The 230,001-nt window shown below is 58.8% G+C and carries 202 protein-coding genes and 5 pseudogenes (2 of these 207 only partly in view); 111 read left to right on the top strand and 96 right to left on the bottom strand.

The window, feature by feature from the left end:
• From AACY44_RS06330 to AACY44_RS06345, 4 genes are all read left to right on the top strand, one after another.
• Window positions 1-664, top strand: partial view of a hypothetical protein gene (locus AACY44_RS06330; RefSeq protein WP_339418648.1) — the end only. It extends 3,923 nt beyond the left edge of the window; 664 of the gene's 4,587 nt are visible here — the last part of the coding sequence; its start codon lies off the left edge, out of view; its stop codon occupies window positions 662-664.
• 73 nt (window positions 665-737) lie between these two features.
• Window positions 738-1,730, top strand: coding sequence for an AraC family transcriptional regulator (locus AACY44_RS06335; RefSeq protein ID WP_339427703.1), 993 nt, complete (start codon window positions 738-740; stop codon window positions 1,728-1,730).
• A 285-nt stretch (window positions 1,731-2,015) separates the two neighbouring features.
• The gene (locus AACY44_RS06340; protein ID WP_339529948.1) at window positions 2,016-3,053 is read left to right on the top strand and encodes a histone deacetylase family protein; all 1,038 of its coding nucleotides are present in this window, start codon (window positions 2,016-2,018) and stop codon (window positions 3,051-3,053) included.
• The gene (locus tag AACY44_RS06345) at window positions 3,050-4,141 is read left to right on the top strand and encodes a polyamine ABC transporter substrate-binding protein (RefSeq protein ID WP_339418645.1); all 1,092 of its coding nucleotides are present in this window, start codon (window positions 3,050-3,052) and stop codon (window positions 4,139-4,141) included. The genes AACY44_RS06340 and AACY44_RS06345 overlap by 4 nt, the downstream gene beginning before the upstream one ends.
• Here AACY44_RS06345 and pdxR read toward each other — a convergent pair whose 3' ends face one another.
• A complete protein-coding gene (gene pdxR / locus AACY44_RS06350; RefSeq protein WP_339418644.1) occupies window positions 4,142-5,680 on the bottom strand; it encodes a MocR-like pyridoxine biosynthesis transcription factor PdxR in 1,539 nt (512 codons plus the stop codon). It abuts the gene before it with no gap.
• A gap of 87 nt (window positions 5,681-5,767) precedes the next feature.
• Here pdxR and AACY44_RS06355 point away from each other — a divergent pair, with 87 nt between their 5' ends.
• From AACY44_RS06355 to AACY44_RS06365, 3 genes are read left to right on the top strand one after another with little or no spacing between them, the layout of a single operon-like run.
• A complete protein-coding gene (locus tag AACY44_RS06355; protein ID WP_339418643.1) occupies window positions 5,768-6,406 on the top strand; it encodes an FMN-binding negative transcriptional regulator in 639 nt (212 codons plus the stop codon).
• Window positions 6,403-6,849 (top strand): GNAT family N-acetyltransferase, encoded by a 447-nt coding sequence (locus AACY44_RS06360; protein ID WP_339418642.1) that lies wholly within the window; start codon window positions 6,403-6,405, stop codon window positions 6,847-6,849. Before AACY44_RS06355 ends, AACY44_RS06360 begins: the two co-directional genes overlap by 4 nt.
• A 10-nt stretch (window positions 6,850-6,859) precedes the next feature.
• A complete protein-coding gene (locus AACY44_RS06365; RefSeq protein ID WP_339507035.1) occupies window positions 6,860-7,531 on the top strand; it encodes a GNAT family N-acetyltransferase in 672 nt (223 codons plus the stop codon).
• 135 nt (window positions 7,532-7,666) lie between these two features.
• Here AACY44_RS06365 and AACY44_RS06370 read toward each other — a convergent pair whose 3' ends face one another.
• Entirely contained in the window at window positions 7,667-8,563 is an 897-nt protein-coding gene (locus AACY44_RS06370) for a homocysteine S-methyltransferase family protein (protein ID WP_339418639.1), read from the bottom strand.
• 114 nt (window positions 8,564-8,677) lie between these two features.
• On the opposite strand from AACY44_RS06370, the gene AACY44_RS06375 reads away from it, so the two are divergent.
• The 3 genes from AACY44_RS06375 to AACY44_RS06385 all read left to right on the top strand — a co-directional run bounded on the left by AACY44_RS06375 (window position 8,678) and on the right by AACY44_RS06385 (window position 11,798).
• On the top strand, window positions 8,678-9,499 hold the full coding sequence (locus AACY44_RS06375) for an ABC transporter substrate-binding protein (RefSeq protein WP_339418637.1): 822 nt from the start codon (window positions 8,678-8,680) through the stop codon (window positions 9,497-9,499).
• Window positions 9,496-10,326 (top strand): amino acid ABC transporter permease, encoded by an 831-nt coding sequence (locus tag AACY44_RS06380; RefSeq protein ID WP_339472145.1) that lies wholly within the window; start codon window positions 9,496-9,498, stop codon window positions 10,324-10,326. The genes AACY44_RS06375 and AACY44_RS06380 overlap by 4 nt, the downstream gene beginning before the upstream one ends.
• 188 nt (window positions 10,327-10,514) lie before the next feature.
• Window positions 10,515-11,798 carry an autotransporter outer membrane beta-barrel domain-containing protein gene (locus AACY44_RS06385; protein ID WP_339457148.1) on the top strand — a complete coding sequence of 428 codons (1,284 nt, stop codon included), beginning with the start codon at window positions 10,515-10,517 and terminating at the stop codon, window positions 11,796-11,798.
• A 70-nt stretch (window positions 11,799-11,868) separates the two neighbouring features.
• On the opposite strand, the gene oadA is transcribed toward AACY44_RS06385, so the two are convergent.
• Complete coding sequence (gene oadA, locus AACY44_RS06390) at window positions 11,869-13,677, bottom strand: sodium-extruding oxaloacetate decarboxylase subunit alpha (RefSeq protein WP_339418632.1); 1,809 nt, start codon at window positions 13,675-13,677, stop codon at window positions 11,869-11,871.
• Window positions 13,678-13,779: 102 nt separating this feature from the next.
• Entirely contained in the window at window positions 13,780-15,195 is a 1,416-nt protein-coding gene (locus tag AACY44_RS06395) for an acetyl-CoA carboxylase biotin carboxylase subunit (protein WP_339436621.1), read from the bottom strand.
• A 195-nt stretch (window positions 15,196-15,390) separates the two neighbouring features.
• Between AACY44_RS06395 and AACY44_RS06400 the strand changes: the two genes are divergently transcribed.
• Window positions 15,391-16,365, top strand: a complete 975-nt coding sequence (locus tag AACY44_RS06400) for a LysR family transcriptional regulator (protein ID WP_339418629.1) — start codon at window positions 15,391-15,393, stop codon at window positions 16,363-16,365.
• On the opposite strand, the gene AACY44_RS06405 is transcribed toward AACY44_RS06400, so the two are convergent.
• From AACY44_RS06405 to AACY44_RS06415, 3 genes are all read right to left on the bottom strand, one after another.
• Entirely contained in the window at window positions 16,295-16,492 is a 198-nt protein-coding gene (locus AACY44_RS06405; RefSeq protein ID WP_339418627.1) for a PA3496 family putative envelope integrity protein, read from the bottom strand. The two genes, AACY44_RS06400 and AACY44_RS06405, sit on opposite strands and share 71 nt — an antisense overlap.
• Window positions 16,493-16,647: 155 nt before the next feature.
• The gene (gene hexR, locus AACY44_RS06410) at window positions 16,648-17,514 is read right to left on the bottom strand and encodes a transcriptional regulator HexR (RefSeq protein WP_010168370.1); all 867 of its coding nucleotides are present in this window, start codon (window positions 17,512-17,514) and stop codon (window positions 16,648-16,650) included.
• Between the two features lie 158 nt (window positions 17,515-17,672).
• Window positions 17,673-20,549, bottom strand: coding sequence for an EAL domain-containing protein (locus AACY44_RS06415; RefSeq protein ID WP_339418625.1), 2,877 nt, complete (start codon window positions 20,547-20,549; stop codon window positions 17,673-17,675).
• A 247-nt stretch (window positions 20,550-20,796) separates the two neighbouring features.
• Between AACY44_RS06415 and uvrD the strand changes: the two genes are divergently transcribed.
• The 3 genes from uvrD (at window position 20,797) to AACY44_RS06430 (ending at window position 24,574) form a co-directional block, all read left to right on the top strand.
• Window positions 20,797-22,980, top strand: a complete 2,184-nt coding sequence (uvrD, locus tag AACY44_RS06420; protein WP_339418624.1) for a DNA helicase II — start codon at window positions 20,797-20,799, stop codon at window positions 22,978-22,980.
• A gap of 189 nt (window positions 22,981-23,169) precedes the next feature.
• Complete coding sequence (locus tag AACY44_RS06425) at window positions 23,170-24,030, top strand: Tim44 domain-containing protein (RefSeq protein WP_339418622.1); 861 nt, start codon at window positions 23,170-23,172, stop codon at window positions 24,028-24,030.
• A gap of 136 nt (window positions 24,031-24,166) precedes the next feature.
• Complete coding sequence (locus AACY44_RS06430) at window positions 24,167-24,574, top strand: SMI1/KNR4 family protein (protein WP_017135771.1); 408 nt, start codon at window positions 24,167-24,169, stop codon at window positions 24,572-24,574.
• A gap of 22 nt (window positions 24,575-24,596) precedes the next feature.
• Here AACY44_RS06430 and AACY44_RS06435 read toward each other — a convergent pair.
• Window positions 24,597-25,028 (bottom strand): annotated as a pseudogene (locus tag AACY44_RS06435) (cation:proton antiporter); the annotation flags it as partial.
• 168 nt (window positions 25,029-25,196) lie between these two features.
• Here AACY44_RS06435 and AACY44_RS06440 point away from each other — a divergent pair.
• Window positions 25,197-25,682, top strand: a complete 486-nt coding sequence (locus AACY44_RS06440) for an acyl-CoA thioesterase (protein ID WP_339418621.1) — start codon at window positions 25,197-25,199, stop codon at window positions 25,680-25,682.
• Between the two features lie 36 nt (window positions 25,683-25,718).
• Here AACY44_RS06440 and AACY44_RS06445 read toward each other — a convergent pair whose 3' ends face one another.
• Together AACY44_RS06445 and pdxY are read right to left on the bottom strand one after the other, a co-directional pair.
• The gene (locus AACY44_RS06445; RefSeq protein WP_339436618.1) at window positions 25,719-26,747 is read right to left on the bottom strand and encodes a hypothetical protein; all 1,029 of its coding nucleotides are present in this window, start codon (window positions 26,745-26,747) and stop codon (window positions 25,719-25,721) included.
• A gap of 82 nt (window positions 26,748-26,829) precedes the next feature.
• Window positions 26,830-27,702: a pyridoxal kinase PdxY gene (gene pdxY / locus AACY44_RS06450; RefSeq protein ID WP_339418618.1), complete on the bottom strand. Its 873-nt coding sequence runs from the start codon at window positions 27,700-27,702 to the stop codon at window positions 26,830-26,832.
• A 116-nt stretch (window positions 27,703-27,818) separates the two neighbouring features.
• Between pdxY and AACY44_RS06455 the strand changes: the two genes are divergently transcribed.
• On the top strand, window positions 27,819-28,214 hold the full coding sequence (locus AACY44_RS06455; RefSeq protein ID WP_339418616.1) for a DUF3301 domain-containing protein: 396 nt from the start codon (window positions 27,819-27,821) through the stop codon (window positions 28,212-28,214).
• Here AACY44_RS06455 and AACY44_RS06460 read toward each other — a convergent pair.
• The 3 genes from AACY44_RS06460 to zigA are packed head-to-tail and all read right to left on the bottom strand — an operon-like array spanning window position 28,208 to window position 31,067.
• Complete coding sequence (locus tag AACY44_RS06460) at window positions 28,208-29,170, bottom strand: CobW family GTP-binding protein (protein ID WP_339427760.1); 963 nt, start codon at window positions 29,168-29,170, stop codon at window positions 28,208-28,210. The two genes, AACY44_RS06455 and AACY44_RS06460, sit on opposite strands and share 7 nt — an antisense overlap.
• A 44-nt stretch (window positions 29,171-29,214) precedes the next feature.
• Entirely contained in the window at window positions 29,215-29,859 is a 645-nt protein-coding gene (locus AACY44_RS06465; RefSeq protein WP_339418614.1) for a DUF1826 domain-containing protein, read from the bottom strand.
• Window positions 29,859-31,067: a zinc metallochaperone GTPase ZigA gene (gene zigA / locus AACY44_RS06470; protein WP_339418612.1), complete on the bottom strand. Its 1,209-nt coding sequence runs from the start codon at window positions 31,065-31,067 to the stop codon at window positions 29,859-29,861. Before zigA ends, AACY44_RS06465 begins: the two co-directional genes overlap by 1 nt.
• Window positions 31,068-31,209: 142 nt before the next feature.
• Here zigA and AACY44_RS06475 point away from each other — a divergent pair, with 142 nt between their 5' ends.
• Window positions 31,210-31,578 (top strand): glutamine synthetase, encoded by a 369-nt coding sequence (locus tag AACY44_RS06475; protein ID WP_339427711.1) that lies wholly within the window; start codon window positions 31,210-31,212, stop codon window positions 31,576-31,578.
• Here the strand turns inward: AACY44_RS06475 and AACY44_RS06480 are convergent.
• Window positions 31,575-32,777: an N-acetylmuramoyl-L-alanine amidase gene (locus AACY44_RS06480; RefSeq protein ID WP_339418610.1), complete on the bottom strand. Its 1,203-nt coding sequence runs from the start codon at window positions 32,775-32,777 to the stop codon at window positions 31,575-31,577. The genes AACY44_RS06475 and AACY44_RS06480 overlap by 4 nt on opposite strands.
• Before the next feature lie 128 nt (window positions 32,778-32,905).
• On the opposite strand from AACY44_RS06480, the gene folE2 reads away from it, so the two are divergent.
• The 6 genes from folE2 to AACY44_RS06510 are packed head-to-tail and all read left to right on the top strand — an operon-like array spanning window position 32,906 to window position 38,115.
• Entirely contained in the window at window positions 32,906-33,796 is an 891-nt protein-coding gene (gene folE2 / locus AACY44_RS06485) for a GTP cyclohydrolase FolE2 (protein ID WP_339418608.1), read from the top strand.
• Window positions 33,793-34,461: a metal ABC transporter ATP-binding protein gene (locus AACY44_RS06490; protein ID WP_339418606.1), complete on the top strand. Its 669-nt coding sequence runs from the start codon at window positions 33,793-33,795 to the stop codon at window positions 34,459-34,461. Before folE2 ends, AACY44_RS06490 begins: the two co-directional genes overlap by 4 nt.
• Window positions 34,461-35,327, top strand: a complete 867-nt coding sequence (locus AACY44_RS06495) for a metal ABC transporter permease (RefSeq protein ID WP_339418604.1) — start codon at window positions 34,461-34,463, stop codon at window positions 35,325-35,327. The genes AACY44_RS06490 and AACY44_RS06495 overlap by 1 nt, the downstream gene beginning before the upstream one ends.
• Before the next feature lie 11 nt (window positions 35,328-35,338).
• Window positions 35,339-36,217, top strand: a complete 879-nt coding sequence (locus AACY44_RS06500; RefSeq protein ID WP_339418603.1) for a metal ABC transporter substrate-binding protein — start codon at window positions 35,339-35,341, stop codon at window positions 36,215-36,217.
• Window positions 36,214-36,774: a gamma carbonic anhydrase family protein gene (locus tag AACY44_RS06505; protein WP_339418602.1), complete on the top strand. Its 561-nt coding sequence runs from the start codon at window positions 36,214-36,216 to the stop codon at window positions 36,772-36,774. The genes AACY44_RS06500 and AACY44_RS06505 overlap by 4 nt, the downstream gene beginning before the upstream one ends.
• Window positions 36,775-36,777: 3 nt before the next feature.
• A complete protein-coding gene (locus AACY44_RS06510) occupies window positions 36,778-38,115 on the top strand; it encodes a dihydroorotase (protein WP_339418600.1) in 1,338 nt (445 codons plus the stop codon).
• Here the strand turns inward: AACY44_RS06510 and AACY44_RS06515 are convergent.
• Window positions 38,112-38,633, bottom strand: a complete 522-nt coding sequence (locus AACY44_RS06515) for a DUF3617 domain-containing protein (RefSeq protein ID WP_339418598.1) — start codon at window positions 38,631-38,633, stop codon at window positions 38,112-38,114. The genes AACY44_RS06510 and AACY44_RS06515 overlap by 4 nt on opposite strands.
• Before the next feature lie 130 nt (window positions 38,634-38,763).
• Here AACY44_RS06515 and cls point away from each other — a divergent pair, with 130 nt between their 5' ends.
• Window positions 38,764-40,203 (top strand): cardiolipin synthase, encoded by a 1,440-nt coding sequence (gene cls, locus AACY44_RS06520; RefSeq protein WP_339418596.1) that lies wholly within the window; start codon window positions 38,764-38,766, stop codon window positions 40,201-40,203.
• 36 nt (window positions 40,204-40,239) lie between these two features.
• Here cls and cfaB read toward each other — a convergent pair whose 3' ends face one another.
• The 8 genes from cfaB to hflK (AACY44_RS06560) all read right to left on the bottom strand — a co-directional run bounded on the left by cfaB (window position 40,240) and on the right by hflK (AACY44_RS06560) (window position 49,377).
• The gene (gene cfaB / locus AACY44_RS06525; protein WP_339418595.1) at window positions 40,240-41,421 is read right to left on the bottom strand and encodes a C17 cyclopropane fatty acid synthase CfaB; all 1,182 of its coding nucleotides are present in this window, start codon (window positions 41,419-41,421) and stop codon (window positions 40,240-40,242) included.
• 87 nt (window positions 41,422-41,508) lie between these two features.
• Entirely contained in the window at window positions 41,509-42,297 is a 789-nt protein-coding gene (locus tag AACY44_RS06530) for a DNA-binding domain-containing protein (RefSeq protein WP_339418594.1), read from the bottom strand.
• Window positions 42,288-43,133 carry an MNIO family bufferin maturase gene (bufB, locus tag AACY44_RS06535; protein ID WP_339418592.1) on the bottom strand — a complete coding sequence of 282 codons (846 nt, stop codon included), beginning with the start codon at window positions 43,131-43,133 and terminating at the stop codon, window positions 42,288-42,290. Before bufB ends, AACY44_RS06530 begins: the two co-directional genes overlap by 10 nt.
• 63 nt (window positions 43,134-43,196) lie before the next feature.
• On the bottom strand, window positions 43,197-43,448 hold the full coding sequence (gene bufA2 / locus AACY44_RS06540) for a BufA2 family periplasmic bufferin-type metallophore (protein ID WP_339418590.1): 252 nt from the start codon (window positions 43,446-43,448) through the stop codon (window positions 43,197-43,199).
• 117 nt (window positions 43,449-43,565) lie between these two features.
• On the bottom strand, window positions 43,566-45,452 hold the full coding sequence (locus AACY44_RS06545) for a cation-translocating P-type ATPase (RefSeq protein ID WP_339427713.1): 1,887 nt from the start codon (window positions 45,450-45,452) through the stop codon (window positions 43,566-43,568).
• On the bottom strand, window positions 45,449-46,483 hold the full coding sequence (hflK, locus tag AACY44_RS06550) for a protease modulator HflK (protein ID WP_339418587.1): 1,035 nt from the start codon (window positions 46,481-46,483) through the stop codon (window positions 45,449-45,451). The genes AACY44_RS06545 and hflK (AACY44_RS06550) overlap by 4 nt, the downstream gene beginning before the upstream one ends.
• Window positions 46,480-47,460: a protease modulator HflC gene (gene hflC, locus AACY44_RS06555; RefSeq protein WP_339418585.1), complete on the bottom strand. Its 981-nt coding sequence runs from the start codon at window positions 47,458-47,460 to the stop codon at window positions 46,480-46,482. Before hflC ends, hflK (AACY44_RS06550) begins: the two co-directional genes overlap by 4 nt.
• 12 nt (window positions 47,461-47,472) lie before the next feature.
• On the bottom strand, window positions 47,473-49,377 hold the full coding sequence (gene hflK / locus AACY44_RS06560) for a protease modulator HflK (protein ID WP_339529953.1): 1,905 nt from the start codon (window positions 49,375-49,377) through the stop codon (window positions 47,473-47,475).
• A 274-nt stretch (window positions 49,378-49,651) separates the two neighbouring features.
• Here hflK (AACY44_RS06560) and AACY44_RS06565 point away from each other — a divergent pair, with 274 nt between their 5' ends.
• From AACY44_RS06565 to AACY44_RS06590, 6 genes are read left to right on the top strand one after another with little or no spacing between them, the layout of a single operon-like run.
• A complete protein-coding gene (locus tag AACY44_RS06565; protein ID WP_339427716.1) occupies window positions 49,652-50,269 on the top strand; it encodes a CDP-alcohol phosphatidyltransferase family protein in 618 nt (205 codons plus the stop codon).
• Between the two features lie 10 nt (window positions 50,270-50,279).
• Window positions 50,280-52,034, top strand: a complete 1,755-nt coding sequence (locus AACY44_RS06570) for a bifunctional alpha/beta hydrolase/class I SAM-dependent methyltransferase (protein ID WP_339436616.1) — start codon at window positions 50,280-50,282, stop codon at window positions 52,032-52,034.
• Between the two features lie 2 nt (window positions 52,035-52,036).
• On the top strand, window positions 52,037-53,335 hold the full coding sequence (locus tag AACY44_RS06575; RefSeq protein WP_339529955.1) for a phosphatase PAP2/dual specificity phosphatase family protein: 1,299 nt from the start codon (window positions 52,037-52,039) through the stop codon (window positions 53,333-53,335).
• A complete protein-coding gene (locus AACY44_RS06580) occupies window positions 53,325-53,768 on the top strand; it encodes a hypothetical protein (protein WP_339418579.1) in 444 nt (147 codons plus the stop codon). Before AACY44_RS06575 ends, AACY44_RS06580 begins: the two co-directional genes overlap by 11 nt.
• A gap of 9 nt (window positions 53,769-53,777) precedes the next feature.
• The gene (locus tag AACY44_RS06585) at window positions 53,778-54,398 is read left to right on the top strand and encodes a lysophospholipid acyltransferase family protein (protein WP_339418578.1); all 621 of its coding nucleotides are present in this window, start codon (window positions 53,778-53,780) and stop codon (window positions 54,396-54,398) included.
• 1 nt (window position 54,399) lies between these two features.
• A complete protein-coding gene (locus AACY44_RS06590; protein WP_065910146.1) occupies window positions 54,400-55,332 on the top strand; it encodes a phosphatidate cytidylyltransferase in 933 nt (310 codons plus the stop codon).
• 61 nt (window positions 55,333-55,393) lie between these two features.
• Here the strand turns inward: AACY44_RS06590 and AACY44_RS06595 are convergent.
• Window positions 55,394-55,561, bottom strand: a pseudogene (locus AACY44_RS06595) (Lrp/AsnC ligand binding domain-containing protein); the annotation flags it as partial.
• Here AACY44_RS06595 and AACY44_RS06600 point away from each other — a divergent pair.
• Window positions 55,553-55,753 (top strand): annotated as a pseudogene (locus AACY44_RS06600) (penicillin-binding transpeptidase domain-containing protein); the annotation flags it as partial. The pseudogenes AACY44_RS06595 and AACY44_RS06600 overlap by 9 nt on opposite strands.
• Window positions 55,754-56,090: 337 nt before the next feature.
• On the opposite strand, the gene AACY44_RS06605 reads toward AACY44_RS06600, so the two are convergent.
• The 3 genes from AACY44_RS06605 to AACY44_RS06615 all read right to left on the bottom strand — a co-directional run bounded on the left by AACY44_RS06605 (window position 56,091) and on the right by AACY44_RS06615 (window position 64,860).
• Window positions 56,091-57,032: a diguanylate cyclase gene (locus AACY44_RS06605; RefSeq protein ID WP_339418573.1), complete on the bottom strand. Its 942-nt coding sequence runs from the start codon at window positions 57,030-57,032 to the stop codon at window positions 56,091-56,093.
• Window positions 57,029-62,320 (bottom strand): PAS domain S-box protein, encoded by a 5,292-nt coding sequence (locus AACY44_RS06610; RefSeq protein WP_339529956.1) that lies wholly within the window; start codon window positions 62,318-62,320, stop codon window positions 57,029-57,031. Before AACY44_RS06610 ends, AACY44_RS06605 begins: the two co-directional genes overlap by 4 nt.
• Before the next feature lie 77 nt (window positions 62,321-62,397).
• Entirely contained in the window at window positions 62,398-64,860 is a 2,463-nt protein-coding gene (locus AACY44_RS06615; protein WP_339529958.1) for a GGDEF/EAL domain-containing response regulator, read from the bottom strand.
• Window positions 64,861-65,482: 622 nt separating this feature from the next.
• Between AACY44_RS06615 and AACY44_RS06620 the strand changes: the two genes are divergently transcribed.
• Window positions 65,483-66,535, top strand: a complete 1,053-nt coding sequence (locus AACY44_RS06620; RefSeq protein WP_339457132.1) for a GGDEF domain-containing protein — start codon at window positions 65,483-65,485, stop codon at window positions 66,533-66,535.
• Window positions 66,536-67,081: 546 nt separating this feature from the next.
• Here AACY44_RS06620 and glmS read toward each other — a convergent pair.
• The 16 genes from glmS to mnmG all read right to left on the bottom strand — a co-directional run bounded on the left by glmS (window position 67,082) and on the right by mnmG (window position 82,892).
• Window positions 67,082-68,914 (bottom strand): glutamine--fructose-6-phosphate transaminase (isomerizing), encoded by a 1,833-nt coding sequence (gene glmS / locus AACY44_RS06625; protein ID WP_339427723.1) that lies wholly within the window; start codon window positions 68,912-68,914, stop codon window positions 67,082-67,084.
• A gap of 10 nt (window positions 68,915-68,924) precedes the next feature.
• Complete coding sequence (locus AACY44_RS06630; RefSeq protein WP_314562196.1) at window positions 68,925-69,692, bottom strand: DeoR/GlpR family DNA-binding transcription regulator; 768 nt, start codon at window positions 69,690-69,692, stop codon at window positions 68,925-68,927.
• A 227-nt stretch (window positions 69,693-69,919) separates the two neighbouring features.
• Window positions 69,920-71,287 (bottom strand): bifunctional UDP-N-acetylglucosamine diphosphorylase/glucosamine-1-phosphate N-acetyltransferase GlmU, encoded by a 1,368-nt coding sequence (gene glmU, locus AACY44_RS06635; RefSeq protein ID WP_339427724.1) that lies wholly within the window; start codon window positions 71,285-71,287, stop codon window positions 69,920-69,922.
• A gap of 123 nt (window positions 71,288-71,410) precedes the next feature.
• A complete protein-coding gene (locus AACY44_RS06640; protein WP_003195825.1) occupies window positions 71,411-71,827 on the bottom strand; it encodes a F0F1 ATP synthase subunit epsilon in 417 nt (138 codons plus the stop codon).
• A 44-nt stretch (window positions 71,828-71,871) separates the two neighbouring features.
• Window positions 71,872-73,248 (bottom strand): F0F1 ATP synthase subunit beta, encoded by a 1,377-nt coding sequence (gene atpD / locus AACY44_RS06645; protein ID WP_003233564.1) that lies wholly within the window; start codon window positions 73,246-73,248, stop codon window positions 71,872-71,874.
• Window positions 73,249-73,275: 27 nt separating this feature from the next.
• The gene (gene atpG / locus AACY44_RS06650) at window positions 73,276-74,136 is read right to left on the bottom strand and encodes a F0F1 ATP synthase subunit gamma (protein ID WP_028618578.1); all 861 of its coding nucleotides are present in this window, start codon (window positions 74,134-74,136) and stop codon (window positions 73,276-73,278) included.
• Window positions 74,137-74,186: 50 nt separating this feature from the next.
• The gene (gene atpA, locus AACY44_RS06655) at window positions 74,187-75,731 is read right to left on the bottom strand and encodes a F0F1 ATP synthase subunit alpha (protein ID WP_003195831.1); all 1,545 of its coding nucleotides are present in this window, start codon (window positions 75,729-75,731) and stop codon (window positions 74,187-74,189) included.
• A gap of 21 nt (window positions 75,732-75,752) precedes the next feature.
• A complete protein-coding gene (locus tag AACY44_RS06660; protein WP_049710821.1) occupies window positions 75,753-76,289 on the bottom strand; it encodes a F0F1 ATP synthase subunit delta in 537 nt (178 codons plus the stop codon).
• A 12-nt stretch (window positions 76,290-76,301) separates the two neighbouring features.
• Window positions 76,302-76,772, bottom strand: a complete 471-nt coding sequence (locus tag AACY44_RS06665; protein ID WP_008439543.1) for a F0F1 ATP synthase subunit B — start codon at window positions 76,770-76,772, stop codon at window positions 76,302-76,304.
• 55 nt (window positions 76,773-76,827) lie between these two features.
• Window positions 76,828-77,085 carry a F0F1 ATP synthase subunit C gene (gene atpE / locus AACY44_RS06670; RefSeq protein ID WP_002555987.1) on the bottom strand — a complete coding sequence of 86 codons (258 nt, stop codon included), beginning with the start codon at window positions 77,083-77,085 and terminating at the stop codon, window positions 76,828-76,830.
• A gap of 133 nt (window positions 77,086-77,218) precedes the next feature.
• Window positions 77,219-78,088: a F0F1 ATP synthase subunit A gene (gene atpB / locus AACY44_RS06675; protein WP_049710820.1), complete on the bottom strand. Its 870-nt coding sequence runs from the start codon at window positions 78,086-78,088 to the stop codon at window positions 77,219-77,221.
• 16 nt (window positions 78,089-78,104) lie between these two features.
• A complete protein-coding gene (locus AACY44_RS06680) occupies window positions 78,105-78,512 on the bottom strand; it encodes a F0F1 ATP synthase subunit I (protein ID WP_003177069.1) in 408 nt (135 codons plus the stop codon).
• Window positions 78,513-78,660: 148 nt separating this feature from the next.
• Window positions 78,661-79,533 carry a ParB/RepB/Spo0J family partition protein gene (locus AACY44_RS06685; RefSeq protein WP_339418531.1) on the bottom strand — a complete coding sequence of 291 codons (873 nt, stop codon included), beginning with the start codon at window positions 79,531-79,533 and terminating at the stop codon, window positions 78,661-78,663.
• Between the two features lie 9 nt (window positions 79,534-79,542).
• Window positions 79,543-80,340 carry a ParA family protein gene (locus AACY44_RS06690; RefSeq protein ID WP_339418530.1) on the bottom strand — a complete coding sequence of 266 codons (798 nt, stop codon included), beginning with the start codon at window positions 80,338-80,340 and terminating at the stop codon, window positions 79,543-79,545.
• 18 nt (window positions 80,341-80,358) lie between these two features.
• A complete protein-coding gene (rsmG, locus tag AACY44_RS06695) occupies window positions 80,359-81,003 on the bottom strand; it encodes a 16S rRNA (guanine(527)-N(7))-methyltransferase RsmG (protein ID WP_339418528.1) in 645 nt (214 codons plus the stop codon).
• Window positions 81,000-82,892, bottom strand: a complete 1,893-nt coding sequence (mnmG, locus tag AACY44_RS06700; RefSeq protein WP_339529962.1) for a tRNA uridine-5-carboxymethylaminomethyl(34) synthesis enzyme MnmG — start codon at window positions 82,890-82,892, stop codon at window positions 81,000-81,002. The genes rsmG and mnmG overlap by 4 nt, the downstream gene beginning before the upstream one ends.
• 563 nt (window positions 82,893-83,455) lie before the next feature.
• Here mnmG and AACY44_RS06705 point away from each other — a divergent pair.
• The 3 genes from AACY44_RS06705 (at window position 83,456) to AACY44_RS06715 (ending at window position 87,436) form a co-directional block, all read left to right on the top strand.
• A complete protein-coding gene (locus AACY44_RS06705; protein WP_339418525.1) occupies window positions 83,456-83,962 on the top strand; it encodes a sigma-70 family RNA polymerase sigma factor in 507 nt (168 codons plus the stop codon).
• The gene (locus tag AACY44_RS06710; RefSeq protein WP_339418524.1) at window positions 83,962-84,906 is read left to right on the top strand and encodes a FecR domain-containing protein; all 945 of its coding nucleotides are present in this window, start codon (window positions 83,962-83,964) and stop codon (window positions 84,904-84,906) included. The genes AACY44_RS06705 and AACY44_RS06710 overlap by 1 nt, the downstream gene beginning before the upstream one ends.
• 91 nt (window positions 84,907-84,997) lie before the next feature.
• Window positions 84,998-87,436, top strand: a complete 2,439-nt coding sequence (locus tag AACY44_RS06715) for a TonB-dependent siderophore receptor (RefSeq protein WP_339529964.1) — start codon at window positions 84,998-85,000, stop codon at window positions 87,434-87,436.
• A gap of 17 nt (window positions 87,437-87,453) precedes the next feature.
• On the opposite strand, the gene mnmE is transcribed toward AACY44_RS06715, so the two are convergent.
• The 5 genes from mnmE to rpmH form a co-directional block, all read right to left on the bottom strand.
• Window positions 87,454-88,824 (bottom strand): tRNA uridine-5-carboxymethylaminomethyl(34) synthesis GTPase MnmE, encoded by a 1,371-nt coding sequence (mnmE, locus tag AACY44_RS06720; RefSeq protein ID WP_339418521.1) that lies wholly within the window; start codon window positions 88,822-88,824, stop codon window positions 87,454-87,456.
• A gap of 79 nt (window positions 88,825-88,903) precedes the next feature.
• Window positions 88,904-90,607, bottom strand: coding sequence for a membrane protein insertase YidC (yidC, locus tag AACY44_RS06725; RefSeq protein ID WP_339418520.1), 1,704 nt, complete (start codon window positions 90,605-90,607; stop codon window positions 88,904-88,906).
• Window positions 90,608-90,609: 2 nt separating this feature from the next.
• On the bottom strand, window positions 90,610-90,855 hold the full coding sequence (yidD, locus tag AACY44_RS06730; RefSeq protein WP_083207160.1) for a membrane protein insertion efficiency factor YidD: 246 nt from the start codon (window positions 90,853-90,855) through the stop codon (window positions 90,610-90,612).
• Window positions 90,848-91,252 (bottom strand): ribonuclease P protein component, encoded by a 405-nt coding sequence (gene rnpA / locus AACY44_RS06735; protein WP_026083143.1) that lies wholly within the window; start codon window positions 91,250-91,252, stop codon window positions 90,848-90,850. The genes yidD and rnpA overlap by 8 nt, the downstream gene beginning before the upstream one ends.
• A 16-nt stretch (window positions 91,253-91,268) precedes the next feature.
• Window positions 91,269-91,403: a 50S ribosomal protein L34 gene (rpmH, locus tag AACY44_RS06740; protein ID WP_003213577.1), complete on the bottom strand. Its 135-nt coding sequence runs from the start codon at window positions 91,401-91,403 to the stop codon at window positions 91,269-91,271.
• Window positions 91,404-91,988: 585 nt separating this feature from the next.
• Here rpmH and dnaA point away from each other — a divergent pair.
• The 23 genes from dnaA (at window position 91,989) to AACY44_RS06855 (ending at window position 127,214) form a co-directional block, all read left to right on the top strand.
• A complete protein-coding gene (gene dnaA / locus AACY44_RS06745; RefSeq protein WP_339418519.1) occupies window positions 91,989-93,500 on the top strand; it encodes a chromosomal replication initiator protein DnaA in 1,512 nt (503 codons plus the stop codon).
• Window positions 93,501-93,538: 38 nt separating this feature from the next.
• The gene (gene dnaN / locus AACY44_RS06750; RefSeq protein WP_049710809.1) at window positions 93,539-94,642 is read left to right on the top strand and encodes a DNA polymerase III subunit beta; all 1,104 of its coding nucleotides are present in this window, start codon (window positions 93,539-93,541) and stop codon (window positions 94,640-94,642) included.
• 20 nt (window positions 94,643-94,662) lie between these two features.
• Complete coding sequence (recF, locus tag AACY44_RS06755) at window positions 94,663-95,766, top strand: DNA replication/repair protein RecF (protein ID WP_339427728.1); 1,104 nt, start codon at window positions 94,663-94,665, stop codon at window positions 95,764-95,766.
• A 4-nt stretch (window positions 95,767-95,770) separates the two neighbouring features.
• A complete protein-coding gene (gyrB, locus tag AACY44_RS06760) occupies window positions 95,771-98,188 on the top strand; it encodes a DNA topoisomerase (ATP-hydrolyzing) subunit B (protein WP_339418515.1) in 2,418 nt (805 codons plus the stop codon).
• Window positions 98,189-99,197: 1,009 nt separating this feature from the next.
• Window positions 99,198-100,778, top strand: coding sequence for a type VI secretion system protein TssA (gene tssA / locus AACY44_RS06765; RefSeq protein WP_339529966.1), 1,581 nt, complete (start codon window positions 99,198-99,200; stop codon window positions 100,776-100,778).
• A gap of 92 nt (window positions 100,779-100,870) precedes the next feature.
• A complete protein-coding gene (gene tssB, locus AACY44_RS06770; protein ID WP_339419318.1) occupies window positions 100,871-101,368 on the top strand; it encodes a type VI secretion system contractile sheath small subunit in 498 nt (165 codons plus the stop codon).
• A 3-nt stretch (window positions 101,369-101,371) separates the two neighbouring features.
• The gene (tssC, locus tag AACY44_RS06775) at window positions 101,372-102,856 is read left to right on the top strand and encodes a type VI secretion system contractile sheath large subunit (protein ID WP_339419316.1); all 1,485 of its coding nucleotides are present in this window, start codon (window positions 101,372-101,374) and stop codon (window positions 102,854-102,856) included.
• A gap of 159 nt (window positions 102,857-103,015) precedes the next feature.
• Window positions 103,016-103,504 carry an Hcp family type VI secretion system effector gene (locus AACY44_RS06780; RefSeq protein WP_339419315.1) on the top strand — a complete coding sequence of 163 codons (489 nt, stop codon included), beginning with the start codon at window positions 103,016-103,018 and terminating at the stop codon, window positions 103,502-103,504.
• Between the two features lie 71 nt (window positions 103,505-103,575).
• Window positions 103,576-103,995, top strand: coding sequence for a type VI secretion system baseplate subunit TssE (gene tssE, locus AACY44_RS06785; protein ID WP_339419314.1), 420 nt, complete (start codon window positions 103,576-103,578; stop codon window positions 103,993-103,995).
• A gap of 3 nt (window positions 103,996-103,998) precedes the next feature.
• Window positions 103,999-105,714 (top strand): type VI secretion system baseplate subunit TssF, encoded by a 1,716-nt coding sequence (tssF, locus tag AACY44_RS06790; protein ID WP_339419313.1) that lies wholly within the window; start codon window positions 103,999-104,001, stop codon window positions 105,712-105,714.
• Complete coding sequence (tssG, locus tag AACY44_RS06795; RefSeq protein WP_339419312.1) at window positions 105,678-106,685, top strand: type VI secretion system baseplate subunit TssG; 1,008 nt, start codon at window positions 105,678-105,680, stop codon at window positions 106,683-106,685. The genes tssF and tssG overlap by 37 nt, the downstream gene beginning before the upstream one ends.
• The gene (tssH, locus tag AACY44_RS06800; RefSeq protein ID WP_339419311.1) at window positions 106,685-109,417 is read left to right on the top strand and encodes a type VI secretion system ATPase TssH; all 2,733 of its coding nucleotides are present in this window, start codon (window positions 106,685-106,687) and stop codon (window positions 109,415-109,417) included. The genes tssG and tssH overlap by 1 nt, the downstream gene beginning before the upstream one ends.
• A 67-nt stretch (window positions 109,418-109,484) precedes the next feature.
• Window positions 109,485-112,073: a type VI secretion system Vgr family protein gene (locus AACY44_RS06805; RefSeq protein ID WP_339436901.1), complete on the top strand. Its 2,589-nt coding sequence runs from the start codon at window positions 109,485-109,487 to the stop codon at window positions 112,071-112,073.
• Window positions 112,070-114,676: a DUF2169 domain-containing protein gene (locus tag AACY44_RS06810; protein WP_339438439.1), complete on the top strand. Its 2,607-nt coding sequence runs from the start codon at window positions 112,070-112,072 to the stop codon at window positions 114,674-114,676. The genes AACY44_RS06805 and AACY44_RS06810 overlap by 4 nt, the downstream gene beginning before the upstream one ends.
• Window positions 114,669-115,613 (top strand): pentapeptide repeat-containing protein, encoded by a 945-nt coding sequence (locus AACY44_RS06815; protein ID WP_339419305.1) that lies wholly within the window; start codon window positions 114,669-114,671, stop codon window positions 115,611-115,613. Before AACY44_RS06810 ends, AACY44_RS06815 begins: the two co-directional genes overlap by 8 nt.
• A 22-nt stretch (window positions 115,614-115,635) precedes the next feature.
• Complete coding sequence (locus tag AACY44_RS06820) at window positions 115,636-116,283, top strand: DUF3540 domain-containing protein (RefSeq protein ID WP_339419304.1); 648 nt, start codon at window positions 115,636-115,638, stop codon at window positions 116,281-116,283.
• 39 nt (window positions 116,284-116,322) lie between these two features.
• Window positions 116,323-116,706, top strand: a complete 384-nt coding sequence (locus AACY44_RS06825; RefSeq protein ID WP_339419303.1) for a DUF4150 domain-containing protein — start codon at window positions 116,323-116,325, stop codon at window positions 116,704-116,706.
• A complete protein-coding gene (tssJ, locus tag AACY44_RS06830) occupies window positions 116,703-117,323 on the top strand; it encodes a type VI secretion system lipoprotein TssJ (RefSeq protein ID WP_339419301.1) in 621 nt (206 codons plus the stop codon). Before AACY44_RS06825 ends, tssJ begins: the two co-directional genes overlap by 4 nt.
• Window positions 117,324-117,385: 62 nt before the next feature.
• Window positions 117,386-118,768 (top strand): type VI secretion system baseplate subunit TssK, encoded by a 1,383-nt coding sequence (tssK, locus tag AACY44_RS06835; protein WP_339419299.1) that lies wholly within the window; start codon window positions 117,386-117,388, stop codon window positions 118,766-118,768.
• The gene (locus AACY44_RS06840; protein WP_339419297.1) at window positions 118,765-119,433 is read left to right on the top strand and encodes a DotU family type IV/VI secretion system protein; all 669 of its coding nucleotides are present in this window, start codon (window positions 118,765-118,767) and stop codon (window positions 119,431-119,433) included. Before tssK ends, AACY44_RS06840 begins: the two co-directional genes overlap by 4 nt.
• Entirely contained in the window at window positions 119,433-123,383 is a 3,951-nt protein-coding gene (locus tag AACY44_RS06845) for a type VI secretion protein IcmF/TssM N-terminal domain-containing protein (RefSeq protein ID WP_339419295.1), read from the top strand. The genes AACY44_RS06840 and AACY44_RS06845 overlap by 1 nt, the downstream gene beginning before the upstream one ends.
• Window positions 123,380-126,559, top strand: a complete 3,180-nt coding sequence (locus tag AACY44_RS06850) for a response regulator (protein ID WP_339436897.1) — start codon at window positions 123,380-123,382, stop codon at window positions 126,557-126,559. The genes AACY44_RS06845 and AACY44_RS06850 overlap by 4 nt, the downstream gene beginning before the upstream one ends.
• 4 nt (window positions 126,560-126,563) lie before the next feature.
• Complete coding sequence (locus AACY44_RS06855) at window positions 126,564-127,214, top strand: two component system response regulator (protein WP_339419291.1); 651 nt, start codon at window positions 126,564-126,566, stop codon at window positions 127,212-127,214.
• A gap of 682 nt (window positions 127,215-127,896) precedes the next feature.
• Here the strand turns inward: AACY44_RS06855 and AACY44_RS06860 are convergent.
• Window positions 127,897-128,619, bottom strand: coding sequence for a response regulator transcription factor (locus AACY44_RS06860; RefSeq protein WP_049710807.1), 723 nt, complete (start codon window positions 128,617-128,619; stop codon window positions 127,897-127,899).
• A gap of 346 nt (window positions 128,620-128,965) precedes the next feature.
• On the opposite strand from AACY44_RS06860, the gene AACY44_RS06865 reads away from it, so the two are divergent.
• On the top strand, window positions 128,966-129,844 hold the full coding sequence (locus tag AACY44_RS06865) for a FecR family protein (RefSeq protein WP_339436903.1): 879 nt from the start codon (window positions 128,966-128,968) through the stop codon (window positions 129,842-129,844).
• Entirely contained in the window at window positions 129,841-132,120 is a 2,280-nt protein-coding gene (locus tag AACY44_RS06870) for a CHASE2 domain-containing protein (RefSeq protein ID WP_339436896.1), read from the top strand. Before AACY44_RS06865 ends, AACY44_RS06870 begins: the two co-directional genes overlap by 4 nt.
• A 182-nt stretch (window positions 132,121-132,302) precedes the next feature.
• Here AACY44_RS06870 and AACY44_RS06875 read toward each other — a convergent pair whose 3' ends face one another.
• The 4 genes from AACY44_RS06875 to glyQ all read right to left on the bottom strand — a co-directional run bounded on the left by AACY44_RS06875 (window position 132,303) and on the right by glyQ (window position 136,698).
• Window positions 132,303-133,073: a lysophospholipid acyltransferase family protein gene (locus AACY44_RS06875; protein ID WP_339436895.1), complete on the bottom strand. Its 771-nt coding sequence runs from the start codon at window positions 133,071-133,073 to the stop codon at window positions 132,303-132,305.
• A gap of 81 nt (window positions 133,074-133,154) precedes the next feature.
• Entirely contained in the window at window positions 133,155-133,688 is a 534-nt protein-coding gene (gene gmhB, locus AACY44_RS06880; RefSeq protein WP_339419284.1) for a D-glycero-beta-D-manno-heptose 1,7-bisphosphate 7-phosphatase, read from the bottom strand.
• A gap of 5 nt (window positions 133,689-133,693) precedes the next feature.
• Window positions 133,694-135,748, bottom strand: coding sequence for a glycine--tRNA ligase subunit beta (glyS, locus tag AACY44_RS06885; protein ID WP_339427734.1), 2,055 nt, complete (start codon window positions 135,746-135,748; stop codon window positions 133,694-133,696).
• The gene (gene glyQ, locus AACY44_RS06890) at window positions 135,745-136,698 is read right to left on the bottom strand and encodes a glycine--tRNA ligase subunit alpha (protein WP_003187265.1); all 954 of its coding nucleotides are present in this window, start codon (window positions 136,696-136,698) and stop codon (window positions 135,745-135,747) included. Before glyQ ends, glyS begins: the two co-directional genes overlap by 4 nt.
• Window positions 136,699-136,779: 81 nt before the next feature.
• Between glyQ and AACY44_RS06895 the strand changes: the two genes are divergently transcribed.
• On the top strand, window positions 136,780-137,337 hold the full coding sequence (locus AACY44_RS06895; protein WP_339436894.1) for a DNA-3-methyladenine glycosylase I: 558 nt from the start codon (window positions 136,780-136,782) through the stop codon (window positions 137,335-137,337).
• Between the two features lie 40 nt (window positions 137,338-137,377).
• On the top strand, window positions 137,378-138,265 hold the full coding sequence (locus AACY44_RS06900) for a lysophospholipid acyltransferase (protein WP_339419280.1): 888 nt from the start codon (window positions 137,378-137,380) through the stop codon (window positions 138,263-138,265).
• Window positions 138,266-138,336: 71 nt separating this feature from the next.
• Here the strand turns inward: AACY44_RS06900 and AACY44_RS06905 are convergent, their stop codons facing one another.
• The 5 genes from AACY44_RS06905 to def form a co-directional block, all read right to left on the bottom strand.
• Complete coding sequence (locus tag AACY44_RS06905; RefSeq protein WP_339419279.1) at window positions 138,337-138,648, bottom strand: hypothetical protein; 312 nt, start codon at window positions 138,646-138,648, stop codon at window positions 138,337-138,339.
• Window positions 138,649-138,666: 18 nt separating this feature from the next.
• The gene (gene trkA, locus AACY44_RS06910) at window positions 138,667-140,040 is read right to left on the bottom strand and encodes a Trk system potassium transporter TrkA (RefSeq protein WP_339419278.1); all 1,374 of its coding nucleotides are present in this window, start codon (window positions 140,038-140,040) and stop codon (window positions 138,667-138,669) included.
• A 21-nt stretch (window positions 140,041-140,061) separates the two neighbouring features.
• Entirely contained in the window at window positions 140,062-141,372 is a 1,311-nt protein-coding gene (gene rsmB / locus AACY44_RS06915) for a 16S rRNA (cytosine(967)-C(5))-methyltransferase RsmB (protein ID WP_339529969.1), read from the bottom strand.
• Window positions 141,369-142,322, bottom strand: a complete 954-nt coding sequence (gene fmt / locus AACY44_RS06920; RefSeq protein WP_339427735.1) for a methionyl-tRNA formyltransferase — start codon at window positions 142,320-142,322, stop codon at window positions 141,369-141,371. The genes rsmB and fmt overlap by 4 nt, the downstream gene beginning before the upstream one ends.
• Before the next feature lie 69 nt (window positions 142,323-142,391).
• Window positions 142,392-142,898 carry a peptide deformylase gene (gene def / locus AACY44_RS06925; RefSeq protein WP_339427736.1) on the bottom strand — a complete coding sequence of 169 codons (507 nt, stop codon included), beginning with the start codon at window positions 142,896-142,898 and terminating at the stop codon, window positions 142,392-142,394.
• Between the two features lie 135 nt (window positions 142,899-143,033).
• Here def and AACY44_RS06930 point away from each other — a divergent pair, with 135 nt between their 5' ends.
• From AACY44_RS06930 to AACY44_RS06940, 3 genes are all read left to right on the top strand, one after another.
• Window positions 143,034-143,810 carry a peptidoglycan-binding protein gene (locus AACY44_RS06930; RefSeq protein ID WP_339419271.1) on the top strand — a complete coding sequence of 259 codons (777 nt, stop codon included), beginning with the start codon at window positions 143,034-143,036 and terminating at the stop codon, window positions 143,808-143,810.
• A gap of 63 nt (window positions 143,811-143,873) precedes the next feature.
• Window positions 143,874-144,968, top strand: a complete 1,095-nt coding sequence (gene dprA, locus AACY44_RS06935; RefSeq protein ID WP_339427738.1) for a DNA-processing protein DprA — start codon at window positions 143,874-143,876, stop codon at window positions 144,966-144,968.
• 54 nt (window positions 144,969-145,022) lie between these two features.
• The gene (locus tag AACY44_RS06940) at window positions 145,023-145,580 is read left to right on the top strand and encodes an L-threonylcarbamoyladenylate synthase (protein ID WP_012721468.1); all 558 of its coding nucleotides are present in this window, start codon (window positions 145,023-145,025) and stop codon (window positions 145,578-145,580) included.
• Between the two features lie 67 nt (window positions 145,581-145,647).
• On the opposite strand, the gene AACY44_RS06945 is transcribed toward AACY44_RS06940, so the two are convergent.
• Window positions 145,648-146,625 (bottom strand): quinone oxidoreductase family protein, encoded by a 978-nt coding sequence (locus AACY44_RS06945; RefSeq protein WP_339419269.1) that lies wholly within the window; start codon window positions 146,623-146,625, stop codon window positions 145,648-145,650.
• Between the two features lie 159 nt (window positions 146,626-146,784).
• Here AACY44_RS06945 and hemF point away from each other — a divergent pair, with 159 nt between their 5' ends.
• Both hemF and aroE read left to right on the top strand, forming a co-directional pair.
• Entirely contained in the window at window positions 146,785-147,717 is a 933-nt protein-coding gene (gene hemF / locus AACY44_RS06950) for an oxygen-dependent coproporphyrinogen oxidase (RefSeq protein ID WP_339427740.1), read from the top strand.
• Window positions 147,717-148,541, top strand: coding sequence for a shikimate dehydrogenase (gene aroE / locus AACY44_RS06955; RefSeq protein ID WP_339436893.1), 825 nt, complete (start codon window positions 147,717-147,719; stop codon window positions 148,539-148,541). Before hemF ends, aroE begins: the two co-directional genes overlap by 1 nt.
• A 120-nt stretch (window positions 148,542-148,661) precedes the next feature.
• Here the strand turns inward: aroE and AACY44_RS06960 are convergent, their stop codons facing one another.
• From AACY44_RS06960 to betC, 5 genes are all read right to left on the bottom strand, one after another.
• The gene (locus AACY44_RS06960; RefSeq protein WP_339529973.1) at window positions 148,662-148,973 is read right to left on the bottom strand and encodes a type II toxin-antitoxin system death-on-curing family toxin; all 312 of its coding nucleotides are present in this window, start codon (window positions 148,971-148,973) and stop codon (window positions 148,662-148,664) included.
• A 2-nt stretch (window positions 148,974-148,975) separates the two neighbouring features.
• Window positions 148,976-149,989: a DNA-binding protein gene (locus AACY44_RS06965; protein ID WP_339436891.1), complete on the bottom strand. Its 1,014-nt coding sequence runs from the start codon at window positions 149,987-149,989 to the stop codon at window positions 148,976-148,978.
• Between the two features lie 159 nt (window positions 149,990-150,148).
• Window positions 150,149-151,717: a SulP family inorganic anion transporter gene (locus AACY44_RS06970; protein ID WP_339436890.1), complete on the bottom strand. Its 1,569-nt coding sequence runs from the start codon at window positions 151,715-151,717 to the stop codon at window positions 150,149-150,151.
• A gap of 97 nt (window positions 151,718-151,814) precedes the next feature.
• Complete coding sequence (gene choX / locus AACY44_RS06975) at window positions 151,815-152,729, bottom strand: choline ABC transporter substrate-binding protein (protein WP_339436889.1); 915 nt, start codon at window positions 152,727-152,729, stop codon at window positions 151,815-151,817.
• 17 nt (window positions 152,730-152,746) lie between these two features.
• Window positions 152,747-154,261 (bottom strand): choline-sulfatase, encoded by a 1,515-nt coding sequence (gene betC / locus AACY44_RS06980; RefSeq protein ID WP_339436888.1) that lies wholly within the window; start codon window positions 154,259-154,261, stop codon window positions 152,747-152,749.
• Between the two features lie 103 nt (window positions 154,262-154,364).
• On the opposite strand from betC, the gene AACY44_RS06985 reads away from it, so the two are divergent.
• The 6 genes from AACY44_RS06985 to AACY44_RS07010 all read left to right on the top strand — a co-directional run bounded on the left by AACY44_RS06985 (window position 154,365) and on the right by AACY44_RS07010 (window position 160,051).
• Window positions 154,365-155,315 carry a choline sulfate utilization transcriptional regulator gene (locus AACY44_RS06985; protein ID WP_339436887.1) on the top strand — a complete coding sequence of 317 codons (951 nt, stop codon included), beginning with the start codon at window positions 154,365-154,367 and terminating at the stop codon, window positions 155,313-155,315.
• A gap of 31 nt (window positions 155,316-155,346) precedes the next feature.
• Complete coding sequence (locus AACY44_RS06990; protein ID WP_339419256.1) at window positions 155,347-155,673, top strand: DOPA 4,5-dioxygenase family protein; 327 nt, start codon at window positions 155,347-155,349, stop codon at window positions 155,671-155,673.
• Between the two features lie 164 nt (window positions 155,674-155,837).
• Complete coding sequence (locus AACY44_RS06995) at window positions 155,838-156,797, top strand: 2-dehydro-3-deoxygalactonokinase (protein ID WP_339419254.1); 960 nt, start codon at window positions 155,838-155,840, stop codon at window positions 156,795-156,797.
• 1 nt (window position 156,798) lies between these two features.
• On the top strand, window positions 156,799-157,419 hold the full coding sequence (locus AACY44_RS07000) for a 2-dehydro-3-deoxy-6-phosphogalactonate aldolase (protein WP_339419252.1): 621 nt from the start codon (window positions 156,799-156,801) through the stop codon (window positions 157,417-157,419).
• 48 nt (window positions 157,420-157,467) lie between these two features.
• Window positions 157,468-158,616: a galactonate dehydratase gene (gene dgoD, locus AACY44_RS07005; protein WP_339419250.1), complete on the top strand. Its 1,149-nt coding sequence runs from the start codon at window positions 157,468-157,470 to the stop codon at window positions 158,614-158,616.
• Window positions 158,617-158,740: 124 nt separating this feature from the next.
• A complete protein-coding gene (locus AACY44_RS07010) occupies window positions 158,741-160,051 on the top strand; it encodes an MFS transporter (RefSeq protein WP_339419248.1) in 1,311 nt (436 codons plus the stop codon).
• 146 nt (window positions 160,052-160,197) lie between these two features.
• On the opposite strand, the gene AACY44_RS07015 is transcribed toward AACY44_RS07010, so the two are convergent.
• From AACY44_RS07015 to trpB, 3 genes are all read right to left on the bottom strand, one after another.
• Window positions 160,198-160,638: an anti-virulence regulator CigR family protein gene (locus AACY44_RS07015; RefSeq protein WP_339427743.1), complete on the bottom strand. Its 441-nt coding sequence runs from the start codon at window positions 160,636-160,638 to the stop codon at window positions 160,198-160,200.
• 136 nt (window positions 160,639-160,774) lie between these two features.
• Window positions 160,775-161,584, bottom strand: coding sequence for a tryptophan synthase subunit alpha (gene trpA, locus AACY44_RS07020; protein ID WP_339419245.1), 810 nt, complete (start codon window positions 161,582-161,584; stop codon window positions 160,775-160,777).
• Window positions 161,584-162,810 carry a tryptophan synthase subunit beta gene (gene trpB, locus AACY44_RS07025; RefSeq protein ID WP_339419243.1) on the bottom strand — a complete coding sequence of 409 codons (1,227 nt, stop codon included), beginning with the start codon at window positions 162,808-162,810 and terminating at the stop codon, window positions 161,584-161,586. Before trpB ends, trpA begins: the two co-directional genes overlap by 1 nt.
• Before the next feature lie 111 nt (window positions 162,811-162,921).
• Here trpB and AACY44_RS07030 point away from each other — a divergent pair, with 111 nt between their 5' ends.
• Window positions 162,922-163,818 carry a LysR family transcriptional regulator gene (locus AACY44_RS07030; protein ID WP_339419242.1) on the top strand — a complete coding sequence of 299 codons (897 nt, stop codon included), beginning with the start codon at window positions 162,922-162,924 and terminating at the stop codon, window positions 163,816-163,818.
• Here the strand turns inward: AACY44_RS07030 and AACY44_RS07035 are convergent.
• The gene (locus AACY44_RS07035) at window positions 163,815-164,141 is read right to left on the bottom strand and encodes a DUF883 family protein (protein WP_032885107.1); all 327 of its coding nucleotides are present in this window, start codon (window positions 164,139-164,141) and stop codon (window positions 163,815-163,817) included. The two genes, AACY44_RS07030 and AACY44_RS07035, sit on opposite strands and share 4 nt — an antisense overlap.
• Window positions 164,142-164,296: 155 nt before the next feature.
• On the opposite strand from AACY44_RS07035, the gene AACY44_RS07040 reads away from it, so the two are divergent.
• Together AACY44_RS07040 and AACY44_RS07045 are read left to right on the top strand one after the other, a co-directional pair.
• Window positions 164,297-164,512, top strand: a complete 216-nt coding sequence (locus AACY44_RS07040) for a dodecin (protein ID WP_049710778.1) — start codon at window positions 164,297-164,299, stop codon at window positions 164,510-164,512.
• 113 nt (window positions 164,513-164,625) lie between these two features.
• Complete coding sequence (locus tag AACY44_RS07045; RefSeq protein ID WP_049710777.1) at window positions 164,626-164,850, top strand: DUF1161 domain-containing protein; 225 nt, start codon at window positions 164,626-164,628, stop codon at window positions 164,848-164,850.
• Between the two features lie 58 nt (window positions 164,851-164,908).
• Here AACY44_RS07045 and AACY44_RS07050 read toward each other — a convergent pair whose 3' ends face one another.
• On the bottom strand, window positions 164,909-165,910 hold the full coding sequence (locus tag AACY44_RS07050) for an LLM class flavin-dependent oxidoreductase (RefSeq protein ID WP_065875608.1): 1,002 nt from the start codon (window positions 165,908-165,910) through the stop codon (window positions 164,909-164,911).
• Between the two features lie 217 nt (window positions 165,911-166,127).
• Here AACY44_RS07050 and AACY44_RS07055 point away from each other — a divergent pair, with 217 nt between their 5' ends.
• Together AACY44_RS07055 and AACY44_RS07060 are read left to right on the top strand one after the other, a co-directional pair.
• Window positions 166,128-166,559, top strand: a complete 432-nt coding sequence (locus AACY44_RS07055) for an OsmC family protein (RefSeq protein ID WP_065875609.1) — start codon at window positions 166,128-166,130, stop codon at window positions 166,557-166,559.
• 168 nt (window positions 166,560-166,727) lie between these two features.
• The gene (locus AACY44_RS07060; protein ID WP_339419237.1) at window positions 166,728-166,967 is read left to right on the top strand and encodes a DUF1161 domain-containing protein; all 240 of its coding nucleotides are present in this window, start codon (window positions 166,728-166,730) and stop codon (window positions 166,965-166,967) included.
• On the opposite strand, the gene AACY44_RS07065 is transcribed toward AACY44_RS07060, so the two are convergent.
• Window positions 166,968-167,390 (bottom strand): PA0061/PA0062 family lipoprotein, encoded by a 423-nt coding sequence (locus AACY44_RS07065; protein WP_339419235.1) that lies wholly within the window; start codon window positions 167,388-167,390, stop codon window positions 166,968-166,970.
• A gap of 142 nt (window positions 167,391-167,532) precedes the next feature.
• Here AACY44_RS07065 and AACY44_RS07070 point away from each other — a divergent pair, with 142 nt between their 5' ends.
• Window positions 167,533-168,576, top strand: a complete 1,044-nt coding sequence (locus AACY44_RS07070; protein ID WP_339438456.1) for an aminopeptidase — start codon at window positions 167,533-167,535, stop codon at window positions 168,574-168,576.
• Window positions 168,577-168,662: 86 nt separating this feature from the next.
• Here the strand turns inward: AACY44_RS07070 and AACY44_RS07075 are convergent, their stop codons facing one another.
• Window positions 168,663-169,322 carry an HAD family hydrolase gene (locus tag AACY44_RS07075; RefSeq protein WP_339419232.1) on the bottom strand — a complete coding sequence of 220 codons (660 nt, stop codon included), beginning with the start codon at window positions 169,320-169,322 and terminating at the stop codon, window positions 168,663-168,665.
• Entirely contained in the window at window positions 169,319-169,861 is a 543-nt protein-coding gene (locus AACY44_RS07080) for a gamma carbonic anhydrase family protein (RefSeq protein ID WP_339419231.1), read from the bottom strand. Before AACY44_RS07080 ends, AACY44_RS07075 begins: the two co-directional genes overlap by 4 nt.
• 101 nt (window positions 169,862-169,962) lie before the next feature.
• Between AACY44_RS07080 and prlC the strand changes: the two genes are divergently transcribed.
• The 8 genes from prlC to AACY44_RS07120 all read left to right on the top strand — a co-directional run bounded on the left by prlC (window position 169,963) and on the right by AACY44_RS07120 (window position 180,145).
• Window positions 169,963-172,014, top strand: coding sequence for an oligopeptidase A (gene prlC / locus AACY44_RS07085; RefSeq protein ID WP_339427746.1), 2,052 nt, complete (start codon window positions 169,963-169,965; stop codon window positions 172,012-172,014).
• Entirely contained in the window at window positions 172,011-172,286 is a 276-nt protein-coding gene (locus AACY44_RS07090; protein ID WP_339419227.1) for a YheV family putative zinc ribbon protein, read from the top strand. The genes prlC and AACY44_RS07090 overlap by 4 nt, the downstream gene beginning before the upstream one ends.
• A gap of 276 nt (window positions 172,287-172,562) precedes the next feature.
• Window positions 172,563-173,315, top strand: a complete 753-nt coding sequence (locus AACY44_RS07095; protein ID WP_339529977.1) for a gluconate 2-dehydrogenase subunit 3 family protein — start codon at window positions 172,563-172,565, stop codon at window positions 173,313-173,315.
• 2 nt (window positions 173,316-173,317) lie between these two features.
• Window positions 173,318-175,102, top strand: coding sequence for a GMC family oxidoreductase (locus AACY44_RS07100; RefSeq protein WP_339419223.1), 1,785 nt, complete (start codon window positions 173,318-173,320; stop codon window positions 175,100-175,102).
• 12 nt (window positions 175,103-175,114) lie between these two features.
• A complete protein-coding gene (locus AACY44_RS07105; protein ID WP_339427748.1) occupies window positions 175,115-176,413 on the top strand; it encodes a cytochrome c in 1,299 nt (432 codons plus the stop codon).
• Window positions 176,414-176,494: 81 nt separating this feature from the next.
• Window positions 176,495-177,553, top strand: coding sequence for a PA0069 family radical SAM protein (locus tag AACY44_RS07110; protein WP_339427749.1), 1,059 nt, complete (start codon window positions 176,495-176,497; stop codon window positions 177,551-177,553).
• A 227-nt stretch (window positions 177,554-177,780) separates the two neighbouring features.
• Window positions 177,781-178,512, top strand: coding sequence for a carbonic anhydrase (locus AACY44_RS07115; RefSeq protein WP_339419217.1), 732 nt, complete (start codon window positions 177,781-177,783; stop codon window positions 178,510-178,512).
• Between the two features lie 85 nt (window positions 178,513-178,597).
• The gene (locus AACY44_RS07120; RefSeq protein WP_339419215.1) at window positions 178,598-180,145 is read left to right on the top strand and encodes a SulP family inorganic anion transporter; all 1,548 of its coding nucleotides are present in this window, start codon (window positions 178,598-178,600) and stop codon (window positions 180,143-180,145) included.
• 125 nt (window positions 180,146-180,270) lie between these two features.
• Here the strand turns inward: AACY44_RS07120 and AACY44_RS07125 are convergent, their stop codons facing one another.
• Window positions 180,271-180,918: a hypothetical protein gene (locus tag AACY44_RS07125; protein ID WP_339419213.1), complete on the bottom strand. Its 648-nt coding sequence runs from the start codon at window positions 180,916-180,918 to the stop codon at window positions 180,271-180,273.
• A gap of 368 nt (window positions 180,919-181,286) precedes the next feature.
• Between AACY44_RS07125 and coxB the strand changes: the two genes are divergently transcribed.
• The 4 genes from coxB (at window position 181,287) to AACY44_RS07145 (ending at window position 185,672) form a co-directional block, all read left to right on the top strand.
• Complete coding sequence (gene coxB / locus AACY44_RS07130) at window positions 181,287-182,414, top strand: cytochrome c oxidase subunit II (protein ID WP_339419211.1); 1,128 nt, start codon at window positions 181,287-181,289, stop codon at window positions 182,412-182,414.
• A gap of 58 nt (window positions 182,415-182,472) precedes the next feature.
• Window positions 182,473-184,059, top strand: a complete 1,587-nt coding sequence (gene ctaD, locus AACY44_RS07135; protein WP_065875623.1) for a cytochrome c oxidase subunit I — start codon at window positions 182,473-182,475, stop codon at window positions 184,057-184,059.
• A gap of 138 nt (window positions 184,060-184,197) precedes the next feature.
• On the top strand, window positions 184,198-184,749 hold the full coding sequence (locus tag AACY44_RS07140) for a cytochrome c oxidase assembly protein (RefSeq protein WP_339419209.1): 552 nt from the start codon (window positions 184,198-184,200) through the stop codon (window positions 184,747-184,749).
• Between the two features lie 35 nt (window positions 184,750-184,784).
• On the top strand, window positions 184,785-185,672 hold the full coding sequence (locus tag AACY44_RS07145; protein ID WP_339419208.1) for a cytochrome c oxidase subunit 3: 888 nt from the start codon (window positions 184,785-184,787) through the stop codon (window positions 185,670-185,672).
• 6 nt (window positions 185,673-185,678) lie between these two features.
• Here AACY44_RS07145 and AACY44_RS07150 read toward each other — a convergent pair whose 3' ends face one another.
• On the bottom strand, window positions 185,679-185,882 hold the full coding sequence (locus tag AACY44_RS07150) for a twin transmembrane helix small protein (protein ID WP_339427752.1): 204 nt from the start codon (window positions 185,880-185,882) through the stop codon (window positions 185,679-185,681).
• A 28-nt stretch (window positions 185,883-185,910) separates the two neighbouring features.
• Between AACY44_RS07150 and AACY44_RS07155 the strand changes: the two genes are divergently transcribed.
• From AACY44_RS07155 to AACY44_RS07175, 5 genes are read left to right on the top strand one after another with little or no spacing between them, the layout of a single operon-like run.
• Window positions 185,911-186,675: an SURF1 family protein gene (locus AACY44_RS07155; RefSeq protein WP_339419205.1), complete on the top strand. Its 765-nt coding sequence runs from the start codon at window positions 185,911-185,913 to the stop codon at window positions 186,673-186,675.
• Entirely contained in the window at window positions 186,641-187,225 is a 585-nt protein-coding gene (locus AACY44_RS07160; protein ID WP_339419203.1) for a hypothetical protein, read from the top strand. The genes AACY44_RS07155 and AACY44_RS07160 overlap by 35 nt, the downstream gene beginning before the upstream one ends.
• Window positions 187,226-187,235: 10 nt before the next feature.
• Window positions 187,236-188,315, top strand: a complete 1,080-nt coding sequence (locus AACY44_RS07165; protein ID WP_339419202.1) for a COX15/CtaA family protein — start codon at window positions 187,236-187,238, stop codon at window positions 188,313-188,315.
• Window positions 188,303-189,202, top strand: a complete 900-nt coding sequence (gene cyoE / locus AACY44_RS07170; protein WP_339419201.1) for a heme o synthase — start codon at window positions 188,303-188,305, stop codon at window positions 189,200-189,202. The genes AACY44_RS07165 and cyoE overlap by 13 nt, the downstream gene beginning before the upstream one ends.
• Window positions 189,199-189,834 carry an SCO family protein gene (locus tag AACY44_RS07175; protein ID WP_339419199.1) on the top strand — a complete coding sequence of 212 codons (636 nt, stop codon included), beginning with the start codon at window positions 189,199-189,201 and terminating at the stop codon, window positions 189,832-189,834. Before cyoE ends, AACY44_RS07175 begins: the two co-directional genes overlap by 4 nt.
• Window positions 189,835-189,995: 161 nt before the next feature.
• On the opposite strand, the gene AACY44_RS07180 is transcribed toward AACY44_RS07175, so the two are convergent.
• From AACY44_RS07180 to AACY44_RS07190, 3 genes are read right to left on the bottom strand one after another with little or no spacing between them, the layout of a single operon-like run.
• On the bottom strand, window positions 189,996-190,766 hold the full coding sequence (locus tag AACY44_RS07180; RefSeq protein WP_339419198.1) for a MetQ/NlpA family ABC transporter substrate-binding protein: 771 nt from the start codon (window positions 190,764-190,766) through the stop codon (window positions 189,996-189,998).
• A 49-nt stretch (window positions 190,767-190,815) separates the two neighbouring features.
• Window positions 190,816-191,490, bottom strand: coding sequence for a methionine ABC transporter permease (locus AACY44_RS07185; RefSeq protein WP_339419197.1), 675 nt, complete (start codon window positions 191,488-191,490; stop codon window positions 190,816-190,818).
• Window positions 191,490-192,497: a methionine ABC transporter ATP-binding protein gene (locus tag AACY44_RS07190; RefSeq protein ID WP_339529980.1), complete on the bottom strand. Its 1,008-nt coding sequence runs from the start codon at window positions 192,495-192,497 to the stop codon at window positions 191,490-191,492. Before AACY44_RS07190 ends, AACY44_RS07185 begins: the two co-directional genes overlap by 1 nt.
• 245 nt (window positions 192,498-192,742) lie before the next feature.
• On the opposite strand from AACY44_RS07190, the gene katE reads away from it, so the two are divergent.
• On the top strand, window positions 192,743-194,905 hold the full coding sequence (gene katE, locus AACY44_RS07195; protein ID WP_445261121.1) for a catalase HPII: 2,163 nt from the start codon (window positions 192,743-192,745) through the stop codon (window positions 194,903-194,905).
• A gap of 99 nt (window positions 194,906-195,004) precedes the next feature.
• Here the strand turns inward: katE and AACY44_RS07200 are convergent, their stop codons facing one another.
• From AACY44_RS07200 to zur, 4 genes are read right to left on the bottom strand one after another with little or no spacing between them, the layout of a single operon-like run.
• Window positions 195,005-195,724 carry a PA5502 family lipoprotein gene (locus AACY44_RS07200; protein WP_339419193.1) on the bottom strand — a complete coding sequence of 240 codons (720 nt, stop codon included), beginning with the start codon at window positions 195,722-195,724 and terminating at the stop codon, window positions 195,005-195,007.
• 37 nt (window positions 195,725-195,761) lie between these two features.
• Window positions 195,762-196,550, bottom strand: a complete 789-nt coding sequence (gene znuB / locus AACY44_RS07205) for a zinc ABC transporter permease subunit ZnuB (protein WP_339427756.1) — start codon at window positions 196,548-196,550, stop codon at window positions 195,762-195,764.
• Complete coding sequence (gene znuC, locus AACY44_RS07210) at window positions 196,543-197,322, bottom strand: zinc ABC transporter ATP-binding protein ZnuC (protein WP_339427757.1); 780 nt, start codon at window positions 197,320-197,322, stop codon at window positions 196,543-196,545. The genes znuB and znuC overlap by 8 nt, the downstream gene beginning before the upstream one ends.
• Window positions 197,322-197,804, bottom strand: coding sequence for a zinc uptake transcriptional repressor Zur (zur, locus tag AACY44_RS07215; RefSeq protein WP_065875637.1), 483 nt, complete (start codon window positions 197,802-197,804; stop codon window positions 197,322-197,324). The genes znuC and zur overlap by 1 nt, the downstream gene beginning before the upstream one ends.
• Before the next feature lie 58 nt (window positions 197,805-197,862).
• On the opposite strand from zur, the gene AACY44_RS07220 reads away from it, so the two are divergent.
• The gene (locus AACY44_RS07220; RefSeq protein WP_339419187.1) at window positions 197,863-198,792 is read left to right on the top strand and encodes a zinc ABC transporter substrate-binding protein; all 930 of its coding nucleotides are present in this window, start codon (window positions 197,863-197,865) and stop codon (window positions 198,790-198,792) included.
• 63 nt (window positions 198,793-198,855) lie between these two features.
• Here AACY44_RS07220 and AACY44_RS07225 read toward each other — a convergent pair whose 3' ends face one another.
• Together AACY44_RS07225 and AACY44_RS07230 are read right to left on the bottom strand one after the other, a co-directional pair.
• Window positions 198,856-199,809, bottom strand: a complete 954-nt coding sequence (locus AACY44_RS07225; protein WP_339419186.1) for a homoserine kinase — start codon at window positions 199,807-199,809, stop codon at window positions 198,856-198,858.
• A gap of 56 nt (window positions 199,810-199,865) precedes the next feature.
• Window positions 199,866-200,156 (bottom strand): DUF2782 domain-containing protein, encoded by a 291-nt coding sequence (locus AACY44_RS07230; protein ID WP_339419185.1) that lies wholly within the window; start codon window positions 200,154-200,156, stop codon window positions 199,866-199,868.
• 74 nt (window positions 200,157-200,230) lie between these two features.
• Between AACY44_RS07230 and polA the strand changes: the two genes are divergently transcribed.
• The gene (gene polA, locus AACY44_RS07235) at window positions 200,231-203,008 is read left to right on the top strand and encodes a DNA polymerase I (RefSeq protein ID WP_339419184.1); all 2,778 of its coding nucleotides are present in this window, start codon (window positions 200,231-200,233) and stop codon (window positions 203,006-203,008) included.
• Window positions 203,009-203,276: 268 nt separating this feature from the next.
• Here polA and yihA read toward each other — a convergent pair whose 3' ends face one another.
• Entirely contained in the window at window positions 203,277-203,918 is a 642-nt protein-coding gene (yihA, locus tag AACY44_RS07240; RefSeq protein ID WP_032862650.1) for a ribosome biogenesis GTP-binding protein YihA/YsxC, read from the bottom strand.
• A gap of 191 nt (window positions 203,919-204,109) precedes the next feature.
• On the opposite strand from yihA, the pseudogene AACY44_RS27660 reads away from it, so the two are divergent.
• The 7 genes and pseudogenes from AACY44_RS27660 to AACY44_RS07270 form a co-directional block, all read left to right on the top strand.
• Window positions 204,110-204,199, top strand: a pseudogene (locus tag AACY44_RS27660) (cytochrome); the annotation flags it as partial.
• A 9-nt stretch (window positions 204,200-204,208) separates the two neighbouring features.
• Window positions 204,209-204,331: pseudogene (locus AACY44_RS27665) on the top strand (c-type cytochrome); the annotation flags it as partial.
• Window positions 204,332-204,364: 33 nt separating this feature from the next.
• Entirely contained in the window at window positions 204,365-204,976 is a 612-nt protein-coding gene (locus AACY44_RS07250; protein ID WP_065880370.1) for a c-type cytochrome, read from the top strand.
• Window positions 204,977-205,144: 168 nt separating this feature from the next.
• Entirely contained in the window at window positions 205,145-205,780 is a 636-nt protein-coding gene (gene dsbA / locus AACY44_RS07255; protein ID WP_339419178.1) for a thiol:disulfide interchange protein DsbA, read from the top strand.
• A 10-nt stretch (window positions 205,781-205,790) separates the two neighbouring features.
• Complete coding sequence (locus tag AACY44_RS07260) at window positions 205,791-206,669, top strand: endonuclease/exonuclease/phosphatase family protein (RefSeq protein WP_339419176.1); 879 nt, start codon at window positions 205,791-205,793, stop codon at window positions 206,667-206,669.
• Window positions 206,666-208,744, top strand: coding sequence for a GGDEF domain-containing protein (locus AACY44_RS07265; protein ID WP_339529985.1), 2,079 nt, complete (start codon window positions 206,666-206,668; stop codon window positions 208,742-208,744). Before AACY44_RS07260 ends, AACY44_RS07265 begins: the two co-directional genes overlap by 4 nt.
• 88 nt (window positions 208,745-208,832) lie before the next feature.
• Window positions 208,833-209,609: an N-acetylmuramoyl-L-alanine amidase gene (locus AACY44_RS07270; RefSeq protein WP_339438462.1), complete on the top strand. Its 777-nt coding sequence runs from the start codon at window positions 208,833-208,835 to the stop codon at window positions 209,607-209,609.
• On the opposite strand, the gene AACY44_RS07275 is transcribed toward AACY44_RS07270, so the two are convergent.
• A complete protein-coding gene (locus AACY44_RS07275; protein ID WP_339419171.1) occupies window positions 209,606-211,393 on the bottom strand; it encodes an ATP-binding protein in 1,788 nt (595 codons plus the stop codon). The two genes, AACY44_RS07270 and AACY44_RS07275, sit on opposite strands and share 4 nt — an antisense overlap.
• A gap of 10 nt (window positions 211,394-211,403) precedes the next feature.
• Window positions 211,404-212,750 (bottom strand): sigma-54-dependent response regulator transcription factor AlgB, encoded by a 1,347-nt coding sequence (gene algB / locus AACY44_RS07280; protein ID WP_339419169.1) that lies wholly within the window; start codon window positions 212,748-212,750, stop codon window positions 211,404-211,406.
• 378 nt (window positions 212,751-213,128) lie between these two features.
• Here algB and AACY44_RS07285 point away from each other — a divergent pair, with 378 nt between their 5' ends.
• From AACY44_RS07285 to AACY44_RS07305, 5 genes are all read left to right on the top strand, one after another.
• On the top strand, window positions 213,129-213,413 hold the full coding sequence (locus tag AACY44_RS07285) for a hypothetical protein (protein ID WP_339419167.1): 285 nt from the start codon (window positions 213,129-213,131) through the stop codon (window positions 213,411-213,413).
• Between the two features lie 80 nt (window positions 213,414-213,493).
• Complete coding sequence (locus tag AACY44_RS07290) at window positions 213,494-213,658, top strand: DUF1328 domain-containing protein (RefSeq protein ID WP_084378456.1); 165 nt, start codon at window positions 213,494-213,496, stop codon at window positions 213,656-213,658.
• Window positions 213,659-213,660: 2 nt separating this feature from the next.
• The gene (locus AACY44_RS07295; RefSeq protein WP_339419162.1) at window positions 213,661-214,128 is read left to right on the top strand and encodes an inhibitor of vertebrate lysozyme family protein; all 468 of its coding nucleotides are present in this window, start codon (window positions 213,661-213,663) and stop codon (window positions 214,126-214,128) included.
• 750 nt (window positions 214,129-214,878) lie between these two features.
• Complete coding sequence (gltP, locus tag AACY44_RS07300) at window positions 214,879-216,210, top strand: glutamate/aspartate:proton symporter GltP (protein WP_339419160.1); 1,332 nt, start codon at window positions 214,879-214,881, stop codon at window positions 216,208-216,210.
• Window positions 216,211-216,308: 98 nt separating this feature from the next.
• The gene (locus tag AACY44_RS07305) at window positions 216,309-217,538 is read left to right on the top strand and encodes a nucleoside recognition domain-containing protein (RefSeq protein WP_339438463.1); all 1,230 of its coding nucleotides are present in this window, start codon (window positions 216,309-216,311) and stop codon (window positions 217,536-217,538) included.
• Window positions 217,539-217,630: 92 nt separating this feature from the next.
• On the opposite strand, the gene AACY44_RS07310 is transcribed toward AACY44_RS07305, so the two are convergent.
• From AACY44_RS07310 to AACY44_RS07355, 10 genes are all read right to left on the bottom strand, one after another.
• Window positions 217,631-218,242: an ABC-type transport auxiliary lipoprotein family protein gene (locus AACY44_RS07310; protein WP_339419158.1), complete on the bottom strand. Its 612-nt coding sequence runs from the start codon at window positions 218,240-218,242 to the stop codon at window positions 217,631-217,633.
• Window positions 218,239-219,177, bottom strand: a complete 939-nt coding sequence (locus tag AACY44_RS07315) for an MlaD family protein (RefSeq protein WP_339438466.1) — start codon at window positions 219,175-219,177, stop codon at window positions 218,239-218,241. The genes AACY44_RS07310 and AACY44_RS07315 overlap by 4 nt, the downstream gene beginning before the upstream one ends.
• 1 nt (window position 219,178) lies before the next feature.
• Window positions 219,179-219,982: an ABC transporter ATP-binding protein gene (locus tag AACY44_RS07320; protein WP_445261120.1), complete on the bottom strand. Its 804-nt coding sequence runs from the start codon at window positions 219,980-219,982 to the stop codon at window positions 219,179-219,181.
• Window positions 219,979-221,127, bottom strand: coding sequence for an ABC transporter permease (locus tag AACY44_RS07325; protein ID WP_339419155.1), 1,149 nt, complete (start codon window positions 221,125-221,127; stop codon window positions 219,979-219,981). Before AACY44_RS07325 ends, AACY44_RS07320 begins: the two co-directional genes overlap by 4 nt.
• A 54-nt stretch (window positions 221,128-221,181) precedes the next feature.
• Window positions 221,182-222,213, bottom strand: a complete 1,032-nt coding sequence (locus AACY44_RS07330) for a DUF5924 family protein (RefSeq protein ID WP_339506619.1) — start codon at window positions 222,211-222,213, stop codon at window positions 221,182-221,184.
• Window positions 222,214-222,285: 72 nt separating this feature from the next.
• The gene (locus AACY44_RS07335) at window positions 222,286-223,668 is read right to left on the bottom strand and encodes a M16 family metallopeptidase (protein ID WP_339529989.1); all 1,383 of its coding nucleotides are present in this window, start codon (window positions 223,666-223,668) and stop codon (window positions 222,286-222,288) included.
• 57 nt (window positions 223,669-223,725) lie between these two features.
• Window positions 223,726-225,384, bottom strand: a complete 1,659-nt coding sequence (locus tag AACY44_RS07340) for a Na/Pi cotransporter family protein (RefSeq protein WP_339493789.1) — start codon at window positions 225,382-225,384, stop codon at window positions 223,726-223,728.
• Window positions 225,385-225,595: 211 nt separating this feature from the next.
• The gene (locus tag AACY44_RS07345; protein ID WP_049710720.1) at window positions 225,596-226,363 is read right to left on the bottom strand and encodes a TerC family protein; all 768 of its coding nucleotides are present in this window, start codon (window positions 226,361-226,363) and stop codon (window positions 225,596-225,598) included.
• 68 nt (window positions 226,364-226,431) lie between these two features.
• Complete coding sequence (locus AACY44_RS07350; protein ID WP_339419150.1) at window positions 226,432-227,739, bottom strand: CitMHS family transporter; 1,308 nt, start codon at window positions 227,737-227,739, stop codon at window positions 226,432-226,434.
• Between the two features lie 376 nt (window positions 227,740-228,115).
• Window positions 228,116-230,001 carry the 3' portion of a DUF7844 domain-containing protein gene (locus tag AACY44_RS07355; protein ID WP_339436874.1) on the bottom strand. 76 nt of this gene lie beyond the right edge of the window, so only the last 1,886 of its 1,962 coding nucleotides appear in the window; its start codon lies off the right edge, out of view; the stop codon is at window positions 228,116-228,118.

The following is a 230,001-nucleotide window of genomic DNA, read 5'->3' on the forward strand; positions in this document are numbered from 1 at the left end:
GCCACCGCCGAGTACCCTGCCGGTGGATGTGCAAGCCCGCATCAATGAAGGTCAGGCGCTGCTGGACGAACTTCCGACCTTCCTTGAGCGTGCTTCCGCCCGTGCACAACAGACGGATCGAACACCTTTCGGTATCGAGCAGTTGTACCACCAGCAAGCCAGAAAGCTGGAGCAGGCCGGCGCCGCCATCGATCACGCGCTAACCCAAAGCAACGCCGCCGATACGCCGGCGGGTAGCCCCGTCAACAAAGCGTTGAGCCTGGCTATCACCGACCTGTATCAACGCAGCAACGAGCAGGTCACCAATGCGCTCAAACAACATCCGCCCACGCCATCCGGTGTGGAATGGCTGAAGAGCCGCAACGCGATCACCATCAGGAAAACCATCAACCGGCGCCGCCTGAAAGGCGTTCGGCCCGACTACCTGGATGAATACACCATCAGCCTGCGCCAAACCCATGAGGTGCTCTGGTATGCGCACTTTCACTACAGCACCTCCTGGACCGTGCCCAGGTCTTACCTCTCGGGTCGCCTGAAAACTGTCGCAGAGGCTCGTCTGGGGCCGGCGGCCGATACGCCTAAAGGTTTGAATGACGCGCAAAAGATCGCCTTTTTCCGCAGCGAACTCAGCAAGGAACAGGCCAGACAACTGTTTTTCGATTAACCCGATCCCGCCTCCGGCGAATAGGCGGCATGCAACTTGCTGCGCAGCAATACCCACTTTGCGCAGATTCCCCATGCTGCACTCGCACCTGACCACACTGAACGCCGTCTCCCTGGTTCTGGCCACCTTCAAGGGCCAGGGCCCGGCTGCTGAAGTATTGCTGGCTGGCAGCGGCATCAGCGCCGCCGACCTGAGCCATGCCGACACGCGCATTACCACGTGCCAGGAGATGCGCGTATGCGCCAATGCCGTGGCCCTTTGTCGCGACATCGGCCTGGACCTGGGCCGACGCATGCATGTGTCGTCCTACGGCATGCTCGGCTATGCCCTCCTCACCAGTGCCACCTTAGGTGACGCTTTGCGCCTGGCCCTGCGTTACCCGGCGCTGTTGGGAACACTGTACGAACTGAGCCTGGAGGACGACGGCCAACGCGTCTGGTTCTGCGCCCGCGACTATCGCGAAGACACGGCGCTGGCCACCTTCAATGCCGAGCTGTGCCTGGTCTCGCTGAAAGTCATCTGCGATGACCTGCTGGGCCAGCCTTTGCCTATGCTGGGCGCACGCTTCGAACACCTGGCGCCGGACTATCAGGCGCGCTACAGCGAATCGTTCAACTGCCCGCTGCACTTTGAAGCCACGGACAACGCCTTTGCGTTCGACCGCCAATGGCTCGATCACCCATTGCCGCTGGCCGACACCATCACCCATCAGGCCATGGCCGAACGCTGCCGCAAACAGAACATCGAGTTTACCGGGCGTCAGGCTTGGCTGGGCCGCGTGCGCCAGTTGCTCAGTGCACAACTGGGCGCCGCGCCGGGCCTGGAACGGCTGGCCGAACAGCTCAACTGCTCACCGCGCACCTTGCGCCGGCACCTGCAAGCGCTGGGGTGCAGCTATCAGGAATTGCTCGACGAACTGCGCTTCGAGCGCGCCAAGCAGTGGTTGGCGCAAGATGAAATGCCGATCTACCAAATCGCCGAACAACTGGGCTTCAGCGAGACTGCGAGCTTTCGCCACGCATTCGTGCGCTGGAGCGGAGTGGCGCCGAGTCAGTTTCGTGCGTGAGTAGCCAACCCCTTGTGTAGGAGCGAGTTTGCTCGCGAAGCACTCACCGGCACCGCATTTATCCAGGATGCACGCGTTATCGTTGACGCTTTTCGCGAGCAAGCTTGCTCCTACGTTATTAGATGAAGCAGACGCACACGAAAATGGCAGGCCGCGCCAACATGGGGCGAATTGCGGACACACAGGCTGGCCCTATTTATCCCCTTTTGGCCGCTCCTACCGTTCTCATGCACGCCGCCCGGCGCAAGACTGCATGCACCGAAACAGCCTGCGGAGAACAAAAAAATGCTGACGATCTACTCAGACGATCATCACCTGCATCACGGCCGGTGCGAATTGATGGACGGGCAACTGATGCCCTGCTTCGAAATGCCGTCGCGTGCCGACCATGTACTGCAACGGGTCAAGGACCGCGAACTCGGCCCGGTGCAGGCGCCGCAGGATTTCGGCCTGGCGCCGCTGCAACGTATCCACAGTCGCGACTACCTGGCGTTTTTCAAAGGTGCCTGGGCGCGCTGGACTGAATTCGCCACCGACGGCGACCTGCTGCCGTATACCTGGCCGGCCCATACGTTGCGCCGGGTATTGCCCACCAGCCTGCACGGCCAACTGGGTTACTACAGCTTCGACGGCGGCGCGCCGATCACCGCCGGCACCTGGCAAGCGGCGTACAGTGCGGCGCAGGTGGCGCTGACCGCGCAACAGGCAATCCAGCAAGGCGCGCACAGTGCCTTCGCGCTGTGCCGCCCGCCGGGGCATCACGCCGCCAGCGATTTGATGGGCGGTTATTGCTACCTCAACAATGCCGCCATCGCGGCCCAGGCATTTCTCGACCAGGGCCACAAGAAGGTCGCAATCATTGACGTGGACTACCATCACGGCAACGGCACCCAGTCGATTTTCTATGAGCGCAACGATGTGCTGTTCACCTCTATCCACGGGCACCCGGAAGCGGAATTTCCGTTCTTCCTCGGCTATGCCGACGAGCTGGGCGAAGGCGCGGGAGAAGGTTTCAACTTCAACTATCCGCTGCCTGCCGGTTCGGGTTGGGATCAATGGAGCGCGGCGCTGGACGAGGCCTGTAAGGAAACCGAACGCTATGACGCCGACATCATCGTGGTGTCTCTGGGCGTAGATACGTTCAAGGACGATCCGATCTCCCAGTTCAAACTCGACAGCCCAGACTATTTGGCCATGGGCCGACGCCTGGCTCGCCTTGGCAAACCCACGCTGTTCGTCATGGAAGGCGGCTACGCGGTGGAAGAAATCGGCATCAACGCCGTCAACGTGCTCGAAGGTTTCGAACAAGGAGCTACCCGATGAAGCTGCTCACTCCCCTAGCCTTATGCGCCACGCTCTTAAGCGGCGCGGCCCAGGCCGAAGAAAAAACCCTCAAGGTCTACAACTGGTTCGACTACATCACCCCCAAGGCGCTTGAGGACTTCAAGGCGCAGAACCCGACCATCAAACTGGTCTACGACATCTTCGACACCAACGAAGCCCTGGAGGCCAAGCTGCTCACTGGCAACTCCGGCTATGACGTGGTAGTGCCGTCCAACGTGTTCCTGGCCAAGCAAATCGAAGCCGGGGTGTTCCAGCCCCTCGACCGCAGCCAGTTACCCAACTGGAACCACCTCGATCCCAAGCTGATGAAGCTGATCGAAGCCAACGACCCCGGCAACAAATTCGCCGTGCCCTACATGTACGGCACCATCCTGATCGGCTTCAACCCCGACAAGGTCAAGGCCGCACTGGGGCCGAACGCACCGGTAGACAGTTGGGACCTGATCTTCAAGGAAGAAAATATCAGCAAGCTCAAGCAATGCGGCGTGGCCTTTCTCGATTCGCCCTCGGAGATCCTGCCACTGGCCTTGCAGCACCTGGGCCTGGACCCCAACAGCAGCAACCCCAAGGACTACGCCAAGGCTGAAGCGCTGCTGATGAAGATCCGCCCCTACATCACCTACTTCCACTCCTCCAAGTACATGGCCGATATCGCCAACGGCGACATCTGCGTGGCCGTGGGTTACTCGGGCAGCTTCTCCCAGGCCGCCAACCGCGCCAAGGAAGCCAAGAATGGTGTGACGGTGGACATGCGCCTGCCCAAAGAAGGCGCGCCGATCTGGTTCGACATGCTCGCCATCCCTAAGGGCGCGCAAAACCCTCAGGACGCCTACACCTTTATCAACTACCTGCTGCAGCCAGAGGTGATCGCGCCGGTCAGCGATTTCGTCGGTTACCCCAACCCCAACAAGGACGCGACCGAGTTGGTCGACCCGGCAATTCGCAACAACGCAAACCTATACCCCACCGAGGCGTCGATGGCCACGCTGTACACCTTGAAACCCTTGGGGCGTGATGCGGAACGTGCGCGGACACGGGCCTGGACCAAAATCAAATCGGGCACCTGATCAGCATTGCCAGGCCTGGCGCAATCGCGCCAGCGCCGAGGCCATGTCGGCTTCGGGCACCGCGGCGAACCCCAATACCAGGCCTGCGCGCTGATCCACCGGCGTGATTGATTGCGCCAGCCAATAAGCGCTCAAGCCGTTGATCTCGACATCCGCCGCGTGGGCCTGCGCGAGCAGTTGCTGTTCGCGGGCCAGGCTGTCGACACGCACCGTCACATGCAGCCCCGCCGCAACGCTGGGCAGTTCTCCCATACCCGGCAAACCGCTGGGCCAACCCGACAACAACACATTGCGGCGGCTCAACGCGGCCCGGCGCATGCGGCGAATGTGCCGCTGGAAATGCCCGGTCGCCATGAATTCAGCCATCACCGCCTGGGTGCTGACCTCGGAGTGGCGCATGTCCACGGCGCGGCGCCGGGCGAAGGCGTCTACCAACGCCGGTGGCAATACCAGGTAACCGAGGCGCAACGCCGGAAAGGCCACTTTGCCAAAGGTGCCGACGTAGAGCACCCGCCCGTTGCGGTCCAAGGCGGCGAGCGGCGAGAGCGGCGCGCCACTGTAGCGGTACTCTCCGTCGTAATCGTCTTCGATGATCCAGCCATCCGTGCGTTCGGCCCAGGCCAGCAATTCCAGACGCCGTGCCAGGCTCATTACCACGCCCAACGGATACTGATGTGAAGGCGTGACATAGGCCACACGGCAATCCTGCAGGCGGTTGAGCACCTGACAATCCATGCCCTCGCCGTCCACTGGCACACCGTGCAGCTGCCCGCCTGCCAGGGCGAACGCATGCCCTGCGGCGCGGTAGCCGGGGTTTTCCACCGCCACGCCATCGCCGGGCTCCACCAGCAGCTGTGCACAAAGGCTGATTGCCTGCTGCGCGCCACTGGTGATCACAATTTGTTCAGCTGAGCACTGCATGCCCCGCGAGCTGCGCAGGTACGCGGCAATCAGGCCACGCAAGCGGTCGTCCCCCGCCGGGTCGCCATAACAGAGTTGTGCCAAGTCGGGCTTGCGCCAGAAAGCCCCATTCAGCTTGGCCCATACCTCAAATGGAAACAGATCGAATGCCGGAACACCGACCCGAAACGCCCTTGGTGGCCCGGGAGGTGGAACCGGTAAATGGTGAGTTTGCACACGCCCAAAAGCAGGCCTGTGGATAACTTCACTGGCTGAGCTAACCGGCAAATCCAACCAATTTGTGGATAAGGCTGGGGATAAGCTTGTTGAAAACCCTGTGGATACTTTTGTGGATAGTTTTTTTGCCGTAGGCAATTGAGCGACGTAAGTGCCATCGCCTACTCGGCTTTCAATAAACCCTTCCGCGTACAGTTGATCGTAAGCGCGCACCACGCTGTTCCGCGAGATCGACAGTGCAGCCGCCAAGTCACGACTGGCGGGTAGACGCGTGCCGCTGACCAGTCGCCCGTCCAGCACGCGTTGACGCAGCGCTTCATACAGCTGGCGCGTCAGCCCTTGACGGCGATCCAGCTCGATACCGGCAGGGTTGAACGACAACGGCGGCGCAATGGGCGGCATATTGGACCTATGAAATTAGCGCTAGATGGCTCTTACAACGAACCATTAGCCTGCCTAGGATGCAGGCATTCGCCAAGGAAAATTTCTATGTATACGCCCCGTGCCTTTGCCCTCGAAGACTTGCCCGAATTGCAGCAATTGATCCAGCACACCCGCTTGGCGCAGTTGGTGACCGTGGGCGAGCACGGCCTGCAAGCCAGCCACTTGCCGCTGCTGCTCAACCCCGATGAAGGCCCTGATGGCACACTTTACGGGCACCTGGCTAAGGCCAACCCGCAGTGGAAGGACCTGCAAAACGGAAGTGAAGCTCTGGTGATCTTCGCCGGCGCCGAGGCGTATATCAGCCCGTCGTTTTACCCGGCCAAGGCCGAGCACGGCAAAGTCGTGCCCACTTGGAATTACATCGCCGTGCATGCCTACGGCAAGGCCGAGGTGTTTACCGATGCCGAGCGTTTGCTTGCGGTGGTCAGTGCATTGACCGATCGCCATGAAGGCAGCCGCGCCCAGCCGTGGAAAGTCAGCGACGCCCCGGCCGACTACATTGAAGGCATGCTCAAAGCCATTGTCGGCTTTGCGTTGCCGATCGAGCGCCTGATCGGCAAACGCAAACTCAGCCAGAACCGCAGCGCTGCCGACATCGCCGGCGTTCGCGAGGGGCTGGCCGCCAGCGTCGACGTACGCGACCAGACCCTCGCAGGCTTTATCCCCCAAGGAGTCCCAGAATGAGTCAGATCGACATCCGCCAGGTCACCGCCGCCGACCATGGCGCCTGGCTGCCGCTGTGGCAGGCGTACCTGAAGTTCTACAACACCGAACTGCCGGGCGCCGTCAGCCAAAGCACCTGGGAGCGCCTGATCGACGCCAACGAGCCGACCCATTCCGCACTGGCCTGGCAAGACGGCAAGGCGGTGGGCATGGTCAACTTCATCTACCACCGCTCCAATTGGAGCATCGAAAACGCCTGCTACCTGCAAGACCTGCTCGTAGAGCCCTCTCTACGGGGCACCGGCGTGGGCCGCAAGCTGATTGAGTTCGTCTACGCCACCGCCAAGGCTGACGGCTGCTGTAAGGTTCACTGGCTCACCCACGAGACCAACGCCACCGCGATCCAGTTGTACGAACGCATCGCCGAACGCCCTGGTTTCATCCAATTTCGCAAAGGTCTTTAAGGAGCGCAGCATGTCCACCTCCCTCGCCGACTGGAAAGGCGTCCCGGCACCCAGCGTGCAACTGCTTGAAGGGCGTTTTATCCGCCTGGAAAAACTCGACCCGGCGCGCCATGGCGATGACTTGTGGCAAGCCCTTGAAGGCCCCGGTGCCGATCCCAAGCTGTGGGACTATTTACCCTACGGGCCTTTTCCTGAGCGCAGTGCGTTCAATGCCTGGTTGAACAACCACGCTCAACACAACGAGCCGTATTTCTTCAGCGTGGTCGACCTCAAGACCGGTCAGGTGCAAGGCATCCTCAGCCTGATGTCCATCGTCCCGGCCCAGGGACGTATCGAAATCGGCCACGTCACCTTTGGCGCGCCGATGCAGCGCTCACCGAGAAGCACCGAAGCGGTATACCTGCTGGCCAAGTATGCGTTCGAGCAGGGCTATCGTCGGCTGGAATGGAAGTGCAATAACGGCAACGGCCGCTCCAAATATGCGGCAGAGCGACTGGGGTTCAGTTTTGAAGGGGTGTTCCGCCAGCACATGGTGGTCAAGGGGCAGAACCGGGATACGGCATGGTATTCGATCATCGATACCGAATGGCCGGCGATTGGGGCGGGGTTTGAGGCGTGGTTGTCCGAGACTAACCAGACAGGTTCAGGCCAGGTGAAAAGCCTGGCAGAGTGCCGGGCTTAACCTACCCGGCAACACAGAAACCCTTGTGGGAGCGGGCTTGCTTGCGAATACGGCGGGGCAGTCATTGCAGCTGTCGACTGATCCACCGCTTTCGCGAGCAAGCCCGCTCCCACATTAGGACTTGTGTGAATTCAACTACCTCAGCTTCTGGGCCAGCACCGCAATGTGCTCAGGCCCGATCCCGCAGCATCCGCCCAAATGGCTGGCACCGCGTGCCTGCCAGTCCGCTGCCCAGTGCAGGTAACCCGGCGGGTCCAGATCCTCACGCAATGGGTCAAGACCATCGTTGGCCGTGGCTTCCTTGGGCTGCGGCGGGAAGGCATTGGCGTAGGCGCCCACCTCAATCTGCACGCCCAGGCGCTCGAACGTCTGGCGCGCTGCGTCAATGGCATCGCCTATCACTTCCGGCTGGCTGCAGTTGAACAACAGCACTTGCACACCCAGCTGCGCCGCCGCTTCGGCCGCATCCGCCACCGGTTCGCCAGAACGCAGGCGCGGGACCTCGTCGGTGTCTTCATCCTTGAGAGTAAACGACAGCCAGAACGGTTTGCCGTCCTCGGGCAAACCGGCGTGGATCGCACGGGCTTCAACGATCGAGCTCTGGGTTTCCGCCAGCCACACGTCAACAAAAGGCGCGAGGCCTCGCACCAACGGTGTCAGCAATTCGGATACGCGCTGTGGCTCGAACAGGTCCGGGCGATACGAACCAAACAGCGGCGGCAGCGAACCCGCCACGCGCACGGCCTTGCCGGATGCGTCTACGGCACGCCTTGCCAGCTCACCGGCAAGCGCCGCCAGGGCTTCGCCCTCCTCGGCAAAACGCGCCTCGCCGATATGGAACGGCACCACCGCGTAGCTGTTGCTGGTGATCACATTGGCACCGCTCTGAATGTACGCAGTATGCACCGCCTCCACCGCTTGGGGCGCTTCGCTCAAGGCCAACGCTGACCACTCCGGCTGCCGGAACGGCGCGCCACGGCGTTGCAGTTCACGGCCCATGCCGCCATCAAGAATTACTGTTGCTGTGGCCATATGCTTTTTACTCATAAGCTTATGAAAATAACTCACTATGAGAGTCGTTCTTATAACTATTTAATACGTCCCATCCGCTTCATAACAACTCTTTTTTCATTCAGGTACCGATCCATGAAACTGAAACCGCTGCTGGCCTTGGGCCTGACGATTCTGGCCGCTTCAACGCAAGCCTTTGGCGGTGCAACGCTGGACCGAATTGAGAAGAAGAAAGAACTGGTGGGCGTGCTGATGGAGAGCTACCCGCCGTTCTCGTTTCTTAACGAACAAAATCAGCTCGATGGCTTCGACGTCGACGTGGCCAAGGCCGTGGCGCAAAAACTCGGTGTGAAGCTGCGCCTGGAGACGCCCTCCTGGGACGTGATCGCGGCCGGCCGCTGGAGTGGCCGCTACGACATCTGCATCTGCTCCATGACCCCGAGCAAGGCCCGCGCCGAGGTGTTCGACTTTCCGGTGGAGTACTACGCCTCGCCGGCGGTGATCGTGGTCAACGCCAAGGATGATCGCATCCACAGCGCCAAGGACCTGAGCGGCAAGAAAGTCGGCCTGACCAGCGCCTCCAGCTATGAAAGCTACCTGAACAAAAACCTGGTGATTGAAGGCGCCGAAGACACGCAGTTGCAGTATCCATTCGACAACGTACAGATCGCGCCCTACGACACCGACAACGTGGCCTTCCAAGACCTCGGCCTGGGCGCCGGCGTGCGCCTGGATGCAATCCTCACCAACCTGGTCACCGCTCAACCGCGCCTGACCGAGGACAAGCGCTTCAAGCTGGCCGGCGAGCCGTTGTATTCGGAGCCCAACTCAGTGGCGATCGAAAAAGGCGACCCGCAGTGGGACAGCAAGGTGCGTGAAGTCTTCGCCCAGTTGAAACAGGATGGCACCCTGAGCAAGCTGTCGCAGAAATGGATCGGCGCCGACATCAGCCAATGACTGCGTTCCCCACACCTCCCAAGCCGCCGGTCAGCGCGTCGCGCTGGCAGCGGCTCTTCGGTTTTCGCACCCGGTTGTACCTGACCTGGGCCGTGCTGTTTTGCCTGTTCGCCAGTTTCTTCCTGAGCTTTGACCTGAAGTTCTCGATCATCCTCGACAAGCTGCCCAACCTGGTGGGCGTGCACCTGTCGCCCAATGGCTTCCTGCAAGGCGCGGCGCTGACGCTGTTCTTGTGCCTGTGCTCGATCGGTATATCGTCGGTGCTGGGGTTTGTCACCGCGCTGGGACGCTTGTCGAAAAGCGCCGTGGCCTTTGGCATCGCCAGCTTTTATGCCTCGTTCTTTCGCGGCACGCCGCTGCTGATCCAGATTTTGCTGATCTACCTCGGCCTGCCCCAGTTGGGCCTGGTGCCGGGCGCCATCGTCGCCGGGATCATCGCGTTGTCGCTGAACTACGGCGCTTACTTGAGCGAAATCTTCCGCGCCGGCATCCTCGGTGTCACCCACGGTCAGCGTGAAGCGGCACTCGCCCTGGGCATGCGTGACAGCGTGATCTTCTGGCACGTCACCCTGCCCCAGGCCATGCGCACCATCATTCCGCCGGCCACCAACCAGTTCATCTCGATGCTCAAGGACTCGTCCCTGATCTCGGTGATGGGCGTGTGGGAGGTCATGTTCCTGGCGCAGTCCTATGGCCGCTCGAGCTATCGCTATATCGAGATGCTGACCACGGCGGCGATTATTTACTGGGTGCTGTCGCTGGGCATGGAGCTGATCCAGGCGCGTCTGGAACGGCACTATGGCAAGGGGTATGTGCGTCGTAGTTGAGCTCCAAAAGCTGCATTAAAATGCATATTGGTGTGCTTTTAGGATCGTGATTACGCAATAAAATGCAGACGTCGCTTATCGCCGACCGATAGCGACAACTCCCGCACACCGCGACTGCGTGGCCTGACAGTTATCCCTCCTTCACCTCGCTAAATTCCCCGCCTCATTCACCAAGAGGTTGGGAATTCATGCCCATTACACTCCGCAGAATCGTACTTGCCATCAGCCTACTGGCTGCGGCCAACCTTCAATATGCACATGCGCGCGGCGATATCGAGTACATGCCGTTCTGGTATCAACCCTACGACGCACCGGCTTTTGAATGGTTCGACCTTCCCGAAGTTGAAGCTGCGCCTATCGACGGCTATTTCACTGGGCAAGCCACTACTCACAATGGTCGGCAGGTGGCGAAGGTGCTGGAGCCAGCACTGAGTCGCCTGCTGGAATCGGGCAATCTAAGCTCCGAGCAGATCAAGGCCCTGGAGAAACTCAACGCCGAACTCGCACAGAAACCCGGCGCATTCGGCGCGGCCCTCGAGCAACTGGCGGGCAGCCAGAACGCAAACCTGGCGGCAGCAACCCAGAGCAGCACCCAGCAACTGAGCAGCCGCGTGCTCACGACCCTGCGCGAGTTGCCCACCGACTCCAACGGCCACTTTTGGGTAAAAAACCTCGGCAGCGAAGGCGGTCTCGACAGCCAGCGCGGCACTGCCGGCCTGAATACGGCCAACCAAGGCGTTTTAATGGGCGCAGATTGGGCTGTCGACCACGCCTGGCGAGTCGGTGTGCTGGGGGCAAAATCCAGCAGCCGTTTCGATACGCAGCGCTTTACCGCAGACCTGGACAGCTGGCATCTGGGCGGTTACGCCGTGCGCCAGGACGGCCCGTTGGCGTTACGCCTGGGGGCGATCTACAGCAGCCATGCGGGGCAAAACAAACGTGGCATCGATATCCTGGGTTACAAGGACACACTCAAGGGCCGCTACACCGCCAACAGCCAGAATGTCTTCGGCGAAATGGGCTACCAACTGGGCAGTGGCGACATCAGCATCGAGCCGTTTGCTGGCCTTGGCTACCAGCGCTACAGCCGTGACAGTTTCAAGGAACACGGCGGGGCCGCGGCGCTGAACGTCGATGCGCAAACCCAACAGAACCTGAGCAGCACCTTTGGTCTGCGCCTGGCCAAACTGTTCCTGTTCGACAACCAGATGACCCTCACACCCCATCTGAGTACGCACTGGAAACACCTCTATGGCGACGTCGACAGCCAGGTGCGCCAGTCCTTTCGCCAGGGCGGCATTGACGGTTTCACCCTTCAGGGCGCGTCTCTCGACCGCAACAGCCTGAACCTGCAGGCTGGGCTCGATCTGGCACTCTCCGCCAACCACACCGTCGGCGTGGCCTACAGCGCGGAAAACGGCACCCAAAGCAGCAGCCAAGGCTTGATAGGGCAGTGGCGGATGCGTTTCTAAGCAAACTACAGGCGAAAAAAAGGGGAGCACCTGCCCCCCCGAGGATTAAACGGTAATGTCGAAGGCTGTATCAGCCTTCGATTTCAATCAGGATTTCGCCAGGGTTGACCCGGTCGCCCTTGGCTACATGAACAGCGCTCACCTTGCCGGCAATCGCTGCCTGCACTTCGGTTTCCATCTTCATGGCTTCGGTAATCAGTACGGCCTGGCCGGCCTTGACCACGTCGCCTTCCTTGACCAGCACGTCGACGATATTGCCCGGCATCGCGGTGCTGACATGGCCTGGCTCGGTGGCCTGCTTGCGCTTGCTGTTACCACCGCTGACAAACTCGTTGAGCGGTTCGAACACCACTTCTTCGGGCATGCCGTCGATGGACAGGTAGAAGTGGCGCTTGCCTTCGGCCTTCACGCCGACACCGGTGATGTCCACGCGGTAGCTCTCGCCGTGCACGTCGATGACGAACTCGGTCGGCACGCCTTCGCCACCGGCACGGGCCACGCCGCCCGCTTCAGGAATCGGCAACAGTACTTCCGGCGCCAGGGTGCCGGCGTCGCGCTCTTCGAGGAACTTGCGGCCGATGTCCGGGAACATGGCGTAGGTCAGCACGTCTTCTTCAGACTTGGCCAACGCGCCGATTTCGCCACGCAGCTTGGTCATTTCCGGCTTGAGCAAATCGGCCGGGCGTACGTCAATGACCTCTTCACTGCCGATGGCCTGGCGACGCAGTTTCTCATTCACAGTGCCCGGCGCCTTGCCGTAGCCGCCTTGCAGGTAGAGCTTCACTTCGTTGGTAATGGTCTTGTAGCGCTCACCGGCCAGCACGTTGAAAAACGCCTGGGTGCCGACGATCTGCGAGGTCGGGGTTACCAGCGGCGGGAAGCCAAGGTCTTCACGCACACGCGGGATTTCGGCCAGCACTTCGCTCATGCGGTTGAGGGCGCCCTGCTCTTTCAACTGGTTGGCCAGGTTGGAAATCATCCCGCCCGGCACTTGGTTGACTTGCACACGGGTGTCGACGGCGGTGAATTCACTTTCGAACTGGTGGTACTTCTTGCGCACGGCATAGAAGTACAGGCCGATCTCTTGCAGCAGTTCCAGGCTCAGGCCGGTGTCGAACTCACTGCCCTTAAGGGCGGCGACCATCGACTCGGTACCCGGATGGCTGGTGCCCCAGGCAAAGCTGGAAATGGCGGTGTCGATGTGGTCGGCACCGTTTTCGATGGCCTTGAGTTGGCACATCGCGGCCAGACCGGCGGTGTCGTGGGAGTGGATAAAGATCGGCAGGTTTTGTTCGGCTTTCAGCGCCTTGACCAGTTCGCCGGTGGCGTACGGGGTCAACAGACCGGCCATGTCCTTGATCGCAATCGAGTCGCAGCCCATGGATTCGAGCTGTTTGGCCTGGGCCACAAACGCTTCGACAGTGTGCACCGGGCTGGTGGTGTAGGCGATGGTGCCCTGGGCATGTTTGCCGGCGGCCTTCACCGCTTCGATGGCCACGCGCAGGTTACGCACGTCATTCATGGCGTCGAAGATGCGGAATACGTCGATGCCGTTGACTGCCGCCTTGGCCACGAACGCCTTGACCACGTCGTCGCTGTAATGGCGGTAGCCCAGCAGGTTCTGGCCACGCAGCAACATTTGCAGGCGGGTGTTAGGCAACGCGGCGCGCAGTTTGCGCAGGCGCTCCCACGGGTCTTCTTTGAGGAAACGTACGCAAGCGTCGAAGGTCGCGCCGCCCCAGACTTCCAGGGACCAGTAGCCGACTTTGTCGAGCTTGTCGCAGATCGGCAGCATGTCATCGGTGCGCATGCGGGTCGCGAGCAACGATTGGTGGGCGTCGCGCAGGATGGTGTCGGTTACGAAGATTTTCTTAGTCATATTCGGATCTCCTCATAGCTGCAAGTTTCAAGCTACAAGCTGCAAGTAAAGGCTGATGCGCTTTAACTTGTAGCTTGCCGCTTGCAACTTGCAGCTGCTTATTTATAAGCCTGCGTGGGCGGCGATGGCGGCGGCGATGGCCAGGGCCAGCTCTTCGGGTTTGCGCTTGATCGAGTAGTTGGTCAGCTCAGGGTGGCTTTCCACAAAGCTGGTATTAAATTGGCCGCTGCGAAATTCCGGATTACGCAGGATTTCCTGGTAGTAGGCGGCGGTGGTCTTCACGCCTTGCAGGCGCATGTCGTCCAGGGCACGCAGGCCGCGGTCCATGGCTTCTTCCCAGGTCAACGCCCACACCACCAGTTTCAGGCACATGGAGTCGTAGAACGGTGGGATGGTGTAGCCGGTGTAGATCGCCGTGTCGGTGCGCACGCCAGGACCGCCGGGGGCGTAGTAACGGGTGATCTTGCCGAAGCTTGGGAGGAAGTTGTTCTTCGGGTCTTCGGCGTTGATGCGGAACTGCAACGCGAAACCCCGGTGCTGTATATCTTCCTGTTTCACCGACAGCGGCAACCCGGAGGCGATACGGATTTGCTCGCGGACGATGTCGATCCCGGTGATTTCTTCGGTGATGGTGTGTTCCACCTGCACCCGGGTGTTCATCTCCATGAAGTACACCTCGCCCTCCGCGAGCAGGAACTCCACGGTGCCGGCGTTCTCGTAACCCACGGCCTTGGCGGCGCGCACCGACAGGTCGCCGATGTAGGCGCGCTGTTCCGGGGTCAGCTGAGGGCTTGGGGCGATTTCGATGAGCTTCTGGTTGCGGCGCTGGATCGAGCAATCGCGCTCGAACAGGTGCACCACGCTGCCAAAGCTGTCACCGAGGATCTGCGCCTCGATGTGCTTGGGATTGACGATGCATTTTTCCAGGAACACTTCCGCCGAGCCGAACGCCTTGGTGGCTTCGGAGATGACGCGAGGGAAGGCTTGTTCAAGTTCTTCGCGGCTGTTGCAACGACGGATACCACGACCGCCACCGCCGGAGGTGGCCTTGAGCATCACCGGGTAACCAATACGGTCGCCTTCAGTCAGGGCTTCGGCGATGTCGGCGACGTTGCCTTCGGTGCCGGGCGTGACCGGTACGCCAGCCTTGATCATGCTGCGGCGCGCTTCGGTCTTGTCGCCCATGCGGCGGATCACTTCAGCGGACGGGCCGATGAATTTGATCCCGCGTTCGGCACAGATATCCGCCAGTTCGGCGTTCTCCGACAGGAAGCCATAGCCGGGATGCAGCGCATCACAACCGGTTTCCACCGCCAAGTTCACCAGCTTGCGCGGGTTCAGGTAACCGGCCAGTGGCTCGGCACCAATGCTGTGGGCTTCGTCGGCACGCTTGACGTGCAACGCATGGCGGTCGGCGTCGGAGTAGACCGCGACCGAGCGAATGCCCATCTCGGCGCAGGCACGCACGATTCGTACGGCAATTTCACCACGGTTGGCGATCAGGATCTTTTTTATCACTTGGAAATTCCCTTGAGCCGATTGCTGCGTTCTTCGACCCACTGGAGCTGGGTCGGCGCGTGACCAAATGTTTCATGACAGTCGCGAGACACACACTAAGCCGGTAGAGGGATTAACAAAAATCAATAATTATTGGGTCATGCATAAGTAAAGACTTATAGTTGTTCGGCTGGCTTGGGATGAGGAGAGCGAAATATGCGTAAGTCATTGATGCGACTGACATTGCGTCAGCTGCAGATCTTTCATGAAGTGTGTGATTTGCGCTCTTATAGCCGCGCCGCCGAGGAAATGTCCCTCACACAGCCCGCCGTGAGCCTACAAATTCGTCAGCTGGAAGAGCTGATCGGCCAGCCGCTGTTCGATTATGTCGGCAAAAAACTCTACATGACCGAGGCCGCTGAAGCGCTGCAACGGGCCAGTCGCGATATCTTCGGACGGCTGGAGAACCTCGATATGCAACTGTCGGACATGCAGGGCTCACTGCAAGGCCAACTGAAGCTGGCCGTGGAATCCAGCGCCAAATACTTTGTGCCGCATTTGTTTGCTGCCTTTAAGCGCCAGCACCCTGAGGTGCAGTTGCACCTGACGGTGGTCAACCGTGCCCAGGTGATCCGCCGGCTTTCCGACAACCGCGACGATCTGGTGATCATGTCCATGGTGCCCCAGGACATGGGCCTGGAATTCCTGCCATTCCTCAACAACCCGATTGTCGCCGTGGCGCCCCCCAACCACCCTTTGAGCCTGCAAGGCCCACTGCGCCTGCAAGATCTGGAACCTTACACGCTGCTGCTACGCGAACCGGGTTCCGGCACGCGGATGGCTTGCGAAGAATACTTCAAGGAGAAACGTGTGCACTTCACCCAGACGGTGGAAGTCGCCTCCGCCGAGGCGCAGCGCGAATGTGTATGCGCGGGATTGGGCGTGGCCCTGCTGACGCGCCACGCGGTCAACATGGAACTGGCCACCGGCGGGCTCAAGGAGCTGCCGGTGGAAGAGCTGCCGCTGTACCGCAGTTGGTGCCTGGTGCAGGCCAAGGCCAAGCGCCTGTCACCGGTGGCCCATGCGTTCCTGGGCTTTATTCGCAGCGAACGGGTGCAGATCAGCGCACTGGCTGAGCGTTTCGCTGGGCAGCCGCGGGTGCCTGCCAGTGGAGTTCCGGGTAGTCACTGATGCTCTGGAGCAATTGGCGCTCCTCGCAACGGTCTTCGATTGCGCGACGGAACGCCATGCGGCGTTGGTCTTCCTGCTGACGACGGGTCTTTACGGTGCTGTTGCTGTCTTCGTAGGGCCGGGCCATTTCGAGTCTCCCAATGCGAGTGCGGGGAGTACAGGATGGGCGCAGGGGATGACGGTTTGGCGGCGCGGGGGTTACAGGACGATGAATTTTCCAGATAGGTCAGAGATCCAAATGTGGGATCAATCCCGCTCCCACATCTGCTCTGTGTATAGCCCTTAGTCGTCGAGGGCTTTGACCGACTTGGGCGACAACCGCAGGCTACGCAAGCTGCGCTTCACGCTCTTGAGGTGGTTGACCAGGCTTGGCCCGCGCGCCATGGCCACGCCCATTGCCAACACATCAATCACCACCAAGTGGGCGATACGCGAGGTCAGCGGCGTATAAATCTCAGTGTCTTCATGCACGTCGATTGCCAGGTTGACCGTAGACAGTTCCGCCAACGGCGTCTGGCTCGGGCACAGGGTGATCAGGGTCGCACCGCTTTCACGCACCAGATTGGCGGTGATCAGCAGGTCTTTGGAACGGCCCGACTGGGAAATACAGATGGCGACGTCGGTAGGCTTCAAGGTCACCGCCGACATCGCCTGCATATGCGGGTCACTGTAGGCGGCGGCGGTGAGCAGCAGGCGGAAGAACTTGTGTTGGGCGTCAGCGGCCACTGCGCCCGAAGCACCAAAACCGTAAAACTCGACACGCTGGGCCTGGGACATGGCGGTCACGGCCTTTTGCAACTCCACCGGGTCGAGCTTCTCGCGCACTTCCATCAGGGTGTGCAGGGTGGTGTCGAAGATTTTCAGGCTGTAGTCGGCGACGGAATCGTCTTCGTGAATCGCAAATTGCCCGAAGCTGGCACCGGCGGCCAAACTTTGGGCCAACTTGAGTTTCAAGTCCTGGAACCCGGAGCAACCGATGGCGCGGCAGAAGCGCACGATGGTCGGCTCGCTGATGCCCACACTATGGGCCAGGTCGGCCATGGAACTGTGCATCACAGCCGCAGGGTCAAGCAGCACGTGATCGGCAACCTTGAGTTCCGATTTGCGTAACAGGTGGCGCGACTGGGCGATATGTTGCAACAGGTTCAAAGGGCAGGACTCTTGTTATGGGCAGGGCCAAGGATGTAGCAATCTTGTAGTTATACTACAAGAATTGTCGTTTTGCCCGTCCGAAGCATCACTAAATCGCCCTGCTCCCCTTTGAATCTAAGGGCGGCCAAGTTGTAGCCACAGGGGCGGCCTTGGCGTCACTCAGGAAAATCTGCATTTTTCCGTAACAAATCTGCCAACCCTTCGGCCTGCATCGGCCGGCTGATCAAATAGCCCTGCACTTCGTCACACTGCTCCCCTCGCAGGAAATCCAGCTGCTGCTGATCCTCCACACCTTCGGCCACCACTTTGAGCGCCAACCCATGGGCCATGGCAATGATTGCCCGGGTGATGGCCGCGTCTTCACGCCCCTGGCCAAGCCCACGGATAAAGCTCTGGTCGATCTTCACGTAGTCCACGGGGATGCGTTTGAGGTAGCTGAGGGACGAATAACCGGTACCGAAATCATCAATGGCCAACTTCACGCCCAGGTCGCGCAGTTGCTGGAAGGTCGCGATGATGTGTTCAACGCTGTCGAGCAACTGGCTTTCGGTCAGCTCCAGCTCGAGGTATTGCGGGTCCAGCCCGGTTTCTTCGAGCACCTGACGCACCAGGCTGACCACCTTGCCCTGGCGCAACTGATGCACCGACAGGTTCACCGACACTCGAATCGGCGCCAACCCCTGACGCTGCCATTCACAGGCTTGCCAGCAGGCCTCGCGCAGCACGAACTCGCCCAGTGGCACGATCAGGCCGGTCTCTTCGGCCAGGCCGATAAAGTCCCCCGGCGGCACCATGCCCCACTGCGGATGCTCCCAGCGGATCAACGCTTCGGCAGCATTCAGCTTACCGGTGGCCAGGCACAGTTTCGGTTGGTAGAACACCGTGAGCTGGCGCTCCTCTATAGCCTTGCGCAGGTGGTTTTCCAGCTGTAAGCGCTCCAGGGTGCTGGCTTGCAGGCTGTCGGTGTAGAACTGGAAATTATTACCGCCCAGATGCTTGGCGTGCTGCATCGCCATGTTCGATTGGCTGACCAGCGCGGAAATTTCCCGTGCATTGTCCGGCAACAGGCTGACGCCCATCGAAGCACTCACTACCAGCTCATGCCCATCCACCGTCACCGGCACGCGCAGCTTGGCCAACAGTCGTGTGGCGACTCGCGCCAGGCTCGAGAGGTTGCCATAAGCGTCGAATAACACGGCGAATTCGTCCCCGGACAGGCGTGCGATGGTGTCGGCCTCGGGCAAGGCGTTGATCAGGCGGCGCGCCACTTTCTGCAGCAATTGGTCGGCGACTTCATGGCCCAAACTGTCATTGAGCAGCTTGAAGCGGTCCAGGTTGATATGCAGCAGCGCTAGGCTGCGCCCGCCCTGACGCACGCGCTGATGAGCCTCGCGCAGCCGTTCGCGGAACAGCGAGCGGTTGGCCAGGCCGGTCAATTCGTCATAGTGGGTGAGGTAGCGCATGCGCTCTTCGGACTCACGCCTGGCCGAGAGATCGGCGAAGAAACCCACGATATGGCTGACTTTCCCCCGAACATCGCGCACCACGTTCAATTGCAGCCACTGCGGGTACAGCTCGCCGTTCTTACGCGTTTCCACCAGCTCGCCCTGCCAGGTGCCGTGGCTGAGCAGCGCCTGGCGGATCACCGGGAAGTGGCGGCGGGCATCACGACTGCTGGGCAGCTCCACGACATTGCGGCCGATCATGTCGTCGGTTTCAAAACCGGTCACACGACTGAACGCCTGGTTGACGGCGACCAGCTTGTAGTCCGGGTCAAGAATCACGATACCTTCGCTGGCCGCCTCGAACACGGTCGACGCCAGGCGCTGTTGTTCCTCCAGCGCCTTGCCGGCGCTGATATCGCGGCGCGTGCCAAGCATGCGCGTGACTCGCCCGTTGGCCGTGCGCTCCACGGCACGGCCACGGTCTTCGATCCATACCCAGTGCCCATCGCCGTGGCGCACGCGGTATTCCACCTGATAGTCCTCGCTGCGGCCCTTAAGGTGTTCCACCAGCGCGCGCTTGAGCAGCGGCAGGTCTTCGGGATGCAGGCGCGGCTTGAGATGGCCGAGCATCGCCGTGACGTACTCCGGCTCCAGGCCGAACAACTCCTTGAGCTGGGTGTGGTGGACTTCGTCGGTTTGCAGGTTCCAGTCCCACAGGCCAAGCTCACTGGCTTGCAGGGCCATGGCAAGGCGCGCTTCGCTTTTATTCAGGGCCAGGCTGGCGGCGTCCAGCTCCTGGCTACGTTGCGCCACGCGGTCCTGCAGGCCGATTTGTGCGTCACGCAGTTCCTGCTCGACCTGGCGGCGCTGTTCGACTTCGCGCACCAACTCCTGATTGAGTTGTTCGCTGCGCTGCTGCGCCTGTTGCAGGTGCTCGATCAGCGCCTGGTTCTGGAAGCGTCGTAGCAGCCCGCGCTGGATCAGGCGATTGACCTGCCACGCCACCAGGCTCAAGGACGCCAGCAGGATCAGGCCCAGTACACCCCAACCGCGCTGCCGCGGGTCGCCGTTCCAGAACAGGTAGATGATCGCCGGCACCAGGCACGGCAAGGCGAAAGACAAAAACGCCGGCAGGCTCACGGCATAGGCCACGCTGGCCGACAGCGTCGCGGCGCCAATCAGGCCAAACACCCAGGCCTGTTGCATAAAGCTGTCCGCCGGCACCAGCGCGATGGCGGCAATAGCCAGGGTCAGGCCGCTGACCGCCGAGCCGAGCATGAACACGCGTCGCCATATCGGCTGGGCCTGGCGGCTGGGCATGGCTGAATCAAACGCCGCCACCTGAATCACGCGCATCGCCACCAAGGCCAGCAGCCAGACCAGCCAGATGCTGTCCAAGAGGTATTGCTTGGGGTTCCAGAGCAGCCAGGCGCAGACCAGGCCATTGACCAGCATCAACAGGGTCGGCAGCAGGGAGCCTTGATACAGCAGGCGCGTGCGCTCGACCGCCATCTCGGTGGCGTAGTGTTTGCGAAGAACCTGTGCGGGCGCCGCCGAGGGGTCGAGCAGATCGGTGCTGAGGGTCATAGGCAGTGTTCTTATAATGGTGAGCCCGAAACGTCGACGGAGCATACACAAGCAAGCGCTCCGGCCAAACTGCTCCACGTCATAAAAGCCGCACGCTCAGGCAGCGCAAACTCCGGAGCCAGACGGCTTGAACGAGACGCTGCGCGGGCTGCGACCGTTGACCGACCGGTCATCACCCCGACTGTTTTACGTCGACCACCCGGCATTGGTATTTGCCCCACTCTCCCGTGGGCCATAGAATGCGCCGATGCGCGATGATCTCTCTCTTTTGCTTAACTCCCTCAACGATGCCCAACGCCAGGCCGTAGCAGCCCCCGTTGGCCGTCAGTTGGTCCTGGCCGGTGCTGGCTCCGGTAAAACCCGAGTGCTGGTGCACCGTATCGCCTGGTTGATCCAGGTCGAGAACGCGTCACCGCATTCCATCCTGTCGGTGACCTTCACCAACAAGGCCGCTGCCGAGATGCGCCACCGCATCGAGCAGTTGATGGGCATCAGCCCGGCCGGCATGTGGGTAGGCACTTTCCACGGCCTGGCGCACCGCCTGTTGCGCGCCCATTGGCAGGAAGCGGGCCTGGCCCAGACCTTCCAGATCCTCGACAGCGATGACCAGCAACGCCTGGTCAAGCGGGTGATCCGCGAACTGGGCCTCGACGAACAGCGTTGGCCGGCGCGTCAGGCGCAATGGTTTATCAACGGCCAGAAAGACGAAGGCCTGCGCCCGCAACATATCCAGGCCAGCGGCGACTTGTTCCTGGCCACCATGCGCAGCATTTATGAAGCCTACGAGGCCGCCTGCGCGCGCGCCGGAGTCATCGACTTCTCCGAGCTGCTGCTGCGCGCCCTCGACCTGTGGCGCGACAACCCAGGGTTGCTGGCCCATTACCAGAAACGCTTCCGACACATTCTGGTGGACGAGTTCCAGGACACCAACGCCGTGCAGTACGCCTGGTTGCGCCTGCTGGCCAAAGGTGGCGACAGTCTGATGGTGGTGGGTGACGACGACCAGTCGATCTACGGCTGGCGTGGCGCGAAAATCGAAAACATCTACCAGTACTCCGAAGACTTCCCGGACGCGGTCACCATCCGCCTGGAGCAGAATTACCGCTCCACAGCCGGGATCCTCAAGGCAGCCAACGCCTTGATCGCCAATAACACCGGGCGACTGGGCAAAGAGCTGTGGACCGACGGCGGCGAAGGCGAAGCGATCAACCTGTACGCCGCGTTCAACGAGCACGATGAAGCGCGCTACGTGGTAGAAACCATCGAAAGCGCGCTGAAAACCGGCTTGGCACGCAGCGACATCGCGATTCTTTACCGCTCCAACGCCCAATCGCGGGTATTGGAAGAAGCCTTGCTGCGCGAGCGCATCCCGTACCGCATCTATGGCGGCCAGCGCTTCTTCGAGCGTGCCGAAATCAAGAACGCCATGGCTTACCTGCGTTTGCTGGAAGGTCGTGGCAACGATGCGGCGCTGGAGCGCGTCATCAATATCCCGGCGCGTGGCATCGGCGAGAAAACCGTCGAGGCGATTCGCGACCACGCTCGCCATGCCGATGTGTCGATGTGGGAAGCCATGCGCTTGCTGATCGCCAATAAAGGCCTGACCGGTCGTGCAGCGGGCGCACTGGGCGTGTTTGTCGAGCTGATCGAGAACCTGTCGGCCAAATGCGCGGAAATGCCGCTGCACCTGATGACTCAGACCGTTATCGAACAGTCCGGCCTGATCGCCTACCACGAAGCGGAAAAAGGCGAGAAAGGCCAGGCTCGGGTAGAAAACCTTGAGGAACTGGTGAGCGCCGCCCGTGCGTTCGAAAACACCGAGGAAGACGAAGAGCTGACTCCGCTCGCCGCATTCCTCGGGCATGCGTCGCTGGAAGCCGGCGACACCCAGGCCGATGAGCATGAAGACAGCATCCAGCTGATGACCTTGCACAGCGCCAAGGGCCTGGAATTCCCGTATGTGTTCCTGGTCGGCATGGAGGAAGGCCTCTTCCCCCACAAGATGAGCCTGGAAGAACCTGGCCGTCTAGAGGAAGAACGTCGCCTGGCCTACGTCGGCATCACCCGCGCCATGCAGAACCTGGTGATGACCTACGCCGAAACCCGACGCCTGTACGGCAGCGAGACCTACAACAAGGTGTCGCGCTTCGTACGTGAGGTGCCGAAGGGTCTGATTCAGGAAGTGCGCCTTTCCAACAGCGTCAGCCGCCCGTTCGGCGGAGGCCAGCAGCAAAGCGCCAGCAGCCTGTTCGCCGGCTCAGAAATTCCGGAAACCCAGTTCAGCCTTGGCCAGCAGGTCAGGCATTCGGTGTTCGGCGAAGGCGTGATCCTCAACTTCGAAGGCGCGGGTGCCCAGGCGCGGGTGCAGGTGAACTTCGCCGAAGGCAGCAAGTGGCTGATGATGGGTTACGCGAAGCTCGACGCCATTTGAAACATCTGCCTACATGAAGGTGATTGGCCCGCCCTTGTTTTTAGCAAGCGCGGGCCAATATCTGTAATAAGTCCTACAGACCTTTCTGGGCCGGTCCTACGCAAAAGCCCGAAACATTATGTCGCTAGCCACTGTCACTGCACCTGTGCAACATGGCGCGCGTGCAATCCACAAATGAGAATTCCCTTTATGAAACGTTTTCTTAGCATCGCCATGGCGTTGTGCATCGGCCTGACGATGAGCATCGACGCCAACGCCAAGCGCTTCGGTGGCGGCAAAAGTTCGGGGGCAGCACCGACTCACCAGACCAGCCAAATGGCTCCATCCGGCGGTGCTGCGGCTACCGCAGGCGCAGCCGGTGCTGCGGGCGCTGCTGCCAAGGCTGGCGGTGCTTCGCGCTGGTTAGGCCCTCTGGCCGGTATCGCCGCCGGTGGCCTGCTCGCGTCCATGTTCATGGGGGGCGGCTTCGAGGGCATGCAGATTTTCGACATGCTGATCCTGGCGGTCATCGCCTTTATGATCTTCCGCTTTATCGCTGCCCGTCGCCGCAAGCAGCAGGAGCACCTGGCTCCCGCCGGCGCGCCGATGCAGCGTGAAGCGTTCGAGCAAAAACCAGCCATGGGTTCGATCTTCGGTGGTTCGGCAGCACCTGCTGCAGCCCGCCCGGTGATCAACGCACCGGCCTGGTTCAACGAAGAACGTTTCGTCGAAGCGGCCCGCAGCCACTTCCAGTCCCTGCAGCAGCACTGGGACGCCAACGAAATGGACAAGATCGCCGAGTTCGTAACCCCGCAACTGCTGGAGTTCCTCAAGCGCGAACGTGCCGACCTGGGCGACGCTTTCCAGTCGACCTACATTGAAGACCTGCGCGTACAGTTGGACGGTGTGGATGATCGCGCCGACAAGACCATCGCCACACTGACGTTCAGCGGTGTGTCTAAGACCTCACGCTTCGACCAGGGTGAAGTGTTCAGCGAAAGCTGGAACATGGAACGCCCACAAGGCGAGAACCAGCCATGGCTGGTCGCCGGTATCCGCCAGAACGGCTGATCCCCGCACGCTTGAGCAGGCAGTCACAAAAAACCCCGGACCTGTCCGGGGTTTTCTATTTCACGGTTGCACTTATAGCGAGCTACTGTATAAAACGCCCCTATAAACCGCGCCATCTAGCAAGAGGATCCCGGCCGTGGAAGAAATCATCGAACAATTGCGTGAAGCCAACGAACCGGTCCCGGTTCCCCTGGAACTGCCTGATGAAGATCAGATTGTGGAAATCGAGGAACAACTGTTCATCGACATCCCGTTTGTCTTCCGGGAATTCCTGCTGACCGTCAGCGACGTGGTGTACGGCAGCCTGGAGCCGGTGACTGTCACCGACCCACAATCCCACACCTACCTGCCGGACGTGGCAGCAAACGCTTGGGATGCCGGCGTTGATCGCAGCATGATCCCGATCTGCCAGGACGGTGACGACTATTACTGCGTCGAGGAAGACGGCACGGTGGTGCTGTGGTCTGGCGAAGAAGAACTTGTCACCGAAGAAACCTGGGAATCGGTGTGGCACTGGGCGCGGGACGTCTGGCTGGAAAGCTGAGTTCACACCCAGGCCGGTGTGAGTGCTCTGGCGTATCCTTGTGATTATCCAGCGTCTCCAGCAATGCGACCTGCATCCGCGTATGCACGCGGATGAACCACCGCCAGAGCACGGCCGCCACCGCTGCCGTGACCACGGCGATCAGCACCAGCAACTTGTTGGTCGGCAGGATACTGGCCGACAAGGCTGCCAATAGCAGGAAAATCACCAGCAGCGAGAGGATTGGGATCAGCTCCGCAATCACCCGCCGCACGCGCTGAGTATGCCGCCCGGCCATTTCCGGCTTCACGCTCATCTCCGCCAGCAGCATCGACAGCGCCTTGAGCTTGCGGTACGCCGCGATCAGGAAGAGCAGCGACACCAGCATCGCGCCCTCGCCCTATGGCTGAATGCTGCGCAGCCATTCGCCATACATGCCGAACACTCGGCTCATGCGCTTGGGCATGACCGCCGCGGGTTAACACCGCGACTTCCGGCAGAAAGCCGGCGCAAGATATGGAAACAGATCGGTAGAAGCGTGACGGCAAGCCGCCCACCGGCGTCCCGTTAGGGATGGCGCTGCAAAGATTCCAGCACCCGCAGAGGTGCCCCCCAACCAATGCCTACAACCCGTGAGTGTGCTATGGAACCCGGAAACGCCCAGCTGTCGATGACGGTATTGATGACCCCTGACATGGCCAACTTCTCAGGCAATGTCCACGGCGGTACCCTGCTCAAATACCTCGACGAAGTCGCCTACGCCTGCGCGAGCCGTTATGCCGGCCGCTATGTCGTCACGTTGTCGGTCGACCAGGTGATTTTCCGCGAGCCGATCCATGTCGGCGAACTGGTGACGTTCCTCGCGTCGGTCAACTACACCGGCAACACCTCGATGGAGGTGGGCATCAAGGTGGTGACCGAGAATATCCGCGAGCGCTCGGTGCGCCATACCAACAGCTGCTTCTTCACCATGGTGGCCGTGGACGACCAGCGCAAACCGGCCACCGTACCGCCGCTGCAACCGCACAACAGCGAAGACAAACGCCGGTTCGTGCAAGCCCAGCAGCGCCGCCAGATCCGCCAGGAGCTGGAAAAGCGCTACCAGGAAATCAAGGCGGACGCCCTATAAGCCCTTTTCCCTTGTAGGGGCGAACAAACCCCGCCCCTACAACCGCCAGCACTGATCGTAGTGGGCGCACACATCAAATCGCTGATCCAACTGGCTCATGCGCTCAATGTGATGGTTAACGATGTCTACCATCACCGCTTTGCTGGTGTTCTGATAGTACTGCGCCATCAACTTGTCGTTCGCCTTGACGCGCTCGACCACGGCGGCGTCTGTCGGGTTTTGCCACTGCTCCAGAATGGCATCTTCGGTGCCGCTCAGCCGCATGCGGTAAACCCTCTCATAAAGCTCAAGAGTCCGCGCCTTGCGGCCGGCCAACTCCTGATTCACCCGTGCATAGTTCTGACGGTACTCAGCCCAATAGGCCTCGGGTGGAGTGAATTGGCCAAGTTTCGCCTTGCGCTCGGCGATCGCCTCTTCGGTGGCTTGCGGGCGCTGCGCTGTGTCTGGCTCCATCAACGTGATGAGCTGCATATGGGTTTCAACGATCGCGTTGATCAACGCGGTACGGTGTGGCGTGACGGGGATAACCTTACCGAATATCGGGCTTTTGCCTGCGCACGATGGCATGCCGTTCTCGAATATCGGCTGTGGAATGCGCACGTCCTTGCCATTAGATCGGGCCAGGCGCTGCAACGAAGTCGTGCAAACCCCCCGCGCCATGTCAAAGGTCACTTCATACTCTTCCCCTGCCTTTGGCGTGATGCTCAGTGCTTTGCCGCAAACGTAGCTACCCCCATTGGTATTAATCATCAACATCGTCTCTTTGCCAGGCGCCAGCTTGAACTCCAGCAACCCCCTGGCCTTGGCTGGCGGAGGGACGGACATGTCGACACGCCGCCGGGTATCGACCAGGAAAATATTATTCAGCATGCCAGTGGTCTGGCCCATACAGTGCTGAGCGTCGTAGACGTCGATGGTGGTATTGGACGTATTAGAGATGAAACGCAGCTTGGCGGCATCAGGCTCGGTGGCGTCAGGGTAAGTGCCGTTCACACTGCAACCGGCCAGCAGCGACATCAGCACCAGGGCGGTTAGCGCCCGCAGCGAAGGGAATAAGGGAGACATGGTTCTTCCTTGAAAAACACAGGGGATGAAGAAGCGTCCGATATTAACGGACGCCCTTTGCCTGGCTCAATCAGGAATGATCCTACAGGCCGATGGCCGTGGCTTCAAAACGCACCCGAGGATGGGCGATACGATCCTGGGCGCGCACCAGCTCCAGCTCGTAACTGGCGCAAGCCTGGGTCTCCAGCAGCACTTCATGCACCGCTGCGGCGGTGAACTCAAAGGCGGCCAGGAGGCTATCGCCCAACAAAACGCGCGCCAGGAATAGCCCCGAGGTCAAATCGCCAACGCCCACTGGCTGACGCGCAAACGCCAGCAGCGGTCGGCGCAGGTGCCAGCAGCCTTCGGCGGTCACCAGCAGCATTTCGAAACCATCCGGCAGTTTGCCGGGGTAATCCAAATGCTTGACCAATACTGCCTTCGGCCCGCGCGCCAGCAACGCTTTGGCCATGGCCAGGCAATCGAACAACGATTGCGGCTTGCGCCCGGCAAAGCTGTCCAGCTCCAGCTGGTTGGGGCACAGGAAGTCAGCCATGGCCGCGGCTTCGTCCAACAGGAAATCGCTGACTTCCTGGGGCACAATGCAGCCTTTCTCCGGGTGGCCCATCACCGGGTCGCACAAATACAGGGCTTTGGGGTTGAGGGCCTTGATGCGCGCCACGCCGGTGAGGATCGCCCTGCCCTGGTCCGCACTGCCGAGGTAGCCGGACAGCACGGCGTCGCAGTTGCCAAGCTCGCCGATCGCGGCGATGCCTTCCACCAGCGCCGGAATCTGCTGCGGCGCCAACACTTCGCCCGCCCACTGGCCATACTGCGTATGGTTAGAGAACTGCACCGTGTTCAATGGCCAGACGTTCACCCCAACCCGCTGCATGGGGAACACGGCGGCGCTGTTTCCGGCGTGGCCAAAGACCACATGGGACTGGATCGCAAGCAGATGAGGTGTGCGTTTCATGCAGGGGATTCCGTCAAGCCGTTGAAATTCTGGGCGCGCAGTATGCGACTAAACACGGCCTATACGACAGACCGGCGACACAGTTAAGCTGCTCTCACTTTGTTGGAGTTCATCGCATGCTGACCCTGGGAAACATCTTCGTGTTGATGCTGCTGGCGACCGGCGCCGCCTGGGTGTGGCACAACCACGGCTTGCGCGAACGGGCGCTGGAGCGGGTCAAGCAGCATTGCGCCAAGCTCGACATCGAACTATTGGACGGCGCGGTGGCGCTCAAGCGCATCGGTTTTGTGAAGGATGCCAACGGTCGACGGCGCCTGGCACGTATCTACAATTTCGAGTTCACCGTGACCGGCGAAACCCGCCATCCTGGGACGATTACCCAATTTGGCGCCCACAGTGCACATATCGAACTCGCGCCCTACCCGTTCGAGATCAAGACGCCGCTGCCTAGCGCCGAGGTGATCGAGCTGAGCCAGTGGCGCCAGGACCACGGCACCAAGAACCGTCAGTAACGGCAGGCCGCTAATGCAGCCTGCAACGCGGCCAAGTCCTGTGGCTCGCTGAAAATCAACTCGACCCGCGAATCACGACGCCACTCACTGGGTTGCCAGACGAGCGGGCTGTTATCCACAGCGTTGGCGCTAACCCAACCTTCTGTGCTGTGGATAACCAGCTTGGCGCGGCGCCATTCAAGGTGTGTGAGCCATTGATACAGGCGCTGCGCATCGAATTGCTGGCTCGGGTGCCAGCGCCAGCCGATACTCCAGCCGCCCTCTTGGGCTTGGCTGAGGCAAATCGGCAACGTAGGATCGCTCCAGATGGCCGGCATTTGCGCCAGGCCTTTTGGCACTTCTAAGTTATCCACAGCGCTGCTCGCGTGTTCGTGCAGGCCAGGCAATTGCTCCAGAGGCAGCCGGGCCTGGCGCGTCCAGTAAAGCGGACATTCCGGTAACAACCGCTCAATCGCCTGGCGCTGTGCGGCGTCCAGCGCTTCATCCTTGTTCAGTACCAGCAGGCCTGCACGGGCCAGCGCTTCCTGTTGCGCTGGCGGTAAGGGTTTGCCTGCCGCCAAGGCCTGCGCATCCAACACCATCACGCAAGGCTGAACGGCCAGCACCTCCTGCCACGGCGCTGCGCGCAACTGCTTGAGCAATTGCGCCGGATGGCCCAGGCCCGACGGTTCGATAAACAGCCGATCAGGCTTGGCCTTGCGCAACAAGCGACCAAGCCCTACCTGAAACGGGGCTCCATTCACACAGCACAGACAGCCTCCGGCGACTTCGCCCAGGGCAATGCCGTCGTCATCCTGAGTGAGCAAGGCGGCGTCCAGGCCGATCTGCCCGAACTCATTGATCAGCACGGCCCAGCGCTCGTGTGCCGGGCGCTGGGCGAGCAGGTGCTTGATAAGGCTGGTCTTGCCGACGCCCAGGGCCCCGGCAATCACGTGGGTAGGAATGTTCTGGAGCATGAGGGGCATCGTTCGGACCGTGTAGAGCGTTTGATCCTACGCGGTTATGCGAGCCAATCCAGTGTCAGGATCAAGCGGCGTTCATCGGCTTTGAGGGCTGGCGAGCGGTGAATCAAACCGTGGCCTTCGTTGCCATGCCATTTGGTGCCCTTGAGCAGGGCGACTTCGCCGCAGTGGATCTGTTCGATACGCTCGCTGGGCTCCGCGTCCGGTTGGCTCAGCTTGCGACGGTCCATCACGCCTTCGCGCAACCACTGGCTGCCGATGCCGGCATAGGTGGTGATCAACCGCACAGGCACATGATCGACGTGAAAACGCGGGCACATGGCCTTGTCCAACAGTCGCAGCCGCACACCAATGCGCTTGGCACCCAGCAAGCAGGCAAACGCGCTGACCAGCCACGATACATCGGCGACAAAGCCTTCATAGCCTTCAAGATCGCGGCAACTGGACGCCAAGCCCTGCACGTTGGGCACGGCGTCTTCGTTGTTGAGCTCAATGACCATGGAATCGGCCAACGGCTCATTGAGCGCCACCAGCAAGGCGCCGAACTCAGCGATGTGCAGCGGCAACTGGCGCTGCCACAACGCCAGGTTCACGCCGTCTTCGAGAATGTCAGAGAGCGCCAGCGGCGTTTCACCAAAGGCCTGGCGAATTACGGGGCGCAGGGGAATCACCGGGGCCAGCATCAGGCGGCAGCCTCCTCATACCAGGGGCCAAAAGGATCGGCCAGCAGGCGCCAACCTTCGACGCCCACGGCCATTTCTTCATCGTTGAGCAGGCAGGCGTCCAACTCGGCGCGCATCAGGGCGAAATCAATGTTTTGCCCGATAAACACCAGTTCCTGGCGACAATCGCCGGTGCTCGGTTGCCAGTTACCCATGATCGCCGCGACGCTTTCTTCGTCCTGCGGCCACTGGCTTTTCGGCACAAAGCGCCACCAGCGGCCGGCAAAACCATGGCGCATCAAGCCGCCGGCCTGGGACCAACTGCCCGCGTCCTGATGCTTGCTGGCCAGCCAGAAAAAGCCCTTGGAGCGCAGCAGTTTGCCGTTAACCCAGGGCCGGTCGATAAAGTCGAAAAAACGCTGCGGATGAAAGGGGCGGCGGGCACGGTAGGCGGTGGACGCGATGCCGTACTCTTCGGTTTCCGGCACGTGGTCACCGCGCAGTTCCTGCAACCAGCCGGGGGCTTGGGCGGCGCGTTCAAAGTCGAAACGCCCAGTGTTGAGGATCTTATGCAACGGCACTTCGCCCATGACCATCGGGATGATTTCCGCCTGGGCATTAAGGCGCTCGAGGATCGCTATCAACTCTTCGCGTTCGCGGCTGCTGATCAGGTCGATCTTGCTGATGAGGATCACGTCGGCGAATTCGATCTGCTCGATCAGCAGGTCGGTGATGGAGCGTTCGTCTTCTTCACCGAGGGTTTCGCCGCGTGAGGCCAGGCTTTCAGCAGCCTGATAGTCGAGCAGGAAGTTCATCCCGTCGACCACGGTAACCAGGGTGTCCAGGCGCGCGATGTCGGCCAGGCTTTGTTCGTTTTCATCACGAAAAGTGAAGGTTTCGGCCACGGGCAAGGGTTCGGAGATGCCGGTGGATTCGATTAGCAGGTAATCGAACCGACCTTCCTTGGCGAGCTTTCCGACTTCTTCCAGCAAGTCTTCCCGCAAGGTGCAGCAGATGCAGCCGTTGCTCATTTCCACCAGCTTTTCTTCGGCGCGGTTGAGCGTGACGTCGCGCTGGACTTCGCTGCCGTCGATGTTGATTTCGCTCATGTCGTTGACGATCACCGCCACCCGCAGGTTCTCACGGTTGCGCAGGACGTAGTTGAGCAGCGTGCTTTTACCGGCGCCGAGAAAGCCGGACAACACAGTAACGGGGAGACGATTGGGCATCAGGACATTCTCATCAGGCCGCCCGGTAAAGCCAGGCTGTGTTTTTATGTTATAGTATAACAACACAAATAAGCCAATGCCGTCTTGCTTGCCACGACGAAGGGCGCAATGCTTGAACACTTCCCCAACCTTGAGAATCCCGATGAAATACTGGGTGTGCGCCCTGTTATCGGTGGCGGCAGGAACTGCCTGCGCCCAAGCGCCGAGTCTGCTGGCCAACTGCACGCGCAGCGCCAACCTGCTGGCCTGCGTCGACCCATTGGGTAACGCCTACAGCGTAGCGACAGTCGGCAGCACCACGTACTTGCGCGGGTACGAGGTGATCGGCAAACGCTATTGGGCTCAGACCAACAGCCGTTACGGGCAACTGACGTTCTTTACCGGGCTGGCATCGGACGGTGAGGCATGGGTCGGCTACACGCGGCGCGTGGGCTGGACCACCCTCAACCGGTTTTCCAGTTCGGGCGGCGCCAGCGCCAAATTCACCTGCAGCCGCATGACCGGCTGTTAGACCTGACCGTTCTTCTGCTCCTGCACCCACGCCATGTAGCTGTTCATCGGTGGGTTCTTCTGGAAATACTTTTTCAGGCCTTCAAACAGCCCCTCCGCAACCGCCTGTTGGTGGCGCACGGTAACCAGGCGCGCACTGTCCCGTGCATTGGAGATAAACCCGGTTTCCACCAGGACCGACGGCACGTCCGGTGACTTGAGCACCGCAAACCCAGCCTGTTCCACGCGCTTCTGATGCAGGCTGGTGATGCCTTCCAAGCTGCCCAAAATCGAACTGCCCAGCTGCAAGCTGGAGGCGATCGTGGCATTCATCGACATGTCCAGAATCACCCCAGCCAGCATGGGGTCCTTGTCCTTCAGGTTCAGCAGGCGGGTGGCCCCGAGCAAATCTGCGCCGTTTTCTCGTTGCGCCATGAATCGCGCCGTGGCTGAAGTGGCGCCACCTTCGGATAGGGCATACACCGACGCGCCTGACGCGGTGATCCGCGGCGCCGCATCCGCATGCACTGAGATGAACATATCGGCATTGTGCTTGTGGGCGATTTCCACGCGCTTGCGCAGCGGTACGAAGAAGTCGTCGTTGCGCACCAACTTCACGTCAAAGCCCTTTTCACGCTTCAAACGTTTGGCCAACAACTGGGCAATGGACAGCACCACGTCTTTCTCGCGCTGGCCTTTGGAGCCGACGGCGCCTGGGTCCTTGCCACCGTGGCCGGGGTCGACCACCACGATGATGTCGCGCTTGGGGTGCGCCTTATCCACTAACGGCGCAGGTTCGGCGGCGATTTGTCGAGGCGCCTGGGTGGCGCTGGTCAGGTCCAGTACCAGGCGATGGCCCTGGCCGTCCTGGGGTGGCAATAGAAAGCTGTTGAGCTGCATCGGCGACGCCAGGTCCAGCACGATGCGCGTATCGCTTTTGCCGAAATGCCCGGAGCGGATTGAGGTGATCCCGCTGTCCTTCAACGCCAACTGAGTGAAATCACCACTGAGCCCGGCGCCGCTCAGGTCGATGATCAAACGCTCCGGTGCGCTCAGGGTAAACGTCTTGTATTGCACCGGGCCGCTGAGGTCGAACACCAGCCGAAGCTTGTCGTCCGAGCGCCACAAGCGGGCGTTGCGTATCTGCGTGGCGTGGGCCGTAAACGGCAGAGTGAAAAGAGGGCTGGCCAAGAGCAGGTTCAAGAGCTGACGTCTGTGCATACGAATACCGCAAATAAAGGAGCGTCCCTACTCGACATGACTGAAAAAAGGCTGGAGCAGAAAAATCATCGTCGACTCAATAGTTATAATATAACATGTCTTTTTTATTTCCAACGATGGACCTGCTCATGAATGCGCTGACTCTGCCGGATATCGCCGCGCAGGCTTCACGCCAAGCCTTGCCACTCGATTGGGTGGGCATGTGCGGCATCGCGTTGCCGATCCTGATCAACGGCCAGCACCTGACGGCCACCGCCGACGCTGGCGTGAGCCTGGACGATGGCAGCGCCCGTGGCATTCATATGTCACGCCTGTACCTGGCGCTGGAAATGCTCGACCAGCAGTCCCTTACGCCCGCACATCTGCGTAATGTACTGCAGCGGTTTCTCGACAGTCATGAAGGTTTATCTAAGAACGCCTACCTGCGTATCCACACGGATTTGCTGCTGAAACGCGCCGCCTTGGTCAGCCCCTTGGCCGGATGGAAGCGCTACCCGATCAGTATCGAAGCGCGTCTTGAAAACCAGATGTTCCACGTGGAACTAAAAATTGACGTTATTTATTCCTCAACCTGCCCCTGCTCTGCTGCCCTCGCCAGGCAATTGATTCAGCAGCAATTTGTCGAAGACTTTGGCAACACCCCGTTGCGGCACGACGACGTGTTGAGCTGGCTCGGCAGCGCCAACGGCATCGTCGCCACGCCCCACAGTCAGCGCAGCAATGCGCAATTGCATGTCCAACTGCAAGGCGAGCAATTACCTATTACAGAGTTAATCGATAAGGTCGAAGCCGCCCTCGGCACCGCCGTACAAACCGCTGTAAAACGTGCGGACGAACAAGCCTTCGCCCTGGCCAATGGGCAGAACCTGATGTTCTGCGAAGACGCCGCCCGCCGCGTGAACCTCGCCTTGAAACGCTCGGATGCCGTCAAAGCCTTCCACCTGAAAGTGATCCACGCCGAAAGCCTGCACGCGCACGATGCCGTGGCTGAAAGCCGCTGGACGAGAAACCCTGCATGATCACCTGCACCGCTTTGCGCTGGGGCGCCCCAGGCCAACCGCTGACACCCGCCATAAACCTCACCCTGGAAAAAGGCAGCCTGACCGGCATCATCGGGGCCAACGGCACCGGTAAAAGCAGCCTGCTCAAGGTCATCGCCGGCCTGCAAAAACCTCTGGCGGGCAAAGTCAGCGTGGACGTTCCACGCCGTGGCGGCCTGTCGTTCCTGCCCCAGCAGCAACAACTCGACCGCCAATTCCCCATCAGCCTTCAAGAATTGGTCGCCGCCGGTTTCTGGGGCACTCAACTCTCCCCGCCACAACGTAGCCAGCGCCTTGAGGCGGTATTGCAAGACTGGTGCCTCAGCGGCCTGGAGCACCGCCCGTTGATGGCCTTGTCCGGGGGCGAATTGCAGCGCGCCCTGCTCGCCCGTATGAGCCTGGCCGAATCGCCCGTGTTGTTGCTCGACGAGCCTCACGCCGCCCTCGACGAAGAAGGCCAGGCGCTGTGCTGGAAACACATCCACGCCTGGCAAGCGCAAGGCCGCACGCTGATCGTCGTCTGCCATGACCTTGCGTCCGTGCGCCAGCACACCCAGCAAGTGGTGCAAATCAAAAGCACCGGCTGCGTGTTTGGCCCGAGCAAAGAGCTGATCCGCCCGCAACCTCAGATGCAGGTGGCCTGATGCATTTCGCCGCCCACCTGTGGATGCCCTTCGTCGACTTCGTCTTCATGCGTCGCGCCTTGATTGGCGGCCTGGTACTCGCCTGCAGCACCGCACCGTTGGGCGTGTTTTTGATCCTGCGGCGCATGAGCCTGATCGGTGACGCCGTCGCCCACGGCATTCTGCCCGGCGCCGCGCTGGGTTTCTGGTTTGCCGGGCTCAGCCTGCCCGCCTTGACCATCGGTGGCCTCGGTGCAGGCCTTAGCATGGCTGGCCTGTCCGCCTGGATCACACGTCGCACAGGCCTGCGCGAAGACGCCAGCCTCGCTGCCATCTACCCCATCTCGCTGGCCACCGGCGTGCTGATCCTCGGCATCGCCGGCAAGCGCCTGGACCTGCTGCACCTGCTGTTCGGCTCCGCCTTGGCCGTGGACCAAACCACCCTCACTGGCATGCTCTGGGTCACGGGTTTCAGCCTGATCGCCATGGCTGTGATCTATAAGCCGCTGCTGCTGGACACCCTCGACCCACTGTTCCTGCAAACCGTCAGTCGCCTCGGCCCACTGGCTCACGGGCTGTTCCTGACCCTGGTGGTGCTGAACCTCGTGATCGGCTTCCAGGCCATCGGCGCCTTGATGGTGGTGGGCCTGATGATGTTGCCGGCCATCGCTTCACGTTTCTGGAGCCGGCGCCTGCCCGTGTTGATCGCAGTATCGGCAGTGCTGGGATGCGTGTCGGTGTGGCTGGGTTTGTTGCTGTCGTTCTACTACTCGTTACCCAGCGGCCCGGCCATCGTGCTGGTGGCGGGTGCAGGGTATCTGCTGTCCGTTGTCTTCGGTCCGGTGCACGGCTTGCTGCGCCGCCCGCCCTTGCTGTCATCCCAATGAGGTGTTTCCCGATGCGCGCTCTACTCGTGCTGTTCAGTCTCGTCTTGTCCTTATCGACGGCTCAGGCCGCAGACAAGCTTCAGGTGGTCACCAGCTTCAGCATCCTCGATGACATCACTCACCAGATCGGTGGCGATCACATCCAGATCAGCAATATGGTCGGCCCCGACGCCGACGCCCATACCTACGAGCCAACGCCGGACGATGCCAAAGCGCTGCTCAAGGCCAGAGTCATCATCAAGAACGGCCTCGGCTTCGAGCCTTGGCTGGACCGCCTGGTAACCAGCACCGAAACCAAAGCCACCGTGGTCACTGCCAGCAAAGGCGTGATCTCCCACACCATGGATGAAGACGGCGAAACCATTCCCGACCCACACGCCTGGCATAACCTGGCCAATGCCGAAATCTACGTGAACAACATCACCAAGGCGCTGATCGCTGCCGACCCCGTCAACAAGGCCGACTATCAGCGCAACAGCCAAACCTACCTGAAAGAAATCCACCGCCTGCTCGCCGAGGCCAAGACCAAGTTCGGCGCGCTGCCACCCGGCAACCGCCGCATCGTCACCTCCCACGACGCCTTCGGTTACCTGGGCCAGGCTTACGGTATCGAGTTCCTCGCCCCCCAAGGCCTGTCCACCGAACGTGAGCCGTCCGCTGCCGAAGTGGCTGCGCTGATCACTCAGATCCGCAAAGACAAAGTCAAAGCCGTGTTCATGGAAAACATCAAGGATTCGCGCCTGCTCAAGCAGATCGCTGATGAAAGCGGCGCGCAGATCGGCGGCACGTTGTACTCCGACGCCCTCGCCGCGGAAGGCCCGGCCAGCACCTTCACAGGACTGTTCGAATACAACCTCAACACCCTGTGCGCCGCGTTGGGCAAGCCATGATCCGCAAGAACCCGTCGGGCGATCTGCCCGTGATTGCCGAATCCGCCTACGTCGACAAAACTGCGATCATCTGCGGCAAAGTCATCATTGGCGAGAACGTCTTCGTCGGCCCCTACGCCGTGATCCGTGCCGACGAAGTCGACGCCAGCGGCACCATGGACCCGATCACCATCGGTGCCAACTCCAACATCCAGGACGGCGTGGTCATCCATTCCAAGTCCGGCGCGGCGGTGACGATCGGAGAATTTACTTCCATCGCCCACCGCTCCATCGTCCACGGCCCGTGCAGCGTTGGCGACCGCGTGTTCATCGGTTTCAACAGCGTGCTGTTCAACTGCGCCTTGGGTGACGGCTGCGTGGTGCGCCACAACTCGGTGGTCGACGGGCGCGACTTGCCCGCCGCGTTCTACGTGCCCTCCACCACCCGCATCGGACCCAATACCGACCTGTCGCAATTCCCGCCGGTGAGCGTCAGTGCCTCGGAGTTCTCCGAAGACGTGGCACGCACCAATGTCGATCTGGTGCGCGGCTACAAAGCCCTGCAAAACGAGTTCTGAACCATGAGCCGCCTGCTGATCCGCAACGCCCGCCTGGTGAATGAAGGCCAGGCATTCGACGCCGATGTATGGGTTGCCAATGGTCGCATCGAGAAGATCGCCAGCAGCATCGAAGGCTGCAACGCGACCGTGGCCATCGACGCACAAGGCCAATGGCTGCTGCCCGGCATGATTGATGACCAAGTGCACTTTCGCGACCCCGGGGCACCGGACAAAGGCAGTTTCTACAGTGAATCCCGCGCCGCGGTGGCCGGTGGCATCACCAGCTTCATGGACATGCCCAACACCCATCCGGCCACCCTGAACCTGGAAGCCCTGGCCGATAAAAAACGCCGCGCCGCACTGCACTCGGTGGCCAACTATGGCTTTCACTTCGGCGTGAGCAACGACAACCTCGACACCGTCGCCGCGCTCGACCCGCGGGAGGTGGCCGGGGTCAAAGTGTTCATGGGCGCCTCGACCGGCAACATGTTGGTGGACGATCCACGCATCCTGGAACGCCTGTTCGCCGAAGTGCCGACCATTCTGTTGGCCCATTGCGAGCACACGCCGAGCATCCAGGCCAACGAACTGCGCCTGCACGAACGCTTCGGCGAGCACATCCCAGCCGTGGCGCACCCGCTGATCCGCGATGCCGAGGCGTGCTATCGTTCCTCATCTTTTGCGGTGGAACTGGCCAAGCGTTATGGCACCCGCCTGCACGTATTGCATCTGACCAGCGCCCGCGAGTTGGCGCTATTCGAAGACAAGCCTCTGGCCGAAAAACGCATCACCGCCGAAGTCTGCCTGCATCACCTGCTGTTCGATGACCGCGACTATCACCGCCTCGGCCACCAGATCAAATGCAACCCGGCGATCAAGACCCGCGCCGACCGCGATGCCTTGCGCTTGGCCTTGTTGAGCAACCGGCTGGATGTGATCGGCAGCGACCACGCGCCGCATACCTGGGCGCAAAAACAGATGGGGTATCGCGAAGCGCCGTCAGGGCTGCCGTTGGTGCAGCACGCGTTGCCGGCATTACTGGAGTTGGTGGCGGACGGGCTGCTGCCCATCACCACCCTGGTAGCGAAGACCAGCCACCGCGTCGCCGACCTGTTTGCCATCCCGGACCGGGGTTATTTACGCGAAGGCTATTGGGCCGACCTGGTACTGATCAAACCCGAGCCCGAGGGAAAGCCCGTCAGCAGCCAGCCGATCCTGGCCCGCTGCGGTTGGACGCCCTTCGCCGAACGCAGCTTTCGCCACAGCGTCAGCACCACCCTGGTATCCGGCCACCTGGCCTGGCACAACGGCCAAGTGGTCGATAGCTGTCAGGGTTTACCCCTGCATTTTCTGCGTTAAGCGCGAGGCTTGACTGTACCGCAATCGTTACCCAACCACTGGGCATGGCTGTCCAGGCTGCCCTTCTGCTGGATCCCAGTGGCGTTGAAGGTGCCGTTGACGGTGGTGGTGAATTCCTTCTGGCTCTGGAACGTCGCCACGCCCGTGCCCTGGGCTTTCGGGCAACTGAAGCGGAATTTCCACTGGTTGCCGGTCTTGTCGGTCACTTCCTGTTTGCAGCCCGATTGCGGGTCGGTCAGGGGGATGGAATCGGAGGCGACCTGTGCCGGTGTAAGGCACACCTGCACACCTTTGCCGGCCATGTTGATGCCTTGTTTTTCGAGCATGGCACGCTGTTCGGGGGTCATCTGTTGCTTGAGTTGACCGAGGATCAGCGACAAGTCCGGCAGGTCCTGGTTATCGACTTTCATATTGCTGGTGGTCAATTCCCACAAGCCCGGCGCCAGCATCTGCGCCTGCGCTGCCACGGGCAGCGACAAACCAACAACCATGGCCAAACCTAGCAGACGAGCATTCATCGGGTAACTCCTGGGCAATTGTGGGCGTTAGACGCCGCAAAAGCGTCAGTGTTGCACGGCAAATAAAATAGCGACATTCGTGACCAGACATGGTCTGTTAGGCACTGGATTGCCTGGAGTACCGTCGTCCATGGATTTCTTTGGCCCGCACCTGCTTGCCTACTTCATTGCCACGCTGCACTTTCTCGGGACCCTCGCCGCGATTCATGCGGTGCTGACCGTCAGGACCGCCCAAGGCTCAATCGCCTGGGCCTTGTCGCTGATGTTCATGCCTTACCTCACGCTGATCCCCTACCTGATCTTTGGTCGCAGCACGTTCGATGCTTACATCCAGGCGCGTCGCCAGGCCAACCAGGAAATGCACAAGGCAATCACCGCACTGAACTGGCGCCCGTGGGTCGAGGAGGCCCTTGCTGCGCGTCACTCCAGCGCCTACGCCTCGCTGCGCGCCATGCCCAAGCTGGGCCGCATGCCGTGCCTGGCCAACAATGAGGTACGTCTGCTGGTGAACGGCGACGCGACCTTCAGCGCGATTTTTGAAGCCATCCGAAGCGCGAAAACCGCCGTGCTGTTCCAGTTTTTCATTATTCATGACGACGAACTGGGCCGCCAATTGCACATCTTGTTGAAGGAAAAAGCCGCTCAAGGCGTAGCCATTTACGTGCTGTACGACCGTATCGGCAGCCACGCCCTGCCTCATCGCTATGTGCATTCACTGCGTGAAGCCGGCGTGCATATCAAAGCATTCGCTACGCGCAGCGGCTGGCTCAACCGCTTCCAAGTCAACTTCCGTAACCATCGCAAGATCGTGGTGGTGGACGGCATCACCGGGTTTATCGGCGGGCATAACGTCGGCGATGAGTACCTGGGCAAAAAACCGCCGCTGGCGCCGTGGCGCGATACGCATGTGCAGGTCACCGGCCCGGTGGTGGCGTGCTTGCAGGAGTCGTTTGCCGAAGACTGGTTCTGGGCCGCGCGGGAACTTCCGCCATTGATTCTGCCGGACGCCTACCCCGAGGATGGCGTGCTTTGCCAATTGCTCGCCAGCGGCCCCGCCGACCCTTACGAAACCTGCTCACTGTTTTTCGTAGAAGCCATTCATGCAGCCACCCAACGCGTGTGGATCACCAGCCCGTACTTTGTGCCCGATGAGGCGGTATTCGCCGCCCTGCGCTTGGCGGTTCTGCGTGGTGTAGATGTGCGCCTGTTGCTGCCGTCACGGCCCGATCACCGCATCGTTTACGCCGCGTCCAGCCTTTATGCGTTCGAAGCCGTGCGCGCCGGGGTGCGCGTATTCCGCTACACGCCAGGTTTTCTGCATCAGAAGGTGGTGCTGGTGGACAGCGAAATCAGCGCCATCGGCAGCGCCAACATGGACAACCGCTCGTTCCGGCTAAATTTCGAAGTGATGCTGCTGACGGTCGACGAAGCGTTCGCTAAACAAGTCGAGCACATGCTGCTGGACGATTTCGCGCTGGCCCATGAGGTCAGCCAGGAAGAAAGCCGCGAGACACGCCGTCTTCAACAACTGGGCATGCGGGTCGCGCGGCTGATCTCACCCATCCTCTAAAGGCCAACACATTTGGATCGCTAACGTCCCGGTAGATCAGCGATAGACATCTTCCCGCGTCCACGGCAGTTCGTGACTGCCATCAGCATGGGGTTTCACCGCCAGAATCTGGTGCAGGTTGATCCAGCCTCGCGCAAACGCATACGCGCAACCCGCCAGGTACAACCGCCAAATGCGCAGCACTTGCTCCGGCACCCTTTTCGCCGCTGCCTCCAAGTTGTCTTCCAGGCGCTCGCTCCAATGGTCCAGCGTGCGGGCGTAGTGCAGGCGCAGGCTTTCGACGTCGACCACTTCCAGCCCGACTTCACTGATTTCGGCGGTCATCATCGCCAGGTGCGGCAGTTCGCCGTTGGGGAACACATAACGCTCGATAAACTCCCCCGCGCCGCGGCCCACAGGGCGACCGTCGGTGTGCTTGGCGGTAATGCCGTGGTTCATCACCAGGCCGCCTTCACGCACGGCGCCGTACAACGTCTTGCAGTACTCCGCCAGATTGGCGTGGCCGACGTGTTCAAACATGCCCACGCTGACCACCTTGTCGAAACGACCGTCTTGCGGCAGGTCGCGGTAGTCGAGCAGTTGCAGGTCCACCTGATCGTCCAGGCCCTCGGCTTTCACCCGCTCGCGGGCCAGTGCCAACTGCTCTTTACTCAAGGAGATGCCGAACACCTTGACCCCGAACTCCCGCGCGGCAAAACGCGCCAGGCCGCCCCAGCCACAACCGACGTCCAGCAAGTACTCGCCGGCCTGCAACCGCAATTTGCGGCACAAGTGGCGAAATTTGTCTTGTTGAGCCTGGTCGATGGATTCGCTGCCGGTTTCGAAATACCCGCAGGAGTACGCCATGTCCTGGTCCAGCCAAAGCTGGTAGAACGCGTTGGACAGGTCGTAATGGTAGGAAATAGCGGCTGCGTCAGTGGCCTTATCGTGAATCGAGCGCACCGGACGGGGTTCATCGTCGTGCACCAGCGCGTGACTCAGTTCATCACACACCCGGATCACTTCGCCAATAGAGCCTTCCAGCTCCAGCTTGCCTTCGATAAAGGCTTCGCCCAATGAGTTGAGCGTGGGATGGGTCAATTGGCTGACAACCGCGGGGTCCTTCACCACGATGGTCACGCTGGGCTCGGGGCCCAAGTTGAATTCATGGCCATCCCAGAGTCGCAGACGCAGCGGTAGCTGAAGATTCTGTAAGGCCGGTGGAAGTTGCGCGAGCATGAGTAGTCCCCCCGTGTTTCAGACGTCTGGCTTGAGGGTAGACCATCCGAAGACAAAGTAGGAGGCTATCGATTTGATAGCGCTCGCCTATAAGGCCCGGCGCTCGAGCAAGCCGTCCTGAACCCATTGTTTAAGCCACGTGATGGCCTGCAACGGTGCACCCTCTGCGTAACTGACTGCCAACGCTGCGCACAGTTCGGCGAAGTTCCAGCCAGTGGTCGCCATTCCCGCCAAGGCACAGGCTTCTTCGGGTTCCAAGCTACGGTAATGGCAAATATTCTGATGGCGCCACACCAGGCAGATCTGTGGCGGGCTCAACGGCTGGCTGTCGGGGAAATCCGACTCGTCCTTGCTGGCGCGCCAGATCGCTACGCTATTGAAATGACACAGCACCTGCTGCACCGATGGCGCCAGCGTGATCTGCAGCACCGGCCATTCTTCAGGTGGCAACAACGCCATATCGTTCAGCGTCAGCCGTTCGCCCTGCGGTGCATCAAAGGCCAGGGTAAACGCCCACTCCAACCGCGCCAGTTCCGCCAGCGGCGCACTTTGCTCCGCCACCAAATGCTCAAGGATAAACGCCGGGAAACGCTGACCCAGCCAGCGCAGGCTGTAATGGGCCGATGGGTAACGGCGCACATAGGCCTGGGTCAGCGAGGCGAATTCATCATCGCCCAACCAATAATGGATAGCGCGGAAATCATGCCGCAAAACTTCCTGCAGCCGCGCGATATAGGCGTTGTGGTAAATCGCCAGGCCCGTCTCTACATCCAGCGTCGGCCCGCCCATCAAGGTCGCGGCGAAGCCACTGCTGGCGTTCGGTGTGTCGGCTAACAGGTGCTGTTCGAAGGCCAACTGCCAATCGGTCAGGCGCATAAATGCCTCCTGGCCAGGGCCTTAGCGCCCAACTCACGGGCCTTGCTCAATTCGATGAGCAGCTCTTCAAAGGGTGGGAAATGGTCGTCGCGCTCCAGTAGCGTCGACACAGGCCCCAGGTGTTCAAGCGTTTGTTGATAAAGCGCCCACACCGGGTCACACACAGGATGGTCATGGGTGTCGACCACGTAGTCGCCGTAGTCCATATGCCCCGCCAGGTGCAGCTGGCGGATACTCCCAGGTGGCAGGTTGCGAATAAACGTCCAAGCGTCGAAGCCATGATTGCGCGAGCTGACATACACATTGTTGACGTCCAGCAACAACTGGCACCCCGACAAGTGAGCCAACGCGTTGAGGAATTCCCACTCGGTGAATTCGTCGGCCTTGGAGCGCACATAACTGGAGACATTTTCTAGCACCAGAGGGCGTTGCAACACGTCCTGCACTTGGCGCACGCGGGCAGCTACGTGGTAGAGGCTTTCTTCGGTGTAAGGCAGCGGCAGCAGGTCATGCAACTGGTGGGCGCTGCCGCGGCTCCAGCACAGGTGATCGGAAATCCATGCCGGCTGGATGCGCTCGGCGAGCTGTTTGATTTGCTTCAGGTAATCGGTATCGAGGGCATGGGGCCCGCCGATGGACAAGGACACGCCGTGCATCACCAGGGGATAGCGCTCGGCTATCGCATCCAGGTAGTACAAGGCTTTACCGCCCTGGACCAGATAATTCTCGGAGATCACTTCAAACCAATCCACGGGCGGCGATTGTTCAAGGATCTGCGGGTAGTACTCACTGCGTAAACCCAGGCCGTAACCGAGGCTCGCAAGGGGGGTAGGCATAAGACACTCCTGGGAGAGTGTCCGCAGCGGACGGTAAACCGCTGCGGTAGCACTCGGCTGCGATTACTCGCCGACTTTGCCGCCAGCGGCGTCACAGGCTGCCTTGGTCATGGCCTTGAAACCGTGACCCTTGCAGACAGCCTGCCCTTTGCAGGCATTTTCAGCGGTTTTGCAGTCGTTCATGCCTTTGCAGGAAGTTACGCCGTAGCAATGAACAGTAGCGTCGGCGGCCTGTGCCTGAGTGGCGACACCGGCAAACATAGTGGCGGCAGCGAGAGCCAGGGCAGCACCGGAAACGGCATTTTTGATGTTCATTTTGAAGTCCTCAAGGGTCAGTGTGGGTGTCGGTCTGAACGGATTGTTCAGTCTCGACACACCACTAGAGCGAGGTCCCCCGTCGGCGTTACAGCACCTCTCAACTATTTCTGAACATTATTCCTCAAGCTTCAACAGTGGCTCCTGAAATCGCAACAGTCGCCCGGCATTGCCCAGTACCAGCAAGGTGCTGAGGTTATGCAGCACCGCCGCAATCATCGCGCCCGCCGCACCCAACCAACCGAACGCCGCAAACACGACGATGGCCAAGGTCCAGCCCAAGCCGATGATCACATTGACCTGCAACGTCTGCCGGCACTGGCGACTCAAGCGCACACAAGTACCCAGACGCCGCAGGTCGCTGCCGATCAGCACCACGTCCGCCGACGCCAAGGCGATATCCGCGCCGCCCGCGCCCATGGCCACGCCGACCACACCGGCCTTGAGCGCCAGGGAATCATTGATACCGTCGCCCACCACCATCGGGCGAAAACCGCTGCCGATTTCCCCTAGCACGCGGTTGAGCTTGTCTTCCGGCAGGGCCTGGGCTTCGACGTCGCTGATGCCCACCTCCAGCGCGAGGCTGTCGGCCACGCTTTGACGATCGCCCGTGAGCAGCAGTTGCCGACCGAGGCCGAGCTCGCGCAGCTCTTGCAGGGCTTGGCGTGCTTCCGGTTTGACACTGTCGGCCAGCAGCAGCCAGGCGAGAAATTGCCCGTTCAGCGCCAGCCCGGCGATCGGGCCATCGTGGTTCGGTACCGCCGTAGTGACAATGCCCAGTTGCTCGAATAACTCTGGCCGGCCCAAGGCCGCTTCGCCCTGCTGGGTTTGCGCCACGACGCCCAGCCCCTGGCGTTCGCGAATGTCCGTCAACACTTGCATCTGTTCCTGCGTCGCCAACCCCGCCAACGCCCGGCTGACCGGGTGGCTGCTGGCCGAGCCCAGGCTGGCCGCCAGGTTCAACATCACCTGCCGATCCGGCGCCGTGGTTTCGATGGATTGCAGACGCAAGGTGCCAAAGGTCAGGGTGCCGGTCTTGTCGACCACCAGTGAAGTCAGGTCCGCCAACTCCTCCAGAAACGCCGAGCTGCGAATCAGAATCCCATGCCGCGCCGCCACCGCAATGCCGGCAATCGCCGTGGCCGGCGCCGACAGCACCAGCGCACAGGGACATGCCGCCACCAGCACGGCGAGCATCGCCTGGGCGTCATTGGTCACAAACCAGGTCACCGCCGCCAGCAACAACACCAGCACCATATAGCTGCCGGCATAGCGCTCCAGCAGCCGCGTAATCGGTGGCTTGGAACGCTCGGCGTTCTGCATCAGCGCGATGACTTTGCCTAAGGTGGATTCGTTACCGGTGCGGGTCACCTCAATACGTAACAAACCGTCGAGGTTGATCGCGCCGCCAAACACCAGCACCCCTGCGCTGGCTTCCAACGGTACCGACTCACCGGTAATCGGCGCCGTGTCCAGGCTCGCCTGGCCCGACAGCACCACGCCATCGGCGGGCACCCGATCACCGGCGCGCACTTCGACGATATCGCCAGTGTTCAGCGTGCCGTTATCCACTTCAACAATGCTGCCGTCAGCCTGCACCCGCCGCGCATGGCTGCGGGTGAGTTTGCCGAGGGCATGGATCGCTTCCTGTGAGCCGATCACGCTGCGTTCTTCCAGCACGTGGCCGAAAATCATGATGATCGGCAGCAGCGCGGCGGTCAGCAGATCCCCCGTAGCCCAAGCACCGAGCATGGCCAGGGCGATCAGTTGGTCGGTGATGCCATGCAGGCTGGGGAAGCGCAGGCTGTACCAGGCCGAACGCATCACGGGAACGGCCACCAGCAAGGACGCCACGCCCAGCAGCAACTGGCTCACACCGGTCTGGTCCGGCGCCAGCCAGCGCCATACCAGGCCCAGTATCAGCAAGCCCAAGGCCAACATGGCCAGGGTCAATTGCCGGGCGGCACTGCGCTGCTCGGCGGAGGTCAGCATGGGTGCGCTCATTGTTCGGCTCCCTGGATGATCAAGCGGGAGTCGTCTTGTGGATCGACCGTGGTCACGGAACCGGCCTGGCCAAGAATCTTCGGCAGACGTTCACGGTACAGGCGCAACAACAGGCCCGGGTCTTTCACCTGGGCCAGGCTGGCGACGGTTGCGGTTTGCGCCTGAGCATTGGCCAGGCGTTCGCTGGCCTGGGCGTGGGCAACTTGCACCAGGCGATCAGCTTGTTGGGTTGCATTTTGGGTGAGTTTTTCAGCTTCGGTGCGAGCGTTGGCTACGGCCTTATCGGCTTGTTGACTGGCGGTGAGGACGGCATTGAAGGCATTCACTGCCGGGCCAGGCAGGCTCGATTGCACATCGACGCGGGTCACTGCGATGCCCAATCCCAAGCCTGTGGAAGCCAACTCCGTGAGGCGTTTATTGATGCCTTGCACCAGATCGCCGCGCAACCGCTCACGGCGTTCGGCAGCGCCGTTGTCGGTGCCGATCAATTCAGGACGCGCCACCAAAATCGTGTCCAGGTCACGCGCTGCCGTCAGGGCCACGGCGCTGCGGGTCACCAGTCGATCCAACGCCGGCAGCACATGGTCGCCCTGCAACACAAAGGCGTAAGGTTCAGTGACTTTGTAGAACACCCGCACATCCAGCTGCACCACACCGGCATCGCCGGTCAGCAGGTAGCCGGAGCCGGCCAGCGCATCACTGAGCGGCGTGGCAAAACTGGCCACGCGGTCGGCCTGGGTCGCCGCGTCGGAACGCAGCAAGTTGTCCACACGCCGCTCGATCACTCGGTCGGCTGCGGGCAATAGCACCACCTGCTCGAACGGCTGCGGCCACGCCAACAACAACCCGGCATTCTGGATGCGGTCAAGGGCGCCGAAGTGCAGCACCACGGCGCGGTTCTGCGGGTCGATCTGGCGCACATTGGAAAACGCCCAGGCCAACGCCGCCAACACGGTCACCGCGTACAGCGCCAGAAAGGTCAGGCGCCCGGCCTGGATCCATGGGCTGTCCGGGCTGTCACGCTCGGTCATGGCTGAACGTCCTTCGGCCCGTCCACCAAGGCGCGGAACGGCGCCGCATCGGTGCGCAGGATGATCTTGGTCCCCGGCGTGACCACGGTGCCCAAGGTATCCAGCGAGCGCAGCAGGTTATACAACTGGGGATTACCGGCGTACGCGCGACCATAGATCTGCGCTGCTTGGACCCGCGATTGCGCTTCGATATCGGCGGCTTTCACCGTGGCGTCGGCCTGGAGGATGCGCGCATCGCGCTCGGCGGCAGAACGGATCTGCGCTGCCTCACGCTTGCCCACGGCGGTGCGTTCGGTGGCGATGGTTTCACGCTCGGCGCGCATGCGGTCGACCGTGGCGGTGAGGGTCACCGACGGCAAGGTCAGCCGCTCGATCCCCACTTGGGCCACGCGCACGCCGTAAGTGGTGAGTAATTGTTGATCAATCTGCTGGCGCAACTGCGCTTCGAAATCGGCGATGCGCACCTGGCTGGCATCGGTGTTGATCAGGCTGGACAAGTCGAAACTGGCCGCCGTGGTTTCCAGTGCCGACCCCACAAAGGTACGGATCTGCCGCGCCGCTTCATCCGGCTGGTTCTGCACGGCGCGCATGAAGCGCTGCACATTCTCCGCGTCGCCCTGCACCTGCCACGCCACATAGGCCTGCACGATGATGCGCAGGCCATCACGGGTGCCCACATCCTGCAAACCGCTGGAGGTGGTGCGCAGGCGCAAGTCCACCGGGATCGCCGCTTCGAACGGCGCCGGCCAGCGCCAGCCAAGGCCCGGTTCCAGCAGCACCCGCGATGGGTTGCCGAAACGGGTAATCACCGTGGCCTCGCCGGAGCGCACCTGCACAAGGCTGGCGGCCGCGACTGCAAACAGCACCAGCAACAGCGCCCAGGCCATGCGCCGCCATGGGAATGGGCCGGCGGCTTGCTCGTCACCGTGATGATGGTGGTGATGGCCGTGATGATGATCGTGAGAATGAGCGCTCAACAGACAGACTCCTTATTGAACGGCTTTACGCGGCACCGAGGGATCGGCCGGCAAGGTAAAAGAACGCAGATCGATCGTCGGCGCGCCATCGGCGCCCAAGCGATGATCCAGAATCAGCAGCTTGGCGTGAGCCAGGCCTTGGCTGAGTTGGCCCAGATACTGTTCCAGCACGAAGGCCTGACCAGCCGTGGCGTAGGCCTTTTGTTCGGCGATAAAACGCAGGTCGGCCGCTTGGGCGCCCGCATTCACTTCGCGTGCAGTGGCCTGGGCTTGGTCGCGCGCGGTGCTGGCCTGGAGCAAGGCCTGGTTGGTTTGTTCGCTGGCCGCGCCGCGTTCGCGAGAGATCAACGCTTGAGCGCCAATTTGTGCGGCTTGCACGCCGTGATAGGCGTTGGCGGCACCGGCCGGCGGGTGGATCGCCTCGACCACGGTGGCGAGGATTTCCACGCCGCTGTCGAGCTTTTGCAGGTCCGCCTGCACCGCGCGGCCGATCTCGTCGGCCAGGCTGGTGCGTTGTTCGCTGAGCAGTTCATCGAGGGTGCGCGAGGCAAAGTCATGCACCAGGATGCGGCTGGCGGTGCTGCGGATCAGGGTCGGCACATCCGCACTGTTATAGGTGGCGGCAAGCGCGGCCTGGTCGGTGAGGCCGATGCGGTAGACAAACCGCACGTCCATATTGACGATCTGGAAGCTCTGTTTGTCGCCGCTGCTGCTGGCAATCACTTGGGATTTGTCATTTACATGGCTGGCATCCCACAAGCGGTTGGCGATCAGCGGCGGTGGGCCTTCGGCGGGGGAGAGTTCCGGGGCGGCGGCGTCACTGACGCTGGTGGCCAGCTCATGCACCACACCATTTTCCACGCTTATTACGCGGCCCAACGGCCATGGCAAACCTGTATGCAGGCCAGGGCCGAAGACCTGCACCGGTTTGCCAAAACGCTCATAAATCCCACGCCCTTGCAGCGGAACTTCATGCACGCCGGTCAGCGCCAAGCCTACCGCCAGCACCACCAACAGCACCGGCAGAAACGCCCGACGCATGTAGGTAAACGCCCAGATCTGGCGCAAATCGATACCGAAGCGGTTGTGCAACTCGTGCTGCAACGCGAGCAAGGGTTGCGGCGGCCAACGCAGCAGCCCAGCGATAAAACTCTGCGCCATCAGGCGGGGTTCGAGGCGTGGCTGACGCGGGCTAAACAGTGACAGCACCGCTCTTAAAAGAAACTCCAGCGAGACCAGCGCCGGCAGCAGGCCGATCAACACGGCCAACCTAAGGGGCCAGACGGAATTCGCCCCTGCGAACAGCAGGCAAATCGCACTGATCACCAGGCAAATAATCGCCACTCGGCTTAACTGTGCCAGTTGCGAGGCTTCCGGCCACTGCACAGCGGTTTCCTGGGCCAGACGACGTTCGAACACCAGCAGGCCAAACGCCAAGGCCAGCGCCAGCGCCGCACCGACGCTTGCTGATTGACCGACGGGAGCGGCGGGCAAGGCCAGGTTCCAGAACTCAAGAATGCTGACCAGCGCGAGCAACGACCAACCGCCAAGCCACAGCACCGGCGCGCCGATCTGCTTGCCAAAACGCTCCGCAAGGCGCGCGTACCGGCCGATGTCTTCAACCGGTTCTTCAACCGCAGGCGCTTCCAACGCCTGGGCACGCCAATCCGCCACCCACCACGCCGATTGCAAACCGGCCACCAGCAGCAGCAACGCCGACGTGCCATTGATCAACACCACCGGCCAAATCGACAGCGGCGCGAACAGCGCGACAAACAGCGCCAGCACCCAGCCGGCAACGGCCAGCACCGTCAGGCTGATACCGGCTTGGCGCAATCGACGGGCATGGAAGAGCCCTTGTTGAAACCGCGGGAGGCCCTCCACCGAAGCGCCTTCAGCTTCCAGATCCACTTGCATCCACTCAACGCCTGAATGTACATAATTCGTTACGATATAACACGATGCGTGAAATTTTTGTTCGAAAAACAGCAGTTTCAGTGCCCCCCAACCCCCCTGTGGAAGCGGTGCTGTGTGGGAGCTGACTTGCCAACTGCCACACAGGGACATCGTTGTGTTCAAGATCGTGACTAACCCCCCATAAACACGCGCCATCACTGGTGCAGGCTGCGATTAATCGGCACACTCCAGACCAGTTTTTCGCGGGTCAATGGACAAGGAAGCGTTACCCCTTATGATTTCGATCTATCAGCTCAAGCCGCGCTTTCAAAACCTGTTGCGCCCTCTGGTGCAGCGCCTCTACGACAACGGCACCACCGCCAACCAGATCACCCTCCTGGCCGGCGTGATTTCGCTGCTGGTCGGCCTGTTGATCGCCAGCTTTGCCCAACACCTGTGGCTGTTTGCGCTGATCCCGCTGTGGATGATCCTGCGCATGGCCCTCAATGCCATCGACGGTATGCTCGCCCGCGAATTCGGCCAGCAGTCGCGCCTGGGCGCCTACCTCAATGAACTGTGCGACGTGATCGCCGACAGCGCGCTGATCCTGCCGTTTGCGTTGATCCCCGGCGTAAGCCTGGCGCCTGTGTTGCTGGTGGCGCTGCTGGCGGTGTTCAGCGAATACGCCGGAGTGCTTGGGCCGATGGTGGGCGCATCGCGCCGCTATGACGGGCCGATGGGCAAGAGCGATCGAGCGTTTGTATTGGGTGTGCTGGCCATCGGCGTGGCGCTGGGCTGGCTGGGCGCGGGTTGGGTCGATGCGGTGATGTGGCTGGTCGCCGCCCTGCTCGCCTACACCCTGGTCAACCGCGTGCGCCAAGGTCTTAACGAAACGACTTCCCCTTCTGCATAAGGATTTTGCGATGCGCGAACAGCAAGAGCACACCTTCAGTACCCACGATGGCGTCGAGCTTTTCTACCGGCGCTGGCCGGCTACCGCTGCGTTTGGCGATGAGCCGCGCAAGGCGATCGTGCTGTTCCATCGCGGCCACGAGCATTCGGGGCGCATCGCCCATCTGGTGGATGAACTGGACCTGCCGGCATTCGACTTTTTCGCCTGGGATGCCCGTGGCCACGGCCATTCGCCCGGCGCGCGCGGTGACAGCCCGAGCTTTGCCACCAGCGCCCGCGATGTGCAGACGTTCTGCGATCACATTGGCGCCACCTATGGCATCGAAGAAGAAAACTTCGCCGTCATCGCCCAAAGCGTCGGCGCGGTGATTGCCGCGACCTGGGTGCACGATTACGCACCGAAGATCCGCGCCCTGGTGCTTGCCTCCCCGGCGTTCAAGGTCAAGCTCTACGTACCATTCGCCCGGCCGGGCCTGGCGCTGATGCGCAAGTTCCGTGGCAACTTTTTCGTCAACAGTTACGTCAAGGCCAAGTTCCTCAGCCATGACCCGGAACGCGTGGTGTCCTACGACAGTGACCCGCTGATCACCAAGGCCATTTCGGTGAATGTGCTGCTCGGCCTGTACGACGCGGCCGACCGGGTTGTAGCCGATGCCCAAGCGATCCAGGTGCCGACCCAATTGCTGATCTCGGGCTCCGACTTTGTGGTGCGCCGCAAACCCCAGCAGCAATTTTTCGATCGTCTAGGCAGCCTGAAAAAAGAGCTGCATATCCTTCCCGGTTTCTTTCACGACACCCTCGGCGAACGCGACCGCGCGACCGCCGTGAGCAGCGCCAAGCGCTTTATCCTGCAGAACTTCGAACACCCGCTGGACCGCGCCCCGTTGCTCGACGCCGACAAAATCGGCGCCACCTGCGCCGAGTCCGAATCCCTTGCCGCGCCGTTGCCGCGCAACTCCTTGCGCGACCTGTACTGGCGCATGACCCGCGCCAGCATGGGCCTGGGCAAAAACCTGTCGGATGGGGTGAAACTGGGTTTCGACACCGGCTTCGACTCTGGCAGCACCCTGGACTACGTGTACCGCAACACACCCACCGGCAAAGGTCGGCTGGGGCGGATGATCGACACCAATTACCTCAACTCCATCGGCTGGCGCGGCATTCGCCAGCGCAAGCTGAACGTCGAGGAACTGCTGCGCCTGGCCATGGCCAAGTTACGCGCGGATGATCGCGAAGTGCGCATTGTGGATATTGCCGCCGGTCATGGTCGCTACATCCTGGAAGCCTTGCAGGGCGTGTCGCCGCTGCCGGAGTCGATCCTGCTGCGCGACTACAGCGACATCAACGTGCGCGACGGCGGCGCCTTGATTCGCGAGAAGGGCCTGGGGGATATCGCGCAGTTCGTCAAAGGCGATGCGTTTGATCGCCTCGACCTGGCCGCGCTGGATCCCAAGCCGACGCTGGCAGTGGTGTCCGGGCTGTATGAATTGTTTGCCGATAACGGCATGGTCGGCGGTTCGCTGGCCGGCCTGGCCGAAGCCGTGGAGCCCGGCGGTTACCTGGTGTACACCGGCCAACCATGGCACCCGCAGTTGGAGCTGATTGCCCGTGCGCTGACCAGTCATCGCCAGGGCCAGGCCTGGGTCATGCGTCGGCGCAGCCAGGCGGAAATGGATCAGTTGGTCGAGGCTGCGGGCTTTCGCAAGATCACCCAGCGTGTGGATGAGTGGGGCATCTTTACCGTGTCACTGGCGCAGAAGATCTGAGCATGCGCGAACCCGGTTTATTGAAACCAGCGGTTTTATGGCTGCTGCTGTTGGCGCCGCTGTTCTTCAGCACCTACGGCTTTGCCACCTGGGTCACCAGCCAGCGCAACGACGTCGGCACGCTGGTGTTCGGCTGGGAAACCCATATGCCGTTTTGGGCCTGGACCATCGTGCCCTACTGGTCCATCGACCTGCTGTATGGGTGCTCACTCCTGCTGCCCAGGACCCGCCACGAGTTGAAGCAACACGCGTTGCGGCTGCTGAGTGCGCAGGTGATTGCCGTGAGCAGCTTCCTGATCTGGCCGTTGCGCTTCACCTTCGAGCGGCCTGAACTGGATGGCGTATTCGGCTGGCTGTTTGCGGTGCTGTCCGGGTTCGACAAGCCGTTCAATCAGGCGCCCTCGCTGCATATCGCACTGCTGGTGATCCTGTGGGTCATGTTCCAGCGCCACACTCAAGGGTTCTGGCGGTGGGTGGTGCATGGCTGGTTCGCGTTGATCGGTATTTCGGTACTGACCACTTATCAACATCACTTTATCGACTTACCCACAGGCGCCCTCGCGGGGTGGATTTGCGTGTGGTTGTGGCCGATTGAACACCCGAGTCCATTGTTGAATGCCCGGCTGACGCGCGCCCCCAAACGCTGGCGGTTAGGCGTGCGTTACGGCGTGTGCGCTTTGCTGTTGGCGATGCTTGCCGTTGTACTGGGCGGTGGCTGGCTGTGGATACTCTGGCCGGCGGTTTCTCTCGCGTTGGTCAAAGCCAATTACTTGGTACTGGGCGCTTCGGGCTTTCAGAAACGCGCCGATGGCCAACTAACCCCTGCCGCGCGCTGGCTATACGCGCCCTATCTGGCAGCTGCCTGGATCAACTCACGGCTGTGGACACGCAAACATCCACAACCCGACCTCATTGTGGATAACGTCTGGCTTGGTCGTATTCCTACGACATGTGAGCAGGCGCCCTTCAAGGCCATCGTCGATCTCTGCGCAGAATTGCCGATTAATCCACAGGGACGCGCCTATCAGTCGATTCCAGTGCTGGACCTTGTCGCACCGACACCCGACGAATGCCGGCAAGCCGCACACGCCATCGAACGCTTGCGCGCCAGCGGCCCATTGCTGGTGTGCTGCGCCCTTGGCTATTCGCGCAGCGCAACCGCCGTCGCCGCCTGGCTTTTGTCTACCGGACGCGCCGCGACGGTAGAGAATGCGCTGACTATCATTCGTACAGCGCGGGCCGACGTGGTCCTGCACCCTGCTCACCGAGAAGCCTTGGAGGGTTTGTCCCATGCCCGTTGATATGGAACTTCAGGTCGTCGCCAGCCTGCTGCGTCGCGGCCGTTCGCTGGATCAGTTATCCACAGGCCTGACGCTGGTCGGCGTGTTATTCGGCTTGGCTCAACTGTTGATGGCGATTATTTCGCCGATTTGCCTGCTACTGAGCCTGTGGATGATTATTCTCGGGCTGCTGCAAAAGTACTGGGCGCTGCGTGTGGCGTTTGACGCTGACCTGTTCGCCCTGCTGGCGCGCGACATCGAGCGCACCGCCGACCTCGACCAGGCCCTGCAAACCCTCGGCCTGCAATCGCCCAAACGCGCTGGCCGGCCCTGGACCGAGCGCCGTCGCGGCGCACTCAAACTGCTGCGCAAACAAGCCTGGCTGCTCGGCGCGCAAGCGCTGCTGACCCTGGCCGTGATCCTCGCCAGCCCTTGGCTGCCTTTCGCCGGATAAGGAATCCTCATGTTCGAACCCATGGTCGCCACGCTGATTACCTCCATGGCCCGCACCGTCACTGGCGCCCGCAGCCTGTGGCTCGGTTGCGCGCCGGTGCCGGTGCAGCGCATCTACTTCGCCAACCACAGCAGCCACGGCGACTTCGTGTTGCTGTGGGCCTCGTTGCCCCAGAACCTGCGCAAATTCACACGCCCGGTGGCCGGCAGCGATTACTGGAATAAAAGCGCCTTGCGTCGCTACATCATCAACCGCGTGTTCAACGGCGTGCTGATCGACCGCGAACGCAAAGACCCTGTGGATAACCCATTACAGCCCATGCTCAATGCGCTGGAAGGCGGCGACTCGCTGATCATCTTCCCCGAAGGCACGCGCAATCTTGAGGATGGCCTGTTGCCGTTCAAAAGCGGCCTGTACCACCTGGCTAAAAGTTACCCACAGGCCGAACTGGTTCCTGTGTGGATCGCCAACCTCAACCGTGTCATGCCCAAAGGTCGCGTATTGCCGCTGCCATTGTTGTGCACCACCAGCTTCGGCGCACCGCTGCAACTGGAAGAAGGCGAAGACAAAGTCGCCTTCCTCGCCCGTACACGCGATGCTCTGCTCGCCCTTGCCCCGGAGCATTCCTGAGATGGATAGCCAAACCCTGATGTTGTTCGGCGGCATCGGCGCGATCCTGGTGCTCGCCTCGCTGATCGGCCTGATCCTCAAACTGCGTACCCGTGGCAACCCGAACGCGGTGATCGACAACCTCAACGCGCGCATCAACGCCTGGTGGGTGATGGTGGTGGTCATCGGTGTCGCCTTCTGGCTCGGCACCGGCGCGGTGATCCTGCTGTTCTATGCCGTATCGTTCTACGCCTTGCGCGAATTCCTCACGCTCACGCCCACCCGCCGCAGCGACTACCCGGCGCTGGTCGCCGCGTTCTACCTGGCGTTGCCACTGCAATACCTGCTGATTTACTCGGACTGGTATGGGTTGTTCTCGATCTTCATCCCGGTGTATGTGTTCCTGCTGCTGCCGATCCTCGCCTCGCTGGGCGGCGACAGCACGCACTTCCTTGAACGCGCGTCGAAGGTGCAATGGGGCCTGATGATCGCGGTGTTCTGCGTCTCCTTCGTGCCCGCCTTGCTCACCCTCGATATCCCCGGCTACGAAGGCCGCAACCTGTTGTTGATCGCCTACCTGGTGATCGTGGTGCAACTGTCCGACGTGCTGCAGTACGTCTGCGGCAAGCTGTTCGGCAAACACAAGATCGCGCCTAACTTGTCACCGTCGAAAACAGTGGAAGGGTTTGTCGGCGGCATCCTCTTGTCATCCCTGATCGGTGCGGCACTGTGGTGGACCACGCCGTTCAATCCTTGGCAGTCGTTCCTGATTGCGCTGTTGATCAACCTGCTGGGGTTTGCCGGCGGCATTGTGATGTCGGCGATCAAGCGCGACCGGGGCGTGAAGGACTGGGGGCATATGATCGAAGGGCACGGCGGCATGTTGGATCGGCTGGATTCGGTGTGTTTTGCGGCGCCGATTTTCTTCCACCTCGTGCGCTACTGGTGGACCTGAGCCACCGACCTCAAGCCCTCTGAAGCCCACACATGTGTTTTGTGTTGGTTTCAGAACCTTATTAACCCGGCAAATGCCCCAGCGGCAAAGCCCCTGGGGTTTTTACGGTCTGGATCGCGAAGTTGCTGCGGATATCTCTCACGCCCGGCAGCTTCAGCAGACTGCCAGTGACAAACCGCTCATACCCACGCAAATCCGGCACCACCACCTGCAGTAGAAAGTCCGATTCCAGGTAGGCTCGGCGGATTACTTATCCACAAGCCTCCACGGCCAAGTCAACGGCGTATTGGCGCAGCGCTCACCGGGCTCGACGCTCAAACCCTTTCTGTATGGGCTGGCGTTGGACCAAGGGGTGATCCACCCGATGAGTATCCTCAAGGATCAAACGAAACCTAAACGCCAATATCGATTACGGCCTTAAAGCACATCACACATAAATAGCGCACGGGAGGTAGCTTAGTTGAAAAGCCGGATACAAAAGATAGATAACCTTATGGCCCACGAGTTTTTGCCTCCGTTAGCTTATAAGTGTGACAGATTTGTGGAAATTATAGACTGTCGTGAGCATCCAGAAATACCACTGCAGTGGTTTTGGCACAGCGGGCTCAACCGCAATGTACGATACGCAAGTTAGTCATCTCCACCGCCAACTTGCCCCCGGTATAGTTTATGTCGTTTAACACATTACGGCAGCAAACAGGTACTGCCTATTCTCCTATTGACAGGATAGACGTTTAAACCTTTTTACGAGTTAGAGACTACTTAAGCTCGATGAAGCTAAGCCTGTTACGCCCGGCCTGCTTAGATTTATATAACTCTTTATCAGCTGCGTTGAGCAACTCCTCAGCCAAAGCACCCCGAGTCGGAATTGTCGTCCCAATACCTATACTGACAGTCACAATTTCATGGGCAGGTGAGTTAACATGTTCGATACCCACTGCGCGTACTGCCTCAAGCATCGCTTGGGCGACACTGATAGCTCCGGTAACGTCCGTATTTTGCAAAATACAAGAAAACTCTTCGCCCCCGTACCTTGCGACCGAATCGTAAGGCCGTCTAAGAGCATGTTTTACCGCATTGGCAACTGCACGTAGACATTCATCCCCCTTTTGATGGCCGTAGTGATCGTTGTATAGCTTAAAATGATCAATATCGATCATCAATATTGAAATGTATTGCCCGTATCTTGCGCACTGCAGCCAATCACGCTGTAGGTTTTCATCGAACATTCTGCGATTGTGAATTCCTGTAAGACCATCTGTCAGCCCAATCGTTTTCAGCAAGTCAGATTGTAACTTCAAGGCTAGATGAGCTCTAACACGTGCAATGATAACCGAGGACCTGACAGGTTTGGTAATGAAGTCCACCGCGCCTAATTCGAACCCCAGTTCTTCGTCGGCCACCTCATCCTGGGAGGTCAGGAAAATTACGGGTATATTGCGTGTGTCTTCGCTGGCTTTAAGGCTACGGCATATGTCATGGCCTGACATGCCAGGCATCAATACATCCAGCAGTATCAAATCCGGGTGTTGTGTTTGGCATTTGAGGAGGGCCTGTTTACCGTCCATCGCCATAATAATTTCGTATTCAACTTTTAATAGTTCGTTTATTAGTCGAATATTCACAGGTTGATCGTCGACCACAAGAACTTTTGGCTTGAATCCCCGAGTGGCGACTAGCTGATTGAGAAGTTCTTTCATTTGTACTTTTCCGTGAGTAAGTGTTTGATCCTTTCAATCGCCTCATAGAAATCTAGGTCTTGGATCAGCTTAACGAGGCTAGTAATCGCGGCCCGTTGGGAGATAGGGGTATGCGCTTCTAGCTCAGCGACATCGTCCAACGCTCGCATATCACCTGCCACCAGGGTTATCAAAAGATTCTCCAGCGAAGCAATACTTCGTTCTGATGACCAAAGCGACTCGTCTCGTCCGTCAAGCAAATTTGAAATGTTCTCAGCATCAAAAGCACTCTGCAACTTTTCAATGCTGTCCCTCATCAAACTTCGGAGCACAGAAATTCCATCAGAGGGTAGCCCTAGCGCAGGCTTGTTCGGCGGCGATTGCCTTGCTAAGGCCTCCCATTCGCCCGCCTGTTTTGCTAGCGCTGTGGCTCCTACCGTTGCAGCGACACCTCTAAGTGCGTGCAATGTGTCCGCAACACTCGTTGCCTCAAAAATCTGAGCGTTTTTTTCCAGCTCAGCGAGCAGACGTTCACACTCATCGCCAAAACTGCTTAGAGCCATGGCGTATACGTCAGCCCTTCCTCCGAGGCGGAGTAAAATTTTGTCAAACGGTTCAATTAAGTTATTTTGATAGAAAGGCGATGATTGGTTCGCCGTCAACAGGGGCTCACTCTCTCTCCCAGTCAGCTGTTGTAATACGGAAATAACTTCGGCCATATCGATAGGTTTGCCTAGATGCTCGTTCATGCCTGAAGCAAGGCAGAATTCACGATCAGCAGGGGATGCATTTGCAGTCATTGCGATAATGGGCAGTGACGCAAAGTGAGCAGTGGACCGAATACGGCGAGTAGCTTCCATACCGTCGATATCCGGCATTTGTACATCCATGATTACGACATCAAACTCGCCTTGTTCGTGGATGGCAAGTTCGACTCCTAGTAGTCCGCAGTCTGCTAGGGTCACTTCAGCGCCTTCTGCACTCAGCAACTCACTGATCACTTGTCGGTTAAGCGCATTGTCTTCAACCACGAGCAGGCGTAGGCCTTCAAGTGCCCCAGCCGTAGTCTGTACTCCTTGAACAATACCTGACGGACCTGACGCCCCTAATGAATATTCAATGGAAGCGTAAAGTTGTTGAGGGGTAACCGGTTTGGTAAGAAAGTCCTGAAATGGTGCGTCTTGATCCTTGACCGCGTCAGCCAGTTCTTCGCGGCCAAATGCTGTCACCATAACAATCACCGGAGGCTTTGGATGATCCGGGATATTTTTTATCAATCTTGCCGCTGTCAACCCATCCATATCGGGCATTCGCCAATCCATAATCACGGCATCGAAGAGGACGCCCAGAGAGATGGATTGATTAACCAACTGAACAGCCGCGCAGCCTTCATTGACAAAAACGACATCCCAGCCGAACGCTTCAAGTGCCTGTACCAAAATCTGGCCTGATAAAACGTTGTCATCAACAACCAATACGCGACGCCTGTGCTCAGTGAAAATCTGAATGGACGTGAGCGGCGCGGAATCATCAATAGCAAGTGCGATATCAAACCAAAACGTGCTGCCTTTTCCGAGCTCGCTGTCAATGAGTAGCTGACCTCCCATCATCTGAACCAGGCGCTTGCTGATTGCCAGACCTAACCCAGTACCACCAAAGCGTCGGGTTGTTGAGGTTTCCGCTTGCGTGAACTCTTCAAAAATTCCGCTAATCTGTGATTCGCTTATACCTATACCGGTGTCCGCAACAGAAATGCGCAACACGACCTGCTCGTCATTGCGCGCCAGTTCGGTTAGTTTCACCACAACATGCCCCTCGGGGGTAAACTTTATCGCGTTACCCGCTAGGTTAATCAAAATTTGCTGTAAACGAAGTTGATCCCCAATAACAGCACTGGGGAGTTGAGGGGCAACATCAAATAACAACTCGACGCGCTTATCGGAAATATTGCCTGACAGGATAACCGCCAGGTCACGCAGGAGTGTTTCAAGGCTGAATGGATGCTGCTCAAGCTCTAGTCTGTCCGCATCCATTTTCGAAAAGTCGAGGATGTCGTTCAGAAGACTGAGAAGCAACTCAGCTGCCGTCTGGGCTTTCCTTGCATAATCGTCTTGTCGTCTATCCAACCCACCGTTGCGCAGCAGCTGTAGCATGCCCAGCACCCCATTCAAGGGGGTACGGATTTCGTGGCTCATGCTGGCCACGAACTGGCCTTTGACTTGGCTGGCTTGTTCTGCGCGCTCTATAGCGCCACGCAGTTCGGCCTCAACCTCCTTGCGCTCAGTAATATCCAGGTTAATACCCGTTATACGAGTGGCCTTGCCATCTTGGTCGCGCTCAACGTAAGCACCTGCCTGCACATAACGAATAGAACCGTCAGGCCGGAGCGCTCTAAAAACGGGATCATATTTCCCGTGGCCCTCTATTGCAGCAAGTAAACTGGTCTCAGTCGCCTCTATATCTTCTGGGTGTATACGCGATCGCCAATGATTGTAGAGTTGATCACCACCCTTCAAGTCTCTAGGCGTTGCATAGAGACTGAACATACGGTCATTCCACTCCATCAGATCTTGCGCGGGAATCCAACTCCATATCCCTAGCTGCGCCGCCTCTGCGGCAAGCAAAAGTTGATCACGTGCAGCAGCAAGCTCACGTCGATGTAGTGCTTGCTGGGTAATGTCGGTGGCGATGCCCAGATAACCCGTGATGCATCCCTGTAAATCGCGCATGGGAGTAACGATTAACGAAACGGTTAGATGCTCACCATCTTTGCGCACGTAAGTCCATTGCCTCACCTCAGCGCCAGCGACTTCGGGAATATGCACAAAAACGCGGAATCCTTCAATGACTTGATTAAACTCTTTGGTCAGTACCTGGCCACGAGCTAAGATCTCATCCTGAAGATGGAAGTTGGCGGGCGTCAAAAAGCCTAAAACCTCGCTCGCCTTATAACCAAGCATATTCTCAGCGCCCACATTGAATACGCTAATGACGCCAGCTCTATCAGTTGCGATAATCGATACTTCTGATGCCGCTTGCAACACAGTGTGCAACAACAAATGCAGTCTCGACACTTCTTCATCGGCAGCGCGTCGATGGGTGATGTCGATGCACAAGGCAATATAACTCTTTATGCTGCCGTCACTCTCAATGCGGGGCGCAATAACGGTATCAAACCAACACAGATTGCCCTCGCACGTACGATTGCAAATTTCGCCACGCCACGCTTTGCCCTCTTGGAGCGTGGACCACATCGATTGCCAGAATGATTCGGGATGAACGCCCGACTTAAGTAACTGGTGAGTCTTGCCCAGTAACCCATCTCGCGCAAAACCGTGAGCTTCACAGAAGCGTTCGTTCACATCCAGAATCAGGCCGTTTGTATCGGTTAAGGAATAAAGTAGCTGCTCGTTTATAGTTTGCAATAACAGGTCGTTTTCACGGAGTGCCTGTGCCAGTTTGAGGCGGCTCTCGGTGATCTCGGACACGTCATGTGCTATCACAAAAAACCCTTTAACTTCACCTTGGACGGTGTCCGGGATGTAATGGGTAAGCGAATGTCGGATCTTTCCATCTGGTCCAGGGATCGCTCGTTCGAAGCTCTGCGGTTCTCCACGCAGCACAGCCGCTATATAACCGCGATTGGCGTGAAATAGCTGTTCACCCAATACAGCCTGCATTGAACGTCCCGGTAACGTCTCTGGATCGAGCCCAAACCAGACCTGATAAGCATGATTGGCAACGCGGTTGATGAGTTGCGTATCCCAATAGCCAATCATGGACGGGACGCCATCCAAAACGGTGCGCAACGCGCGTCGTGCGCTCTCCAGCTCAGAAGTACGTTTTTGAACCTCCCCCTCAAGCCAAAGATTACTTGCCAATACCTGCGCTTCAGCTGCCTTTTCTATAGTGATGTCGCGGATGGTCTTGCAGGCTCCTATAATGTTGCCTACGGAGTCGCACATTGGGGATACGGACACAGACACATGGATCAGATGGCCGTCCTTATGTTGCCGAAGGGTTTGAAAATGCTCAACTGCATGACCGCCTCGAATACGCTCTAAGATGTTTATTTCCTCATCTTGAAGATCTAGAGGTACGATCAATGAGCAAAGCAACTGACCCGTTGCCTCAGGTGCCGTATAGCCGAAAAGATGTTCCGCACCTTTGTTCCAGCCGACTACCGTACCCGAGAGTGTTTTTACAATAATGCCATCAACTGAATTCTCTATCACGTTGGCAAGTTGTAGTCTCGCCATTATCAACAGCTCCTTGCGGCGCTGGGTATTGCTCCATAACAAGGTAAACGCAGCAATGAATAGGCTTGTCAATGCGCCACTCAAGGCCAACGCATTCACCGACATCAAAGGAAGTGTGTAAATGAACTCTGGATAAATACTCAGTTTGAGTTGCCATTTCCGGCCATAGACCTCTTGTGTGACAGAGTAGCTGTCGATGGCTTGCGCTAGATTTTCTGGCGTCACGGTTGAGTAAAACAATACTGGTTGGCCCGGTGTTGTTTGATCCTGCAACTCTAAACCTACGTGCGCAAGATTGACTCCGCTGTCGCCCAGCACGTCCTGCATCCTGAGAACAGCATAGGTCCAACCATAGGCTTGGTCTATTTTTGCTGCTTCTGTTTCAGGCGTTTTAGCTGTGCGGTAAATCGGCATCAAAAAAAGGAAAGATTGATTGGGCTGCCCGGTCGCTTGAACCAACGTGATTGGACCGGTCAGCGTTGCTTTGCCACTGAGCATAGCGCTTTGTGCTGCCGTCTTACGGTTGGCCTCCGAAGCGATGTCCAGGCCAATCGCTGGTCGGTTCAGTCCGGACGGTTCAATATATTGGATCACATATCTCTCTCCTTCATTTGGGGAGAGCTCTCTGATCGAAAAATCAGGCATGCCGTCGCGACGTGCTGCCTCTAGAAAACTAGCTTGCTCAGGACGAGGGACTCGTCTTATAAACCCAAAACCAAGCGCACCGGGAAACTCGCTGATAAGGTCGCGACTGTCGCTGTAACGCTTGAACTGCTCGCGTGTGACTGTTTGCTCGCCTTTCGTGAGCACCGCACCTCGCGCTCCTCGAAGGCCGTACTGATAAAGCCGGAGCTGGGATTGAATGGCTGAAAGAGCCCTCTGAGTGGCGTCAACCATTGCCTCATGTGTAGTAGCTTGGTTGCGCTGTGAAGCCCATAAACAAAGTGCCGCCGTGAAAAGCACGCCGAGAATGAACAGCAGAGCGGGCAATGTCCCGAGGGACAGACGCCTCTCTGATGTTATCGCACTTAAGTCAATAAAATCGGACATTCATTATCCTTAACGTATGACAAACAGCATAAAACTTATGCTGAACTGGTCTTCGGGTCGTCGCGTTTTCTGGGCATTTAACCAAGTCCTCGGAACAGTAATGCCTCAAAATCTAGCGAGGGAATCGGTCTTGCATATAAATATCCCTGCATTACCTGGCAGCCGAGAGCAAGCAGTGCTTGAGCTTGAACTTCTTGCTCAACCCCTTCTGCGACCAGTCTGAGATTGAGACTTTGCGCCATCTGAATTACCGCCTCCACAATCCCAGCATCGCTGCTGTCTATCAGCATATCGCGCACAAAGCTTTGATCAATTTTGAGTACGTCGATTGGGAAGCGCTTGAGGTAGGCGAGACTCGAATAACCGATTCCAAAGTCGTCAAGTGCAATAGAAACTCCCAGTGCCTTTAAATCGAACAACGAATCACGAGTGCGTATCATATTGCTGGCAAACACGCCCTCGGTGATCTCAAGCTCCAAAAGTTCTGGAGCAATACCTGTCTCTACGAGCACGGCCTTTACTGAGTCAACGAAGTTGACCTCTTCCATCTGCACCAAGGAGACGTTAACGGCAATAAGGATGGGAAAGCCCTCTGCATGCCACCTGACACCATCCAGGCACGCTTGGCGAAGCACAAAAAGACCGATAGGCACTATAAGTCCGGTTTCTTCCGCCATCGGTATGAATTCAGCTGGAGAAACCAGTTGACCATCAGCCCGCCTCCAGCGAACTAAGGCCTCCGCTCCGATAATAGTCGAGTGCTTGGCATTCACCTTAGGCTGGTAATAGACCTCAAACTCCTGATTTTCTAAGGCAACACGCATTTGCTTTTCCAGCAGGTGGCGAGACCGCAAGGTATCTTCGATTTCCGCGCAAAAAAACTGGAAACGATTACGACCATCCTGTTTGGCACGATACATGGCCGCATCTGCTTGATGATGTAGAGTCGCCATATCATCGCTGTCATCAGGGAAAAGGCTTATGCCTATGCTCACCGTGAGATCGAAACGGTTACCTTCTATCCAATAAGGCTCTGACAGCAAACCAAGCAAATATTCTGCTTTTGACGCGACGTCTTCAACTTTCTGAATGTTATGTAATAGAACTATAAATTCGTCTCCGCCTTGGCGGCTGACCGTATCATTACCGCGCATGCTTTTTGTAAGCCGGGTAGCGACTTGCTGGAGTAGTAGATCACCGGTCGAGTGACCGCTTGAATCGTTGATGCTTTTAAAGTGATCCAAATCAAAAAAGAGGAAGGCGACCCTTCCGCCTACGCTCTTGGCGTCGCGAATCGCTTGCTCAGTACGGTCGCGCAGTAAAATCCGATTTGGCAGGTTGGTCAGTGCATCATGATTTGCTAAATGCGCCATCTTGATAGCCAACGCCCGAGCCTCACTAACGTCATGAAATACGGTAATTGCGCCTGTGAGCTCCTGATCCGAAGCGAAAATGGGTGCCGCGGAGTCCTCAATCTCTATTGTGCTGCCATCACGACAGACCAATCTAGAACTCAATTTCATACCAACAGTTCGTTTTTCGCGTATCGCAAGGCGAATTGGATTTTGCAGTTCGAGCCCAGTACAGGCTTCACGCAGTGGCATCACCTTCTCGATCGCCTGACCAAGCGCGTCTGCGCCCCTCCATCCCGTCATCTCTTCAGCGATCGGGTTCAAAAAGCTTATCAGCCCCTCTACATCGGTTGCTATGACGGCATCACTAATTGAATTAAGGGTAATTCGAATACGCTCCTTTTCACGAAATAGCGCCGTCTCTGCACGTTTGCGGTCCGTGACGTCAGTGATCAGCAGCAGAAAACCAGCATCACGATTTTCGACATCGCGGTAAACCACGGAAGCTTGACCGTGTAACATGTCTCCGTCAGGGCGGATTAGACTGATATCGAAAGACGTATTATCTCCCTTAAGCTCTGCGTCAAGATGCCGTTCAATGGCAAAAAAATTGGTTTCTCCTAATACATCACAAAGGTGCAGCCCCGCCATTTGGCTGCCGCGCAGACCAAACCATTTGCCACCCGGATCGTTAGTAAACACGTTGCGCAGTTCTTTATCCCACTGGGAAATAAAGGCGGGCAGGTTTTGAACTACGTTTTCCAGACTTCGTCTTGCTTCGATCAACTGCTTGTTCTTTAACCGCAGGACCAGGTGCATTTTGATTCGGGCGCGCGCGATGGGAATATTCAGCGGCTTGTTCAGGAATTCAACGCCGCCCATACCAAGCGCCTCAATCTGTCGAGTATCTTGGTCGTGCGCGGTAATGAAGATGATAGCAACGTCTTTTGTGGCGGGATCGCTTTTGATAGCTTTACATACAGCAAATCCATCCATGCCAGGCATTTCAATGTCGAGTAGCACAACATCAGGCGGTGACCTCTTTACTATTTCAATAGCCGCCAGCCCCGATGTGGCAAATATAACTTTTCCAAGACCACTAACCGTGTCTCGGATGATCCGGACACTCATAGGCTGATCATCGACAATTAGAATAGTTAACGGCTCTAGCTTGAGATCGTCGAGCAACTTTTTATCCCCACATTTGCCCCTTTATACGCCCGCGCCTTTGGGCTATCGAACAGATAAGGCAGGTCCAACTCCTTGACATCGCATCTCAGCAGCCACTCAGCTTCAGCAGGGATGAAATGTGTTTCCTCCACGATAGCAGATCAAATCGAACTGTCATTCACGTTTCCTTCTGCCTACTATGCTCTGAAACCCCATGGTTGCGCGCATTTCAAAATTGAACCAAAAACCCTGCAGGAAAAGGGTAGCCGTCCGAGGAACACACGTCCTTACAACGCCGTTTGTGGCATGGAGTCCATCTAGATTTAAACGGAAGCGATCATAAGCATGAAGCTATTGGGAGAAAGTGCAGGCCCGACTGGCGGAGCGGCCCCGAGCCCCCAAGAAGAACGATCAGCGGGTTGAACAGCGCGCCGTGGGCACCGCACACGACGTACCCTTCGCGTCTTTTCCGGGCCCCCTTTCCCGCTAAAAAGCGGCCAGTAGCCACTAGACAACTGATGCTTAGCCTCGTACCTTAAACCTGAAGGCCCTGCGAAACCTTTTTTAGGTCTCATTTGCTGGCTTGAGAAAGCCAACCTAAAAAACCGACGTATACCCGGATATTGAGGTAACAGGTTTGATGCAAGGGACACTCTCTGAAAGCCTACCCACGCGCGACGCTCGACCAGAATTTTGGCAACTTTCCATGCGTTGCTGCCAATTGGCGGGCAGCGTAGACGTTGCGTTTTTTTTCATTTTCCTCATTCTGGGCTCACCCATTTTGGCGTGGATAAACGTGATCAGCGTGGCCATGTATGTCTATGCCTATCACGCGTTCAAGCAACGACGAAATCAGTTTGCAGTTCTCCTTATACGTATTGAAGTGCTTGTGCACGCTGGGCTGGGCACAGTTCTGGTCGGCTGGGGAAGTGGTTTTCACTACTTCTTGTTAATGTTTATTCCGGCCCTGTTCGTCAGCATGCGTGCCCGTAGCGCCTGGATATACGCAGGCTGCCTTTGGGCTTACTATGTAGGCTTAGATGTACTAATGTGGTTCGTAAGTCCTCTGCAACCCATCTCCTCCAATGCCCTGTTGGGTGTGCATGTTTTTAACCTGACAGTAGTTTTCTGCATGTTCAGCTATCTTGCGTTGTTCTATGTGATCACGGTAACCCGCGCTCACAAGAGCCTGGCGCGTATGGCAACGACGGACTCATTAACCGGGTTATTCAACCGTCGGCACATGATTGCTCTGACCGAGAAAATTTTGGCACGGCATCATAGACGTCCCCGCAATCTCACCTTGATGTTGATGGATATAGATCACTTCAAGCAGGTCAATGATCTATACGGTCACGATACCGGTGATCGTGTACTCGAGGCAGTGAGTCTATTACTCAAATGTTCAATGCGAGAGCAAGACTTTATCGGACGCTGGGGTGGCGAAGAATTTCTCTCCATATTGCCCGATACGGATTTTAGCAATGCAACTGATAGCGCAGAACGTATACGCAAGGCGGTCCAGGCATTGGAGATTGACAGCAATGGCAAAAAAGTAAGCGTAACTCTCTCTATTGGTGTCACTCAATATCGTGCTGATGAGGTTCTCAGCAACGCAATTGCAAGGGCGGATTACGCGCTCTACGAAGGCAAGTTAGCGGGACGAAACAGGGTAGAGGTAGCCGAGGCTTAGGTATCAGCTTTTAATCGAATTCTGACAATAATCATCTCCAGCGCCTCGACGCAGCTATAGTCGGCCGCGCTGAAGGCATATCGCGGAAAATACTCCACGCCATCTCGCTCGATGGAGAGGTAATCCCCCCTGAAAAAATACTCATCAGAAGTAGAATTTTCTCCTAATCGGATCAAGGTGTTGCCGCTGATGCAGAATTGACCCTGCTGCCGAAATTTCGCTGACCCAGGCTTCAACTTTGTAAAGCGTTAGCAGGTCTGACTTTGGGCTGAATGCTTGTGGGGCAACGCCAAGTCGGCAGATGGGTCAATTCTGCATCAGCGGCAACATCGAATGACCTATGTATTCGTCCCTAGAGTAGGAAATATCTTGAATATTTCTAAAAAACTCTCTTAACGGATACTCAGTGCGTCCCGAGCACGGTGGCCCGGAAAAAGCGTCACCGGCTACTCAATCGGGGGGATCGAATGCGCCAGCGACAGACTTTATTTATTTCCGACAGACTTTATTTCGTAGCTTCGAAGGGCGCTCAAGGCGCGTGCCGTATTACTCCACCGTCACCGACTTCGCCAGGTTGCGCGGCTGGTCAACGTCAGTGCCCTTGAGCACGGCGACGTAGTAAGACAGCAGTTGCAGCGGGATGGTGTAGAGAATCGGCGACAGGGTGTCGTTGATGTGCGGCATGTTGATGACGTGAGTGCCTTCACCATTGGTCATGCCTGCTTTCTCGTCGGCGAATACCACCAACTGGCCGCCACGGGCACGTACTTCCTGCAGGTTGGACTTGAGCTTTTCCAGCAGTTCGTTGTTTGGCGCGACCGTGACGACTGGCATGTCGTCATCCACCAGGGCCAATGGACCGTGCTTGAGCTCGCCGGCCGGGTAGGCTTCGGCGTGGATGTACGAGATTTCCTTGAGTTTGAGCGAGCCTTCCATTGCCACCGGGTATTGCGCGCCACGGCCGAGGAACAGGGTGTGGTTTTTGTCGGCGAACAGCTCGGCGACTTTTTCCACGATACTGTCCATGGCCAGGGCCTCACCCAGGCGGGTTGGCAGGCGGCGCAGTTCTTCGACCAGGGTGGCTTCAACACCTGCGGCGAGGGTGCCACGTACTTGGCCCAGGGACAGGGTGAGCAACAACAGGCCGACCAGCTGGGTGGTGAAGGCTTTGGTGGAGGCCACGCCGATTTCGCGACCGGCCTGGGTCAGCAGGGTCAGGTCGGATTCGCGCACCAGGGAACTGATGCTGACGTTGCAGATCGCCAGGCTGGCGAGGAAGCCCAGCTCCTTGGCGTTACGCAAGGCGGCCAAGGTATCGGCGGTTTCTCCCGACTGCGAGATGGTCAAGAACAGGGTGTCAGGCTGGACCACCACTTTGCGGTAGCGGAACTCGCTGGCCACTTCGACCTGGCATGGGATGCCGGCCAGTTCTTCCAGCCAGTAACGGGCAACCATGCCGGCGTGGTAGCTGGTGCCGCAAGCCACGATCTGCACATTGCGCACTTTGGCGAACAACTCGGCGGCTTGTGGGCCAAAGGCGTTGACCAACACTTGCTTGTCGCCCAGACGACCCTCCAGGGTGCGCTGCACCACGGCCGGTTGCTCGTGGATTTCCTTGAGCATGAAGTGGCGGTATTCGCCTTTGTCGGCGGCTTCGGCGCCGTCGCGGTATTGCACAGCTTCACGCTCGACAGACTGACCGTTAACGTCCCAGATCTGCACGCTTTCACGGCGGATGTCGGCAATATCGCCTTCTTCCAGGTACATGAAGCGGTCGGTGACCTGGCGCAGGGCCAACTGGTCGGAGGCGAGGAAGTTTTCCCCCAGCCCCAGGCCGATCACCAACGGGCTGCCACTGCGGGCGGCAACCACGCGATCGGGCTGGGTGGCGCTGACCACGGCCAGACCGTATGCGCCGTGCAGTTCTTTTACGGTGGCTTTGAGGGCGACCGTCAGGTCGCCCAGGTCTTTGAGCTTGTGATTCAGCAGGTGGGCGATGACTTCGGTGTCGGTGTCCGACGTGAATACGTAGCCCAGGCCCTTGAGTTGCTCACGCAGCACTTCATGGTTTTCGATGATGCCGTTGTGCACCACCGCCAGGTCGCCGGAAAAGTGTGGGTGGGCGTTGCGTTCGCACGGCGCACCGTGGGTAGCCCAACGGGTGTGGGCGATGCCCAGACGGCCAACCAACGGCTCACCGGCCAGGGCTTGCTCCAGTTCACTGACCTTGCCCGGGCGACGCATGCGCTCAAGCTTGCCGGCGTTGGAGAAGACGGCCACACCGGCGCTGTCGTAGCCACGGTATTCCAGGCGTTTGAGGCCTTCGAGCAGGATGGGAGTGATGTTGCGTTCAGCGACTGCGCCTACGATGCCACACATGGTGTTTCTCCTAGATGATTGCCGCGCATATAAGCGTAATGCCGCGGGCTTGGATCTGGTCGCGGGCCTCAAGCGGCAGGCGATCATCGGTGATAAGGGTATGGACGCTGCTCCAGGGCAGTTCCAGGTTGGGAATCTTGCGACCGATCTTGTCGGATTCGACCATCACCACCACTTCACGGGCGACCTCGGCCATTACGCGGCTAAGGCCCAGCAGTTCGTTGAAGGTGGTGGTACCGCGCTGCAGATCGATGCCGTCGGCGCCGATAAACAGTTGATCAAAATCATAGGAACGCAGCACTTGCTCGGCGACCTGGCCTTGGAACGAGTCCGAATGCGGGTCCCAGGTGCCGCCGGTCATCAACAGCACCGGCTCGTGCTCCAGCTCGCTCAAGGCGCGGGCCACGTGCAGGGAGTTGGTCATCACCACCAGGCCTGGCTGGTGGCCCAGTTCGGGGATCATCGCGGCGGTGGTGCTGCCGCTGTCGATGATGATGCGCGCGTGTTCGCGCAGGCGCATCACGGCGGCACGGGCGATGGCGCGCTTGTAGATCGAGATGGGTTGGGCGGCGTCGCCGACCAGTTCCTGGGGCATGGTAATTGCGCCACCGTAACGGCGTAGCAGCAGGCCGTTGCTTTCGAGGGCAGCCAAGTCCTTGCGGATGGTCACTTCCGACGTTTCGAAACGCTTGGCCAATTCGTCCACGCTGACTTCGCCCTGTTCATTGAGCAAGGTCAGGATGTTGTGGCGCCGTTGAGGGGTATTTCGTTTCGACATGGTGATGGTAAGTTTCGTTTCGAAAGATAACGAAGGCAATCAAAACCTATTGGCGAAACGTCGTCAAGTGGGGCGTACACAATTTTTAGATCAACACAAAACCAATGTGGGAGCGGGCTTGCTTGCGAATGCGGAGTGTCAGTCACGGGAGATGTTGACTGAACGACCGCATTCGCGAGCAAGCCCGCGCACATTGGATATTTATCGCTGATCAGCGTGTGGATAACTCAGGTCTTTTTGATTTTGACTGGGCGTTTCCAGCCATCAATGTTGCGCTGGCGGGCACGTGCGACAGCCAGTTGGGACTTATCCACATCCTGGTTGATGGTTGAGCCCGCGGCTGTGCTGGCGCCATCGTCGAGGGTAACCGGAGCGACCAACGAATTATTTGAACCGATAAATACATCCGCACCAATGCTGGTCTGGTGCTTATTGGCGCCATCGTAGTTGCAGGTGATGGTGCCGGCACCGATGTTAGTTCGCGCACCTACGGTGGCATCACCTAAGTAGGTCAGGTGTCCGACTTTGGCTTCGTCGTCCAACTTGGCGTTTTTCAATTCAACAAAGTTACCCACATGGGCTTTAACTCCCAATACGCTTCCTGGACGTAACCGCGCAAACGGCCCAGCATCGCTGCCCTCGCCCATCAAAGCGCCGTCGATATGGCTGTTGGCCTTGACCACCGCGCCTTTGCGCAGGGTGCTGTCCTTGATCACGCAGTTCGGGCCAATCACCACCTCGTCTTCGATGATCACTCGGCCTTCGAGGATCACGTTGATGTCGATCAGCACGTCACGGCCGACAGTGACTTCGCCACGCACATCAAAGCGCGCCGGGTCGCGCAGGGTCACACCCTGGGCCATCAGGCGGCGGCCTTCGCGCAGTTGATAGTGACGTTCAAGCTCTGCAAGCTGCTTGCGGTCATTGGCGCCCTGCACTTCCATCGGGTCGTGGGGCTGTTCGGTAGCCACCAGCAGGCCATCGCTCACGGCCATCTCGATGACGTCGGTGAGGTAGTACTCGCCCTGGGCGTTGTTGTTCGACAGACGGCTCATCCAGTCGGCGAGCTTATTGGCAGGGACCGCCAGAATCCCGGTATTGCCTTCGGTAATGGCGCGCTGAGTTTCGCTGGCATCCTTGTGCTCAACGATAGCCGCGACCTTACCGTCGGCATTGCGCACGATGCGCCCGTAGCCGGTAGGGTCATCCAGTTCAACGGTCAGCAGACCCATCTGGCCTGGCACGACATGCTTGAGCAGGCGTTGCAGGGTTTCCACTTCAATCAACGGTACGTCGCCGTACAGGATCAGCACGGTGTCGGCAGTGATGAAGGGCACGGCTTGTGCGGTGGCATGGCCGGTGCCGAGTTGTTTGTCCTGCAAAACGAAATTCAGGTCATCCGCGGCCAGGCGTTCACGGACCACATCGGCACCGTGGCCAATCACCACGTGGATGCGTTGCGGGTCGAGTTGCCGGGCGCTGTGGATAACATGGCCAAGCATGGAATTGCCGGCCACCGGGTGCAGCACTTTGGGCAAGGCCGAACGCATACGGGTGCCCTGGCCAGCGGCGAGAATGACGATTTCAAGAGACATGAGTGGCTACCAATCCTGGGCGGTCCGACTTCAGACCAGAGAAGTGTTTTGCAAAAAAAGAAAAAGGGTAGCCGAGGCTACCCTTTTTAATCAATCGCGCATAAAGCATGACGGCATGGCCGCTTACTTCTTGCGGATCTGCTGGAGCGTGCGCAGCTGAGCTGCAGCCTCGGCCAGACGTACAGCAGCAGCGCTGTAGTCGAAGTCGGCACCCTTTTCGTTCAGGGCCTTCTCGGCAGCCTTGACGGCTTCCTGAGCGGAGGCTTCATCCAGGTCGCCAGCACGTTGCACGGTGTCGGCAAGTACCTTGACCATGTTCGGCTGAACCTCGAGGAAACCACCGGAGATGTAAAACACCTCACGTTCCCCGCCTTGCTTGGTCAGCGTGATCGGACCTGGTTTCAAGCTTGTGATCAGCGGGGCATGACCCATGGCGATACCAAGATCACCCAGGTCGCCGTGCGCTGTAACAAACTCGACCAGACCGGAGAAAATTTCCCCTTCCGCGCTGACGATATCGCAATGGACTGTCATAGCCATCTGATTGCCTCAACCTGATGAGCGCCCGTTTCCGGGCGCCTGGATTACAGTTTCTTGGCTTTCTCGATCGCTTCTTCGATGCCGCCGACCATGTAGAACGCTTGTTCTGGCAGGTGGTCGTAGTCACCGTTGAGGATGCCTTTGAAGCCAGCAATGGTGTCTTTCAGGGAAACGTATTTACCCGAAGCACCGGTGAAGACTTCAGCCACGAAGAACGGCTGCGACAAGAAGCGTTGGATCTTACGAGCACGGTTTACCAACTGCTTATCGGTTTCCGACAGCTCGTCCATACCCAGGATCGCAATGATGTCCTTCAGTTCTTTGTAACGCTGCAGCACGTACTGAACGCCGCGAGCGGTATCGTAGTGCTCCTGGCCGATCACGTTCGGGTCCAGCTGGCGCGAAGTCGAGTCGAGTGGATCGACCGCTGGGTAGATACCCAGGGAAGCGATGTCACGGGACAGAACGACGGTGGCGTCCAAGTGGGCGAAGGTGGTCGCAGGCGACGGGTCGGTCAAGTCATCCGCAGGTACGTATACCGCTTGGATCGAAGTGATCGAACCTTCCTTGGTCGAAGTGATACGTTCTTGCAGAACGCCCATCTCTTCAGCCAGGGTCGGCTGGTAGCCTACTGCGGAAGGCATACGGCCCAGCAGTGCGGATACTTCAGTACCGGCCAAGGTGTAACGGTAGATGTTGTCGACGAACAGCAGAACGTCGTTACCTTCGTCACGGAACTTCTCGGCCATGGTCAGGCCAGTCAGTGCTACGCGCAGACGGTTACCCGGCGGCTCGTTCATCTGACCGTAAACCAGTGCCACTTTGTCCAGAACGTTGGAGTCCTTCATCTCGTGGTAGAAGTCGTTACCCTCACGGGTACGCTCACCCACACCGGCGAACACGGAATAACCGCTGTGCTCGATGGCGATGTTACGGATCAGTTCCATCATGTTTACGGTCTTGCCTACACCGGCACCACCGAACAGACCGACTTTACCGCCTTTGGCGAACGGGCAAACCAGGTCGATAACCTTGATGCCGGTTTCCAGCAGGTCGTTGCCGCCAGCTTGTTCGGCGAACGAAGGTGCTGGACGGTGAATGCCCCAACGCTCTTCGGTGTCGATCGGGCCAGCTTCGTCAATCGGGTTGCCCAGTACGTCCATGATCCGGCCCAGGGTCGCTTTACCGACCGGTACGGAGATGGCTGCGCCAGAGTCGATTACGTCCAGACCGCGCTTCAAGCCTTCGGTGGAACCCATCGCAATGGTACGAACTACGCCGTCGCCCAGCTGCTGCTGAACTTCCAGAGTAGTTTCCGCGCCTTGTACTTTCAGCGCGTTGTAGATGCTCGGTACGCTGTCGCGTGGAAATTCCACGTCGATAACGGCGCCGATGATTTGAACGATACGTCCGCTACTCATAGCTGGATCCTCTGAATATTTGAACCGTTAAACCGCGGCAGCGCCGCCGACGATTTCCGAGATCTCTTGGGTGATCGCAGCCTGACGCGCCTTGTTGTAGATCAGCTGCAAATCGCTGATCAGATCACCGGCGTTATCGGTAGCGTTTTTCATCGCGATCATCCGCGCTGCTTGTTCAGCTGCGTTGTTCTCGACCACCGCCTGGTACACCTGCGACTCCACGTAGCGCACCATCAAGCCGTCAAGCAGCTCTTTGGCGTCTGGTTCGTAGAGGTAGTCCCAGTGGTGCTTGAGTTCCTGATCCGGAGTCGCCACCAGTGGAATCAATTGCTCCACGGTTGGCTGCTGGGTCATGGTGTTGATGAACTTGTTGGATACCACGGAGAGGCGGTCAATCCGGCCTTCCAGGTATGCATCCAGCATCACCTTCACACTGCCGATCAAATCATTGATCGACGGCTCTTCACCCAGGTGGCTGATAGCTGCAACGACGTTACCGCCGAAGTTGCGGAAAAAGGCCGCACCCTTGCTACCAACAACACACAGATCGATCTCGACGCCGTTTTCGCGGTTTACCGCCATGTCCTTGACCAGGGCCTTGAACAGGTTGGTATTCAGACCACCGCACAAACCACGGTCACTGCTCACAACCACATAACCGACGCGCTTGACTTCACGCTCGATCATGAATGGGTGGCGGTATTCCGGGTTGGCGTTGGCCAAATGCCCAATTACCTGGCGGATACGCTCCGCATAAGGACGGCTAGCAGCCATACGCATTTGTGCCTTGCGCATTTTGCTGACCGCCACTTTTTCCATGGCGCTGGTAATCTTTTGCGTGCTTTTGATGCTCGCAATCTTACTGCGAATCTCTTTTGCGCCTGCCATGTAACACCTATCAGGTTAGCAAGCGGGAGCCTTGCGGCTCCCGCTGCGGCTTACCAGGTTTGGGTGGCCTTGAACTTCTCGATACCGGCTTTCATGCCAGCGTCGATATCGTCATTGAAGTCACCCTTCACGTTGATCTTCGCCATCAATTCGGCGTGATCGCGGTTGAAGTAAGCAATCAGCGCTTGTTCAAAGCTGCCAACCTTGGCGATTTCAACGTCGGTCAGGAACCCACGCTCAGCGGCATACAGCGACAACGCCATGTCAGCGATCGACATTGGGGCGTATTGCTTCTGCTTCATCAGCTCGGTAACGCGCTGACCATGCTCAAGTTGCTTACGGGTCGCTTCGTCCAGGTCAGAAGCGAACTGGGCGAATGCCGCCAGTTCACGGTACTGAGCCAGAGCGGTACGGATACCACCGGAGAGCTTCTTGATGATCTTGGTCTGAGCGGCACCACCCACACGGGATACCGAAACACCGGCGTTCACAGCAGGACGGATCCCGGAGTTGAACATGGCCGATTCCAGGAAGATCTGACCGTCGGTGATGGAAATCACGTTGGTCGGAACGAACGCGGAAACGTCGCCAGCCTGGGTTTCGATGATCGGCAGTGCGGTCAGGGAACCGGTTTTGCCGGTCACTGCGCCGTTGGTGAACTTCTCTACGTATTCTTCCGAAACGCGGGATGCACGCTCCAGCAGACGGGAGTGGAGATAGAACACGTCGCCTGGGTAAGCTTCACGGCCTGGTGGACGGCGCAGCAGCAGGGAAATCTGGCGGTAAGCCACTGCTTGCTTGGACAGATCGTCATAAACGATCAGCGCGTCTTCACCGCGGTCGCGGAAGAATTCACCCATGGTGCAACCGGAGTACGGTGCCAGGAATTGCAGCGCAGGAGATTCCGAAGCACTGGCAGCCACGATGATCGTGTTGGCCAGGGCGCCGTTTTCTTCCAGCTTGCGAACCACGTTGGCGATGGTCGATTGCTTCTGACCGATCGCTACGTAGACGCAGAAAATGCCGCTGTCTTTCTGGTTGATGATCGCGTCGATGGCCAGAGCGGTTTTACCGATCTGACGGTCACCGATGATCAGCTCACGCTGGCCACGGCCGACTGGGATCATGGCATCGACAGCCTTGTAGCCAGTCTGTACAGGCTGGTCTACCGACTTACGCCAGATCACGCCTGGAGCAACTTTCTCGACCGCGTCGGTCTCGGTGTTGCCCAGTGGACCTTTACCGTCAACAGGGTTACCCAGTGCGTCGACTACGCGACCCAGCAGTTCCTTACCCACCGGAACTTCCAGGATGCGGCCTGTGCACTTGGCGCTCATGCCTTCAGCCAGACTGGTGTACGCGCCCAATACAACGGCACCTACGGAGTCTTGCTCCAGGTTGAGGGCCATACCGTAGACGCCGCCCGGAAACTCGATCATCTCGCCGTACATTACGTCGGCCAGACCGTGAATCCGCACGATGCCGTCAGATACGCTGACGACAGTGCCTTCGTTACGGGCTTGGGAGGTCACATCGAGCTTGTCGATGCGGCCCTTGATAATTTCACTTATTTCGGAAGGATTGAGTTGCTGCATTGCTCTGCTGCCCCTTCAAACTCAAGATTTCAATGCTTCGGCAAGATTCGCGAGTTTGCCGCGAATCGAACCATCGATAACCAGGTCGCCGGCGCGAATGATGACACCACCAATCAGGGTGGCATCCTCCGCAACTTGCAGGCGCACTTCCCGGTCGAGTCGTGCACTGAGAACCTTGGCGAGTTTGTCTTGCTGTTCTTGGTTCAATGCGAAAGCACTGGTCACTTCAACGTCTACCGACTTCTCTTGCTCGGCCTTGTACAGGTCGAACAGAGCGGCAATCTCCGGCAAAAGCAGGAGACGGTCGTTTTCGGCAACGACGTGCAAGAAGTTCTGCACTTTCACATCAAACTTGTCGCCGCACACGTCAATAAACGTGGCGGCCTTGTCTGCGCTCGTCAGTCGCGGGGCCTTGAGCACGCGCTGCATTGTGTCGTCTTGCGACACTGCTGCAGCCAGGCCGAGCATGGCTGACCAAGAGGCCAGCTGCTGGTGGGCCTGGGCGTGCTCGAAGGCTGCCTTAGCGTAAGGTCGGGCCAACGTGGTCAATTCTGCCATGATCGCCCTCGCTTAAATTTCAGCAGCCAGTTTGTTAACCAGCTCCGCGTGCGCGTTTTGATCGATTGTGGCGCCCAGGATCTTCTCAGCACCGCCGACGGCCAGAGCACCCAGTTGGGCACGCAGCGCATCTTTGACACCGTTCAGTTCCTGCTCGATCTCGGCCTGAGCCTGAACCTTCACACGGTCAGCGTCGATACGGGCTTTTTCAACAGCCTCTTCAACAATCTGGTTACCGCGTTTCTTGGCTTGCTCAATGATCTCGGCTGCTTGGGCTTTCGCTTCGCGCAGTTGCTGACCCGCTTTATCTTGGGCCAACTCCAGGTCGCGAGCTGCTCGGGCTGCAGCGTCCAGTCCATCCGCGATCTTCTTCTGACGTTCGTGCAGAGCTGCGATGACCGGAGGCCATACGAACTTCATGCAGAAAACGACAAAAATCAAGAACGCTAAGGACTGACCAATAATGGTTGCATTAATGTTCACGCCAATACCTCGCTCATTCGTTGCACAACACACCAATCACTCGAAAAACGAGTGATTAACCGGCGAGTTGACCAACGAAAGGGTTCGCGAAGGTGAAGAACAGAGCGATACCAACACCGATCATGGTCACGGCGTCGAGCAGGCCGGCGACGATGAACATTTTAACTTGCAGCATTGGAACCATTTCTGGTTGACGCGCGGCGCCTTCCAGGAATTTGCCGCCCAGCAGGCCGAAACCAATGGCAGTACCCAGGGCGCCCAGGCCGATCAACAGTGCAACAGCGATAGCGGTTAGACCAACTACAGTTTCCATCTTTCCTCCCGACTTTTACGTCGTATGGTTTAGGTTTTTTAGATTTTAAAGCGGTAAAACAAATCGTTTCATAGCCCTGGTGGGCCACCTTCCCGTTTCACCGGGAAGGACATCAGACTAGTCGAGACTGGCCTTAATGGTTCTCTTCGTGCGCCATCGATAGGTAGACGATGGTCAGCATCATGAAGATGAAGGCCTGCAGGGTGATGATCAGGATGTGGAACACAGCCCACGCCCACTGCAGAACGATGCCCAGGCCGCTAAGCCAGAGCAGGCCGCTGCCGAACATCACAGCGATCAGAATGAACACCAACTCGCCGGCATACATGTTGCCGAACAGTCGCAGAGCCAGGGAAATCGGCTTGGCGATCAGGGTCACGAATTCCAGCAGGAAGTTCACCGGGATCAGCAGGGCTTGAACAAAGATGTTCTTGCTGCCGAACGGGTGCAGGGTCAGTTCGCCGATGAAGCCGCCGATGCCCTTGATCTTGATGCTGTAGAAAATGATCAGCGCGAACACCGACAGGGCCATGCCCAGGGTAGCGTTCGGGTCAGTGGTCGATACCGCGCGAAATGGGATGTGCGGATCGCCCGAGATCAGGATGGCCAACTGAGGAATCCAGTCAACCGGGATCAGGTCGACGGCGTTCATCAGGAACACCCAGACGAAGATGGTCAGTGCCAACGGTGCAATCACCGGGCTACGACCATGGAAGCTGTCTTTCACGCTGCCATCGACGAATTCGACCAATACTTCAACGAAGTTCTGCAAAGCACCTGGCTGACCGGAAGTTGCCTTCTTTGCCGCCATGCGGAAAATCAGAACGAAGATCAGACCCAATGCGACCGACCAGCCCAGAGTATCCAGGTGGAAAGCCCAGAAACCCATTTCTTTGGCTTCTGCTGCGGAGTGGGCAAAGCCCCAGCCGCCATTAGGAAGCTGACCGAAGGTCAGGTTCTGCAAGTGGTGCTGGATATAGCCCGAAGCGGTTGTTTCTGCCATGGTTGCCTCAAACGCCCTAAGGTTTCGAAAGTCTTGTTTTCATTAGCAGGGGAGCGAACCAGCTGACCAGTTGGGTCAACACGAAGACGCCGAATACAGCCAGCGGCGCCAATGGCTTCACACCTGCAAAGGTCAGTGCAAACAGCACTGCCGTCAAAATCAGTTTCCCCGCCTCGCCAGCATAAAAAGACCGGACGATAGCCTGGGCTGCTCGGGCGCCGGAAAACCGAAAGGCCCTGTGAGCAAAATACATATTGGGCAGCAAGGCTATCAGGCCTCCGCAGAGTCCTGAATATCCGGCTACGACTCCATGCCCGTACCAAAGCGCCAAAGCGGCGATCAGTAAAATCACAAATTGAGCCAATAAAACCGGAAAAACGGCCAAGCGATGGAACGGCAACGTGTTTGGCGTGCGGGTTTCCATCACTTTTGCTCCTCAATGGTCGGCTGCCGGAAATCAATAACTTGGCATAATTTGTGCCGACAAAATGCGCGCAGAGTATAGGGGCGGTTCAGCCCCTATTCAACTGCCGGGTAGTGATTTCCGATCGCGCGCTACATGAGCAAATGTTTCAGCGGATGTGAGCAAGAACACCCTGAAGCTCATCCAGCGAGTTATACCCGATAACCAGTTGCCCTTTGCCCTTCTTGCCGTGACGAATTTGCACCGAAGAGCCTAGCCGCTCGGCCAGGCGCTGCTCAAGACGCGCGATATCCGGATCAGGTTTGGCCGTTTCGACCGGTGCAGGTTTGCCGCTGAGCCACTGTCGAACCAGCGCCTCGGTCTGACGAACGGTGAGCCCGCGTGCGACAACGTGTCGCGCCCCCTCAACCTGTTGATTTTCCGGCAAACCGAGCAAGGCACGCGCGTGGCCCATCTCAAGGTCGCCATGGGACAACATGGTCTTGATGACTTCCGGCAATGCGATCAGGCGCAGCAAGTTGGACACGGTCACGCGGGACTTACCCACCGCGTCCGCGACTTGTTGCTGGGTCAACTGGAATTCCTGCTGCAGACGCTGCAAAGCGATCGCTTCTTCGATCGGGTTGAGGTCTTCACGCTGGATGTTCTCGATCAACGCCATGGCGATAGCGGTTTCATCCGGCACATCGCGCACCATCGCCGGGATGGTTTCCTTGCCTGCCTGCTGGCTCGCGCGCCAGCGGCGTTCACCGGCGATGATTTCAAAACGGCCGTCACCAATCGGGCGCACCACGATTGGCTGCATCACGCCCTGGGATTTGATCGAATTAGCCAACTCCTCTAGCGCCTGGGGGTCCATGTCCCGGCGTGGCTGGTATTTGCCGCGCTGGATCAGGTCCAGGGGCAGGTGTTGCAGCTCGCGCTCGTCGGCCTGCACCGCTTGTTCTTCAAGCGATGTGACGGTCGGACCACTCAGCAGTGCATCCAGTCCACGTCCGAGACCTCGTTTCTTGACGGCCATGGGGATTCCTTAAGTTGGCTGGGCTGCAGCTGTGCGTGAGTTGCGGCGTTGGCGACGAACCATCTCGCCGGCCAGTGCCAGGTAAGCAATGGCACCGCGCGACGTTTTGTCATAGGCCAACGCGGGCATGCCATAGCTTGGCGCTTCGGCCAGGCGGATGTTGCGTGGAATCACGGTGTCGTACAACTGCTCGCCGAAGTGTTCCTTGAGCTGCGCGGACACATCGTTCATGAGGCTCAGGCGCGGATCGTACATCGTGCGCAGCAAGCCTTCGATCTGCAGGTTCGGGTTGAGCAACTCGGCGATACGCTTGATGTTATCCACAAGGTCGCTCAAACCTTCCAGTGCGAAGTATTCGCACTGCATGGGGATAATCACCCCATCGGCGGCCACCAACGCGTTGAGCGTGAGCATCGAAAGCGACGGTGGGCAGTCAATCAAAATGTAGTCGTAGTTATCGCGGATCGGCGCCAAGGCGCTGCGCAGACGGCTTTCTTTCATCTGCATTTCAAGCAGCACCACTTCCGCCGCGGTCAAATCGCGGTTCGCCGGCAGCAGTTGATAACCGCCGTGTTCGGAGTAGTGCATGGCCTGGCCCAGGTCGCACTCGCCAATCAGCAAGTCGTAGACTGAGTTCTCCAGGCCGTGTTTATCCACACCGCTACCCATTGTGGCGTTGCCCTGTGGATCGAGATCGATCAACAGCACCCGGCGCTTGGTTGCGACCAGGGATGCTGCGAGGTTGATACAGGTGGTGGTTTTACCCACGCCACCTTTCTGGTTCGCTATCGCGAATACCTTAGCCATTCTTGCTTGTGTTCCCAATCATGCCGTGCGGCGCAGTATCAGCAGATGGCGTTGGCCTTGGCAACCGGGTACGGCCAAGGCGTGTTCGCCATCGAGGTGGAAGTCTGCCGGCAATGCTAACAGCTCGTCGCTGGGATGAACGCCCTTCATTGCCAACCAGCGCGTGTCACGGTCGCCAAGGTGGCGGGTCCAGTTACTGAAGTTCTCCATGCTGCTGAACGCCCTGGAAACAATTCCGTTGAAGGGCTGCTCAGGCGTGAAGTCTTCGACGCGGCTGTGGATAACCTGCAGGTTGTCCAGTTTGAGTTCAAGTTTGACCTGGGTCAGGAAGCGGGTTTTCTTGCCGTTGCTGTCAAGGCAGGTCACTTGCGACTCTGGAAACAGGATGGCTAGCGGGATGCCAGGCATGCCGCCGCCACTGCCCACGTCCAACCAGCGACCGTTTTCGATGAATGGCATCACGCTCAAGCTATCGAGCAAGTGACGCGAAACCATTTCATCAGGATCACGCACGGCAGTCAGGTTGTAAGCCTTGTTCCACTTGATCAACAGGGCCAGGTAGCCCAGCAGCAATTCGTGCTGGGCCGGGGTCAGGTCGATGCTCAACTGGAGCGCACCTGTGGATAACTCTTCGGCGTGTTGCGAGGTAACAGACGAACTCAAGCGCTTTGCTCCAACTGACGGCCCGCGCCGCGTTTTTTCAAATGAATCATCAACAGCGAAATGGCTGCCGGGGTGACACCGGGGATACGTGACGCCTGCCCCAAGGTTTCTGGCCGAGTTATCCCCAGCTTGCTTTGAATTTCTTTCGACAGCCCGGAAATCCCGGTGTAGTCGATATCCACAGGTAGCTTGGTGTTTTCACTGGCGCGCAGCCGAGCGATCTCGTCCTGCTGGCGGTCAATGTAACCGGCGTATTTGGTCTTGATTTCGACCTGCTCGGCAACCTGCGGGTCTTGCGCGCCTTGGCCAGTCACTTCGACCAAGCCTGCGTAGTCGATTTCCGGGCGCGATAGCAGGTTCAGCAAGTTGTATTCGTGGGTCAGCGGCGTGCCGAATTTTTCGGCGATCGCGTCGCCCTGCTCGGTGCCCGGGCGAACCCAAGTGCTTTTCAAGCGCTGCTCTTCAAGCGTAATGCTTTCGCGTTTTTTGCAGAAAGACTCCCAGCGTGCATCATCGACCAGGCCCAGCTCACGGCCTTTTTCGGTCAGGCGCAGGTCGGCGTTGTCTTCGCGCAGGATCAATCGGTATTCCGCCCGGGAAGTGAACATTCGGTACGGTTCCTGGGTACCCAGGGTAATCAGGTCGTCGACCAATACGCCGATGTACGCCTCATCGCGGCGCGGGCACCAGCTGTCTTTGCCTTGCGCGCGCAGTGCCGCGTTTGTCCCGGCCAGCAAACCTTGGGCGCCGGCTTCTTCGTAACCGGTGGTGCCGTTGATTTGCCCGGCGAAAAACAAACCGCCGATGACTTTGGTTTCCAGGCTGTACTTCAGGTCACGCGGGTCGAAGTAGTCGTACTCGATGGCGTAGCCCGGACGCACGATGTGTGCGTTTTCCATACCGCGAATCGACTGCACTATCTGGATCTGTACGTCGAATGGCAGTGAGGTGGAAATCCCGTTCGGGTAAAGCTCGTGAGTGGTCAAGCCTTCGGGCTCGATGAAGACCTGGTGGCTTTCCTTGTCGGCAAAGCGGTGGATCTTGTCTTCAATAGACGGGCAATAACGCGGGCCGATGCCTTCGATCACCCCGGAATACATCGGCGAACGGTCGAGGTTCGCCGCGATGATTTCGTGGGTGCGCGCATTGGTGTGGGTGATCCAGCAGCTGACCTGTTTGGGGTGCTGTTCTTTAGAGCCCATGAACGACATGACAGGGATCGGTGTATCGCCGGCTTGCTCGGTCATCACCGAGAAATCCACCGAACGCCCGTCGATACGCGGCGGTGTCCCGGTTTTCAAACGGCCGACGCGCAGCGGCAATTCACGCAGGCGTTTAGCCAGTGCGATCGAGGGTGGGTCACCCGCACGACCGCCGGAATAGTTCTGCATACCGATGTGGATAAGTCCGCCGAGGAACGTACCGGTGGTCAACACCACGGATTCTGCGTGAAAACGCAGGCCCATCTGCGTGACAACACCGCGTACCTGGTCTTGATCGACGATCAGGTCATCCGCTGCCTGCTGAAATATCCACAGGTTCGGCTGGTTTTCCAGGGTTTCGCGTACCGCCGCCTTGTACAGGATGCGGTCGGCTTGAGCCCGGGTAGCGCGTACGGCCGGGCCTTTGCGGCTGTTGAGCACGCGAAATTGAATGCCACCTTTGTCAGTAGCCATGGCCATCACGCCCCCAAGGGCGTCGATTTCCTTGACCAGATGGCTTTTACCGATCCCACCAATGGCGGGGTTACAGCTCATGGCGCCGAGGGTTTCCACGTTATGCGTCAACAACAGGGTTTTGACACCCATGCGTGCTGACGCCAGTGCTGCCTCGGTACCGGCATGACCGCCGCCGATGACGATCACTTCAAAACGGGAAGGGAAATCCACCACGCACCTCGTGCCTGCTTATGTAGGTAATCAGGAATTGTCTGTTGAAAGAGATTGGAGCAATGCCGGCAAGTATAGGGACTTAGCCCTTGCTAAAGAACCCTTTGCACAAAATTTAACCAGCTGTGGATGAATCACAGACAATAGAAATTAAAAGAGAGAGATTTATTAAATCTTTGTTTTTATGTTTATTTCTACTGAGCACCTTTTCTGTGGATAGATCTCTATAAGCCTTTATTTACAGTGTGTACAGAGATTCAAAAGTCTGTGGTCATGTGCCAGTGAGGCCCTTGGATAAGCGGCTTAAGCCTGTGGATTAAACAGGTGGTTATCCACAGGCAAGTTTTTACTCAGGTTTCAGGCCTGGTTATCAACTGGGCACAAGGGCGGTTATTCACAGGGCTTAATCCACAGAAATCGGAGCAACAGTTTGAATTTCGCCCATACGGAGGCCAACCCAATCCTCAAATTCGTTGGTAAGCGCAGAAAGTAGAGATCTATTGTGAGAACACCGCAGAGCAGTTAATAATAGCGATTATCATTAACCTACTTCGTCATGCCCTATGTCCCCTTCTTCACACACGGTTGCAGTCCAGCACATCTATGAGCAGCACCATTCCTGGTTGCACGGGTGGCTCAAAGGGAAGTTGCATAACGCGTGCGATGCCGCCGATGTGGCGCACGATACGTTCGTGCGGATACTAGGCGGACGGCATGCGTCGCAGATCGTTGAACCACGGGACTATCTGGCGACCATCGCCAGGGGCCTAGTGATTGATCGTTATCGCCGGCACGCCATCGAACAGGCCTACAGACAAACACTGGCTGAACGGCCTGAAGCCACCGCCATCAGTGAAGAAGACAAGGCCATCATCATCGAGACGCTGGTGGCTGTGGATAAAGCCCTGTCCAGACTCGGCGAGCGGGCGCGGCGGATTTTCATGTTGTCGCAGATCGAGGGGCTGACTTATCAACAGATCGCCAATCAACTGCAGGTGTCACTGACGACAGTGAAGAAGCACATGATCCGGGCATTGACTGAGTGTTCGCTGATCATGGCCAGCTTGTAATGGCTATTCCCGATCGCAAGACCTTCGAGTCCGCAGCCAGTTGGTATGTGCAATTTCAATCCCAACCGGCTACACCCGCAGAACGCCAGGCCTGGCAGCAATGGCTTAACGATGATCCGGCCCATCAGGCGGCCTGGAACCAGATAGAACAGTTACAGCGCAGTCTTGGCGCCCTGCCCCAGGATTTAACCCGCCGTGCATTGTCGACCACGCAGCAACGTCGCCAGGTACTGAAGTGGATGTTGGTGTTGGGCGGTACCGGGTACTTGGGCTGGAATGTTCAGCCACACACGTCTCTGGGCGATGTATTGGCCGACTACAGGACCTCCGTGGGTGAACGCCGGCGTATCGAATTGGCCGATGGCACGCGGCTTGATCTCAACACCGGCACGGCGATTGATGTGGTGTTCGACGGGCGTCAGCGTTTGATCCGCCTGCGCGAAGGTGAAGTACTTATCCACACGGGAAAATTCGGCGGGCACACGCCCTTTTATGTCGAAACCCGCCAAGGGCGAGTCCAGGCATTAGGTACCCGATTTACCGTGCGCCAGCTGTCGGACACCACACGTGTCGGAGTTCTAGAGGATCGCGTGAGCGTGTCGCCAGGTGACCAGCCCAATCACGGCCGATTGCTCGGAGCAGGTGAAAGCGCTGACTTTGATCGCCAAAACGTAGGGCCAAACAGTGCGTATCGCGGCTCCCAGGCTGCCTGGGTGGATGGCCAGTTGATCGTATTGGATGCTCGGCTCGGGGATGTACTCGACGAGCTCGCGCGTTATCGACCCGGCGTATTGCAATGCGACCTGGCTTCGGCACGTCTGCGCGTTTCCGGTACTTTTCGCCTGGATTCAACGGAAGCGGTACTGGCCAATCTGCAAGCGACCTTGCCGATCAAAGTGAAGTATTTCACTCGCTATTGGGTTTCGGTGAAGCGAATCGGCTGACGGGAAAAATTATCCGTAAGGGGGTTATCTTTTTTTTGCCTGGCGCGGCCCTTCAGGTAATCACGACGCAACCTTCAGGGCTAACCCACCTATGCGCCTCCCTACCAAGTTTCGCCAGCGGCTCTCCTACCACAGTTTGACCGGCAGCCTACTGCTGAGTACTGCAGCCACGGCCGGTGTTTTGCTATCAACCGGCGCCATGGCCGCCAGCGCGGTGCAACACTACGCTATTGCGGCAGGCCCGCTGGATAATGCCTTGAGCCAATTTGCAGCCAGGGCGAATGTGATTCTGTCTTTTTCGCCCCAGCAAACCATACGTTTGAACACGCCGGGGTTGGAAGGTGACTATTCGGTGGATCAAGGCTTTGCGCTGCTGCTGCAAAACTCAGGATTGCAGGCGGTAGTCCAGGCGCCAGGCAGTTATGTTCTGCAGGCCATACCTGCTGGTGAACTCACACTGGCGCCCACCACGGTAAGCACTTATCAACAGGCTGGTTTCAATCAGGAGAACGCCGGTGACGTGGGCTACAAGGCGCAAAACAGTCGTATCGGCACCAAGACCAGCACGCCTTTGTCAGAAACACCGCGTTCGGTTTCGGTTGTCACCGGCCAACGCATCAAGGACCAGAAGTCGCAGACGCTGACTGAAGTATTGGGCTATGTGCCTGGCATCTTCGCCCCCCCTTTTGCGGCCGGCGATGGCTTGGCAGGTGACCTGTTCTTCATCCGCGGTTTCAACGCCACGGATTACGGCTATGGCCTACTGCGAGACGGCCTACGCGTACAAGGCAACCGGTACGACACCACTAGCGAGCCTTACGGCCTAGAACGAGTCGAAGTATTCCGCGGCCCTTCTTCTCTGCTCTACGGTGAAAACGCACCAGGTGGCTTGGTGAACCTGGTCAGTAAACACCCGACCGCCACGCCGCAAGGTGAGGTGCAACTGGGTTACGGCTCAAATAACCGACGCCAAGTGGGTGTGGATATCTCTGGCCTTCTCAATGACAGCGACAACATTCTTGGACGGGTGGTGATGCTTGGCCGCAAGTCCGATACACAGACCGATCACGTCCCGGACGATCGACTCTACATTGCGCCTTCACTGACCCTTAATTTCGACGACTACAACACCCTCACCCTGTTGGCGAATTACCAGAAGGACCACACCAACCTCGAACTTGGCCTACCAGCCGCAGGTACCTTGCTTACAAACCCCAATGGCAAGCTGTCCAAGCACACCATGCTCGGTAACACGGACTGGAACACCTTTGAACGCGAATCCTGGAGTACTGGCTACGAATTCAGCCACAGCTTCAACAACGATTGGCAGTTCCGCCAGAATTCGCGTTATATGCAGTCGCGCATAAACCGTCATGAAACCTGGCCTGGTGCGTTGAATAACCGTGGCTTCGGCACTCAACTGAACATGACCGCCTACGACCGCTACAACAAGTCGATGGTCTACTCCCTGGATAACCAACTGGAAGGCAAATTCCAGGTCGGCGGGCTGGAAAATACCGTGCTGTTCGGCGCGAGCTATGACCGCACCTCGTTCAACCAGGACTGGGACGCGGGCTTTGCCGGGACCATCAATGTGTATAACCCGGTGTACCTGCGAGACCCGCTGACCCCTGTGGCTGTGCAAAACACCTTGCTCGAACAACAGATGAAAGGGGTTTATGCACAGATCCAGAGCAAGTATGACCACTGGTTATTCTTGCTCGGCGGCCGTCAGGACTGGGTCGACAGCGATTTTCGCGACAAGGTGAACAAGGCAAGCAACACAGGCTCCGAGGACCGCAAGTTCACCTACCAGGGTGGGGTGATGTACCAGTTCGACAATGGGCTGACGCCCTATGTCAGCTACTCCACTGCGTTCGTCCCGGTGCAGCAGATTTCCAACGCGGGTTCACCGTTAAAACCGATCACCAGCAGCCAATACGAAGTGGGCGTGAAATACGAGCCGATCGGATGGGATACGGCGATGACGGTTTCGGTGTATGACTTGCGCAAGCAGGACGACACTTACCTCGATGCCACCACCAACAGCTATCGCCAAGTCGGCGAAAGCCAGGCCAAGGGCGTGGAAGTTGAAGTGAACAGCGCCATCACGCCTAACCTGAATGTGACTGCTGCCTACACTTACACTGACGCGCGGATTACCAAGGATTCGGCCACCTCTCTGGTTGAGGGGCGCCAGATGACTGGCGTGCCACGTAACCAAGCGTCGATTTGGGGCAAGTATCGATTCCTCGACAATCAACTCAAAGGTCTGTCCCTGGGGGGTGGTGTGCGCTACTTCGACAGTACGTTTTCCTACACGGCACCCAGCCTTTACGGAAAACTGGATGCCGGCAGCGTGACGCTCGTAGACGCTGCAGTTGGCTATCAAATCGACAAAAACTGGTCAGTCGATTTAAACGCCAAGAACCTGTTCGACAAGGAATATGTGTCTGGTTGCAACGATGCAGGGCGTTGCTATTGGGGGGACAGCCGTACCTTGCTCGGTACGGTGTCTTACACTTGGTAGGGTTGTGGATAACTCGGTTATTTACCGATGCAGAAACTGGAGAAGATCCGGCCCAACAAATCATCGGAACTGAATGCGCCGGTGATTTGCCCCAACAGCTGCTGCGCCTGACGTAAATCCTCAGCCAGCAACTCCCCTGCGCCCGCCAGGGTTAATTGTGCCCGACCGTGTTCCAAGGCTGCGCTCGCGTGGCGCAACGCCTCCAGGTGCCTGCGGCGCGCACTGAAGCTGCTTTCCGAGGTCTGCTCGTAGCCCATGCAGGCCTTGAGGTGATCACGCAGCAATTCCAAGCCATCACCTGCTGACTTTGCGCTGAGGCTGATAGTGACATGGCCATCCGCGCTGGTTTCCATCGCTATGGCTTCACCCGTCAAATCGGCTTTGTTGCGAATCAACGTGACCTTGGCTGGGTCTGGGCGTTGCTCGAGGAATTCCGGCCATAGGGCGAAAGGGTCCACAGCTTCGGGCGCCGTCGCATCCACCACCAGCAACACCCGATCCGCTTCGCTGATGGCCTTAAGGGCGCGTTCCACACCGATCTTTTCGACCTGGTCCTCGGTATCGCGCAAACCCGCAGTGTCAACCACGTGCAGTGGCATGCCGTCGATGTGGATATGTTCGCGCAGGATATCCCGGGTCGTGCCGGCGATCTCAGTGACGATGGCTGCTTCACGTCCCGCCAGTGCGTTGAGCAGGCTGGATTTGCCCGCATTGGGCCGTCCAGCGATCACTACCGTCATTCCATCACGCAACAAAGCGCCCTGCCCGGCTTCGCGCAGCACTGTGGATAACTCGTCGCGAACCTTATCCAGCATCGCCAATACGTGGCCATCGGCAAGAAAGTCAATTTCTTCCTCGGGAAAATCAATCGCCGCCTCGACGTAGATACGCAGGCTGATCAATTGCTCGGTCAAGTGATGCACACGCAGGGAAAACGCTCCCTGCAGCGAGCGCAATGCATTGCGCGCCGCTTGTGCAGAACTGGCTTCGATTAAGTCAGCGATCGCTTCGGCCTGAGCCAGGTCGAGCTTGTCGTTCAAAAACGCGCGTTCGCTGAATTCTCCTGGGCGGGCCAATCGGCAGCCCAATTGCAGGCAGCGCTGCAACAACATATCCAACACGACGGGGCCGCCATGGCCCTGCAACTCGAGGACGTCTTCGCCGGTGAAGGAATTTGGGCCCGGGAAATAAATTGCCAGGCCTTCGTCCAATACGCTTTCGTCAGCATCCAGGAACGCGCCGTAATGCGCATAGCGCGGCTTCAACTCACGACCGCTGATGGCCTTCGCTGCCAAGCCCGCGAGCGGCCCGGAAATTCGAACGATACCGACACCGCCGCGACCTTGAGCGGTAGCGACAGCAGCGATGGTTTCACGAGGAGCGCTCATCAGCAGGTTCCAGAACAAAAGTGACGGAAAGCAAAACGCCCCACTAGGGGGCGTCTTGAGTGGTTATCCACAGAGTAAATTACGCCTCGGCTTTTTTGGTAGCCGCTTCGATTTTACGTGTGATGTACCACTGTTGAGAGATCGACAACACGTTGTTGACTACCCAGTACAGCACCAGACCCGCTGGGAACCACAGGAAGAAGAAGGTGAAGATGATTGGCATCATTTTCATTACCTTGGCCTGCATCGGGTCCGGCGGAGTCGGGTTCAGACGCTGCTGGATAAACATGGTTGCGCCCATGATGATCGGCAGGATAAAGAACGGGTCTTTGATCGACAGGTCAGTTATCCACAGCATGAACGGTGCTTGGCGCATTTCCACGCTTTCTAGGAGTACCCAGTAAAGCGACAGGAATACCGGCATCTGTACCAGAATCGGCAAGCATCCACCCAGCGGGTTGATCTTCTCTTTCTTGTACAGCTCCATCATGGCCTGCGACATTTTCTGCCGGTCATCGCCATGTTGCTCTTTCAGTGCCGCCAGTTTCGGAGCCACGGCACGCATGCGCGCCATCGACTTGTAGCTGGCTGCCGACAGAGGGAAGAAGATCCCTTTGATCAGCATGGTCAGGAAGATAATCGACCAGCCCCAGTTACCGACGATGCTGTGGATATGTTGCAGCAGCCAGAAAATCGGCTGGGCAATGAACCACAGGAAGCCGTAATCCACAGTCAGTTCGAGACCTGGGGACAACTCTTTCAGTACAGCCTGACTTTTAGGACCCGCGTACAGGGTAGCGCTGGTTTCTGCCTTGGCACCTGGAGCAACGGTCAATGCCGGGCCAGTGTAGCCAATGATGTAATTACCTTTGGTGTCCTTGCGAGCCGCAACCACATTGTTCTGGCCAGGCTGAGGAATCCAAGCGGTCACAAAGTAGTGTTGCAACCAAGCAACCCAGCCGCCATTCACGTTATAGGTGATCGGCGCCTTTTGTTTGTCTTCGTTGACCTTGTCGATATCTTTCATCGACACTTTTTTGTACGGCTCCGAACTTGTCCACAGGGCAGCGCCCAGGTAAGTCGCGGTACCAGTGGCGGTGCTGGACGACGGATCGGAGCTGGCATCACGCTTGAGCTGCGCAAACATCGCGCCTGTCCATGGCTGAGCGCTCTGATTGTCGATCAAATAGGTGACGACAACGTCGTACAGTCCACGTTTGAGGGTGAACCGCTTGATGTAGTTGACACCGTCCTTGCTGAACTTCAAGTCAACAACCAGTTGGTCCTGGCCGTCGGCCAGTTGGTAACTCTTCTTCTCCGAAGAGAAAACCGGACGACCGGTAGCGCTTGCATCGGGACCGTTCGTGCCGATCAGGCCACTTTGAGCCAGGTAAACACGCTCGCCACCGTTATCGAACAGCTGGAATGGAATTTCCGGGTGATCCTGACGGCGCGGATACAGCGGAAGCGTCAGCTTGGCAACATCGCCACCTTGCGGGTCGATAGCCAGGTCCAATACATCCGTCTTGATCTGGATGAGGTCCGTGCTGGCGGCAACTGGAACTTCGGCAGGTGCGTTTGTCTCGCCCGGTGCACGTGGAATGTCGTCACTGGCGGCAGTTTTGTTGCCACTTACTGTGTCGGGAAGCCCCGCAGGAACAGCATTGGCAGCAACATTCTGAGTCGGCAGGGCAGCTTGGCCGTAGTCCTGGTTCCACTTAAGAACCATGACGTAGGACACGATTGCCAGGGCGACGATCAGGATCGTGCGTTTAATATCCATGATTACTCGGCCATCGAAGAAGAACGGGAGGTAGGGATAGATGGAACCGGGTCATAACCACCGGGATTCCACGGATGACAGCGACCTAAACGACGAAAGGTCAGCCAGCCACCGCGCAGAAGACCATGATTTTCTATGGCCTCTAACGCGTAGCAGGAACAACTGGGGTAGAAACGACAGTGGCTGGCCATCAGAGGACTAATGGCATAGCGATAAAACTGGATCGGAACGATTGCCAGTTTACGCATCAAGGCTGTCTACCCCTACAGTTTCGGTGCTGACTTCTGGTGCTGGCTTGTGGGTACGCGCCAAACGTTTCCAGAGCTTGCCGAAATGCTGAATCAATTCGGGGTTTTCTACGTCCCCCAAGCCTTTGCGCGCGACGATAACAATATCCCAACCAACCAGAGTGTCCTGGTGGAGGCGAAACGATTCGCGCATCAGACGCTTGAGGCGATTGCGCTCAACGGAGAGCTTTACGCTCTTCTTGCCGATCACCAACCCAAGACGGGGGTGATCAAGATCGTTGTTACGCGCAAGGAGCAGGAGATTTTTCCCCGGAACCTTGCCGGTGGGGGAGTCAAAGACTGCCTTGAAATGCCGGGGGGTCAGCAAACGCTTTTCCCGACTGAAGTCCTGACTCACCACCAGTACCGGATTATCAAACTGCCAGACGCGCACGACCTTTGGCGCGACGACGCGACAGGACAGCACGGCCGTTCTTGGTAGCCATGCGAGCACGGAAGCCGTGAGTGCGGGCGCGTTTGATGGTGCTTGGTTGGAAAGTACGTTTCATGGCGTTGTTACCTGGTTCGTCCACAACGGGCCGGAATGGCCCCCGTTTTAAGAGACCGGCGATTCTAGAGAAAGCAAGCCTCTAGGTCAATTTCCAACCAGCTTTTCCTTCAATTAGATCTCTAGGCGCCATTTGGCCTTTTCTGTCTGCTTGGCCTTCAAGGGCAGTGGCATAGATATAAAAATAAAGAAGGAAGTTATTTAAAGCTTTTCTGTAAAGCTTATAAAAGCTAGGCAGGCCATCCTCTGTGGATAAGTACCTTTAGCCCACATTCCACGTGATGTACAGAGAATGACAACACGGGGGAGAAACGGTGCTCTGCCTGTGCTGCGCTGTCGGATAAGCTGTGTGTGGAATGGCTTGTTATCCACAGGGCAGTTACCCACTGACTTTAGCCCCCACTTGTACAACGACCTTAGGTACGCTTATCCACAGAGCTTATGCACAGACCATTGGTCGACTTTTTTACCGTTAAGACGTTGATTTTGGCTGGCCTCTGATCAACCCACATGTGGATAAGTGGGCGGCTCGCCGCTACAATGGCGGCTGTTTTTGCCTCACCGGCTTTCAACTTAGGGGATATCCGTGTCAGTGGAACTTTGGCAGCAGTGCGTGGAGCTTTTGCGCGATGAGCTGCCTGCCCAGCAATTCAACACCTGGATCCGTCCGCTACAGGTCGAAGCCGAAGGCGACGAGTTGCGTGTCTACGCGCCCAATCGTTTTGTCCTCGACTGGGTCAACGAGAAGTACCTGAGCCGCGTTCTCGAATTGCTCGACGAACAGGGTAATGGCGTTGCGCCTGTGCTTTCCTTATTAATAGGCAGCAAACGTAGCTCCGCACCTCGTGCTGCGCCGAATGCGCCGTTGGCCGCTGCTGCGTCGCACGCTCAGGCCGCTGCTGCACCGGCCCCCAGTGCACCTGCGCCGACAGCCTCCAAGTCCTCTGCGCAAAAGAATGCAGCACAGCATGAAGAGCCGTCCCGTGACAGTTTTGACCCTATGGCCGGTGCCGCCTCTCAGCAAGCACCGGTTCGCGCTGAGCAGCGCACCGTGCAGGTCGAAGGTGCGCTCAAGCATACGAGTTACCTGAACCGCACATTTACCTTCGAGAACTTCGTTGAGGGTAAATCCAACCAACTGGCTCGTGCAGCTGCCTGGCAGGTAGCCGATAACCCCAAGCACGGCTACAACCCGCTCTTCCTTTATGGCGGCGTTGGCTTGGGTAAGACTCACTTGATGCACGCTGTGGGTAACCACCTATTAAAGAAGAATCCGAATGCCAAGGTCGTGTACCTGCACTCGGAGCGCTTCGTGGCTGACATGGTCAAGGCCTTGCAGCTAAATGCCATCAACGAATTCAAGCGGTTCTACCGGTCGGTTGATGCCTTGCTGATCGATGACATTCAGTTCTTCGCCCGCAAGGAACGTTCCCAGGAAGAGTTTTTCCACACCTTCAACGCCCTGCTAGAAGGCGGCCAACAGGTCATCTTGACCAGTGACCGTTATCCGAAAGAAATCGAAGGCCTGGAAGAACGCCTGAAGTCGCGCTTTGGCTGGGGCCTGACCGTAGCTGTAGAGCCGCCGGAACTGGAAACCCGTGTCGCGATCCTGATGAAAAAGGCCGACCAGGCCAAGGTCGACTTGCCCCACGACGCGGCGTTCTTCATCGCCCAACGCATTCGTTCCAACGTACGTGAGCTGGAAGGCGCGCTCAAGCGGGTTATCGCGCACTCGCACTTCATGGGCCGCGACATCACCATCGAGCTGATTCGCGAATCCCTCAAAGACTTGTTGGCATTGCAGGACAAACTGGTGAGTGTGGATAACATCCAGCGCACTGTGGCCGAGTACTACAAGATCAAGATTTCCGACCTGCTGTCCAAGCGCCGTTCGCGTTCGGTAGCACGTCCCCGTCAGGTGGCCATGGCGCTCTCCAAGGAGCTGACCAACCACAGCCTGCCGGAAATCGGTGATGTGTTTGGCGGGCGTGACCACACGACGGTCTTGCACGCATGCCGCAAGATCAATGAACTTAAGGAATCCGACGCGGATATTCGCGAGGACTACAAGAACCTGCTGCGTACACTGACAACTTGATGACACCAGCGCAGCTTATTAAGGCAAGGGACTAGACCATGCATTTCACCATTCAACGCGAAGCCCTGTTGAAACCCCTGCAACTGGTCGCAGGCGTCGTCGAGCGCCGACAGACCTTGCCGGTGCTTTCCAACGTATTGTTGGTCGTCGAAGGCCAGCAGTTGTCCCTGACCGGTACCGACCTGGAAGTCGAGCTGGTCGGTCGTGTGCAGCTGGAAGAGCCTGCCGAACCTGGCGAGATCACTGTGCCTGCGCGCAAACTGATGGATATCTGCAAAAGCCTGCCGAACGATGCGCTGATCGACATCAAGGTTGATGACGCGAAGTTGGTGGTCAAAGCGGGTCGTAGCCGTTTCACCCTCTCTACTTTGCCAGCCAATGATTTCCCGACCGTAGAAGAAGGCCCTGGTTCGCTGACCTGCAGCCTGGAGCAGAGCAAACTGCGTCGCTTGATCGAGCGCACCAGTTTCGCCATGGCGCAGCAGGATGTGCGTTACTACCTCAACGGCATGCTGCTGGAAGTGTCTGAAGGCATCATCCGCGCCGTAGCGACCGACGGTCACCGCCTGGCGATGTGCTCGATGCGCGCCGATATCGGTCAGCCAGACCGTCACCAGGTGATCGTGCCGCGTAAAGGTATCCTCGAACTGGCGCGCCTGCTCACTGAGCCAGAAGGTAATGTCAGCATCGTGCTGGGCCAGCACCATATTCGTGCGACCACCGGCGAGTTCACCTTCACTTCCAAACTGGTCGACGGCAAATTCCCGGACTACGAGCGTGTGCTGCCCAAAGGTGGCGACAAGCTGGTGATCGGTGACCGTCAGGCCCTGCGTGAAGCCTTCAGCCGCACCGCGATTCTTTCCAACGAAAAGTACCGTGGTATTCGTCTGCAACTGGCCAATGGTCAGCTGAAAATCCAGGCCAACAACCCAGAGCAGGAAGAAGCGGAAGAAGAAGTGGGCGTCGACTACAACGGCGGTTCGCTGGAAATTGGCTTCAACGTGAGCTACCTGTTGGATGTGCTGGGTGTGATGACCACTGAACAGGTTCGCCTGATCTTGTCGGACTCCAACAGCAGCGCCCTGGTGCAGGAATCCGATAACGACGACTCGGCTTACGTTGTCATGCCGATGCGCCTGTAATCATGCTCAGCAGAAGCTAGATGTCCCTCAGTCGCGTCTCGGTCACCGCGGTGCGCAATCTGCACCCGGTGACCTTCTCCCCTTCTCCCCGCATCAATATCCTCCACGGCGCCAATGGCAGTGGCAAAACCAGCGTGCTGGAAGCCATTCACTTGTTGGGGCTTGCCCGTTCCTTTCGCAGTGCCCGCCTATTACCGGTCATCCAGTATGAACAATTGGCGTGCACGGTGTTTGGCCAGGTCGAACTGGCTGAGGGTGGGCACAGCAGTCTTGGGATATCCCGTGATCGCGGCGGAGAGTTCCAGATTCGCATTGATGGGCAAAATGCTCGCAGTGCTGCGCAGTTGGCGGAAATCCTGCCACTGCAACTGATCAACCCTGACAGCTTTCGTCTGTTGGAAGGCGCGCCGAAAATCCGTAGGCAATTCCTCGATTGGGGAGTGTTCCACGTGGAACCGCGTTTCATGGCCACTTGGCAGCGCCTGCAGAAGGCCCTGCGGCAGCGGAACTCATGGCTGCGGCATGGTACACTTGACGCCGCTTCGCAAGCGGCCTGGGACCGGGAACTGTGCCTGGCCAGCGACGAAATAGATGAATACCGCCGTGCCTATATCAAAGCCTTGAAACCAGTCTTTGAGCAGACCTTGAGTGAGTTGTTGGACCTCGATGGCCTGACGTTGAGTTACTACCGTGGTTGGGACAAAGAGCGTGAGCTGAGTGCTGTGCTCGCGACGTCCTTGCAGCGGGATCAGCAAATTGGGCATACCCAGGCTGGACCCCAACGGGCTGACTTGCGTCTTAGATTAGGCGCTCACAATGCTGCGGACATTTTGTCCCGTGGTCAGCAAAAGTTGGTGGTGTGTGCACTGCGGATCGCCCAGGGCCATTTGGTTAGCCAGGCCCGGCGCGGTCAGTGTATTTATCTGGTGGATGACTTGCCGTCCGAACTCGACGAGCAACATCGCCGCGCGTTATGCCGCTTGTTGGAAGAATTACGCTGCCAGGTGTTTATCACCTGTGTAGACCACGAATTATTGAGGGAAGGCTGGCAGACGGAAACGCCAGTCGCTTTGTTCCACGTGGAACAAGGCCGTATCACCCAGACCCACGACCATCGGGAGTGAAGGCATGAGCGAAGAAAACACGTACGACTCGACCAGCATTAAAGTGCTGAAAGGTTTGGATGCCGTACGCAAACGTCCCGGTATGTACATTGGCGACACTGATGACGGTAGCGGTCTGCACCACATGGTGTTCGAGGTGGTCGACAACTCCATCGACGAAGCTCTGGCCGGTCACTGCGACGACATCAGCATCATCATCCACCCGGATGAGTCTATTACCGTGCGCGACAACGGTCGCGGCATTCCGGTAGATGTGCACAAAGAAGAAGGCGTTTCGGCGGCAGAGGTCATCATGACTGTGCTCCACGCCGGCGGTAAGTTTGACGATAACTCCTATAAAGTCTCCGGTGGTTTGCACGGCGTAGGTGTGTCAGTCGTGAACGCGCTGTCCGAAGAGCTGATCCTGACTGTTCGCCGTAGCGGCAAGATCTGGGAACAGACCTACGTGCACGGTGTTCCAAAAGAACCGATGAAAATTGTCGGTGACAGCGAAACTACCGGTACGCAGATTCACTTCAAACCGTCTGACGAAACCTTCAAGAATATCCACTTCAGCTGGGACATCCTGGCCAAGCGTATTCGCGAACTGTCCTTCCTTAACTCGGGTGTGGGTATCGTCCTCAAGGACGAGCGCAGCGGCAAGGAAGAGCTGTTCAAATACGAAGGCGGTCTGCGTGCGTTCGTTGAATACCTGAACACCAACAAGACTGCGGTCAACCAGGTGTTCCACTTTAACATCCAGCGTGAAGACGGCATCGGCGTGGAAATCGCCCTGCAGTGGAACGACAGCTTCAACGAGAACCTGTTGTGCTTCACCAATAACATTCCTCAGCGCGACGGTGGTACTCACCTGGTGGGTTTCCGGTCCGCACTGACGCGTAACCTCAACACCTATATCGAAGCCGAAGGTTTGGCCAAGAAGCATAAAGTCGCCACTACCGGTGACGATGCTCGCGAAGGCCTGACGGCGATCATTTCGGTGAAAGTGCCAGATCCTAAGTTCAGTTCCCAGACTAAAGACAAGCTGGTGTCTTCCGAAGTGAAGACCGCAGTGGAACAGGAGATGGGTAAGTACTTTTCCGACTTCCTGCTGGAAAACCCGAACGAAGCCAAGCTGGTTGTCGGCAAGATGATCGATGCTGCACGTGCCCGTGAAGCCGCGCGTAAAGCCCGTGAGATGACCCGTCGTAAAGGTGCGCTGGATATCGCCGGCCTGCCGGGCAAACTGGCTGACTGCCAGGAGAAAGACCCTGCCCTCTCCGAACTGTATCTAGTGGAAGGTGACTCTGCTGGCGGCTCCGCCAAGCAGGGTCGTAACCGCCGTACCCAGGCCATCCTGCCGTTGAAGGGTAAGATCCTCAACGTCGAGAAGGCTCGCTTCGACAAGATGATTTCCTCTCAGGAAGTCGGCACCTTGATCACGGCGTTGGGCTGCGGTATTGGCCGTGACGAGTACAACATCGACAAACTGCGCTATCACAACATCATCATCATGACCGATGCTGACGTCGACGGTTCGCACATCCGTACCTTGCTACTGACCTTCTTCTTCCGTCAGTTGCCGGAGTTGATCGAGCGTGGCTATATCTACATCGCCCAACCGCCGTTGTACAAAGTGAAAAAGGGCAAGCAAGAGCAATACATTAAAGACGACGACGCCATGGAAGAGTACATGACGCAGTCGGCTCTGGAAGATGCCAGCTTGCACTTGAACGACGAAGCGCCGGGCATCTCCGGTGAGGGGTTGGAGCGTCTGGTTAACGACTTCCGCATGGTGATGAAGACCCTCAAGCGTTTGTCGCGCCTGTACCCTCAGGAGCTGACCGAGCACTTCATCTACCTGCCAGCCGTGAGCTTGGAACAGTTGGGCGACCATGCGCACATGCAGGATTGGCTGGCCCAGTACGAAGTGCGCCTGCGCACCGTCGAGAAGTCTGGCCTGGTGTACAAAGCCAGCCTGCGTGAAGACCGTGAACGTAACGTGTGGCTGCCGGAGGTCGAGTTGATCTCCCACGGCCTTTCCAACTACGTCACTTTCAACCGCGACTTCTTCGGCAGCAATGACTACAAGACAGTGGTTACTCTGGGCGCGCAGTTGAGCACTCTGCTGGATGACGGCGCTTATATTCAGCGTGGCGAACGCAAGAAGCAGGTCAAGGAATTCAAGGAAGCCCTTGACTGGCTGATGGCTGAAAGCACCAAGCGCCACACCATCCAGCGATACAAAGGTTTGGGCGAGATGAACCCCGATCAGCTGTGGGAAACCACCATGGATCCCGCCCAGCGTCGTATGCTGCGTGTGACCATCGAAGACGCGATTGGCGCAGACCAGATCTTCAACACCCTGATGGGTGATGCGGTCGAACCTCGTCGTGACTTCATCGAGAGCAACGCGTTGGCGGTTTCTAACCTGGACTTCTGATTCAGATGTAGGATCCCAGAATAGTTGCTCATTTTCACAAATAGATGGTTCACCTAACCTGTGGATTAGGAAGCCATTGCAAAGAAGGCCCGCTTATAAAGCGGGCTTTTTTTCGCCTCCGAAACGAGTGCAATTATCGATTTGGCACATCAATACCGTTCAATTTGGCTGTCGCCAGCAAACTCTCATTACGCTCATAAGCAGGTTTTTTTGCGCAGTGAAAAGACGACGTAGAAGGATGGGCAGAGCGTTCAGCGCAACATCTCATTGTATGCGTAGCGGATATTGGACTACGCTCAGCCCAAACCCCATCGTCTGGAGGAAATCTGTCTATCTATCGAGATATTGGCGCCAGCGCCTCATTGACCCGTGGGGTGAAGGAAGACTGACCCATCTCCAACGCTGTAAAAAACCAGCAAATACAACGATTCGCGAGGAGTCACATTCGGTCAGTGAAATAACCGAAACAGAGGGAACTCAGGTCTTTACCTGATAGGAAGGCCTTTGGAGTCGCCGTACTATCTTTATCTGAGCAGGTTCGGACATGTTAAATGGGGCTTTTTATCATATCGGTTCGCTCAAGTATTGCACGAATGGTGTCGATAGCATGAAGCTACACGAGTGAACGTTCGCTAGCGATACGTGAAAGCCAAAGCGGCTGATTTTAAAAGTATTTTTAACTAAATAACTTCTGTTGGCAGTGTGACTATATTTGTTTGTACTAACGTGGAGTGAGTGAAGCGGCGCTAGAGTTGTTTTGTTGGCGCCAGAAAAACCTCTCTCTCTTCGTCGGTTTAAGAGGATGACAGCAGCGGCAAGCTTCGCTTAGTATTTTCTATCGAGATATCAAAGTGACATTATTTCTTGACGGTTTTTCAGTAAAATAACTCTGGCATTGACCGACTACGTCTTATTGCGATGTGGTAATCCGTGACTTTGAATGCGCCCCCTTAATACGGGGCGACGATGCCAGGTGTGACGTGGCTTGTCTTAATAGCGGGAAGCGTGGATGAGTTGTTCTGATGACGCATTAGGTTCGTTTGCAATCAGTGAGGCAAACCCAGCGGGCGTGAATCCGCGCGAGGGTGCTGCATTCACACTGGCGCAGACAGAAATTGAAAAGCTGACCAACATCTATGCCGAGTCAGGCGTCGATTGGCATAAGGTTGGCGCCGCCTGTGCGAAAGTATTGAGCGAAGAAGGCAAGGATTTGAACGCTGCCATCTGGTTGCTGTGCGCATGGACGCAGACCCGTGGGCTGCCTGGTTTGGCGACTGGTGTTCATGTTCTTCACCAAATGCTTGAGCTTTACTGGGATAATTTGACGCCCCCTCCTTCGCGTTTACGTGCTCGACGCAATCAGGCTGAGTGGATGCTGGAATGGTTGACTGCCAAGATTGAGGAAAGTTTCCCTGCCTTGGAGGTATCTCAACTCGAAAGCTTGCTCAAAGACTGGGACGCCCTCGATACGGTCTGGCGTGAGTATGACGCTGAAGGCCCGGCTTTTTTTCGTATGCGCCGTCGCCTGTCGCAGTTACCGGTCGAGGCCATTGCCGAACCGGAGCTCGAACCCGTAAGCGCCGATGTACCTGGGGATAGTCAGCAGGTGCGTCCCGTCCCCACTCCGGTGTCAGTCGCACAGCCTGTTTCTCAATCCAGTGCCATGCCCAGCGGAACACCGCCAGCGCTAGGTACGGTACAGCCTATTGGCACCCTGGACAGTGACGAGTCCGTCGAAAACGCAATCACCGGCGTGTTTGCCTCGTTCTCTCCGTTAGTGGATTTTTGTCTTGAATCACGCACCACCCTGCCTCTGCTTTTTCGCCTGAATCGACAAATGGCCTGGATGACACTGGAGCAGGCTCCACCCTCGCAGTCCAATATGACTCGCCTGCCAGCGCCACCACAAAACCAGTTGGAAAGCTTCGCCCGCTTGCAAAGTGTCGGCGAACCGTTGGACATCGTGCGTTTTTGTGAAGGCCATTTGGGGGTATATCCACTTTGGTTGGATCTTAACCGTGTCTGCCATGCTGCGCTGTCGCGTCTGGGATCTGCTGCAGTAAGCGCTGCTGTCAGTCTGATACTGGAGACGCAACAGCTATTGGCACGCCTGCCTGCGCTGGCCGAATTGACTTTCGCGGACGGCCAACCTTTCGCTGATGGTGCAACTCGCAGCTGGCTTGAGGGCCTTGCCCCAGTGTCCCGTGGTGGAGCCGTTGACGCTATTCAAACGCTCATTGATGAAGCTCGGCAGAGCGCTGCAACCGGGCAACTCAAAGACGCCATGACTCGCCTGCAGGATAGTTTGCGCGACGTTGCCAGTGGCCGTGATCGCTTTCGCCTGCGCAAGGCCCAGTACGAGTTATTGCACCGTTTCGATCCTTCGCTGCAGTTGCGTGTGGCCCTGGATGTGTTGTTACAGGAAGCCAAGGAGCAACGTCTCGACCGCTGGGAGCCCGAGCTGGTGCAGCCTTTATTGGAACTCGCCCAAAGCTATGACGAGAGCGGTTCAAGGTCATTGTGGGCAGAGCAACTGGCCGCGATGGATATGTCGGCCTTCTGGCATTTTGCCAGCCCACAGGCCGGTTGAGTTCAGCAATACCCGAAAGCAAAACAGATGCACCCGTGCCTTAAGTTTTTAATGGCTGCCTTGAGTGAGCCCGGTATCCAGGAGTGAGTGAAATGGCTAGTGATGGTTCCGTCGCGCCGAAAGAGCGCGTCAATATTGTTTACAGTTCTGACACCGGTGGCGCTCAAGAGCAGGTCGAACTGCCTCTCAAGCAACTGGTAATTGGTGACTTCACCTTGCGTGAAGATGAGACCCCGGTCGAGGACATTAAGCCGATCCGTGTCGATAAGGACAACTTTACCGATGTGCTTAAGGGCCAGAACCTAAGCCTGCAACTGGCCGTGCCCAATCGGCTGTCCGAGAGCGCGCCGGAAGACGAGCAACTTCCCGTCTCGTTGAAGTTTCAGTCGATCCGAGACTTTGAGCCTGATGCCATCGTGGGTCAGGTTCCTGAGCTGCAGCAACTGATCGCCCTGCGCGATTCGCTCAAGGCGCTGAAAGGCCCGATGGGCAATCTGCCGGAATTTCGCAAGCAATTGCAGGCCCTGATGAACGATGACGGTGCACGTGAGCGTCTGCTCGCCGAACTTGGCGTAAAGGACAAGGAGTAACCCATGAGTGAAGAAAAAAGCCAAGCCGCTGAAGGCGCACCCCAGGCCTTAGAAGGCGTCTCTCTGCTGGATCAACTGGTCGAGGCCACTCGGGTCAAGCCAGGCGATGAAGCCTATTCGGTTACCCGCCAGGGACTCGAAGCGTTCGTCACCGAACTGCTTGAGCCGGCGCGCCAGACTGAAAAGGTCAGCGCTGGTCTGATTGACGATATGATCGCCACTCTTGACGCTAAGCTCTGCCGTCAGGTCGATGCGATTATCCATGATGATCAATTCCAAAAACTGGAATCCTCGTGGCGCTCGTTGAAATTCCTCGTCGACCGTACTGATTTTCGCGAGAACAACAAGCTGGAAATCCTCAGTGTTTCCAAGCAAAAGCTACTTGAAGACTTTGAAGACGCGCCGGAAATCACCCGTTCAGGTCTTTACAAGGCGGTCTACACCGCCGAGTTCGGCCAGTTCGGTGGCCAGCCGTTTGGCTCGATCATCGGTAACTACGAGTTCAACCCCGGCACGCAGGATATGAAACTCCTGCAATCGGTCGCTGCGATCTCGGCCATGTCTCACACGCCGTTTATTGCATCGGCAGGCCCACAGTTTTTCGGGATCGACAGTTTTGCTGATTTGCCGAACCTCAAAGACCTGCAAGCCGTTTTTGAAGGTCCGCAGTTCACCAAGTGGAACGCCTTCCGTGAAAGCGACGATGCACGGTTTGTTGGTCTGACCTTGCCGCACTTTCTGCTGCGTACGCCTTATGGCGAAGACACCGTGCCAGCCAAGACCTTCCGTTACAACGAAAGCGTCAGTGGCGGCAACAAGGACTTCCTGTGGGGCAATGCAGCCTTCGCCTTTGCCAGCCGACTTTCTGACAGTTTTGCCCAGTACCGTTGGTGTGCCAACGTCATCGGCCCACAGGGTGGTGGTACGGTCGGTGATTTGCCGATCTACAACTACGAAGCGATGGGTGAAACCCAGACCAAGATCCCAACCGAAGTGCTCATCTCCGAGCGTCGCGAGTTCGAGCTGGCCGAGCAGGGTTTTATTGCGCTGACCATGCGCAAGAACACCGACAACGCTGCGTTTTTCTCGGCCAACTCGTGCCAGAAGCCCAAGTACTTCGGCAATGACAAGGAAGGCAAGGAAGCTGAGCTGAACTACAAACTCGGCACCCAGCTGCCCTACATTTTTGTGGTCAGCCGCCTAGCGCATTACATCAAAGTGATTCAGCGCGAAAACATCGGTACCTGGAAAGAGCGTGGAGACCTGGAAACCGAACTCAACACCTGGATTCGCCAATATGTGGCCGATATGGATAACCCTGCCGCCGGTGTGCGCAGTCGTCGTCCGTTGCGTCAGGCCGAGATCACCGTGAGTGATGTTGAGGGTGATCCAGGCTGGTACCGGGTCGGCCTGAAAGTGCGCCCGCACTTCAAGTACATGGGTGCATCTTTCACGCTGTCGCTGGTGGGCAAGCTCGATAAAAGCTAATTGATGCAAGGCTGATGGGCGGGATTTATCTCGCTCATTCAGGTCTTCACCCGAGGGTCATGCTCTCGTTATCTACCTAAGATGGACTCAACACAACGAGACACGGACAACCGTTCCCTCGCTGCGTAATCACTCAATCATTAGTTCGGGGTACACACTATGCCAATGCCATGCTACCTGAGTATCGAAGGCCAGAACCAAGGTAAAATCGAAGGCTCTTGCGCTGTCACCGGCCACGCAGGGATGATCCTGGTCCAAGCGGTTGAACACCTGGTCGACATTCCAAAGAATCCACAAACCGGTTTGCCTGCAGGCAAGCGCGTTCATCAGGGCATGACCCTGACCAAAGAAGTGGACAAATCCTCGCCAAAACTTTTTCAGGCACTGACTTCGGGCGAGCAGCTCAAAACCGTAGTGCTGGAGTTCTACCGGATCTCGCCAAAAGGTACCGAGGAAAAGTACTACACCATCACCCTGAGCAACGCGGTTCTGGTTTCGGCTCGCACTTGGGTGCCGAACACCTTGGACCCTGAGTTCAAGCAACTGGGCCACATGGAAGACATCGGCATCACCTACGAAAAAATCGTATGGACCTGGGTGCCGGACGGCATCGAAGCCGAAGATTCCTGGTTGGCTCCGAAGGCTTAAGCAACGCAGCATCGTTAAAGCGCCGCTCTGTAACAGAGCGGCGCTCTTGAGTTTTCAGAAGGTGAACGGCGTTGAAAGAAAAACGATTGCTTGAGCGCATCACGATGTTGCAAGCCGATACTGGCCGCACACACCTGACCCAGGCCGAGGTGCTGACGCAGTCGATTGTTCTTCACCTGCAACGCATCCTCAATACCCGTCGCGGCAGTGTGCCGATCGACGCTGAGTTTGGCGTTCCCGATTTTACTAATCTGGCCGGTTCTTTTGCGACCGGCGAGACCACGCAGATCATCGAAAATATGACCCGCATGATTGCTCGTTACGAACCTCGTCTGAAATCACCGCGCATTCTGGTCGCCGAAGGTTCCCAAGAGGTGCTGTCGCTGAGTTTCACGCTGGATGGCCTGGTGGAAGTCGACGATCGAGACATCCCCATTCATCTGGCAACGCGAGTGTCTTCGGACGGCCGTGTTTCTTTGGCGATGCACTAAATTATGCTCAATAGCCATTACCAGAGTGAACTCAACCATCTGCGTCGGCTGGCTGACGAGTTTGCCCGCAGCAACCCGGCGCTGGCACCTTTGCTGGGCGTGGACTCTGCAAGTGACCCGGATGTCGAGCGACTGCTTGAAGGCGTGGCGTTTCTTACCGGCATGGTTCGCCAACGGCTCGACGATGAGTTTCCGGAGTTCATTCAGGAGCTGGCACAACTGCTTTATCCGCATTACCTGCAACCGTTGCCTTGCCTGACCATGTTGCAGTTCCAGCCACGAGCAGCCTTGCAGGAAGCCACCCGTATAGACGCTGGGTGTGAGGTGACCTCGGTGCCGGTTGATGGCCAGCGCGTGAGTTTTCGCAGCACCGTTGCCGTGGATCTTGAACCGTTGCAACTGCTCGATACGCGCTGGGAGGGCGGCACGGGCGAAGAACGCAGTCTGGTTCTGGATTTTGCCTTCACCGCTTCCCGGGCCGACGACTGGGAAGCAGACAGCCTGCGTTTTTATCTGGGAGATGGTCTGGCTGACGCCTGTAAATTGTTGCGCCTTTTGCAGCTTAATCTGCGCGAGATCCGCATCTCGGCGCCCGGCCAGCCAGTGACGATGTTGCCGGCGAAGAACCTGCGAGGCTTGGGCTTTGATGCCGATAACCTGCTGCTGCCGTTCCCTAACAACGCGCACCCTGCTTACCGCTGTCTACAGGAATACTTTGCACTGCCTGAGAAGTTTTTGTTTGTTGCGCTTTCAGGCTTCAAACAATGGCGCACACGGGGCAACGATGGGCGTTTCAGCGTAAGGCTGATGTTTGACAGCCTGCCTGAGTGGACGCCTAACCTGTCGAGCAATAGCTTCATGCTGGGCGTTACCCCAGCCATTAACCTGTTTGCACAAGACGCACATCCCTTGCGTATCGACCACAAGCAGCCCGATTACCGCATCCAGCCGGCTGACCATGGCCAGCGCATGAGCATGCGCATTCACTCGGTACTTAAGGTCAGCGCTTACTCGGCGGCGGGCGGTGAGCGGGTTCTGGAGCCGTTCAATACCTTTTCGCAGCGCGACACTTATAACCTGCGTATTCGTTCATCGAGCATTGATGCACATGGCTATGATCATTACCTGAGCCTGCCGTACAGCGAGGGCAAGGTTCCCAGCGAAATGACCTTATCCATTGGCCTGCTGTGCACCAATGGCAAACTTCCGGAAAGTCTGCGCCTGGGTGATTTGAACCAGCCCACGGATAACACGCCGCCAAGGGTGGAGTTCAAGAACATTCGGGGCATTACCGCGTGCCAGCCGCCCAAGTTCGATGACAAATTGCTGTGGCGCATGCTCTCACAACTCAATGCCAACCACTTCCGTCTGGCTGACCGCGATTATTTGCGCGGCTTGCTCTCCTTGTACCTGCCCAGCCTCGGCGAGGGCGCACAGGACGCCAATCAGCGGCGCGTGGATGCAATTGAAAAAGTCACCGTCACCTCGGAGCGGCGCTTTATTCGTGGCTTGCCTATTGAAGGCAGCGTGGTGCGCGTGGACTGTCGCGGTGATCACTTTCTGAGTCCTGGCAACTTCTACATGTTCGGCTGTGTACTCGATGAGTTCTTCGCCGGCTGTACGGCAATCAATAGCTTTACGGCCTTCACGCTGTTCGACAGCGTTAACCACGAGACCTTGAAATGGCCAGCGAAGATCGGGCAACAACGCCTGCTGTAGTCGATCCGCTGCTCGACAATGGCGGCGATTACGCATTTTTCCAGGCACTGCGCCTGTTGCGTCTGCGTTTTCCCAGCGAGAAAGAGTTCGTCGAAAACGTGCGAATCCGGCCGCGGCTGGGGTTGGGTTTTCCGCAGCGTGATATCGGTCGCATCGAGCTTGATGCCGACGGTCGTTACCGCATTGAAGCGAACTTTTTCGGTTTGTATGGCGTTACTTCGCCGCTGCCCACGTTCTACACCGAAGACCTGATCGACGAACAATTACAGGGGCATTCGGCGGGCCGTGACTTTCTCGACATTTTGCATGCTTCGCTCTACCCGTTGCTATTTCGGGCCTGGGAAAAGCACCGCATTTGGATCGATATCACCGAACGCCGGGAAGTCAAAAGCCTGCGCCATCTGCAGGCCCTCATCGGGATGGCTGATGCGCGGCCAGAAGACCGCGAGCGCTCCACCGACCTGTTGCGGTACGCCGGCCTGTTCAACCAGTACCCTCGTTCGGCGCTGGGTCTGCAACAACTGGTGCAGTCGGTGCTCGATGATCGGTCGGTCGAAGTGGTGCCGTGCGTTGCAACACGCTTGCGTATTGATCGTTCGGCTCGGACCTATCTGGGCACGCAGTGTGGCGTGCTGGGAGAAGACAGCCTATTGGGTCGTGACGTCATTGACCGCAGCGGCTCACTGGATCTTCGTGTCGGGCCATTGAGCGCGGAGCGCTTCCATTCGTTGCTGCCCGGACAACCGGTTTATCAAAACCTTGAGCGGCTGGTGAAGTTGTATTTGCAAACGCCACTGCGCTGCCGCTTGGTCATGCGCCTAGAAGTTGATGAACAACAATGTGCAACTCTGGGTCAAGGCTGGCAACGACTAGGTCTAGACACTTGGCTCGGCGACGGCGCCGCGCAAGATGAAGTGATATTCATGCTAACGGCTGAACACGGACTAACGCTCGAAGAGAGGGCTAACTAATGATTCAGGTTGAACTTAAACCGCTATTCGCACGGCTCAATGTCTTCAGTACTAAGGCCTTGGAGAACGCTGCCGGGCTGACACTGGCGCGCACGCACTACGAAATTTCTCTTGAACACATGCTGCGTCAGTTACTGGAAGACCCCAATGCCGATGTGACGCGCATCCTGACTCGCTTTGAGATTGATCCGATGCGCTTGCGTGCCATGCTCGACGACGGCCTGGCACAGCTGAAAAATGGCAACCCGGGTCGCCCTGTCTTCGCCAGTTTGCTGACCGAGTGGATTCAGGACGCTTGGTTGATCGCCTCTCTAGTAGTGGGCACCGGCCGCATTCGTGGCGGCTCGCTGCTGCTGGCGCTGGTTTCGCGTCTGGGCTACTACACCGCCGGCACTCGCTATGGCGAGATGCTCAAGCCGATTTCCACCGATGCACTGACCGCCGAATTCGCCGCATTGCTGGGGGGGTCCAGCGAAGGTCCGTTGGACAGCTTGCAGGCTGGTACGGCCTCTTCATCGGTAGCTGGCACCGCAGGTTTGGCTCCCGCAGCCGAAGACAATATCGCCCGTTTCTGCGAAGACCTGACCGCAAAGGCTGCTGCAGGGCGTATTGACCCGATCTTTGGCCGTGATGATGAAATCCGCCAGATGATCGATATTCTTGCCCGTCGGCGCAAGAACAACCCCATCGCCGTGGGCGAGCCTGGTGTCGGCAAGTCCGCCGTGGTCGAAGGCCTGGCGTTGCTGATCAGCCAAAACGAAGTTCCGGACTTCCTTAAGAACACCCGCCTGTTGAGCCTGGACCTGGGTGCCCTAGAAGCCGGTGCCAGCGTCAAAGGCGAATTTGAAAACCGCTTGCGCGGGGTGATCGAAGAGATCAAGGCCTCAACCACACCGGTGATTCTGTTCATCGACGAAGCGCATATGCTGATCGGTGCCGGTGGCGCTGCTGGTGGTTCTGATGCAGCCAACCTGCTCAAGCCTGCCTTGGCCCGTGGTGAGTTGCGCACCATCGCCGCGACCACTTGGTCGGAGTACAAGAAGTACTTTGAAAAAGACCCTGCTTTGGCGCGTCGTTTCCAATTGGTCAAACTGGACGAGCCGACGGTAAAAACTGCCGTGCTGATCCTGCGCGGTCTCAAAGGGCATTACGAAAAAGTCCACGGGGTCAGTGTGCGCGACGATGCAATTGTCGCTGCTGCTGAACTGTCCGACCGCTACATCACAGGCCGCCTGCTGCCGGACAAGGCCGTTGACCTGCTGGACACCGCCAGCGCCCGTGTGCGCATCGGCCTAGGCATCAAGCCTGCTGAACTTGAGCGTATGGAACGCCAGTTGTCCGGCCTTGAGCGTGAACTGACCGCCTTGCAACGTGACCGCGCCAACGGCTTCCCTGTGGAGGATGAACGCTTGGCGGCTATCGCCGAGGAACAGGACAGCATCGAAGCCACTCGCGCCGCGCTTGAAAGTCGCTGGACCGAAGAGCGTGACGCTGCCGTACGTGTGCTTGAGGCACGCAAGCAGTTGGCCCTCAAGGAGCAAGACATTCCGGCCCCGGCCGAAGGTGTAGAAGCCGTGACCCTGGCTGGCTTGAGCGAGCGTCAGGCTGAACTTGATCAGGCACGCGCGGCATTGGCTGAACTGCAAGGTGATGAGCCGTTACTGTTCACTGAAGTCAACCCGGATGCCATTGCCAAGGTTGTTTCTGACTGGACCGGCGTACCGCTGGGCAAGGTGTTGCGCGATGCCGCTGGTGGCGTGCTGGCCCTAGCGGACAACATCAAGACCCGCATTCGTGGCCAAGACACAGCGGTCGAGCAGATCGCGGAGATCCTCAAGGCCGCCCAATCTGGCCTGCGTGATCCGCAGCAGCCACTGGGTGTATTCCTGCTGGTCGGCCCGTCCGGCGTAGGCAAGACTGAAACCGCCCTGTCCGTGGCCGAGCATCTGTTCGGCGGCGAGCAGGCACTGATCTCGGTCAACATGAGCGAGTACCAAGAGAAGCATACCGTCAGCCGTCTGGTGGGTTCGCCTGCTGGCTATGTTGGCTTCGGTGAGGGCGGCATGTTGACTGAGGCAGTGCGCAAGCGGCCATACTCGGTGGTGCTGCTCGACGAGGTGGAGAAGGCTCACCTCGACGTGGTGAACATCTTCTATCAAGTGTTCGACAAAGGCAGCCTGTCGGACGGCGAAGGTCGACAGATCGACTTCAGCAACACCGTGGTGTTGCTGACCAGCAACCTGGCCACCGATGAAATCCAGAACCTGTGCGTGGATGGCCGTCCGGACCCGGACACCCTAGCGGAAAAAATCCGTCCTATCCTGTCCCGCCACTTTAAACCGGCGCTCCTGGCGCGCATGACCATCGTGCCGTTCTTCACCCTCGGTGGCGAACAATTGGCAGGTATCGTGCGCCTCAAGCTGGGCCGCCTCAGCGAGCGCCTGCTGGCCTCGTCGAAAGTGCGCCTGAGCTTCGCCCCGGAAGTGGCCGACGCCATCGCCGCACGCTGCACCGAAGTAGAAAGCGGTGCGCGCAACATCGATTTCATCCTGCGCAAAAGCCTCACTCCACGTTTGTCCGACGTGCTGCTGGGGGCCATCGCCGATCAGCGTCCGCTGGCTGAATTGCACGTGGCTGTTGACGCCAATGGCGAATGGGTCATCACCAAGGTGGAAGTCGACGCGATCAGGTCTTCACCCGAGGGTGATGCCGTGGCCGAACTCTTAGAGTAACGAGTCAATTGTTACGGGGCCTGACGTTACAGGCCCTTTTTTAGATATTTCACATTAAGGATTGCTGATGGCCCTTATTGACTCGGCGCTATGTACCTTTACCAGCCTTGCACCTTCGTTGTTGCTTGAAACATTGTTGGTTCAGCAGTGGCAGGGTGAAGAGGGCTTATCACAACCGTACCGCTTCGAAATACGACTGGCGACCCTCAACCCTTTATTCGATGACGAAGCGCTGCTGGGCAACAAGGCAGTACTGACGCTCAGTGATGAAAAGGGAATCCCTCATCCTTATCACGGCATCGTCTCGGCCGTGGACTATCTGGATGCTGACTCCTTTTATCACTACTACCGAGTGGTGTTGGAGCCGCGCTTTGCGCAGTTGCGTCACTTCAGGTTTTCGGAAATCTGGCTGGACAAAAGCCTTCCGGAGTTGATTCGCGAAGTGCTTAAACTGGTCGACCTGACGGTCGAGGGCCCTGGCATCGATGGTGTACCGAGTTCTGCATATGACTTCGATATCCGTTTGCCCAGTGAAGACGTCGCATTGACCCAAGCGACCTTTACCTGCCAGTTCGAGGAGTCGAGTTTTGCGTTCCTGTCGCGCTTGCTTGAATACTTTGGTGTGTACTATTTTTTCGAGCAAGGCCCCGACGGGGAAGCGTTGGTGTTGTGTGGAGATCAGCGTTATCAACCGAAAACTCCAAGCCTCCTGACGTATCGCCGGCACGATTCGGATCTTGATGTTGGCCATGGCCTTGCGGTTGCGCGCAGCTTCGAGCGCAAGCTGACTCGACAGGCGGCGACGGTAACCCTGCAGGACTTCTCTGCCAGCAATGCGCAGGTTCGGTTGCAGGCGGAAGGCGCAGTGTCAGCTGCTAGCCTGGCCACTGGTGCGACGCCGGATCAGTTCGCAGCCATTTCTGCGTCGCCTGCCTTTGTCGGTGAACAAGGCGTGTATGGCGAGCACTTCGGCTCACAGGCTCAGGGCCAATGGCTGGCTGAGCGTCGTGCCCAGGCCATCGGTTGTCGGTTCCGTGAGTTTCATGGCAGCGGTCGTGCCGCCGGTCTGCGTGCAGGTTACCCCCTGCTGTTGGTCGGCCATCCGCGGTTGCCGTTCAACGCCGCGTACCAAGTTATCCAGGTACACCACGAAGGTTATCAACCTCTGCCGGGTCTGGGGCAGGAAGGCGATAACATGGCTCAAGATCTCAGCACACGCTTCATTGCGTTGCCTGAAAATGTCCAGTTTCGTGCGCCCTGTCTGACTCGCAAACCGCATGTGCAAGGGCTTCTGAGCGCGGTTGTGGATGGCGATGACGATACCTCCCGCCCACTGCTCAATGAACACGGCTGCTACAAAGTGAGTTTCCCGTTCATCCGCGGCGAAAAAAAGCAAACGCGTGGGTCTGCCTGGTTGCGTATGGCGACGATGTCCAGTGGCTCCAGCCATGGCATGCATTTCCCTTTGCTCAAAGGCAGCGAGGTACTGGTGTCGTTTCTGGGGGGCGATCCTGACAGACCGATCATTGTCGGCAGTGTGCCAAATTCTGAAAACCCGAATAAGGTCAACGCTACAAACGCTACCCAGAGCGGCATCTCAAGCCCGGGCGGGCATTATCTGGCGATTGAAGACAGCCAGAGCAGTCCGCTGATGAAGATGAGGGCGCCGGGCGGTAATACCACGTTCACCATGGGCCATGGTGATGTGACGGGCGCGCACCTGCGCACTAATGCGCACATGCAGTTGTCGTCCAGTTCACTTAAGCAGGAGGTTCCAGGCATCTACTCCTTGAAAGTCGGCTCTGGAGCCCCGCCAGTGAGTGATTCACCGAGCGAGCCTGAAAAAGATAAAACTGAGAAGGGGGGGCATGCCGCAGAGAGTTCTGATGAGGGCACCGAAAAATGGGGCTCTGGCGAGGCTAGCTGGAAACCGGGCAAGTTGGCTGTTGCCGAAGCCAGCGCCCAAACCTTCAGCGCCGAAGCTAAACTGGCGTTAGCTCAGGCGGAGATGAGCGCTGGTGCGCTTAAGGTTGAGCTGGGTATTCAACTTTTTTCGGCGGCCACCAAAATCGCTGGGCCAAGCGTCGAACTGTGCTTGAACAAGTGGCAGTACTCATATCGCAACTTCGAGAAAGAAGTTCGTCCGGCTACGCTGGTCGAGACCTTAAGCGAAGAGGTCAAGACGGGTATATCCAAATTGCAGACCGAGCTCCGAGACCTCGAAACCAAAATGTATCGGATCGACGCTGCCCTTTCGATCGGTTTGAGCGTGGGGGGCTCATCGATCGAGATCAATACCTCTGGGGTACGAATCAAGTCCGGAGTATCGATTATCTTGCAGGGCGATGTTGAAGTTACTGGCAGTCTGCTCGTGACAGGAGGTATCAGTACTGCAGGCAAGGTCTCAGGCGCGTCTATCGAGGGGATTGAAGCGGTCAAAGCTGGCCAGATTGAGTGCTTAGAAATCAAGGCCTCAACGTCAGACCTTGCTACGCTTTGTGTTGCGCCGCTTCCCGACCCGCAACTTTTAAGAGTTCCTGTAACGCTGGCGGCGTTCGAGACCAATGCGGGAGTTGTGGCGACTGCCCAGCAGGCGCTTATCGAGTCGCAGCGAATTCAGAATGCATTGTTCGCCGCAGTGGTCCCCGCTCCGTGAAGCTTAACTACAAGCGCGCCAGCCTGCTGACACTGGCTCGCCAGCGCGATGCCCAAGGGCCGCGTCTGGTGATTACGGTCGGGCTGCTGTATGACGCAGCTAACCAGGTGTTGGCCCCGGAACAGGCGCAACCCTGGCTGGCAGAGCGTTTTGACAAGCAACCGTTTGACCGATATCTGAAAAAAAGCCGCGGCACTTTTGCGATTCACGGCAGTGCCTATGCCCTGCAGGATGCGCAGCGCCAGGGCATGCCGGTGCAGGTCAGTCTCGGTTCTTTGCGCAAGACTCTATATGTCTACCCACCCCGTTATTGGCATCACAACGTTCTGGGTTGGACGGCGCTGCCCGGCGAATCACTGAGGTCGGTGGCTCTGGATCTAAAGCACGCCTATGGCGGCCCGCAATGCGCTGACAACCCGGAAGGCTTGGGACATGTTGGTGACAGCGGCCCAGTCGAAGGTTTGCCGCTGGCGCAGATCGAAGACAGATCAATCGCTGAACGTAGGCCAGATACGCCGCAAACGCTGGCCAGTTTTTTGCCGCTGCCTGAGCAGTCGGCCGAGCGTCGTCGCTTCATGGGCACCTGCGATGAGGATTGGCAGCGTCTGCGTGCGCCCTTCCTGCCGCTCGATACCGACCCGCACTGGTTTGACGAGGTGGCCCAGGATCAGTGCCTCAACGATTACTGGGGGGGTGATGAAACCTGGAGCGCGACGGGCATGCACCCCGAGCGTGGCGATGTACATGGGCGCTTACCTGGCTTGCGCCCGCGCCTACTGTTACGTCGCGCTGTCACCCCGAGCGTGACCGAAGAGGCACCGCTTGATCTGGACACGGTCTGGTTGTTTCCTGATGTGGAGCGGGTGCTGTTGCTCTACCGCTGCGAGATTGCTGTCCAGGATATCGACGGCGAAGACATCGGTGCGGTGGGAGTGGTCTGTGAACACGCCACTGATTTGCGCCGTAGCACTGAGCAATGTGCGTGCGAGCTGTGGCCCGAACCGGCCACCGCCGAGCTCGTGCAGCCAGAGGCCCCGCCGCCTGCGTTTGATGGGAGCGCGATGATCAAAGCGCTACAGGCCTCTTTTGACACCAGACACCAGCTTTTCGCCGCACAGCAGGCTGAGGTTTTGGCTGCAGCGAACAAATATGCAGCGCATTTTGGAAAGACGGTTGATCAGAGTGCTCTGTTCAAAATCCCGTCTCCTGATTTGGCGGCTCTTATTGCCGCGCCCCGTGTGCCAAAAGCGCCGTTCGATAGCGCGGCCTTGAAGGCGGGTATCGAGAAAAGTATTGCCGAGGCCAAAGAGGCCGGGCATCGGGAGGTCGAGCGCATGGCCAAGCACATGAACACTGATGCTCAGAGCCTGTATGCCCTTGCCGAGAAAACCAAGCCCTTGCCTTACGACCCGTTAGCCGTGGTCGACCAAATGCCTGTATCGGCAGCGCGCAAGGCGGATTATCGCGCGCAGATACAGGCCGGATTGGCCAAGGCCCAAGATGTCGAGTCACAGATTAAGACCCGCATGGACGCTTTACAGAAGGACCTCGCCGCGATTAAGCCTGCTGTGACGTCGGAACTTAAACTACCAACGCTCAAACCTAAGCGGGTCTGGACCCGTGAAAGTCTGCATGCCACCCATCTCGAGGGGGCGTCCTTGAGTGGCGAACACTTCGAAGGGCTGGATCTCAGTGACTTGGATTTGCGGGCCGGTGACTTTAAGGCGTGTACCTTCGATGCGTGCAAACTCAAAAATTGCCGCCTTGACGGTGCCGACCTCGAGGGTTGCACCTTCAGAGATTGCGATTTTGGCGCCGCGCAACTGGATGCCGCGAAGCTGATCAATAGTCTGTTTCAGCGCTGCTGCCTCGATGCTGCGCAATTGAACGATGTCAGCGCCAAAGGCCTGCAGGCGCAGGAGTCGAGTTGGTCTGAGGCTGTCGTTAAACGTGCCCATTTGAGCGGTGCTCAGTTCAGTGACTGCCAGATGGCCAGCGCCAACTTTAACGAGGCCCAGCTCGATCGCTCGCGCTGGCTGCGTTGTGACCTCTCGAGGTTGCAGTGTCAGACGACGCACATGAGCCGATCGCAGTGGCACGAGTGTCTGATTGATGGGGCCGACTTAAGTGCTAGCGAACTGCGTAGTGCCAGTTGGTCGAAAGTCCGCGGACAGTCGGCGGTGCTTGATGGATGTCAGTTAAAAGGCTGGCGAACCGACCAGGACTGCCAACTGCCCGATATCCGACTGGACAGGGCCGACCTCAGCGGTGCCAGCCTACAGTTTTCGGCACTGCCGCGCGCCAGTTTGGTCGAGGCACGGCTGGATGCGGCGCTGGTATCGCGTTGCAATTTGAGTGATTCAAACGGCTATCACCTTTCGGCCTGCGCGGCGGATTTCACGGGCAGTGACCTGTCTCGCGCCAGTTGGAAGGGCGCCAATCTGATGGACGTGCGGCTGCGCAAGGTTAATTTGCACCAGGCGGACCTGAGCAACAGCAACTTGCACGGCGCGTTCACTGAAGGGGTGAGCGGTACACACGTTCGCCTAGAAAACAGCCTGTTGAGCCGCTGTCGATTAAAGGAGGATCTGGCAAATGTCTGATCTGTTGAGTGCCGAACAGTTAGCGGCGCGTATTTCTTCGGGGCAACCCTTGCGTGATCTGTTGCTGGCGGGTGGCGACTATCGCGCGATGGATCTACGTCAGGCGCGTTTTGAGCGGGTGGATGCGCGAGGTGCCCTCTTCGCCCAAGCAGATATAAATGGCACCACCTGGGTCGAGTGTCAGCTACAAGGTGCGGACTTCTCAGGTTGTGTTGCCCAGAGTTTTGCGATGACCGATTGTATTCTCGACCAGGTCAGCTTTAGGGGTGCCACGCTGGGGGGGCGTTGGTTGCGTTGTTCAGGGCAGGGTCTGGTGTTTACGCAGGCCTGCTTGAAAAGGCTGGAGTTGATTGCCGCGCATTTCAAACAACCCGTCCTAAAGGGTGCGCAGATGCAGTCCTGTCAATGGACCGACTGCACGCTGGAGGATCTGGATGCCACGCAGGTTGAATGCAAGCAGTCGCGCTTTATCGGGTGTCGACTTGAAAGCGCCCGTTTTGCGGGTGCTGATTTGCAGCAGTGTGCGTTCGACGAGTCGCACTTGTCCGGTGCTGACTTCAGCGCCATTGTCTCTACCTCGACGTCTTTCTATCGCTGCCAAGGAGAGAATCTGCTATTGCGCCAGGCTCACTTGAACAAAGCGATTTTTAGCCAAGTGCGTTTTCCTTCAGCTGACTTCACAGAAGCCCGACTTGATATGGCCAACTTCAATCAGGCCGATGTCCAGGCCAGCCTTTTCGTTAGGGCCTCGCTGCAATACACCAGTTGTAGGCAGTTGATTGCCAATGGTTGCTCATTTGTGGGAGCTGATCTTACGGGTGCAGATTTCCATGATGCAAAGTTATTGAACTGTGATTGGCTGCAGGCCAATCGCGATGCCATTCGTCCTGTGGACAGCGAGCGTCTTGCGGCGCAATGCTGGGCCCCGGCCGTATAAGTCGTATAAGGAGTCACTCCAAATGAACGATATTGTGCAAGCTTTCGACATGCCGGCGACATTACGTCACGTGCGCATCAATGCCTTTGATGGCGAGCGTTATGGTGTGGTCAGCCCTGAAGGTCATCGCTATTGGTTGAAGCCTGCACTGGGATGTCTGCTGCAACCTGCGGTGGGTGATAGCGTTTTGATTTCGCTGGCGGGCGATGCAGGCTATATTCTTAGCGTGCTTGAGCGTAGCCAGCCTTCGACCAGTGAGTTACGCGTTGCAGGGAATCTGCACTTGAGTGTTCCGACCGGTGTATTGAGTATCGAAACCCGTGATGGAGTGTCTCTCAATGCGGGCGATATGCTTGCCATTCAAGCAAAGAGTCTGATTGCTGGAGTGACTGACGCCAACCTAGCGGTATCGGCACTCAAGGTCACCGGCGAGTGTAACGAGAGTCAGTGGGTCGAACGTAATGACACCGCAGTGCGCCATAGCGAGCGAGCCGTGACGCACAGCGCTGAATACGGTGACAGCAGGCGGCGCACACAAGGTCATGAAGACCTGCATGCCGGATCAGTGCGTCAACAGGTGGAAAAAGACTGGAGTGTGCGCGGTGAAACACTGGATCTATTTGCGCAGGTTACAGTCGCGCTGGATGGCGAGCGCATCAAATTGGGATAGGGGAGAAGTTTGATGTTCATGCTTAACAACGGAGGGGCGATGGCCAACTCCACCGCACCTGACGTGTGTAAAACACCCGTTCCGCCTGCTGGTCCGGTGCCGATTCCTTATCCCAATATTGCTGAAACCTCCATGGCCGATCCCGGCGGACTGGTGCCTGAAGTCCTGGTGGCAGCCATGCCGGCAATGAACATGATGAGCAAAGTCACCATGACTAACGGTGATCAAGCCGGTGTTGCGGGGGGCGTGATCTGCGGCAAAATCATGGGGGAAATGGCATTTATCGACGGCAGTGCGATGGTCATGGTTGGCGGCAAACCAGCCGTGCGTGTCACTTGCCAGACCACTCACAATGGCTCGCCCCCCAATACGATCGGAGTCGTCTCTGCTCCAAGTCAGACACAGGTATTGGTGCTGGGATGAACAAGGTATTTATTACGCTGTACGCGTTCTGCGCGTTGCTGGTCGGGTGCAGTAGCAGCCAGCAGTTGACCCCTGAGCAAAAGGCTCTTGGCGACCTGAAATGGAGTTACGCTCAAAACGCTATTGAACTGAGCCTCACTGCCGATAAGGACTTGAACCAATACGATGGTCAGGCCCACAACTTGCTGGTAGTAATTACCCAGTTCGATCAGATAAACGCCTTTGCGGCGTATACCGGCAGCTCCCAGCAGTTTAGTAGCCTGCTTTTGATGAACAGTGCACCGACCGGGATGATTGGTCTGACTCGAATATTTCTTGAGCCCGGACAGACCAAAACCCTGAGTCTTGCGCGCCTTGAGGGCGCAAAGATGGTCGGCATTGCGGTCGGTTACGCACATCTGGACCCGGCCCGCAGCGCAAAGCTTTACCAGATCGGAGTGGATGTCACATCCACCGGTTTTTTCAGTAAGGTTTGGACCGCCACACCGCAGCCAATTGCCATTGATTTGTTAATGGGCGCTGATACGTTGCTGCGGGGCAAAACAAGTCGTCTTGCGCTGCCAAAACCTGTGCAACCCAAAGAAGGTGAAGTGCGTCTTCCCGGCGTGCAGCAATAATTGTTTTATGGTGAGCGTCTAGTGCTCGCTTTTTTCAGCTTTTTGCGCCGAACACGAGCCTTATGAATATCGATCAAATGCTTTACTGGCATCAGGGTTTGTTCCTTCAGCCTCAACATTTTCAGCAGAACGACGCGCGTCTTGAGCGAAGCCTAAGCCGTACAACGGCCTTGACCAACGCACATCCATGGGGCTTGATCTCGTTGACGGTCAACGAGCCGGCGCTGGTCGCTAGGCAGTGTTTGTTGAATCAACTCTCGGTGCGCTTTGCCGAGGGTACGTTGGTTGAATATCCTGGTAACGCGATTCTGGAGTCGCGCAACCTCGAGTTGAGCGAGTTTGGAAGTGGACGTACGTTGTATGTTGGCCTTCGCCGGTTATTGCCGGGCGACGCCAACGCACAAGTCTTCGAAAGCCTTGCCGACGGCTCGCGGGCCGAGGCACGATTTGTTGTGGCCGCCGATCCGGAAGTCATCGCGGATCGCCTGGGCAATTCAGCGGAAGCTCGCGTTCGCGCCATGTCTTATGTGCTCCGGCTGTTTTGGGAGGACGAGCTTGAACACCTGAGCACCTACGAATTACTGCCTATTGCTCGTCTGGAGCTAGACGGTGATCGAGTCAGACTCGCTCAGCGCTATGTGCCGCCCTGCGTCAATCTCTCGGCATCGCCCATGCTCTTGCAAACCTTGCGCGAGATTCGTGATGAATTAGTGGGGCGGGCGCGTCAACTGTCTGTCTTCAAGCAGTCGGGCGAGTCACGGCGCGGCGACATTGATGGTTCGCAGGTCAACCACTTGATGGCCCTTGCTGTGCTCAATCGCTACGGCCCGCTGTTGACCCACTATCTTGAGACCCCACAGCTTGCACCGTGGCACCTTTACGGGACGTTGCGTCAGTTGGTTGGCGAGTTAAGCCTTTTTTCAGACGTTTGCGACATGCTCGGTGAAACCTCGGACCAACGCCAGTTGGTTGCGCCTTACCGGCATGAGGAGTCGGGGGCCGCAATCGTCTCACTGGTCGGGCTTATCGGTCAGCAACTCAACGAAGTCAGCGTAGGCTCTGAACTATTGGTGCGTCTGCAATGGCAGGACGGGTTGTATCAGGGCGAACTGCCAGAGGCCTTTTTCGGACCTCGACATCGGTATTTTCTGGTGGTGCGCAGCGAGGCAGATCCGGTGTTGTTGGCCGAGGGGTTACCGCTGGACGGCAAGTTGGGCGCTTTGAGTGTGATGGATAGCCTGGTTACTCGTGCGCTGCCGGGCGTTGAACTTATCTATTTACAGGTTCCACCACAAGGCCTGCCGCGCTTGGCGGGCGCGCTGTATTTCCGTCTCGAAACCCTCAGTGATGGCTGGGATACCTTGCAGCGCGAACGCCACGCCGCGTTCTTTTTGCCGCAACCTCCGGCAGACTTGATCATTGACCTAGTGGTAGTGCGTTCATGAGTGTCGCCCGGCTTGCTGACTGCTGGATGCCCGTCTTCGATGTCGCGAAGAAAGGCTTTGTTGACCCGATGCAGACTTACGACACCCTCGCGCCGACGCTGTTAGCCATGCTTGATGCCGCCGCCGCGCGAGCTCGCGAGCAACAGTTCGCCGAGGCGCAGGTGCGTGAGGCGTTGTTCGCAGTGGTGGCGTGGGTCGACGAGACCGCCATGTCCTTCGAATGGTCAGGCGCAACCCAGTGGCGTCGTGCGCCATTGCAGCGGCATTTCTTTTCTACCAGTCGGGCGGGGGTAGAGTTTTTTCAGCGTCTTGAAGCCTTGCCTGAAGCCGCCGATGAGGCCCGCGAGGTGTTTGGCCTGGTGCTGCTGAGCGGTTTTCAGGGTCGTTTTGCTACGCGCCCGGGCGGTGAGCTGGCGCAGTACCGTCGCTTGTGCCTGGAGCGGATTATCCTCGATAAAAAAATGAAGCCGCTGGATGCGCACAGCAAACTGTTCGATCAACCGGAAGAACATCTGGCGCACCGCGTCCAAGTGGTTCGGCGTGGCTTACCCGGAATTTCCCTGCTCCTGCTCATTGGTATTCCATTGATCATCCTGACTGCCCTGTACATCAGCTTTGACCTGTCTTTGGCTCAAGAAGTCAGCCTATTACTGGAGTCTCGCTGATGTTCAAAAAAGCGTGGACAGTGTTGCTGTGGTTGGTGCTCCTGCTAGTCCTGGCGATAGGGATCTGGGGGGTAGCACTGTATGTGGGTTGGCCATTTTGGTATGTGCCGATCATTTTTGTCGCAGTGATCGTGATGGCGCTGGCCACTCGTTGGGTTGGTCGACGTTGGTATGCCTGGCGCTTGCGGGCACGAATGGCAAAAGAGCTTCCACAAAACCGTCGCAATGAGGCCCCCGGTCTGGATCAAGACTGGAATACCGGGCTGAGAATGTTGCGCGAATCGCGCTTGAGCCGCCTAGGCTCGCCGTTATATGTGCTGCCTTGGTTTCTGATGCTGGGCGAGACCGGTAGCGGTAAAAGTGATCTGTTAAATCATAGCGGCCTGACTTCCGCATTGCGTCCCAATTTACGCAATAAGCAGGTACAAGCCACTGGAACGCTGGATTGGTGGTTTCTTGAGCATGGCGTGATCATTGACCCTGCCGGCCGTATGACCGAGGGCACCAGCGACTCCGGCGCTGAATGGCAGCGCCTGCTCTACTGGCTATTGCGCTCGCGCCGACGTGAGCCGCTCAATGGCGTACTGTTGGTCATTGACGCCAAACGCCTGCTCGAAGACTCTGACACCAGCCTTGCCGAGCAAGGGCAAAACCTTCGTCGGCGTCTGGACGACCTGGTCAAGGTTTTCGGTGCACGATTGCCGGTGTATTTCATCATCACGGGCGCAGAGGCCTTGCCTGGTTTCTTCCAGTGGGGCTCGGCCCTTACGCCGGTACAGCGCGAGCAGCCATTTGGCTTGATCAGCGCGCATCGCCAGAGTGCGGCGATGGCTTTTCTGGACGAAATGTTCAATGGCCTGAGCCAGCGCCTGTCGGACTTACGCATCGAGTTAGGTGTCCGTGGTCTGCCTGATGCTCACGCTTTCAGCCTGCCAGAGCGCATAGGTGAGCTACGCCCGCGTCTGGAAAAACTGTTGCTTCCGGCATTTGATGCCAATCCCTATAGCGATCCCCCCCTGCTCGGTGGTCTGTTCTTAACGGCGCAGATGCCTGCTCACGAAGATGAGATGCAGTCTGAAGGCTGGTTCAGTCACGACCTTCTGGGTCAATTGATACCCGGCCAGCGCCACGCCTATCAGCCTATCGATAAGTTGCGCCAATGGCGGCGTCTGCTCGTCCATACGGCTGTTATTGGCTGGCTGGGCGTTTGTGTCGGTGCTGGTGCGTTGATGATCTACGCCGACCGACATACCAAGGCGGTTCTAAGCGAAGCCAAGAGCGAACCCCCCGCCCCTGAGGCTTTTTCGGGTGGATTGGAAACGGACCTAGATGCACTTCGCCGATACCGTCAGGCGATCATCAACCTTTCTAATGCTCAGCAGGGAGGTTTGCGTAGTCTGCTGCCCTTCTCGCGGCATATTGAACACGTACAGGCACACTACCGCGCCGATTACGTAAGGCTGTTCAATAGCGAAGTTCGTACGCCGTTATTTGACGGGATCCTGTCGCAAAATCTGCGCAGTGCAGTGGTCCAAGGTGGCCCGCCGTTGATTGCCGCGTATTCCGAGTTTCTGGTGCGGCGTATCAACCTTCTTGATGCGCGGCTCAACGGTCAGCCGATGGACAATCTGCCATTAATGGGGCCTGAACTGAGCCTGCTGTATCAGGCATACGGTCCGTCAGTGAGCATCAGCGCGGCGCAAATGGCGACCGTTGGGACAAGTTATCGCGCCTATCTTAAATGGCAAACTGACCCCGCACCTCTGCAGAACCAACGTGACGCGTTGCTGGTGCAACTTGACAGCATGGGTTTGGAAAACCGGCCATTGGCTTGGCTGATTGCGTGGGCGGAACAGCAAGGCAATCTGCCGCCAATGATGCTGAGTGAATATTGGGTGGATGTCGATAACCCCGACTTTAGCCTTTCCGGTGCCTATACCTTGGAGGGGCACAACGCGATTCTGAGCTTTATTGATGAACTGGGCCGCGCCAGCCGGGGCCAGACGCTTTGGCAGGCACAGCGTGTGCGCTTTCTGGAGCAGTATCAAAATGATACCCAAGATGCTTGGTATCGCTTCATTCAGGGGAGCCTGCTCAGCGCGCAAACCCGCTTGAAAACCCGTTCTGATTGGCAGCAAACGCTGAGCGTGGTTGGTACTCCCAAAGATCCGTTCTTCAGATTATTGCATCGCAGCGCCGAACGTTTTGCGGTGATCCCGGTGCAGCAGCGCGCCCCTTGGGCCAATCGTGCGGTACTGATGGACCGCTTGCTTAAACTGGCCAGCAACGATGACCTACGTCCCGAGCCTGGGGCGTTGAGCAACTTGAAAGTTACCAATGCGCTTGGCGGAGACGTGCTCAAGGACGTGGCAAGCGGAGGCACGGTTAAGGCGGGGGTCAATGTGCTTCGTGATGAGCTTGTCCAGGCTCGCGCGCTGGCGAAGCTTTCACTTTTGATGAAGGGAGTGGTGGCCAATCTGCAGAAGAGTGATGCACAAGCCTTCCAAGTTGCCCTTGATACATGGGGCTATGGCACCGACCCAGCCGTCAAGAGTGCGCCATTGTGGGAGGCTTCTGACATTCGAAGCAGTTTGATCCAGGCGCTCAAGGGCCCTGATCCTCGGGAGGATGTGGTTTGGGGGCTGGCGACGGGTTATTTGGACTTTGCGATACATTACGCGGGTGAAATGGCCGCTTGTCGTATGCAGAGCGACTGGGCAGGCCAGTTGCTGAGCTCGATCCAAGGCGTTCGCGACCCTGTGATGATCAACGAGTTGCTTTATGGAGAGCGCGGTCAGTTGCCCGCATTCATGAGCGGCCCGGTGAAAAATTTTGTGCAGCGTGACACGCAGGGCTATAGCGGTCGCGAGGCCCTTGGTTTTCGGATTCCATTGACTGGGGCGTTTTATGCTTATGTCAGTCGCATGCAACACGCTCAGAACGATCTGACCAGCGCCCAACACAAGAGTCAGGCGCTACGTGCCTCTGACCAGCAAAAGAAGCAAACATTGGATGCCGAGCAAAAGGCCCTGACTGCAGAACAAGCCGACTTGAAGCAGAAAATTACTCTGCTGCAAGCGACTGCCGCTGTTGTGGAGCTTTCAGCAACCCCGTCGCAAGTTAACCTCAGCGCCCGATCGTTACCTCAGCAGACTCGATTGACCATGCAATGTAATGGCCGCTCAACGGTGCTGGATAATTTTAATTTCCCGACAAGTGCCAGTTTTGTCTGGTCGCCTGAGGCGTGTTTAGGCGTAACGCTGGAAATCAGCTTTGCCGACTTCAAGTTAACCCGTCATTGGACCGGTGATCATGCTTTTGTCGACTTCCTGCGGCTGTTCAAGGGCGGACAATATGTCTTCACGGCGGATGACTTCCCGAATCAGCGGGACCTGATGGGTACTGAAAACCTGACGAGCATTCAACTGACTTACCGCCAGCAGGGTGCGCAGGCACTGCTTGAAAAATATGAGCAGGCTGACCAGTTGAAATCGCAAGTCGCCCATACACAAGAGCGCCTGCAAGCTATCAGCGACGAACTGATCGCCATGGAAAGCCAAGCCGCGGAGCAAGAAGTGCTGCTGGCGGAGCAAGGTTCACCAACTCAGCAAGGGTTAGCGAGCATTCAGCCTCCGAGCGAAATTGCCTGGTGTTGGACACGTCAATCCCTAGAACCGGGTTTGCTCTCCACTGGAGGGCTGCGCTTGGACCTTGGCGTCTATGAAAACGAGAGGCGCCTGATTAATCTCGAAGAGCAACTGCGTATTTTAGGCTTTTCGACGTTGCGTGAACCGGTGCAAAAAGACAATGGCGCCACCGCGCAGCGATTGCTGGTGGTGTCATTGCGTGATAATGCGGCAGCGCATCGGGCGATCCTGGATATCGCACGAAAAATGGGAATCACCGCCAGGGTTGAGCCGGTTGTACCGGACAAAGTCGGCGCGCAATGAAGGGGCTGCGCCGCTCTCTGGCGCTGCGCATCACCTGTGTGCTTGCGCTGGTCCTAGCGCTGAGCTGGTGTGTGGCGGCCGGACTGAGTGCCTGGCGTACTTACGACCAGTTGCAGGGCGAGGCGCTGAAGGACCTTCGCCAGCGTCTGCTTCTGCTCTCGACTGTCGATAACGAGGATCTGCGTGACGCCGAGGAAGGCGCTCGGCGTTTGATGACCCTTTGGAACAACGGTGCCGCCAAGGAATTTGGTAGCCAGATTACCGCGCGCAGCACCATGTACTGGGTGTTGGACCCTGGCGGGCAGTCCGCCTCGGATGCGCGCAAGAAAGTGCAGATTCTCTCCCATGCCGCTGCGGCAGCCGAGGCGTTCGGTGTGGCTGGGCATTCGATGACAGTTGATACTTTTTTCTATTTTCCAGACATTGGCGCGGCGTTTTCCAGCGAGCCAGGCATTCCTGCGGGGTTTGCCGAGGCGCGTGCTGCGCACCTGCGTGAACTGTTCGAGCAACAGGGCAATAACGGTCCACTAGTTGTTTGGGACGGGCCGCACTATGAGTCGACTCTAGACCGCCGTCTGATTAGCGTGGTCACGGTGTCTCGCGATCCGCAAGGCAAACCGCTGTTCATCTCCGGCTATGAGTTGAAACTGGATGAGCGTTTGACGCGCATCGAGCAATTACTCGAGTCACATGCCAGCCTGCTGCTCAACGCCAGCGGCGAGCGGATTGCAGATCTGTCGCAGCATGCGCTGGATAACGTACCCGAGGAGCAACTAAAGCGATTTATCAACGGTTTGGATAGCAACCGCCCTTTCCCGCAGATCGTGCAGTTCAATGGAGTGCCGGCGGTGGTGGCGCGTCTCGAACAACCTGACTGGTATCTGATGGCGCTTTATCCACAGAAGCAACTTCGCGCTGGCGCCTTGCAACTGATCCTTGATGAAGTGCCATTTGCGATTATCGGTTTTATTCTGCTGACCTTGAGTTTGCTGCTAGTGCTGCGCCGTCAGTTGGCCACGCCGCTGGCCGACTTCGCCCAGGCCATTGAAGGCACGCTGGGCAGTGACGACTTGACTCGACGTCTGCCTGTGGAGCGCGAGGATGAACTGGGTCGTTTCGCCAAGGCCTATAACGAGTTGCTTGATGGTATGCAGGCCCAGCACGCCGGGCTTGAAAGCCAAGTCAGTGAGCGCACCCGCGATCTGCAGGTGGCGCGCGAGCAAGCCGACCAGGCCAACCAGCTCAAGGGCCAGTTTCTGGCCAATATGAGCCACGAAATCCGCACCCCGATGAATGCGGTCATCGGCATGAATCACTTGCTTGCCGATACTGCACTGACTGTTCAGCAACAGCATTTTGTGCTTTCTATTCGCGAGAACTCCGAGGCGCTGCTGGCCCTGATCAGTGACATTCTGGACTTTTCCAAGATCGAGTCCGGTAATCTCAACGTTGAGCGCATCGAGTTCGATCTGACCGAAGTGGTGGAAGAGGTTATCGAACTGCTGGCCCCACGCGCTGCCGAGAAGGGCGTGCGGATGATCTGCCAGATTGCCACCGATGTGCCCTCGGATGTTATGGGGGATCCATGGCGATTGCGGCAGATCCTGCTGAATCTGTTGAGCAACGCGGTCAAGTTCACCACCAGCGGGTCGATTCGTCTGGTGGTCTGGCGCGGCGAACAGCATCGCGTAGGCTTCAAGGTGATCGACACCGGTATCGGTATCGCGCCGAAAGCCCAAGCCGCCGTATTTGATGCTTTTTTACAAGCCGATGCGTCGACGACCCGGCATTACGGCGGAACCGGCCTGGGTCTTTCGATCAGCCAGCGGCTGGCTGGCCTGATGGGCGGAACCATCTGTTTGCAGAGCGAACTGAACGTCGGTTCAACCTTTAGTATGTTGCTGCCATTACCAAGTTGCCCGCCACGTGCGCAAGACGTCCCGCGTCTTTGGGGGCTACGCACGCTGGTGGTTGATGAGCACGCTGAAGAGCGTGAAGCGCTTATCGGCGTCCTCGGGCAATGGCAGATGCTCTGCCAGGGCGCGGCCTCAGCGCAAGCCGGGCTGACCATTATGCGCGAGCAGGCGCAGTTGGGCGTGGCGTTTGATTTGGTGCTGGTCAACTGGCGTTTGCCCTGCGTGGGCGGCCTGGAGTTTGCCAGGCTGTGTGGCAGTGATCCGGACCTGAAGGCGGCGCGGTTGATATTGATGGCTTCACACGGGGAAGCACTGTTGTCTGTCGATGAGCTCAGAGACAACGGGCTGGCGGCTTGCGTCGTGCGTCCACTGCGTCGCCAACACTTTTATCGCACACTGTGCGAAGTGCAGAGTGGTGCAACACCAAGCCTCAACGATGTGCCCTCGCCGTTACGTGCGCTTGAGCGTCACGCGTACAGTTTGGACGTATTGGTCGTCGACGATATCGCCACTAATCGGGAAATTACTCAGCTGTTTCTGGAGCGCTTCGGCCATCGTGTCAGTTTTGCCTGCGATGGCGTCCAGGCCTTGGAAATGCTTGCGCACAACGTCTTCGATGCGGTGCTGATGGATGGACAAATGCCACGCATGGACGGCATGGAAGCGGTGCGCCAGCTGCGCTCTGGGCAGTCCCTGGCACTGGATGAAGACGTCTGGGTGATAGCCCTGACCGCCAACGCCATGAGCGGCGACCGTGAGCGCTTTCTTGAGGCTGGGGCCAATGACTACTTGGCCAAACCCGTATTGCCAATGCAGCTTTTCGATGCGCTCAATTTGGTTATCGAACGCCAGCTTGAACGCGACATGGAATTGCGTCCGGCCGAACAAGACTTGGATACCCCCGTAAAAAATACGTCCGCAGAGGCATTGTCACAACCGGTTACGTCGATTCCAGCGCCGCTTTCGCCCTTGCACACGCCCCGCTTACAGCGCCTTTTCCTTGAGGATTGCCAAGCGCTGCTGGCGAGTTTAAAGGCCGCCATGGCCGTGCCCGATTTTGTCGAGGTCGCGCGTGTGGCTCATAGCCTTAAAGGGAGTGCCGGGCAATTCGGCGAGCAGTCGCTGGAAGCTGCGGCGGCGTTGGCCGAGCATGCCGCGCTGGCAGAAAATGCCGCCCAAGTGCTCCCCGCATTGCTGCAACTCGACACTCATATCGCGACCCTGGCTGGGCGTCAGCCTATCGTCCCTCCTGAGGCTTGATTACATGAAAATGCCGGAATGCCGTTTGTTACTGGTAGACGACCACAGAATAATCCGCGAAGGCTTACGTGCCCTGCTGGACGGTGCGCTAGGGCTGGACGTGGTCGGTGAGGCAGAAAATGGTCAGGAAGCCATTAGCCAATGCCGTGCATTGAATCCGGGTCTGATCCTGATGGACCTCAATATGCCTCAGCTGGACGGGGTGTCTGCCTTGAAACTGATCCACCAGCGCTGGCCTGAGATCCTGATCGTCGCGCTGACCTCCACCGTATCTGAACACAACGCCGCCTTGGCACTGGAGGCCGGTGCTTGTGGCTATGTGCTCAAGCGCAGCAGCCGTGATGATCTGTTGCACGCTATTGCTCAGGTGCGTGCCGGACGCATTTTTGTGGACCCTGCTCTGGATTCTTCCCAGGTCGAGGCTCTGCGCAGCGGCCAGACTTTGAGCGGTATCACCCTTACTGATCGCGAGCGGCAAGTACTCAAGTTGGTTGCTGAGGGCTCTCGTAACAGGGATGTTGCACAAGTGCTATGTATCAGTCTAAAGACGGTCGAAACCCATAGGCTCAACCTGATGAAAAAACTTGGTGCGCATAATGCGGCCGATCTGACTCAGTGGGCTTATCGGTTAGGGTTATTGGGTTCAGAGCAATAATGAGCCGTCTCCCGCCTCCAGAGAAAGGGGCCACTTCGGCACGTGGAAAAATCCTAAAGCTGGTCGATTCCATGTTATGGAATTCCCAGGCCTAGACAGCGTCAGGTTGATGGGATATTGCCTTAACGTCATGGGATTCAAACCGTCCGAAAAGGATGAAGGATATTGCTCGGTCTGGCGAGATCTGCATATTGATTTCATCGCTTGAGTTAAGCGGGATATTACCTTCTGCTAAAGGCTTATCCAGCTATCCCCCGGGAATGCTTTGTCGATGGCATGTCCTACGATGAGCAGAGCAGCCGCTTAGTGATTCGTTATGCGGGCAAAGATGGGGGCGAGTATCTTGAGGTTGATCCACGACAGGGCCCGACCCTGCTTAACAGAACTGGACTGGCAGTCGCCGTACGTCCTCTCGCAGCAGGCGTTGCTATGTCCTGCTCTACGTGGGATCAACTATTGTGTGAAACGAGTAGGTTTTGCTCATTTATTAAGTAAATACCGGTAGGCGGAATCACAAAAAAGCTGATCTTCTATCAGAGTTTGTTGAGGTTCCTGATTCATCTATTCTGTGAACCTACACAGATAATCGCAAACACAAAAAAGGCCAACGCTTAGCGTTGGCCTTTTTTATTGAGTGCAGATTGGTGACTTTCCAAATGCTCCACGTGGAACACCATCATTTTCAGTCTTGAGATGCCGCTGCCACACTCTCCAACCGATACCCATACCCGTAGATCGTCAGCAACTGCCAACCTCGATCTGCGGTCAACCCCAGCTTGTTGCGCAGCCGATAGATATGGGTATCGAGCGGCCGCGACGAGACCATTTCTTCATGGGTCCAGAACCGCTCGTAGAGATACTCTCGGGACAGTGGCCGCGCCAGGTTGGCAAACAAGCAGCTAGCCAGACGATACTCACGTTCGGTGAGGTTGATCGGTTTACCCGCGCGCGTCACGGTCAGTTCAGCATCGTCAAAGGTCAGGTCATTAAAGCTCTGTACTTCGTGAGTTGCTGACTTCTGCAGGCCGTGGCGACGTAGAACCGCGGTGACCCGTGCTTTCAACTCATTGGGACGAAAGGGTTTGCTGACGTAATCATCGGCGCCACTGTTCAGTGCGGTTACGATATCGCTCTCGGCATCACGGCTGGTGAGCATGATTACCGCTGGTGGCGACTCCATGTGTTCACGGGTCCAACGCAGCAGCGCGATACCGGTGATGTCCGGCAGTTGCCAGTCGAGTATCAACAGGTCGAAGGTTTCCCGACGCAGTTGGCGTAACAGGTCTTCACCGCGTTCGAAGCAATGCAGGGTCCAGGGCTGTTCGGCGGTACTGGGGATCTGTCGCAGTGTCTGTTCCACCCGTCGCAATTCCGCGGGCTCGTCATCCAGTATTGCGACACGCATGGGTGGGTCCTTTCTTCTTGAAGAGTACAGCAGCCGTTGGCCAGTTTATTTACAGGCACATACAGCGCAGATGCCGGTCTTTGAATCTGAATAATTGTGCTCAGATTCGTCGACCCCTTGGATCTCTCGGTACGCTGACATCAATGAGCGATTAACCCATTGAACGTCTTCAATCCGATGGGGAAAGATACCGGCTCCCGACCGTAAGGAAAAGGATCAGCCGACGCATGCGCTGTCGTAAACTTGCGTGTGCTGATGTCAGATGCCCTCTGGAATCCCAAGCGTGATGAGCACCATGATTCTTTCCCCCAACTGCTTGCGCCTCGCCCTCCCCTCATTGTTGATCATGGCGGTCGGTTCTGTGGATGCTGCCGCCAAGATTCGCTCGCCTTACATTGATGACAACCAACTGTGCCGCGCCCAGCCGTTGCCTGCAGTCGTGCTGCACCTCACCGGGGGCGCCTGGAAGCTCGATTCCAAGGGCAACGCGAGCCCTTTGCTTGAAGGCATGACCATTGATGAACAGGAAGGCGTAAAGACGTCGGCGACGGCGTTTGTCAGCCTGTTGCTCGGCGATGGTTCCCGGGTGGTGTTGCCCGCCAGCTCTCAAGTGCGATTGCATCTGGATGAAAAGCTGTCGATTCCCCAGGTCGTGCTTGAACAGGGCCAAGCCGAGGCCTATGTGATCAAGCGCGCCAGTGACCACGACCGCTTTCAGATCGTGACGCCGGTGGGTGTACTGGGCGTGCGAGGTACGCACTTTCGGGTGCGCAATGATGCGGAGCAATCGGTGCTTGAGGTGTTGGAAGGCCAGGTAGCAGTCAAGCGCGAGATGAAAACCAAGACAGTGGAAAACGAGGTAAAAGTGGGCGCCCGGCAAGGTCTGCTTTTCAAGACACAGGGTGAACTGAAACCCATGGAACTGCTCGCCGCACCGAAGCTTGTTGGGCAGGACGGTCAGAAAGGCGAGGCTCCCGTCTGGAGTTTGTACCTTCGGCCTTTGCCCGGTGCCCAGCGATACCGTGCCCAGGTCGCCACCGATAAAGCATTTATGAACATCAAGCAGGAAAATTTTTCCAGCGTGCCGAAAATGAGCTTCACTGGGCTTAAAGCGTCGTTTTATCACGTGCGCCTGTCGGCATACGATGAAAACGGCCTGGAGGGAGAAACCGGGGTCTATGACATCTTTTACTACCCGCCCACCCCTCAGGCACATGACCAATGATGCTCTGGCACAAGACCGAGAAACGTCAACCTACCCATGCTCAACGCCTGTTCCATGGCTTGGTGCGTGAGTGGTTATGGATTGGTTTGCTGCTGCTGCCCTTCACCGCTTACCTGTCATTGAGCCCAGGCCTGGCTCTGAATAACCCGTTGTACGACAGCCTGCGCCGTCTCACTCCCCTGCCGGTCGACCCGCGTATCCTGCTGGTGACCATCAATGATCCCAGCCTGAAAAAGCTTGGCCAATGGCCCTGGCCGCGAAGCCTGCACGCGGATCTGATCGACCGCCTGAGTGCCGCCCAGCCCATGGGTATTCTGTTCGATGTGATCTTCAGTGAACCCGGCGATCCCACACAGGACAAGCGCCTGGCCGAGTCGGTCTGCAACGCCGGCAATGTCTTGTTGCCGCTGGTGCGAGAGGGTACGGCGAGCTACAGCCAACCCGGCGCGCAGATGCTGCCGTTGCTCAAATGTGCCAAGGGCTTGGGCCATATCAATGTGGAGGCGGACAGTGATGGCGTAGTCCGCAGGTTGTATATGCGTGAAGGCCCACCCGATGCCACGGCGCCGCAACTGGCCTGGCTGGCCTACGAGATGAGCGGCGAGTTATCAGAGATGCCGGGTGAACCTCTGCGCTCGACCACCCAACACTGGCATCGTGAACATGCAATCCGTATCCCGTTTATCGCGTCACATGCGCGTTTTCCCCGTGTGTCCTATGTCAGTGTCCTGCGCGGTGAAGTACCTCCTGAGCAGTTGCGCAATCGCCTGATCCTTGTCGGGTCGACGGCTTCCGGGATGGGCGATCGGTTCGTCACGCCACTCTCCTCCACGGTCGGCAACACGGCGGGCGTGGAGATCCAGGCCAACGTGCTGAATGGCTTGCTGCAAGGCCGCAGCATCGTTGATCTGCCGTGCTGGCTCGCGGCGCTGATGGCGACCGCCCTGGTGGCATTGCTGCTAGGCCTGCTGCTCTACCGACCGCGCTATGCGCTCTGGATGACCCTGGGCTGCATGGCCACCTCACTGCTGGGTTCCTGGGCATTGTTGCGCCTCGGCCATTGGTGGTCGCCCGCTGCCTGTTTGATCGGCTTGTTGCTCAGCTACCTCATCTGGAACTGGCGTCGTCTCAGCGTGATCATCGCCTACTTCGGCTGGGAATTCACACGCCTTGATAACGAACCCAAAGTATTGCCCGAACGCCGCCGTGCGCCCGCCAGCAAAGGCGACGTATTACAGGCGCGTATCTTTGCCCTGGAACAAGCCGTAAGCCGCACTCGCGACACACGACGCTTCATGTCCGATGGTCTGGAGTGTTTGCCGGTAGCGACGCTGATTACCGATCCCAAGGGCAATATCCTGCTGGCCAACCGCATCGCCCGGGAAGTGTTCGGTAATGTTCTGGTCAATGAAAACCTGTTGGAGCAACTGGCAGATCTCGGCTACCCGCCGCTGCACAATGGCGTCCGCCCTGCCCTCCCAATGCTGGAGCTCGTCGAGTTCCGGGATATCCACCAGCGCAGCCTGCGCATGGAGCTTGCGCCGTTGCTACCGGCCGAGGGCGATGTTGCACTTGGATGGCTGCTTAGCCTGACGGACTTGAGTAAAGAACGCGAAGCCCAGCAACACCGCGAGACCATGTTGCGGTTCCTCTCCCACGACCTGCGCGCACCGCATTCGGCAATCCTCGCGCTGCTGGATGTGCATAACGGCGAGTCACCGGTTTTCGCTCAGATCGAACAACAAGTTCGTCGCGCCTTGAGCCTCACCGAATCCTTCGTGCAACTGGCGAAAGCCGAAGCTGACGGTTACCAGTTCCAGCCAACGTTGTTCGCCATGTTGGTAATGGATGCCTTTGATCAAGTCGCAGTGATCGCCCAACTGAAGGGGATCCATCTGGTTCACGACCTGGATGAAGCCGATGAGGGTATGGTCTCGGCTGACCAGTCACTGCTTACTCGTGCGTTGTTCAACGTGCTTGAGAACGCCATCAAGTACTCGTCCTCCGGTACGACCGTGAGGTTGAGGCACAGCAGTGAGCAAGGCTGGTTGGAATGTCGCATCAGTGACCAAGGTCCAGGGATTGCCGAACAGGACTTGCCGGAACTGTTCAGCCAATACCGTCGCTTCGATTCAGCCCAGGGCAGCGAGGGATTAGGATTGGGACTGACCATGGTCAAAGCCGTGGTGGAGCGCCATGGTGGGCGCATCCGTTGCGAAAGCGTGGTGGGTAAAGGCAGCACTTTCAGCCTGCAACTGCCGCTGCTGGAAGACTGAAAAATTCGACTTTACCGCTGTGCATAAAAAACCGGTCACAAGGACCGGTTTTTTTATGCTGAAAAAACTTATGCACGTTTTTGGTGATTTTATGAGCTCTGGAAATATCTAATAAAATCAGATTCTTATAAGACAAAAATGGCAATTCACCAACAATCCGTGCACAGCTTATCCACAGATACTCAGGTCACGGGTGTTTCGACCACAATCGGCTCCGGCGGCAGCGAACCCATCGCCCGTTGCTGCGCTTGATTCCATGCCTGGGCACGGTCATTCAACGCGGCAATTGCACGTGGTCCTTCACCTTCGGCGTACATCGGTTCGCCAATGACCACCGTGATAGTCCCCGCGCGTTTGGCCCAGCCAGTCTTAGGCCAAAATTTGCCAGCGTTATGGGCAATCGGCAGCACTGGCAGGTTGGCGTTGACCGCCAAAGCCGTACCTCCGCGTGAGAACTTGCCTACGGTGCCGAAGGGCACACGTGTACCTTCGGGGAAGATCAGTACCCAAACGCCACCCTTGAGCAGCTCGTCGCCCTTCTTGGCCACATGCTTGAGCGCTGCCTTGGGGTTGTCACGGTCAATAGCGATGGGACGCAACATGGCCATCGCCCAGCCGAAGAACGGCACGTACAGCAGCTCACGCTTGAGCACCTGGCTCAACGGCGAGAAGTACGCCGAAAGAAAGAACGTCTCCCAGGTGCTCTGGTGGTTCGACAGAATCACGCAGGGCTGATCCGGGACATTTTCCGCGCCTTTTATCTCGAAGCGAATGCCCAGGAACACCTTGGTCAACCACAACGCGCAACGGCACCAATAGACATTGATAAAGCGATAACGCGCTTTGAATGGCAGGAACGGTGCAATAAAAAAGCTCAGGGTGCACCAGAGAAACGAACTGGTGCCCAGCAGCAGGTAAAAGAAAAAGGTTCTGATGGCCTGCAAAATCGACATGGCGGCATTTACCGTTGCGGGACAACGCCCGCCTGTTAAAAGCGCTCTCCCGAACATCCTTGGTCAGGAAGTCGAGGGCGGCTAGTTGTTGATAAGTTCTGCGGCCACGGCCGCCAGATCGTCAAAAATCAAAGTGCCTACCGGCAGGTTTTTCGCCTGGGTCTTTTCGCCTTTTCCGGTCTTAACCAAAACTGGCTGAGAGTCGACGGCTTTGGCCGCCTCCAGGTCACCGAGGCTGTCCCCGACGAACCATATCCCAGCCAAGGGCACCTTGTAATGTTCTGCAATGATTTTCAACATGCCGGGCTTGGGTTTGCGGCAATCGCAGCCCTCATCCGGCCCGTGGGGGCAATACACCACCAACCCCACCTCGCCACCCTGCTCGGCCACCATGGTGCGCAGGCGCGCGTGCATGGCGTCCAGGGTTGCGATGTCGTAGTAGCCACGGGCGATGCCGGACTGGTTGGTGGCGATGGCCACCGTCCAGCCGGCTTTGCTCAACTGCGCGATGGCCTCGATCGAGCCGGGCAGTGGAACCCATTCCTCCACCGACTTGATGTAAGCGTCGGAGTCGTAATTGATCACCCCGTCCCGATCGAGAATCAGAAGTTTCAACAGGGTCAACTCAGCGTCGAAATGTCAGCGATGTTGACGAACAATCCACGCAGACGCGCGAGCATGGCGTAGCGGTTTTTCCGCACGCCTGCATCTTCGGCATTGATCATCACCGCTTCAAAGAACGCATCCACCGGCTCGCGCAAGGTCGCCAGGCGCGCCAGTGCTTCGGCATAGTTACGCTCAGCGATCAGCGGTTTCACTGCGTTTTCAGCCTTGGCGATGGCCGAGTTCAGCGAGAACTCCTTGGCATCGGCGAACAGGCCAGGGTCGACGTCAGCGTTGCCCAGGCCTTCGGCCTTGCTCAGCAGGTTCGAGACACGCTTGTTCACGGCGGCCAATGCGTCGGCTTCCGGCAGTTTGCGGAAGGCCTGCACGGCTTGTACGCGCTGGTCAAAGTCCAACGCCGACCCTGGTTGCAGGGCACGCACCGACAGGTACACGGACACGTCCACGCCTTCATCTTCATAGCGCGCGCGCAGGCGGTCGAACACGAATTCCAGCACTTGCTCGGCGAGGCCCGCTTGCTTGACCTTGGCACCGAACTGGCCGACCGCAAACGACACGGCCTGGGTCAGGTCGAGGTCCAGCTTCTTGTCGATCAGGATGCGCAACACGCCCAGGGCCGCACGGCGCAAGGCATACGGGTCTTTGCTGCCGGTGGGCAGCATGCCGATACCGAAGATGCCAACGAGCGTGTCGAGCTTATCCGCGATGGCCACGGCTGCACCGGTCAGGGTGCTTGGCAATTCAGCGCCAGCACCGCGCGGCATGTACTGCTCGTTCAGCGCCAAGGCAACGTCATCCGGCTCGCCGTCGTTGAGAGCGTAGTAGTAGCCGGCAACACCTTGCATCTCCGGGAACTCGCCGACCATCTCGGTGGCCAGGTCGCACTTGGACAGCATGCCCGCACGCGCAGCCCAGGTAGCATCGCCGCCAATGCGTGGCGCAATATAAGCGGCAAGCTTGGAAACCCGCACGGCCTTATCGTAGACACTGCCGAGTTTTTCCTGGAACACCACGTTTTGCAGGCGCAGGTTGAAGTCTTCGAGCTTCTGCTTTTTGTCTTGCTTGAAGAAGAACTCGGCGTCGGTCAGGCGCGGGCGAACGACTTTCTCGTTACCGGCGATGATCTGCTGCGGGTCTTTGCTCTCGATGTTGGCCACGGTAATAAAGCGCGGCAGCAACTTACCCTCCACGTCCAGCAGGCAGAAATACTTCTGGTTGTCCTGCATGGTAGTGATCAGCGCTTCTTGCGGCACATCGAGGAAACGTTCTTCGAACGAGCACACCAGCGGCACCGGCCATTCGACCAACGCGGTCACTTCGTCGAGCAGGCTTGGCGGCACGATGGCGGTACCTTCCTGCAGGCGTGCCAGCTCCTCGGTGCGCTTGCTGATCAATTCGCGACGCTCATTGGCGTCGGCCAGCACGTAGGCAGCACGCAGGTCTGTCACGTAGTTGGCCGGCGAAGTGATGCGCACGGCTTGCGGGTGGTGGAAGCGATGACCACGCGAATCACGGCCTGCTTTTTGGGCGAGGATCGTGCAGTCGATGACCTGGTCACCGAGCAGCATTACCAGCCACTGGGTCGGACGTACGAACTCTTCTTTGCGCGCACCCCAGCGCATGCGCTTCGGGATCGGCAAATCGTTCAGCGAGTCCTCAACGATGGTCGGCAACAAGCTGGCGGTCGGTTTGCCAGTGATGACCTGGCTGAACCGCAGTTTCGGGCCGCTCTGGTCGATCTCGCTCAGCTCGACGCCACACTTCTTGGCGAAGCCAAGGGCGGCTTGAGTCGGGTTGCCTTCGGCGTCGAACGCAGCCTGGCGTGGCGGGCCGTCAATGTTGATGCTGCGGTCCGGCTGCTGGGTTTCCAGTGCGGTCAGCAGTACCGCCAGGCGACGTGGCGCGGCGTAGACCTTCTTCGCTTCGAACTTCAAGCCAGCGCTTTGCAGGCCTTTTTCGATACCGGCCAGGAACGCGTCGGCCAGTGTGTTGAGGGCCTTGGGTGGCAGCTCTTCGGTGCCCAGTTCAACCAGGAAATCTTGAGCACTCATTGTGCAGCCTCCAGCTTAGCCAACACTTCATCACGCAGGTCCGGGGTTGCCATCGGGAAGCCCAGCTTGGCGCGAGCCAGCAGGTAGGCTTGGGCGACGGAACGCGCCAGCGTGCGCACACGCAGGATGTATTGCTGACGTGCGGTCACCGAGATAGCACGGCGCGCATCCAGCAGGTTGAAGGTATGGGACGCCTTCAACACCATTTCATAGCTTGGCAACGGCAGCGGCTGGTCGAGCTCGATCAGGCGCTTGGCTTCGCTTTCATAGAAGTCGAACAGTTCGAACAGCTTGTCGACGTTGGCGTGTTCGAAGTTGTAGGTGGACTGCTCCACTTCGTTCTGGTGGAACACATCGCCGTAGGTGACCTTGCCGAACGGACCGTCAGCCCACACCAGGTCGTAGACCGAGTCCACGCCCTGCAGGTACATGGCCAGGCGCTCGAGGCCGTAGGTGATCTCGCCGGTCACCGGGTAGCACTCGATGCCACCCGCTTGCTGGAAGTAAGTGAACTGCGTCACTTCCATGCCATTGAGCCAGACTTCCCAACCCAGGCCCCAGGCGCCCAGGGTTGGCGACTCCCAGTTGTCTTCGACGAAACGGATGTCGTGCACCAGTGGGTCCAGGCCGACGTGTTTGAGCGAGCCCAGGTACAGTTCCTGGAAGTTGTCCGGGTTCGGCTTCAATACCACCTGGAACTGGTAGTAGTGCTGCAGACGGTTCGGGTTTTCGCCGTAGCGGCCGTCAGTCGGGCGACGACTGGGCTGCACATAAGCGGCGTTCCAGGTTTCCGGGCCGATGGCCCGCAGGAATGTAGCGGTGTGGAAAGTGCCGGCGCCTACTTCCATATCGTAGGGCTGAAGTACCACACAACCTTGCTCGGCCCAGTATTGCTGGAGGGCGAGGATCAAGTCTTGGAAGGTACGCACGGCTGGCGTAGGCTGGCTCACGAAATTCACCTGTTACTTGGGCTGCGATTTAAAGAGCGGGAGTATACCCGATTCGGCCGCGCCACCATCCCCTGGAGCCTTATGCCACGCTGCTTTTGGTGTTCTGAAGATCCGCTGTACATGGCTTATCACGATCAGGAGTGGGGAACGCCGCTGCGCGATGCGCAGGGTTTGTTCGAGTTGCTTTTGCTCGAAGGGTTCCAGGCGGGCCTGTCCTGGATCACCGTTTTACGCAAACGCGAGCATTATCGAAAGGTCTTGTTCGGGTTTGATGCGCAACGGTTGGCGCAGTTGAGCGATGGCGAGATCGAAGTACTGATGCAGGATCCTGGCATCGTGCGCAATCGCCTGAAACTCAATGCCACCCGCCGCAATGCCGCCGCCTGGCTGGCGCTGGAAGATCCGGTCGTCTTGCTCTGGTCCTTCGTCGGTGGCAAACCCAAGGTCAATCATTTCAAGGACCGCAGCGAAGTCCCGGCGATCACGCCCGAGGCCGAAGCCATGAGCAAAGCCCTGAAAAAAGCCGGCTTCACCTTTGTCGGCCCGACCATTTGCTACGCGTTCATGCAGGCCTGCGGCATGGTCATGGACCACACCCAAGACTGCGACCGTTACGCGGACTTGGCCAACGCCGGTTAGAATGCCGGCTTTGCGCACCACACACGAACAGGAGTGACCTGTGGAAAAGTTTAAAGGCGCCTTGCTGGTAGGCGCTCTCCGGTTGTTTGCCCTGCTGCCTTGGCGCGCTGTGCAGGCCGTCGGCACGGCCATTGGCTGGGTCATGTGGAAAACCCCCAACCGTTCCCGCGAGACGGTGCGGATCAACCTCTCCAAGTGCTTCCCCGACATGGACCCCGCCGAGCGCGAAGCGTTAGTCGGCCGCAGCCTGATGGACATCGGCAAGTCCCTGACCGAAAGCGCCTGCGCCTGGATCTGGCCAGCCCAACGCTCAATCGACCTGGTGCGCGAAGTCGAAGGCTTGGACGTGCTGCACGAAGCCCTGGCTTCGGGCAAAGGCGTGGTCGGCATCACCAGCCACTTGGGCAACTGGGAAGTGCTGAACCATTTCTATTGCAACCAGTGCAAACCCATCATTTTTTACCGTCCGCCCAAGCTCAAGGCAGTGGATGAGTTGCTGCGCAAGCAGCGGGTGCAACTGGGTAATCGAGTGGCGGCGTCGACCAAGGAAGGCATCCTCAGTGTGATCAAGGAAGTGCGTAAGGGCGGCCAGGTGGGTATCCCCGCCGACCCGGAGCCGGCGGAATCTGCGGGGATCTTCGTACCGTTCTTCGCCACCCAGGCGCTGACCAGCAAGTTTGTGCCAAATATGTTGGCGGGCCACAAAGCGGTCGGCGTGTTCCTGCATGCGCTGCGGCTGCCCGACGGTTCGGGTTACAAAGTGATCCTGGAAGCGGCGCCGGAAGATATGTACAGCACCGACACCGCCACGTCCTGCGCGGCGATGAGCAAGGTGGTGGAGCGGTATGTCGGTGCTTACCCGAGCCAATACATGTGGAGCATGAAGCGCTTCAAGAAACGCCCGCCGGGTGAGGCGCGGTGGTACTGAGCCACCCCTGACTCAAGACCCATGAAGATCTTCTGTGGGAGCAGGCAAGCCAGCTCCCACAGAAGATCGGCTCAAGGTTGGCGGTCGAGTTTCTTCAGGAACACCGTCATCTCTTTTTCGGCCTGTTTATCACCATGGGCCTGTGCCGCTTCAATGCCCCTCTCCCATGCCAGCCGCGCCGCCGAACGATCTTCCAACCCCAACTGCGCCTTGCCCAGAAGCTTCCACGCCGCTGAATACTTCGGATCAAACTCGACGCACTTCTGCAGATGCTCCGCCGCCTTGGCGTTTTCCTTCACGTCCAGATAACCCTTGCCCAAACCAAACCGAAGCAGCGAGTTATCCACACCTTTGGCGAGCATTTTTTCCAGGGATTCGAGCATGTCGGTCACTCCGCTTGATCAGAAGAAGCTCAACCCCACGTGGAACAGTTTCTCCACATCGCGGATATGTTTCTTGTCCACCAGGAACAGGATCACATGGTCCCCGGTTTCGATCACCGTGTCGTCGTGGGCAATGATCACCTCTTCGTCACGAATAATCGCGCCGATGGTCGTTCCCGGCGGCAAGCCGATATCGCGAATGGCCTTGCCGATCACCTTGCTCGACTTCGAGTCACCGTGGGCAATTGCCTCGATGGCTTCGGCCGCGCCACGGCGCAGGGAGTGCACGCTGACGATGTCGCCCCGGCGCACGTGGGCCAGCAAGGTGCCGATGGTTGCCAACTGAGGGCTGATGGCGATGTCGATATCGCCGCCCTGGATCAGGTCGACATAGGCCGGGTTGTTGATGATGGTCATCACCTTCTTCGCGCCCAGCCGTTTGGCCAGCAAGGAGGACATGATGTTGGCTTCGTCATCGTTGGTCAGGGCCAGGAAGATATCGGCGTCGGCGATGTTTTCTTCCATCAGCAGGTCGCGGTCCGAGGCGCTGCCTTGCAGTACGACGGTGCTGTCTAGGGTGTCGGACAAATGCCGGCAGCGTGTCGGGCTCATCTCGATGATCTTCACCTGATAGCGGCTTTCGATGGCCTCGGCCAATCGCTCGCCGATCTGCCCGCCGCCCGCGATGACGATGCGCTTGTAGGTCTCGTCGAGGCGGCGCATTTCGCTCATGACGGCACGAATATTCGCCTTGGCGGCGATGAAGAATACTTCGTCGTCGGCCTCGATCACCGTATCGCCCTGGGGCAGGATTGGCCGGTCACGCCGGAAAATCGCCGCGACGCGGGTTTCCACGTTGGGCATGTGCTCACGCAACTGGCGCAGTTGCTGGCCGACCAGTGGGCCGCCGTAATAGGCCTTCACCGCGACCAGTTGCGCCTTGCCGCCGGCAAAGTCGATCACCTGCAAGGCGCCCGGAATTTCGATCAGGCGCTTGATGTAGTGGGTGACCACCTGTTCCGGGCTGATCAATACGTCCACCGGAATCGCGTCGTTGTCGAACAAACCGGCGCGGGTCAGGTAGGCCGCTTCGCGCACACGGGCGATTTTGGTCGGGGTGTGGAACAGGGTGTGGGCGACCTGGCAGGCGACCATGTTGGTTTCGTCGCTGTTGGTCACGGCCACCAGCATATCCGCGTCATCGGCACCCGCCTGGCGCAGCACCGTCGGGAACGACGCGCGGCCTTGTACGGTGCGGATGTCGAGGCGGTCGCCGAGGTTGCGCAGGCGCTCTGCATCAGTGTCGACCACGGTGATGTCGTTGGCTTCGCTGGCCAAATGTTCAGCCAGCGTGCCGCCGACCTGCCCTGCTCCAAGGATGATGATTTTCATCCGGTCACTCCCTTAAACCATTTAGCCGCGCGCGGCGGCAATCTTGATCAGTTTGGCGTAGTAGAAGCCATCGTGTCCGCCTTCTTGCGCCAGCAGTTGGCGACCGTGGGGCTGCTTGATGCCGGCGGTTGTGGCGAGGTCCAGCTCCCGGGCGCCGCTGGTGCGGGCAAGGAAGGCTTCGATCACCTCGGTGTTTTCAGTCGGCAAGGTGGAACACGTGGCGTAGAGCAGGATGCCGCCGACTTCCAGGGTCGGCCACAGCGCGTCGAGCAGCTCGCCTTGTAGCACGGCCAGGGCGGCAATGTCGTCGGGTTGGCGGGTGAGCTTGATGTCTGGGTGGCGGCGGATCACACCGGTGGCGGAGCACGGCGCATCAAGCAGGATGCGCTGGAACGGTTTGCCGTCCCACCAGGTGGCAGTGTCACGGCCGTCGGCGGCGATCAGCTCGGCGCTGAGGCCCAGGCGTGCAAGGTTTTCCCGCACGCGCACCAGGCGCTTGGCTTCGAGGTCGACAGCGACGACACCGGCGAGGTCGTTTTCGACTTCCAGAATGTGACAGGTCTTACCGCCAGGTGCGCAGCAGGCGTCTAGCACGCGTTGGCCGGGCGCCAGGTCGAGCAGGTCGCCAGCCAGTTGCGCGGCTTCATCCTGCACGCTGATCCAGCCTTCGGCAAAGCCCGGCAGGCTGCGCACATCAGCGGCCGCTTCGAGCACGATACCGTCGATGCTGTACACGCACGGCGTGGCATTGATGCTGGCGTCGATGAGCAATTGCAGGTAGGCGTCACGGCTGTGATGACGGCGATTGACCCGCAGGATCATCGGCGGGTGCGCATTGTTGGCTGCGCAAATGGCTTCCCATTGCTCAGGCCAGCACGCCTTCAACGATTTTTGCAGCCAGCGTGGGTGAGCGGTGCGCACTACCGGATCATGTTCCAGTTCGGCCAGCAGCGCTTCACTCTCGCGCTGGGCGCGGCGCAGCACGGCATTGAGCAAGGCCTTGGCCCAAGGTTTTTTCAGCTTGTCGGCGCAACCGACCGTTTCACCGATGGCGGCGTGAGCGGGCACGCGGGTGTAGAGCAGCTGATAGAGGCCTACCAGCAGCAGCGCTTCGATGTCAGCATCCGCAGCCTTGAACGGCTTTTGCAACAACGTGGCCGCCAACGCCGACAAGCGTGGCTGCCAGCGGGCGGTGCCAAAGGCCAGGTCCTGGGTGAAGCCGCGATCACGGTCTTCAACCTTATCCATCTGCGTGGGCAACGAACTGTTCAGCGATGCCTTGCCATTAAGCACGGCGGCAAGGGCCTTGGCGGCGGCCAGTCGCGGGTTCATTGGGCGACCATCCCGAGAACGGTGCCCAGGGCAAACTTCTCACGACGGCTGTTGAACACATCGCTGAAATTAAGCGCCTTGCCACCGGGCAATTGCAGACGGGTCAGGCACAGCGCCTGTTCGCCGCAAGCGACCAATAGGCCGTCCTTGCTAGCGCCGATGATTTCACCCGGAGCGCCTGTGCCCTCGGCCAGGGTCGCGGCCAGTACTTTCAAGGCGTCGCCGTTGAGGGTGCTGTGACAGATCGGCCACGGGTTGAAGGCGCGTACCAGGCGTTCCAGTTCCACGGCCGGGCGGCTCCAGTCGATGCGCGCTTCGTCTTTGTTCAGCTTGTGGGCGTAGGTGGCCAGGCTGTCATCCTGCACGTCGCCTTCCAGGATGCCGGCAGCCAGGCCGGCGATGGCCTGGATTACGGCGGGCGGGCCCAGCTCGGCAAGGCGGTCGTGCAGGCTGCCGCCAGTGTCTTGGGCGGTGATCGGGGTGGTGACTTTGAGCAGCATCGGGCCGGTGTCCAGACCCGCCTCCATGCGCATCACGGTCACGCCGCTTTCGCTGTCACCCGCCTCCACTGCGCGTTGGATCGGTGCCGCGCCGCGCCAGCGCGGCAACAACGACGCATGGCTGTTGATGCAACCCAGGCGTGGAATATCCAGCACCACTTGCGGCAGGATCAAGCCGTAGGCCACCACCACCAGCAGGTCCGGCTTCAGGGCAGCCAGCTCGGCCTGAGCCTCGGCGTTACGCAGGGTTGGCGGCTGCAGCACGGGAAGGTTGTGTTCCAGCGCCAGTTGCTTGACCGGGCTCGGCATCAGTTTTTGTCCACGACCGGCCGGGCGATCCGGCTGGGTGTACACCGCGACGATGTCATAAGGGCTGGCAAGCAGTGCCTTCAGGTGTTCGGCCGCGAATTCAGGCGTGCCGGCAAAAACAATGCGCAGTGGCTCGGTCATGGGTGGTCTCGGTTAAAAGCAGTCACAAAAGAAAAAGGCTTGCCGCAGCAAGCCTTTGGAAGGAGGGCATCAAGCTTGCTGGCGATGCTTTTTTTCCAGCTTCTTCTTGATTCGGTCGCGCTTGAGCGTCGACAGGTAATCGACAAACAGCTTGCCATTGAGGTGGTCGCACTCGTGCTGGATGCACACCGCCAGCAGGCCTTCGGCGATCAGCTCGAACGGCTTGCCGTCGCGGCCCAGGGCCTTGATCTTCACGCGCATCGGGCGCTCGACGTTCTCATAGAACTCCGGCACTGACAGGCAGCCTTCCTGGTATTCGCCCATCTCTTCAGTCAGCGGTTCGAACTCGGGGTTGATGTACACCCGCGGCTCGCTGCGGTCTTCCGACAGGTCCATGACCACGACACGCAAATGCACGTTGACCTGGGTCGCGGCGAGGCCGATGCCCGGGGCTTCATACATTGTTTCAAACATGTCATCGACCAACTGACGAACCTTGTCGTCCACTACGGCCACCGGCTTGGCGACAGTGCGCAGGCGCGAGTCGGGGAATTCGAGGATGTTCAAAATAGCCATAAGCGTAATTGCTGCACATGTGAGGTAGAGGCAAATCGGCGTTGGGATGGACCCAGACCGCCGGTGTGAAACACCCAAAAGCCACGAAGGCTCTGGCATTTCACGCGAACGCACATAATAAAGGAGATTCACCCCATGAGGAAATCGCTACTCGTCTTGCTATTGTGGGCCCCGTTCGCCATGGCCCTGCTGCCGCCGCCCGTGCAGCGGCTGGATCAGCCGACGCAACAGGCTATCCAGCGCTTTTTACTGCATAACCGCCTTCTTGATTCGCCTCGAGACCTGGACAACGCGCCGTACATCGTTGCCGCCGATGCTGGCCGAGTGCTGGGTGCCAATGGCGAGCGGGTATATGCCAGGGGCGACTTGGAGCCTTCCCAGCCGAATTACGGAATATTCCGACGAGGCAAGGTTTACACCGACCCGGTGACTAAAGAGCTGTTGGGCGTCAACGCCAATGATATTGGCACTGCGCGATTTGTCGTGGCGGGCGACCTTACTACCCTGGCCGTACAGCGAGTCACGCAGGAGGTGCGCCCCGGAGACCGCTTGCTGCGTGCACAACCTCCTATCGTCCCGACAACCCTTGCGACCGCGCCCACCGCGCCCTTTGTCGAAGGGCACATCATCGATATCCCCAAGGGTGTTACGCACATCGGCGTGCTCGACGCCGTAACCCTCAACAAAGGGCGTCGCGATGGTCTGGTCGAAGGCCAACTGCTCAGCGTGATCAAGACCGGCGCCACCGTCCGCGATGGCCTTAGTGGCGCGTCGACGCAACTTCCTGATGAACGCGCCGGCACCCTGCTGGTGTTTCGCACCTACGAAAAGCTCAGTTACGCCCTGGTGCTCAGTGCCTCACGGCCGCTGGCGGTCATGGACCGTTTCGAGACTGCCCATCAAACACAATAAATAGCCTGCTAAATAAGTTACCAACAGAGTTATCCACAGCTTGTTCCGGTCAAGGACGATCAAATGCACCCGATACACAACCAAGAAATCTCCCCGTCAGAACTGGAAGCCCGACTACGCTTGCACAGGCTGCCGGAACTGGGTCCGAAGCGTTTTCGCTTACTGATCGAAGCGTTCGGCTCTGCGTCAAAGGCCATCAGCGCGCCTGCCAGTGCCTGGCGTTCGCTGGGGTTGCCAGCCATTAGCGCCGATGCCCGGCGCAGTCATGAAATCCGCGACGGCGCCAGTGCGGCATTGGCCTGGCTGGCGTGCCCGGCCCAGCATTTGCTGATGTGGGACCAACCGGAGTACCCCGCTCTGCTCGCCGAGATTGATGATGCGCCGCCGCTTTTATTCGTCGCCGGTGACCCTGCAATCCTGGAAAGACCGCAACTGGCGATGGTCGGAAGTCGTCGCGCGTCTCGTCCTGGCATGGACACCGCCGCTGCGTTTTCGCGCAGTCTGGCGAGCGCTGGTTTTGTCATCACCAGTGGCCTTGCATTAGGCATCGACGGCGCAGCCCATCAAGCGGCATTGGAGGTGGGCGGTCAGACAATCGGCGTCCTCGGCACCGGGCTCGAAAATTTTTATCCACAACGTCACAGACGGCTCGCGGAGGCGATGATTGACCAGGGCAGCGCCGTAGTTTCCGAGTTTCCACTGGACGCCCCGCCCCAGGCCAGCAACTTCCCCAGGCGTAACCGGATCATCAGTGGTTTGTCCCTGGGCGTACTGGTGGTGGAAGCCGGCATGGCCAGTGGTTCGCTGATCACCGCGAAGTTGGCGGCCGAGCAGGGGCGTGAGGTGTATGCGATCCCGGGCTCCATCCATCATCCCGGCGCGAAGGGCTGTCATCAGTTGATCCGCGACGGCGCGGTGCTGGTGGAGACCATCGAGCACATCCTTGAAGGTTTGCGTGGCTGGCAAGCGCTGTCGCGCCCGGCGCCGATGCCTGTCGTCCATCCGCTGGTGGCGCTGTTGCACGCAGCACCCCAGACCAGTGAGGCCCTGGTGATTGCCAGCGGGCGCCCTTTGTCCCAGGTGCTGGCGACGCTGACCGAGTTGGAGCTGGAAGGCCAGGTTATCTGTGAAAATGGGCGCTGGCTTGCGCGCTGCTAGGTTTTGTAAAGAAGATCGGTAAACTGCGCAGAGCTTTAGTCTGGAGAGTAAACAATGGTCAACCGGTGGCGTGTGCTGGAAACCGCACGAGAAATTCGCGCAGGCGCGGTGATTGCCTATCCAACAGAAGCGGTTTGGGGCCTTGGCTGCGACCCGTGGAATGAAGAAGCAGTGGACCGTTTGCTCGCCATCAAGAACCGCTCGGTGGACAAGGGCCTGATCCTGGTGGCGGACAATATCCGCCAGTTCGACTTTCTGTTCGAAGACTTCCCGCAGGATTGGATCGATCGCATGGCCAGCACCTGGCCTGGCCCGAACACCTGGCTGGTGCCTCATCAGGGGTTGCTGCCGGAATGGGTGACAGGTGTGCACGACACCGTCGCGGTGCGGGTCACTGACCATCCGCTGGTGCGGGATTTGTGCTCGTTGGTAGGGCCTTTGATTTCCACCTCGGCCAACCCCCAGGGGCGCCCGGCTGCGCGCACGCGGATCCGCGTTGAGCAATACTTCCGTGGGCAGGTGGATCTGGTGTTGGGTGGTGCGCTGGGTGGGCGCAAGAACCCAAGCTTGATTCGGGATTTGGTGACGGGTGAGGTGGTGCGGCCTTCCTGAGACCGCCTCATGGCCATCGCGGGCTTGCCCGCGATGAGGCCCTTACAGACTCCAGATATCCATTGCTTTACGGCAGGAGAATGGTCGACCCAGTCGTCCGTCGCCCCGACAACTCGGTCTGCGCCTTTGCCGCATCCGCCAGCGAATACCGCTGGTTGATATCAATACGCACCTTGCCACTGTTGATCATCGAGAACAGGTCATCAGCCATCGCCTGCAAGTTCTGCGGGTTGTTGGCATAGGTCGCCAAGGTTGGCCGGGTGACGTACAGCGAGCCCTTGGCCGACAGAATCCCCAGGTTCACCCCATCCACCGCGCCTGACGCATTGCCGAAGCTCACCACCAGCCCACGCGGCGCCACGCTGTCCAGCGACGTCAGCCAGGTGTCCTTGCCGACGCCGTCGTACACCACCGGGACTTTTTTGCCGTCGGTCAATTCCAACACGCGCTCTGCGACGTTTTCCTTGCTGTAGTCGATGGTTTCCCAGGCGCCGAGGGATTTGGCCAGTGCGGCCTTTTCCGGCGAGCTCACGGTACCGATCAACTTCACGCCCAGGGCCTTGGCCCATTGGCAGGCCAGCGAACCCACGCCACCGGCAGCGGCGTGGAACAGGATGGTTTCACCGGCTTTCACTTCATAGGTCTGGCGCAGCAGGTACTGCACGGTCAGGCCCTTGAGCATGGCGCCGGCCGCTTGTTCGAAGCTGATCTCGTCCGGCAGGTGCACCAGGTTGGCGGCGGGCAGCACGTGCAGATGGCTGTAGGCACCCAACGGACCACTGCCGTAGGCCACACGGTCGCCGACCTTGAATTGGGTGACTTCGCTGCCGATCGCGTCGACCACGCCGGCGCCCTCTGCGCCCAACCCTGAAGGCAATGCTGGCGGCGCGTACAGACCACTGCGAAAATAGGTGTCGATGAAGTTCAGGCCGATCGCCTCGTTACGCACGCGAACCTGCTGCGGGCCAGGCTCCGCAGGCGTGTAGTCGACATACTCAAGCACTTCGGGACCGCCATGGGCGCTGAACTGGATACGTTTTGCCATCTGCCTTCTCCTTGGTTCGAACTCGCGTAGCCGCCTATCGAACTCCTAAGCTTGATCTTCGTCAACTGCGGCGCAATGGGGTGGGGTGTTATCCTGTGCGCCCATTTGCCGCCGACGCCCAATGGCTTCGCGTAGCTTTGCCCGATTCAAGGTGATGCCATGACTACCCGCACCGAGGCCGTAAAGGCCTACCTGCTTGATCTGCAAGACCGCATTTGCAGCGCCCTGGAAACCTTCGAGACGGACACTCGCTTTATCGAAGACGCCTGGACCCGGCCTGCCGGCGGCGGCGGTCGCACCCGTGTGATTGCAAACGGTTCGGTGATCGAAAAAGGCGGCGTTAACTTCTCCCACGTATTTGGCAGCGGTCTCCCACCGTCCGCCAGTGCGCATCGCCCAGAGTTGGCCGGTCGCGGCTTTGAGGCCTTGGGCGTATCGCTGGTGATCCACCCGCATAATCCCCACGTACCGACTTCCCACGCCAACGTGCGCTTTTTCATCGCCGAAAAAGAAGGCGAAGAGCCGGTGTGGTGGTTTGGCGGCGGTTTCGACCTCACGCCCTACTACGGCAACGAAGAAGACTGCATCCACTGGCACCGCGTGGCCGAGCAGGCCTGCGCGCCGTTCGGCCCGGACGTGTATTCGCGCTACAAGGCTTGGTGCGACAGTTATTTCCATATCAAGCACCGCAATGAACCGCGTGGCATTGGCGGCCTGTTCTTCGATGACGTGAACGAGTGGGACTTCGACACCTGCTTCGCCTTTATCCGCGCCATCGGCGACGCTTATATCGACGCCTACCTGCCGATCGTGCAGCGCCGAAAGGCCATCGCCTACACCGAGCAACAGCGCGAATTCCAGGAATTCCGTCGCGGCCGCTATGTTGAATTCAACCTGGTCTACGACCGTGGCACCCTGTTTGGCCTGCAATCGGGCGGGCGCACTGAGTCGATCCTGATGTCGCTGCCACCGCAAGTGCGCTGGAGCTATGACTGGAAGGCCGAGGCTGGCAGCGAAGAAGCGCGCCTTACCGATTATTTCCTGCAAGACCGCGACTGGCTGGGCCTTGCTGCGCCCAAGGCGGCGGTCTGATGGACCGTTATGTGGTGTTCGGCAACCCCATCGGCCACAGCAAGTCGCCGCTGATCCACCGCATGTTCGCAGAGCAGACGGGCGAGCACTTGGACTACAGCACCTTGCTTGCGCCGCTGGAGGATTTCGCCGGCTGCGCCCGTGAGTTTTTCCTACAAGGCCGTGGCGCCAATGTGACTGTGCCGTTCAAGGAAGACGCCTACCGCCTGGCCAACACCCTCACCGAGCGCGCCCAACGCGCAGGCGCGGTGAACACCTTGAGTAAACTCGCCGACGGCACCTTGCTCGGCGACAACACCGACGGCGCCGGCCTGGTGCGCGACCTCAAGGTAAACGCCGGGTTGACGCTGCAAGGCAAACGCATCCTGCTGCTGGGCGCCGGTGGGGCGGTGCGCGGTGCGCTGGAACCGTTACTGGCCGAACAGCCGGCTTCGCTGATCATCGCCAACCGCACGGTGGAAAAGGCTGAGTTGCTCGCCGAGTTGTTTGACGATCTGGGCCCCGTATCTGCCAGTGGGTTCGACTGGCTGCGTGAGCCGGTAGACGTGATCATCAACGCTACGTCGGCCAGCCTGTCAGGCGATGTACCGCCGATTGCTGGCAGCCTGATCGAGCCGGGTAAGACCTTTTGCTACGACATGATGTATGCCAAGGAACCTACCCCGTTCTGCCGCTGGGCGACTGAACAAGGCGCAGCCTTGGCAATGGATGGGTTGGGCATGTTGGTGGAGCAAGCGGCGGAAGCGTTCTACCTGTGGCGCGGTGTGCGCCCGGCGTCGGCGGCGGTGTTGGCTGAATTGCGCAGACAGTTAGTCAGTCAGTAAGCAATTTATACTTCTCTCGATATAGCTTCAATGAGGAGGATTTTCAGTTCATCGCTGTAATCTTCTTCATATAGCAACGATTCAAGAACTTTTCCCAAAAGAACTTTGTTGATTTTTCCTTCAGCAACCCATACTGCGTACAAAATGATGTACGCAATACGCGTAACCATTTAACTCAAGGAAATACGCTCCTAATGCGATGCTACTACGCTTGTTGCCATCAGCAAATGCATGTGATTTATTTACTGCAAAAACTAGGTGCAGGAGCTTCTCTTCAAAGCTTGGATAATAGTCATCGTTCTGAATGTGGTTCAAAAGACTATCTAATAGACCCAAGTCGTTAGCACCCGCTCTACCCCCAGTATTTTCAATTATCCAATCATGGACGCCTACAGCATGCTCCAAGTCGAAGTATAGAAAATAGCTGCTCATTATTATCTATCTTTTAGGCGCTTAAAAACTTCCAATGTTTTCGGATCAGACAACCGACTTTCCAAGGATTGACTGGTCTCCCCTAAAAATCTTTCAAAATCAGCGATAGGAACGCATTGAACGTAGGATTCTAGTTTTTGGTGCAAGGCGTCACGGAAATGCAAATCCCGACTGGCCATGCGCGTTCGTGCGGCATCAAGTTGAGGTGCTAAGTAAGGATTTCGTTCGACGCCAGCTATCATTTCATCTAGTTCTTTTGGAACTAGCTTTCGTTTCAATGTGCTAGACTTTTCGACCATTTGATTGGCTAAGCCGTTTTCAATGCTCGCTATCGCCTGCAACACTTCTGCATACATTGTTTCTCTTGGGTTGTCCTTTTCTGCAAGATTAAGAATCTTTTTATATTCTTTGGATCTCTCCTTAAACACAACTTGGTATATTCGGTCGGTGTAAATTCCGTACTTTATATTTCCCATTTCAAGGCAGTCGCGTAGCGCGTTGGTGAAAATTTTTCGGTAGCTAAATTCTTGGTATGCTGCTGGTAAATACGCTTCATCTCTTTGATTAATGAAGCGGGTGTGACCTCCAGCTCGTTCAGCTAATACATCCATGACAATATCAAGCATTCTGGTTCGAATGGCTTGGGCTCGATCGCTTTCAGTCAATAGCATTGCTAGGTTCAGGACTGCTCGGAAGCTAAAGATGCCCAGCGCTGGTGCTTTGTTGCCCTCACCAATGAGGGAGACATCCACCAACCCCTTGAAATTCTTGAGTTTTGTCCCTTTTAGGACGGTGTATCCGTTGAGGCGGAGCTCATCATCGTGAGTAGCAAGGTATCGCTCAACGGTGGCATCGCTGATATTGAAAAGCGCGACAATCTGAGCCTTCGTAAAGACGGTTTCGCCAGCGAAGGCCGTCCCACCCAGCGCGAGATATTCCTCTGCCTTCACAAGCGCATATTGATTGTTCAGAACATTTTGGCGATCTATAGCAGAATTGGTTAAATCTTTGCTCATTTTTATTCGCATAGACTAAATAATTTAAGAACTGATATTTTCTCAGAAAAATTTAAACATAAACTCTGCTAAGAATGCACTTGCTCCCACGAAACCACAAGAGCTGTGAGGGTACGCGTGTATGGCGCCATCCATGAACTTAAAGATTTTTTGAAAAAATCACTCTTGAAAGTTAATGGGACATTGGTCGGCCCCTTCCAGTTTTTTCAACTCATCCACCACCTGCGGCCTAGCTCGGCGCAACGTCAAACTTCGCCCCAACCCCTTCAACCTCCGCGCTTCCTGGTGCAGCATCTCCACCCCCGAATAATCGATGAAATTGATTTGCTGCGCCTCAATCACCACCCGCTCGCCCTGCAAACTTTGCAGGCGTACTTGCAGATAATGGCTGGCGCCAAAAAAGATTGAGCCGCCCACCCGCAGCACATCCTCATCCCCGTCTCGCCATTGCTGAACCCGAGGTTGCGACGTGCGTTTGAGATAGAAAAACAGCGATGCCAGCACCCCGGCGTAAATCGCGGTTTGCAGCTCTAGGAGTAAGGTGGCGACGCACGTCAGGCTCATTACCACAAACTCTGCGCGACTGACGCGGAACAACGCGCGAATGCCGCGATGGTCCACCAACCCCCAGCAAATCAGCAGGATGCTCGCGGCCATGCTCGGGATTGGAATGTGCGCGATCAGCGCCGCACCAAACAAGGCGAACAACGCCACCCACAGCGCAGAAAACACGCCGGCCAACGGCGAGCAGGCGCCCGCCTCATAGCTGAGGCCCGAACGGGTAAAGGAGCCGGCCGACAGATAACCAGAGAAAAATCCGCCAACGATATTGGATAGACCTTGCGCACGAACTTCTTGGTTGGCATCAAGCAATTGCTGCGAACGCGCCGACAGCGAGCGGGCAATCGACAGGCTGGTCACCAGCCCCAGCATGCCCACCGCCACGGCGCTGGGCAGCAGGCGCAGGATCATGTCCAAGTCCATCGGCAACGGGCTGAACGGCGGTAGCTTGCCAATAAACGAACTGACCAGCGCCACATGCCCGAACATCGCCGGCCACAACCACGCCACCAGGCTGCCCAAAGCCAGCGCGATCAACAGCGTCGGCCAGCGGGGCACCAGGTACTTGAGCAGTGCGCCCACCAGCAGAGTTCCCAGCCCCAGGGCAAGGGATGCGTGGTCCCATTCGCCGCTGTGGTGGATCAGTGCCAGCAGGCTATTGATCGCCGTGGCCTGGCTCGGTAGATCCAGCCCCAACAGGTTGGGCAATTGCCCCACGGCAATCACCACGGCGGCGCCCAGGGTGAAACCGAGCACCACCGAGTGGGAGACAAAATTCACCAGCGCGCCGAAGCGCAGCATGCCCAGCAGCCACTGGAAAACCCCGGCGAGGAAGGTGAGCAGCAAAATCAGGGTGATGTAGTCCTGGGAGCCCGGCACGGCCAAGGGACTGACGCTGGCATACAGCACAATGGAAATCGCCGCCGTGGGGCCGCAGATCAGGTGCCAGGATGAACCCCAGAGGCACGCGATCAGCACCGGGATGATCGCAGCGTACAGGCCGTATTCGGGGGGCAGACCGGCGATCAGTGCGTAGGCAATCGACTGTGGCAGGGCGAGCACGGCGCCGCTGAGGCCGACCAGTGCGTCCCGACCGACGCTGGCGCGGGTCTGGCGCGGGAGCCAGGCGAGGAAGGGGAAGAGTGTATGGCGGTTGGGCCGGGGCATCGCGAACTCGGTTTAAAGGTTTGGCGCAGAATATCAGTACTGATTAGTTCCCGTGGGAGGGGGCTTGCCCCCTCCCACATTTGGATTGCATCAAGCCTTAGAGTTTGGCTTTAACTGCAGATAGTGCGTCTTTGCCGTCCAGTGTTTTTACACCATCCAGCCATTTGTCCAACACCGCCGGGTTGGCTTTGATCCACGCCTTCGCCGCCTCAGCGTTGCTGACCTTGTTATTGGCCACCTGCGCCATGATTGCGTTCTCCATCTCCTGAGTAAAGCTCAGGTTGTTCAGCAATTTCCCTACATTCGGGCAGGCCTGTGCATAGCCCTTGCGGGTCAGGGTGTACACGCTGCCGGTGTCGCCAAAGTATTTCTCGCCTCCTTTGAGGTAGTGCATTTTCAACTGCACGTTCATCGGGTGCGGGGTCCAGCCAAGGAAGGTGACGAATTTCTGCTTCTTAACAGCCCGTGATACTTCGGCGAGCATCGCCTGTTCGCTGGACTCCACCAGCTTCCACTGGCCGAGATCAAAGTCGTTTTTCTTGATGATTTCCTGCAGCGAGATATTCGCCGGCGCACCGGAGCCGATGCCATAGATTTTCTTGCCGAACTTGTCGGCAAACTTGTTCAAGTCGGCGAAGTCATGCACCCCGGCGTCCCATACGTAGTCGGGCACGGCGAGGGTGAACTCGGTGCCGTCGAGGTTTTTCGCCAGTTGCACCACATCGCCGTTGGCCACGAACTTGTCGTAGAAGCCTTGCTGCGCCGGCATCCAGTTACCCAGGAACACATCCACCTGGCCGTCCTTGAGCCCGCCGAAGATGATCGGGACCGCGAGGGTGTCGACCTTGGCCTTGTAGCCCATGCCGGTCAGTAAAAAACCGGTGATGGCATTGGTGGCCGCAATATCGCTCCAGCCTGGATCGGCCATCTTTATCGTTTCGCAGCTGGCGTCCGCGTACACATTGGCGCTACTCAACACCAACATACCCAGCACTACAGTCAACTTTTGCATGGCCTTCCCTCAGTCTATTATTGGTTTTGGCAGGGTTGTGGATAACGTGCCTTGCGCTCCAGGTCGTCGAGGTCGATGTGGTTGCGCATGTACTGCTGACTGGCGTCCACCCATGGCTGGTGATCCCAGCTCTTCAGCTTGCCTTGGGTCAGTGCTTCAAACACCAGACGGCGGCGGCGTTGGCTGGCGAGCACCTGTTGGTGGATCGCCGGGATGTCCCATTTGGCCCGCGCCTCGTCAAGGAAGGCTGCAAACAGCGCCTGATGCTGCGGCGACTGGCTGAGTTCTTCCTGTTCCCGAGAGTCGTTGTGTACATCGAACAGTAGACAAGGGTCGTCTTCGCTGTAGATGAATTTGTACGCGCCACGGCGAATCATCATCAGCGGGCTGATGGTGCCTTCAGCCATGTATTCGCCGAACACCTCGTCGTGCCCCCCCTGCCCTTGCAAGTGTGGGACCAGCGAACGGCCGTCCAGCGGCAGGCGCGGGTCCAGCTCGCCGCCGGCCAGTTCCACCAGGGTCGGCAACAGGTCGGCGGTGGACACGGCTTTGGACACGCGGCCTGCCGCGAATTGCCCCGGCGCACTCACCAGCAGTGGCACGCGGGCGGCCATTTCGAACCAGTGCATTTTGTACCAGAGGCCACGCTCGCCGAGCATGTCGCCGTGGTCGCCGGAGAAGATGATGATCGTGTCGTCGGCCAGGCCGGTGTCTTCCAGGGTTTGCATGAGCTTGCCGACATTGCTGTCGATGTAGCTGCACGCGCCGAAATAGGCACGGCGCGCATCACGAATCTTATCCACAGGCAGCGGCTTGTCCCACAGGTCGTAGACCTTGAGCAGGCGCTGGGAATGCGGGTCGAGATCACCTTGCGCGGGTGTTGCAGGCAACGGGATGTCGGCGTCGTCGTACAGGTCCCAGAATGGCTTGGGAATCGTGTACGGATCGTGTGGGTGAGTCATCGACACGGTCAGGCAGAACGGCTGGTCGCCGTCCTCGCGGATGTGATCGAACAGGTATTGCTGCGCCTTGAACACCACTTCTTCGTCGAAATCCAGCTGGTTGGTGCGCACGCACGGGCCGGCTTGCAGCACCGAGGACATGTTGTGATACCAAGTGGGTCGTACGTCCGGCTCATCCCAGTTCACCGCCCAGCCGTAGTCGGCGGGGTAAATGTCGCTGGTCAGGCGTTCTTCATAACCGTGCAGTTGATCTGGTCCGCAGAAGTGCATCTTGCCCGACAACGCGGTGCGGTAGCCGAGGCGCCGAAGGTAGTGGGCATAGGTCGGCACATCGGCGGGGAAATCGGCGGCGTTGTCGTAGGCGCCTATCTTGCTCGGCAACTGGCCGCTGACCAGCGTGAAACGCGACGGTGCACACAGCGGGCTGTTGCAGTACGCCGCGTCGAACACCACGCCCTGCGTAGCGAGGCGGCTTAGATTAGGCAGCTTGATAGGCGAAGAACCGTAGAACGGAAGCAACGGCGCGGCCATTTGATCGGCCATGATAAAAAGAATGTTCTTGCGCTTCATGGGTTCTCGGCATTCCATAGGCGATGTTTATGCGAATGAGCATGCAGCCCATGCAAACTGGGGTAAAGCCCATGAAAAGCAATGTCTAGGATAAGCACAGCTTATGTATGAAGCCCTCGGTGACGTGTCCCTCGATTTGCTGCGCGCCTTCGAAGCCGCAGCGCGCCACCGCAGCTTCACCGCCGCCGCGATGGAGCTGGGCACCACCCAACCGGCCATCAGCCAGCAGATCAAGCGCCTGGAAGAGCAACTGGCGATCCGCTTGTTTGATCGGATCTACCGTGGCATTGAGCTGACCGACGCCGGCGCCCTGTTGTTCGAGCATGTGCAAGGTGGCTTGCAGGCCATCAACCAAGGTCTGAGCGCAATCGCCGAACAGGATCAACATGAAGTGCTGCAAGTCGCGACGGACTTTGCGTTTGCCGCCTACTGGTTGATGCCGCGCCTGCACCGCTTTCACCACGCCAATCCCCAGGTAGACGTAAGCCTGGTGACCAGCGAACGCAACCACGCCACCCTGCGCAGCGATATCGATGTGGCGGTGCTGTTTGGCGATGGCCGTTTCAAGCAGGGCGACAGCCTGTGGCTGTTCAACGAAGAAGTGTTCCCGGTGTGCAGCCCGCAATGGCTGAAGAACCAGGCGTCACCGCTGACTGTACAAAATTTGCACGATGTTCCTCTGCTGCACCTGCGTCAGGAAAACAACAGCCAGTGGTTCGACTGGAGCGGTGTGTTTCGCGAGCTGGGTATCACCACTGCACCCACACCCGGCCAACTGCGCTTCGATAATTACACCCTGCTTATCCAGGCCGCGATTGCCGGCCAGGGCGTAGCCATCGGCTGGCGCCACCTGGTGGATAACTTGCTGGAGCAGGGCTGGTTGTGCCGGCCGGTGAGCGGTACGGTGATCTCACGTTTCGGCTATTACGTGGTGCAGCCACAGCGCAAACGCCGGAGGCAATTGGTCGAGCGGTTTGTCGACTGGCTGGTGGCCGAGCAGGCCAGCAGCGCGCAGTCGCTGACCGGGCTGGCCCTGCCGTCCATTGCGGTCTAGGATTTTGCGCACATTGGATCCGGAGTCGGTCATGCAACGTATCAAGGGCTATCACGCCCATATCTACTTTGACGCCAGCACCATTGAGCAGGCGCGCACCTTGTGCGAAGACGCCGCCAAACTCTTCCCGCTGCGCATGGGCCGTGTACACGAACGGCCCGTGGGCCCTCACCCGGACTGGAGCTGCCAGCTGGCGTTCGACGCCGAATACATTGGCGTGGTGTTGCCGTGGTTGGTGATCCATCGCAATGGGCTGGTGGTGTTCCTGCACCCCAATACCGGCGATGAGCTGAAGGATCACACCGACTACGCGGTGTGGATGGGGGCGGTGCGCGAGCTGGATCTGTCTGTTTTGTAACCTCTTTCTAATCCGCAACCCCCTGCTGCCTTAAAGGGGTGTGGGATTTTGCGCGCTCAACTCCCAGTATGTGGGACTGATATTTATATATTGAGATATTACTGGTCATAGGTTTATATTCGCCCATCTGCTTTTTTCAGCACCCACTCATTTCAGGTGAAGCGATGCAGGCGCAATTGATCGCGCTCGATTGGGGAACCAGTTCCCTTCGTGCTTATAAACTCGGCCCCGCAGGCGTAGTGCTGGAACAGCGCTCGCTGGCGTGGGGCATCATGCATTTGCCCAGCGAGCCCCGCGACATCGCCGGCGTGCGCTGCAGCGATGGCTTCGAGTTGGCGTTCGACGCGGCATGCGGGGATTGGCTCGAAGCGCACCCCGACCTCCCGGTGATCGCCTGCGGTATGGTCGGCAGCGCCCAGGGTTGGAGCGAAGCGGCTTATCGCAATACGCCCGTCGACGTCGCCCGCTTGGGCCAGGCGCTGCATAAGGTGCGCAGCCAGCGCGGGGTTGATGTGCATATCGTGCCCGGTGTGATCGAGCAAAGCGGTTTGCCCAACGTGATGCGCGGCGAAGAAACCCAAGTATTGGGCGTGCTGCAAGGGTTGGGCGCCGATGTATTGATCGGCCTGCCCGGCAGCCATTCCAAGTGGGTCGAGGTGGTCGATGGCTGCATCACTCACTTCGATACCTTCATGACCGGTGAGCTGTTTGCAGTGCTGAGCAAGCACAGCATCCTTGGCCGTACCCAGCAACCGTCCGAAATATTCCAGGCCGAAGCGTTTGACCGAGGCGTGCAAGTGGCGCTCTCCAAAGACGGCCAGCGCGGCGTGCTGTCGACCTTGTTCAGCGCGCGCACCCTTGGGCTCACCGCCCAACTCGCCCCAGACGAACAGCCCGATTACCTCTCGGGTTTGCTCATCGGCCATGAACTCGCCGGCTTGCCCGGCAAAGCCAAACACACGCCGATCATTCTGGTCGGTGCAGCGCCGCTCTGCGCCCGCTATCAACGCGCCCTCGCCCTCTGCGGCTTCGCCCACGTCAGCCTGGCGCAGGAAGCCAGCGAACGCGGCCTGTGGCAACTGGCAGTGGCGGCGGGGCTCACTCAACCTGTATCGGAGGCCTGACATGCTCAAGCAAGCACTCGCGCAAAACGGTTTGATCGCCATCCTGCGCGGCATCCGCCCGGACGAAGCCAAGGCCGTTGGCCAGGTGCTGTACGAGGCCGGGTTTCGGGTGATCGAAGTCCCGCTGAATTCGCCCGACCCTTACACCAGCATTCGTATTCTGCGCGACAGCCTGCCCGCCGATTGCCTGATCGGTGCCGGTACGGTGTTGCTGCCTGAGCAGGTCGAGCAGGTGAAAGCCGCTGGTGGCCAGGTGATCGTGATGCCTCACAGCGATGCCAAGGTGTTGCGTGCCGCGAAAACGGCGGGGCTGTTCCTGTCGCCGGGTGTGGCGACGCCGACCGAAGCCTTCGCCGCATTGGCCGAAGGCGCCGACGTATTGAAGCTGTTCCCGGCCGAGCAAATGGGCCCGGCGGTGATCAAGGCGTGGCTGGCGGTATTGCCGGCAGGCACCTTGCTGCTGCCGGTGGGTGGCATCACCCCGGACAACATGCAGGTGTTCATCGACGCCGGCGCTAAAGGCTTCGGGCTGGGTTCCGGGTTGTTCAAACCGGGTATGACAGTGGATCAGGTAGCGAGCCGCGCCCAGGCTTATGTCGCCGCCTGGAAAGCCCTGAGCTGACTATAAGTTCCGCGCCCACAGGCGCTGCATCTATAAGAGAGATAACAGATGAAAATCACCAAACTGACGACCTTTATCGTCCCGCCGCGCTGGTGCTTCCTCAAGGTCGAGACCGACCAAGGTGTGACCGGCTGGGGTGAGCCCGTGGTAGAGGGCCGCGCCCACACCGTGGCGGCTGCCGTCGAAGAACTGTCCGACTACCTGATCGGCAAAGACCCACGCAACATCGAAGACATCTGGACCGTGCTCTATCGCGGTGGCTTCTACCGCGGCGGCGCCGTGCACATGAGCGCCCTCGCCGGTATCGACCAGGCGTTGTGGGACATCAAGGGCAAGGCTCTTGGCGTGTCGGTCAGCGACTTGCTCGGTGGTCAGGTGCGCGACAAGATCCGCGTGTACTCGTGGATCGGAGGCGACCGCCCGGCCGACACCGCTCGTGCTGCCCAGGAAGCCGTGTCCCGTGGCTTCACTGCGGTGAAAATGAACGGCACCGAGGAGTTGCAGTTCGTCGACAGCTTCGAAAAAGTCGACTTGGCGTTGGCCAACGTCGCCGCCGTGCGTGATGCCGTCGGCCCGAACGTCGGCATTGGCGTCGACTTCCATGGCCGGGTGCACAAGCCCATGGCCAAGGTGCTGATGAAAGAACTGGACCCGTACAAACTGATGTTTATCGAAGAGCCGGTGCTCAGCGAAAACTACGAAGCCCTCAAGGAACTGGCGCCACTGACCAGCACCCCGATTGCGCTGGGCGAGCGCCTGTTCTCGCGCTGGGACTTCAAGCGCGTGCTCAGCGAAGGCTACGTCGACATCATCCAGCCGGACGCCTCTCACGCCGGCGGCATCACCGAAACCCGCAAGATCGCGAACATGGCCGAAGCCTACGACGTGGCCCTGGCCCTGCACTGCCCGCTGGGCCCGATTGCCTTGGCGGCTTGCCTGCAGCTGGACGCGGTTTGCTACAACGCGTTTATCCAGGAGCAAAGCCTGGGCATTCACTACAACGAGAGCAACGACTTGCTCGACTATGTGAAGGACCCGCGTGTATTCGATTACGACAAAGGCTTCGTGAAAATCCCTAACGGACCGGGCCTGGGTATCGAGATCAACGAGGAATACGTGATCGAACGCGCGGCCATCGGCCATCGCTGGCGCAACCCGATCTGGCGCCATGCCGACGGCAGCTTCGCCGAGTGGTGAGTCCTGACTGAAGGCGCGCGGTCAGAAATGTGGGAGCCGGCTTGCTCGCGCCCACATTTCTGATCCGGTTTCTTCAGTCAGCGCCATTCCAGACCTCAATAAACATAAGAAGAGGCACCCCCTCATGCACCCTGCATCCTCCACCGGGCAGGCGTCTTTAGTCACGCCTACCAGAAAGCGTTTTTTCATCATGGTGCTGCTGTTCATCACCGTGGTGATCAACTACCTCGACCGCAGCAACCTGTCGATCGCCGCCCCGGCGCTGACCAGTGAACTGGGGATCGACCCGGTGCACGTCGGCCTGATCTTCTCGGCCTTCGGCTGGACCTACGCCGCCATGCAAATCCCCGGTGGCTGGCTGGTCGACCGCGTGCCTCCGCGCATCCTCTACACCGCTGCGCTGCTGTTGTGGTCCATCGCCACTGTGATGCTCGGCTTCGCCGCCAGCTTTATCGCGTTGTTCGTGCTGCGCATGGCGGTGGGCGCGCTGGAAGCGCCGGCCTACCCGATCAACAGCCGCGTGGTCACCACTTGGTTTCCCGAGCGCGAGCGCGCCACGGCGATTGGCGTCTACACCTCGGGCCAGTTTGTCGGGCTGGCGTTTCTCACGCCGGTACTGGCTTGGCTGCAGCACGCATTTGGTTGGCACATGGTGTTTGTCGCGACCGGTGGCGTGGGCATTGTGTGGGCGCTGATCTGGTACGCGGTGTACCGCGAGCCCAAGGATTTCAAAGGCGCGAACGCTGCGGAAATCGAGCTGATCCGTGAAGGCGGCGGGCTGGTGGACATGCAGGAAAAAACCGTCAAGGCGCCGTTCAGTTGGGTCGACCTGGGCATCGTGTTGAGCAAGCGCAAACTCTGGGGGATCTACCTGGGGCAGTTCTGCCTCAACTCCACGCTGTGGTTCTTCCTGACCTGGTTCCCGACCTATTTGGTGAAGTATCGCGGCATGGACTTCATCAAGTCCGGCCTGCTGGCGTCCTTGCCATTTCTGGCGGCGTTTGTTGGTGTGCTGTGTTCCGGGATCTTTTCCGACTGGCTGATTCGCCGAGGTGCGTCGGTGGGCTTCGCACGCAAGTTGCCGATCATCAGCGGGCTGTTGATTTCCACGGCGATCATCGGCGCCAACTACGTGGACTCGACCGCGTGGGTAATTGCGTTCCTGGCCGTGGCGTTCTTTGGTAATGGCCTGGCGTCGATCACCTGGTCGCTGGTCTCGACTCTCGCGCCTGCACGGTTGCTAGGTTTGACCGGTGGGGTGTTCAACTTCATCGGCAACCTGTCGGCGATTGCTACGCCGATCGTGATTGGCTTTCTGGCCAGCGGTGATTCGTTCGCGCCGGCGATTACCTATGTTGCGGTGCTGGCGTTGCTTGGGGCGCTGTCCTACATCTTGCTGGTCGGCAAGGTCGAGCGGATAGAATTGAATGAGTAGCGCGTAGTGAGCGGGCTTGACCCGCGCTGGGATGTGCAGCAGCCCAAAACCACACACCATATTCTGTCAGGCAGAAAGCGGTGTCTTCATTGGGGCGGCTTCGCCATCCATCGCGGGTCAAGCCCGCTCAAAGCTATTACTCGGCGTTAGTTGAGCACACCATCCAAAATCTCGTAGACGACGCCCGTACCCACGGCGATCAGCACCACATCCGGCCCCGAACGGCGCCATTCATAGCCCGGGTACACCGGCAGGCGTGCCAGGGCACGACCGTCGAGGCGTTCACCGTAGTAACCACGCGGCAATGGCTGGCCACGTACCAGGCGCACGTTCGGCGGAGGCGGTGCGCCACGGGAGAACTGGCCGTGATTGTCGTGGATGATCTGCCGCACCGGGCCGAAGTCCTTGGGTGGGCCGCCGCGACGGTTGTCCTGAGGGCCGCGATGCTCGTCGCCACGTTGTTCGTGCTGGCCTTGTGGGCCGCCACGGTCAGGGCCGCCTTGTTCATATGGCGCGGCTTGCACCAGGGCGCTGGCGCCGAGCACTAGCACGCCAAGGCCTGCAATCACGGATTTGGGCATTTTCATCGGGTATTCCTCAGGGCACACACACAAAAAAGGGATCTCGAACGAGGTTCGAGATCCCTTGGTCTTGCTGTTTAGGCTGTGTCCGAGCGGGTTGATTCCTCTGTATCAGGAACTTTACCTACTGGTTACGGGGCCTTTACTTACGGGCGTTACGTACGCCTTCCGACAGCGCCGCGCAGAGGGTCAACACACCGTCAATGGCTTGTTGGTCATTGCTGGCATTGGCGATGTGATCGATCAGCGCCGAACCCACCACCACACCGTCCGCCAACCGCGCGATATCCGCTGCTTGTTCCGGTGTACGAATACCGAAACCAATGCTGATCGGCAGGTCGGTATGCCGACGCAGGCGGGTCACGGCTTCTTCGACGTGCTCCAGGGTAGCGGCGCCGGCACCGGTCACACCAGCCACCGACACGTAGTACACAAAGCCGGAGCTGCCGTTGAGGACGGTCGGCAGGCGCACGTCATCGGTGGTCGGCGTGGTCAGGCGGATAAAGTCGATACCGGCGGCCTGGGCCGGGTCGCACAGTTCGCCGTTATGCTCAGGCGGCATGTCGACCACGATCACGCCATCCACGCCGGCTTCCTTGGCGTCGGCGATGAACTGCGGTACGCCGTATTTGTGGATCGGGTTGAAGTAGCCCATCAATACCAGCGGCGTGTCGTTGTTGTCCTTGCGGAACTCGCGGACCATTTGCAGGGTTTTCGCCAGGTTCTGCTTGGCTTCCAGCGCACGGATGTTAGCCAGCTGGATCGCCGGGCCGTCGGCCATCGGGTCGGTGAAAGGCATGCCCAGCTCGATCACGTCGGCGCCAGCGGTGGGCAAGCCCTTGAGGATCGCCAGCGAGGTGTCATAACCGGGGTCGCCGGCGGTGACGAAGGTCACCAGGGCGGCACGGTTTTGTTCTTTCAGCTGCGCAAAGCGGGTTTGCAGGCGGCTCATTAGTGTTTCTCCTGCTGGGACTGTTCCATGTGGTGCATCACGGTCTGCATGTCTTTGTCGCCACGGCCGGACAAGTTCACCACCATCAGGTGATCTTTCGGCAGGGTCGGTGCGCGTTTGAATACTTCGGCCAGGGCGTGGGCAGTTTCCAGAGCGGGAATAATCCCTTCCAGGCGGCAGCATTTGTGAAACGCTTCCAGGGCTTCGTGGTCGGTCACCGACGTGTACTGGGCGCGGCCGATGTCATGCAACCAGGCGTGTTCCGGGCCGATGCCGGGGTAGTCGAGGCCGGCGGAAATCGAGTGGGCGTCGATGATCTGGCCGTCGTCGTCCTGCAGCAGGAAGGTACGGTTGCCGTGCAGCACACCCGGTACGCCGCCGTTGAGGCTGGCGGCATGCTTGCCGGTTTCGATGCCATAGCCTGCCGCTTCAACGCCGATGATTTCGACGCTGGTGTCATTCAGGAACGGGTGGAACAGGCCCATGGCGTTCGAGCCACCGCCGATACACGCCACCAGGCTGTCCGGCAGGCGACCTTCCTGGGCTTGCATCTGGTCACGGGTTTCCTTGCCGATCACTGCCTGGAAGTCGCGCACCATTGCAGGGTACGGGTGCGGGCCAGCCACGGTGCCGATCAGGTAGAAGGTGTCATCAACGTTGGTCACCCAGTCGCGCAGGGCTTCGTTCATCGCGTCTTTGAGCGTGCCGGTGCCGGACACTACCGGGATCACTTTGGCGCCCAACAGTTTCATGCGGAACACGTTGGCCTGTTGGCGCTCGATGTCGGTGGTGCCCATGTAGATCACGCAGTCGAGGCCGAAGCGCGCAGCCACGGTGGCGGTGGCCACACCGTGCATGCCGGCGCCGGTCTCGGCGATGATGCGTTTTTTGCCCATGCGCCGCGCCAGCAGGATCTGGCCGATGCAGTTGTTGATCTTGTGCGCGCCGGTGTGGTTTAGCTCTTCGCGCTTGAGGTAAATCTTGGCGCCGCCGCAGAACTCGGTCAGCCGCTCGGCGAAATACAGCGGGCTTGGTCGACCGACGTAGTCGCGCTGGAAGTAGGCCAATTCCTCGTTGAAAGCCGGATCAATCTTGGCCGCTTCGTATTCACGGGCCAGCTCAAGGATCAACGGCATCAGGGTTTCAGCGACGTAGCGGCCGCCGAACGCGCCAAACAGGCCGTTGGCGTCAGGGCCGTTGCGTAGATCGGTCTGGGACTGAGTCATGGGACGCTCCAGGAAAAGAATCGGTGTGAGAAACAATGAGGGCCACTCTACCCCTGACGGCCTATGCTGAAAACCGATAAGATCGCCGTAACCTGTCAGGAAAACTCACAGATGAGCCGAGACCTTCCACCCCTCAATGCCCTTCGCGCGTTTGAAGCCACCGCGCGGTTGAACAGCGTCAGCCAAGCGGCTGAGCAATTGCACGTGACCCACGGTGCCGTCAGTCGGCAGTTGAAGGTGTTGGAGGAGCACCTCGGTGTCAGCTTGTTCGTCAAGGATGGGCGCGGCCTTAAACTCACAGATTCCGGCGTGCGGCTTCGGGATGCGAGTGCTGAGGCGTTTGAGCGATTACGGGATGTATGCGCTGAACTGACCCAAAGCAGCGCCGATGCGCCGTTCGTGCTGGGTTGCTCCGGCAGCCTGCTGGCGCGTTGGTTGATCCCGCGCCTGGGTCGCTTGAATGCGGACCTGCCGGATTTGCGCCTGCACCTGTCGGCAGGTGACGGTGATCTTGATCCTCGCCGCCCGGGCCTGGACGCCCTGCTGGTGTTTGCCGAACCGCCTTGGCCGGCGGATATGCAGGTGTATGAACTGGCCAGCGAACGCATCGGCCCGGTGATGAGCCCGCGTTTTGCTGGCTACGAGCGTTTGCGCGAGGCGCCCGCCGCTGCGTTGTGCGATGAGGCGTTACTGCACACCACATCGCGCCCGCAAGCTTGGCCCAGTTGGGCGCAGCAACACGGCATCAAGCCGGACGCGTTGAAACACGGCCAGGGTTTTGAGCATTTGTATTATTTACTGGAGGCGGCGGTGGCCGGGCTGGGTGTGGCGATTGCGCCGCAACCGCTGGTAGCAGAGGACTTGCGGGCGGGCCGCCTAGTGGCGCCGTGGGGGTTCAGCGAAACCCCGGCGCACCTGGCGTTGTGGCTACCCAAGCGCGCCGCAGACGGGCGCGCCGGGCAACTGGCGCAGTGGCTCAAGGCTGAGCTGTTGCGCCAGCCTATTTAGTCACCACGTTTGCACAGCAGATAGGCCGCCAGCAGACCCAATGCGCCTACAGCAACGCCGGCTGTAGTCCATGGGTGCTCTTGCGCGTAATCACGGGTAGCAACACTGGTTTCGCGAATTTTGACTTTGCTTTCTTCGTAGGCATCGCTGATCAGATGACGGGAATGCTTGAGGGCATTCTCGGCATTGCTTTTCAGGGCCTTCAACGTTTTGCGCGACTCGTCGGACGCATCGTCCTTGAGGCTCTCAAGGGACTTGAGCAGGCTCGAAATCTCGGCTTCCATGCTTTCCAGCGATGCTTTGCGTAAAGAAGTGTTGGCCATGTGGACATCTCCTGAAGTGATTGAGTGGCGTGTGTAGATACCGACTGCGGCCTATTCAAAAAGTGCAGTAAATCTGAACTTTCGAGGACGAATCGTCGACAGAAGCAGTAGGAACATTGACTGCTACGCTCACTAGAGACCTCAGGAGAAACGCCATGTCTGATCATCACACCTACAAGAAAGTCGAATTGGTGGGTTCGTCCACCACCAGTATCGAAGACGCCATCAACAATGCGGTGGCTGAAGCCAACAAGAGCATCAAGCACCTGGAATGGTTTGAGGTGACTGAAACCCGCGGCCATATCGAGAATGGCAAGGTCGCGCACTATCAGGTCACGCTCAAGGTAGGGTTCCGAATTGCCAGCAGTTGATCCTGTGAGTTGAACTTGCTGACTGGCCGATTGCCATAACCTGCGCTACAACGTTGGGGTGCCGAGGCGACAGCGTCGGCACGTTCTATTCGATCAGCGTAAGGAAGTAACGGATGAAGAAGTTTCTGTTAGCAGTCGGTCTGTTGAGCATTGCAGGTACAGCCCTGGCGGCGGGCAAGCCATGCGAAGAGCTGAAAAGCGAAATCGCAGCGAAAATCGACGCCAAGGGCGCTTCAGGTTATTCCCTCGAAGTGGTGGATAAAGGCGCTTCTACCGACGCTCAAGTGGTCGGTAGCTGCGAAGGCGGCACCAAGGAAATCGTCTACAAGCGCGGTTAATCTCGTGCTCCAGACATAAAAAACCGACGCGGGTGCGTCGGTTTTTTTCGCCTCGGTTTTAGCCTTTCATTACTTGCGCGAGCAGCTCGTAGGAATGAATCCGGTCAGCATGTTCGTACAGGTCGCTGGTGAAAATCAGCTCATCGGCGCCGGTTTGCTCGATCAACACCTCCAGCTTGGCGCGGATCTTCGCCGGGCCGCCGACCATCGCCAGGCCCAGGAAGCTGCCGACCGCGTCTTTCTCGTGAGGGAGCCACAGGCCATCCATGGTGTTCACCGGTGGGCGCTGCACCAGGCTCTGGCCGCGCATCAGTGCAAGGATGCGTTGGTACACCGAAGTGGCCAAGTAGTCGGCCTGCTCATCAGTGTCTGCGGCGACCAGCGGAATGCCGAGCATCACGTAGGGTTTGTCCAGCACGGCTGAAGGCTTGAAGTGGTTGCGGTAGACGCGAATCGCTTCATGCATCAAGCGCGGTGCGAAATGCGAGGCGAATGCGTAGGGCAAACCGCGTTCGCCTGCCAATTGTGCGCTGAACAGGCTGGAACCGAGCAGCCAGACCGGCACATTGGTACCGCTGCCGGGCACCGCAATAACCCGTTGGTCAGGTGTGCGTGGACCCAAGTACGCCATCAGTTCGGCCACATCATCGGGGAAGTCATCTGCGCTGCCGGAGCGTTCACGGCGCAGCGCGCGGGCGGTCATCTGGTCGGAGCCGGGCGCGCGGCCCAGGCCCAGGTCGATACGCCCGGGGTAGAGGCTTTCCAGGGTGCCGAACTGTTCGGCAATCACCAATGGCGCGTGGTTGGGCAGCATGACGCCGCCGGAGCCGACGCGAATGGTCGAGGTGCCGCCGGCCAGGTAACCGAGCAATACCGAGGTGGCAGAGCTGGCGATGCCGTCCATGTTGTGGTGTTCGGCCACCCAGAAACGGTTATAGCCAAACTTCTCCACATGCTGGGCCAGGTCCAGGGAATTACGCAGCGCCTGCGCCGGGCTGCCGTTGGCGCGCACGGGCACGAGGTCAAGGGTCGAGAATTTTACGTCGGACAGCGATTTCATAAGCCTGCTTCTCCAATGGGGGCGCAGGCTTCTTAGACGAACCAAAACCTGCCGCTTCATGTGCATGGTCTATGCAATGAGGGCATATACCCGAGATTCAATAGCGGAATGGAAATTTCCTACTAAATTGCTAGGTTTCTCCGACAAGATGAACTTTGCCACGCCAACTATCCTCAGAACCCTTACTGAAGCAAAACCACCGTTCGAGGAGACCGCTATGAGTATTGTTAAAAAAGCATCCGCGCATTGGGAAGGTGACCTGAAGACTGGCCTGGGTTCCATTTCTACGGAGACCGGCGTATTGCGTGAAGCGCCCTACGGCTTCAAGGCCCGTTTCGAAGGCGGCAAAGGCACCAACCCTGAAGAGTTGATTGGCGCGGCCCACGCTGGCTGTTTCTCCATGGCGTTTTCCATGATTCTCGGCGACGCCGGGCTCAAGGCTGACAGCATCGACACCCAGGCTGACGTCACTCTGGATCAGGTCGAGGGTGGTTTTGCGATCACCGCCGTGCACTTGACCCTCAAGGCCAAGATCCCTGGCGCGAGCCAGGCGCAGTTCGATGAGCTGAGCAAGAAGGCCAAGGAAGGATGCCCGGTGTCCAAGGTGTTGAATGCAACCATCACCCTGGATGGCACGCTGGTTAACTGACACAGCAGATCCAATGTGGGAGCTGACTTGTCGAATCGTCGATCCGACAAGTCAGCTCCCACACTTAGTTATGCGTTAAATCAGAACTCGTGTTTCACAAATGTGGTCCTATAGCCATTGCAGCCTTAGCCACACACTCGTGCGCAATGCATTCAGGGAGCTTCACACATGAAACGTTTTGCCTTGGCGATCTTCTGCGGTGTATTGGCCACATCGGCTGTGGCCGCTCCGAAAGATTGTGAAGAGCTCAGGAAAGAGATCGAGGTAAAGATCCAGGCCAAGGCTATTCCCTCCTACACTCTGGAAATCATTACCGCCGAAGAAGCCAAGAATCACGACAGGGCGATGCTTGTCGGTTCGTGCGAAAACGGCACCAAGCGTATCCTCTACCAGAAGAACAACGACTGATCAGATGCAGTTGACGCTACGTTCTTGCGCGAGCAACTGACGCGCCGAGTCATACAGCCGGATATTAGGTGTGAAGGCCAGCGAGCGCCCTTCCAGCACATAGCGCTGGCCAGCCTGGAAGTGGTCGTATTGCAGGGTCATGAAGCAGGTGCGATACATCATCGAGCTGAGTCCGCCCAGACCACCGCCTGCCGGCACTTCAAAATCGAAGCGCACCATTAATTCGTGACTGCCGGGCGGCATTTGGAAGTAACGCCCATCATTGAGGTTCTTACCGTCCAAACGCTGTGCCATCACCAGCCTGGATCCCGGCGTCGGCGTAGTGAAATCGACCCAGGCCTGTTGCGGGTCTGCCGGTGGCACAGGGGTTGTGGTGCAGGCACTGAGGAATAGGGCGGCGACGGGAAGCAAGAGCTGACGCATGGCAGGCACTCAACGGGATGAGAGAATTAAGCCTGGCGCCGACGGCAACAGACTCCCTATGAGTATAAACACGTCATGCCATGGAAAAATTCCGCGCAGGCGCGATAGTCTGGCGAGCAAATTTCCCAGGAGCGGTCGGGGCATGGTCAGGCGTTTTCTTCCAGGGCTCATGGTGGTGCTGCTCAGCGGCTGCTCGAGCTTGAGCTATTACAGCCAATTGGCGAGTGGCCAGTGGCAATTGCTGCGGGCCCGGGAGCCGGTGGCGCAGGTCATCGCCGACCCTTCCCGCCCACCGCTGCTGCGCGAGCACCTGGCGCAATCGCAAAAAGCGCGAACGTTCGCCAGTGAGCATCTGCACCTGCCTGACAACCAGAGTTACAGGCTGTACGCCGATATCGGCCGGCCTTATGTGGTCTGGAATGTCTTCGCCACGCAAGAATTTTCCCTTTCACCTGAAACCCATTGCTTCCCTATCGCCGGTTGCGTGGCCTATCGCGGTTACTACAACCAGGGCGCGGCGCGGGGCGAGGCGGCGTTGTTGAGGCAGCGTGGCATGGATGTGTCGATTGGCGGCGTCGAGGCTTACTCCACATTGGGTTGGTTTAATGACCCGATCATGAATTCGATGTTGAGCTGGGGGGATGAACGCCTGGCCACGCTGATTTTTCATGAGCTGGCGCACCAGCGCTTCTATGTGAAGGACGACACCGAGTTCAATGAATCATTTGCCAACTTCGTTGAGCAGGAAGGCACTCGCCAGTGGCGAGCCGTGCGAGGTTTGGCACCGCTCAGCAGTGCAATACTGCAGCAGCGCGACCAATTTATCCGCCTGATTCTCGATACCCGTAAACGCCTGGAAGCGCTCTACGCCAAGCCCTTGGCGGCCGCCATGATGCGCCAGGCCAAGGCCGCGCAGTTCGAGCGCTTGCGCAGTGATTACCGACAATTGCGCGATAGCCAGTGGGGCGGTGATAAGCGGTATGACGCCTGGATCAACCAGCCGATGAACAATGCGCGGCTGTTGCCGTTTGGGTTGTATGACAGGTGGGTACCGGCGTTTGCGGCGTTGTTTGCGCAGGAGGGTGGGGATTGGGTGAGGTTTTATGCGGCGGTGGAGAAGATGGGCGAGTTGTCGGTGGAGCAGCGTAGAGCGGCGTTGAAACAGTTGGAAGGTGTTGGGCTTTAGGGCCTCATCGCAGGCAAGCCAGCTCCCACATGGGTCCTGTGTACACCGGTCAAAATGTGCGAGCTGGCTTGCCTGCGAACGCTATCTCAAGAACGCTGCATAAACGCCTGATGCATCTGGGCCAATGTCTCAAAATGCCAAGTCGGCGCCTCGGCATTCAACTCCTCAAAGCTGCCAAACCCGTACCCCACCGCCGCCGAATCCAGCCCGTTGCTGCGCGCGCCGATCAGGTCATGCTTGCGATCACCAATCATCAAGGTGGTGGCCCGGTCCAGGCCTTCCTCACTGATCAGGTGGGCGATCAACTCGACTTTATTGGTGCGCGTGCCGTCCAGCTCGCTGCCGTAGATCACGTTAAAATGCCTGGCAAAATCGAAGTGCCGGGCGATCTCGCGGGCAAACACCCAAGGCTTGGACGTCGCCACATACAGTTGGCGGCCCTGGCTATTCAGGTCATCCAATAGCGGCATCACGCCGTCGAACACGCGGTTCTCATACAAACCGGTCACTTTGAAACGCTCGCGATAGAAATTCACCGCCTCCCAGGCCTTGGCTTCATCGAAGTCGTAGAACTGCATAAAGGCTTGCAGCAACGGCGGGCCGATAAAATGCTCCAGCTTTGTCAGGTCCGGCTCGTCGATACCCAGCTTGCCGAGGGCGTACTGGATCGAACGGGTGATGCCCTCGCGCGGGTCGGTGAGGGTGCCGTCCAAGTCGAACAGGACGGTTTGGTAGGGCAGGCTCATCGGTCGAATCCTTCAGCCAGGTGCAGGTCTTTGAGCTTCACGTAGTTCGCGGCGCTGTAGGTGAAAAAGGCGCGCTCCTTGTCAGTCAATGCGCGGACTTTTTTAACCGGGCTGCCAACATACAAAAAACCGCTTTCGAGCTTCTTGCCCGGTGGCACCAGGCTACCGGCGCCGATGATCACGTCATCTTCCACCACTGCGCCGTCCATCACGATGCTGCCCATGCCGATCAGGATGCGGTTGCCCACGGTGCAGCCGTGCAACATGACTTTGTGGGCGATGGTTACATCGTCGCCGATCAACAGCGGGAAGCCGTCCGGGTTGAACGGCCCGGCGTGAGTAATGTGCAATACGCAGCCATCCTGCACGCTGGTGCGTGCACCGATGCGGATGCGGTGCATGTCGCCACGAATCACGGTCAGCGGCCAAACCGAGCTGTCGGCGCCGATTTCGACATCGCCGATCACCACCGCCGAAACATCGACAAAAGCCCCGGCGCACAGGGTTGGCGTGTGGTTCTGATAGGTGCGAAGGGTCACGATAGCCTCTCTCTCTTCTGCTGATAGCTGCGGTGGGTGTTGATTGTAATTAAGATGGCCCCATCTTTGTCTTATCAGTTTCTTCAGCGAAGGTGCCAACCGTGAGCGCGAACAACCCTCTTCTGCAGTCCTACGACCTGCCGCCGTTCTCGGCGATCCGTGCCGAGCACGTCCAGCCGGCCATCGAACAGATCCTTGCCGATAACCGCGTTGCCATCGAAGGCATCCTGCAAAGCCAGGGGGAAAATCCGACATGGGCCGGCCTGGTCCTGGCGATGGATGAACTGAATGACCGCCTGGGTGCCGCCTGGAGCCCGGTCAGCCACCTCAACGCCGTGTGCAACAGCGCTGAACTGCGCGAAGCCTACGAAGGCTGCCTGCCCGCGTTGAGCGCCTATTCCACAGAGATGGGCCAGAACCGCGCGCTGTTCCAGGCTTTTGAAGCCCTCGCCAATAGCCCGGAAGCCGCCGGTTTCGACGTGGCGCAAAAAACCATCCTGGAACACGCCCTGCGTGATTTCCGCCTGTCGGGCATCGATTTGCCGCCGGAACAGCAAAAGCGCTACGCGCAAGTGCAAAGCAAACTGTCCGAGTTGGGCAGCAAGTTCTCCAACCAGTTGCTGGATGCTACCCAGGCGTGGACCAAGCACGTTGCCGAGGAAGCCACCCTCGCCGGCCTGACCGACTCGGCCAAGGCGCAAATGGCTGCCGCTGCCCAGGCCAAGGGCCTCGACGGTTGGTTGATCACCCTGGAATTCCCCAGCTACTACGCGGTAATGACGTACGCCCAGGATCGCGCGCTGCGAGAAGAAGTCTACGCGGCTTACTGCACCCGCGCGTCGGACCAAGGCCCGAATGCCGGTCAGAACGATAACGGCCCGGTGATGGAGCAGATCCTCGACTTGCGTCAGGAACTGGCTCAACTGCTGGGCTACGCGTCCTTCTCCGAGCTGAGCCTGGCCACCAAAATGGCCGAGTCCAGCGACCAGGTGCTCAGCTTCCTGCGTGACCTGGCCAAGCGCAGCAAACCGTTTGCCGCCCAAGACCTGCAACAGCTCAAGGCTTACGCCGCTGAACAAGGCTGCGCCGACCTGCAAAGTTGGGACAGCGGCTTCTATGGCGAGAAACTGCGTGAGCAGCGCTACAGCGTGTCCCAGGAAGCCCTGCGCGCCTACTTCCCCATCGACAAAGTGCTCGGTGGTCTGTTCGCCATCGTCCAGCGCCTGTACGGCATCGAGATCGCCGAGCAAAAAGGCTTCGACACCTGGCACCCGGATGTCCGCCTGTTTGAAATCAAGGAAAGCGGCCAGCACGTCGGTCGCTTCTTCTTCGACCTGTACGCCCGCGCCAACAAGCGTGGCGGTGCCTGGATGGACGGCGCGCGCGACCGTCGCCGCACGGTTGATGGCGTGCTGCAAAGCCCGGTGGCCAACCTGGTGTGCAATTTCACCCCGGCCGACAGCGGAAAGCCTGCCCTGCTGACCCATGATGAAGTCACCACGCTGTTCCACGAATTCGGCCACGGCCTGCATCACTTGCTGACCCGCGTCGAGCATGCCGGTGTGTCCGGCATCAACGGCGTGGCCTGGGATGCGGTGGAATTGCCTAGCCAGTTCATGGAGAACTGGTGCTGGGAGCCGGAAGGCCTGGCGCTGATCTCTGGCCATTACGAAACCGGCGAGCCGCTGCCCCAAGACCTGCTGGAAAAAATGCTCGCGGCGAAGAACTTCCAGTCCGGCCTGATGATGGTGCGCCAGCTGGAATTCTCGCTGTTCGACTTCGAACTGCACGCCACCCACGGTGATGGCCGCAGCGTGGCGCAAGTACTGGAAGGCGTGCGCGATGAAGTCTCGGTGATGCGTCCGCCGGCCTACAACCGCTTCCCCAACAGTTTTGCGCACATCTTCGCTGGTGGTTATGCGGCGGGTTACTACAGCTACAAATGGGCTGAAGTGCTCTCGGCGGATGCCTTCTCCAAGTTTGAAGAAGACGGCGTACTCAATGCCGAAACCGGCCGTGCTTTCCGCGAGGCGATCCTGGCCCGTGGCGGTTCCCAGGCGCCGATGGTGCTGTTCGTCGACTTCCGCGGACGTGCGCCGTCGATTGACGCACTCTTGCGCCACAGCGGCCTGAGTGAGGACGCGGCAGCATGAGCGAAGGGCCTGTGATGACCAAAAAGCAATTCATCGCCGGGGCGGTCTGCCCGGCGTGCAGCGAGCCGGACAAGTTGAAAATGTGGACCGAGGACAACGTGCCGCATCGCGAGTGCGTGGCCTGCGGTTATACCGACACACTGAATGACCAGGGTCTGTCGGTGCCCAAGGAATTGGGTACGCGGGTCAACACCTCAGCGCTGAAAGCGCCGGCTGATCCTAACACTCAAGCCGTACAGTTTTTCCCCAACCCGAAGCTGAAAAAAGACTAGGCGTTATTCGCTGATCTAGCGTGGGCGCTGCTTGTTTGGGGAGCTGGCTTGCCTGCGATAGCATCACCTCGGCCTGATAGGACGATTGAGGTGTTTGCATCGCAGGCAAGCCAGCTCCCAAATAAGCAGCGCCCACTTTTTTTGCCCGCATTTACTCGACTTAGGTCACTGAATCGATTCCCCTCATCCTTAGCCTGCTATCCTTTGTAACTATTGATTGCCAAAAAAAAGCTCACTAGAAGCTGATAACCTGTGACCACATGATGAGGTGCCACCATGTCTGATCAAGATCAAGACAACCCCCGGCGTGACTTTCTGCGCAAATCCTTGACCTTGATCCCGGTGGTCACGGTTGCCAGCACTGGCCTCGGCGGCTCGATGCTGATTGCTACGCCAGAGCCAGCGCAGGCCGCGCCCGCCAAGCCTGCGGCCAGCGACAAAGCCTATGAGCCTACGTATTTCACCGCCGAGGAATGGTCGTTTATCAATGCCGCCGTCGAGCGCCTGATTCCCGCCGATGCCCAAGGCCCAGGTGCCCTGGAAGCGGGTGCACCGGAATACATCGACCGGCAGATGAACACGCCTTACGCCAGTGGTGCCCTGTGGTTCATGCAAGGCCCGTTCAACGCTGACGCACCGCCCGAGATGGGCTGGCAGAGCAAATTGGTACCCAAAGAAATCTATCGTCTGGGCATTGCCGCGACGGATGCATGGTCGAGGGCGTTCAACGGTAAAGCTTTTGCTGCGCAAGACAGCGCTACCCGAGACGATATGCTGCGCCGCCTCGAGGCTGGCGGTAGCGAAGTTGCTGCGCATTTCGAGACGGTGCCGCCGAAGATGTTCTTCAACCTGCTGTTGCAAAACACCAAGGAAGGCTTCTTCTGCGACCCGTTCCACGGCGGCAACAAAGGCATGGTCGGTTGGACCATGATTGGCTTCCCCGGCGCTCGCGCCGACTTCATGGACTGGGTTGAACGCAACGAGCAATACCCCTTCCCGGCAGTTTCCATCCGCGGCGAGAGGGCATAAACGTGGCGACCATCATGAAAAAAGTAGATGCAGTGATCGTCGGCTTCGGCTGGACCGGCGCGATCATGGCCAAGGAGCTGACGGAAGCGGGTCTAAACGTGGTCGCGCTGGAACGCGGCCCGATGCAGGACACTTACCCGGACGGCAACTATCCGCAGGTCATCGACGAATTGACCTACAGCGTGCGTAAAAAACTCTTCCAGGACATTTCCAAAGAGACGGTGACCATTCGCCATAGCGTGAATGACGTGGCCCTGCCTAACCGTCAGTTGGGTGCGTTCTTGCCGGGCAATGGCGTCGGCGGTGCAGGCCTGCACTGGTCCGGCGTGCATTTTCGCGTCGACCCGATGGAGTTGCGCATCCGTAGCCATTACGAAGAGCGTTACGGCAAAAACTTTATCCCCAAGGACATGACAATCCAGGACTTCGGCGTGAGCTATGAAGAGCTGGAGCCGTTTTTCGACTACGCGGAAAAAGTCTTCGGCACCTCCGGCCAGGCCTGGACGGTGAAAGGTCAAGTCGTTGGTGAGGGCCGTGGCGGCAACCCATATGCACCGGACCGTTCCAATCCGTTCCCGTTGGAAGCACAGAAAATCACCGTTTCCGCACAGCTGTTTCAGAAAGCTGCTAGCGATGTGGGTTACAAACCCTACAACCTGCCGTCGGCCAATACCTCGGGGCCTTACACCAACCCCTATGGTGCGCAGATGGGCCCGTGCAATTTCTGCGGGTTTTGCAGTGGCTATGTTTGCTACATGTATTCCAAAGCCTCGCCGAACGTGAACATCCTGCCAGCGTTGCGCCAGGTGCCGAATTTCGAACTGCGGCCTAATTCTCACGTGCTCAAGGTCAACCTCGACAGCACCAAGAGCAAGGCCACCGGCGTGACTTATATCGACGCCCAGGGCCGGGAATGCGAGCAGCCGGCGGACCTGGTGATCCTCGGCGCGTTCCAGTTCCACAATGTGCGTTTGATGCTGCTGTCCGGTATCGGCAAGCCTTACGACCCGATTACCAATGAAGGTGTGGTGGGCAGGAACTTCGCCTACCAGAACATGGCGACCATCAAGGCGTTCTTCGACAAGGACACCCACACCAACAACTTCATCGGTGCGGGCGGCAATGGCGTGGCCATTGATGACTTCAATGCCGACAACTTCGACCATGGCCCTCACGGCTTTGTGGGCGGCTCGCCGATGTGGGTCAACCAGGCGGGAAGTCGGCCTATTGCAGGCACCTCGAATCCACCGGGAACCCCGGCCTGGGGCAGCGCGTGGAAGCGCGCGACCGCCGATTACTACACCCACCAGGTGTCGATGGATGCCCATGGCGCCCATCAATCCTACCGGGGCAACTACCTGGATCTGGACCCGGTTTATCGTGATGCCTACGGCCAGCCGCTGCTGCGGATGACATTCGATTGGCAAGAAAACGACATCAAGATGAACCGCTTCATGGTAGAGAAAATGGGCAAAGTCGCCGAAGCGATGAACCCCAAGGCAATTGCCGTGCTGGGCAAAAAGGTCGGTGAGCACTTCAACACCGCGTCGTACCAGACCACCCACCTCAACGGCGGCGCGATCATGGGCACCGACCCGAAAACCAGTGCCTTGAATCGTTACCTGCAGTGCTGGGATGTACACAACGTGTTTGTGCCAGGCGCATCCGCTTTCCCACAAGGTTTGGGCTACAACCCTACCGGCCTGGTGGCGGCGCTGACCTATTGGTCGGCCCGGGCGATCCGCGAGCAGTACCTGAAAAACCCCGGCCCACTGGTTCAGGCATAAGGAGCGATGACCATGAAAGCACTTGTTATCGCGACGTTTGCCCTATTGAGCAGTTGCTCGATCAGCGCGGCTGAAACCGACCTGGTCAAGCAGGGCGAGTACCTGGCCCGCGCCGGTGACTGCGTGGCCTGCCACACCGCCAAGGGCGGTAAGCCCTTTGCCGGCGGCCTGCCGATGGAAACCCCCATCGGCGTGATCTATTCCACCAACATCACCCCGGACAAGACCGGCCTGGGCGACTACAGCTTTGAAGACTTCGACAAGGCCGTGCGCCATGGCGTCGCCAAGAGCGGTAGTACGCTTTACCCGGCGATGCCCTACCCGTCTTACGCACGTGTCAGCGAAAACGATATGCAGGCGTTGTATGCGTATTTCATGAAGGGTGTTGAACCGGTCGCCCAGGAGAACAAGGACAGCGATATTCCCTGGCCACTGAGCATGCGCTGGCCGTTGGCGGCATGGCGCTGGATGTTTGCGCCCGAGGTGGCAGACTACCAGGCACCGGCTAATGCTGATCCGGTGATCAGCCGGGGTGCTTATTTGGTGGAAGGCCTTGGCCACTGCGGCGCTTGCCATACGCCACGGGCTTTGACCATGCAGGAAAAAGCCCTGAGTGCCACTGATGGCAACGCGTTCCTGTCTGGCAGCGCGCCGTTGGAGGGCTGGATCGCCAAGAGCCTGCGCGGCGACCACAAGGACGGCCTCGGCAGTTGGAGCGAGGCGCAACTGGTGCAATTCCTCAAGACCGGCCGCAGTGATCGCAGTGCGGTGTTTGGTGGCATGAGCGATGTTGTGGTCCACAGCATGCAGTACATGTCGGAAAATGACCTGACGGCTATCGCCCGTTACCTTAAGAGCCTGCCGGCGGTGGACCCCAAGGACCAGCCGCATCAGTACGACAAGCAGGTGGCTGATGCCCTGTGGAAAGGTGATGACAGCAAGCCAGGTGCGTCGGTGTACATCGACAACTGTGCGGCCTGCCACCGTACTGACGGCCATGGCTACACGCGGGTGTTCCCGGCGCTGGCGGGCAACCCGGTGTTGCAGACGGCGGATGCCACGTCGCTGATCAACATCGTGTTGAACGGCGACACGTTGCCGGCCACGCACGCGGCGCCGTCGACCTTCACCATGCCAGCATTTGCCTGGCGCCTGTCGGACCAGGAAGTGGCGGATGTGGTCAGTTTCATCCGCGGCAGTTGGGGCAATCAGGGCGCGCCGGTCAACGCCAGCGATGTGGCGGACCTGCGCGAGAAAGATCTGCGCACCACTTCAGGCGATGACTTGGGACAGGTGACGCAAAAGCACTGATCCTTCCCTGACCGCCAAACGGCACTGGTCAGAAACCTCGCGCCTCTATACTGTATATAAAAACAGTATAGAGGCGTTTTCATGTCTACTCCGCTGCCGCCCCGTGGCCGTGGCACGGCCACTAACCTGCATAACCGCTTTGCGCCCACCGTCAGCGTGGTCGAGGACGACGGCTGGTATCAGGAAGTGCCGCCGACCCAGGGCACCGAAGTGCGTATCGAAACGGCCAAGACCCTCATCACCCGCAACAACTCGCCGGACTTGCCGTTCGACCGTTCGATCAACCCGTACCGTGGCTGCGAGCATGGCTGCATTTACTGCTATGCGCGGCCCAGCCATGCTTATTGGGACATGTCGCCGGGGCTCGATTTCGAAACCAAATTGATTGCCAAGGCCAACGCCGCCGATGTGCTGGAGCAGCAACTGTCGAAACCGGGGTATGTGTGCGCGCCGATCAACCTGGGTTCCAACACCGACCCGTACCAGCCGATCGAGCGCGAGTACACGATCACTCGGCAAACCCTTGAAGTGTTGCTGCGCTACCGGCATCCGGTGACCATCATCACTAAGGGCTCATTGATTCTGCGCGATCTGGATTTGCTCACTGAGTTGGCGCGTCAGCGGCTGGTGGCGGTGATGATCAGCCTCACCAGCCTGGACGACGAGCTCAAGCGCATCCTGGAGCCGCGCACGGCGGCGCCGAAGGCGCGGTTGCGAGCGATTCGGGTAATGCGCGAGGCGGGGATCCCGGTGGGCGTGCTGTGTTCGCCCATGATTCCGATGATCAATGACAGTGAGCTGGAAAGCCTGCTGACCGAAGCCCACGCCGCTGGCGCGCAGAGTGCGGCGTACATGATGCTGCGCCTGCCGTTGGAGGTGGCGCCGCTGTTCGAGGAGTGGCTGGCGGCGCATTACCCGCAGCGTGCGGCCCATGTGATGAGCTTGGTACGTCAGGTGCGCGGCGGTGAGGTATACGACAGCCGCTTCGGCGTGCGCATGCGTGGTGAAGGGCCATTTGCCGATCTGCTGGCGCAGCGCTTCAGCAAGGCGATCAAGCGCTTGGGGCTCAACCAGCGGGAGGGCTTCAATCTGGATTGCACGGCGTTCTGTCCGCCAGGCAGGCAGATGGCTTTGTTGTAGACTGAAGAGGCGATTTGCGAAGTTCGTGTAGGAATAGTCGCTTTTTGACATCACTGAAACCCGCGGACTAGAGCGGTTCATTCAGTTTGAGTTAAGTTTCGGCGGTTAACGTGTTCTGCGAGTGACTGATGAGTCGGCGTCCCGCTTTGTGGCTTTTGCAACTGTTCCACACGCCCGGCGTCGAACTGACCTGAAAGCTCCCCTGTATTTAATCAAGAGGATGAATCATGAGTGACCAGGATAAACAGCCGTTGGCTGCGTCGGCTTCAGCCCCTCAGGTGGCGGAAACCGCCGATGCAGCGCTTAAGCATATTGTTGACGGCTTTTTGCATTTCCATCACGACGTCTTTCCCCAACAGGAAGAACTCTTCAAGAAACTCGCCACGGCCCAAAGCCCACGAGCGATGTTCATTACGTGCGCCGACTCGCGCATCGTGCCCGAGCTGATCACCCAAAGCTCTCCGGGCGACCTGTTCGTGACGCGTAACGTCGGTAACGTGGTTCCGCCTTACGGCCAGATGAATGGCGGCGTTTCTACTGCCATCGAGTACGCCGTACTCGCCCTGGGCGTGCAGCACATCATTGTCTGCGGGCACTCTGATTGCGGCGCCATGCGCGCGGTACTCAACCCCGATAGCCTGGAGAAGATGCCGACGGTCAGGGCCTGGCTGCGGCACGCCGAGGTCGCCAAGGCCATGGTCCATGACAACTGCGACTGCGCCAACGAAGGCGAAAGCATGAAGGTGCTGACCGAAGAAAACGTCATCGCCCAGCTGCAACATTTGCGCACCCACCCTTCGGTGGCTTCGCGCATGGCCAATGGTCATTTGTTTATCCATGGTTGGATCTACAACATCGAGACCAGCGAAATCCGCGCCTACGATGCGGATCAGTCGACCTTCCTGCCGTTGGGCGGCGAAGGGCCGATTCCTTCAGCGACGCCTAAAGCGCGCTTCTAAAACACTTCCCTGCCGGGTTTAGCGGTGGCTGCCATGGATGCAGCCAGGCTTTACCGCGCCCGGCCAATGCCTCGGGAGAGTCATCATGCGTGCTGCTCAATTGAAAGCTGTATTGCCACGGGAGCTGCTCGCTTCGGTGGTTGTGTTTCTGGTCGCCCTGCCCTTGTGCATGGGTATTGCGATCGCCTCCGGCATGCCGCCGGCCAAAGGCCTGATTACCGGGATCATCGGTGGCTTGGTGGTGGGTTGGTTGGCGGGTTCACCGTTGCAGGTCAGTGGCCCGGCGGCGGGTTTGGCGGTGTTGGTGTTCGAACTGGTACGCCAGCACGGCATGCTGATGCTTGGGCCAATCCTGTTGCTGGCAGGCTTTCTGCAACTGGTCGCCGGGCGTTTGCGTCTGGGCTGCTGGTTCCGTGTTACGGCGCCGGCGGTGGTGTACGGCATGCTGGCAGGGATTGGCGTGCTGATCGTGCTGTCGCAGATCCACGTGATGCTCGACGGCGCGCCCAAACCTTCGGGGCTGGATAACCTGGCAGGCTTCCCTGCGGCGTTGGCTGAAGCGATCCCGACCCTGGGCGGCGGCCTGGGCTGGCAGGCGGGGTTGCTCGGTTTATCGACAATGCTGGTGATGTACACCTGGGACAAATTACGCCCGCAACGCCTGCGCTTTGTGCCGGGCGCCTTGTTGGGCGTGGGCCTGACCACCGTTGTCAGTTTGGTGCTGGCGTTGCAGGTCAAACGTGTGGAGGTGCCGGAAAATCTCGCCGATGCCATCGACTGGCTGCGTCCCAGCGACTTGCTGAACCTCGCTGATCCGCAACTGTTGATCGCCGCGTTCGCCGTAGCGTTTATCGCGAGTGCCGAGACCCTGCTCTCCGCTGCGGCGGTCGACCGCATGCACAGCGGTCAGCGTTCTGATTTTGACAGGGAATTGTCCGCTCAAGGTGTAGGCAACATGCTCTGCGGCCTGGTCGGCGCCTTGCCGATGACTGGCGTGATCGTACGCAGCTCGGCCAATGTGCAGGCCGGTGCAACTACGCGCTTGTCGGCGATGTTCCATGGCCTCTGGCTGCTGGGGTTCGTACTGTTGTTGTCGAGTGTGCTGCAGAGCATTCCGGTGGCGAGCCTGGCGGGTGTGCTGGTGTATACCGGGATCAAGCTGGTGGACATCAAGGCGTTCAAGGCGCTGGGGCGCTATGGGCGGATGCCAATGTTTACCTATGCGGCCACGGCGTTGGCGATCATCTTTACCGACCTGCTGACCGGCGTGCTGGTGGGCTTTGGGTTGACGTTGGTCAAGCTGGCGTTCAAGGCGTCACGGCTTAAAGTCAGCCTGATCGACTTGCCCCAGGTCGGTGAGATGGAGCTGCGCCTGGCGGGGGCTGCGACCTTCCTGAAAGTGCCGGCATTGACCCAAGTGCTGGCGACAGTGCCCGCTGGGACGACCTTGCACGTACCGCTGAACAACCTGAATTATATTGACCATTCTTGCCTGGAGTTACTGGAAGAATGGGGGCGAGCCAATGCGGCGAAGGGTTCGACGCTGGTGATCGAGGCGCGTGGGTTGAAGCGCCGGTTGGAAGGGCGGGTGCGAATGACGACGGGGATAGGTTCGGCGCCATCTGTGAGCTGACGAAACCGGATCAAAATGTGTGCGGGCTTGCTCGCGAAGGCGTGTCAGTCACCGGAAGTGTTGACTGAACCATAGCATTCGCGAGCAAGCCCGCTCCCACATGGGTTTTGTATTAGATCTAAGATCTAGGCCGGCTGATCCAACGCCAACTCAACCCCCAACTGCCGCGACAGGCACGGCCAGCGCTTCCACGCGGCCTCGGTGTTCGGGCTCTTGAGCGTTTCGCGGTAAGCCTCCACCGACTCCAGCGCAAAGCTCTCTTCGTTCAGCATCTCATCCACTGCTTGATGCACCGCCTCATCCAGTTGATTAGCGAATGTTTCGCCAATCAGTTGGTGGGCAATCACGTTAGCCACAGTGGTATCCGCCGGAATCAACGGCTGACCGAAATGCTTGATATACAGATCGTTGACCTCTTCCACCAGGCGATGGGCCAGGTAAGCCTCATCCAGCAGGCCGTCGAGCCCCTCGTGGCCTGCCAGGATCGCAGGCGGCTGCAGGAAGAAATGCTCGGCGATCTTCAGCACCGGCTTGATCTGGCTTTCGATACCGGCCTCGCGGGCTACGTCGTTGGCAGCGTCGAGCAAATCCGGGACGAGGTCGATGTAGGCGGTGACAAAGCGGGTCATGACAACGTTGCGATCACCGTCAGCCAGGGCAATGGCCGAATGCAGGTGCGGCAATTGTTTTTCCAGTTGCTGGGCAAGCTGGCCCGTGCTGGTTTCGTGTTGGTGGGCACGGGAAATCTGCTCGCGCAATGCGGCGGTGTTCATGAAGGCTCCAGTGATGCAGGTGTAGGAAAAGGGAGAGGATAAGGTAGCTCGTTTGTACGAGCGCCTCAGACGCATTTGTCATAATTATTTCATGGTTATGCGCAGGCGTTATATCGAATCGCGATAGCGCACCGCATAAACGATTCCGCAGCCTGTTTCATTAAGCCCAAGTGCCTCATTTCAGCTCATTTACCCCTACACATTGCGGGGTTGCAGAGCCTGTCTATACTCGGATTTGTACGCGATTAGCTGATGACGCCAGACTGCATAAGCAGGCAAGGCTAAGCGGTTGTAAGCAGTATGGAAGCCGCTCCCTTCGACGCAGGTGCAAACCGGCGGGATAACAAGAACGATAAGGGGAACCCGCAATGATGCGACATCCACACGTTTGGATGGGCCTCCTGTTGTGGTCAGTATTCGGCCAGGCACATGCCGCCTGGACAACGAATATGGCGCCAGGGGCGACAGAAGTCAGTCACGCTGTGTTCGACCTGCACATGACCATTTTCTGGATATGTGTGGTGATCGGCATCATCGTGTTTGGCGCGATGTTCTGGTCGATGATCGTTCATCGCCGGTCCACGGGCCAGGTCGCGGCGAAGTTCCACGAGAGCACCACCGTGGAGATCCTCTGGACCGTAGTGCCCTTGCTGATCCTGATCGCGATGGCCATTCCTGCGACCAAGACCCTCATCAATATCTACGACAGCAGTGAATCGGATATCGATATCCAGGTCACCGGCTACCAGTGGAAGTGGCATTACAAATACCTGGGCCAGGACGTGGAGTTCTTCAGCAACCTGGCCACGCCCGCCGAACAGATCCACAACCAGGCGACCAAGGGCGAACATTACCTGCTGGAAGTCGACCAGCCGCTGGTGTTACCGGTGGGGGCCAAGGTGCGCTTCCTGGTGACGGCCGCGGACGTGATCCACTCGTGGTGGGTGCCGGCCTTTGCGGTCAAGCGCGACGCCATTCCCGGCTTCGTCAACGAGGCCTGGACGCGTGTCGAGAAGCCCGGCATCTACCGTGGCCAGTGCGCCGAACTGTGCGGCAAGGACCACGGCTTCATGCCCATCGTGGTCGAGGTCAAGTCCAAGGCCGATTACGAAACCTGGCTCGGCGAGCGCAAGGCAGAGGCCGCCAAGCTCAAGGAGCTGACCTCCAAAGAGTGGACCCTGGAAGAACTCGTGGCGCGTGGCGATAAGGTCTACCACACCACCTGCGTGGCGTGTCACCAGGCTGAAGGCCAAGGCCTGCCGCCGATGTTCCCGGCGCTCAAAGGCTCGAAAATCGCCATCGGCCCGAAAGACGGCCACCTGAGCATCGTCTATCACGGCAAGCCCGGCACCGCGATGGCCGCGTTCGGCAAGCAGCTCTCTGAAGTGGATATCGCCGCCGTGGTGACCTACGAGCGCAACGCGTGGGGCAACAACAAAGGCGACATGGTCACGCCTAAAGACGTGCTGGCCATCAAGCAGGCGGAAAGCCAATGAACTCTTTCATGGCGTTTACCTCGACCTGCCCTGCCCACTTGCTCTCAGGAGAACGGCCATGAGCGCTGTGATTGATGACCATGGTCACGCTGACCATGCCCACGGCCCCGCCAAGGGTTTGATGCGCTGGGTGCTGACCACCAACCATAAAGACATTGGCACGCTGTACCTGTGGTTCGCCTTCACCATGTTTCTGCTCGGCGGTTCGTTCGCCATGGTGATCCGTGCCGAACTGTTCCAGCCCGGCTTGCAGATTGTGGAGCCGGCGTTTTTCAACCAGATGACCACCATGCACGGGCTGATCATGGTGTTCGGCGCGGTCATGCCGGCGTTTGTCGGCCTGGCCAATTGGATGATTCCGCTGATGATCGGCGCGCCCGACATGGCCCTGCCGCGCATGAACAACTTCAGCTTCTGGCTGCTGCCGGCGGCATTCCTGCTGCTGGTATCGACCCTATTCGCCCCCGGTGGTGGGCCGAATTTCGGCTGGACCTTCTACGCGCCGCTCTCCACCACCTATGCACCGGAAAGCGTGACGTTCTTTATCTTCGCCATTCACCTGATGGGCATCAGTTCGATCATGGGCGCCATCAACGTGGTCGCCACCATCCTCAATCTGCGCGCTCCAGGCATGACGTTGATGAAAATGCCGCTGTTCGTCTGGACCTGGCTGATCACCGCGTTCCTGTTGATCGCGGTAATGCCGGTGCTGGCAGGCTGCGTGACCATGATGCTGATGGATATCCACTTCGGCACCAGCTTCTTCAGTGCGGCCGGTGGCGGTGACCCAGTGCTGTTCCAGCATGTGTTCTGGTTCTTCGGCCATCCCGAGGTGTACATCATGATCCTGCCGGCGTTTGGTGCCGTGAGCTCGATCATCCCGACCTTTTCTCGCAAGCCACTGTTTGGCTACACCTCGATGGTCTACGCCACGGCGAGCATCGCGTTCCTGTCGTTCATCGTATGGGCGCACCACATGTTCGTGGTCGGTATTCCGTTGGTGGGCGAGCTGTTCTTCATGTATGCCACGCTGCTGATCGCCGTGCCGACCGGGGTGAAGGTGTTCAACTGGGTCAGCACCATGTGGCAAGGCTCTCTGACGTTTGAGACGCCCATGCTGTTTGCGGTGGCCTTCGTAATCTTGTTCACCATCGGCGGGTTTTCCGGGCTGATGCTGGCGATTGCCCCGGCCGACTTCCAGTACCACGACACCTACTTCGTGGTGGCGCACTTCCATTACGTACTGGTGCCCGGCGCGATCTTCGGCATTTTTGCCTCGGCCTACTACTGGCTGCCGAAATGGACCGGCCACATGTACGACGAAACCCTGGGCAAGCTGCATTTCTGGCTGTCCTTCGTGGGCATGAACCTGGCGTTCTTCCCGATGCACTTCGTCGGGCTGGCGGGCATGCCGCGGCGGGTGCCGGACTACAACCTGCAGTTCGCCGACTTCAACATGGTCTCGTCGATTGGTGCCTTCATGTTCGGCGCCACGCAGATCTTCTTCCTGTTCATTGTGATCAAGTGCATCCGTGGCGGTACACCCGCACCGGCCAAGCCTTGGGATGGCGCCGAAGGCCTGGAGTGGAGCATCCCTTCGCCTGCGCCGTACCACACGTTCACTACGCCGCCGGAGGTCAAATGAACCTGACGCCGCAAATCCCCTGTGGGAGCGGCCTTTCTCGCGAAGACGGTGTGTCAGTCAGCCTCATCATTGGCTGTGAAACCGCATTCGCGAGCAAGCCCGCTCCCACATTGATCGCGTTCGTCTCAGGTGAGCATCATGGCTGACTCCGCTGCGCTCAAACGCCTGGTCACCCGCCTGCTGATCCTGGTGGTGGCGATGTTCGCCTTTGGCTTTGCGCTGGTGCCGATCTATGACGTGATGTGCAAGGCGTTCGGCATTAACGGCAAGACGGCCGGACAGTACGAGGGCTCGCAGGTGGTGGACGCCTCACGCCAGGTGCGGGTGCAGTTCTTGTCCACCAATGCCATCGACATGGTTTGGGATTTTTATGCCAAGGCTGACGAAGTGGTGGTCAACCCGGGTGCGGTGACCGAGATGCTGTTCGTGGCCTACAACCCTACCGACAAACCGATGACTGCCCAAGCCGTGCCGAGTATTTCGCCGGCTGAAGCGGCGATGTACTTCCACAAGACCGAGTGCTTTTGCTTCACCCAGCAAGTGCTGCAGCCAGGCCAGCGCATTGAGATGCCGGTGCGCTTCATTGTCGACCGCGACATGCCCAAGGATGTGAAGCATCTGACCCTGGCGTACACGCTGTTTGACATCACTGCGCGCCAACCGCCCGTGGCTGTCCATACCGGCGGCTAGCTACTGTTTGCCCGCTCAATCAGGAGAGCGAATACATGTCGACTCATGATACGTACTACGTACCAGCGCAAAGCAAATGGCCGATAATTGCCACCTTTGGCCTGTTGATCACTGTGTATGGCTTGGGTGTGTGGTTTAACGACTTGAAGGCGGCGCGCCCGGAATCCCACGGCCCGTGGATCTTTTTCGTCGGTGGCCTACTGTTGGCCTACATGATGTTTGGCTGGTTCGGCGCGGTGATCAAGGAAAGCCGCGCCGGTTTGTACAGTTCGCAGATGGACCGCTCGTTTCGATGGGGCATGAGCTGGTTCATCTTTTCCGAAGTGATGTTTTTTATCGCGTTCTTCGGTGCGCTGTTTTACGTGCGGCACATGTCCGGCCCGTGGCTGGGCGGGGAAGGCCACAAGGGCATCGCGCATATGCTGTGGCCGAACTTCGAATTTGCCTGGCCTTTGCTCAACAACCCAGACCCGAAAATGTATCCGGCGCCGGAAGGCACCATCAGTCCTTGGGGCCTGCCACTGGTCAATACCATTCTGCTCGTGAGTTCCAGCGTGACCATCACCATCGCCCACCATGCCTTGCGCAAAGGCCATCGCGGCGCGCTGAAGATTTGGCTGGCGATCACCGTGCTGCTGGGCCTTGCATTTCTTGGGTTCCAGGCCGAGGAATATATCCACGCTTATAAAGAGTTGGGGCTCACGCTCGGTTCGGGCGTGTACGGCGCGACCTTCTTCATGCTCACCGGCTTTCATGGTGCGCACGTCACCATCGGCACCATCATTCTGTTCGTGATGCTGATGCGCATCCTGAAGGGGCATTTCAATGCCGAGCACCAGTTCGGCTTCGAAGCGGCGAGTTGGTATTGGCACTTTGTGGACGTGGTGTGGATCGGGCTGTTTTTCTTCGTCTATGTGCTGTGAGGCGCCTTACCACGGCGCATGAGAAACCAGCTGGCCGCTAAAAAAGCCCCAGGCGATCAGCGCCACGGTGATCACGGCCAGTACCACGCGCACGGTCAGGGCAGTGACGAGGCGGTTGGAGTTGCCCTCGTCCTTGACCAGATAGAACAAGCCACTGAACAGGCTCACGACAGTCGCGATCAGCATCAGGGCAATAGCGGCTTTGAGCATGGTCTGGCTCCAATTGGATGGGCGGGCAATGAAAACAAGTATAGCCAGCGCCATAAAAAGCTTTCGCCCCGGGATTGCGCCGACGCTGGTGGTGTTGGTGCTGCTGCCGTTGATGGTGGGCCTGGGGTTCTGGCAATTGTCCCGAGGCCATGAAAAACAGCTGATGGTGGACAGTTATGCCGAGCGGCGCGCGGCTGATCCGATCAGCAGTGCACAGCTTAACGAACTGGCTGACCCGGCTTTTCGCCGTGTGCGCCTGCGCGGGCAATTCGACGCCGAACACAGTGTGTTTCTCGATAACCGCCTGCGTGACGGCAAGGCCGGCGTAGAGCTGCTGCAACCCTTCCACGACCAGGCCAGCGGCCTGTGGCTCTTGCTCAATCGCGGCTGGCTGCCTTGGCCGGATCGGCGCACGCCGCCCGTCTTTGCCACCCCTGAGCAGCCCTTGAACCTGGATGCCTGGGTTTACGTCGCCCCCGGCGAAACCTTCCAACTGCATGCTGACCCGACGAGCGCGCAATGGCCGCGCTTGCTGACCGCCCTGCATCCGGCCGCGCTGTGGGCTGAACTGGGGCGCAGTGGTTTCGCCTACGAGCTACGGGCCGAAGCAGGCCCCGGCACCTACGAAACCACCTGGCCCATCGTGGCCATGGGGCCTGAAAAACACCTGGCTTATGCCGTGCAGTGGTTCGCCATGTCGCTGGCCCTGCTGGCGCTTTACCTCTACCTCGGATGGCACAACAAAAAGGAGAAGCCCCATGGGAGCGGCCATGAATCCACTCAACATGTCTGACGTGCCTGATCGGCGCAAAGGCCGTTGGCAGCTGTTGCTGATCCTGATGATGGTAATCGGCCCGATGGCGCTGGCGACCTTCATGTACAAATTGCAGTTCTGGGTGCCGGAAAGCCGCAGCTACCATGGCGAGATAATCGGCAACGGCCAGACCCGCGCCGATATTGGCGTGCAAGCCGATGAACAGCGTTGGCAACTGCTGGTCACCGCGCCCGCTGCCTGTGCCGCAGATTGCCAGCAACTGGTGTACCTCGCGCGCCAGTTGCAGATCGGCCTCGGCCGCGACGCCTCCCGTGCCAGCCACGCCTTGGCCAGTGCGCAGCCGGTCACCACCGACTACGAGGCCAAGCTCAAGGCGCAATATCCGCAACTGCAGCGTTACCCGCTGGACCTGGCGACCTTCACCAAGGACGCCGGCGCGCCGGGCGATGCACAGCTGTGGATCGTCGATCCCCACGGCAACCTGGTGCTGCGCTATGACGCCAAGGTCAAGGGCAAGGACGTGCTCAACGACCTGCGCCATCTGCTGAAACTGTCGAATATCGGATAAGGGCATCGTCATGGCCAAACCTGGATTTCGCCTCGCGTTGTTTGCCACCTTGCTGGCGCTGATCGTCGTGCTGCTGGGCGCTTATACCCGCCTGACCCATGCTGGACTGGGGTGCCCGGACTGGCCCGGCTGTTACGGTTTTATCAGCGTGCCGCAAAGCGAGACTCAGCTGGCCCATGCCGAACTGCATTTCCCCGATACACCGGTTGAGGCGGACAAGGGCTGGAGCGAGATGATTCACCGCTACTTCGCAGGCACTTTGGGCCTACTGATCTTGCTGCTCGCGGCGCGCTCGTGGAGCCATCGGCGTGATCCCGGTCAGCCGGTGAAATTGCCGCTGTTTCTATTGGCGGTAGTGTTTGCACAGGCGGCGTTTGGCATGTGGACGGTCACGTTGAAGCTGTGGCCGCAGGTGGTGACGGGGCATTTGCTCGGGGGCTTTGCGACCTTGAGCCTGCTGTTTCTGCTGACCCTGCGATTGTCGGGCGTGCTGCCTGCGTTGATTGTCCCCAAGCGCCTGCAATATTGGGCGACGGCAGGCTTGGTGCTGGTGATCGGGCAGATTGCGCTGGGCGGCTGGGTCAGCTCCAACTACGCGGCCGTGGCCTGTGTTGATCTGCCAACGTGCCATGGCGAATGGTGGCCGGCGGCGGATTTTGCCAATGGCTTTCATCTTACCCAGCATATTGGCCCTAATTACCTTGGCGGGCAGTTGGACAGCGAAGCGCGCACGGCCATTCACTTGACCCACCGCATCGGCGCCGTGATCGTCAGCCTGGTATTGCTTGGCCTGGCCTGGCAACTGCGCGCGGTCGGCATGACGCGGCTAGCGGGTTTGTTGCTGATCGCCCTGGCTGCACAAATCTGCCTGGGCCTGAGCAATGTGGCGTTCGGGCTGCCGCTGGCAATAGCTGTAGGCCATAACGCAGGAGGCGCCGTGTTGTTGCTGAGCCTGGTGCTGGTCAATTACCACGCCCGCACCAGCCTGGTCCGGGTGCGTAATCAACGGCCGTTCGGCTGGCGTTTTATCCCGCGCAAACACGTATCGGGCCTCATCACCCTTAAAGGAGAGATGCCATGGCGACCTTGAGCGGCGCGCGTCACGGCCAGGCGATCTGGCGTGACTACCTGGAGCTGACCAAGCCGAAAGTGGTGGTGCTGATGCTTATCACCTCGCTGGTGGGGATGTTTCTCGCAACGCGCGCGGGTGTGCCGTGGACAGTGCTGGTGTTCGGCAACTTGGGCATTGCCCTGTGTGCCGGTGGCGCGGCGGTGGTGAACCACGTGGTGGACCGGCGGATTGATGCGGTGATGGCGCGCACCCATAAGCGGCCGCTGGCGCAGGGGCGTGTGTCGCCGTTGGCTGCTTTGGCCTTTGCATTGTTCCTGGCTGTTGCGGGATTGGCGCTATTGCTGGCCTTTACCAACCCATTGGCGGCATGGCTGACCTTGGCTTCGCTGCTGGGGTACGCAGTGATTTACACCGGTTTCCTGAAGCGTGCGACGCCTCAAAATATCGTCATCGGCGGCCTCGCCGGTGCTGCGCCGCCATTATTGGGCTGGGTCGCCGTCACCGGCCATGTCAGTGCCGAACCGCTGCTGCTGGTGCTGATCATCTTCGCCTGGACCCCGCCGCACTTCTGGGCGCTGGCCATCCACCGCAAGGAGGAATACGCCAAGGCCGATATCCCCATGCTGCCGGTCACCCATGGCGAGCACTACACCAAGGTGCACATCCTGCTCTATACCTTCGCCCTGCTGGCGGTGAGCCTGATGCCCTATGTGATCCATATGAGCGGCGTGTTGTACCTTGCGTGCGCGCTGATATTGGGCGGGCGCTTTCTGCAATGGGCCTGGGTGTTGTACCGTGGCGCTCGGCCGCACGCGGCGATCAACACGTTCAAGTACTCTATTTGGTACTTGCTGCTGCTGTTCATCGCCCTGCTCGTAGACCACTACCTACTGTTGAATCTATGACTCGAACTCAAAAAACTGTCTTCATCCTGGTGGCCCTGGTGGCATTGATCATGGGCCTGACCGTCAACAAAGTGCTCTCGGGCAAAGGCCAGGGCGACCCCACCGCTTTGATCGACGCCGGTATCATCCTGCTGCCGCAAAGCCGTCAGCTACCGCCGGTGACCATGACCAATCAGGAAGGCCAACCGGTGCAGGTTAATGAGTTGAAAGGCAAGTGGAGCCTGCTGTTCTTCGGCTACACCTTTTGCCCGGACATCTGTCCGACGACCCTCGCCCAGCTGCGCCAGATCAAAAGCGAACTGCCCAAGGACGTTGTGGATAAGTTGCAGGTGATCCTGGTCAGCGTCGACCCGCACCGCGACACGCCGACTCAGCTCAAGCAGTACCTGGGCTACTTCGACCCGCAGTTCCAGGGCCTGACCGGCGCGAATGTCGAGGATGTGCAGAAGGTTTCAAATGCGGTGAGCATTCCGTTCATTCCGGCGGATACCAGCAAGCCGAACTACACCGTCGACCACAGCGGCAACCTGGCGCTGATCGGACCGGATGGGACGCAGCGTGGGTTTATCCGGGCGCCGTTGAACAATCAGAAGCTGGTGGTGCAACTGCCGGTGTTGCTACAGCGCAAATAGGCCGGACGCCAACCCAGCCAACACCACAAAACAAATGTGGGAGTGGGCTTGCTCGCGAATGCGGGGTATCAGTCGACGAAGATGTTGACTGGTCCAGCGCATTCGCGAGCAAGCCCGCTCCCACATTTTTTGATCTCCAGTGTTTGGGAGATCGAGTCAGGTCAGAACGCCGGCTTGATCGCGCCTTTGTACTTCTCTTCGATGAATTTCTTCACTTCAGGCGTGTGCAGGGCTGCGACCAGCTTCTTCACGGCGTCCGAGTCTTTGTTGTCTTCGCGGGTGACCAGGATGTTCACGTAAGGCGAGTCGCTGCCTTCGATGACCAGCGCGTCCTTGGACGGGTCCAGCTTGGCTTCCAGCGCGTAGTTCGTGTTGATCAGCGCCAGGTCAACCTGGGTCAGCACGCGCGGCAGGGTGGCGGCTTCGAGTTCGCGAAACTTCAGGTTTTTCGGGTTGGCGGTGATGTCTTTGATGGTCGACAGGATGTCTGTCGGATCCTTCAGGGTGATCAGGTTGTGCTTGGCCAGCAGCAACAGCGCACGGCCGCCGTTGGTGGCGTCGTTCGGGATCACCACGTTGGCACCATCAGGCAACTCGTCCAGTTTCTTGTATTTGCTGGAGTAAGCGCCCAGGGGTTCCAGGTGTACACCGGCTACGCTCACCAGGTGAGTGCCCTTGGTTTTGTTGAACTCATCCAGGTACGGCTGATGCTGGAAGAAGTTGGCGTCCAGGCGCTTTTCAGCCACCTGTACGTTCGGCTGCACGTAGTCGGTGAAGACTTTGACCTGCAGGTCCACGCCTTCTTTAGCCAGGGCAGGTTTCACGAATTCCAGGATTTCCGCGTGCGGGACCGGCGAAGCGGCGACCGTAATGGTCTCGGCGTGGGCGGAAAACGCGGCAACGGCGGCGAAAGCAACCAGTAGTTTTTTCATCCAGCAAGCTCCTTGTTCGGGCATAGCCGGCGGGGGCCGGCAATGGCCGTTATTTTCGAGAATAGTGCGTCACCAGCTTATCGCCGATGGTCTGCAGAATTTGTACCAGCACAATCAACATCACCACGGTGACGACCATGACGTCGTCCTGAAAACGCTGGTATCCATAACGAATGGCCAGGTCACCCAAGCCTCCGGCGCCCACTACACCGGCCATCGCGGTGTAGCCTACCAGTGCGATCGCAGTGACTGTGATTGCAGCAATGATACCGGGCTTAGCCTCCGGCAAAAGCGCCTTGATGATGATCTGCCGGGTGGTGGCGCCCATTGCTTGAGTCGCCTCGATGATGCCGCGGTCCACTTCGCGTAGGGCGGTTTCCACCAGCCGTGCGAAGAACGTCGAAGCTCCTACCACCAGCGGTGGAATGGCCCCGGCCACGCCAAGCGATGTGCCTGTGATAAAGATCGTCGTAGGGATCATCACAATCAGCAGAATGATAAATGGCAGAGAGCGTATGGCGTTGACCACGAATGCCAGTACTGCGTAGGTGTTCTTCTGCTCCAGCAACTGTCGAGGGCTGAAGAGAAACAGCAGAACGCCCAGCGGCAGGCCCACCAGCACGGTGAACAGCAGCGAGGTACTGAGCATCAGCATGGTGTCGCCGGTGGCAACCCAGATGTCAGCCCAGTCAACTTTGTCGAAGTAATGCAGTAAAACGTCCATTAACGCAGGATCTCCATGTGCACATCGGCTGCGGTAAAGCGGGCGAAGGCCGCTTCCATGTCACCGCCGGTAATGGCCAGGGTCAATTGCCCGTAGGGAATGTCTTTGATGCGGTCGATACGCCCGGCAAGGATGCTGTAGTCCACACCCGTTTCGCGGGCGACGGTACCCAGCAACGGCGCGTAGGTCGATTCACCTTGGAACGTCAGGCGCACGATGCGGCCTGGGACGTGGGCGAAATCATCGCGCTGTTCACCTTCGTCGACCTGCTCGGATTCTTGTACGAAGCGCTTGGTGGTCGGGTGCTTGGGGTGCAGGAACACATCGGCGACCGAGCCTTGCTCGACGATCACGCCGGCGTCCATTACCGCCACCTGGTCGCAGACGCGGCGGATCACGTCCATTTCATGGGTGATCAGCACGATGGTCAGCTTCAACTCGCGGTTGATCTCGGCCAGCAGTTGCAACACCGAAGCGGTGGTTTGCGGGTCGAGGGCGCTGGTGGCTTCGTCGCACAGCAGGATCTTTGGCTTGGTCGCCAAGGCACGAGCGATGCCGACGCGTTGCTTCTGGCCGCCGGACAACTGCGCCGGGTACTTCTTGGCGTGGTCTGACAGGCCGACACGGGCGAGCAATTCGGCGACGCGCTGGTCGATTTCCTTGCGCGACAATTCGCCGGCCAGGGTCAGAGGCAGCGCCACGTTGTCGGCAACGGTCTTGGACGCGAGCAGGTTGAAGTGCTGGAAGATCATCCCGACCTGCTGGCGGAAACGGCGCAGGCCGTTGGCGTCCAGGGCGGTGACTTCTTCGCCATCAACCGTGATCTGGCCGCCGCTCGGTTCTTCGAGGCGGTTGATCAGGCGCAGCAGTGTGCTTTTGCCTGCACCGGAGTGGCCAATCAGGCCGAACACCTGGCCGTTTTCGACACTCAGGCTGGTGGCATGCAGTGCGGGAATATCCTTACCGGCGACGCGGTAGGTTTTATGGACGTTATGAAACTCGATCACGTAGCGAACCTTGTGGGGCGCATGGAAAAGGGATCAGCGGTTAGCCGGGCGCGCATTTTAGCCTGTCCGTATAGCGTTTCTTAGCATTTATTTCGCATTCAACCAGCGATTTGGCAATAACGCGATCAAAGGTCATAAAAAAGGAACGGCCCAAAACCTCATCAGTCACTACTTAAGCAACGCGATATCCCAGGTGCCGTGCCTGGGGTTTTTGCTCAAACGAGCCGGGGATCGCTCTGGCCACTTTGAATAAGGAGTTTTGTCTGATGAGTACCAAGAAGCCAGCCACCCCGTCGAAGAGTGAGCTCGCGGGCACCGATACCCTGGACCGTGGCAACACCAACGCCAAGCTGCAGGCCTTGGAGGAATTCCGTTCCGATGCGACCGGCCAGGCCCTGCGTACCAACCAAGGCGTCAAGATCTCCGATAACCAGAACACGTTGAAAGTCGGCTCCCGTGGCCCGTCGCTGCTGGAAGACTTCATCATGCGTGAAAAAATCACGCACTTTGACCATGAGCGCATCCCGGAGCGCATCGTGCATGCCCGTGGCACTGGCGCTCATGGCTATTTCCAGACGTATGAGAACCATTCGGCGCTGACCAAGGCCGGGTTCCTGCGTGACCCAGGCCACAAGACGCCGGTATTTACCCGGTTTTCGACTGTGCAGGGGCCACGCGGCTCTGGCGATACGGTGCGAGATGTACGGGGTTTTGCCGTGAAGTTCTTCACCGAAGAAGGCAACTTCGACCTGGTGGGCAACAACATGCCGGTGTTTTTCATTCAGGACGCGATCAAGTTCCCTGACTTTGTGCACGCCGTTAAGCCAGAGCCTCACAACGAGATTCCTACAGGCGGCTCGGCTCACGATACGTTCTGGGACTTCGTCTCGTTGCAGCCTGAATCTGCCCACATGGTGATCTGGGCAATGTCTGACCGCGCCATTCCAAAAAGCCTGCGCAGCATGCAGGGTTTTGGTGTGCACACCTTCCGCTTGGTGAATGCCGAGGGTAAATCCAACTTCGTCAAATTCCACTGGCGTCCTACCGCGGGTACTTGCTCGCTGGTGTGGGATGAAGCGCAAAAGCTCGCCGGTAAAGACACCGACTACCACCGCCGCGATCTCTGGGAAGCCATTGAGATGGGCGATTACCCTGAGTGGGAATTGGGCGTGCAGGTGATTCCTGAGGATAAGGAGCATGCGTTTGACTTCGACATTCTCGACCCGACCAAGCTGATTCCTGAGGAGCTGGTGCCGATCACCCCGCTGGGCAAAATGGTGCTGAACCGTAATCCGGACAACTTCTTCGCTGAAGTCGAGCAGGTCGCGTTCTGCCCCGGGCATATCGTGCCGGGTATCGACTTCTCTAATGATCCATTGCTGCAAGGTCGGCTGTTTTCGTACACCGATACACAGATCAGCCGACTGGGTGGCCCGAACTTTCACCAGTTGCCGATCAACCAGCCGGTCGTGCCGTTCCATAACAACCAGCGCGATGCCATGCACCGCACCACCATTGATAAAGGTCGTGCGGCTTACGAGCCAAACTCGATCGATGGCGGCTGGCCGAAAGAAACCCCGCCAGCGGCGCAGGATGGCGGCTTCGAGACGTACCCAGAGCGCATCGACGCCCACAAGATCCGTGAGCGCAGCGAGTCGTTCGGCGATCACTTCTCTCAGGCCCGCCTGTTCTTCCGCAGCATGAGCAAGCACGAGCAGGAGCACATCATTGCGGCCTACAGCTTTGAGCTGGGTAAGGTTGAGCGTGAGTTTATTCGTGCGCGCCAGGTCAATGAGATCCTGGCCAACATCGACTTGGAACTGGCCAAGCGCGTGGCGCATAACCTGGGGCTGCCAGCACCGACCAAAGGTACTGTGCCTGAGCGCCAAACCAAGCCGGAACGTTCGCCAGCGTTGAGCCAGGCGAACTTGCTGCCGGGTGATATCAAAACCCGCAAGGTGGCGATCCTGGCGGCGAATGGTGCGGACGGCGTGGCGATTGCCGCGTTGAAGAAGGCACTCGCAGCGCAAGGCGCACATGCCAAGCTGCTGGGGCCGACGTCAGCGCCGGTGAAGACGGCTGATGGCAAGAGCCTGCCAGTCGACGCGTCGATGGAGGGTATGCCGTCCATTGCGTTTGATGCGGTGTTTATCCCGGGTGGGAAAGAGTCGGTGAAGGCGCTGAGCGGCGACGGCGTTGCACTGCATTACGTGCTGGAGGCGTACAAGCACCTGAAGGCGATTGCGGTGGCCAGTGACGTGAAGCCGTTGCTGGATCTGCTGAAGCTGGAGGCGGATGCGGGGTTGATCGTGGGGTCGGATGCCAAAGCGTTCAAGGCATTCTTTGCTGCGATTGGCCAGCATCGGGTTTGGGATCGTGAGGTGAAGGCGAAGGCGATTCCGGCTTAAGTCATCTGTTGTTTGTTAGATCGCTATCGCGGGCAAGCCCGCTCCCCCACTTGAAGTGTTCACCGTTCAAATGTGGGAGCGGGCTTGCCCGCGATGCGTTTAGTCCGCTTTGCGCGGAATCAACACAACTTGCGCCGGAATGTGCTTCAGAATCTGCCGGTGAATCTTCAGGTCATACCCCGAATCAATACGCTTCACCCGTTTGGTCAGTAACGTGGCCAGCCACGGGTAATCCTCGGTGCGCGGCGCCTGGATGCTCACGTCGCACTGGTAATTCACGACGTCGGTGGCGATTGCATCCAGCTGATGGCGCAGTGCTTCGATGTCGGTGAGGTTCAGTGCCACGGTGGTGCTTGGCGCTGCCGGGTCGATGACCTTGGCGGCGGGCTGAGTTTCAGCGGCTTTCAGGGCGGCTTCGGCTTTATCCAGCTCGGCTTTGCGGGCGTGGCTGATGGCGCTGTTAACGCCGCCAGTGAGTGCCGGTGCCTTTGGCATCAGCGCACGCGCTCGGCTTAGCGCAGTGGCAGCTGCGTTGACGTCACCTTTTTGCAACACTATCTGGCTGCGCTGCAGGTAGGCCTCGGCCAATTGGCGTTGGTAGCCCTCAAGCGTCGGGTCGTTGGGCGACTGGGCTTGCAGGGTGGCCAACTGATCTTCGGCGGTAGCCAGCTCGCTGCTGGCCAGGTTTTGCTCCAGTTGCGTGATGGCCACAGCACGTGCGTCCTGTGCCTGTGGGGCGGCGGGCGGTGTGCTTTGACAGGCGCCCAGCAGCAGGGAAAATGCGGCAAGGAGCAGATATCGGGCGGTGAACGGCTTCATTCCTGCGACTCTCTATTTGCGCAAAAAGCGAGCAAGTCTACACCCCTCGACGGGGCAGGACAAAACTCAGCAGAAACAGGGCGGCGGCCGTGACCACAATCGATGGCCCGGCAGGCGTGTCCTTGAACCAGGACAGCGCCAAGCCCCCGCACACTGCAAACACCCCCAACAGGCTGGCGCCGATCGCCATTTGCTCCGGCGAACGGGCATGGCGCTGAGCGGCGGCGGCGGGAATGATCAGCAGCGATGTGATCAACAATACGCCGACAATCTTCATCGCGACAGCAATCACCACGGCGATCAGCAACATCAGGGCCATGCGCAGCGCGGGTACGGGCAAACCCTCCACCCTGGCCAGCTCTTCATGCACGGTGATCGCCAGCAATGGGCGCCACAGGGCCACCAGCAACACCAGTACGGTCGCGCTGCCGCCGAGGATCCAGGTCAGGTCAGTGGGGCTGATCGCCAGCAGATCGCCGAACAGATAGGCCATGAGGTCGATGCGCACTTCGTGCATAAAGCTCAGCACCACCAGGCCCAAAGACAGGGTGCTTGGTGCCAGGATGCCCAACAGGGTGTCGGAGGCCAGTGGCTGGCGCTGTTGCAGGGTCACCAGCAGCACCGCCAGGAGCAGGCAGCCTACGGTCACCGCGATGGTCGGGCTTACATCGAGCAAAAAGCCCATGGCCACGCCCAGCAACGCGGCATGCGACAAGGTGTCGCCGAAATACGCCATGCGCCGCCAGACCACGAAGGAGCCCAACGGGCCTGCAACCAGTGCCAAAGCCAAGCCTGCCAGCAGGGCGTAGAGCAGAAAATCAGCCATGCTTGCAGCTATCTCCATGAACGTGAGGGGTAGAAGGATCATCCACGACCGCGCCATGCAGGTCATGCGCGTGGTCGTGGTGGTGGTGATAGATCGCCAGGCTCTGCGCGTTTTTGCCGAACAGCTCGACGAACGCCGGGTCGCCGCTGACCTGCTCCGGGTGGCCGGAGCAGCACACGTGCCGATTGAGGCAGACCACCTGGTCGGTGGTGCTCATCACCAAGTGCAAGTCGTGGGACACCATCAGCACGCCGCAGCCATGGCGGTCGCGCAGGCGCGTGATCAGGCTGTACAGCTCGGCTTGGCCGGCGACGTCGACGCCTTGCACGGGTTCATCCAGTACCAGCAGTTCCGGCTCTCGCAACAAGGCGCGGGCCAGCAGCACGCGCTGCATTTCGCCGCCGGAGATACTTTGTACCGGGCTGTCGATCACCTGTTCGGCGCCGACCTCCTTGAGCGCAGCCTGCGCGCGGGCTCGGTCCACGCCCGGCACCAGGCGAAGGAATCGCAACACCGAGAGTGGCAGCGTCGCGTCGACGTGCAGCTTCTGCGGCATGTAGCCGACGCGTAGCTTCGGCTTGCGCCAGACGCTGCCGGTGTCGGGCTTGAGCAGGCCGAGCACGGCGCGCACCAGCGTGGTCTTGCCGGCGCCGTTAGGGCCGATCAGGGTGACGATCTGCCCCGGCTCCACGCTCAGTGCGATGTTATCCAGCACGTGTTGCCCGGCGAACGTGACCCCGACCTGTTCCAGGCGGATTAACGCATTGCTCATCAAGCCCCCTGGCAGCCCGAGCACAGGCCGACTACTTCGACCGTTTGCCCTTCGACCGTAAAGCCGACATCGGCAGCGCTGCTGATAATGGCGTCGCTGATGCTTTTTTGTTCAAGTTCGATGGCGGCATGGCACGCGCGGCAGATCAGGAATTGACCTTGATGCGCGTGTTCCGGGTGGTTGCAGCCAACAAAGGCGTTGAGCGAGGCAATGCGGTGCACCAAGCCGTTTTCCAGCAGGAAATCCAGCGCACGGTAGACCGTGGGTGGCGCTGCACGGCGGCCGTCCTGCTCACTGAGCACCCCGAGAATGTCGTAGGCACCCAGCGGCTTGTGGCTCTGCCACACCAGTTCCAGTACCCGCCGACGCAAGGCGGTCAGGCGCAACCCCTTTTGTGCGCAGAGGGTATCGGCCTCCGACAGCGCGGTATGCACGCAGTGGGAGTGATCGTGGGGACGGCTGGCAAGCGGTGTAATAGGCATGAGCGGCGACAGACATTTGATAGAGACGTTATTATGTTACCCGTTCCTACGCCATTGAGTGGTCATCGTGTCCCGACTTTTTCCCGTTTTTATCGTATTTGTCACCAGTTTGTTCATCAATGGCGCCGCTCAGGCCGAGGTCAAGGTGCTGACCAGCATCAAGCCATTGCAGTTGATAGCCGCGGCTGTGCAGGACGGCGTGGCGGTACCGGAGGTGTTGCTGCCGCCGGGTGCGTCGCCGCATAACTACGCGCTGCGTCCATCCGACGTACGGCGCGTGCAGTCGGTGGACCTGCTGTACTGGATCGGTCCGGATATGGAGAGTTTCCTGCCGCGCGTGCTGAAAGGTCGTACGGCAACAACGGTGGCGGTGCAGGATCTTCCGGGTATGAAGCTGCGGCGCTTCGCCGAAGATAGCCACTCCCATAGCGACGATGCCGACGAACATGATCATGATCACCGCCCAGGCAGCCTGGATTCGCACTTGTGGCTGTCGACCGTGAATGCTCGTGTGATTGCGGCGCGCATGGCTGCTGATCTGGCGGCCGCAGACCCGGCCAATGCCGTGCGTTACCAGGGTAATGTGAAAGCCTTTGATGAGCGCCTGGATGTTTTGGATGCTCGCCTGAAAGCCCGCCTGGCGCCGGTTGGCGGCAAACCTTACTTCGTGTTCCACGAAGCCTTCGATTACTTCGAAGACGCTTATGGGCTCAAACATGCCGGTGTGTTCAGTGTCGCCGCTGAAGTGCAGCCCGGCGCCCAGCACGTAGCGGCGATGCGTACGCGTTTGCAGGAAGTGGGTAAGACCTGCGTGTTCAGCGAGCCGCCGTTGCGTCCGCGTTTGGCTGAAACGCTGGTGGCGGGCTTGCCGGTGAAGCTGGCGGAGTTGGATGCGTTGGGCGGGTATACCCCGGCTACGGCTCAGGGTTATGAGCAGGTGTTGGAAAAGTTGGGGAATGACTTGGCTGGGTGCCTGGAGTCGTTGTAACAGACCGCGCAGGTCTAATGTGGGAGCAGGCAAGCCAGCTCCCACATTGACCGAGTTGGGGCTTTAGAGGGCGAACGGCAGTTGGATCGTGACCTGCTGGCGTTGTGCCAAGCGATACTCGAACTCCGCCGGGTCATGGATCAACACATCCTGCCCTGCAAACGACTCGGCGGCGATCAGGCGTGACAGCCAGAACCGCACGCACGCCACCCGCAACATCGTCGGCCACAGTTCGGCTTCCTTGGCGGTGAACGGTCGCAGGCCGGCATAGGCGCCGAGCAGCGCACGGGCGCGTTGCCCGTCAATCACGCCGTCGGCATCCGAGCACCAGTCATTCAGGGCGATCGCCACGTCGTACAGCATCGGCCCGGAGCAGGCGTTGTAGAAGTCGATCAGGCCTGTGAGGTGCGTGCCTTCGAACATCGCGTTGTCGCGGAACAGGTCGGCGTGGACGTTGGCGCGCGGCAGGGCGAGGATCTGGATCTTGTGGGCTTCGATTTCCGTCAGTGCAGCTTTCAGCAGGTGTTGCTGTGCGTCATTCAGGTGCGAGATCAGTTGCGTGCCTTCAGTCAGCATCCAATCCAGGCCACGATCGGTCTTGCGTTCCAGCACCTTTTCGCCTTGAGTCGCTAGGTGCAGGTGGCCAAGCAGGTCGCCGACCTGGGTACAGTGCTGGGCGTTGGCGTCCTTGATGTGCTTGCCGGCCAGGCGCGGTTGCAGCAGTGCCGGTTTGCCTTTCAGCTCGCGCAGTGCCACGCCGTCGGTTGTACGCAGGGCATAAGGCACGGGTAGGTCAGCGTCGTGGAGCACGTCGAGCAGTTCGATGAAGAACGGCATTTCTGCGACCGGGCCGCGCTCAACCAGTGTCAGGACATACTCGCCCCGCTCAAGGCTGACAAAGAAATTGGTGTTTTCACTACCGGCGGCAATCCCCTGGAAATCAATCAGGCGGCCGAGCCCGTAAGGGGCGAGAAAGGTTTCCAGCTCGGGCCGAGCCAGGGGGGTGAACACAGACATGGTTAAAACTGCCAGTACGGGCGCCGCTGTGCGCGGCGCCAATTTAAGTTAAGAAATCACTTCCATTCGAAGATCTTCCATGACGGGATCAGCATATCCGGCTGGTCAGAGCGGATGAAGTTCGCATCGGTTCCGTCCGCGCGCACCAGGAAATACGGAGGCGCCCCTTTCGGAGTGACCTTGATTGCGTACAGGAACCCGTTCTGACGGTACTCCTGGATGGTCTTGTCGCCTTCCGTGCGAATGGTCACTTGCGGATCACCCCCAGGCGCATCGTCTGCCGCCATGGCAGCCAACGGAGTGAGTGAAATCAAGCCGGTCAACAGCAGGCGATTAAATGTACGCATGATAACCTTGTCCCTTTGTCGTCATTGGTCTGGCTATTCTAGCGCCTGACCCGCCGAAAAGGTTGATTCTGCTCATGAGCCAAGCACCCCTCGTCCTGGTGGACGGTTCTTCTTATCTGTACCGCGCTTTTCATGCGCTGCCACCGCTGACCACCTCCAAAGGCCTGCCGACTGGTGCGGTCAAGGGCGTGTTGAACATGCTCAAAAGCCTGCGCAGGCAGTACCCGGACAGCCCGTTCGCGGTGGTGTTCGACGCCAAGGGTGGGACCTTTCGCGATGACATGTACGCCGAATACAAGGCCAATCGCCCCAGCATGCCTGATGACATGCGCCTGCAAATCGAGCCATTGCATCAAAGCGTGATCGCGCTGGGCTTCCCGCTGCTATGCGTCGAAGGCGTCGAGGCCGATGACGTGATCGGCACCCTGGCCCGCAGCAGCGCCGCCGCTGACCGCCCGGTGGTGATTTCGACCGGTGACAAGGACATGGCGCAATTGGTGGACGGCCACATTACCTTGGTCAATACCATGACCGGTAGTGCGATGGATATCGAGGGCGTAAAGGAGAAATTCGGCGTCGCACCGGAGCAGATCATCGACTATCTGGCGTTGATGGGCGATTCGTCCGACAACATTCCGGGTGTTCCTGGTATCGGTCCTAAGACCGCGTCCGGCTTGCTTGTCGGTGTGAACGGCGGCCTTAAAGAGCTTTATGAGCAGTTGGATATCGTGCCGACCCTGCCTATCCGTGGCGCGAAGACGCTGCCGGCCAAGCTGGAAGAGCATCGAGAGATGGCGTTCCTTTCCTACCAGCTGGCGACGATCAAGATTGATGTGCCACTGGATGTGGGCCTGGATGATCTGCACCTGATCGAACCGGACCGTGAAAAACTGCTGGAGCTGTATACGCTGCTGGAGTTCAAGAGCTGGATTGACGAGATCCAGCGCGACGCCAAGCGAGTGGAGCTCAAGGCTGCTCCTGTTGTTGAAGCAGTCGTTGAACCCGTGGCGCCAGCGCAGACCACCTACACCACCATCCTCGACCAGGCGACCTTCGATAGCTGGTTGAAAAAGCTCAACGACGCGAAGTTGTTCGCCTTCGACACCGAAACCACCGGCATCGACGCCCAACAGGCACAGTTGGTCGGTGTTTCCTTCGCCGTGCAGCCCCATGAAGCCGCCTACATCCCGCTGACCCACGCCTATGTCGGCGTGCCTGAGCAGTTGGACCGTGACACCGTGCTGCTGGCCCTGAAACCGTTGCTGGAAGACCCGACCAAGCTCAAGGTCGGCCAGCACGCCAAGTTCGACATGAATATCCTGGCCAACTGCGCCATCGGCGGCGACCCCGCACACGGCATTACGGTGCGGGGCATCGCCTTTGACACCATGCTCGAATCCTATGTGTTAAACGCCACCGCAACCCGGCATGACATGGACAGCCTGGCGAAGAAGTACCTGGATTACGACACTGTCAGTTTCCAGGACATCGCCGGCAGGGGCGCCAAGCAGCTCACCTTCAACCAGATCGCATTGGAGCAGGCCGGCCCTTATGCGGCTGAAGATGCCGATGTGACCTTGCGCCTGCATCAGGAGCTGTTCGCGCAACTGTCAGCAATCCCGAGCCTGGTGAGTGTGCTCAAGGATATCGAGATTCCGTTGGTACCGGTGCTGGCCCGTATCGAGCGCCAGGGTGCGCTGGTGGACAAGGAGCTGCTGGGTATCCAGAGCATCGAACTGGGCAACAAGATGGTCGAACTGGAGCGCGAGGCGTTCGAGATCGCCGGCGAGGAATTCAACTTGGGTTCGCCCAAGCAGCTCGGCGCGATCCTTTACGAAAAACTCGGCCTGCCGGTGTTGAAAAAAACCGGTAAGGGCCAGGCGTCGACTGCCGAAGAAGTGCTGGCCAAGCTGGCCGAAGATGACTATCCGCTGCCCAAGGTGCTGATGCAGTACCGCAGCATGAGCAAGCTGAAAAGCACTTACACCGATCGCTTGCCGGAACAGATCAACCCGCGCACCGGGCGGATCCACACGTCCTATCACCAGGCCGTGGCGGCTACCGGGCGCTTGTCCTCGAGTGACCCGAATCTGCAGAATATTCCGGTGCGCACCGCCGAAGGGCGGCGGATTCGCCAGGCGTTTGTTGCGCCTAAGGGCTACAAACTGCTGGCGGCGGACTATTCGCAAATCGAGCTGCGGATCATGGCGCACCTGTCGAAGGACGAAGGGTTGATGAACGCCTTCCGTCACAACCTCGACGTGCACACGGCGACGGCCGCCGAGGTGTTCAAGGTTGAGCTGGGTGAGGTTACGTCTGACCAGCGCCGCAGCGCGAAGGCGATCAACTTCGGTTTGATCTATGGCATGGGCGCGCAGAAGCTTGGCAAGGATATCGGCGTCGATACCAAGACGGCCAAAGCGTACATCGATGTGTACTTCGCCCGTTATCCCGGGGTTCGCGAGTACATGGAGCGCACCCGCGCCCAGGCTTCCGACCAGGGTTACGTCGAAACCTTCTTCGGGCGCCGGCTGTATTTGCCGGATATCCATTCCAACAAGCCACAGGAGCGCGCGGCGGCAGAACGCACCGCGATCAACGCGCCAATGCAGGGCACGGCGGCGGATATCATCAAGAAAGCCATGGTGCTGGTGGACAATTGGCTGACCGATTCGGGCCTGGATGCCAGGGTCATCCTGCAGGTGCACGATGAATTGGTGCTGGAAGTGCGTGAGGACTTGGTGGCCGAAGTCAGCGAGAGGATCCGTGAGCACATGAGTGCGGCTGCTCAGTTGGATGTGCCACTGCTGGTGGAAGTAGGTGTGGGCGATAACTGGGACGAAGCGCACTGATTACGAGGCTTTGCCACCACCTTGGGTGGTGGCACAGTGCTTTAGTCCGGAAGTCGCTGTCAGTTATTTCCAATAGTTTTGAGCCTGCCGGAACTTAACCTGTGAACTGCCACTCAGAGTTACTGAATGGGTGGTGAAGCCCTTCAATGCTCCTATGTTGTGTTAAGTGTTGGCAGATATCTGGGCCTCGCCCTAGCGGTCCGGAACTTGAACCCCGAACTTCCCCTCCCCATACGAAGTCCGGGGTTTTTTTTTGCCTGCAGAAAAGTTACTCCGCGATTTCCGCGCCCTTGTCGGCCAATTCCATCCAGCCGGCCAGCACGGTGTAGGCGTCTTCCAGGCCCATACGCTTCGGCGCCGAGAACAGTTGGATAGTGATCGCGTCACCCCAGCCTTTACGGATTTCGGCCTGCACTTTGAGCAGGGTGTTCTTGGCGGCGCCGTAGGTCAGTTTGTCTGCCTTGGTCAGCAGGATATGCATCGGCATGCCGCTGGCAACAGCCCAATCGAGCATCAACAGGTCGAAATCGGTCATCGGATGGCGGATGTCCATCATCAAAATCAAACCCTTCAAGCTCTCGCGGCCACCCAGATAAGCCTCGAGGTGACGCTGCCAGTGCAGCTTCAGCGGGATGGGTACTTTTGCGTAACCGTAGCCCGGAAGGTCGACCAGACGCCGATCATCGTCTAGCTTGAAGAAGTTGAGGAGTTGCGTGCGGCCCGGGGTTTTCGAGGTACGTGCCAGGCTGGCGTGAGTCAGGGTGTTCAGTGCGCTGGATTTACCGGCGTTGGAACGACCGGCAAAGGCGACTTCAAAGCCTTCGTCATCGGGGCATTGGTCAACTTTGGCGGCGCTGAGCATGAACGTGGACTGTTGGCACAGGCCGAGGATGGGATTCTTGAGTTGCATGAGATTTCCGATGTGGGCGATGCCGAGAAAGGGTGCGGCAAGCGGTGTCGTTTCCGTTTCAGTAGCGCCAGTATATAATGCCGCAGATTTTGTGTGTGCTTTGTCCCAGCGAAGGACGAAGTTCACGGGAGCGAAAGACCTTTATTGCGCATTAGAACGCAAAACGCTCTCAAACCCTGAATGGTCGACGTCTGACCAAGTGGTTGCGCGCTGTCGGTGTCCTGGTCCCGCTTTAGGGTGCTCAGGCTACACAGGATCCGGAAGCGGTGTACAACCGAGTTTACGTGGTCACGCGGGTGCAACACGTGACCCAGGGTTTCAAGGCAATGCCGCCGCGTGGTTTGTGCATGGACTGCAGTACTGAGGATTACCAGGCCATCATTGAGTTGATGGTGAGTAAACCCGGTAGATAACTCTTAAACCCTTAGCCGTAGTTGGATTAGCTGATGAACAAACTGATCGTGAGTCTGCTGTTGACCTTGGGCATCACTGGTGTTGCCCATGCTGCAGGCGACGCTACAGCGGGCCAGGCGAAAGCCGCCGTGTGTGGTGCTTGCCATGGACCGGATGGTAACAGCCCGGCGCCGAACTTCCCCAAACTGGCCGGCCAGGGAGAGCGCTACCTGACCAAGCAGATGCAGGATATCAAGTCTGGCAAGCGCACGGTCCTGGAAATGACCGGCTTGCTGACCAATCTCAGCGATCAGGACCTGGCAGACATCGCCGCGTATTTTGCCAGCCAGAAAGGCAGTGTGGGAGCTGCCGATCCGAAACTGGTGGCCCGTGGTGAGAAACTGTTCCGCGGCGGCGACCTGGAGAAAGGTCTTCCTGCCTGCACCGGCTGCCACTCGCCAAATGGCGCCGGTATAGCAGCCGCAGGCTTCCCGCACTTGAGTGGCCAGCACGCAACCTACATCGCCAAACAGTTGACCGATTTCCGTAAGGAAGAGGCCGGGCGAAGCAACGACGGCGATGCGATGATCATGCGCACAATTGCTCGCAAGCTGAGTGATGAAGACATTGCGGCGGTCTCCAGCTACATCCAGGGGCTGCACTGAGGCGCACACGACGTTAACGCTCGATTAATCCATCGATGCAAGCATAAAAAGGGTGGCTTAGGCTGCCCTTTTTTGTGGCCGCTACCGTTACACTAACGAACTCATGCCCGCGTAGACCTGTCACAACAAAGGTCGCGTGAGGCGACTTTATTTGTCCAGGAGTAAAGCATGCGTAATCTGATCCTCAGCGCCGCTCTCGTCACTGCCAGCCTCTTCGGCATGACCGCACAAGCTGCCGACGTGCCGCTTGAAGCCGGGAAAACCTATGTTGAATTGGCCAACCCGGTTCCGGTTTCGGTGCCAGGCAAGATCGAAGTGGTGGAGCTGTTCTGGTATGGCTGCCCGCATTGCTACGCTTTTGAGCCGACGATCAACCCATGGGTTGAGAAGCTGCCTAAGGACGTAAACTTCAAACGTATCCCTGCCATGTTTGGCGGCCCATGGGATGCTCATGGCCAACTGTTCTTGACCCTGGAAGCCATGGGCGTAGAGCACAAGGTGCACAACGCCGTGTTCAATGCGATTCAGAAAGAAGGCAAACGCCTGACCAAACCAGACGAAATGGCTGACTTCGTTGCCACCCAAGGCGTCGACAAGGACAAGTTCCTGGCCACCTTCAACTCCTTCGCTATACAGGGCCAGATCAAACAGGCCAAGGAACTGGCACAGAAGTATGGCGTGCAAGGTGTACCGACGCTGATCGTCAACGGCAAATACCGTTTTGACCTGGGTACTGCTGGCGGCCCGGAAGCTGTCCTTAATGTTGCCGACCAGCTGATCGCCAAAGAGCGCGCAGCCAAGTAAGGGGCCTGTCATGCGCCGCTGGGGTACCGAACGTGTGGTTGGCCTGCATGATCCGCAGGTCAACGAACATCACCTGGAAACCACAGGTTTGCCGCCGGACAGTCGTCTGCGGCTGCTGAGCTTCAATATCCAGGTGGGCATCAGTACCGAGAAGTATCGGCATTATCTCACCCGTGGCTGGCAACACCTGTTGCCCCACAATGGGCGCGCCGGCAACCTGCAAAAGATCGGCAACCTGTTGAATGACTTCGACCTAGTTGCCCTGCAGGAAGCCGATGGCGGCAGCATGCGCTCCGGCTATATCAATCAGGTGGAGCACTTGGCCCAGCTGGGTGCCTTCCCTTATTGGTACCAGCAGCTTAATCGCAACCTCGGGCGTCTGGCGCAGCACAGCAATGGTGTGCTCAGCCGCTTGAAGCCTTCTGCCATCGAAGACCACCCGCTACCAGGCCCCAAGGGCCGGGGCGCTATCCTTGTGCGTTTTGGCGAGGGGCCAGAGGCTTTGGTCGTGGTGATGATGCACCTGGCGCTGGGTGCACGCACCCGGACCCTGCAATTGGCCTACATCCGAGAGCTGATTGGCAATTACAAACACCAGGTGCTGATGGGGGACATGAACACCCATGCCAGCGACCTGCTGCTGAATTCTCCGTTGCGCGACCTTGGCCTACTGGCACCGCAAGCCGAAGCTACGTTTCCCAGCTGGCGCCCGCAACGCTGTCTTGACCATATCCTGCTAAGCCCGACCCTCACACTCGAGAGTGTGCAGGTGCTGGCGCAGCCCATCTCCGATCACCTGCCGGTCGCGGTAGAGATTCGTCTGCCGGGTTCGCTCACGGCCGATGCATTCCCCGCGCTGAGTCCCGGCCCTCACGGACCCCTTGCATGAGCGACGACGCCCAGCGCTGGAAAGAGAAGTACCTTAAAAGCATCGAGCAACAGGAAAAGCTCGAACGTCGCTGGGCCGCCCGCCTTGACCTGCTGCGTCGTGGGCTCGTACGCAGTACGTTGGCGGCTGAGGGCACCGATCGCGTGGTTGACCAATGCATGAAGGAAATGCGCGACGTTGTCCGCACGGATGACATGGACGCCGCCCTCGCCGCGTTGCTGCCGCGTCTGGAAAAGGCCGTTCTTGAGTCAGAGCAGCGCCGCGAAACCCGGGTCGACCAGATCAGCACTGCGCTGACCTCCTTGGTCACGCAACTGCAAAAGCTGCCGTTGCCCCGTGAGGTCATCCGTCCGCTGAAGGCGTTTGCCAAGCAGTTGGACGGGCGCGTCGGCCAGGCACGTGAGATCCCGTTGTTGCTGAGCGAGTTGAGTGGCCTGCAAAGCCAGGCGCTGAATAACCTGGAGCCCGGCGGCGAAACCACGCGCGCAGGGCCTGGGCTCTTGCAGCGTCTGTTTGGTTCCAAGGATGTCGCGAACGAGGCGCTAGCAAACGAACCGGTCCCCATCCCGGCATCGCAAACCCCTGTGGCCAAGCCCGTCGCCGAGCCTCAGCAGCCCGAGCAGTCCGAGCAGTCCGAGCAGTCCGAGGAGCTGACGCAAGCCTTGCGCGCCTTTGCGCCACAGCCTCAAGAGCCGGTTGTCCTTGCAGTTGAATCGGATGCACCGGCAAAGGTTGCCGAGGCCTCCAGTGAAGCGTTCGTCTACGAGGCCGCCGCTCAAGCCGCTCCTATTGAAGCGCTCGCAGCGCCCTTGGCGCGTGTGGAGCCCGAGGTCGAACTTCAGGCAGAACAACTGGCGCCGGAAAGCGCCCTTGCCGCCTTCATCGAAACCCCCGAACCTCAGGTCGAAACCCCGGATAAAACTGTCATCGGCAGCCTGTCGCTCCCGCCTGTGCTGGAGGTCGAAGAGTCCGACCCCGACGAGCTGCAATCGGATGGCGCGTATTCCCTACCCGACTCGCCGGAGCCGTCCTACAGCTTCGTGGCCAAGCACATCGAAGACACCCTGCTCGGCCTGCTGGAAGAGCTGGCATTGCCCGAGCGCCATCGGCCCCAGGCCGAAGCCATGCGTGAGCGTCTGGCCCACGGCCTGAACTGGTACGAACTGCTGCCTATCCTCGACGACCTGGCAGTCTTGATGCTGGCGATCACCGACAGCGGCCAGCATGAGTTCGAGGCTTACCTTAAGCAGCTCAACGAGCGCCTCGAAGCGTTCCAGGGGCATTTACAGGTCGCCAGCGACGGCCACGCCGATAGCCGTTCCGCCGCCCGGGAACTGGACACGCAGATCCGCGAACAGGTCGACGGCCTGCAAAGCAGCGTGCAGGAAGCCGCCGACCTGGACAGCCTCAAGCACGTATTGGAAAGCCATCTCGAAGGCCTGTTAGGTACCATGGATGAGCACCAGCAGCAGCGCGATCAACGTGAGCAGGAAACGGCTGCACGTCTGAAGGGCCTGGCCGAACGGGTTGCCAATATGGAGCAGGAAGCCCAAGGCTATCGCGAGCACTTGGAGGTTCAACGCCAGAAGGCCCTGATCGATCCGCTCACCGGCTTGCCCAATCGCGCAGCGTGGAGTGAGCGCCTGGATCAGGAGGTCAACACTTGGCTCCAACGCGGCAACAACCTGTCGCTGGCGATGCTGGACCTGGATCACTTCAAGCGCATCAACGATGGCTACGGCCACCTGGCTGGCGACAGGGTGCTGAAAATCATCGCCACTGTGCTGCGCAAACGCCTGCGACCGACTGATTTTATCGCGCGCTTTGGCGGTGAAGAGTTCGTCTTGCTGATGCCTGACTCATCCTTGAAGGATGCCCTGGCGGCGGGCGAGGTGTTGCGCGCAGCGATTGAGGCGTGCCCGTTTCACTTCAAGGGCGAGCCGGTGACGATCACGGTCTCCATGGGCGTGGCGCAGTTCCAGCCGGCAGAGCGCAGTGACCTGGCGCTCAAACGCGCCGATGCGGCGCTATATCGGGCAAAGGCAGCGGGACGGAATCAGGTGCAGGCAGCCTAAAAAATGTTCCATTTTGTAATTTGACCGCCGGGCCACAACCGGTACGTTACACTGTTGCATTATCGTCTTCAGTGTAACGTCTTCCGCCATGAAATCCTTGTACTTTGCTTTTGTGTTCCTTCTGCTTGCGGGCTGCGCCAGCGGCCCTCGCCTGGACACCAACCACCCCTCGGTGAATCACGACAACCGCGTGCAGTTCGTGGTCGTCCATTACACCTCCACCAACCTTGAACGCTCCCTGGCATTGCTCACCCACGGCCAGGTCAGCAGCCACTACCTGATCGGCGACGATGCCTCCGCCACCATTTACAAGCTGGTAGATGAGAGCCAGCGCGCCTGGCATGCCGGGGAAAGCGAGTGGATGGGGCGCACCTGGCTTAACTCCAGCTCCATCGGTATCGAGATCGTGAACCCTGGCTACAAGGACACACCGACTGGCCGACTCTGGTACCCGTACTCTGAGGCGCAGGTGAAATCCCTGGTGGTCTTGCTCAAAGATATCAGTAAGCGCAACGGCATCGACCCCAAAAACATTATTGGTCACAGCGATATCGCACCGCTGCGCAAGTTGGACCCGGGCCCGCTATTCCCTTGGAAGCGCCTGGCTGCTGAAGGGCTGGGCGTATGGCCGGATGCCCAGGCTTTCGCGCGCTACCAGGTGCAATACGCCACCGAGCTGCCGAGCATCACCTGGTTTCAGGAAGAGTTGGCGCGTCTGGGCTACCAGGCACCCCAGACCGGAGAGCTGGATGTGGCCACGCGTCACGTGATCGCGGCGTTCCAGATGCATTTCCGGCCATCGCTATTTGACGGCGCGCCGGATGCGGAGAGTGCAGCGATCCTGCGAGCGTTGAACCACCGTTAAAGCGGTAACGCCATATAGAACTGAGTGCCTTGCCCCGGCCGCGAATACACGCCCATGCGGCCGCCGTGCAATTGCACGATCTCCTTGCACAGCGCCAGCCCCAGGCCGGCGCCGCCTTTCTTGCGGCCTACCTGGACGAAGGGCTCGAAGATCCGCCCCTGTTGCCCGTAAGCGATGCCTTCGCCGTTATCTTCGACGCTGACAATCACCCGCTCACCATGGCGGCGCGCATGCAGGCGAATCTGCCCGCCAGTGGCTGTATGGCGCAGGGCGTTACCCAGCAGGTTATCGAGCACCCGCTCCAGTTGTGCCTGGTCTGCATACAATCTGGGCAGGTCGGATTGAGTTTCTACCAGCAGTTCGACGTTTTGCGCTTTGGCTGGCTCGACGAAGCGCGCCCGGGCGTGTTCCAGCAGGTCAGTCACATCGCACGGCCCCAGCGTGAGTTTCTGCAGGCCGTTCTGGTACCGCGAGAAATTGAGCAGGTCGTTGATCAACTGCATCAGGCGCTGCATCTCTTCATTAACCGTGTCCAGCAGGTCCGCTTCACGGGACTCTGCGGGAAACTTCGCGCGTTCGCGGAACAGTCCGAATGCCATGTGCATGCCGGTCACCGGCGTACGCAGTTCATGGGAGGCGCGTAGTACGAACTCGCTGCGCACCCGCTCGAATGCCCGTTGTTCGGTGACGTCATGCAGCACCATCACCGCGCCGAGGATATGCCCCTCGGTATGGCTCACGGGGGTCAAGCTGTAGGTCAGCAGGCGCAGTTCGCCTTCGACTTCCACTTCCAGATCGTCCGGCGCCCGCTCCAGGTTACCGCCTCGCAATACCAGTTGCAGTTGCTCGTCCAGTTCCGGACGCACCAACGCCTCGCCCAGGCCCTGGCCGAGGCGTTCCTCGTCCCAACCTAATTGCCGCTGGGCGACAGGGTTGAGATGCTCCAGGCGGCCTTGGCGGTCGATCATCAGCAAGCCATCGTCGATGCTGTCGAGCACCGCTTGCAGGCGCTGCTGGCCCGCCAGCAGTTCATCGACATTGGTCGCCTGATGCTGGCGCAACGCTTCGGCCATGATGCCGAAGCGCCGGGTCAACAGGTTCATTTCCGCGGCAGAGGAGAGGGGCAGCGTCACCTCGAAATCGCCCTGCCCGATCTTGTCCGCCGCCTTGGCCAGGGCTTCGATCGGCCCGCCAAAACGCCTGGCAATGCCATGAGCCGTAATGAATCCGATGATCAGCACCGCGAGCCCCACCAATCCCAGAACGCCGGCGATCAGCAAGGCGCGCGCGCGGGACTTTTGTTCGCTGGCGCTGATGCTTTCCAGGGCGTGCTTGTGTTCGGCGATCAGGCCGTTACGCAGCACGTTGAAGGTTTCGTGGAGTTTTTCCTTGCTGCCCGGCGGCGGCGAAGCCTGCTGAGACTCATCGAAAGCCTCGAGGAAACTCAGGTAGTCCGCCTTGGCCTCGCTGAAGCCGCTTCCGGTGTGAGCTTGCCGCTCATGGGCAATCCCCTGGTCCAGCAAATCAAAGTAGCGTCCTTTCGAGGCTTCCAGGGCTTCCGGATTAGGTCGCGCCTCCAGCATCATCATCAACTGGTCGCCCAGGCTCTGACGCAGCTTGAGCCCCAAGTCGAGGGTAACGAAGTTGCTGCGAATTGAAGACTCCTGGGTCTTGGCCATTTGCATGACGCTGACCAAGCCCAGGATCAAACCTAGCAGGGCAACGGTGATCAGCGCGGAGATGCTCAGGAATAACCGAGTGCGCAGTTTCATCGCTAACTTCATAGGTTACAGCTCACAGGTTGTACTGTTTACGTTTGCGATACAGGGTCGACGCGTCGATACCCAGGGTGCGAGCCGCCTGGTCCAGGGTGTCGCTGGTCGCGAGGACGGCGCCGATGTGTGCCTTCTCCAGCTCGTCGAGGCTCAGCGCCGCACCGATACGCGGCGCATTGTTGGTCGGCTGCTCAGACATCCCGAGGTGGCTGATTTCGACCTTATCCTGGGGACAAATGATGCTGGCGCGTTCCACTACGTTGCGCAGCTCACGGATATTCCCCGGCCAGCGATAGTTGAGCAGCGCTTCGCGCGCTTCATCGCTGAAGCCGCGTGCAGGTCGGGCGTATTCCTTGACGAAGCGCGCCAGGAAACGGTCGGCCAGGGTCAGGATGTCTTCACTTCGCTCGCGCAGCGGCGGCAGGTGCAAGGTGATCACGTTGAGGCGATAGAGCAAGTCCTCTCGGAAGCGGCCGTCGCGCACCATGTCTTCCAGATTCAGGTTGGTGGCCGCGAGGATACGTACATCGGCACGACGGGTGACAGGGTCGCCCACACGCTCGTATTCCTTGTCTTGGATGAATCGTAGCAATTTAGGTTGCAACGTGAGTGGAAAGTCGCCGATCTCGTCGAGAAACAGCGTGCCGCCATCTGCTTGGTTGACGCGGCCCAAGGTGCTTTCACTGGCACCGGTAAAGGCCCCACGGCTATGACCGAACAACTCACTTTCCATCAGCTCTGCGGTCAGCGATGGGCAGTTAATGGTCACACAGGATTTCTTTGAGCGCTTGCTCCAGCCGTGAATGGCTCGCGCCAGCTCACCTTTACCGGTACCGGATTCACCCAGGATCAAGATGTTGGCATCTGTCCCGGCCACCTGGCGTGCGGTTTCCAGTACCACCATCATCGACGGGCTGTGGGAGTCGAGGCCATCTTTCGGTTGGCGCACTTCGCCTTCGAGGGCCTCGAGGCGCGCAGAGAGTTGACGCACTTCCAGTTGCTTGGCGGTGGCGAGGCGCAGTTGGTCGGGGCTGCAAGGCTTCACCAAGTAGTCGGCGGCGCCAGCCTGGATGGCATCAACAGCGGTGTCGACCGCCGAATGGGCGGTCACAATCACCACGCGCATCCAGGGCGCCTGGATCCGCATCTGGGCCAATACATCCAGGCCATTGTCTTCGCCCAGGCGCAAGTCCAGGAAGCACAGGTCGAACACCTGGCGCTGCATCAAGGTATCGGCCTGGGCAGCGCTGTTCGCGGTAGCCACTGTGTAGCCTTCATCTTCCAGGCAATAGCGGAAGGTGCGGAGGATCGCGGATTCGTCATCCACTAAAAGAATGCGGCCTTGAAGTTCCTTGGCTGATTCCATCTGTCCCGCGCTCCCTAAAAGTATGAATGATGGTGTTTAGTCCCGGAATAATCGGGCAAGTTGCATGGTTTATTCTGATTGATAAATGGCGACGTCGTGCAGGTATCTGCAACCCTGTCTAAAAAGCGCCGTCTGATGGCGTTTTCAAGCCGTCTTGCCACTTCGGCAACACACCTTGCGCTTTCTATCCCTTGATCCGACCGCTGGCCATCGTGCATTTCGCACGGCGCCAAGTAGGGGATCGTGCAGGATGCTGGGTTCATGGTGATCTATTAATAGATAACCTATTGATTTTGTTGATATTTATTTTGTAAAAAAACTGGCATGCGCTCTGCAATATCCCTCTCACGAATAATCAAAATGTGGGAGAACAGCAGCATGACTCGCCAAAGCCTTAGCCAATTGCGTGTATCGCCACTGCGCTTGCAGCAAGGGCTGTTTGCCAGCTTGGCGCTGATTGTCACGTTGATTGGTGTTCAGCAGTTGCAACATTGGCAGCAGAGTCAGCAGCAGGTTCCTCAGTTTGAGCGTCCGGCCATGACCCAGACCCATTTCCGTTCCGTTGGCAGCGTTGCTCCCAGCGCAACAGCCCCGCAATTGCGGATGGTTGACCAGGCGTCTTCCCTGAGTGAACTGCCATCCCAAGAGCGTTGGGTGTTCTAGGCAACACAAAGGCTACTCGTGTTGAGTGGCTGTACGGCACCACAGCTGTTACCTCTTAAAGAACGATAAGGAGAATCACCATGTTGAGTTGGGCAATCACATTTCTGATCATCGCCATTGTGGCTGCAGTCTTGGGCTTCGGTGGCATCGCGGGCACCGCGACGGGTATCGCAAAAATCCTGTTTGTGGTCTTCCTGGTGATGTTCATCGTTTCTTTCTTCTTTGGTCGTCGCGGCCGAGGCTGAAAATGACCACTCTGTCCTTCAAAGCCATTACTGCCGCCCTGCTTCTGGGCGGTAGCAGCTTGGTGATGGCCGCCAATGACGGCCAATCCCGAGCCAACGAATTGCTCAGCTCGGACCCGCAATACCGTGAAACCTGGCAAGGCGTGGTGAAGAAAGAAGAGCGTCTGCCAGAATGGGTATTGAACCTGTCGGGCACGGCCGAGCAAATGAATGCCGTGGAAGAAGACGGTGATAAGTATTTGGTTGGGCCGCTCTGCGAAACCGCTGACACGTGCCTGAACAAGCGCTTGATCGTTGCCTTCAGCTTCGACAAGGAAGATGCCTACGCCATGTTGGTTGAGGTCCCGGCCGGCCTGCCGGCGGACAAATCGCCCACGCGGCATGCCGACTACCGTTTTATCGGCAAGCCGGACGAAGGTATGCAGAAGCTCCTGATGGAGCAATTGAAGAAAGATCCGAATTGGTACTAGGTTCCGCCTGACGCGATGTCGTCTGCGGAGCTGGCGTCCACTGAAAGAAGCGCCTCGCTTCTTTCTGTCTGCACAGCACGCCAAGTGCTGTGCATGACCAAGGGGCCGGGTTGTGCTGATCAATCGCGATCGGCGTGACCTACGGGTACAGGGAGTGCCTGCGAAAGGGCCGGGTCAGGCGAAAGGCTGCGACGCAGGTTCACAAGCTTATGGCTTGCTGAATTTGCGGCGCGCTTATGACGTAAATGCTTTGCCTCTTTGCCCCTCTCCATATACCTGCCTATACCTTCCATAGTCGCAAATTTCCGTTCTGCTCGATCCCAACCATTTCTTAGTGTGTCGGCTCGACCATCTATCGAGAAAATTAATGTGGGCCTTTAAGGTATTTCTGACACTAAACAGCGGAATTCCCAAGTATTTATGGCAATGCTCGCGACACGTGCTGAATCTCTGCGCGAGCCGGGTTTGGCAGGTTCACGGCATGTTTGTCGGACAAAATGTCACATTTGAACTGACCGTTCGGACAGTTATTATGAAAAAAGACCATGCCGATTCGGCATAGGGTAGGCGTTTACGGCATTAGACGTCGCTCCCTTGCATGGGAATAGTTGCGCCTTTTTTCGCCTGCCAGTAAGCCATTTCGGCCACGCTGCGGTGACCTTCCATGGAGGCAGATGCACACACTTTTTCGCCCTCGGGCGTTGCAGCTGGCGCGTTTGCCTTAAGTTCACTTGAAGTAAGGGTAATGACATGAAGAAGGCAAAGCTAAGCCTCGCCTGGCAGATCCTCATCGGTTTGGTGCTGGGGATCGCAATCGGTGCTGTGCTCAACCATTTCAGCGCTGAAAAGGCCTGGTGGATCAGCAATGTGTTGCAGCCAGCGGGCGATATCTTTATCCGTCTGATCAAGATGATCGTGATCCCGATTGTGATCTCCTCGCTGATCGTCGGCATTGCCGGTGTCGGTGACGCGAAAAAACTCGGGCGTATCGGCGTCAAAACCATCCTTTACTTCGAAATCGTCACCACCATCGCCATCGTGGTTGGCCTGCTGCTGGCCAACCTGTTCCACCCGGGTGCTGGCATCGACATGAGTACCCTGGGTACCGTGGATATCTCCAAGTACCAGGCGACTGCCGCCGAGGTGCAGCATGAGCATGCGTTCATCGAGACCATCCTCAACCTGATCCCATCGAACATCTTCGCCGCCGTGGCCCGTGGCGAAATGTTGCCGATCATCTTCTTCTCCGTGCTGTTTGGCCTGGGCTTGTCGAGCCTCAAGCCTGAGCTGCGTGAGCCGCTGGTGACCCTGTTCCAGGGCGTGTCCGAGAGCATGTTCAAAGTTACCCACATGATCATGAAGTACGCCCCGATCGGCGTATTCGCACTGATCGCCGTGACCGTGGCCAACTTTGGCTTCGCCTCCTTACTGCCGCTGGCCAAGCTGGTGATTCTGGTTTACGTCGCCATCTTGTTCTTCGCTTTCGTGATCCTTGGCCTGATCGCCCGCCTGTTCGGCTTCTCGGTGGTCAAGCTGATGCGCATCTTCAAGGATGAGCTGGTACTGGCCTACTCCACCGCCAGCTCCGAAACCGTGCTGCCGCGCGTGATCGAGAAGATGGAAGCCTACGGCGCGCCGAAGGCTATTTGCAGCTTTGTGGTGCCGACGGGTTACTCGTTCAACCTCGACGGTTCGACCCTGTACCAGAGCATCGCGGCGATCTTCATTGCCCAGCTGTACGGCATCGACCTGTCGATCGGCCAGCAGCTGATGCTGGTGCTGACCCTGATGGTCACCTCCAAAGGTATCGCCGGCGTACCGGGCGTGTCCTTCGTGGTACTGCTGGCTACCCTGGGCAGCGTGGGCATTCCGCTGGAAGGCCTGGCGTTCATCGCCGGCGTCGACCGCATCATGGACATGGCGCGTACTGCGCTTAACGTGATCGGCAACGCCCTGGCCGTACTGGTCATCTCCCGTTGGGAAGGCATGTACGACGATGCCAAGGGCGAGCGTTACTGGAACTCCCTGCCGCACTGGCGCAGCAAGCAAGCGCTGCCGGTCGGCCAAGCCACGCGCAGCTGATAGCACGACGGCTCTTAAACAAACCCCGGAAAATTCCGGGGTTTGTCGTTTCTGCCAGCCCCGTTATCATTCGCCCCATTCTTTGGGGGGTTCAACTGATGCTCAATGGCCTGTGGCTTGGCTTCTTTGTCGTGGCAATGGTGTCAGCACTGGCGCAATGGCTGATTGGCGGTAATGCCGGGATTTTTGCGGCAATGGTCGAAAGCATTTTCGCCATGGCCAAACTGTCGGTGGAAGTGATGGTGCTGCTGTTCGGCACCCTGACGCTGTGGCTGGGCTTTTTGCGCATCGCCGAAAAAGCCGGGATCGTCGAGTGGCTGGCCAAGGCGCTGGGCCCGTTGTTTCGCCGCCTGATGCCTGAAGTGCCCGCCGGCCACCCCGCCATTGGCTTGATCACCCTCAATTTTGCAGCTAACGGCCTGGGCCTGGATAACGCGGCAACGCCCATCGGCTTGAAAGCGATGAAGGCATTGCAGGAACTCAACCCCATCCCCAATACGGCGAGTAACGCGCAGATCCTGTTCCTGGTGCTAAACGCGTCTTCGCTGACGCTGTTGCCGGTGACCATCTTCATGTACCGCGCGCAGCAAGGTGCTGCGGACCCGACGCTGGTGTTTTTGCCGATCCTGCTGGCGACCAGTGCGTCTACATTGGTGGGTCTGTTGTCAGTGGCGATCATACAGCGCCTGCGTCTGTGGGATCCGGTGGTGCTGGCCTATTTGATTCCGGGTGCATTGGTGCTGGGCGGTTTCATGGCGTTGCTGGCGACGCTGTCCGCCACCGCATTGGCTGGCTTGTCGTCGATCCTTGGCAACCTCACGCTGTTCGGCCTGATCATGCTGTTCCTAGTGATCGGCGCGCTGCGTAAGGTGAAGGTGTATGAGGCGTTCGTCGAAGGCGCCAAAGAAGGCTTCGATGTGGCCAAGAATCTGCTGCCGTACCTGGTGGCGATGCTGTGTGCCGTCGGCGTGCTGCGAGCATCCGGCGCGCTGGAGTTTGGTCTGGAAGGTATTCGCCACGTCGTGGCCTGGACCGGCATGGATACGCGGTTTGTGGATGCCTTGCCGACTGCCATGGTCAAGCCGTTCTCCGGCAGTGCCGCGCGGGCGATGCTGATCGAGACTATGCAAACCCAGGGCGTAGACAGCTTCCCGGCATTGGTGGCGGCGGCGATTCAGGGCAGTACCGAGACCACCTTTTACGTGTTGGCGGTTTATTTTGGTTCGGTGGGGATCCAGCGGGCGCGGCATGCGGTGGGATGTGCGTTGCTGGCGGAGTTTGCCGGCGTCGTGGCGGCGATTGCGGTGTGCTACTGGTTCTTTGGCTGAGGCTTAAACCCCTTTCGCAGGCAAGCCAGCTCTCACATTTGGATGCGTGAATACAGTCAAATGTGAGAGCTGGCTTGCCTGCGAAGAGGCCCTCAGCGTTTCGGTGCATTATTGCCCTGCGCAACCACCCAATCCACCACCTGCTTAGTCAGCTGATCCCCTGCCTGCCCAAACCCAGCCACCACGGCCGGCACTTTGGTGTCATTCACCGGCTGCCTCACCTCAAATCGTCGACTGGCAATTATCCGCTGATCGCTCCCCCGCACCAGCCGCGCATCCAGACGTATCACCACCTCTACCGCCCCGCCCCGGTACTCACTCTGGAATGCCTGCAATTGCCCGCCCAGCTCATAGTCGGCCTGCAGATTGGTTTCGTCGGTGCTCAATAACGTTACCCGCCCATCGCGCTGAAACCCGTCCAGCAGGCGATTGCGCAACAGCACCGGCGTCGGATCGCTCCAGCGCGAGTTCGCATAACTGCTGATCAGGTCGCCATTGGGCACCACGGCAATGCGCGGGCTGTCGAGAAATTCGCTGGTCTGCGGCTTGGTCACGCGCAGCGACCAGGCTACCGGGGTGCCCTGTGTGGTGGTCTGGGCCGAGGTCAGGCGATACACATCCGAAGGGTCGGCCTTGGGCAAAATCGAGCACGCGCTCACGAGCGCCAGGGCCACAGGGGCGATCATTTGGTAAGCACGCTTCATGGCGTGAACTCCTTGTTTTTGTCGCTGCCCAGCAGGTAGCCGCTGGGGTTGGCTTCCAAGCGGCGAGAGATGGCGCGCAGTGAGCCGAGGGTTTCGCGCAGTTCGCGCACGGCCGGTGCCAGTTCATTGAGGCCTTGCATGCCGCTGTTTACCGAACTCTTGTTGTCTGTCAGCAAGGTGTTGATGGTGGCGGTGCTCTGTTCAAGAGACTTCATGGCCTGCTCGGCGCTGCCAAAGGCTTGTTTGCCTTGATCGTTGAGCACGCCGTTGGCGTTGCGCATCAGCACTGTGGTTTGCTCCAGGGCGGCAGAGGCCTGCTTGCTCACTTGCATCAGTTGCTGCATCACCACCTTGATGTCGCCACGCTGGTCGGCAATCGACCCCGTGGTTTTTTCCAAGTGGTCCAATGTGTTGCTCAGGCGCTCGACATTCTGCGCGGAGAACATGTCGTTGGCGTTGTGCAGCAGCAGGTTGATGCTGGTCATCAAGTCGTTACTGTTATTGAGCAGGCGCGCGATGGGCGAAGGCGAAGCGATGATTTCCGGCAGGTTGCCGTCTTTGCCTTTGAGTTCGGGGCTTTGGGGCGTGCCGCCGCTGAGCTGGATGATCGAGGTGCCCGTAATACCGGTCAGTGCCAGTTTGGCCAGGGTGTCTTCCTTGATCGGCGTCTGGCCGGCCAGGCGGATGCGCGCGAGGACGCGGCGCGGGTCCTTGGGGTCCAGGCGCAGGCTGATAACGTCACCCACTTTGATGCCGCTGTACTGCACCGAACTGCCCTGGGAAAGCCCGCTGACGGCTTCGTTGAAGACCACTTCGTAATCCTGGAACGCGCTGTCGATGCTGGACTTAGCCAGCCACAGGCCAAACAGCATCGCGCCGACCACCACGATCACGCTGAACAGACCGATCATCACATGATGGGCTCGGGTTTCCATGTCATACCTCGTTAAGCGATTGAGCGGCATCCAATGCCGCGCGGCCCCGAGGGCCGTGGAAATATTCGTGAATCCACACGTTGTCCGTTTCCGAGACGACGTCGATGGCACCGGCGACCAGCACTTTCTTCTGTGCCAGCACCGCCACGCGGTCGGTGATGGTGTACAGCGTATCCAGGTCGTGAGTGACCAGGAGCACACTTAGGCCCAATGCATCGCGCAGGGTGAGGATCAGTTGGTCGAATTGCGCCGCGCCAATCGGGTCGAGGCCGGCGGTGGGTTCGTCGAGAAACAGGATGTCCGGGTCCAGCGCCAGCGCACGGGCCAGGGCCGCGCGCTTGATCATGCCGCCCGACAACGAGGCCGGGTATTTGTCGGCCGCCGACAGCGGCAGCCCGGCCAGGGCCAGCTTGACCGCAGCCAAGTGCTCGGCGTCGCGGCGGCTGAGGCCGGCGTGTTCAATCAGTGGCAGCGCGACGTTTTCGGTGACGGTCAGCGAGGAAAACAGTGCGCCCTTCTGGAACAGCACGCCGAAGCGTCGTTCCATCAGCGAGCGTTCGTGTTCCGAGAGATTGGGCAGGTTTTTACCGAATACCCGCACTTCACCTTCGCTGGGCCTGCGCAGGCCAACAATGCTGCGCAACAGCACCGACTTGCCGCTGCCGGACCCGCCGACGACCGCGAGGATCTCGCCTTGATACAAATCCAAGTCGAGGTTCTCGTGCACGCTCTGGCTGCCAAAGCGATTGCACAGCCCGCGCACTTCGATCACCGCCTCACTGGGCGCCCGGTGCAGACGACTCACCAGCCCATCTCCATGAAGAAAAGCGCAGCCACCGCATCCAGCACGATCACCACGAAAATCGATTGCACCACGCTGGAGGTGGTGTGAGCGCCGACCGATTCGGCACTGCCACTGACCTTGAAGCCTTCCAGGCAACCAATGGCGGCAATCAAGAAGGCGAAGATCGGTGCTTTCACCATGCCCACCAGGAAATGCTGCACACCAATGTCCGATTGCAGCAGCGAGAGAAACATCGCCGGCGATATATCCAACGCCACGGCGCAGACCACGCCGCCACCGACAATCCCGGAGAGCATTGCCAGAAAGGTCAGCATTGGCAATGACACCAGCAACGCCAGCACGCGCGGCAATACCAACAGTTCCATCGGGTCGAGGCCCAGCGTGCGGATGGCGTCAATTTCTTCATTGGCCTTCATTGAGCCGATTTGCGCGGTAAAGGCACTGGCTGTGCGGCCGGCGATCAAGATGGCGGTAAGCAACACGCCGAACTCGCGTAGGAAAGAGAACGCCACCAGGTCCACGGTAAAAATCGTCGCGCCAAAGCTCTTGAGCACCGTGGCGCCCAGGAACGCTACGACGGCGCCGACCAGAAAGGTCAGCAAGGCCACAATGGGCGCAGCGTCGAGGCCGGTTTGTTCGATGTGCGCGACCATCGGTGTGATGCGCCAGCGCTTGGGGCGGAAAATACCGCGAGCGAAGGTTTCGAGAATCAGGCCGATAAAGCCCAGCAGTTTTTTGCTGTCCTGCCAGACGGTGTCCACCGCCCGGCCGATGCGCGCCAGCAGCTGGATGCCGGTGGCTTCTTCCGGTGCTTTCTGCGGCACGCAAAAATCGTTCAGGGAGCGGTAGACGGTCTTCAACAGCGCGCGGTCGGCGGCTGACAGGCTGCAATCGGTCTGCTCGGCGGATTGCTCGATACGGGTCGGCCCCAGCAACTCCACCAGCAGCGAGGCGCCCGCGGTATCCAGCGCGCCGAGGCCATTGAGGTCGATGCGCGCGCCGGCATCGTATTGGCCGTCGAGCTTGTCCGACAGCTTCTTCAGGCTGGCATAGTGGGCAAGCGTCCAGTCCCCCGTAATCCTCAGCTGTGGCGGGGTGGTGGACGTATCGAGGTGGGCTGCGCCGGCGGTCGTACGGGTGGTCATAAGCTCCGAGCTTGTTTGGCTATCCACAATTCCTACGTAATAGCACGATACGTCCTACTTTGGATTGTCCGCTTGTGCTGTGTCGGTGACGTTGAAACGCAGTACGCCGATCACCTGCCCGTCTTCTGTCAAAACCTGCACTTGCCAGCGGCCTACCGAGTCGCTTGGGAAATTCTGTTTATGGGTCCAGGCGCGATAGCCCTCTTTGCGTCCGCCATGGATATCCAAGGCGATGCGGTCGACCTCTTTACCGTTGAACTTCCACACGTGGTAGATCCGTTCATCCAGCCCGCGTGGGGCGTTGATCGCGGTGTAGGCGTACAGCCCGCTGCTTCGCAGCTGCGCGGCGTTGACTTCCTTGAGGTCGTCGCCTGGCGTGCGGTCTTGCAGTTGGGTACTGATGGCGACTTCAGTCATCCACAACGTGGCTGGCGGTACCCAGCTGCGTAGGAACCATCCGGCGCAGCCTATGGCAGCGGTGACCCCGAGCAGCATCGCCCAGCCTTTGACGCTGCGTAGCGGCAGGCTTACCGCCAGGCTTGGAATCGACAGCGCCATCGCGACGCCGAGGGCCAGCTTGTAACTCTCGGCGGTGGTCAAGTGCAGGATGATCGGCAGTGCAGTGAGCAGAGCGGCGAATAGGGTGAAGGTGTGCAGCGCGAGGAACAGTGAACGTTTGGGCGCCAGCCATTTGTAATACAGCGGGTCAACAATCGACACCAGTGCCGCCGCACCGAGCAAGCCGGTAAAAATCGACTGGCCGCTGTTCCATGCTGTGGTGATAAAAAAGAACGGCAGCACAAAAAACAGACTTTCCTGGTGGATCATCTGTGTCGCGTAACGCAACAGGGGTTCGGGGATTTCGCGCTTGAAGACTTTGGTGAACAGCTGGGTAAAACTGTTTTCCAACATCAGCCACAGCCAGCTCACCAGCATGATCACGGCGATCCAACTCGCCATGCCTTGCTGGCGATCCACCAGGATGAAGCTGCACACACCCGAGATAAAACCGCCGAGTGCAATCACCCCTGGGTAGCGCTTCATCAGCTCAAGGATGCGGGTGATTATGCGGGTCAGGTTTAGCATTCGGCGGTTCGCAGTCTTTGTAGGGAAAAATCCGAGACAGAATAGCGTCTTAGCCCGTCGTCCGGTGCCCCATTACGCGATCCGTTTGCGATAAACCCGCACGCCAATCAACACAATGGCGATCAGCCCGAGTACACCGGCGCCGATCCAACTGAGTGCGTCATAGCTCAGCAGCGGTTTCTCGAAGCGCCAGTAGCCTGGCTGCTTGAGCACTTGGAGCATGGCTTGGTTGGTCTGGTCCAGGCTCACCGCCTTGATGCGCTTGACCGGGTCGCTGAAGCGGCCTTTGTTGTAATCGCCAGATGCACTCCAGTAGTAGTCGGCCAACGCGCTGTTGCCTTGCACGGCCCACGCCTGGCGCGCGATGGCAGCTTGTTGCAAGCGCGCGAATACCGCAGGGTCGAGGCCGTCCTTGAGCAGTTGCGCCTTTAGGTCCTGGAGTACCTGTTCGGCTTCGGGGAGGTTTTCCCGCTCAAGGTCGGCGTTCAGGCTGAGGAAGCCTACGCCGCCGAGTACTTCGCGCTCGCTCCAGGGGCCGTAGGACAAGCCGTGCTTGAGGCGCAGTTGGCGGTACAGCGCCCAGTCGAGGTAGTCCTTGAGCAAGTCGTAGGTTTCGTCATGCTGGTCGTCCAGCACCGGCTCGGGAAACAGCCAGTGCAGCTTGGCGCTGTCGCCCACCCAGCCGTGAATCAATTCGCGATGGCTGGCGGCGGCGTGCTGGATGTCGGGCAGCGCGGGGTGTTCAGTCGGCTCGACCGGGTCGAGTTGGCCATAGGTGCGTTCCAGATAAGCCGGTAGCAGTTTGTCGAGGTCGCCGACGATGATCAGCGTCATGTTGTTGGGCGCGTACCAGTTTTTGCGCAGCTTCTCTAATTGGTCGCGGGTCAGGTGATTGACCTCCGCACGTTCAGCACACTTGAGGCCAAGTTCAACGGCCAATTGATTACTGGCAGTGTGGCCCAGGTCCTGGCGGTCCAGCAGGCGTTGCAGGTGTGAATAGTGGCCGCCGTCTTCGCGCTCGACCACGTGTTTGGCGGCGTTGATGTTGGCGTCGGTCAGTTCCGTACGGGTGATGATCGCCAGCAGCAGGTCGAGCACCTTGCGCTGGTTTTGCGCGGGCGCTTCGATCACAAAGGTGGTGTCGGCATTGCTGGTGTAGGCGTTCCACTCGCCGCCCAGTGCCTGCATGCGGTCTTCCAGGTCACCTTCGCCGCCGCCGTCGATGCCGCTGAACAGCAAGTGCTCCAGCAAGTGCGGCAGCTCTTTGTCCTCGCAACTGAAGTCATCCAGCCCTACGCCCACCACCAGGCGAATCGCCACGTGCCCGCGCTCGGTGCCCGGTTTGAGCAGCAATTGCAGGCCGTTGGGCAAGGTGTAGCCCTCGACTTGCAGGCGGTCAAAGGCAAAGGCGTGGGCACAGCTCATGAACAGGCAAGCGAATAACAGGCGACGCATAACAAGCTTCCTGGCGAGTGAGGTCAGCTTTAACTGACTTCACGGGCCATCATCCGTTCAGGGCGAGTGTGTGATGTCGGCAATATCTTCGGCGGAGAGCGCGCCGGTGTCGGACGTTTCCAACACTACATAAGCACTGCTGCAAAACAACGAGTTCAAGCGTTTCATGTCGGCAATCAGTTCCAGATGCAGGGAACTGGTCTCCAGGCTCTGTACGATTTTGTGCTGAAGGCGGCTGACGTGGGCGTGGGCCAGACGGCGTTCCTGGGCGCGGAAACGGCGCTTCTCGCGCAGCAATTGGCGAGCGCTTTCCGGGTCCCCGCTGAGGAATACCGACAAGCCGAGGCGCAGGTTGGCGATCAGTTGGCCGTGCAGGCCGGTCAGTTCTTCCAGGCCCACTTCAGAGAATTGGCGGCGCTGGGAGGTTTTCTGCTGCTGGACTTTGCGTAGCATGCGTTCGATCAAGTCGCCGGCCAGTTTCAGGTTGATCGACAACTCAATGATCTCGGCCCAACGACGGCTGTCCTGTTCGCTGAGGTCTTCGCGGGGCATTTGCGCCAGGTAGAGTTTGATCGCGCTGTAGAGCGCTTCGACATCGTCGCTGAGGCTGCGCATTTCCTGGGTGATAGCGGTCTGTTTGCCGCGCAGTACTTCTTGCATCGAGGTCAGCATGTTGTCGATCAAGTCGCCCAGGCGCAGGGTTTCCCGGGCGGCGTTGGCCAGGGCCAGACTGGGCGTCGCGAGGGCGGTTGGGTCGAGGTGGCGTGGCTTGGCCTTGCCGTTGGCCTCCTGTTGTTCCGGAAGCAACCAGGCGCACAGCCGCGCCATCGGTCCGATGGTGGGCAACAGGATCAGGCAACGACTGACGTTGTAGAGCAGATGGAAGGTGATGACCATGCCTTGGGCGCTGTAGTCCAGGCCATCCATCCAAAGCACCAGTGGGTCGAGTACCGGGATGATCAGCAGCAGGCCGATCAATTTGTATAGCAAGCTGCCCAGGGCCACCTGGCGGCCGGCGGCGTTTTGCATGCTGGTGCTGAGGAAGGCCAGCACGCCGCTGCCGATGTTGGCGCCGATCACCAGGCCGATGGCCACGTGCAGGCCGATCACGCCGGCGCCGGCCAGGGTGGCGGTCAGTAGGACGGCGGCCAGGCTGGAGTAGGAAATCATCGCGAACAAGGCGCCGACCAGGGCGTCGAGCAGGATGTCGCCGGTTAACGAAGCGAACAGCACTTTCACGCCCTGGGCGTGGGTGATCGGCCCGGCGGCTTCGACGATCAGTTGCAGTGCGAGGATGATCAGCCCCAAACCGATCCCGACCCGGCCCAACTGCCCTGCCCGCGTCTGTTTGCGCGACAGGAAGAAAATCACCCCGAGAAAGATCAGCAGCGGTGACAGCCAAGACAAGTCAAAGGTCAGCACGCGCGCCATCAATGCTGTACCGACGTCGGCACCCAGCATGGTCGCCAGGGCGGGCATCAGGCCCATGAGGCCCTGGCCAACAAAGGAAGTCACCAGCATCGCTGTGGCGTTGCTGCTCTGCACCATGGCAGTCACCAGGATACCGGCGACAAATGCCAGCCAGCGCTTGGACATGTTCTGCCCGATGACTTGGCGCAAGTTGGAGCCGTAGACCCGCAGGATGCCGGTCCGGACGATGTGCGTGCCCCAGATAAGCAGGGTCACGGCGGAAAGCAGATTGAGCAAGGTCAGCATGCTCGGCCCCCCGTGTGGGTGTGCGCCAATCGACGCAAATGAGAATTGCCGCTGCCGTTTTACGTCTTGTAATTAAGCTGTAGTTGGCGAATGGGCTCTGCGCCAGCATCGCATAGCTAAAGTGGGGATTGAAACAAAACTGTCATGAAATCAGCTTTTTGCAGACGAGAAAAAAGGGCTCGAAAGCCCCTTTTTCAGCAGCGAGTCAGTTTTATTGACCCGGAATATCTTTGCGCAGTTTCACCGGATCCTGCTGTTTGCGCTTTTTCGCGATGGCGGTACGCATCTTGATGTTCACCGCTTCCACCGCCAGCGAGAACGCCATGGCGAAGTAGACGTAGCCTTTTGGCACGTGCACATCGAACGATTCGGCGATCAGCACGGTACCCACGACCAGCAGGAACGACAGCGCGAGCATCTTCAGTGACGGGTGCTTGTCGATGAATTCGCTGATGGTGCCGGCCGCCAGCATCATCACCAGCACTGCCACGACAATCGCCGCAACCATGACCGGCACATGGGAAACCATGCCGACTGCGGTGATCACCGAGTCCAGGGAGAACACGATGTCGATGATCGCGATCTGGATGATGGTGTAGATGAACTTGCCACCCTTGCCGCCTGGCTCTTCGTGGGTTTCGTCTTCACCTTCCAGCGCGTGGTACATCTCCTGGGAGCTTTTCCACAGTAGGAACAGGCCACCGAAGAACAGGATCAGGTCGCGACCGGAGATGCCTTGGCCGAAGACCACGAACAGGTCGTTGGTCAGTTGCATCACCCAGGTGATCGACAGCAGCAACAGAATGCGCGTGACCATGGCCAGCGCCAGGCCGAAGATCCGGGTGCGCGCCTGCATATGCTTAGGCATGCGGCTGACCAGGATCGAAATCATGATGATGTTATCGATACCCAGGACGATCTCGAGGGCCGTCAGGGTGAAGAAGGCAATCCAGATTTCCGGATTGGTCAGCCATTCCATGTGTATTCCTTTGAGCAAGTGTTAAACCGCGCAAGCTGCAGCGCCGCGCGGTGGGTGAGTCGGTACGATTATAGAGTGCTGAACAGCGGAAAAATCCCCATCAGCAATGCGGCGAACATTATGCACAGGCATACCAGCACTGCCCACTTCAGCGTGAAGCGCTGGTGATCGCCAAATTCGATACCGGCCAGGGCTACCAGCAAGTAGGTCGAAGGTACCAGCGGGCTGAGCAAGTGCACAGGCTGGCCAACAATAGACGCGCGGGCCATTTCGACGGCGGTGATGCCATAGTGGCTGGCGGCTTCGGCGAGCACTGGCAGTACGCCATAGTAGAACGCGTCGTTGGACATGAAGAAGGTGAACGGCATGCTGACCAGCGCGGTGATTACCGCCATGTACGGGCCCATCGCTTCCGGGATGACCGCCAGCAGGCTCTTGGACATGGCGTCGACCATGCCGGTACCGGAAAGAATGCCGGTGAAGATACCGGCGGCGAAGATCAGTCCCACCACCGCCAAGACGCTGCCGGCGTGGGCGGCGACGCGGTCTTTCTGCTGTTGCAGGCACGGGTAGTTGACGATCATTGCGATACTGAACGCCACCATGAACAGCACCGGCAGTGGCAACAGACCGGCGATCAGGGTGCACATCAGCGCCAGGGTGAGCGCGCCGTTGAACCAGATCAGTTTCGGCCGGCGGGCATCCGGGAATTGCGACACGCTGATTTCACTGTGGTCGATCTCGTCACCTTGCAGGTGCAGTTCACCCAAGCGCGCACGTTCGCGCTTGCCGTACATGTAGGCGATCACCAGGATCGCGACCACGCCGGCGGCCATGGCCGGGATCATCGGCACGAAAATATCCGAGGGGTCCACGTGCAGCGCACTGGCGGCACGGGCGGTTGGGCCACCCCAGGGGGTCATGTTCATCACGCCGCCGGCGAGAATGATCAAGCCGGCCATGATCCGCGGGCTCATGCCGATGCGCTGGTACAGCGGTAACATGGCGGCCACGCAGATCATGTAGGTGGTGGCGCCGTCACCGTCGAGGGACACCACCAGGGCTAACACAGCGGTGCCGACGGAGACTTTGAGCGGATCACCCTTGACCATCTTGAGGATCTTGCGCACGGCCGGGTCGAACAGGCCGGAGTCGATCATCAGGGCAAAGTAGAGGATGGCAAACATCAGCATCACGCCGGTCGGCGCGAGCTTGGTAATGCCTTCGAGCATCATCGGGCCGATCTTCGGTGCGAAGCCGCCGAACAGCGCGAACAGGATTGGCACGATGATCAACGCGATCAGCGCGGACAGGCGCTTGGTCATGATCAGGAACATGAACGTGATGACCATGGCAAAGCCAAGGAAAGTCAGCATAGGAATACTCCAGGCGTAGCGCGGCTAGGGAATGGCGAACCGGTGGGGGTCAGCGCAGAACGAAAGGCACGAGGCGTACGGGTGGAGTTGGGGCGAACAGGCGGGTACGGGCGGACATCGGGAATCACCATTGTTGTTGTGTACAGCCGGTCTGTTGCCGGCAGTTGGAGGTGATCCTAGTCGCGAAAGCTTTCAGCCAGCTTTCGCTGATAAAACAGGTGATGGAGGCCAGACATACGGTTTTCAGGTTTACACAGATCAAATGTGGGAGCTGGCTTGCCTGCGATTGCATCACCTCGGTTCAACTGAACGACCGAGGTGTCTGCATCGCAGGCAAGCCAGCTCCCATATTTGAAAGGTGTCTGCCGCGAGTTTTTCAGGGCAGCTCCAAGCCGCCCGCCGCTTTATGCAATGCCCGCAAATGCTCGCCCACCTGCTTGAGGTTGGCTTCGCACGCAGCAATTTCGGCGGAGCGGGAAGGCTCCAGCAGCGCCCTCACCTCTTTATCCAATTCGCCGGTCAGCGATTGCAGTTGCTTCTGGCGCTCGGCACTTTCCGATTCCAGGCGCTTGGATTCCGACGGTTGCGGCAGGCCGTAGCCACCGCTGCCCAGCAGCTCCGCCGGGCGGCTGAGGAAGCCGCTGTTGGCGAGGATCTGTTGCAACGTGGCGTTGGCTTTCTCCATGCCACCGTTTTTCAGCTCGCGAGCGCCGAGGTAGCGTTGTTTGACCTCGTCCTGGGCCAGCATCAACTGTTTACGAAAGCTCGCCTGCTCCAGCAGCAACAACGCGGCGCTGGTGCGCAGGTCGGCCTGGCCGAACCACTGGCGACGTTCCTCTGCGCTGAGAGACAGCCAATCTTCGACCTGGGTTTGTTTGATCGGCAGGTGTTTGCGCAGCACATCGAACATCGCTTGGTAACGCTCGCGGAACGAGTCGAAGTGATAGCCCAGGCGCAGGGCCTTGCGCTTGTCGTCCAGTACAGTTGTGTCGGCCAGGCCGCGAGCGCTCAGGACCTCCAGCAAACCATTGGGGGTGATGTTATCCAGGCCGGTCAGTTGTGGGTTGGCGCTGCCGCTGCGTAACAGCTTGAGGCTTTCCACTGCGCAGTTGTTGGAAATGAAGAAGTAGTTGCCGTCGTAGCTCCAGTGCATTTCGGCGGCATGTTCGACAGTGTCGTTGATTTCCTGGCGGGTCAGTTTCAACGGTACAGAGGCCAAGCCGCGCAACTCGGTCTTGGTGTACTCGTCGATCACTTGTGCCAGCGGCAGTACAAACAGTCGCGATGGGTACTTGCCGACCAGGCCATCCCAGCTCGACAACTGTACATCACCGACAAAAGCGCGGTAGGACAACACCAGATGCTGGTCCAGGTCCAGCCGACAATCCGGCCCTCGCGGGCGCCCCGGCGCGCAAATCACCAGGCGCAGCATGCTGTGACCCCAGCGACTGACCAGGTTCTGGTTGGCCTCGGCCAGCAGGTAGTCAATTTCGTACACGCGCTCCGGGTCGACATGGCCCAGCGGTGTCTTGGCGAAGTCGTTGCCGGCGTTCAGGAATGCGTAGCTCTTGGCGCAGGTGTCTTGTTCGGGCGGGGCCCAGCCGAAGTGTTCCTTGTAATAGCGGAACAGTGAGGGGCGGCGGCAGGCGTAGCTCGGGTCAAGGAGGAAGTACTCCATATTGACGGCCACAAATTCCAGCGGGCTGGTGGTTTCGTAGATGTCCGGGCTGCGGGCGACCTGGTGATTGTTCTGCTCACGCTCGCCGCGACGGCCAACGTATTGCGGCCAGCCGGCAAGGTCCAGCAGGCGTGGGTCATCGCTGAGGGTAAAGCGTCGGCCATTCTGGCCACGGCATTGATCAGGCAGACCGATGAGGCCGGTGAGGTTGTTCTGGCGGCTGCAACGATTGATCAGCGCACGGTCTTCTTTGGACCACAGGCGCGCACGGTCATAGATGTGGGTCAGTTCATGCAGCACGGTGGCGAGCATTTCCCGGCGCACAGTGCCGTGGGGGCGATTGGTTTTTTGGGTGGCGGCGCTGCCGTCGGTGAGGCTGGCGAGCAGGTTGCCGTTGAGGTCCAGCTCGGACACCAGGGAGGCTTGGCCATAGGCGTTTTCGGGCATCTTGTCGGTCCAGCCAACATCGATGCGACGGTCCAACTGCTTGATAAAGCGCGGCGGCAAAGAGCGCATCGCTTCGTCGAGCAATGCCTGGCTGGCCTCTTGTTCAGCGGGGCTCAAGCCCTCGGTCTTGAGCCGCA

Source organism: Pseudomonas sp. RA_15y_Pfl1_P11, from assembly GCF_963970975.1.
Lineage (GTDB): Bacteria > Pseudomonadota > Gammaproteobacteria > Pseudomonadales > Pseudomonadaceae > Aquipseudomonas > Aquipseudomonas tritici.

Coding starts and splice junctions, on each gene's coding strand:
- AACY44_RS06335 (WP_339427703.1), top strand. CDS start 738: ATGCTGCACTCGCACCTGACCACACTGAACGCCGTCTCCCTGGTTCTG.
- AACY44_RS06340 (WP_339529948.1), top strand. CDS start 2,016: ATGCTGACGATCTACTCAGACGATCATCACCTGCATCACGGCCGGTGC.
- AACY44_RS06345 (WP_339418645.1), top strand. CDS start 3,050: ATGAAGCTGCTCACTCCCCTAGCCTTATGCGCCACGCTCTTAAGCGGC.
- pdxR (WP_339418644.1), bottom strand. CDS start 5,680: ATGCCGCCCATTGCGCCGCCGTTGTCGTTCAACCCTGCCGGTATCGAG.
- AACY44_RS06355 (WP_339418643.1), top strand. CDS start 5,768: ATGTATACGCCCCGTGCCTTTGCCCTCGAAGACTTGCCCGAATTGCAG.
- AACY44_RS06360 (WP_339418642.1), top strand. CDS start 6,403: ATGAGTCAGATCGACATCCGCCAGGTCACCGCCGCCGACCATGGCGCC.
- AACY44_RS06365 (WP_339507035.1), top strand. CDS start 6,860: ATGTCCACCTCCCTCGCCGACTGGAAAGGCGTCCCGGCACCCAGCGTG.
- AACY44_RS06370 (WP_339418639.1), bottom strand. CDS start 8,563: ATGGCCACAGCAACAGTAATTCTTGATGGCGGCATGGGCCGTGAACTG.
- AACY44_RS06375 (WP_339418637.1), top strand. CDS start 8,678: ATGAAACTGAAACCGCTGCTGGCCTTGGGCCTGACGATTCTGGCCGCT.
- AACY44_RS06380 (WP_339472145.1), top strand. CDS start 9,496: ATGACTGCGTTCCCCACACCTCCCAAGCCGCCGGTCAGCGCGTCGCGC.
- AACY44_RS06385 (WP_339457148.1), top strand. CDS start 10,515: ATGCCCATTACACTCCGCAGAATCGTACTTGCCATCAGCCTACTGGCT.
- oadA (WP_339418632.1), bottom strand. CDS start 13,677: ATGACTAAGAAAATCTTCGTAACCGACACCATCCTGCGCGACGCCCAC.
- AACY44_RS06400 (WP_339418629.1), top strand. CDS start 15,391: ATGCGTAAGTCATTGATGCGACTGACATTGCGTCAGCTGCAGATCTTT.
- AACY44_RS06405 (WP_339418627.1), bottom strand. CDS start 16,492: ATGGCCCGGCCCTACGAAGACAGCAACAGCACCGTAAAGACCCGTCGT.
- AACY44_RS06415 (WP_339418625.1), bottom strand. CDS start 20,549: ATGACCCTCAGCACCGATCTGCTCGACCCCTCGGCGGCGCCCGCACAG.
- uvrD (WP_339418624.1), top strand. CDS start 20,797: ATGCGCGATGATCTCTCTCTTTTGCTTAACTCCCTCAACGATGCCCAA.
- AACY44_RS06425 (WP_339418622.1), top strand. CDS start 23,170: ATGAAACGTTTTCTTAGCATCGCCATGGCGTTGTGCATCGGCCTGACG.
- AACY44_RS06440 (WP_339418621.1), top strand. CDS start 25,197: ATGGAACCCGGAAACGCCCAGCTGTCGATGACGGTATTGATGACCCCT.
- AACY44_RS06445 (WP_339436618.1), bottom strand. CDS start 26,747: ATGTCTCCCTTATTCCCTTCGCTGCGGGCGCTAACCGCCCTGGTGCTG.
- pdxY (WP_339418618.1), bottom strand. CDS start 27,702: ATGAAACGCACACCTCATCTGCTTGCGATCCAGTCCCATGTGGTCTTT.
- AACY44_RS06455 (WP_339418616.1), top strand. CDS start 27,819: ATGCTGACCCTGGGAAACATCTTCGTGTTGATGCTGCTGGCGACCGGC.
- AACY44_RS06460 (WP_339427760.1), bottom strand. CDS start 29,170: ATGCTCCAGAACATTCCTACCCACGTGATTGCCGGGGCCCTGGGCGTC.
- AACY44_RS06465 (WP_339418614.1), bottom strand. CDS start 29,859: ATGCTGGCCCCGGTGATTCCCCTGCGCCCCGTAATTCGCCAGGCCTTT.
- zigA (WP_339418612.1), bottom strand. CDS start 31,067: ATGCCCAATCGTCTCCCCGTTACTGTGTTGTCCGGCTTTCTCGGCGCC.
- AACY44_RS06475 (WP_339427711.1), top strand. CDS start 31,210: ATGAAATACTGGGTGTGCGCCCTGTTATCGGTGGCGGCAGGAACTGCC.
- AACY44_RS06480 (WP_339418610.1), bottom strand. CDS start 32,777: ATGCACAGACGTCAGCTCTTGAACCTGCTCTTGGCCAGCCCTCTTTTC.
- folE2 (WP_339418608.1), top strand. CDS start 32,906: ATGAATGCGCTGACTCTGCCGGATATCGCCGCGCAGGCTTCACGCCAA.
- AACY44_RS06490 (WP_339418606.1), top strand. CDS start 33,793: ATGATCACCTGCACCGCTTTGCGCTGGGGCGCCCCAGGCCAACCGCTG.
- AACY44_RS06495 (WP_339418604.1), top strand. CDS start 34,461: ATGCATTTCGCCGCCCACCTGTGGATGCCCTTCGTCGACTTCGTCTTC.
- AACY44_RS06500 (WP_339418603.1), top strand. CDS start 35,339: ATGCGCGCTCTACTCGTGCTGTTCAGTCTCGTCTTGTCCTTATCGACG.
- AACY44_RS06505 (WP_339418602.1), top strand. CDS start 36,214: ATGATCCGCAAGAACCCGTCGGGCGATCTGCCCGTGATTGCCGAATCC.
- AACY44_RS06510 (WP_339418600.1), top strand. CDS start 36,778: ATGAGCCGCCTGCTGATCCGCAACGCCCGCCTGGTGAATGAAGGCCAG.
- AACY44_RS06515 (WP_339418598.1), bottom strand. CDS start 38,633: ATGAATGCTCGTCTGCTAGGTTTGGCCATGGTTGTTGGTTTGTCGCTG.
- cls (WP_339418596.1), top strand. CDS start 38,764: ATGGATTTCTTTGGCCCGCACCTGCTTGCCTACTTCATTGCCACGCTG.
- cfaB (WP_339418595.1), bottom strand. CDS start 41,421: ATGCTCGCGCAACTTCCACCGGCCTTACAGAATCTTCAGCTACCGCTG.
- AACY44_RS06530 (WP_339418594.1), bottom strand. CDS start 42,297: ATGCGCCTGACCGATTGGCAGTTGGCCTTCGAACAGCACCTGTTAGCC.
- bufB (WP_339418592.1), bottom strand. CDS start 43,133: ATGCCTACCCCCCTTGCGAGCCTCGGTTACGGCCTGGGTTTACGCAGT.
- bufA2 (WP_339418590.1), bottom strand. CDS start 43,448: ATGAACATCAAAAATGCCGTTTCCGGTGCTGCCCTGGCTCTCGCTGCC.
- AACY44_RS06545 (WP_339427713.1), bottom strand. CDS start 45,452: ATGAGCGCACCCATGCTGACCTCCGCCGAGCAGCGCAGTGCCGCCCGG.
- hflK (WP_339418587.1), bottom strand. CDS start 46,483: ATGACCGAGCGTGACAGCCCGGACAGCCCATGGATCCAGGCCGGGCGC.
- hflK (WP_339529953.1), bottom strand. CDS start 49,377: ATGCAAGTGGATCTGGAAGCTGAAGGCGCTTCGGTGGAGGGCCTCCCG.
- AACY44_RS06565 (WP_339427716.1), top strand. CDS start 49,652: ATGATTTCGATCTATCAGCTCAAGCCGCGCTTTCAAAACCTGTTGCGC.
- AACY44_RS06570 (WP_339436616.1), top strand. CDS start 50,280: ATGCGCGAACAGCAAGAGCACACCTTCAGTACCCACGATGGCGTCGAG.
- AACY44_RS06575 (WP_339529955.1), top strand. CDS start 52,037: ATGCGCGAACCCGGTTTATTGAAACCAGCGGTTTTATGGCTGCTGCTG.
- AACY44_RS06580 (WP_339418579.1), top strand. CDS start 53,325: ATGCCCGTTGATATGGAACTTCAGGTCGTCGCCAGCCTGCTGCGTCGC.
- AACY44_RS06585 (WP_339418578.1), top strand. CDS start 53,778: ATGTTCGAACCCATGGTCGCCACGCTGATTACCTCCATGGCCCGCACC.
- AACY44_RS06590 (WP_065910146.1), top strand. CDS start 54,400: ATGGATAGCCAAACCCTGATGTTGTTCGGCGGCATCGGCGCGATCCTG.
- AACY44_RS06605 (WP_339418573.1), bottom strand. CDS start 57,032: ATGAAAGAACTTCTCAATCAGCTAGTCGCCACTCGGGGATTCAAGCCA.
- AACY44_RS06610 (WP_339529956.1), bottom strand. CDS start 62,320: ATGTCCGATTTTATTGACTTAAGTGCGATAACATCAGAGAGGCGTCTG.
- AACY44_RS06620 (WP_339457132.1), top strand. CDS start 65,483: ATGCAAGGGACACTCTCTGAAAGCCTACCCACGCGCGACGCTCGACCA.
- glmS (WP_339427723.1), bottom strand. CDS start 68,914: ATGTGTGGCATCGTAGGCGCAGTCGCTGAACGCAACATCACTCCCATC.
- AACY44_RS06630 (WP_314562196.1), bottom strand. CDS start 69,692: ATGTCGAAACGAAATACCCCTCAACGGCGCCACAACATCCTGACCTTG.
- glmU (WP_339427724.1), bottom strand. CDS start 71,287: ATGTCTCTTGAAATCGTCATTCTCGCCGCTGGCCAGGGCACCCGTATG.
- AACY44_RS06640 (WP_003195825.1), bottom strand. CDS start 71,827: ATGGCTATGACAGTCCATTGCGATATCGTCAGCGCGGAAGGGGAAATT.
- atpD (WP_003233564.1), bottom strand. CDS start 73,248: ATGAGTAGCGGACGTATCGTTCAAATCATCGGCGCCGTTATCGACGTG.
- atpG (WP_028618578.1), bottom strand. CDS start 74,136: ATGGCAGGCGCAAAAGAGATTCGCAGTAAGATTGCGAGCATCAAAAGC.
- atpA (WP_003195831.1), bottom strand. CDS start 75,731: ATGCAGCAACTCAATCCTTCCGAAATAAGTGAAATTATCAAGGGCCGC.
- AACY44_RS06660 (WP_049710821.1), bottom strand. CDS start 76,289: ATGGCAGAATTGACCACGTTGGCCCGACCTTACGCTAAGGCAGCCTTC.
- atpE (WP_002555987.1), bottom strand. CDS start 77,085: ATGGAAACTGTAGTTGGTCTAACCGCTATCGCTGTTGCACTGTTGATC.
- atpB (WP_049710820.1), bottom strand. CDS start 78,088: ATGGCAGAAACAACCGCTTCGGGCTATATCCAGCACCACTTGCAGAAC.
- AACY44_RS06680 (WP_003177069.1), bottom strand. CDS start 78,512: ATGGAAACCCGCACGCCAAACACGTTGCCGTTCCATCGCTTGGCCGTT.
- AACY44_RS06685 (WP_339418531.1), bottom strand. CDS start 79,533: ATGGCCGTCAAGAAACGAGGTCTCGGACGTGGACTGGATGCACTGCTG.
- AACY44_RS06690 (WP_339418530.1), bottom strand. CDS start 80,340: ATGGCTAAGGTATTCGCGATAGCGAACCAGAAAGGTGGCGTGGGTAAA.
- AACY44_RS06705 (WP_339418525.1), top strand. CDS start 83,456: ATGTCCCCTTCTTCACACACGGTTGCAGTCCAGCACATCTATGAGCAG.
- AACY44_RS06710 (WP_339418524.1), top strand. CDS start 83,962: ATGGCTATTCCCGATCGCAAGACCTTCGAGTCCGCAGCCAGTTGGTAT.
- AACY44_RS06715 (WP_339529964.1), top strand. CDS start 84,998: ATGCGCCTCCCTACCAAGTTTCGCCAGCGGCTCTCCTACCACAGTTTG.
- mnmE (WP_339418521.1), bottom strand. CDS start 88,824: ATGAGCGCTCCTCGTGAAACCATCGCTGCTGTCGCTACCGCTCAAGGT.
- yidC (WP_339418520.1), bottom strand. CDS start 90,607: ATGGATATTAAACGCACGATCCTGATCGTCGCCCTGGCAATCGTGTCC.
- yidD (WP_083207160.1), bottom strand. CDS start 90,855: ATGCGTAAACTGGCAATCGTTCCGATCCAGTTTTATCGCTATGCCATT.
- rpmH (WP_003213577.1), bottom strand. CDS start 91,403: ATGAAACGTACTTTCCAACCAAGCACCATCAAACGCGCCCGCACTCAC.
- dnaN (WP_049710809.1), top strand. CDS start 93,539: ATGCATTTCACCATTCAACGCGAAGCCCTGTTGAAACCCCTGCAACTG.
- recF (WP_339427728.1), top strand. CDS start 94,663: ATGTCCCTCAGTCGCGTCTCGGTCACCGCGGTGCGCAATCTGCACCCG.
- gyrB (WP_339418515.1), top strand. CDS start 95,771: ATGAGCGAAGAAAACACGTACGACTCGACCAGCATTAAAGTGCTGAAA.
- tssA (WP_339529966.1), top strand. CDS start 99,198: ATGAGTTGTTCTGATGACGCATTAGGTTCGTTTGCAATCAGTGAGGCA.
- tssB (WP_339419318.1), top strand. CDS start 100,871: ATGGCTAGTGATGGTTCCGTCGCGCCGAAAGAGCGCGTCAATATTGTT.
- tssC (WP_339419316.1), top strand. CDS start 101,372: ATGAGTGAAGAAAAAAGCCAAGCCGCTGAAGGCGCACCCCAGGCCTTA.
- AACY44_RS06780 (WP_339419315.1), top strand. CDS start 103,016: ATGCCAATGCCATGCTACCTGAGTATCGAAGGCCAGAACCAAGGTAAA.
- tssF (WP_339419313.1), top strand. CDS start 103,999: ATGCTCAATAGCCATTACCAGAGTGAACTCAACCATCTGCGTCGGCTG.
- tssG (WP_339419312.1), top strand. CDS start 105,678: ATGGCCAGCGAAGATCGGGCAACAACGCCTGCTGTAGTCGATCCGCTG.
- tssH (WP_339419311.1), top strand. CDS start 106,685: ATGATTCAGGTTGAACTTAAACCGCTATTCGCACGGCTCAATGTCTTC.
- AACY44_RS06805 (WP_339436901.1), top strand. CDS start 109,485: ATGGCCCTTATTGACTCGGCGCTATGTACCTTTACCAGCCTTGCACCT.
- AACY44_RS06815 (WP_339419305.1), top strand. CDS start 114,669: ATGTCTGATCTGTTGAGTGCCGAACAGTTAGCGGCGCGTATTTCTTCG.
- AACY44_RS06820 (WP_339419304.1), top strand. CDS start 115,636: ATGAACGATATTGTGCAAGCTTTCGACATGCCGGCGACATTACGTCAC.
- AACY44_RS06825 (WP_339419303.1), top strand. CDS start 116,323: ATGGCCAACTCCACCGCACCTGACGTGTGTAAAACACCCGTTCCGCCT.
- tssJ (WP_339419301.1), top strand. CDS start 116,703: ATGAACAAGGTATTTATTACGCTGTACGCGTTCTGCGCGTTGCTGGTC.
- tssK (WP_339419299.1), top strand. CDS start 117,386: ATGAATATCGATCAAATGCTTTACTGGCATCAGGGTTTGTTCCTTCAG.
- AACY44_RS06840 (WP_339419297.1), top strand. CDS start 118,765: ATGAGTGTCGCCCGGCTTGCTGACTGCTGGATGCCCGTCTTCGATGTC.
- AACY44_RS06845 (WP_339419295.1), top strand. CDS start 119,433: ATGTTCAAAAAAGCGTGGACAGTGTTGCTGTGGTTGGTGCTCCTGCTA.
- AACY44_RS06850 (WP_339436897.1), top strand. CDS start 123,380: ATGAAGGGGCTGCGCCGCTCTCTGGCGCTGCGCATCACCTGTGTGCTT.
- AACY44_RS06855 (WP_339419291.1), top strand. CDS start 126,564: ATGAAAATGCCGGAATGCCGTTTGTTACTGGTAGACGACCACAGAATA.
- AACY44_RS06860 (WP_049710807.1), bottom strand. CDS start 128,619: ATGCGTGTCGCAATACTGGATGACGAGCCCGCGGAATTGCGACGGGTG.
- AACY44_RS06865 (WP_339436903.1), top strand. CDS start 128,966: ATGGCGGTCGGTTCTGTGGATGCTGCCGCCAAGATTCGCTCGCCTTAC.
- AACY44_RS06870 (WP_339436896.1), top strand. CDS start 129,841: ATGATGCTCTGGCACAAGACCGAGAAACGTCAACCTACCCATGCTCAA.
- AACY44_RS06875 (WP_339436895.1), bottom strand. CDS start 133,073: ATGTCGATTTTGCAGGCCATCAGAACCTTTTTCTTTTACCTGCTGCTG.
- glyS (WP_339427734.1), bottom strand. CDS start 135,748: ATGAGTGCTCAAGATTTCCTGGTTGAACTGGGCACCGAAGAGCTGCCA.
- AACY44_RS06895 (WP_339436894.1), top strand. CDS start 136,780: ATGCCACGCTGCTTTTGGTGTTCTGAAGATCCGCTGTACATGGCTTAT.
- AACY44_RS06905 (WP_339419279.1), bottom strand. CDS start 138,648: ATGCTCGAATCCCTGGAAAAAATGCTCGCCAAAGGTGTGGATAACTCG.
- trkA (WP_339419278.1), bottom strand. CDS start 140,040: ATGAAAATCATCATCCTTGGAGCAGGGCAGGTCGGCGGCACGCTGGCT.
- rsmB (WP_339529969.1), bottom strand. CDS start 141,372: ATGAACCCGCGACTGGCCGCCGCCAAGGCCCTTGCCGCCGTGCTTAAT.
- fmt (WP_339427735.1), bottom strand. CDS start 142,322: ATGACCGAGCCACTGCGCATTGTTTTTGCCGGCACGCCTGAATTCGCG.
- def (WP_339427736.1), bottom strand. CDS start 142,898: ATGGCTATTTTGAACATCCTCGAATTCCCCGACTCGCGCCTGCGCACT.
- AACY44_RS06930 (WP_339419271.1), top strand. CDS start 143,034: ATGAGGAAATCGCTACTCGTCTTGCTATTGTGGGCCCCGTTCGCCATG.
- dprA (WP_339427738.1), top strand. CDS start 143,874: ATGCACCCGATACACAACCAAGAAATCTCCCCGTCAGAACTGGAAGCC.
- AACY44_RS06940 (WP_012721468.1), top strand. CDS start 145,023: ATGGTCAACCGGTGGCGTGTGCTGGAAACCGCACGAGAAATTCGCGCA.
- AACY44_RS06945 (WP_339419269.1), bottom strand. CDS start 146,625: ATGGCAAAACGTATCCAGTTCAGCGCCCATGGCGGTCCCGAAGTGCTT.
- hemF (WP_339427740.1), top strand. CDS start 146,785: ATGACTACCCGCACCGAGGCCGTAAAGGCCTACCTGCTTGATCTGCAA.
- aroE (WP_339436893.1), top strand. CDS start 147,717: ATGGACCGTTATGTGGTGTTCGGCAACCCCATCGGCCACAGCAAGTCG.
- AACY44_RS06960 (WP_339529973.1), bottom strand. CDS start 148,973: ATGAGCAGCTATTTTCTATACTTCGACTTGGAGCATGCTGTAGGCGTC.
- AACY44_RS06965 (WP_339436891.1), bottom strand. CDS start 149,989: ATGAGCAAAGATTTAACCAATTCTGCTATAGATCGCCAAAATGTTCTG.
- AACY44_RS06970 (WP_339436890.1), bottom strand. CDS start 151,717: ATGCCCCGGCCCAACCGCCATACACTCTTCCCCTTCCTCGCCTGGCTC.
- choX (WP_339436889.1), bottom strand. CDS start 152,729: ATGCAAAAGTTGACTGTAGTGCTGGGTATGTTGGTGTTGAGTAGCGCC.
- betC (WP_339436888.1), bottom strand. CDS start 154,261: ATGAAGCGCAAGAACATTCTTTTTATCATGGCCGATCAAATGGCCGCG.
- AACY44_RS06985 (WP_339436887.1), top strand. CDS start 154,365: ATGTATGAAGCCCTCGGTGACGTGTCCCTCGATTTGCTGCGCGCCTTC.
- AACY44_RS06990 (WP_339419256.1), top strand. CDS start 155,347: ATGCAACGTATCAAGGGCTATCACGCCCATATCTACTTTGACGCCAGC.
- AACY44_RS06995 (WP_339419254.1), top strand. CDS start 155,838: ATGCAGGCGCAATTGATCGCGCTCGATTGGGGAACCAGTTCCCTTCGT.
- AACY44_RS07000 (WP_339419252.1), top strand. CDS start 156,799: ATGCTCAAGCAAGCACTCGCGCAAAACGGTTTGATCGCCATCCTGCGC.
- dgoD (WP_339419250.1), top strand. CDS start 157,468: ATGAAAATCACCAAACTGACGACCTTTATCGTCCCGCCGCGCTGGTGC.
- AACY44_RS07010 (WP_339419248.1), top strand. CDS start 158,741: ATGCACCCTGCATCCTCCACCGGGCAGGCGTCTTTAGTCACGCCTACC.
- AACY44_RS07015 (WP_339427743.1), bottom strand. CDS start 160,638: ATGAAAATGCCCAAATCCGTGATTGCAGGCCTTGGCGTGCTAGTGCTC.
- trpA (WP_339419245.1), bottom strand. CDS start 161,584: ATGAGCCGCCTGCAAACCCGCTTTGCGCAGCTGAAAGAACAAAACCGT.
- trpB (WP_339419243.1), bottom strand. CDS start 162,810: ATGACTCAGTCCCAGACCGATCTACGCAACGGCCCTGACGCCAACGGC.
- AACY44_RS07030 (WP_339419242.1), top strand. CDS start 162,922: ATGAGCCGAGACCTTCCACCCCTCAATGCCCTTCGCGCGTTTGAAGCC.
- AACY44_RS07035 (WP_032885107.1), bottom strand. CDS start 164,141: ATGGCCAACACTTCTTTACGCAAAGCATCGCTGGAAAGCATGGAAGCC.
- AACY44_RS07040 (WP_049710778.1), top strand. CDS start 164,297: ATGTCTGATCATCACACCTACAAGAAAGTCGAATTGGTGGGTTCGTCC.
- AACY44_RS07045 (WP_049710777.1), top strand. CDS start 164,626: ATGAAGAAGTTTCTGTTAGCAGTCGGTCTGTTGAGCATTGCAGGTACA.
- AACY44_RS07050 (WP_065875608.1), bottom strand. CDS start 165,910: ATGAAATCGCTGTCCGACGTAAAATTCTCGACCCTTGACCTCGTGCCC.
- AACY44_RS07055 (WP_065875609.1), top strand. CDS start 166,128: ATGAGTATTGTTAAAAAAGCATCCGCGCATTGGGAAGGTGACCTGAAG.
- AACY44_RS07060 (WP_339419237.1), top strand. CDS start 166,728: ATGAAACGTTTTGCCTTGGCGATCTTCTGCGGTGTATTGGCCACATCG.
- AACY44_RS07065 (WP_339419235.1), bottom strand. CDS start 167,390: ATGCGTCAGCTCTTGCTTCCCGTCGCCGCCCTATTCCTCAGTGCCTGC.
- AACY44_RS07070 (WP_339438456.1), top strand. CDS start 167,533: ATGGTCAGGCGTTTTCTTCCAGGGCTCATGGTGGTGCTGCTCAGCGGC.
- AACY44_RS07075 (WP_339419232.1), bottom strand. CDS start 169,322: ATGAGCCTGCCCTACCAAACCGTCCTGTTCGACTTGGACGGCACCCTC.
- AACY44_RS07090 (WP_339419227.1), top strand. CDS start 172,011: ATGAGCGAAGGGCCTGTGATGACCAAAAAGCAATTCATCGCCGGGGCG.
- AACY44_RS07095 (WP_339529977.1), top strand. CDS start 172,563: ATGTCTGATCAAGATCAAGACAACCCCCGGCGTGACTTTCTGCGCAAA.
- AACY44_RS07105 (WP_339427748.1), top strand. CDS start 175,115: ATGAAAGCACTTGTTATCGCGACGTTTGCCCTATTGAGCAGTTGCTCG.
- AACY44_RS07110 (WP_339427749.1), top strand. CDS start 176,495: ATGTCTACTCCGCTGCCGCCCCGTGGCCGTGGCACGGCCACTAACCTG.
- AACY44_RS07115 (WP_339419217.1), top strand. CDS start 177,781: ATGAGTGACCAGGATAAACAGCCGTTGGCTGCGTCGGCTTCAGCCCCT.
- AACY44_RS07120 (WP_339419215.1), top strand. CDS start 178,598: ATGCGTGCTGCTCAATTGAAAGCTGTATTGCCACGGGAGCTGCTCGCT.
- AACY44_RS07125 (WP_339419213.1), bottom strand. CDS start 180,918: ATGAACACCGCCGCATTGCGCGAGCAGATTTCCCGTGCCCACCAACAC.
- coxB (WP_339419211.1), top strand. CDS start 181,287: ATGATGCGACATCCACACGTTTGGATGGGCCTCCTGTTGTGGTCAGTA.
- ctaD (WP_065875623.1), top strand. CDS start 182,473: ATGAGCGCTGTGATTGATGACCATGGTCACGCTGACCATGCCCACGGC.
- AACY44_RS07140 (WP_339419209.1), top strand. CDS start 184,198: ATGGCTGACTCCGCTGCGCTCAAACGCCTGGTCACCCGCCTGCTGATC.
- AACY44_RS07145 (WP_339419208.1), top strand. CDS start 184,785: ATGTCGACTCATGATACGTACTACGTACCAGCGCAAAGCAAATGGCCG.
- AACY44_RS07150 (WP_339427752.1), bottom strand. CDS start 185,882: ATGCTCAAAGCCGCTATTGCCCTGATGCTGATCGCGACTGTCGTGAGC.
- AACY44_RS07155 (WP_339419205.1), top strand. CDS start 185,911: ATGAAAACAAGTATAGCCAGCGCCATAAAAAGCTTTCGCCCCGGGATT.
- AACY44_RS07160 (WP_339419203.1), top strand. CDS start 186,641: ATGGGAGCGGCCATGAATCCACTCAACATGTCTGACGTGCCTGATCGG.
- AACY44_RS07165 (WP_339419202.1), top strand. CDS start 187,236: ATGGCCAAACCTGGATTTCGCCTCGCGTTGTTTGCCACCTTGCTGGCG.
- cyoE (WP_339419201.1), top strand. CDS start 188,303: ATGGCGACCTTGAGCGGCGCGCGTCACGGCCAGGCGATCTGGCGTGAC.
- AACY44_RS07175 (WP_339419199.1), top strand. CDS start 189,199: ATGACTCGAACTCAAAAAACTGTCTTCATCCTGGTGGCCCTGGTGGCA.
- AACY44_RS07180 (WP_339419198.1), bottom strand. CDS start 190,766: ATGAAAAAACTACTGGTTGCTTTCGCCGCCGTTGCCGCGTTTTCCGCC.
- AACY44_RS07185 (WP_339419197.1), bottom strand. CDS start 191,490: ATGGACGTTTTACTGCATTACTTCGACAAAGTTGACTGGGCTGACATC.
- AACY44_RS07200 (WP_339419193.1), bottom strand. CDS start 195,724: ATGAAGCCGTTCACCGCCCGATATCTGCTCCTTGCCGCATTTTCCCTG.
- znuB (WP_339427756.1), bottom strand. CDS start 196,550: ATGGCTGATTTTCTGCTCTACGCCCTGCTGGCAGGCTTGGCTTTGGCA.
- znuC (WP_339427757.1), bottom strand. CDS start 197,322: ATGAGCAATGCGTTAATCCGCCTGGAACAGGTCGGGGTCACGTTCGCC.
- zur (WP_065875637.1), bottom strand. CDS start 197,804: ATGCCTATTACACCGCTTGCCAGCCGTCCCCACGATCACTCCCACTGC.
- AACY44_RS07225 (WP_339419186.1), bottom strand. CDS start 199,809: ATGTCTGTGTTCACCCCCCTGGCTCGGCCCGAGCTGGAAACCTTTCTC.
- AACY44_RS07230 (WP_339419185.1), bottom strand. CDS start 200,156: ATGCGTACATTTAATCGCCTGCTGTTGACCGGCTTGATTTCACTCACT.
- polA (WP_339419184.1), top strand. CDS start 200,231: ATGAGCCAAGCACCCCTCGTCCTGGTGGACGGTTCTTCTTATCTGTAC.
- yihA (WP_032862650.1), bottom strand. CDS start 203,918: ATGCAACTCAAGAATCCCATCCTCGGCCTGTGCCAACAGTCCACGTTC.
- AACY44_RS07250 (WP_065880370.1), top strand. CDS start 204,365: ATGAACAAACTGATCGTGAGTCTGCTGTTGACCTTGGGCATCACTGGT.
- dsbA (WP_339419178.1), top strand. CDS start 205,145: ATGCGTAATCTGATCCTCAGCGCCGCTCTCGTCACTGCCAGCCTCTTC.
- AACY44_RS07260 (WP_339419176.1), top strand. CDS start 205,791: ATGCGCCGCTGGGGTACCGAACGTGTGGTTGGCCTGCATGATCCGCAG.
- AACY44_RS07265 (WP_339529985.1), top strand. CDS start 206,666: ATGAGCGACGACGCCCAGCGCTGGAAAGAGAAGTACCTTAAAAGCATC.
- AACY44_RS07270 (WP_339438462.1), top strand. CDS start 208,833: ATGAAATCCTTGTACTTTGCTTTTGTGTTCCTTCTGCTTGCGGGCTGC.
- AACY44_RS07275 (WP_339419171.1), bottom strand. CDS start 211,393: ATGAAGTTAGCGATGAAACTGCGCACTCGGTTATTCCTGAGCATCTCC.
- algB (WP_339419169.1), bottom strand. CDS start 212,750: ATGGAATCAGCCAAGGAACTTCAAGGCCGCATTCTTTTAGTGGATGAC.
- AACY44_RS07285 (WP_339419167.1), top strand. CDS start 213,129: ATGACTCGCCAAAGCCTTAGCCAATTGCGTGTATCGCCACTGCGCTTG.
- AACY44_RS07290 (WP_084378456.1), top strand. CDS start 213,494: ATGTTGAGTTGGGCAATCACATTTCTGATCATCGCCATTGTGGCTGCA.
- AACY44_RS07295 (WP_339419162.1), top strand. CDS start 213,661: ATGACCACTCTGTCCTTCAAAGCCATTACTGCCGCCCTGCTTCTGGGC.
- gltP (WP_339419160.1), top strand. CDS start 214,879: ATGAAGAAGGCAAAGCTAAGCCTCGCCTGGCAGATCCTCATCGGTTTG.
- AACY44_RS07305 (WP_339438463.1), top strand. CDS start 216,309: ATGCTCAATGGCCTGTGGCTTGGCTTCTTTGTCGTGGCAATGGTGTCA.
- AACY44_RS07310 (WP_339419158.1), bottom strand. CDS start 218,242: ATGAAGCGTGCTTACCAAATGATCGCCCCTGTGGCCCTGGCGCTCGTG.
- AACY44_RS07315 (WP_339438466.1), bottom strand. CDS start 219,177: ATGGAAACCCGAGCCCATCATGTGATGATCGGTCTGTTCAGCGTGATC.
- AACY44_RS07325 (WP_339419155.1), bottom strand. CDS start 221,127: ATGACCACCCGTACGACCGCCGGCGCAGCCCACCTCGATACGTCCACC.
- AACY44_RS07330 (WP_339506619.1), bottom strand. CDS start 222,213: ATGCTAAACCTGACCCGCATAATCACCCGCATCCTTGAGCTGATGAAG.
- AACY44_RS07335 (WP_339529989.1), bottom strand. CDS start 223,668: ATGCGTCGCCTGTTATTCGCTTGCCTGTTCATGAGCTGTGCCCACGCC.
- AACY44_RS07340 (WP_339493789.1), bottom strand. CDS start 225,384: ATGCTGACCTTGCTCAATCTGCTTTCCGCCGTGACCCTGCTTATCTGG.
- AACY44_RS07345 (WP_049710720.1), bottom strand. CDS start 226,363: ATGGAATGGCTGACCAATCCGGAAATCTGGATTGCCTTCTTCACCCTG.
- AACY44_RS07350 (WP_339419150.1), bottom strand. CDS start 227,739: ATGCTGACTTTCCTTGGCTTTGCCATGGTCATCACGTTCATGTTCCTG.